The organism is Mesorhizobium sp. M8A.F.Ca.ET.165.01.1.1 (genome assembly GCF_004792065.1).
GTDB lineage: Bacteria > Pseudomonadota > Alphaproteobacteria > Rhizobiales > Rhizobiaceae > Mesorhizobium.
Map to the genome: position 1 here is coordinate 1 of NZ_SRTH01000008.1, position 227,869 is coordinate 227,869.

At 63.7% G+C, this 227,869-nt stretch carries 206 protein-coding genes, 1 tRNA gene, 1 other RNA gene and 1 riboswitch (1 of these 209 cut by a window edge); of the genes, 110 read left to right on the top strand and 98 right to left on the bottom strand.

Going from position 1 to position 227,869, the window contains the following annotated elements; all coding sequences use genetic code 11:
* Positions 1 to 232: 232 nt before the first annotated feature.
* From EN808_RS21000 to EN808_RS21050, 11 genes are all read right to left on the bottom strand, one after another.
* The gene (locus EN808_RS21000) at positions 233 to 547 is read right to left on the bottom strand and encodes a hypothetical protein (protein ID WP_135916812.1); all 315 of its coding nucleotides are present in this window, start codon (positions 545 to 547) and stop codon (positions 233 to 235) included.
* Between the two features lie 41 nt (positions 548 to 588).
* Positions 589 to 951: a nuclear transport factor 2 family protein gene (locus EN808_RS21005; protein WP_135862229.1), complete on the bottom strand. Its 363-nt coding sequence runs from the start codon at positions 949 to 951 to the stop codon at positions 589 to 591.
* An 83-nt stretch (positions 952 to 1,034) separates the two neighbouring features.
* A complete protein-coding gene (locus EN808_RS21010) occupies positions 1,035 to 1,514 on the bottom strand; it encodes a carboxymuconolactone decarboxylase family protein (RefSeq protein ID WP_135916813.1) in 480 nt (159 codons plus the stop codon).
* Between the two features lie 109 nt (positions 1,515 to 1,623).
* Positions 1,624 to 3,027 (bottom strand): alpha/beta fold hydrolase, encoded by a 1,404-nt coding sequence (locus EN808_RS21015; RefSeq protein ID WP_245525112.1) that lies wholly within the window; start codon positions 3,025 to 3,027, stop codon positions 1,624 to 1,626.
* A gap of 260 nt (positions 3,028 to 3,287) precedes the next feature.
* A complete protein-coding gene (locus tag EN808_RS21020; protein ID WP_135882945.1) occupies positions 3,288 to 3,599 on the bottom strand; it encodes a formate dehydrogenase subunit delta in 312 nt (103 codons plus the stop codon).
* Complete coding sequence (gene fdhD, locus EN808_RS21025) at positions 3,589 to 4,419, bottom strand: formate dehydrogenase accessory sulfurtransferase FdhD (protein ID WP_135916814.1); 831 nt, start codon at positions 4,417 to 4,419, stop codon at positions 3,589 to 3,591. Before fdhD ends, EN808_RS21020 begins: the two co-directional genes overlap by 11 nt.
* 2 nt (positions 4,420 to 4,421) lie before the next feature.
* Positions 4,422 to 7,334: a formate dehydrogenase subunit alpha gene (gene fdhF, locus EN808_RS21030; protein ID WP_135916815.1), complete on the bottom strand. Its 2,913-nt coding sequence runs from the start codon at positions 7,332 to 7,334 to the stop codon at positions 4,422 to 4,424.
* A 10-nt stretch (positions 7,335 to 7,344) separates the two neighbouring features.
* A complete protein-coding gene (locus tag EN808_RS21035) occupies positions 7,345 to 8,901 on the bottom strand; it encodes an NADH-quinone oxidoreductase subunit NuoF (RefSeq protein ID WP_135916816.1) in 1,557 nt (518 codons plus the stop codon).
* Positions 8,898 to 9,377: a formate dehydrogenase subunit gamma gene (locus EN808_RS21040; protein WP_127276423.1), complete on the bottom strand. Its 480-nt coding sequence runs from the start codon at positions 9,375 to 9,377 to the stop codon at positions 8,898 to 8,900. Before EN808_RS21040 ends, EN808_RS21035 begins: the two co-directional genes overlap by 4 nt.
* A gap of 134 nt (positions 9,378 to 9,511) precedes the next feature.
* Positions 9,512 to 10,411, bottom strand: a complete 900-nt coding sequence (locus tag EN808_RS21045) for a LysR family transcriptional regulator (protein WP_127276421.1) — start codon at positions 10,409 to 10,411, stop codon at positions 9,512 to 9,514.
* 144 nt (positions 10,412 to 10,555) lie between these two features.
* Entirely contained in the window at positions 10,556 to 10,933 is a 378-nt protein-coding gene (locus EN808_RS21050) for a VOC family protein (protein ID WP_135916817.1), read from the bottom strand.
* Between the two features lie 221 nt (positions 10,934 to 11,154).
* Between EN808_RS21050 and EN808_RS21055 the strand changes: the two genes are divergently transcribed.
* The 3 genes from EN808_RS21055 to EN808_RS21065 all read left to right on the top strand — a co-directional run bounded on the left by EN808_RS21055 (position 11,155) and on the right by EN808_RS21065 (position 14,049).
* Positions 11,155 to 11,796: a DUF47 domain-containing protein gene (locus tag EN808_RS21055; protein WP_135916818.1), complete on the top strand. Its 642-nt coding sequence runs from the start codon at positions 11,155 to 11,157 to the stop codon at positions 11,794 to 11,796.
* 2 nt (positions 11,797 to 11,798) lie between these two features.
* On the top strand, positions 11,799 to 12,803 hold the full coding sequence (locus EN808_RS21060; protein WP_127870681.1) for an inorganic phosphate transporter: 1,005 nt from the start codon (positions 11,799 to 11,801) through the stop codon (positions 12,801 to 12,803).
* Between the two features lie 76 nt (positions 12,804 to 12,879).
* Positions 12,880 to 14,049, top strand: coding sequence for an Mrp/NBP35 family ATP-binding protein (locus tag EN808_RS21065; protein ID WP_135916819.1), 1,170 nt, complete (start codon positions 12,880 to 12,882; stop codon positions 14,047 to 14,049).
* Between the two features lie 16 nt (positions 14,050 to 14,065).
* On the opposite strand, the gene EN808_RS21070 is transcribed toward EN808_RS21065, so the two are convergent.
* Entirely contained in the window at positions 14,066 to 14,515 is a 450-nt protein-coding gene (locus EN808_RS21070) for a carbon monoxide dehydrogenase subunit G (RefSeq protein WP_127276411.1), read from the bottom strand.
* Positions 14,516 to 14,666: 151 nt separating this feature from the next.
* Here EN808_RS21070 and EN808_RS21075 point away from each other — a divergent pair, with 151 nt between their 5' ends.
* The 4 genes from EN808_RS21075 (at position 14,667) to EN808_RS21090 (ending at position 19,379) form a co-directional block, all read left to right on the top strand.
* Positions 14,667 to 16,472: an IlvD/Edd family dehydratase gene (locus tag EN808_RS21075; RefSeq protein ID WP_135916820.1), complete on the top strand. Its 1,806-nt coding sequence runs from the start codon at positions 14,667 to 14,669 to the stop codon at positions 16,470 to 16,472.
* A 233-nt stretch (positions 16,473 to 16,705) separates the two neighbouring features.
* Positions 16,706 to 17,524, top strand: a complete 819-nt coding sequence (locus EN808_RS21080) for a sulfurtransferase/chromate resistance protein (protein WP_135916821.1) — start codon at positions 16,706 to 16,708, stop codon at positions 17,522 to 17,524.
* The gene (gene chrA, locus EN808_RS21085; RefSeq protein WP_135916822.1) at positions 17,521 to 18,912 is read left to right on the top strand and encodes a chromate efflux transporter; all 1,392 of its coding nucleotides are present in this window, start codon (positions 17,521 to 17,523) and stop codon (positions 18,910 to 18,912) included. The genes EN808_RS21080 and chrA overlap by 4 nt, the downstream gene beginning before the upstream one ends.
* Before the next feature lie 68 nt (positions 18,913 to 18,980).
* The gene (locus EN808_RS21090; RefSeq protein ID WP_127870684.1) at positions 18,981 to 19,379 is read left to right on the top strand and encodes a hypothetical protein; all 399 of its coding nucleotides are present in this window, start codon (positions 18,981 to 18,983) and stop codon (positions 19,377 to 19,379) included.
* Between the two features lie 19 nt (positions 19,380 to 19,398).
* On the opposite strand, the gene EN808_RS21095 is transcribed toward EN808_RS21090, so the two are convergent.
* The gene (locus EN808_RS21095; RefSeq protein WP_135916823.1) at positions 19,399 to 20,985 is read right to left on the bottom strand and encodes a trimethylamine methyltransferase family protein; all 1,587 of its coding nucleotides are present in this window, start codon (positions 20,983 to 20,985) and stop codon (positions 19,399 to 19,401) included.
* 191 nt (positions 20,986 to 21,176) lie between these two features.
* Positions 21,177 to 22,670, bottom strand: coding sequence for a PLP-dependent aminotransferase family protein (locus tag EN808_RS21100; protein ID WP_135916824.1), 1,494 nt, complete (start codon positions 22,668 to 22,670; stop codon positions 21,177 to 21,179).
* A gap of 269 nt (positions 22,671 to 22,939) precedes the next feature.
* Here EN808_RS21100 and pgi point away from each other — a divergent pair, with 269 nt between their 5' ends.
* A complete protein-coding gene (gene pgi, locus EN808_RS21105) occupies positions 22,940 to 24,616 on the top strand; it encodes a glucose-6-phosphate isomerase (protein ID WP_189524151.1) in 1,677 nt (558 codons plus the stop codon).
* Between the two features lie 5 nt (positions 24,617 to 24,621).
* Positions 24,622 to 25,344, top strand: a complete 723-nt coding sequence (locus EN808_RS21110; protein ID WP_135916826.1) for an HAD family hydrolase — start codon at positions 24,622 to 24,624, stop codon at positions 25,342 to 25,344.
* A 146-nt stretch (positions 25,345 to 25,490) separates the two neighbouring features.
* Here EN808_RS21110 and EN808_RS21115 read toward each other — a convergent pair whose 3' ends face one another.
* The 3 genes from EN808_RS21115 to EN808_RS21125 form a co-directional block, all read right to left on the bottom strand.
* Positions 25,491 to 26,660, bottom strand: coding sequence for an epoxide hydrolase family protein (locus tag EN808_RS21115; RefSeq protein WP_127278326.1), 1,170 nt, complete (start codon positions 26,658 to 26,660; stop codon positions 25,491 to 25,493).
* Positions 26,661 to 26,787: 127 nt separating this feature from the next.
* On the bottom strand, positions 26,788 to 27,825 hold the full coding sequence (locus tag EN808_RS21120; RefSeq protein WP_135916827.1) for an MFS transporter: 1,038 nt from the start codon (positions 27,823 to 27,825) through the stop codon (positions 26,788 to 26,790).
* 12 nt (positions 27,826 to 27,837) lie between these two features.
* A complete protein-coding gene (locus EN808_RS21125) occupies positions 27,838 to 28,626 on the bottom strand; it encodes an NAD(P)H-dependent oxidoreductase (protein ID WP_127278328.1) in 789 nt (262 codons plus the stop codon).
* A gap of 630 nt (positions 28,627 to 29,256) precedes the next feature.
* Between EN808_RS21125 and EN808_RS21130 the strand changes: the two genes are divergently transcribed.
* On the top strand, positions 29,257 to 30,222 hold the full coding sequence (locus tag EN808_RS21130) for a LysR family transcriptional regulator (RefSeq protein WP_135916828.1): 966 nt from the start codon (positions 29,257 to 29,259) through the stop codon (positions 30,220 to 30,222).
* A gap of 223 nt (positions 30,223 to 30,445) precedes the next feature.
* Here EN808_RS21130 and EN808_RS21135 read toward each other — a convergent pair whose 3' ends face one another.
* Complete coding sequence (locus EN808_RS21135; protein WP_135916829.1) at positions 30,446 to 31,150, bottom strand: 50S ribosomal protein L11 methyltransferase; 705 nt, start codon at positions 31,148 to 31,150, stop codon at positions 30,446 to 30,448.
* The gene (locus EN808_RS21140) at positions 31,147 to 33,162 is read right to left on the bottom strand and encodes a long-chain fatty acid--CoA ligase (RefSeq protein ID WP_135916830.1); all 2,016 of its coding nucleotides are present in this window, start codon (positions 33,160 to 33,162) and stop codon (positions 31,147 to 31,149) included. Before EN808_RS21140 ends, EN808_RS21135 begins: the two co-directional genes overlap by 4 nt.
* Positions 33,163 to 33,629: 467 nt before the next feature.
* Here EN808_RS21140 and EN808_RS21145 point away from each other — a divergent pair, with 467 nt between their 5' ends.
* From EN808_RS21145 to EN808_RS21165, 5 genes are all read left to right on the top strand, one after another.
* Positions 33,630 to 35,222, top strand: a complete 1,593-nt coding sequence (locus EN808_RS21145; RefSeq protein ID WP_127870692.1) for an ABC transporter substrate-binding protein — start codon at positions 33,630 to 33,632, stop codon at positions 35,220 to 35,222.
* 50 nt (positions 35,223 to 35,272) lie between these two features.
* Positions 35,273 to 36,280, top strand: coding sequence for an ABC transporter permease subunit (locus tag EN808_RS21150; protein WP_127870693.1), 1,008 nt, complete (start codon positions 35,273 to 35,275; stop codon positions 36,278 to 36,280).
* 70 nt (positions 36,281 to 36,350) lie between these two features.
* Positions 36,351 to 37,205: an ABC transporter permease subunit gene (locus EN808_RS21155; RefSeq protein WP_174361976.1), complete on the top strand. Its 855-nt coding sequence runs from the start codon at positions 36,351 to 36,353 to the stop codon at positions 37,203 to 37,205.
* Positions 37,206 to 37,207: 2 nt separating this feature from the next.
* Positions 37,208 to 38,065, top strand: coding sequence for an ABC transporter ATP-binding protein (locus EN808_RS21160; RefSeq protein WP_127278114.1), 858 nt, complete (start codon positions 37,208 to 37,210; stop codon positions 38,063 to 38,065).
* Positions 38,062 to 38,892, top strand: a complete 831-nt coding sequence (locus tag EN808_RS21165) for a dipeptide ABC transporter ATP-binding protein (RefSeq protein ID WP_127278113.1) — start codon at positions 38,062 to 38,064, stop codon at positions 38,890 to 38,892. Before EN808_RS21160 ends, EN808_RS21165 begins: the two co-directional genes overlap by 4 nt.
* A 26-nt stretch (positions 38,893 to 38,918) precedes the next feature.
* Here EN808_RS21165 and EN808_RS21170 read toward each other — a convergent pair whose 3' ends face one another.
* The 5 genes from EN808_RS21170 to EN808_RS21190 form a co-directional block, all read right to left on the bottom strand.
* A complete protein-coding gene (locus tag EN808_RS21170; RefSeq protein ID WP_189524152.1) occupies positions 38,919 to 40,181 on the bottom strand; it encodes a cysteine desulfurase-like protein in 1,263 nt (420 codons plus the stop codon).
* 38 nt (positions 40,182 to 40,219) lie between these two features.
* Positions 40,220 to 40,894 carry an amino acid ABC transporter permease gene (locus EN808_RS21175; RefSeq protein WP_127870695.1) on the bottom strand — a complete coding sequence of 225 codons (675 nt, stop codon included), beginning with the start codon at positions 40,892 to 40,894 and terminating at the stop codon, positions 40,220 to 40,222.
* Between the two features lie 165 nt (positions 40,895 to 41,059).
* A complete protein-coding gene (locus tag EN808_RS21180) occupies positions 41,060 to 41,857 on the bottom strand; it encodes an ABC transporter substrate-binding protein (RefSeq protein WP_127870696.1) in 798 nt (265 codons plus the stop codon).
* Between the two features lie 93 nt (positions 41,858 to 41,950).
* Positions 41,951 to 42,115, bottom strand: a complete 165-nt coding sequence (locus EN808_RS21185; protein ID WP_167531461.1) for a hypothetical protein — start codon at positions 42,113 to 42,115, stop codon at positions 41,951 to 41,953.
* A gap of 163 nt (positions 42,116 to 42,278) precedes the next feature.
* The gene (locus EN808_RS21190) at positions 42,279 to 43,055 is read right to left on the bottom strand and encodes an HpcH/HpaI aldolase/citrate lyase family protein (protein ID WP_135862177.1); all 777 of its coding nucleotides are present in this window, start codon (positions 43,053 to 43,055) and stop codon (positions 42,279 to 42,281) included.
* 123 nt (positions 43,056 to 43,178) lie between these two features.
* Between EN808_RS21190 and EN808_RS21195 the strand changes: the two genes are divergently transcribed.
* Positions 43,179 to 44,270, top strand: coding sequence for an LLM class flavin-dependent oxidoreductase (locus EN808_RS21195; protein WP_135916831.1), 1,092 nt, complete (start codon positions 43,179 to 43,181; stop codon positions 44,268 to 44,270).
* Positions 44,271 to 44,505: 235 nt separating this feature from the next.
* Here EN808_RS21195 and EN808_RS21200 read toward each other — a convergent pair whose 3' ends face one another.
* From EN808_RS21200 to EN808_RS21265, 13 genes are all read right to left on the bottom strand, one after another.
* Positions 44,506 to 44,901, bottom strand: a complete 396-nt coding sequence (locus tag EN808_RS21200) for a RidA family protein (RefSeq protein ID WP_135916832.1) — start codon at positions 44,899 to 44,901, stop codon at positions 44,506 to 44,508.
* A 76-nt stretch (positions 44,902 to 44,977) separates the two neighbouring features.
* On the bottom strand, positions 44,978 to 46,126 hold the full coding sequence (locus EN808_RS21205) for an acyl-CoA dehydrogenase family protein (protein WP_127870813.1): 1,149 nt from the start codon (positions 46,124 to 46,126) through the stop codon (positions 44,978 to 44,980).
* A 237-nt stretch (positions 46,127 to 46,363) separates the two neighbouring features.
* Positions 46,364 to 47,176 (bottom strand): enoyl-CoA hydratase family protein, encoded by an 813-nt coding sequence (locus tag EN808_RS21215; protein ID WP_135882924.1) that lies wholly within the window; start codon positions 47,174 to 47,176, stop codon positions 46,364 to 46,366.
* Positions 47,173 to 47,643: a MarR family transcriptional regulator gene (locus EN808_RS21220; protein ID WP_056569752.1), complete on the bottom strand. Its 471-nt coding sequence runs from the start codon at positions 47,641 to 47,643 to the stop codon at positions 47,173 to 47,175. The genes EN808_RS21215 and EN808_RS21220 overlap by 4 nt, the downstream gene beginning before the upstream one ends.
* Complete coding sequence (locus EN808_RS21225; protein ID WP_135882923.1) at positions 47,637 to 48,410, bottom strand: SDR family NAD(P)-dependent oxidoreductase; 774 nt, start codon at positions 48,408 to 48,410, stop codon at positions 47,637 to 47,639. Before EN808_RS21225 ends, EN808_RS21220 begins: the two co-directional genes overlap by 7 nt.
* Entirely contained in the window at positions 48,407 to 50,701 is a 2,295-nt protein-coding gene (locus tag EN808_RS21230) for a bifunctional salicylyl-CoA 5-hydroxylase/oxidoreductase (RefSeq protein ID WP_135916833.1), read from the bottom strand. The genes EN808_RS21225 and EN808_RS21230 overlap by 4 nt, the downstream gene beginning before the upstream one ends.
* Positions 50,702 to 50,844: 143 nt before the next feature.
* The gene (locus EN808_RS21235) at positions 50,845 to 51,444 is read right to left on the bottom strand and encodes a VOC family protein (RefSeq protein WP_135882921.1); all 600 of its coding nucleotides are present in this window, start codon (positions 51,442 to 51,444) and stop codon (positions 50,845 to 50,847) included.
* A 77-nt stretch (positions 51,445 to 51,521) separates the two neighbouring features.
* Positions 51,522 to 52,352 (bottom strand): ATP-binding cassette domain-containing protein, encoded by an 831-nt coding sequence (locus EN808_RS21240; RefSeq protein ID WP_135882920.1) that lies wholly within the window; start codon positions 52,350 to 52,352, stop codon positions 51,522 to 51,524.
* A complete protein-coding gene (locus tag EN808_RS21245) occupies positions 52,345 to 53,223 on the bottom strand; it encodes an ABC transporter ATP-binding protein (RefSeq protein ID WP_135882919.1) in 879 nt (292 codons plus the stop codon). The genes EN808_RS21240 and EN808_RS21245 overlap by 8 nt, the downstream gene beginning before the upstream one ends.
* Positions 53,220 to 54,068 carry an ABC transporter permease gene (locus tag EN808_RS21250; protein ID WP_135882918.1) on the bottom strand — a complete coding sequence of 283 codons (849 nt, stop codon included), beginning with the start codon at positions 54,066 to 54,068 and terminating at the stop codon, positions 53,220 to 53,222. Before EN808_RS21250 ends, EN808_RS21245 begins: the two co-directional genes overlap by 4 nt.
* The gene (locus EN808_RS21255) at positions 54,061 to 55,068 is read right to left on the bottom strand and encodes an ABC transporter permease (RefSeq protein WP_135882917.1); all 1,008 of its coding nucleotides are present in this window, start codon (positions 55,066 to 55,068) and stop codon (positions 54,061 to 54,063) included. The genes EN808_RS21250 and EN808_RS21255 overlap by 8 nt, the downstream gene beginning before the upstream one ends.
* Positions 55,069 to 55,158: 90 nt before the next feature.
* Complete coding sequence (locus EN808_RS21260) at positions 55,159 to 56,685, bottom strand: ABC transporter substrate-binding protein (protein WP_127275957.1); 1,527 nt, start codon at positions 56,683 to 56,685, stop codon at positions 55,159 to 55,161.
* 112 nt (positions 56,686 to 56,797) lie between these two features.
* Positions 56,798 to 58,372 carry an NAD(P)/FAD-dependent oxidoreductase gene (locus EN808_RS21265; RefSeq protein ID WP_127870702.1) on the bottom strand — a complete coding sequence of 525 codons (1,575 nt, stop codon included), beginning with the start codon at positions 58,370 to 58,372 and terminating at the stop codon, positions 56,798 to 56,800.
* 118 nt (positions 58,373 to 58,490) lie between these two features.
* Here EN808_RS21265 and EN808_RS21270 point away from each other — a divergent pair, with 118 nt between their 5' ends.
* From EN808_RS21270 to EN808_RS21300, 6 genes are all read left to right on the top strand, one after another.
* A complete protein-coding gene (locus EN808_RS21270) occupies positions 58,491 to 59,282 on the top strand; it encodes a cyclase family protein (RefSeq protein ID WP_135916834.1) in 792 nt (263 codons plus the stop codon).
* A 290-nt stretch (positions 59,283 to 59,572) separates the two neighbouring features.
* Positions 59,573 to 61,144: an NAD(P)/FAD-dependent oxidoreductase gene (locus EN808_RS21280; RefSeq protein ID WP_135916835.1), complete on the top strand. Its 1,572-nt coding sequence runs from the start codon at positions 59,573 to 59,575 to the stop codon at positions 61,142 to 61,144.
* Entirely contained in the window at positions 61,144 to 61,626 is a 483-nt protein-coding gene (locus EN808_RS21285; RefSeq protein ID WP_135862152.1) for a MarR family transcriptional regulator, read from the top strand. The genes EN808_RS21280 and EN808_RS21285 overlap by 1 nt, the downstream gene beginning before the upstream one ends.
* 45 nt (positions 61,627 to 61,671) lie before the next feature.
* On the top strand, positions 61,672 to 63,825 hold the full coding sequence (locus EN808_RS21290) for an indolepyruvate ferredoxin oxidoreductase subunit alpha (RefSeq protein WP_127275952.1): 2,154 nt from the start codon (positions 61,672 to 61,674) through the stop codon (positions 63,823 to 63,825).
* Positions 63,818 to 65,398, top strand: coding sequence for an indolepyruvate oxidoreductase subunit beta family protein (locus EN808_RS21295; protein WP_135862150.1), 1,581 nt, complete (start codon positions 63,818 to 63,820; stop codon positions 65,396 to 65,398). Before EN808_RS21290 ends, EN808_RS21295 begins: the two co-directional genes overlap by 8 nt.
* A 386-nt stretch (positions 65,399 to 65,784) precedes the next feature.
* Positions 65,785 to 69,195 (top strand): acyl-[ACP]--phospholipid O-acyltransferase, encoded by a 3,411-nt coding sequence (locus EN808_RS21300; RefSeq protein ID WP_127280444.1) that lies wholly within the window; start codon positions 65,785 to 65,787, stop codon positions 69,193 to 69,195.
* A 252-nt stretch (positions 69,196 to 69,447) separates the two neighbouring features.
* On the opposite strand, the gene EN808_RS21305 is transcribed toward EN808_RS21300, so the two are convergent.
* The 8 genes from EN808_RS21305 to EN808_RS21340 all read right to left on the bottom strand — a co-directional run bounded on the left by EN808_RS21305 (position 69,448) and on the right by EN808_RS21340 (position 72,939).
* Complete coding sequence (locus tag EN808_RS21305) at positions 69,448 to 69,729, bottom strand: hypothetical protein (RefSeq protein ID WP_127275152.1); 282 nt, start codon at positions 69,727 to 69,729, stop codon at positions 69,448 to 69,450.
* Between the two features lie 109 nt (positions 69,730 to 69,838).
* Positions 69,839 to 70,294, bottom strand: coding sequence for a periplasmic heavy metal sensor (locus EN808_RS21310; protein WP_127275153.1), 456 nt, complete (start codon positions 70,292 to 70,294; stop codon positions 69,839 to 69,841).
* Complete coding sequence (locus EN808_RS21315; protein WP_127275154.1) at positions 70,291 to 70,743, bottom strand: hypothetical protein; 453 nt, start codon at positions 70,741 to 70,743, stop codon at positions 70,291 to 70,293. The genes EN808_RS21310 and EN808_RS21315 overlap by 4 nt, the downstream gene beginning before the upstream one ends.
* A 113-nt stretch (positions 70,744 to 70,856) precedes the next feature.
* Complete coding sequence (locus tag EN808_RS21320; RefSeq protein WP_127275155.1) at positions 70,857 to 71,393, bottom strand: RNA polymerase sigma factor; 537 nt, start codon at positions 71,391 to 71,393, stop codon at positions 70,857 to 70,859.
* A 45-nt stretch (positions 71,394 to 71,438) separates the two neighbouring features.
* Complete coding sequence (locus EN808_RS21325; RefSeq protein WP_127275156.1) at positions 71,439 to 71,891, bottom strand: acid-shock protein; 453 nt, start codon at positions 71,889 to 71,891, stop codon at positions 71,439 to 71,441.
* 176 nt (positions 71,892 to 72,067) lie between these two features.
* The gene (locus tag EN808_RS21330) at positions 72,068 to 72,256 is read right to left on the bottom strand and encodes a DUF2158 domain-containing protein (protein ID WP_127275157.1); all 189 of its coding nucleotides are present in this window, start codon (positions 72,254 to 72,256) and stop codon (positions 72,068 to 72,070) included.
* 148 nt (positions 72,257 to 72,404) lie between these two features.
* A complete protein-coding gene (locus EN808_RS21335) occupies positions 72,405 to 72,614 on the bottom strand; it encodes a hypothetical protein (protein ID WP_127275158.1) in 210 nt (69 codons plus the stop codon).
* 249 nt (positions 72,615 to 72,863) lie between these two features.
* A tRNA-Thr gene (locus EN808_RS21340) sits at positions 72,864 to 72,939 on the bottom strand.
* Between the two features lie 288 nt (positions 72,940 to 73,227).
* On the opposite strand from EN808_RS21340, the gene EN808_RS21345 reads away from it, so the two are divergent.
* Positions 73,228 to 74,382, top strand: coding sequence for a hypothetical protein (locus EN808_RS21345; RefSeq protein WP_127870709.1), 1,155 nt, complete (start codon positions 73,228 to 73,230; stop codon positions 74,380 to 74,382).
* Between the two features lie 36 nt (positions 74,383 to 74,418).
* Here the strand turns inward: EN808_RS21345 and EN808_RS21350 are convergent, their stop codons facing one another.
* Both EN808_RS21350 and EN808_RS21360 read right to left on the bottom strand, forming a co-directional pair.
* Positions 74,419 to 76,017 carry a cisplatin damage response ATP-dependent DNA ligase gene (locus EN808_RS21350; protein WP_135916836.1) on the bottom strand — a complete coding sequence of 533 codons (1,599 nt, stop codon included), beginning with the start codon at positions 76,015 to 76,017 and terminating at the stop codon, positions 74,419 to 74,421.
* 241 nt (positions 76,018 to 76,258) lie between these two features.
* Positions 76,259 to 77,269, bottom strand: a complete 1,011-nt coding sequence (locus tag EN808_RS21360) for a ligase-associated DNA damage response exonuclease (RefSeq protein ID WP_135916838.1) — start codon at positions 77,267 to 77,269, stop codon at positions 76,259 to 76,261.
* A gap of 152 nt (positions 77,270 to 77,421) precedes the next feature.
* On the opposite strand from EN808_RS21360, the gene EN808_RS21365 reads away from it, so the two are divergent.
* The 3 genes from EN808_RS21365 to EN808_RS21375 all read left to right on the top strand — a co-directional run bounded on the left by EN808_RS21365 (position 77,422) and on the right by EN808_RS21375 (position 79,360).
* A complete protein-coding gene (locus EN808_RS21365) occupies positions 77,422 to 78,339 on the top strand; it encodes a methyltransferase domain-containing protein (RefSeq protein ID WP_135916839.1) in 918 nt (305 codons plus the stop codon).
* A gap of 100 nt (positions 78,340 to 78,439) precedes the next feature.
* Complete coding sequence (locus EN808_RS21370) at positions 78,440 to 78,799, top strand: hypothetical protein (protein WP_135916840.1); 360 nt, start codon at positions 78,440 to 78,442, stop codon at positions 78,797 to 78,799.
* A gap of 33 nt (positions 78,800 to 78,832) precedes the next feature.
* The gene (locus EN808_RS21375; RefSeq protein WP_135916841.1) at positions 78,833 to 79,360 is read left to right on the top strand and encodes an AAA family ATPase; all 528 of its coding nucleotides are present in this window, start codon (positions 78,833 to 78,835) and stop codon (positions 79,358 to 79,360) included.
* 13 nt (positions 79,361 to 79,373) lie between these two features.
* On the opposite strand, the gene EN808_RS21380 is transcribed toward EN808_RS21375, so the two are convergent.
* The 7 genes from EN808_RS21380 to EN808_RS21415 all read right to left on the bottom strand — a co-directional run bounded on the left by EN808_RS21380 (position 79,374) and on the right by EN808_RS21415 (position 89,070).
* The gene (locus EN808_RS21380) at positions 79,374 to 80,315 is read right to left on the bottom strand and encodes a glyoxylate/hydroxypyruvate reductase A (RefSeq protein ID WP_127278434.1); all 942 of its coding nucleotides are present in this window, start codon (positions 80,313 to 80,315) and stop codon (positions 79,374 to 79,376) included.
* Positions 80,316 to 80,345: 30 nt separating this feature from the next.
* Positions 80,346 to 81,977, bottom strand: a complete 1,632-nt coding sequence (locus tag EN808_RS21385; protein WP_135916842.1) for an ABC transporter ATP-binding protein — start codon at positions 81,975 to 81,977, stop codon at positions 80,346 to 80,348.
* Entirely contained in the window at positions 81,974 to 83,119 is a 1,146-nt protein-coding gene (locus tag EN808_RS21390; protein WP_135916843.1) for an ABC transporter permease, read from the bottom strand. Before EN808_RS21390 ends, EN808_RS21385 begins: the two co-directional genes overlap by 4 nt.
* Positions 83,119 to 84,213, bottom strand: coding sequence for a microcin C ABC transporter permease YejB (locus tag EN808_RS21395; RefSeq protein ID WP_135916844.1), 1,095 nt, complete (start codon positions 84,211 to 84,213; stop codon positions 83,119 to 83,121). The genes EN808_RS21390 and EN808_RS21395 overlap by 1 nt, the downstream gene beginning before the upstream one ends.
* Before the next feature lie 279 nt (positions 84,214 to 84,492).
* A complete protein-coding gene (locus EN808_RS21405) occupies positions 84,493 to 86,361 on the bottom strand; it encodes an extracellular solute-binding protein (protein ID WP_135916846.1) in 1,869 nt (622 codons plus the stop codon).
* 14 nt (positions 86,362 to 86,375) lie between these two features.
* On the bottom strand, positions 86,376 to 88,253 hold the full coding sequence (locus EN808_RS21410; protein ID WP_135916847.1) for an extracellular solute-binding protein: 1,878 nt from the start codon (positions 88,251 to 88,253) through the stop codon (positions 86,376 to 86,378).
* A 169-nt stretch (positions 88,254 to 88,422) separates the two neighbouring features.
* Positions 88,423 to 89,070 carry a cytochrome c family protein gene (locus EN808_RS21415; protein WP_127870715.1) on the bottom strand — a complete coding sequence of 216 codons (648 nt, stop codon included), beginning with the start codon at positions 89,068 to 89,070 and terminating at the stop codon, positions 88,423 to 88,425.
* A gap of 194 nt (positions 89,071 to 89,264) precedes the next feature.
* Between EN808_RS21415 and EN808_RS21420 the strand changes: the two genes are divergently transcribed.
* Together EN808_RS21420 and EN808_RS21425 are read left to right on the top strand one after the other, a co-directional pair.
* Positions 89,265 to 89,993: a 3-deoxy-manno-octulosonate cytidylyltransferase gene (locus EN808_RS21420; protein WP_127870716.1), complete on the top strand. Its 729-nt coding sequence runs from the start codon at positions 89,265 to 89,267 to the stop codon at positions 89,991 to 89,993.
* Between the two features lie 9 nt (positions 89,994 to 90,002).
* On the top strand, positions 90,003 to 90,866 hold the full coding sequence (locus EN808_RS21425; RefSeq protein WP_135916848.1) for a prephenate dehydratase: 864 nt from the start codon (positions 90,003 to 90,005) through the stop codon (positions 90,864 to 90,866).
* 1 nt (position 90,867) lies between these two features.
* On the opposite strand, the gene EN808_RS21430 is transcribed toward EN808_RS21425, so the two are convergent.
* Genes EN808_RS21430 through EN808_RS21440 form a run of 3 tightly spaced genes read right to left on the bottom strand, consistent with a single transcriptional unit; the run spans position 90,868 to position 92,608 of the window.
* Entirely contained in the window at positions 90,868 to 91,167 is a 300-nt protein-coding gene (locus tag EN808_RS21430) for a Dabb family protein (RefSeq protein WP_135916849.1), read from the bottom strand.
* A gap of 27 nt (positions 91,168 to 91,194) precedes the next feature.
* Positions 91,195 to 92,136, bottom strand: coding sequence for an NAD(+) diphosphatase (gene nudC / locus EN808_RS21435; RefSeq protein WP_127870717.1), 942 nt, complete (start codon positions 92,134 to 92,136; stop codon positions 91,195 to 91,197).
* Positions 92,137 to 92,188: 52 nt separating this feature from the next.
* Complete coding sequence (locus EN808_RS21440) at positions 92,189 to 92,608, bottom strand: HIT family protein (RefSeq protein ID WP_127280298.1); 420 nt, start codon at positions 92,606 to 92,608, stop codon at positions 92,189 to 92,191.
* Positions 92,609 to 92,752: 144 nt separating this feature from the next.
* Between EN808_RS21440 and ffs the strand changes: the two genes are divergently transcribed.
* From ffs to EN808_RS21505, 13 genes are all read left to right on the top strand, one after another.
* An RNA gene (ffs, locus tag EN808_RS21445) (signal recognition particle sRNA small type) lies at positions 92,753 to 92,849 on the top strand.
* Positions 92,850 to 92,951: 102 nt separating this feature from the next.
* Entirely contained in the window at positions 92,952 to 94,781 is a 1,830-nt protein-coding gene (locus EN808_RS21450; RefSeq protein ID WP_135916850.1) for a DNA polymerase III subunit gamma/tau, read from the top strand.
* Positions 94,782 to 94,812: 31 nt separating this feature from the next.
* A complete protein-coding gene (locus tag EN808_RS21455; protein WP_127280300.1) occupies positions 94,813 to 95,136 on the top strand; it encodes a YbaB/EbfC family nucleoid-associated protein in 324 nt (107 codons plus the stop codon).
* Between the two features lie 13 nt (positions 95,137 to 95,149).
* Positions 95,150 to 95,557: a hypothetical protein gene (locus EN808_RS21460; protein WP_127280301.1), complete on the top strand. Its 408-nt coding sequence runs from the start codon at positions 95,150 to 95,152 to the stop codon at positions 95,555 to 95,557.
* A 227-nt stretch (positions 95,558 to 95,784) separates the two neighbouring features.
* Positions 95,785 to 96,804: a cell wall hydrolase gene (locus EN808_RS21465; RefSeq protein WP_135916851.1), complete on the top strand. Its 1,020-nt coding sequence runs from the start codon at positions 95,785 to 95,787 to the stop codon at positions 96,802 to 96,804.
* A gap of 90 nt (positions 96,805 to 96,894) precedes the next feature.
* Positions 96,895 to 97,500: a recombination mediator RecR gene (gene recR, locus EN808_RS21470; protein ID WP_127280959.1), complete on the top strand. Its 606-nt coding sequence runs from the start codon at positions 96,895 to 96,897 to the stop codon at positions 97,498 to 97,500.
* A gap of 25 nt (positions 97,501 to 97,525) precedes the next feature.
* A complete protein-coding gene (locus tag EN808_RS21475; RefSeq protein ID WP_135916852.1) occupies positions 97,526 to 98,812 on the top strand; it encodes a lytic murein transglycosylase in 1,287 nt (428 codons plus the stop codon).
* Between the two features lie 262 nt (positions 98,813 to 99,074).
* Positions 99,075 to 100,718, top strand: coding sequence for an ABC transporter substrate-binding protein (locus EN808_RS21480; protein WP_135882896.1), 1,644 nt, complete (start codon positions 99,075 to 99,077; stop codon positions 100,716 to 100,718).
* 18 nt (positions 100,719 to 100,736) lie between these two features.
* Complete coding sequence (locus tag EN808_RS21485) at positions 100,737 to 101,798, top strand: ABC transporter permease (protein ID WP_127278745.1); 1,062 nt, start codon at positions 100,737 to 100,739, stop codon at positions 101,796 to 101,798.
* 196 nt (positions 101,799 to 101,994) lie between these two features.
* The gene (gene nikC, locus EN808_RS21490; RefSeq protein ID WP_135882894.1) at positions 101,995 to 102,921 is read left to right on the top strand and encodes a nickel transporter permease; all 927 of its coding nucleotides are present in this window, start codon (positions 101,995 to 101,997) and stop codon (positions 102,919 to 102,921) included.
* On the top strand, positions 102,918 to 103,763 hold the full coding sequence (locus EN808_RS21495) for an ABC transporter ATP-binding protein (protein ID WP_135916853.1): 846 nt from the start codon (positions 102,918 to 102,920) through the stop codon (positions 103,761 to 103,763). The genes nikC and EN808_RS21495 overlap by 4 nt, the downstream gene beginning before the upstream one ends.
* Positions 103,760 to 104,509 carry an ABC transporter ATP-binding protein gene (locus EN808_RS21500; RefSeq protein ID WP_127870724.1) on the top strand — a complete coding sequence of 250 codons (750 nt, stop codon included), beginning with the start codon at positions 103,760 to 103,762 and terminating at the stop codon, positions 104,507 to 104,509. The genes EN808_RS21495 and EN808_RS21500 overlap by 4 nt, the downstream gene beginning before the upstream one ends.
* A gap of 38 nt (positions 104,510 to 104,547) precedes the next feature.
* Complete coding sequence (locus EN808_RS21505; protein WP_135882892.1) at positions 104,548 to 104,886, top strand: hypothetical protein; 339 nt, start codon at positions 104,548 to 104,550, stop codon at positions 104,884 to 104,886.
* Positions 104,887 to 104,898: 12 nt separating this feature from the next.
* Here EN808_RS21505 and EN808_RS21510 read toward each other — a convergent pair whose 3' ends face one another.
* Genes EN808_RS21510 through EN808_RS21525 form a run of 4 tightly spaced genes read right to left on the bottom strand, consistent with a single transcriptional unit; the run spans position 104,899 to position 110,441 of the window.
* The gene (locus tag EN808_RS21510; protein ID WP_135882891.1) at positions 104,899 to 107,997 is read right to left on the bottom strand and encodes an efflux RND transporter permease subunit; all 3,099 of its coding nucleotides are present in this window, start codon (positions 107,995 to 107,997) and stop codon (positions 104,899 to 104,901) included.
* Positions 107,994 to 109,064 (bottom strand): efflux RND transporter periplasmic adaptor subunit, encoded by a 1,071-nt coding sequence (locus EN808_RS21515; protein WP_135882890.1) that lies wholly within the window; start codon positions 109,062 to 109,064, stop codon positions 107,994 to 107,996. Before EN808_RS21515 ends, EN808_RS21510 begins: the two co-directional genes overlap by 4 nt.
* Complete coding sequence (locus EN808_RS21520; protein WP_135882889.1) at positions 109,061 to 110,197, bottom strand: efflux RND transporter periplasmic adaptor subunit; 1,137 nt, start codon at positions 110,195 to 110,197, stop codon at positions 109,061 to 109,063. The genes EN808_RS21515 and EN808_RS21520 overlap by 4 nt, the downstream gene beginning before the upstream one ends.
* A complete protein-coding gene (locus EN808_RS21525) occupies positions 110,154 to 110,441 on the bottom strand; it encodes a hypothetical protein (RefSeq protein ID WP_135882888.1) in 288 nt (95 codons plus the stop codon). Before EN808_RS21525 ends, EN808_RS21520 begins: the two co-directional genes overlap by 44 nt.
* Here EN808_RS21525 and EN808_RS21530 point away from each other — a divergent pair.
* On the top strand, positions 110,440 to 111,717 hold the full coding sequence (locus EN808_RS21530) for a 4-aminobutyrate--2-oxoglutarate transaminase (RefSeq protein WP_127870729.1): 1,278 nt from the start codon (positions 110,440 to 110,442) through the stop codon (positions 111,715 to 111,717). The genes EN808_RS21525 and EN808_RS21530 overlap by 2 nt on opposite strands.
* A gap of 255 nt (positions 111,718 to 111,972) precedes the next feature.
* Here EN808_RS21530 and EN808_RS21540 read toward each other — a convergent pair whose 3' ends face one another.
* On the bottom strand, positions 111,973 to 113,235 hold the full coding sequence (locus tag EN808_RS21540) for an FAD-dependent oxidoreductase (RefSeq protein WP_135916854.1): 1,263 nt from the start codon (positions 113,233 to 113,235) through the stop codon (positions 111,973 to 111,975).
* Between the two features lie 430 nt (positions 113,236 to 113,665).
* Between EN808_RS21540 and EN808_RS21545 the strand changes: the two genes are divergently transcribed.
* The 18 genes from EN808_RS21545 to EN808_RS21630 all read left to right on the top strand — a co-directional run bounded on the left by EN808_RS21545 (position 113,666) and on the right by EN808_RS21630 (position 130,845).
* Positions 113,666 to 114,955, top strand: a complete 1,290-nt coding sequence (locus EN808_RS21545; protein WP_135882886.1) for an imelysin family protein — start codon at positions 113,666 to 113,668, stop codon at positions 114,953 to 114,955.
* Positions 114,956 to 115,011: 56 nt separating this feature from the next.
* Positions 115,012 to 115,323: a (2Fe-2S)-binding protein gene (locus EN808_RS21550; protein ID WP_127279217.1), complete on the top strand. Its 312-nt coding sequence runs from the start codon at positions 115,012 to 115,014 to the stop codon at positions 115,321 to 115,323.
* Positions 115,289 to 115,774 carry a bacterioferritin gene (gene bfr / locus EN808_RS21555; RefSeq protein WP_127870732.1) on the top strand — a complete coding sequence of 162 codons (486 nt, stop codon included), beginning with the start codon at positions 115,289 to 115,291 and terminating at the stop codon, positions 115,772 to 115,774. Before EN808_RS21550 ends, bfr begins: the two co-directional genes overlap by 35 nt.
* Before the next feature lie 12 nt (positions 115,775 to 115,786).
* Positions 115,787 to 117,388 carry a di-heme oxidoredictase family protein gene (locus EN808_RS21560; protein ID WP_135916855.1) on the top strand — a complete coding sequence of 534 codons (1,602 nt, stop codon included), beginning with the start codon at positions 115,787 to 115,789 and terminating at the stop codon, positions 117,386 to 117,388.
* Positions 117,388 to 118,467, top strand: coding sequence for an imelysin family protein (locus EN808_RS21565; RefSeq protein WP_135916856.1), 1,080 nt, complete (start codon positions 117,388 to 117,390; stop codon positions 118,465 to 118,467). Before EN808_RS21560 ends, EN808_RS21565 begins: the two co-directional genes overlap by 1 nt.
* Before the next feature lie 2 nt (positions 118,468 to 118,469).
* Positions 118,470 to 119,576, top strand: coding sequence for a DUF1513 domain-containing protein (locus tag EN808_RS21570; RefSeq protein ID WP_135916857.1), 1,107 nt, complete (start codon positions 118,470 to 118,472; stop codon positions 119,574 to 119,576).
* A 108-nt stretch (positions 119,577 to 119,684) separates the two neighbouring features.
* Entirely contained in the window at positions 119,685 to 120,362 is a 678-nt protein-coding gene (tsaB, locus tag EN808_RS21575) for a tRNA (adenosine(37)-N6)-threonylcarbamoyltransferase complex dimerization subunit type 1 TsaB (RefSeq protein ID WP_135916858.1), read from the top strand.
* Positions 120,363 to 120,444: 82 nt separating this feature from the next.
* On the top strand, positions 120,445 to 120,939 hold the full coding sequence (rimI, locus tag EN808_RS21580; RefSeq protein WP_135916859.1) for a ribosomal protein S18-alanine N-acetyltransferase: 495 nt from the start codon (positions 120,445 to 120,447) through the stop codon (positions 120,937 to 120,939).
* Positions 120,940 to 120,965: 26 nt separating this feature from the next.
* Positions 120,966 to 121,766, top strand: a complete 801-nt coding sequence (locus tag EN808_RS21585) for a 1-acyl-sn-glycerol-3-phosphate acyltransferase (protein ID WP_127280631.1) — start codon at positions 120,966 to 120,968, stop codon at positions 121,764 to 121,766.
* A 75-nt stretch (positions 121,767 to 121,841) separates the two neighbouring features.
* On the top strand, positions 121,842 to 123,251 hold the full coding sequence (gene miaB, locus EN808_RS21590) for a tRNA (N6-isopentenyl adenosine(37)-C2)-methylthiotransferase MiaB (RefSeq protein ID WP_135916860.1): 1,410 nt from the start codon (positions 121,842 to 121,844) through the stop codon (positions 123,249 to 123,251).
* Positions 123,252 to 123,334: 83 nt separating this feature from the next.
* The gene (locus EN808_RS21595) at positions 123,335 to 124,327 is read left to right on the top strand and encodes a PhoH family protein (RefSeq protein WP_224536181.1); all 993 of its coding nucleotides are present in this window, start codon (positions 123,335 to 123,337) and stop codon (positions 124,325 to 124,327) included.
* A gap of 17 nt (positions 124,328 to 124,344) precedes the next feature.
* Entirely contained in the window at positions 124,345 to 124,851 is a 507-nt protein-coding gene (ybeY, locus tag EN808_RS21600; protein ID WP_135916861.1) for an rRNA maturation RNase YbeY, read from the top strand.
* Positions 124,852 to 124,879: 28 nt separating this feature from the next.
* Positions 124,880 to 125,956, top strand: a complete 1,077-nt coding sequence (locus EN808_RS21605) for a hemolysin family protein (RefSeq protein ID WP_127279026.1) — start codon at positions 124,880 to 124,882, stop codon at positions 125,954 to 125,956.
* Positions 125,957 to 125,970: 14 nt separating this feature from the next.
* Complete coding sequence (locus tag EN808_RS21610; RefSeq protein ID WP_127279027.1) at positions 125,971 to 126,441, top strand: VOC family protein; 471 nt, start codon at positions 125,971 to 125,973, stop codon at positions 126,439 to 126,441.
* Between the two features lie 89 nt (positions 126,442 to 126,530).
* The gene (gene lnt, locus EN808_RS21615; RefSeq protein WP_135882875.1) at positions 126,531 to 128,123 is read left to right on the top strand and encodes an apolipoprotein N-acyltransferase; all 1,593 of its coding nucleotides are present in this window, start codon (positions 126,531 to 126,533) and stop codon (positions 128,121 to 128,123) included.
* A 139-nt stretch (positions 128,124 to 128,262) separates the two neighbouring features.
* The gene (locus tag EN808_RS21620; protein WP_127279029.1) at positions 128,263 to 128,682 is read left to right on the top strand and encodes a helix-turn-helix transcriptional regulator; all 420 of its coding nucleotides are present in this window, start codon (positions 128,263 to 128,265) and stop codon (positions 128,680 to 128,682) included.
* A gap of 168 nt (positions 128,683 to 128,850) precedes the next feature.
* Positions 128,851 to 130,116 carry a methionine adenosyltransferase gene (metK, locus tag EN808_RS21625; protein ID WP_027142039.1) on the top strand — a complete coding sequence of 422 codons (1,266 nt, stop codon included), beginning with the start codon at positions 128,851 to 128,853 and terminating at the stop codon, positions 130,114 to 130,116.
* 27 nt (positions 130,117 to 130,143) lie between these two features.
* Positions 130,144 to 130,845, top strand: a complete 702-nt coding sequence (locus tag EN808_RS21630) for a tRNA (guanosine(46)-N(7))-methyltransferase TrmB (protein WP_135882874.1) — start codon at positions 130,144 to 130,146, stop codon at positions 130,843 to 130,845.
* A 62-nt stretch (positions 130,846 to 130,907) separates the two neighbouring features.
* Here the strand turns inward: EN808_RS21630 and EN808_RS21635 are convergent, their stop codons facing one another.
* Complete coding sequence (locus tag EN808_RS21635; protein ID WP_127279034.1) at positions 130,908 to 131,072, bottom strand: hypothetical protein; 165 nt, start codon at positions 131,070 to 131,072, stop codon at positions 130,908 to 130,910.
* A gap of 287 nt (positions 131,073 to 131,359) precedes the next feature.
* Between EN808_RS21635 and rimP the strand changes: the two genes are divergently transcribed.
* The 10 genes from rimP (at position 131,360) to EN808_RS21685 (ending at position 143,544) form a co-directional block, all read left to right on the top strand.
* Complete coding sequence (rimP, locus tag EN808_RS21640) at positions 131,360 to 132,007, top strand: ribosome maturation factor RimP (protein WP_135882873.1); 648 nt, start codon at positions 131,360 to 131,362, stop codon at positions 132,005 to 132,007.
* 49 nt (positions 132,008 to 132,056) lie between these two features.
* Positions 132,057 to 133,652: a transcription termination factor NusA gene (gene nusA / locus EN808_RS21645; protein WP_027142036.1), complete on the top strand. Its 1,596-nt coding sequence runs from the start codon at positions 132,057 to 132,059 to the stop codon at positions 133,650 to 133,652.
* A gap of 38 nt (positions 133,653 to 133,690) precedes the next feature.
* Positions 133,691 to 134,341: an RNA-binding protein gene (locus EN808_RS21650; RefSeq protein ID WP_013891268.1), complete on the top strand. Its 651-nt coding sequence runs from the start codon at positions 133,691 to 133,693 to the stop codon at positions 134,339 to 134,341.
* Positions 134,338 to 136,914: a translation initiation factor IF-2 gene (gene infB / locus EN808_RS21655; RefSeq protein ID WP_127279032.1), complete on the top strand. Its 2,577-nt coding sequence runs from the start codon at positions 134,338 to 134,340 to the stop codon at positions 136,912 to 136,914. The genes EN808_RS21650 and infB overlap by 4 nt, the downstream gene beginning before the upstream one ends.
* A gap of 125 nt (positions 136,915 to 137,039) precedes the next feature.
* Positions 137,040 to 137,450 carry a 30S ribosome-binding factor RbfA gene (gene rbfA / locus EN808_RS21660; protein ID WP_135882872.1) on the top strand — a complete coding sequence of 137 codons (411 nt, stop codon included), beginning with the start codon at positions 137,040 to 137,042 and terminating at the stop codon, positions 137,448 to 137,450.
* Positions 137,450 to 138,436 (top strand): tRNA pseudouridine(55) synthase TruB, encoded by a 987-nt coding sequence (gene truB, locus EN808_RS21665; RefSeq protein ID WP_135916894.1) that lies wholly within the window; start codon positions 137,450 to 137,452, stop codon positions 138,434 to 138,436. The genes rbfA and truB overlap by 1 nt, the downstream gene beginning before the upstream one ends.
* Positions 138,437 to 138,481: 45 nt before the next feature.
* Complete coding sequence (corA, locus tag EN808_RS21670) at positions 138,482 to 139,576, top strand: magnesium/cobalt transporter CorA (protein WP_135862091.1); 1,095 nt, start codon at positions 138,482 to 138,484, stop codon at positions 139,574 to 139,576.
* Positions 139,577 to 139,696: 120 nt separating this feature from the next.
* On the top strand, positions 139,697 to 140,038 hold the full coding sequence (rpsO, locus tag EN808_RS21675) for a 30S ribosomal protein S15 (RefSeq protein ID WP_281040214.1): 342 nt from the start codon (positions 139,697 to 139,699) through the stop codon (positions 140,036 to 140,038).
* A gap of 279 nt (positions 140,039 to 140,317) precedes the next feature.
* Complete coding sequence (gene pnp / locus EN808_RS21680; protein WP_135916862.1) at positions 140,318 to 142,465, top strand: polyribonucleotide nucleotidyltransferase; 2,148 nt, start codon at positions 140,318 to 140,320, stop codon at positions 142,463 to 142,465.
* A 68-nt stretch (positions 142,466 to 142,533) separates the two neighbouring features.
* Positions 142,534 to 143,544 (top strand): class I SAM-dependent methyltransferase, encoded by a 1,011-nt coding sequence (locus EN808_RS21685; RefSeq protein ID WP_135916863.1) that lies wholly within the window; start codon positions 142,534 to 142,536, stop codon positions 143,542 to 143,544.
* Between the two features lie 23 nt (positions 143,545 to 143,567).
* On the opposite strand, the gene EN808_RS21690 is transcribed toward EN808_RS21685, so the two are convergent.
* The 4 genes from EN808_RS21690 to fabA all read right to left on the bottom strand — a co-directional run bounded on the left by EN808_RS21690 (position 143,568) and on the right by fabA (position 147,869).
* Complete coding sequence (locus EN808_RS21690) at positions 143,568 to 145,109, bottom strand: bifunctional diguanylate cyclase/phosphodiesterase (RefSeq protein WP_127870745.1); 1,542 nt, start codon at positions 145,107 to 145,109, stop codon at positions 143,568 to 143,570.
* A gap of 129 nt (positions 145,110 to 145,238) precedes the next feature.
* Entirely contained in the window at positions 145,239 to 146,051 is an 813-nt protein-coding gene (gene fabI / locus EN808_RS21695) for an enoyl-ACP reductase FabI (protein ID WP_135916864.1), read from the bottom strand.
* Between the two features lie 29 nt (positions 146,052 to 146,080).
* Positions 146,081 to 147,301, bottom strand: coding sequence for a beta-ketoacyl-ACP synthase I (gene fabB / locus EN808_RS21700; RefSeq protein WP_127870747.1), 1,221 nt, complete (start codon positions 147,299 to 147,301; stop codon positions 146,081 to 146,083).
* 49 nt (positions 147,302 to 147,350) lie between these two features.
* Complete coding sequence (gene fabA, locus EN808_RS21705) at positions 147,351 to 147,869, bottom strand: 3-hydroxyacyl-[acyl-carrier-protein] dehydratase FabA (RefSeq protein ID WP_127276870.1); 519 nt, start codon at positions 147,867 to 147,869, stop codon at positions 147,351 to 147,353.
* A 241-nt stretch (positions 147,870 to 148,110) separates the two neighbouring features.
* On the opposite strand from fabA, the gene irrA reads away from it, so the two are divergent.
* The gene (gene irrA / locus EN808_RS21710; RefSeq protein ID WP_027142023.1) at positions 148,111 to 148,542 is read left to right on the top strand and encodes an iron response transcriptional regulator IrrA; all 432 of its coding nucleotides are present in this window, start codon (positions 148,111 to 148,113) and stop codon (positions 148,540 to 148,542) included.
* 28 nt (positions 148,543 to 148,570) lie between these two features.
* A complete protein-coding gene (locus tag EN808_RS21715) occupies positions 148,571 to 148,951 on the top strand; it encodes a DUF4260 domain-containing protein (RefSeq protein ID WP_127276866.1) in 381 nt (126 codons plus the stop codon).
* Here the strand turns inward: EN808_RS21715 and EN808_RS21720 are convergent.
* Positions 148,941 to 149,501, bottom strand: a complete 561-nt coding sequence (locus EN808_RS21720; protein WP_135916865.1) for an SH3 domain-containing protein — start codon at positions 149,499 to 149,501, stop codon at positions 148,941 to 148,943. The genes EN808_RS21715 and EN808_RS21720 overlap by 11 nt on opposite strands.
* Positions 149,502 to 149,650: 149 nt before the next feature.
* Here EN808_RS21720 and EN808_RS21725 point away from each other — a divergent pair, with 149 nt between their 5' ends.
* Complete coding sequence (locus EN808_RS21725) at positions 149,651 to 150,652, top strand: D-glycerate dehydrogenase (protein WP_127276862.1); 1,002 nt, start codon at positions 149,651 to 149,653, stop codon at positions 150,650 to 150,652.
* A 42-nt stretch (positions 150,653 to 150,694) separates the two neighbouring features.
* On the opposite strand, the gene EN808_RS21730 is transcribed toward EN808_RS21725, so the two are convergent.
* The 9 genes from EN808_RS21730 to EN808_RS21770 form a co-directional block, all read right to left on the bottom strand.
* A complete protein-coding gene (locus tag EN808_RS21730) occupies positions 150,695 to 151,180 on the bottom strand; it encodes a GNAT family N-acetyltransferase (RefSeq protein ID WP_245525113.1) in 486 nt (161 codons plus the stop codon).
* A gap of 2 nt (positions 151,181 to 151,182) precedes the next feature.
* Positions 151,183 to 151,935, bottom strand: a complete 753-nt coding sequence (locus EN808_RS21735) for a molybdopterin-synthase adenylyltransferase MoeB (RefSeq protein WP_127276860.1) — start codon at positions 151,933 to 151,935, stop codon at positions 151,183 to 151,185.
* Positions 151,936 to 151,966: 31 nt separating this feature from the next.
* The gene (gene recF, locus EN808_RS21740) at positions 151,967 to 153,106 is read right to left on the bottom strand and encodes a DNA replication/repair protein RecF (RefSeq protein WP_127276858.1); all 1,140 of its coding nucleotides are present in this window, start codon (positions 153,104 to 153,106) and stop codon (positions 151,967 to 151,969) included.
* Between the two features lie 74 nt (positions 153,107 to 153,180).
* On the bottom strand, positions 153,181 to 154,299 hold the full coding sequence (gene dnaN, locus EN808_RS21745) for a DNA polymerase III subunit beta (protein WP_127276856.1): 1,119 nt from the start codon (positions 154,297 to 154,299) through the stop codon (positions 153,181 to 153,183).
* 200 nt (positions 154,300 to 154,499) lie between these two features.
* Positions 154,500 to 156,044 carry a chromosomal replication initiator protein DnaA gene (gene dnaA, locus EN808_RS21750; RefSeq protein WP_127870750.1) on the bottom strand — a complete coding sequence of 515 codons (1,545 nt, stop codon included), beginning with the start codon at positions 156,042 to 156,044 and terminating at the stop codon, positions 154,500 to 154,502.
* A gap of 856 nt (positions 156,045 to 156,900) precedes the next feature.
* Positions 156,901 to 157,167 carry a 30S ribosomal protein S20 gene (gene rpsT / locus EN808_RS21755; protein ID WP_027026587.1) on the bottom strand — a complete coding sequence of 89 codons (267 nt, stop codon included), beginning with the start codon at positions 157,165 to 157,167 and terminating at the stop codon, positions 156,901 to 156,903.
* 180 nt (positions 157,168 to 157,347) lie between these two features.
* The gene (locus EN808_RS21760; protein WP_127279777.1) at positions 157,348 to 158,121 is read right to left on the bottom strand and encodes an enoyl-CoA hydratase; all 774 of its coding nucleotides are present in this window, start codon (positions 158,119 to 158,121) and stop codon (positions 157,348 to 157,350) included.
* Between the two features lie 33 nt (positions 158,122 to 158,154).
* The gene (gene mutM / locus EN808_RS21765) at positions 158,155 to 159,045 is read right to left on the bottom strand and encodes a bifunctional DNA-formamidopyrimidine glycosylase/DNA-(apurinic or apyrimidinic site) lyase (RefSeq protein WP_127279776.1); all 891 of its coding nucleotides are present in this window, start codon (positions 159,043 to 159,045) and stop codon (positions 158,155 to 158,157) included.
* Positions 159,038 to 160,279 carry a phosphopentomutase gene (locus tag EN808_RS21770; protein ID WP_127279775.1) on the bottom strand — a complete coding sequence of 414 codons (1,242 nt, stop codon included), beginning with the start codon at positions 160,277 to 160,279 and terminating at the stop codon, positions 159,038 to 159,040. Before EN808_RS21770 ends, mutM begins: the two co-directional genes overlap by 8 nt.
* 257 nt (positions 160,280 to 160,536) lie before the next feature.
* Here EN808_RS21770 and EN808_RS21775 point away from each other — a divergent pair, with 257 nt between their 5' ends.
* Positions 160,537 to 161,460, top strand: coding sequence for a phosphate/phosphite/phosphonate ABC transporter substrate-binding protein (locus tag EN808_RS21775; RefSeq protein WP_127870751.1), 924 nt, complete (start codon positions 160,537 to 160,539; stop codon positions 161,458 to 161,460).
* Between the two features lie 4 nt (positions 161,461 to 161,464).
* On the opposite strand, the gene EN808_RS21780 is transcribed toward EN808_RS21775, so the two are convergent.
* The 3 genes from EN808_RS21780 to EN808_RS21790 all read right to left on the bottom strand — a co-directional run bounded on the left by EN808_RS21780 (position 161,465) and on the right by EN808_RS21790 (position 163,273).
* Positions 161,465 to 162,088 carry a TadE/TadG family type IV pilus assembly protein gene (locus tag EN808_RS21780; protein WP_127280724.1) on the bottom strand — a complete coding sequence of 208 codons (624 nt, stop codon included), beginning with the start codon at positions 162,086 to 162,088 and terminating at the stop codon, positions 161,465 to 161,467.
* A 40-nt stretch (positions 162,089 to 162,128) separates the two neighbouring features.
* Positions 162,129 to 162,710, bottom strand: coding sequence for a TadE/TadG family type IV pilus assembly protein (locus tag EN808_RS21785; RefSeq protein ID WP_127280725.1), 582 nt, complete (start codon positions 162,708 to 162,710; stop codon positions 162,129 to 162,131).
* A gap of 140 nt (positions 162,711 to 162,850) precedes the next feature.
* Positions 162,851 to 163,273: a pilus assembly protein N-terminal domain-containing protein gene (locus tag EN808_RS21790; protein ID WP_127280726.1), complete on the bottom strand. Its 423-nt coding sequence runs from the start codon at positions 163,271 to 163,273 to the stop codon at positions 162,851 to 162,853.
* 359 nt (positions 163,274 to 163,632) lie between these two features.
* On the opposite strand from EN808_RS21790, the gene EN808_RS21795 reads away from it, so the two are divergent.
* The 9 genes from EN808_RS21795 (at position 163,633) to EN808_RS21835 (ending at position 172,746) form a co-directional block, all read left to right on the top strand.
* Complete coding sequence (locus EN808_RS21795; RefSeq protein WP_056569967.1) at positions 163,633 to 163,809, top strand: Flp family type IVb pilin; 177 nt, start codon at positions 163,633 to 163,635, stop codon at positions 163,807 to 163,809.
* 186 nt (positions 163,810 to 163,995) lie between these two features.
* The gene (locus EN808_RS21800) at positions 163,996 to 164,514 is read left to right on the top strand and encodes a prepilin peptidase (protein ID WP_127870752.1); all 519 of its coding nucleotides are present in this window, start codon (positions 163,996 to 163,998) and stop codon (positions 164,512 to 164,514) included.
* Between the two features lie 212 nt (positions 164,515 to 164,726).
* Complete coding sequence (gene cpaB, locus EN808_RS21805; RefSeq protein ID WP_127278980.1) at positions 164,727 to 165,539, top strand: Flp pilus assembly protein CpaB; 813 nt, start codon at positions 164,727 to 164,729, stop codon at positions 165,537 to 165,539.
* A complete protein-coding gene (locus EN808_RS21810; RefSeq protein WP_127278981.1) occupies positions 165,536 to 167,050 on the top strand; it encodes a type II and III secretion system protein family protein in 1,515 nt (504 codons plus the stop codon). Before cpaB ends, EN808_RS21810 begins: the two co-directional genes overlap by 4 nt.
* 14 nt (positions 167,051 to 167,064) lie before the next feature.
* Positions 167,065 to 167,796, top strand: a complete 732-nt coding sequence (locus EN808_RS21815) for a CpaD family pilus assembly protein (RefSeq protein ID WP_127278982.1) — start codon at positions 167,065 to 167,067, stop codon at positions 167,794 to 167,796.
* Positions 167,797 to 167,849: 53 nt separating this feature from the next.
* Complete coding sequence (locus EN808_RS21820; RefSeq protein WP_189343568.1) at positions 167,850 to 169,133, top strand: CpaE family protein; 1,284 nt, start codon at positions 167,850 to 167,852, stop codon at positions 169,131 to 169,133.
* A 23-nt stretch (positions 169,134 to 169,156) separates the two neighbouring features.
* Complete coding sequence (locus EN808_RS21825) at positions 169,157 to 170,668, top strand: CpaF family protein (protein ID WP_127870753.1); 1,512 nt, start codon at positions 169,157 to 169,159, stop codon at positions 170,666 to 170,668.
* 29 nt (positions 170,669 to 170,697) lie between these two features.
* Positions 170,698 to 171,711, top strand: a complete 1,014-nt coding sequence (locus EN808_RS21830; protein ID WP_127278985.1) for a type II secretion system F family protein — start codon at positions 170,698 to 170,700, stop codon at positions 171,709 to 171,711.
* Positions 171,712 to 171,720: 9 nt separating this feature from the next.
* The gene (locus EN808_RS21835) at positions 171,721 to 172,746 is read left to right on the top strand and encodes a type II secretion system F family protein (protein WP_127278986.1); all 1,026 of its coding nucleotides are present in this window, start codon (positions 171,721 to 171,723) and stop codon (positions 172,744 to 172,746) included.
* Positions 172,747 to 172,832: 86 nt separating this feature from the next.
* On the opposite strand, the gene EN808_RS21840 is transcribed toward EN808_RS21835, so the two are convergent.
* Positions 172,833 to 173,663, bottom strand: coding sequence for a tetratricopeptide repeat protein (locus EN808_RS21840; protein WP_135862952.1), 831 nt, complete (start codon positions 173,661 to 173,663; stop codon positions 172,833 to 172,835).
* A 132-nt stretch (positions 173,664 to 173,795) separates the two neighbouring features.
* Between EN808_RS21840 and EN808_RS21845 the strand changes: the two genes are divergently transcribed.
* The 5 genes from EN808_RS21845 (at position 173,796) to pdeM (ending at position 179,788) form a co-directional block, all read left to right on the top strand.
* Complete coding sequence (locus EN808_RS21845) at positions 173,796 to 175,160, top strand: leucyl aminopeptidase family protein (RefSeq protein WP_135916866.1); 1,365 nt, start codon at positions 173,796 to 173,798, stop codon at positions 175,158 to 175,160.
* 68 nt (positions 175,161 to 175,228) lie between these two features.
* Complete coding sequence (locus tag EN808_RS21850) at positions 175,229 to 175,579, top strand: MarR family winged helix-turn-helix transcriptional regulator (protein ID WP_015319324.1); 351 nt, start codon at positions 175,229 to 175,231, stop codon at positions 175,577 to 175,579.
* Between the two features lie 31 nt (positions 175,580 to 175,610).
* Positions 175,611 to 176,471: an NlpC/P60 family protein gene (locus tag EN808_RS21855; RefSeq protein ID WP_135916867.1), complete on the top strand. Its 861-nt coding sequence runs from the start codon at positions 175,611 to 175,613 to the stop codon at positions 176,469 to 176,471.
* A 69-nt stretch (positions 176,472 to 176,540) separates the two neighbouring features.
* Complete coding sequence (locus EN808_RS21860; protein WP_135862080.1) at positions 176,541 to 179,075, top strand: ligase-associated DNA damage response DEXH box helicase; 2,535 nt, start codon at positions 176,541 to 176,543, stop codon at positions 179,073 to 179,075.
* Positions 179,072 to 179,788, top strand: coding sequence for a ligase-associated DNA damage response endonuclease PdeM (pdeM, locus tag EN808_RS21865; protein WP_135916868.1), 717 nt, complete (start codon positions 179,072 to 179,074; stop codon positions 179,786 to 179,788). Before EN808_RS21860 ends, pdeM begins: the two co-directional genes overlap by 4 nt.
* Before the next feature lie 12 nt (positions 179,789 to 179,800).
* Here the strand turns inward: pdeM and EN808_RS21870 are convergent, their stop codons facing one another.
* The 3 genes from EN808_RS21870 to EN808_RS21880 are packed head-to-tail and all read right to left on the bottom strand — an operon-like array spanning position 179,801 to position 184,395.
* Positions 179,801 to 180,736, bottom strand: coding sequence for a DmsC/YnfH family molybdoenzyme membrane anchor subunit (locus EN808_RS21870; protein ID WP_135916869.1), 936 nt, complete (start codon positions 180,734 to 180,736; stop codon positions 179,801 to 179,803).
* Between the two features lie 3 nt (positions 180,737 to 180,739).
* Entirely contained in the window at positions 180,740 to 181,474 is a 735-nt protein-coding gene (locus EN808_RS21875; RefSeq protein WP_135916870.1) for a 4Fe-4S dicluster domain-containing protein, read from the bottom strand.
* Positions 181,471 to 184,395 (bottom strand): molybdopterin oxidoreductase family protein, encoded by a 2,925-nt coding sequence (locus EN808_RS21880; protein WP_135916896.1) that lies wholly within the window; start codon positions 184,393 to 184,395, stop codon positions 181,471 to 181,473. Before EN808_RS21880 ends, EN808_RS21875 begins: the two co-directional genes overlap by 4 nt.
* Positions 184,396 to 184,676: 281 nt before the next feature.
* Here EN808_RS21880 and EN808_RS21885 point away from each other — a divergent pair, with 281 nt between their 5' ends.
* The gene (locus EN808_RS21885) at positions 184,677 to 185,573 is read left to right on the top strand and encodes a LysR family transcriptional regulator (protein WP_135916871.1); all 897 of its coding nucleotides are present in this window, start codon (positions 184,677 to 184,679) and stop codon (positions 185,571 to 185,573) included.
* Positions 185,574 to 185,575: 2 nt separating this feature from the next.
* Here the strand turns inward: EN808_RS21885 and EN808_RS21890 are convergent, their stop codons facing one another.
* The 4 genes from EN808_RS21890 to EN808_RS21905 form a co-directional block, all read right to left on the bottom strand.
* A complete protein-coding gene (locus EN808_RS21890) occupies positions 185,576 to 186,832 on the bottom strand; it encodes an Hsp70 family protein (RefSeq protein WP_135916872.1) in 1,257 nt (418 codons plus the stop codon).
* A 170-nt stretch (positions 186,833 to 187,002) separates the two neighbouring features.
* Entirely contained in the window at positions 187,003 to 187,788 is a 786-nt protein-coding gene (locus EN808_RS21895; protein WP_127870763.1) for a TIGR02186 family protein, read from the bottom strand.
* Complete coding sequence (locus EN808_RS21900) at positions 187,788 to 188,711, bottom strand: sulfite exporter TauE/SafE family protein (protein ID WP_127870764.1); 924 nt, start codon at positions 188,709 to 188,711, stop codon at positions 187,788 to 187,790. The genes EN808_RS21895 and EN808_RS21900 overlap by 1 nt, the downstream gene beginning before the upstream one ends.
* Positions 188,712 to 188,902: 191 nt before the next feature.
* Complete coding sequence (locus tag EN808_RS21905; RefSeq protein ID WP_135916873.1) at positions 188,903 to 192,973, bottom strand: peptidoglycan-binding protein; 4,071 nt, start codon at positions 192,971 to 192,973, stop codon at positions 188,903 to 188,905.
* Between the two features lie 453 nt (positions 192,974 to 193,426).
* On the opposite strand from EN808_RS21905, the gene EN808_RS21910 reads away from it, so the two are divergent.
* From EN808_RS21910 to EN808_RS21945, 8 genes are all read left to right on the top strand, one after another.
* Positions 193,427 to 193,888: a MerR family DNA-binding transcriptional regulator gene (locus tag EN808_RS21910; RefSeq protein WP_127279760.1), complete on the top strand. Its 462-nt coding sequence runs from the start codon at positions 193,427 to 193,429 to the stop codon at positions 193,886 to 193,888.
* Positions 193,889 to 194,159: 271 nt separating this feature from the next.
* A complete protein-coding gene (locus EN808_RS21915) occupies positions 194,160 to 195,950 on the top strand; it encodes an acyl-CoA dehydrogenase (protein WP_135916874.1) in 1,791 nt (596 codons plus the stop codon).
* A gap of 45 nt (positions 195,951 to 195,995) precedes the next feature.
* Complete coding sequence (locus EN808_RS21920; protein ID WP_127279758.1) at positions 195,996 to 197,168, top strand: acyl-CoA dehydrogenase family protein; 1,173 nt, start codon at positions 195,996 to 195,998, stop codon at positions 197,166 to 197,168.
* A gap of 34 nt (positions 197,169 to 197,202) precedes the next feature.
* Entirely contained in the window at positions 197,203 to 198,411 is a 1,209-nt protein-coding gene (locus EN808_RS21925) for an acetyl-CoA C-acetyltransferase (RefSeq protein ID WP_027141981.1), read from the top strand.
* Between the two features lie 13 nt (positions 198,412 to 198,424).
* Positions 198,425 to 200,644: a 3-hydroxyacyl-CoA dehydrogenase NAD-binding domain-containing protein gene (locus EN808_RS21930; protein WP_135916875.1), complete on the top strand. Its 2,220-nt coding sequence runs from the start codon at positions 198,425 to 198,427 to the stop codon at positions 200,642 to 200,644.
* Positions 200,645 to 200,653: 9 nt separating this feature from the next.
* The gene (locus EN808_RS21935; RefSeq protein ID WP_135916876.1) at positions 200,654 to 201,199 is read left to right on the top strand and encodes a thioesterase family protein; all 546 of its coding nucleotides are present in this window, start codon (positions 200,654 to 200,656) and stop codon (positions 201,197 to 201,199) included.
* 176 nt (positions 201,200 to 201,375) lie between these two features.
* On the top strand, positions 201,376 to 202,011 hold the full coding sequence (locus EN808_RS21940) for a helix-turn-helix transcriptional regulator (protein ID WP_127280688.1): 636 nt from the start codon (positions 201,376 to 201,378) through the stop codon (positions 202,009 to 202,011).
* A 9-nt stretch (positions 202,012 to 202,020) separates the two neighbouring features.
* On the top strand, positions 202,021 to 202,872 hold the full coding sequence (locus EN808_RS21945) for a thermonuclease family protein (RefSeq protein ID WP_348630938.1): 852 nt from the start codon (positions 202,021 to 202,023) through the stop codon (positions 202,870 to 202,872).
* Here EN808_RS21945 and EN808_RS21950 read toward each other — a convergent pair.
* Entirely contained in the window at positions 202,838 to 204,484 is a 1,647-nt protein-coding gene (locus EN808_RS21950; protein ID WP_135916877.1) for a lysine--tRNA ligase, read from the bottom strand. The genes EN808_RS21945 and EN808_RS21950 overlap by 35 nt on opposite strands.
* 158 nt (positions 204,485 to 204,642) lie before the next feature.
* Here EN808_RS21950 and EN808_RS21955 point away from each other — a divergent pair, with 158 nt between their 5' ends.
* A complete protein-coding gene (locus tag EN808_RS21955) occupies positions 204,643 to 205,056 on the top strand; it encodes a tellurite resistance TerB family protein (RefSeq protein ID WP_127279875.1) in 414 nt (137 codons plus the stop codon).
* 19 nt (positions 205,057 to 205,075) lie between these two features.
* Here the strand turns inward: EN808_RS21955 and EN808_RS21960 are convergent, their stop codons facing one another.
* Positions 205,076 to 205,924 (bottom strand): transporter substrate-binding domain-containing protein, encoded by an 849-nt coding sequence (locus EN808_RS21960; protein WP_127279874.1) that lies wholly within the window; start codon positions 205,922 to 205,924, stop codon positions 205,076 to 205,078.
* 259 nt (positions 205,925 to 206,183) lie between these two features.
* On the opposite strand from EN808_RS21960, the gene EN808_RS21965 reads away from it, so the two are divergent.
* The 3 genes from EN808_RS21965 to EN808_RS21975 all read left to right on the top strand — a co-directional run bounded on the left by EN808_RS21965 (position 206,184) and on the right by EN808_RS21975 (position 208,398).
* Positions 206,184 to 206,915, top strand: coding sequence for a LuxR family transcriptional regulator (locus EN808_RS21965; RefSeq protein WP_127279873.1), 732 nt, complete (start codon positions 206,184 to 206,186; stop codon positions 206,913 to 206,915).
* A gap of 98 nt (positions 206,916 to 207,013) precedes the next feature.
* Entirely contained in the window at positions 207,014 to 207,652 is a 639-nt protein-coding gene (locus tag EN808_RS21970; protein ID WP_127870771.1) for an acyl-homoserine-lactone synthase, read from the top strand.
* Positions 207,649 to 208,398, top strand: coding sequence for an enoyl-CoA hydratase-related protein (locus EN808_RS21975; RefSeq protein ID WP_127870772.1), 750 nt, complete (start codon positions 207,649 to 207,651; stop codon positions 208,396 to 208,398). The genes EN808_RS21970 and EN808_RS21975 overlap by 4 nt, the downstream gene beginning before the upstream one ends.
* Positions 208,399 to 208,470: 72 nt before the next feature.
* On the opposite strand, the gene ppk2 is transcribed toward EN808_RS21975, so the two are convergent.
* A complete protein-coding gene (gene ppk2 / locus EN808_RS21980) occupies positions 208,471 to 209,379 on the bottom strand; it encodes a polyphosphate kinase 2 (RefSeq protein WP_127870773.1) in 909 nt (302 codons plus the stop codon).
* A 155-nt stretch (positions 209,380 to 209,534) separates the two neighbouring features.
* Between ppk2 and EN808_RS21985 the strand changes: the two genes are divergently transcribed.
* From EN808_RS21985 to EN808_RS21995, 3 genes are all read left to right on the top strand, one after another.
* Complete coding sequence (locus EN808_RS21985) at positions 209,535 to 210,800, top strand: ATP-binding protein (protein WP_135916878.1); 1,266 nt, start codon at positions 209,535 to 209,537, stop codon at positions 210,798 to 210,800.
* A gap of 116 nt (positions 210,801 to 210,916) precedes the next feature.
* Entirely contained in the window at positions 210,917 to 211,642 is a 726-nt protein-coding gene (gene phoU / locus EN808_RS21990; protein WP_127275608.1) for a phosphate signaling complex protein PhoU, read from the top strand.
* An 88-nt stretch (positions 211,643 to 211,730) separates the two neighbouring features.
* On the top strand, positions 211,731 to 212,738 hold the full coding sequence (locus EN808_RS21995) for a magnesium and cobalt transport protein CorA (RefSeq protein WP_135916879.1): 1,008 nt from the start codon (positions 211,731 to 211,733) through the stop codon (positions 212,736 to 212,738).
* A gap of 67 nt (positions 212,739 to 212,805) precedes the next feature.
* On the opposite strand, the gene EN808_RS22000 is transcribed toward EN808_RS21995, so the two are convergent.
* Positions 212,806 to 213,324 carry a GcrA family cell cycle regulator gene (locus EN808_RS22000; protein WP_127275610.1) on the bottom strand — a complete coding sequence of 173 codons (519 nt, stop codon included), beginning with the start codon at positions 213,322 to 213,324 and terminating at the stop codon, positions 212,806 to 212,808.
* Positions 213,325 to 213,680: 356 nt separating this feature from the next.
* Here EN808_RS22000 and EN808_RS22005 point away from each other — a divergent pair, with 356 nt between their 5' ends.
* From EN808_RS22005 to EN808_RS22015, 3 genes are all read left to right on the top strand, one after another.
* Positions 213,681 to 214,880 (top strand): aspartate aminotransferase family protein, encoded by a 1,200-nt coding sequence (locus EN808_RS22005; RefSeq protein ID WP_135862052.1) that lies wholly within the window; start codon positions 213,681 to 213,683, stop codon positions 214,878 to 214,880.
* A gap of 16 nt (positions 214,881 to 214,896) precedes the next feature.
* The gene (argF, locus tag EN808_RS22010; protein ID WP_127275612.1) at positions 214,897 to 215,808 is read left to right on the top strand and encodes an ornithine carbamoyltransferase; all 912 of its coding nucleotides are present in this window, start codon (positions 214,897 to 214,899) and stop codon (positions 215,806 to 215,808) included.
* 146 nt (positions 215,809 to 215,954) lie between these two features.
* Positions 215,955 to 216,986 (top strand): Hsp33 family molecular chaperone, encoded by a 1,032-nt coding sequence (locus EN808_RS22015; protein ID WP_127275613.1) that lies wholly within the window; start codon positions 215,955 to 215,957, stop codon positions 216,984 to 216,986.
* Positions 216,987 to 217,215: 229 nt separating this feature from the next.
* Here EN808_RS22015 and apaG read toward each other — a convergent pair whose 3' ends face one another.
* Positions 217,216 to 217,608 (bottom strand): Co2+/Mg2+ efflux protein ApaG, encoded by a 393-nt coding sequence (apaG, locus tag EN808_RS22020; protein WP_027146773.1) that lies wholly within the window; start codon positions 217,606 to 217,608, stop codon positions 217,216 to 217,218.
* A 220-nt stretch (positions 217,609 to 217,828) separates the two neighbouring features.
* On the opposite strand from apaG, the gene EN808_RS22025 reads away from it, so the two are divergent.
* Positions 217,829 to 218,980, top strand: coding sequence for a ceramide glucosyltransferase (locus tag EN808_RS22025; RefSeq protein ID WP_135916880.1), 1,152 nt, complete (start codon positions 217,829 to 217,831; stop codon positions 218,978 to 218,980).
* A gap of 27 nt (positions 218,981 to 219,007) precedes the next feature.
* On the opposite strand, the gene EN808_RS22030 is transcribed toward EN808_RS22025, so the two are convergent.
* Positions 219,008 to 220,198 (bottom strand): O-succinylhomoserine sulfhydrylase, encoded by a 1,191-nt coding sequence (locus EN808_RS22030; RefSeq protein ID WP_127275615.1) that lies wholly within the window; start codon positions 220,196 to 220,198, stop codon positions 219,008 to 219,010.
* Between the two features lie 56 nt (positions 220,199 to 220,254).
* Positions 220,255 to 220,332, bottom strand: a riboswitch (SAM riboswitch).
* Positions 220,333 to 220,472: 140 nt separating this feature from the next.
* On the opposite strand from EN808_RS22030, the gene EN808_RS22035 reads away from it, so the two are divergent.
* Entirely contained in the window at positions 220,473 to 221,567 is a 1,095-nt protein-coding gene (locus EN808_RS22035) for a 2'-deoxycytidine 5'-triphosphate deaminase (RefSeq protein WP_135916881.1), read from the top strand.
* 51 nt (positions 221,568 to 221,618) lie between these two features.
* On the opposite strand, the gene araD1 is transcribed toward EN808_RS22035, so the two are convergent.
* From araD1 to chvE, 4 genes are all read right to left on the bottom strand, one after another.
* On the bottom strand, positions 221,619 to 222,611 hold the full coding sequence (gene araD1 / locus EN808_RS22040; RefSeq protein ID WP_127275617.1) for an AraD1 family protein: 993 nt from the start codon (positions 222,609 to 222,611) through the stop codon (positions 221,619 to 221,621).
* A gap of 203 nt (positions 222,612 to 222,814) precedes the next feature.
* A complete protein-coding gene (gene mmsB / locus EN808_RS22045) occupies positions 222,815 to 224,101 on the bottom strand; it encodes a multiple monosaccharide ABC transporter permease (RefSeq protein ID WP_127870780.1) in 1,287 nt (428 codons plus the stop codon).
* On the bottom strand, positions 224,098 to 225,630 hold the full coding sequence (gene mmsA / locus EN808_RS22050) for a multiple monosaccharide ABC transporter ATP-binding protein (protein ID WP_135916882.1): 1,533 nt from the start codon (positions 225,628 to 225,630) through the stop codon (positions 224,098 to 224,100). The genes mmsB and mmsA overlap by 4 nt, the downstream gene beginning before the upstream one ends.
* Positions 225,631 to 225,795: 165 nt before the next feature.
* Entirely contained in the window at positions 225,796 to 226,866 is a 1,071-nt protein-coding gene (gene chvE / locus EN808_RS22055) for a multiple monosaccharide ABC transporter substrate-binding protein (protein ID WP_127275620.1), read from the bottom strand.
* Between the two features lie 292 nt (positions 226,867 to 227,158).
* Here chvE and EN808_RS22060 point away from each other — a divergent pair, with 292 nt between their 5' ends.
* Positions 227,159 to 227,869, top strand: the 5' portion of a protein-coding gene (locus EN808_RS22060; protein ID WP_015319281.1) for a LysR family transcriptional regulator. The gene runs 279 nt beyond the window's last position; the window shows 711 of its 990 coding nt (coding positions 1–711); the start codon lies at positions 227,159 to 227,161; its stop codon lies off the right edge, out of view.

Consider the following 227,869-nt stretch of genomic DNA (forward strand, 5'->3'; position numbering starts at 1 on the left):
CCCAGCTCATCCACGGTTTAAGCCACCTGAGGGGTGACGGGCTCTCGACCGCCGCCACGGATCAGGCAAGCACCTGGTCCGTGGCACCCTCAACAATGCACGATTCCAAACACACAAGGGGTGTTCCAGCTTGGCGCCAACTTACCCCTCACCCGGATTGCCAACCGATTTGTGAAGGACAAATCCGGGCAATCCGACCTCTCCCGCAAGGGGAGAGCTGCGGCCGCGTTTGCTACTCCACGATGCGATAGATGTTCCACAAGCTGGTGCCCGACACGACATAGGGCTCCATCTCCTTGCCCCATTTGACGTGTGCGTCGATCTTGCCGATCTTGGCGAAAAACGCCTCCAGCTGGGCCAGGCTCTCGACCTGGTGGTGGGATTCGACCGTCGCCTCCCGCGCGCCGATCGAGCCGGTCATGATCTGGAACTGGAGGTCGGCGAGGCCGACCTGCGAACCGATCTCGAGTTCCCATTTTCTGAGCAGTTCGAGCACGGTCTGCTTGTGTCCGAACCTGGCGTCGATCTGCCATCTGGCGCTGAACATGTTGGTTCTCCTCCGAGATTGCGGTTGAGCCCGCGGTTGATCTACTCATCCCAGGCCTGCACGACGGTCTGCCGTGCGATCTGCCCGTTCTTCAGCTCCAGCATTGCCGCGGCGAACACTTTCGTGCCGTCCGGATAGGCGCAGGCCTGGGTGAAGGCGAGGCTGTCGCCGTTGGCGATGGTGGTGTCGACCTTGTGGGTCATCGCCCGGCTGCAGATATCGTCCCAGAACGTCGTGATCGCCGCGCGCCCACGGATTTCGCGTGGCTTGCTCGGCGGGTTGTTGCGGTCGATCACCCGCACCAGCGCATCGTCGGCATAGAAGCTCGACAGCATCTTTCCGTCACGGCCTTCGATCGCCTTTTTTATCGCCGCGCCGTCCACCGTTTGGGTCTTGGTCAGCATTTCATCCTCCATATGCCCATCTACACGATCGGGCGGTTGATGCTTTGAGGTGCGACCCGGCGCTCATCGCCGGGCCGGGGGCTTCACTGCGACTTGGCCTTCACGGCCGCGAACACGTCGTCGGTCTGCTTCTTGAAGGTCGCGAGATCGACCTGGCTGCCGTTGAGGATTGTCGACCAATGACGAACGATTGCCGCTATCGCGATCGTCTCCTTGATCTCCTCGTCGCTGGCGCCGTTGAGCTTGGCGGCTTCGGTGTGGAAATAAATGCAATACTGGCACGGGATCTGCGACGCGACCGCGAGCCCCATCAACTCCTTGGTCTTGCCGTCGAGCGCGGTCTTGGGGTTGAGCTGGACGCCTTTGATCTCGGCCCAGGCGCCGGCGATGGCGACGTCGGGCAGTGTCTTGAACATATCCGGCACCGAGCCGAGCGTCGCCTGGATGTCCTTGTAGGCGGCGGTCGCCGATGCATCCTCGGCTTTTGCGGGAGAGAGCGTTGACAGCGCGCCAATGCCTGCCGCGATCACAAGTAATCTGAGATTCAGCTTTGACTTGGGCATTTCATCCTCCGTTCGCAGCGCCTTCCGGGTGATATCCGCGTGGCCTGCATGGGGGAGATTGATAGCGCTTACATCGGTATGGCCGCTTCGCCCGAAAGCGCCATGGCTCTCATGGCCCGTCCGGGCCAGCGTGCCTGATTGAAAATGCCGCTGCCGCCGCTCGCGATGGCAGGTCGAGCTTGAGCAGTATGTTGGCGACGTGGCGCTTGACCGTGTGCTCGCTCAGCCTGAGTTCAGCGGCGATCGCCGCATTGCTCTTGCCATCGGCGATCAAATTCACGACTTCGCTCTCGCGTGTGGTCAGGCAAGCCGGCTCGGTCGCCCTGGTCTTCGGCCGGCACGCCGGCTCCAGGTGCTGTTCGGACATCGCAAGTACGAGCGCCAGCGGCTCCTCCAACTCGTCGATGTCGACACGCCCGCGATCGACGAAATGAAGTCCCGAGCCGACTGCCAGATCGGCGACCAGCCTCGACGCCAATATCTCGCCGCGCCCTGCGTGAGCAGCGAGTTGTATCGTCACGCGGCCCGTCAATCCTGCTGGGGCCCCACGCGATTCGATCTCGCCGACATGCGCCCCTTGCGCGCTTGCCACCCCGATTTGCTGCGCCGCGTCGCGTAGCGCCGCCGCGCAGCGTAAGGCACGCCCCGGGCCGTCGAAGCGCGAAATCATCATTTCGCCGTGCATGTCCGCGCAGCGCCCGCCATGGCGCGCCACAAGTGTCCGCCATGTTTCGTGGAAATGCTCGCTGCGTTCGCTCCACATCCTGTCGCCCAGCCGTGCAGTGTCGTAGATGCGTGTCACCAGAAGGGCGGCCAGGACGCGCTCGGCTCCTGCCACGGCGCGCTCGCCGGTCAGGAATTCTTCGATCAGGTCGGCCACCCGGTCGACATCGCCGGTCCAGATCGGATGGTCGCGCCCTGGAATCTCGACCAGCCGCGCATTCGGGATTTTCCTGGCCAGGAAGCGGCTGGCGTCTGGATCGACCCGCGCATCGTTGCGGCGATGGATCAGCAGCGTCGGCGCCCTGATCGCCGCCAACACTCCACGTATATCGATTTCCGCATTCATTCGCGCGAGCGCCGCCGCTGCCGTCGGGCTCGCCGACAGCCGCTCGAAACGGGCCCACCACTGGGTAAAATGCGCGTCGTCGACCCGGCCCGGCGCGAAATTCGGCAAGGTGGCACCGGTGCCCCAGGCAGTCTCGGCCGTAACGATGAAGGCGTTGAGGCGTTCCGGCGGCATCACCCATTTGTGGAAATGCGCATAGCCGCCATAGAGCGCCAGGGCCCGCGTCCGCTCCGGATAGGTGGCGGCGAACAGCATCGCCAGCGGCGCTCCCTCGGAAGCGCCGAGCAGTGCGGCACGGCCGCTGCCGACTGCGTCCATCACCGCGCGCACATCATCCATGCGGGTCTCGAGGCTGGGCAGGTGATGGACATCGACGCGGTCCGAGAGACCCGTACCGCGCTTGTCGAACAGGATCAGCCGTGAGAAGGCCGAAAGCCGCCGCAAGAGTCTGGTATAACCTCGTCTTCCCAATGCAGGTCGAGATTGGAAATGAAGCCGGGGACGAAGACGAGGTCAAACGACCCCTGCCCGACCACCTGGTAGGCGATCCGCACCTCGCCGCTAAGGGCGTAACGGGTCTCGATCGGCCTCACGAGGTTGTCCGCCCGGCCTGACGATTTCTGATCGCCAACCATAGCAGAGCCGCGCCGGGTGCGGCAGCCTAAACTTTAGCGACGCGGAATATAAACGGCGCGGCCCGGCGGCTATTTTTGCGAGGCTGCGACGTCGGCCGGGAAGGCCTTGAGGCCGAGCTTGAGATCGGCCTCTGCCGGGGTGATCGGCCGCTTGATCCTGGCCGAGGCGACCACAACCAGTTCGTCGAACCCCTCACCGCCGCTGTCCAGCATCTCGAAGAACTGGCGCCGCATCCTCGGCTCCCAGAACTTGTTGATGTGCTCGGCGACGCCGGCAATGCCTTCCTCGCGTGGCCTGGAGTGGAAAAAGGCGGCGATTTGGTTGGCCATGCGCACCAGCTTTTCTCTGGTGCTCATGATGTGGTCTTCGTCATGCGACATGCTGGGCAACTCCGGAGATCACCTGGTCAGGGTGGGTAAAAACATCGAAATCGTCGCCGCGCACCAACGCCACCAGCGTCATGCCGGCTTCCTGCGCCGTGCGGATGGCAAGTGCGGTGGGCGCGGAAACGGCGATGATGAAGGCAGAACCGATCGCCGCCGTCTTCTGCACCATCTCGACCGAAACACGGCTGGTCACCACGACAGCGCCCGATGCGCCATCGATATTGGCCTTGGCCAGCGCGCCCGCCAGCTTGTCCAGCGCATTGTGGCGACCGACATCCTCGCGCGCCATGACGACGCCCTTGCCGGGCACGTAGAAACCGGCGGCGTGCACGGCCCCCGTCTCGGTATGCAGTGGCTGCACCTTCGACAGCAGCTTGACCGAACGGGTGATGTCTTCGGCCTCAAGCGTAAGCCTTGACGCACCGACCGCATCGACCGAGCGCATTGCTTCCTCGATGGATTCGATGCCGCAGAGCCCGCAGCCGACCGGTCCGGCAAGCCGCCGCCGCCGCGCCTCGAAACGCGTATTGGCCTGGTCCTTCAACCGGATCTGGATGTCGATGCCGGGGCCGTGATCTTCCACTTCGATGGCTTCGATCTCTTCTGGCTCGGCGATGATGCCTTCGGTCAGCGAAAAGCCGAGCGCGAAATCCTCGAAATCGGCTGGGCTCGCCATCATCACCGCATGCGTGGTGCCGGCAAAGGAGAACGCCACCGGCGTTTCTTCAGGCACCATGCGGTTGGCCGCGGCCGTGCCGCTGGCGCGATGCGCCAGCCGCGAAATTTGCGTTGTCGCTTTGCGGCGCGCGGCCAAGACTACTCCGCCGCCTGCAGCGGAGCGATACGGCGGCTCTGCTTGGCCTGTTCGTCATAGTCGCGCTGCCATTCGGACGGGCCGTTGGACGCGCCGACCTGCACCGCCGTCACCTTGTACTCCGGGCAGTTGGTCGCCCAGTCGGAAAAGTCGGTCGTGATGACGTTGGCCTGTGTGTCGGGATGGTGGAAGGTGGTGTAGACCACGCCCGGCGACACCCGGTCGGTGATCAGCGCGCGCAGCGTCGTCTCGCCCGAACGGCTGGTCAGCCGCACCCAGTCGCCATCGCGCAGGCCACGATTTTCTGCGTCGTGCGGATGGATTTCCAGCCGATCCTCGGAGTGCCACATCACGTTTTCGGTGCGCCGTGTCTGCGCGCCGACATTGTACTGGCTGAGGATACGGCCGGTGGTCAGCAGCAGCGGGAAGCGCGGTCCGGTTCTTTCGTCCGTCGCCACATATTCGGTCCGGATGAACTTGCCCTTGCCGCGCACGAAGCCGTCGACATGCATGATCGGCGTGCCGAGCGGCGCCTTGTCATTGCAGGGCCATTGCACGGAGCCGACGCGGTCGAGCAGGTCGAAGGAGACATTGGCGAAGCTTGGCGTCGTCTTGGCGATCTCGTCCATGATTTCGGCCGGATGCGTATAGTTCCAGTCGAGACCGATGGCGCGGGCGAGCTCCTGCGTCGCCTCCCAATCGGCGTAGCGCGCCTTCGGCTCCAGCACCTTGCGCACCATGTTGATGCGGCGCTCGGCATTGGTGAAGGTGCCGTCCTTCTCGAGGAAGGTCGAGCCGGGCAGGAAGACGTGCGCGTAGTTCGCCGTCTCGTTGAGGAAGAGGTCGTGCACGACCACGCATTCCATGGCGGCAAGGCCGGCGGCGACATGCTTGGTGTCGGGATCGGACTGCAAAATGTCCTCGCCCTGGATGTAAATGCCCTTGAAGGAGCCGTCGACGGCGGCATCCAGCATGTTGGGGATGCGCAGGCCGGGTTCGTCGTCCAGCTTCACGCCCCACAGGCTCTCATAGATGTCGCGCACCGCGTCGCCCGAAATGTGCCGGTAGCCCGGCAGCTCATGCGGGAACGAGCCCATGTCGCACGAGCCCTGCACGTTGTTCTGGCCGCGCAGCGGGTTCACGCCGACGCCCGGGCGGCCGATATTGCCGGTGGCCATTGCGAGGTTGGCGATCGCCATCACCGTGGTCGAGCCCTGGCTGTGCTCGGTGACGCCGAGGCCGTAATAGATCGCGCCATTGCCGCCCTTGGCGTAGAGGCGCGCGGCGCCGCGGATCAGCTCGGGATCGACGCCGGACAGCTTGCCCACGGTTTCGGGGCTGTTTTCCGGCAGGGCGACGAAGGATGCCCAGTCCTGGAATTCCGTCCAGTCGCAGCGCTCGCGGATGAAGGCTTCGTCGAAAAGGCCCTCGGTGACGATGACATGCGCCAGCGACGTCAGCACGGCGACATTGGTGCCGGGCTTCAGCGGCAAATGGTAGTCGGCTTCGACATGCGCCGACTTGACCATCTCGGTGCGGCGCGGATCGAGCACGATCAGCTTGGCGCCCTGGCGCAGCCGCTTCTTCAGCCGCGAGGCGAACACCGGATGCGCGGAAGCCGGATTGGCGCCGATGATGACGGCGACGTCGGTGAATTCGACGGAATCGAAGTCCTGCGTGCCGGCCGAGGTGCCGTAGGTCTGGCCGAGGCCGTAACCGGTCGGCGAATGGCAGACGCGCGCGCAGGTGTCGACATTGTTGTTGCGGAAGCCCTGCCGCACCAGTTTCTGGACGAGATAGGTCTCCTCATTCGTGCAGCGCGAGGAGGTGATGCCGCCGATCGCGGTGCGGCCGTACTGGTACTGGATGCGGCGGAATTCCTTGGCCGTATGGGCGATCGCCTCTTCCCAGCTCACTTCGCGCCAGGGATCGCTGACCTTTTCGCGGATCATCGGCGACAGGATGCGGTCCTTGTGCGTGGCGTAGCCATAGGCGAAGCGGCCCTTGACGCAGGAATGGCCGTGGTTCGCCATGCCTTCCTTGTAGGGCATCATGCGGATGACTTCGTCGCCCTTCACTTCGGCCTTGAACGAGCAGCCGACGCCGCAATAGGCGCAGGTGGTGACGGCGGAGCGCTCCGGCAGGCCCTTTTCGAGCACGGTCTTCTCGCGCAGCGCATCGGTCGGGCAGGCCTGCACGCAGGCGCCGCAGGACACGCATTCGGAAGCGATGAAGTCCTCGTGCATCCCGGCGACCATGCGCGATTCGAAGCCGCGGCCCTCGATGGTCAGCGCGAAAGTGCCTTGCACCTCTTCGCAGGCGCGCACGCAGCGCGAGCAGACGATGCACTGCGCCGGATCATAGGTGAAATAAGGGTTGGATTCGTCGCGGGCGATGTAGTCGACCGCAAGCGAGCCATGGCCCGGCGCGACGCCGTTTTCTTCCTTGACGTGGTTGCGGCCCTCGACGCCGTAGCGGTTTTCGGTCAGGCCGACGGACTTCGCCACCACATCGAACTCGCTGGCGCCGGTTCCGGCCTTCTCGTTCCAGCCGGTAGGATGGTCGGAGACATAGAGTTCCATGACGCCGCGGCGGATGGCGTCGAGCCTGTCCGACTGCGTGCGCACCACCATGCCTTCGCCGACCGGCGTCGTGCAGGAGGCCGGCGTGCCGCCGCGCCCTTCGATCTCGACGAGGCAGACGCGGCAGGAACCGAAGGAGTCCAGCATGTCGGTGGCGCAGAGTTTCGGGATTTCGACCCCGCCTTCCATCGCCGCACGCATGATCGACGTGCCTTCCGGCACGCTGATGCTGCGGCCATCGACGGTCAGCGTGACCTGTTTCTCAGCCTTCGATTGCGGCGTTCCGTAATCGAGTTCTTCGATGAGCGTCGGGAAGTCGGCCTTGATGTTCATCTGCCAGCTCCTATTCAGCAGCCACGCGCGCCGGCGCGGGCTTGAAATCCTCGGGGAAATGCGTGATCGAGCTCATCACCGGGTAGGGCGTGAAGCCGCCCAGCGCGCAGAGTGACCCGAACTTCATCGTGTTGCAGAGGTCGGTGACCAGAGCGAGGTTCTTCTCCGGCTCGATGCCGGCGGCGAGCCTGTCGATGGTTTCCACGCCTCGCGTCGAGCCGATGCGGCAAGGCGTGCACTTGCCGCAGCTTTCGATGGCGCAGAATTCCATGGCGAAGCGTGCCTGCTTCAGCATGTCGGCGGTATCGTCGAAAATCGTGATACCGGCGTGGCCGATCAGTCCATCGCGCTTGGCGAATTCTTCGTAGTCGAACGGCGTGTCGAACAGCGCGCGCGGGAAGTAGGCGCCGAGCGGGCCGCCAACCTGCACCGCCTTGACCGGACGTCCGGTGGACGTGCCGCCGCCGATATCGTCGACGATCTCGCCCAGCGTAAGGCCGAAAGCGGTTTCGAACAGGCCGCCTTGCTTGACGTTGCCGGCGATCTGCATCGGGATCGTGCCGCGCGAGCGGCCCATGCCGAAATCCTTGTAGAAGGCGGCGCCCTTGTCCATGATGATAGGTACGGAAGCCAGCGAGATGACGTTGTTGATCACCGTCGGCTTGCCGAACAAGCCTTGGATCGCGGGCAGCGGCGGCTTGGCACGCACCACCCCGCGCTTGCCCTCCAGGCTGTTGAGCAACGAGGTTTCCTCGCCGCAGACATAGGCGCCGGCGCCGACGCGGATTTCCATGTCGAAGGCATTGGGCGAACCCAGCACATTGACGCCGAGCACGCCGTGCTTGCGGGCAATCTCGACGGCCTTGTTCATTGTTGCCACCGCATGCGGATATTCCGAGCGGATGTAGACAAAGCCCTTGGTCGCGCCGGTGGCGATGCCGGCAATCGCCATGCCTTCGATCAGCACGAAGGGGTCGCCCTCCATGATCATGCGGTCGGCGAAGGTGGCGCTGTCGCCCTCGTCGGCGTTGCAGACGATGTATTTGCGCTCCGATGTCGTATCGAGCACCGTCTTCCACTTGATGCCGGTCGGGAAGCCGGCGCCGCCACGGCCGCGCAGTCCGGAGTCGGTCACTTGGCTGACGATGTCGGCGGGCGCCATGGCCACTGCATTCTGCAGGCCTTTCAATCCGCCGAGCGATTTGTAGGCATCGAGCGACAACGGGTCGTTGATGCCACAGCGCGCGAAGGTCAGCCGTGTCTGCTTGGCGAGGAACGGGATCTTGTCGGGCGCGCCGAGCCAGCGCTTGTGATGTCCGCCCTTGAGGAAGCCGCTGTCGAACAGGCTCTTCACGTCAGACGGCTTCACCGGCCCGTAGGCGACACGGCCATTGGCTGTCGCCACTTCGACCATCGGTTCGAGGAAATAGGCGCCACGCGAGCCGTTGCGCACGATCTTGGCCTCGATGCCGCGTTCGGCGAGTTCATTTGCGATCGCCTTGGCGACCTTTTCCGCGCCCAGCGCCAGCGCGCCGGAATCGCCGGGAATATAGATGCGGGGGGTCATGAGCGCACCTCGGCTACGATCTCGTCGATCTTTTCGTCATCGAGCCGTCCGATCACCTCGCCGTCCAGCATCGCCGACGGCGAACAGGCGCACAGTCCGAGACAATAGACCGGCTCGAGCGTAACCGATCCGTCACGCGTGGTCTCGTGGAAATCGATACCGAGCAACTGCTTGATCCTGGCTGCGACCGCGTCCGAACCCATCGACTGGCAGGCTTCCGCCTGGCAGAGCTTGAGCACGTGCCGGCCGGCCGGGCGGGCGCGGAAGTCGTGATAGAAGGTGACGACGCCGTGCACCTCGGCCCTGGACAGGTTCAGCCCATCGGCAATCACGGGCACGGCGTCGTGCGGTACGTGGCCGAACTCTTCCTGAATGCCGTGGAGGATCGGCAGCAACGGACCCTCGAGGTCCTTCAACTCCTGGATAATCGCCGCAGTGCGTGACGCGATCTCGGTACTTGCAGGCTGCATCGTCATGCAGCGCCCTCCCTGGTCGATAGCTTTTAGCGCTAAGTCTTTACAAAATCAGAGGAAACCCGCGAAATCAATAAAGCGGTTTCGTTGCTCGATAGAAAATCTCTATCGATGGGCTTCAGCTAGCATTGTCTAGCCTAGCGGTGCGCCCGGAAATCGTCTGCCAGCGCCATCGCCTCGTCCAGCAGCGCCTGGACCAGCGGCGTGTGCGGCTCACGCGGTGCGGCGACCAGCCCGACCGTGTGGCTGGCATCGGGCTCGACGATCGGAATGGCCCGGATCGGTTCGGAAAAACCGAATGTTTCCGCAAGGTTGAGCGGCATGATCGATGACCATTTGCCGGTTCGGATGTGCGAAAACAGCACGATCATCGAATTCGATTCCAGCGTCGGCCGCACCTGCACGCCGGCTTCGGCCAGGTGCTGGTCGATGATGCGGCGGTTCTGCATGTCCGGCGTCAACAGGCAAAGCGGCAGCTGGCTGATCTCGGCCCATGTCACTTTGTCGCGGTCGGAATAGGGATTGCCGATTGCGGTGATCAATTGGTAGCGCTCGTCATAGAGCGGCACGCTGGTCACCCGTCCCAGCGGTTCGTTGTCGAGATAGGTGATGCCGGCATCGACATCGAAATTGCCGAGCAGCGAAAGCACTTCGATCGAGGTTCGCGACAGCACCGAAAAGGTGACACCCGGGTGCTTGTCTCGAAAGGGCGTCGTCAATCTGGCCACCATGGCCAATGCTGTCGGGATGGCGGCAATACGGATGCGGCCGGAAAGGCCGTGGCGCGCCGCCCGCATCTCCTCGCGCATGGTCCTGGAGTCACCGACGATGCGGCGCGCCCACACCAGCACCTGCTTGCCCTCCGGCGTCAGGCCCTGAAAGCGCGAGCCGCGCAGGACGAGCATGACGCCGAGCTGGCCTTCCAGTTGCTTGATGCCGGCCGACAGCGTCGGCTGGGTGACGCCGCACACTTCCGCGGCCCGGCCGAAATGCTCTTCCCTGGCCAGCGCGATGAAGAATTCCAGCTTGTCGATCATTGGCGGAGGCTATCCGGCGCGGCGGCGGCGCGCCAGATGGTGCCGTGCCCAATCATCCAATGCATGTCGCCCAAAAGTGACTTCGGTTTTGGGGTGACGGCATGCATAGGAAAACTCTCGCGCCGCGCTGCCCGATCCCGAGATTTACCGGTCCACGAGATTGAGGATATTGCCGTCCGGATCCTTGAACCATGCGACTTTCATGCCGCCGCCGACATGGAGGTCACCCTCCATCGTCAGGCTGGGCATCTCGTAATGCTCGAAGGTGACACCCTTTGACCTGAGGGCGTTGACGACATCGGCGATTTTGTCGCCGACCATCCAGGTCACCGCAGTCGCCTTGTTGGTCCCCGCGAATTTGGAACGATAGACATTGATGGTGGTGTCGCCGCTTTTGTACACGATCAATTCGCCGCCCTCATCGTGCACCTGTTTCGGGCCGAGCGTCCCCTCATAGAAAGCCTTTGCCTTGGCAAGGTCCCTGACCGCGAGATTGGCTGTTGCGTTGCTGTTTTCAAGCATGATCGTCTCCTTTCCTGGTTGTTCCCTCCTCATTGAACTGCGTCGAACGTGCCATTTCTGAAGTAGGGCCGCCCAGCCGCTTGACGAGCGTCAAGGACATGCGCCCTTGCGCAAGTTGTGCCTTCAAACGGCGCCGATCCACATCTTTCAGCCGGTTTACTGTTTCCTGCGGCCGCGTGCGACGCTATGTGGATGCAACTGGTGCGCAGGGAGGGACGAACATGCTGGGCTGGTTCCGCAAGCTGTTGCCGCGCGAGGATCGCTTCTTCGACCTGTTCGAACAGCATTCCCGTACCGTGGTCGCCGGCGCCGAGGCACTCCAGTTGCTTCTCCAGGGCAAGGATATCGAACGCAGGTGCCAGGAGATCATCGATCTCGAAAACGAGGCGGACGACATAACCGCGCAGGTGCTGCTTGCGGTGAGGCGGTCTTTCATCACGCCTTTCGACCGCGGCGACATCAAGGATCTGATCCAATCGATGGATGACGCCATCGACACGATGCACAAGACCGTCAAGACGGTGCGGCTGTTCGAAAAGCGCGAATTCGATCCGCTGATGCAGGAAATGGGCGGCGTCATCGTCGACACCGCCAAGCTGGTCGCGGAGGCGATCCCGCTGCTCGCCAAGGTCGGCGCCAACAGCACACGCCTCAATGAACTCGCCGAGGAGGTCATGCGTGCCGAGGGCCGGGCAGACGACCTGCATGAGCAGGGTTTGAAGGATTTGTTCAAGCGCCACAATGGCGGTGATGCGATGGCCTATCTGATCGGCTCGGAAATCTATGGCCAGCTCGAGAAGGTGGTCGACCGTTTCGAGGACGTCGCCAACGAGATCAGCGGCATCGTCATCGAGAACGTCTAGCGATGGAAGCGACCATCGCCTTTCCCCTGCTCGTCGGCCTCGTCGCCGTGGCGCTGTTCTTCGATTTTCTCAATGGCCTGCACGACGCGGCCAACTCCATCGCCACCATCGTCTCCACGCGGGTGCTGCGGCCGCATTATGCGGTGCTGTGGGCGGCCTTCTTCAATTTCATCGCTTTCCTGTTCTTCGGCCTTCATGTCGCCGAGACCGTCGGCAAGGGCATCGTCGACGTCAGTGTCGTCACCCCGGCGGTGATCTTCTCGGCGCTGGTCGGCGCTATTGTCTGGAACATCGTCACCTGGATCGCCGGTATTCCGTCGAGCAGCTCGCACGCGCTGATCGGCGGGCTGGTTGGGGCCGGGGTCGCAAAGGCGGGCTTCGGCGCCATCGTCTGGTCGGGCCTGGGCAAGACGGTCGCCGCGATCGTGCTGTCGCCGGCAACCGGTTTCGTCCTGGCGCTTCTCCTGGTCCTGGTGGTTTCATGGCTGTTCGTGCGACAGACGCCATTCGCTGTCGACAGCACGTTTCGCGTCCTGCAGTTCTTTTCGGCCTCGCTCTATTCGCTCGGCCATGGCGGCAACGACGCCCAGAAAACCATGGGCATCATCGCCGTGCTGCTCTATTCGCAAGGCATGCTCGGCACCTCGTTCTATGTACCGCTGTGGGTCGTCCTCACCTGCCAGTCGGCGCTGGCGCTGGGCACGCTTTTGGGCGGCTGGCGCATCGTCCACACAATGGGCTCGAAGATCACGCGCCTCAATCCGATGCAGGGTTTCTGCGCCGAGACCGGCGGCGCGATCACCCTGTTCGCAGCCACCTGGCTCGGCGTCCCGGTCTCGACCACGCACACGATCACCGGTGCCATCATCGGTGTCGGCGCGGCTCGGCGTATCTCGGCCGTCCGCTGGGGCATCGCCGGCAACATCGTTGTCGCCTGGGTCGTCACCTTGCCGGCGACGGCGGCGATTTCCGCTCTCACCTACCTGGCGCTCAGCCTGGCCCGGTGATGTCGCGGCGTGGCGCTTGGAGCCGTCCGCGTTCTGCACTATGTGAGCTGCAGCCGAACGCCAGGGAATAACCGCCATGTCCATTACCAAGGAAATCGTCACCGAGCGCCTGAAGACGGTGAACGGGCCGGATTTCACCGGCAACATCGTCGACCTCGGCATGGTTTCCGAGATTTTCATTGCCGATTCGAAAGTGTTCTTCTCGATCACCGTTCCCGCCGCGCGCGCCCCGGAGATGGAGCCGTTGCGCGCCGCCGCCGAGCGGGTGGTGAAGGCCATTCCCGGCGTTGCCGGCGCGGTCGTCGCGCTGACGGCTGAAAAGAAAGGCGGCGGCATGGAGGCGCCGGTTCCATCGCGCCCCGCACCCAGGCCGGCACCGCCCGCCGCCGCACCGCGCGCGGCTCCGCATGCTCCTGCTTCGCAGAGCCACGGCAAGCGCGGTGTGCCCGGCATCGAGGCGATCATCGCGGTCGCGTCCGGCAAGGGCGGCGTCGGCAAGTCGACGACGGCCGTCAATCTGGCGCTCGGACTTGCCGCCAATGGCTTGCGGGTCGGCGTGCTCGATGCCGACATCTATGGGCCTTCGATGCCCAGGCTGCTCAACATCCATGGCCGGCCGCAGACGGTCGACGGCAAGATTCTGAAGCCCATGGAGAACTATGGCCTCAAGGTGATGTCGATGGGTTTCCTTGTCGATGAGGAGACGCCGATGATCTGGCGCGGGCCGATGGTGATGTCGGCGCTGACGCAGATGCTGCGCGAGGTCGAATGGGGGCGGCTCGACGTGCTCGTCGTCGACATGCCGCCCGGCACCGGCGACGCCCAGCTCACCATGGCCCAGCAGGTGCCGCTGGCCGGCGCCGTCATCGTCTCGACGCCGCAGGACCTGGCGCTGATCGATGCCCGCAAGGGTCTCAATATGTTCAAAAAAGTCGATGTGCCGCTGCTCGGCATCGTCGAGAACATGAGCTACTTCCTCGCCCCGGATACCGGCAAGCGCTACGATATTTTCGGCCATGGCGGCGCACGCCGCGAGGCAGAGAGGCTGGGCGTCACCTTCCTCGGCGAGGTGCCGCTGGAAATGGGCATTCGCGAGAGCTCGGACGCCGGCACGCCGGTGGTCGTCTCCAAGCCCGAGGGCGCCGAGGCGAAAATCTATCGCGGTATCGCTTCCAAGGTCTGGGACAGGGTCAACGAGGAACGCGGCGCGGCGGAAGCGGCTGTGCCGAGCATCGTGTTTGAGTGACCCTCAAGGGGAGGGATCAGCCGCCGACTTTCTCGCCGAATGCCGAAAAGAACTGTCCGGCCAGTTTCTTCGAGGTCGATTCGATCAGCCGGCTGCCGAGCTGCGCGATCTTGCCGCCGACTTCTGCCTTGGCTGCATATTTGAGGACCGTCGCGTCCGGCCCGTCGGCGGTCAGCGTGACGTCGGCGCCGCCCTTGGCGAAGCCGGCAATGCCGCCCTTGCCTTCGCCCTGGATGGTATAGGCATGCGGCGGCTTGAGATTCTTCAGCGTCACTTCGCCGTTGAAGGTCGCCTTGATCGGCCCGATCTTCAGCACCACCGTTGCCGCCATCTCGGTCGCCGATTTCATTTCCAGGCTCTGGCAGCCCGGAATGGCGTCCTTCAGGACGGCCGGGTCATTCAGCGCTTCCCACACTTTCTGCACGGGTGCGGCGATACGTTCCTCGCCTTCGATCACCAAAGCCATCAAAACCTCCCCGATCGCCGATGTCGGATTGGTCGTAGCGCGCGGCTCGATAGCTGTCTATCGCACCAAAGTCCGGATTCAGATCACGCGTGCCCCTTGCCTGCATCCGCGCGTTGTCATATCGATTTGTCATACAAATACGGAGACCATGATGGCTGGCGCCCCTACGAAAAAGAAAAAGTTCCGCTCGCAGGAGTGGTTCGACAATCCCGACAATCCGGGAATGACGGCGCTTTATCTCGAGCGCTACCTTAATTACGGGCTGACACGCGCCGAGCTGATGTCGGGCAAACCGCTGATCGGCATCGCCCAGACCGGCTCTGATCTTTCGCCTTGCAACCGGCACCACATCGAGCTCGCCAAGCGCGTGCGCGAAGGCATCGTCTCGATGGGGGGCATTCCTTTCGAATTCCCCTGTCACCCGATCCAGGAGACCGGCAAGCGGCCGACTGCCGCCCTTGACCGCAACCTCGCCTATCTCAGCCTTGTCGAAGTGCTCTATGGCTACCCGCTGGACGGCGTCGTGCTGACCATCGGCTGCGACAAGACCACGCCTGCCTTGCTGATGGCGGCGGCCACCGTCAACATCCCGGCCATCGCGCTGTCGGTCGGCCCGATGCTCAATGGCTGGCACAAGGGCAAGCGCACCGGCTCGGGCACTATCGTCTGGGAATCGCGCCAGCGCCTGTCGGCCGGCGAGATCGACTATGACGAGTTCATGGACATCGTTGCCTCTTCGGCGCCGTCCACGGGCTACTGCAACACGATGGGCACCGCCACCACGATGAATTCGCTGGCCGAGGCGCTCGGCATGCAACTGCCGGGTTCTGCCGCCATCCCGGCGCCGTACCGCGAGCGCGGCCAGATCGCCTATGAGACCGGGAAGCGCATCGTCGACATGGTGCACGAAGACCTGAAACCGTCCGACATCATGACCCGCGCGGCCTTCGAAAACGCCATCGTCGTCAATTCGGCGATCGGCGGTTCCACCAACGCGCCGATCCATCTCAACGCGATCGCCCGCCATCTCGGCGTGCCGCTCGACAATGACGACTGGCAGAAGGTCGGCCTCAAGGTGCCGCTCATCGTCAACCTGCAGCCATCGGGTGAATATCTCGGCGAAGACTATCATCACGCCGGTGGCGTGCCTGCCGTGGTGGCCGAGCTGATGAAGGCCGGAATGCTGCCGCACCCCGATGCCCTGACCGTCAACGGCAAGTCGATCGGCGACAACTGCAAGGGGGTCGCCAACGAGAACACCGATGTCATCCGCACCGTGGCCGAGCCGCTGAAGGCCAATGCCGGCTTCATCAACTTCAAGGGCAACCTGTTCGATTCGGCGATCATGAAGATGAGCGGCATCTCGCCCGAATTCCGCGAGCGCTATCTGTCGAACCCGAACGACCCGGAAGCCTTCGAGGGCAACGCCATGGTCTTCGATGGGCCGGAGGATTACCACGCCCGCATCGACGACCCGGCGCAAGGCATAGACGAGCACACCATCCTGTTCATGCGCGGCGCTGGCCCCGTCGGCTATCCCGGCGGCGCCGAGGTCGTCAACATGCAGCCGCCGGCCTACCTCATCAAGAAGGGTATCCACGCGCTGGCCTGCATCGGCGACGGCCGCCAGTCCGGGACGTCGGGCTCGCCGTCGATCCTGAATGCCTCGCCGGAAGCCGCGGTCGGCGGCGGTCTGGCGTTGCTCAAATCCGGCGACCGTGTCCGCATCGACCTGAGGAAAGGCACCGCGAACATCCTCGTCAGCGACGACGAGATGACGCGGCGGCGCGCCGAGCTGCAGAAAGATGGCGGCTACCATTATCCCCAGCACCAGACGCCATGGCAGGAGATCCAGCGCGGCATGGTCGACCAGTTCTCGGCCGGCATGGTGCTGAAGTCGGCTGTGAAATACCAGGATGTCGCCCATACCATGGGCGTGCCTCGCGACAATCACTGATTATTCCACGGAATAGTCGTCGATTATTCCTGGCTGGTCACGGATGATGGATGGACGAGGACCGGCGGCCTGATCGATCAGGCCGCCGCTCTGACGGCGTAGCCGCGGATGCTGCGTCCTTGACAAGACCGCCCAACAATTCCAACATCATCGCAAGGGGTGCACCGCGACCACCCCGTGAGGCGTCAGCCCAATGTTCGCGTCCAAGCTTCTCTTTTCAGGAGGTGGACGCCATGCCGTCAACAACCGAAATTACCGTACAGCAACTATCCCGTCTGGTTGGTCTGCCGGGCGCGCCTGTAATCGTCGATGTCCGCATCGATGACGACTACGAAGCCGATCCGCGCCTGCTGCCGGCTTCGCACCGGCGCAACTTCAAGACCGTCTCGGCCTGGGCAAACGACTTTGCCGGCAGCCAGGTGGCTGTGGTCTGCCAGAAGGGGCAAAAGCTTTCGCAAGGCGTGGCCGCCTGGCTGCGGCACCAGGGCGTTGCCGCCGAATCCCTCGAAGGCGGTTTCGAGGCCTGGCGCGATGTCGGCGGCCTTCTGGTCCGCGCCGGCAAGATACCGTCCCGCGATGAAAAAGGCCGCACCGTCTGGGTGACGCGGGCTCGCCCCAAGGTCGATCGCATCGCCTGCCCCTGGCTGATCCGGCGCTTCGTCGATCCGCATGCGGTCTTCCTCTTTGTCGAGGCGGCCGAAGTGCCTGCTGTGGCGGACCGCTTTCAGGCCGTGCCCTTCGACATCGACAATGTGTTCTGGAGCCATCGCGGCGAACGCTGCACCTTCGACACGATGATCGAGGAGTTCGGGCTGGAATCCCAGGCACTCGATCGCCTTGCCACGATCGTGCGCGCGGCCGACACCGCCAGGCTCGATCTCGTTCCCCAAGCCGCCGGATTCCTTGCCGCCTCGCTTGGCCTGTCACGCATGTTCCGCGACGATCTGGAACAGCTGGAGGCGGGGATGCTTCTCTATGACGCGTTCTTCCGCTGGTGCCGCGACGCCACCGAGGAGACGCACAACTGGCCGAGCGGGGCGAAGCCGACATGAGCAGCCTCATGTCCCCGAAAAATGCCGACATCGTCGAGGCACCGGCGGTCCCGAGCTTCCGTGAAGCCACGAAACTCTGGGCGAAGATCGGATTGCTGAGCTTCGGCGGGCCGGCGGGGCAGATCGCGCTCATGCACAAGGAATTGGTCGAGGACCGGCGCTGGATCGGCGAGCAGCGTTTCCTGCACGCCTTGAACTACTGCATGCTGCTGCCCGGTCCCGAGGCCCAGCAACTTGCCATCTACATCGGCTGGCTGCTGCACAGGACGGTCGGCGGTCTCGTCGCCGGCATCCTGTTCGTGGTGCCGGGCGCACTCGTCATGCTCACCTTGAGCATCCTCTATGCGCTCTACGGCGATGTCCCGCTGGTCGAGTCTCTGTTCTTCGGGGTGAAGGCCGCCGTACTCGCGGTGGTGGTCGAGGCGGTGATCCGCATCGGCCGCCGCGCCTTGAAGAACCGGGTGATGGTGGCGATCGCGCTTTGCGCTTTTCTCGGCATCTATGTGCTCAGCATTCCGTTCCCGCTCATTGTCCTGATTGCGGGAATGGTGGGATGGGCGGGAAACCGCGTCGCGCCAGCCCTGTTTTCCGGTGCGGCGCACGGCAAGAACGATGCTCCCGACATCAAGGGCGCGGTCGACTTGATGTTCGAGCGCGGCGAACTGGCCCATGCCAGCCCGACAAGATGGCATGCGCCGCGCATCATCGCGATCTGGCTGCCGATCTGGCTCGGGCCCGTTCTGTTGCTCTGGGCGCTCACCGGGACAAACAGCGTATGGACGCAGATAGGCGGCTTCTTCAGCCTGATGGCGGTCGTCACCTTCGGCGGCGCCTACGCGGTTCTTGCCTATGTCGCACAGGCGGCCGTCGAATCCTTCGGCTGGCTGGCGCCCGGCGAGATGGTCGACGGCCTCGGGCTTGCCGAGACCACGCCGGGGCCGCTCATTCTGGTGTTGCAGTTTGTCGGCTTCATCGCAGCCTTTCGCCACTCCGGCTCGCTGGGCCCGTTGCTTGGCGGATCGCTTGGAGCGCTGCTGACCTTATGGGTTACGTTCACGCCCTGCTTCTTCTGGATATTCCTCGGCGCGCCCTACATCGAGGCCCTGCGCGGCAACAAGGCCCTGTCGGCAGCGCTCGGCGCCATCACCGCCGCCGTGGTCGGCGTCATCCTGAACCTGGCTCTATGGTTTGCCTTGCACGTTATCTTCCACGAAGTGCGCAAGCTGGGCCTTGGCATGAACGTGCCGGTGCCGTCGTCGATAGACTGGCGCGCCGCACTGCTGTCCTGCGCCGCCATGATTGCCATCCTCAGGCTGAAGGTCGGCATGCTGCCGACACTTGCCGGGTCGGCCCTGGCCGGCGTCTTGCTGCTGGCGGTGAGCGGATAGACGCCGGTCACTATCTTTGTATTCCGCCGGCCAACCACCTAACTGGTGGGAAAACGGATTGGACACTCATGGCGCAACGACGCTCTTCCCTTGGCTTTCTCGGCATGTTCGGCCGCTCGGGTGATCTGCGGCAGCTCGATGCGGCCTTGCGCGGTGCCGACCTGCATCCGGCCCTGGTCCCGGAGGGCGTAAAACTCACCATCGTCAATCTGATGAAGGACCACTGGCCCGAGGAACCGCCGCCGCGGGCCTATCCGCGGGTGGCTACCCTGTTCAGCTACTGCATTGCCGGACCGGAAACCTTCGAGCGTGCGCAAGGTCCGCAACAGCGGCTCGACGCGGAGCGCCGGATCGAGGCGGCTCTCGAAACCGGCGACGGCCTCGATGCCCAGATCGTGCTGATGGCGCTGCACGCCAAGCTGATCAACGCCGAAGTCGTCGAACGCTACGGGCTGGCAGCCGAGTAGACTGTTTGACGAGGAGCGGCTACCCGCCCATGCCGCCGCGCGGCAGCTTGATCATGTCGCCGAAGCGGGCGCGTAATTTGTCGTCGAGCAGCTTCGGCACGTGGCGCGGAAAGCGCTCGGCAAGGATGCGTTTCTTCTCGATGATCGCCCGTTGCAAGATGTCGGGCCGGCCCTTCTCATTCCATTCCTTCGGCGAAAACCGGTCGCCAACGGCCGGATAGAAATATTCCGTCTGCATCAGCCGTAGCGTCTGCTCGTTTCCGAGATAGTGCCCCGGGCCTTTCAGGCAGACATCGGCGATGGTGGCGATCGACAGCGCTTCGTCGGTCACCTCGATGCCGCGCACGCAGCGCAGGCAATGACCGAGCATGTCATTGTCGATGATCAGGCTTTCCAGGCAGAAGCCGAGCAGCGAGGCATGCATGCCGGCCGATTCGTAAACAAGGTTGAGTCCGGCAAGGCCGGCCATCACGTCGGTGATGCCCTTTTCGTAGCCGGACTGGATGTCGGGCAGTTTCGAATCCGTCATGCCGGCGGCCGAACCGCCCGGCAAATCGTAGAATTGCGCCATCTGGGCGCAGGCGGCGGTCAGCACCGCCTGCTCGGCAGAGCCGCCCGACATGGCGCCCGTGCGCAGGTCCGATACGAACGGCCAGGTGCCGAAGATCGCCGGATGCCCTGGCTTGATGGCGTTGACATAGACCAGACCGGCCAGCACTTCGGCCACCGCTTGCACCACCGCGCCGGCAATCGCCGCGGGTGCCGTGGCTCCGGCCTGTCCCGCCGACAGCAGCAGGATCGGAATGCCGCCCTCGACGCAGGCTTCGAGCACGCCGCAGGCGTCCTCGGCGAATTTCATCGGCGGCACGACGAAGCAGTTCGAGTTCGACACGAACGGCCTGGCACGGAAATTCTCCTCGCCGCCGGCAATCGCGTAGAGCATCTCCAGCGCCGGCTGCACGTTCTCGCGCACCGTGAACGAGGTGCCGACATGCTTGGACGTGCCCATCACGCAGGCGTAGAGCGTGTTGAAGTCCATTTCGAGCGGATCGGGAATGTCGCGCGGCACCATTGGCCGCTGGAAGAAATGAATGTTGTCGAGCCCTTCGACGATGCGGGCCGCGTCATAGATGTCCTGCAGCAGCGACTCACGGTATTCGCGCTTCTCGACATCGACCAGATGCACGGCGGCCCCCGCCGTGCCGTAATGCACGCGCTTGCCCTGGATCATCATGTCGTGTTTGGGATCCTGGCCGTGCAAGGTGAAATTCCGTGCCGCCTTCTTGATCGTCTCGAGTACCAGCGCGCGCGGGAACCGGATGCGGCCGTCATCGCCATAGGTGGCGCCGGCCCGGGTCAGCGCCTCGATGCAGGAGGGGATGGCGTTGGCGAAGCCGACGGTCTCCAGAAGCGTCAGCACCGCTTCGTGGATGCGCTCGCGATCATTGCCCTTGAGTGGTCCGTAGCTGCCGCCCTCAAGGCCGGCACGCACCGGTTTGATGTCGTCGGCGAGCGGCGCTGCCCGCATCGCGCGACGCGCTTCGCGCCCGCCGGAGCGGCGGGAACGTTGATCCGCCGCGTCCTGCTTTTCAAGAACCACTGACATGGAAAACACTCCACCTTTCCTGAGAAACAGCGCGGCGGTTGGTCCACCATCGGCTGCTTCTTCCCCTTTGTGCCACGACTATGCCGCCGGCATTGGCACAGCCTATGAGCCAGCGGTTCCAGTCGAGTATGCCAGAGGAAGGGAACGGGCGCCGCTTGAAGGCGGCTCCCGTCAAAGGATTGAAGAATGGCTCAGGCGGCGGCGGGCCTGCGCCCGGCGGCGGTGGCCAATTCCCGGATACCGGGCTCGATGTGCTGCAGCGCGATCGAGGAAATGCCCAACCGCATGAAACGCGAAGGCTTTTCGGTGCGGTCGAAGAAGCGGTCGCCCGGCTCGATGATGACGCTGCGCGAGGCGGCGGCCTCAGCCAAACCGCGGGAATCGGTACCCCGTGGCCCTTCCAGCCACAGCGATGTGCCACCGGCCGAATCGGTCGACCGCCATTCCGGCAGGAAGGCGGAAATCGCATGGACCAGGCGCTTGCGCCGCTCGTCGAAGGCGCTCGACAGTCGCCGCACCAGCGCTTCGTGATGGCCGAGCGACAGGAAGAGTGCCACGGCGCGCTGGTTGTTGGCCGGCGGGTGGCGCAGCATGAAACGGCGCAGCGCCCTGAGTTCGGCGATTAGTCCAGCCGAGGCCACGATGTAGCCAAGCCGCAGGCCCGGCGCCAGCGTCTTCGACATCGAGCCGACATAGACGACACGGCCGGAGCGGTCGAGGCTCTTCAGCGCCTGCTGCGGCGCCTCGTCGAGAAGCTGGCTGTCATAGCCGTCCTCGATGATGATCTGGTTGTGCCGGTTGGCGCGCGCCAGGAGGTCCTGCCGCCGCTCCGCCGACAGCGGCACCATGGTCGGGCAATGATGGCTGGGGGTGACGAAGACGAAGCCGGAATCATTGGGAATAGAAGAGGTTACGATACCGGACTGGTCGACCGGCACCGGCTCGATGTCGGCGCCCGCGAGGCGGAAGATCGAGCGTGCATCGGGGTAGCCTGGGTCTTCCATCGCCACCTTTGAGCCCTTGGTCATCAGCAGCGAGGCCAGCATGTAGAGCGCGTTCTGGGCGCCCAGCGTGACGATGATTTCGTCGGGATTGGCGAAGATGCCGCGCCTGGGCAAGAGCCGTGCCTGGATTTGCTCGATCAGCAGCGGATCGTCGCGGTCGACCATGTCGGACGCCCAGTTGCGGATCTCCAGCACGGCCAGCGCCATGCGGTTGCACTCGCGCCACTCGGCGGTCGGGAACAGCGCCGGGTCGAACTGGCCGTAGACGAAGGGGTAGGACGACTTGATCCAGTTCTCGTGCTTGGCCGGCGGCGGCATGTCGCTGGCCGCGATCTGCCGGCGCGCCTTCCAGTCGATCTCGTTGGCCTGGTCGGGCGCCTTCTGGTGCGGCTTGGCCGGCGTCGCCAGCACTTCGGGATTGACGAAATGGCCGCGCCGCTCGCGCGCCACTAGGAAACCCTGGTCGACGAGCTGCTGGAATGCCAGCACCACCGTTCCGCGCGCCACGCCGAGTTTCTCGGCCAGGATCCGGCAGGAGGGAAGGGGCATCGAAGCGGCGATCTGGCGGTCGAGAATGGCGGCCACGATGGCTTGGCGGATCTGCGCCTGGAGGGTTTGGCCGGATTCAGCCGAAATCCGGAACAGGCCGGACCATATCGCCGTGTCGTTTCTCTGTGGCATGGAAGATGTTCCTCAATGGCCAGCTTTTTTTGCTTGGCTGGACCAGCCGAACGTAACCGTGGCACAAGGGGTTGCGCCAATCAATTTTTCTGATCTTTGGGATTTATGCCAGTGATCCTTCAAGCTCGAAATAAGCCGCGGCCACCTCGCCACCCGATACATTGTGTCATCGCATCGTGATGCGCTGCGTCATCGCCGCGTATTGACCGGATGGAATTCGGCTCAATAGTTGTGGCGCGACGACACGCGCCGGAAACATCCGGTCTGATATGGTGCGTCCAAAACGCCAGGAGTCCCCGCCAGTGGATCAGTCAGCCTTCCAGAAACAGCTTGCCGCCCTGCGCGATCATCGCGCCGCGGCGCCTGGCGACATGCGCCAGGTCTTCGCCGCCGATCCGCAGCGCTTCAAGGCATTCTCCGCCACCGATGGTGACCTCCTGCTCGACTGGTCTAAATGCGCCGTCGACGCGGCGACAATGAATCTGCTGGAGAAGCTCGCCGCCGCCGCCGATCTCGAAGGCCGCCGCGCCGCCATGTTCGCCGGCAAGAAGATCAACGTCACCGAAGACCGCGCCGTGCTGCACACGGCGCTGCGCAACCTCAGCGGCAAGGGGGTCACGGTCGACGGCCAGGACGTCAAGGCGGATGTCGTTGCCGTGCTCGATGCGATGGGCTCTTTCGCCGAGGCGATCCGCTCGGGCAAGGCAACAGGTGCCACCGGCAAGAAGATCACCGACATCGTCAACATCGGCATCGGCGGCTCGGACCTTGGTCCGGCCATGGCGACGCTGGCGCTCGCCCCCTATCATGACGGTCCGCGCGCGCACTATGTCTCCAACATTGACGGCGCCCATATCCACGACACGCTGAAGGGGCTGTCCGCCGAAACCACGCTGTTCATCATTGCCTCCAAGACCTTCACCACGGTCGAGACGATGACCAATGCGCAGACGGCGCGCGACTGGGTGCAGAAAGCGCTCGGCAAGGAAGCCGTAGGCAAGCATTTCGCCGCCGTCTCGACCGCGCTCGACCTGGTGGCCAAGTTCGGCATCGAGCCGGATCGCGTCTTCGGCTTCTGGGACTGGGTCGGCGGCCGCTATTCGTTGTGGGGCGCGATCGGCCTGCCGGTCATGATCGCCATCGGCCCGCGGAATTTCCGCGCCTTCCTCGACGGCGCGCACGAGATGGACGAGCATTTCCGCACCGCGCCGCTCCAGAAGAACCTGCCGGCGCTCCTGGGGCTGGTCGGCTGGTGGCACCGCGTGATCTGCGGCTATCCGGCCCGCGCGGTCATCCCCTACGACCAGCGGTTGTCACGGCTGCCGGCCTATCTGCAGCAGCTCGACATGGAATCGAACGGCAAGAGCGTCACCCTTGACGGCACGCCGGTGACGACGCCGACCGGGCCTCTGGTCTGGGGCGAGCCAGGCACCAACGGGCAGCACGCCTTCTTCCAGCTGCTGCACCAGGGCACCGATCTGATCCCGGTCGAGTTCCTCGCCGCCGCGGTCGGCCACGAGCCTGATCTCAAGCATCAGCATGACCTGCTGCTCGCCAACTGCCTGGCGCAGTCGGAAGCCTTGATGAAGGGCCGCACGCTGGACGAGGCACGCACGCAGATGCTGGCCAAGGGCATGAAGCCGGCCGATGTCGACCGCATCGCCCCGCACCGTGTCTTCTCCGGCAACCGGCCCTCGGTGACCATCCTCTACCGCAAGCTCGACCCGCGCACCTTCGGCCGGCTGATCGCGCTCTACGAGCACCGCGTCTTCGTCGAGGGAACGCTGTTCAACATCAACTCCTTCGACCAGTGGGGCGTAGAGCTCGGCAAGGAACTGGCGACCGGCCTCCTGCCTGTCGTGGAAGGCAAGGAAAGTGCCGCCAAGCGCGACGCGTCGACCGCTGGCCTTGTGGGATACATCCGCCAATTGCGTGGTTCGGAGTGAAAAGTTTGGCAGACATCAAGGGAATATTGTTCGACAAGGACGGGACACTTGTCGATTTCAACGCGACCTGGCTCGGCGTTGCCGATTTCATGGCCATGGATGCAGCCGAGGGCGATCGCTGGAAGGCCGACAGGCTGCTCGCGGCCGCCGGTTTCGATTTCGCCAACCGGCGCTTCAAGCCCGACTCCATCTTTGCCTCCGGCACCAATCTCGACGTCGTCGAACTGTGGTTTCCGCGCCTGTCCAACGAGGATCAGATGCTGGCCGTCGCCCGCTTCAACGAGATTACCTCGGTGCAGGGCTCGGCGATGGCGGTGGCGCTGCCTGATGTCGTCGACACGCTGGCCCTGCTGCACAAGCGATCCTACCGGCTTGGCGTCGCCACCAACGATTCGACCAGCGGCGCCGAAAAAACGCTGGTCACGCTCGGCGTCGCACAACTGTTCGATGCCGCTTACGGATATGACGCCGTCGCCAATCCCAAGCCGGCCCCGGACACCATCCAGGCCTTTTGCGACCTCACCGGCCTGAAGCCAAGCGAGATCGCCATGGTCGGCGACAACAGGCACGATCTCGAAATGGCGCGCGCCGGCGGCTGCGGCCTTGCGATCGGCGTGCTCTCCGGCACCGGCACCCGCGAATCGCTGGCCGAGATCGCCGACGTCATCCTGGATTCGGTTGCCGACCTGCCGGATTTTCTGGCCGCACGGGTCAAGGAGACGGCGTGATCCGGAGAAGGGGTGGGAAGGTGGTTTGACTTCGATGGCCGAGATGGGGCCGTGAGCGGACAGTCAGCTTTCGGGTCTTGGCGATTGGATAACTGCCGTGCGCGGCGGGCACTTCCGAATGGCAGGAAGCTTCCAATTGGAGACGTTTAGGCAGTCAATCCATGGTCCCGAAAGCAGCCAAAGCGCGCTCCCGACACCGTCGCGATAAAGGCGCGCAGGTCGGCCAGCATCAGTTCCGGCTCTTCCAGCGCGGCGAAATGCCCGCCCCGCGGCATGTCGGTCCAATGCACGATGTTGTAGGTCTTCTCCGCGAACGAGCGCGGCGGCGGCAAGAACACTGGATCGGGGAAGGCCGCAACGCCGGTCGGCACCTGGATGCGGGTGCCGGCCGGAAGCATCCGCGACTCCTCAAGCCGGCTGCCGTAGTAGATCCAGGTTGCCGTCACGAACGATGCCGGCGCGATGTAGAGCATGATGTTGGTGAGGAGTTCCTCCTCGGAAAATTTGCTCCAGATGTCGGGGTCGCCATCGGCGGTTGTCGGAAGATCGGCCCACTTGCCGAACTTCTCGAGTATCCAGCCCGCCGCTCCGACCGGGCTGTCGGCCATCGCGACGCCGAGCGTCTGCGGACGGGTTTCCTGCTCGTGAAAGTAGGCGCTCTCCCGATCGGCAATCGCGGCACGCTTGGCGGCGAAGGACTTCTCCTCGTCGGTCGTCGGAGCGGCATCCTCCGCACGCACGGTCATCATGTTGATATGAATGCCGAGCAGAGCGTCCGGTCGATCATGCGCTGCCCAGGCCGCGATGCCGTGGCCCCAATCGCCCCCTTGAACGAAATACCGCGCGTCGCCGAAAAGCTGTATCATCAGCCCATGCACGAGTGCAGCAGCCCGCCGCGGGCCGATCGGGCGCGTGATCGGGTTGGAGAACGCGAAGCCAGGAAGCGAGGGGACGACAACGTCGTGCCCGTCCGCTGCGAGCGGCTGCAACAGCCGCTCGAACTCGAGATACGAGCCCGGCCAGCCGTGGAGAAGCAGTACTGGCGGCTTGGAGCCGTCGCCCTTCACATGAACGAAGTGGAGGTGCTCGCCTTCCACGTCGGCCGTGAAGTTGGGCAGCGCGTTGAGGCGCCGTTCGACCGCACGCCAGTCGTAGCTGTACCGCCAATACGCGGCGAGTCGCTTGAGGTCATCAACCCCGACCCCCGCTGACCAGCCCCCCGCATCCGGCAGCTGGCTCCAGTCATAAGCCTCGACCTTGGCTCTGATCGTGGCGAGCCGTTCGTCAGGAATGTTTATTATGTAGGGTGAAATCATGATGTTCTCCGCTTAAACGGCTGACGACGTTGACCGCCGAAGGGTAATACCGACTTAACTGAAAGCTGCGCACAACGTTTCCTGAAACGCCATCCTTTTTGCGAACGGCGCCACGGCAAAACGTCTGCTATGCAGGTCGGCGTTGCCGTAGGCGCAATGTCCGCTTTCCACCCGAAGCAGTCGCGACGGCGTCGGGCGCGACCTCTTCCGCGGCCGCGACCACGCCAGACTGAACGATCGGGCCAAGACAGAAGCAGCAGGCAGACCAGAGGAGCAGGTTGGCGAACATTGTCAGGACGTGCGGGGCCGAAAAGGGCAGCGTCGCAAGGGCCAGGACCAGACCGACCAGCGCTGCCATCAGGCTGCGCCGCGTGCCGAGTGCATCGCTAAGCCGGCCCCCACCAAAATTCCCGACCACCGCAGCTGCGCCGAATGCCATGAACGCCAAGCTGACTGCGGCAGGAGACACGTGGGTTACCTCCGTCAGCAGCGGTGCGAGAAAGGTGAAAACCACGAATGATCCGCCGAACCCGGTCATGGCGATGAAATAGAGCGCCAGGAGGCGGGGCTTCGCCAATACGGCGAACTGCGACCTTAAACCGGCGGTCGGAGCGTGGGGAATTTCCCGCGGCAACAAAAGTCGCAATAGCGCTGCCGTGAGGCAGCCGAGCACAGCCACCGCCAGCAGCGGTGCACGCCACCCAAGGCTCTGTCCGACGATTGTGCCGAACGGGACACCGATGACCATTGCAAGGGTGAGCCCTGCGAACATCGTCGCCACCGCCCGCGCGCCGCGCTCACGATCCGCCAGGCTCATCGCAATCGGCGCGCCGACGGCGAAGACCACGCCGTGCGCCACTCCTGTCACGATCCGCCCGGCCAGCAGCACTTCATAAGTCGGTGCAGCGCCGCCAAGCAGATTACCGAGCGTGAACAGGCTCATCAGTCCAACCACAAGCCCGCGGCGGGGAAGCCTTCCAGTAAGGGCCGTGACCGTCGGCGCCCCAACGGTCGCGGCCAGGGCATAGCCAGTCACAAGCAGACCGGCTTGGGGTATCGTTACCGCAAGATCGCGCGCGACATCCGGGACAAGCCCGATCATGACGAACTCCGTCGTGCCGATGGCGAAGGCCGCCACGGCAAGCGCGAACAATGCAGGCGACATCGGTGTTGCTCTTTATGCGTCGATCAGATCGGCAAAGTGCGCGGCGAGGCCGGTTTGGCCCGGCGCAACGTGGTCGGCCATGGTGTGGCGATCGGGGAAGTCGCCGCCGTTTTGCGAACGGAAGGGAATCGGCTTGTCGGTGAATAGCCCGGCGAGACGTACACGCCATGCTGCCTTGATCGCGTCCACTTGCTCCGCCGTGGAAACGTGACCCGCGCCATAGACCGCGTGCGTCGGGAGCACGTCCATGCCGGGATAGAACAGCGCGCCATGAGTCAGCGGGAACAACAGTTGCTCTATCGGCCCGTTGATACCCCGCGGGCCATAATCGGCCACTGGGCCGCCTGCCTGCACGTTGACCAGCGCTCGCTTGCCCTTGAGGATGCCGTCGCCAAAGCGAAACTCGTTGGAGCCATTCTGATAGCCGTAGGCAAAACCGAAGGCATAGACTCGCTCTATCCAGCCCTTCAAGATCGCGGGCACGCCGTACCACCACAGCGGGAATTGCAGGACCACAGCATCGGCCGCGAGCAGCTTCTGCTGCTCGGCGATCACGTCGGGCGTCTGATGCCCGCTTGCGTAAGCATGGCCCGATTCCATGATGAACGACAGTCGCTCAGGGTTGTTGCGCATCGGAAAGTCATCGGCGTCGTACCCCGCCTTCCACTTCATGCCGTAGAGGTCCGAATGGACCACGGTGTGCCCCGCCGCCGACAACATCTCAGCGGTCACGTCGACCAGCTGCCGTGTCAGCGAAGTGGGCTCAGGGTGTGCGTAAACGATGAGAATATTTCTTTTCACGAGATGGTCTCCGTAGTTGTTGAGAGCTGTGTCTGATGTTCCCGATCGGTATCAATTGCGCGCCAGGGCTTGCGCGTTGGTGACACAGACGTTTTCCGGGATTTTGCGTGCCCCCCCCGGGCGCGCTCGGCTCGATGATGCCGACATCGATTTCGATACTTGCACTGTTGACGGCGCGGCGAGGCTCCTCGATCACCAGCAGAATGCTTGTTTCGTTGCAGCAGTTCGCGCCAAAGCGCGCGCTAAGCTAGTCGGGTATGGGATGCTGACTGAGATCACTCGATGCCTCCGGCTCGGGATTGGAAGCCCGGCTGGCCTCAACATGAGTATCTGACTAAGATTTGTGAAATCGATTATCTTGACCCGTGCTATCCAGATAGCAGATATCTAACCGCTGATCGCCACGTTGGCACTTTCACGCGGGCGTTCGATTGGCCCGTCGGTGCCGCACGGCTCCCTCCGCTCCAGTTTGGCGGCTCTCTACCAATCGTAAGAACAGCAGCGATCGCTTTCGCGCCAGCGGCCCGACGCCAACACAGACAGCTTCCCATTAGGCGGCCAAGCCGTTGACGGGCAGCGCCGCGATGATCATATATAGAAATGATTAAACGGCGACTAGGAATAGACACGGTGAATGACAGTCGCATCGACCTCAATCTCTTGGCGACGCTCGAAGTGCTGCTTGCCGAACAAAACGTAACGAAAGCGGCAGATCAACTGCACCTCAGTCAGCCGGCTGTAAGCGCGCAACTAGCACGGCTTCGGGATTTGTTTGACGACCCGCTTCTGCTCCCGACTCGTCGAGGCATGATCCCGACCGCCAAGGCAATCGAACTTGCACCGCAACTGAGAGACGCGCTGGATCACGTGCGCAACGCGTTACATTCTCATCAGGACTTTGATCCCGGCAAGGCCGAGCTTACCGTATCGATCGGCTGTTCTGACTATATCCAGGCAGCAGTGGTGATGCCGTTCGTCTTGGCTCTCCGGCAGACGGCGCCGGGAGTACGGGTGGCCGTACGGCATCTGGTGCCCGAGCTGGTGGAGCAGCAATTGGGGAATAAAGAAGTCGATCTTGTTATCGCTACTCCCGAGCGGTCGGCCCCGCACCTACGGACGTGTCACTTATTCAACGAAACTTATGTCCTCATAGGAAGACACGGTCATCCTCGGCTAAAATCGGGTATGACAATAGACGAATATGTCGAATTGGAACACGTCGTGGTGTCACCGCGGGGCGGCGACTTCGAAACGCCAGTGGACAGTGCTTTGGCGACACTTGGTTACCGACGCAACGTCGTCGTGTCAGCGGCCTCCTTTTTGCTCCTGCCGGAGATCGTCTTAGATAGTGATTTGGTTGCACTCGTGCCAAGGCGCTTATTTATTAGGCAATCAGAAAAAGTCATGATGGTTGATCTGCCCTGGCTAGGTGAGCAATTCAATGTCAGTCTGATTTGGCACGAGAGATGTCATAGGCATGCGGGCCACCGCTGGGTCCGAAACCTGATCGGAAGCCTGGTTGGGGACCACGATAAAGGCGGGTCTAGGGTCGCGGAGCCTGAATCAGATCACGCACCTCACATCAATGGCTCCTGACCTAGCGGGTCTGCTGCGCTGCGCCGATCAGCATGCAAACGAGTTAAGTGACACCGCAATTTGCCAATGGTCTGAGTGCCCATCTTCGCTATGCCGGGCGCGCCATTCCACAGGAATCGGTGGATGAACGACCGGAATTAGGCGCTAACCAGACGTTCATTCGACCTAAGCAAGCACTGGCTCGAACCCCGGCCGTTCCAGCTATCGGCCTGCGCCCAGCGCCCTACCGCTCTTCCGCCTTAAACCAAAACACCCCGCTCGGTCTGCTCGCAATCCCCTTTGCATCCCCAAAATCCGGCACCTCATATTCAGCGATCAATCGCAGCCGGGTGAGCGGCAAATCGTTGCGGCGGGGGTCGCCGACCAGTACCTCGATGCCTGATGCCAGGCAGCGGTCGAGGAACGGCATAACCCGCAAGGCAACCTCACGGCAGTAGAACACGTCGCCCGCCAGCACGAGGTCGGCGGCCGGTGGCGGACCTGTGGTGAGATCCTTGTCGAAGATGGTGATCTCGACGGCGTTGGCCGCGGCATTGAGGCGGATCGCGGCGACGCCGTTGCGGTCGATCTCGGCGGCGATCACTTCCGCTGCGCCGGCCTTCGCGGCGGCGAGGGCGACAAGGCCCGAGCCGGCGCCGAGGTCGAGCACGCGGCGGCCCGTCACGATCTCCGGATGGTCGAGAATATGGCGCGCCAGCACCGCGCCGCCGGCCCAGGCATAGGCCCAATAGGGTGGCTGCGGCTCGGACTCGTCCAGGTCGTCGCCGGACCCGACGAGCCGCCTCAGCCCGCTGCCCGGGTGAGCGGTGTAAAGCTGGATTTCAGGAAGCGCCCGCACTGGGGCAAGGCGCAAATTCGTCCTGATGAATTCTGCCGGATCAAGGCGTCGGCCGGGCGCATCGAAGTCGGCGGGATCGTCGGCCACTATTCGCGCAACGCCCGCCGCAGGATCTTGCCGACCGGCGTCTTTGGCAATTCGGTCCTGAACTCGATGTATCTGGGCCGCTTGTAGCCGGTCAGGTTCTCACGGCAAAAAGCAGTGATGGCCTCGGCGGTCAGGGCCGAGTCCTTCTTGACGATGAACAGTTTCGGCACTTCGCCCGAATGCTCGTCCGGCACGCCAATCGCCGCCACTTCGAGCACGCCCGGATGCGCCGCCACCACCTCCTCGAGTTCCGTCGGATAGACGTTGAAGCCGGAGACGAGGATCATGTCCTTCTTGCGGTCGACGATCTTGGTGTAGCCGCGTTCGTCCATGAAACCCATGTCGCCCGATTTGAAGAAGCCGTCGGCGGTCATCACCTTGGCGGTCTCGTCCGGCCGGTTCCAGTAGCCGGCCATCACCTGCGGTCCCCTGATGCAGATCTCGCCGACCTCGCCCAGCGGCACGTTGTTGCCGTCGTCGTCTCGGATGGCGATTTCTGTCGAGGGCAGCGGCAGGCCGATGGTGCCGGTGAACTCGCCGGAACTGAACTTGTTGGCCGTCGCCACCGGCGAGGTCTCCGAAAGGCCATAGCCTTCGCTGACGGGGCAACCGGTCAACGCCTTCCAGCGTTCGGCGACGCCCTTCTGTACCGCCATGCCGCCGCCCAAGGTCAGAAGCAGCGGCTTGAAGTCCAGCTTGCGGAAGTCCTCATTGTTGAGCAGCGCGTTGAACAGCGTGTTGAGGCCCGGAAAGATATGGATCGGATATTTGCCCATTTCCTTGACGAAGCCGGGAATGTCGCGCGGATTGGGGATCAGTATGTTCTGGCCGCCCATCTGCATGCCCATCAGCGCATTCACCGTCAGCGCGAAGATATGGTAAAGCGGCAGTGCGCAGACGAGGTTGAGATGCGCCGGCTTTGGCTTGACGGTGTAGGCGTCCTGCAGCCACAGCGCATTCTGCGCGACATTGGCCAGCACATTGCTGTGCGAGAGGGTCGCGCCTTTCGAGATTCCGGTGGTGCCGCCAGTATATTGGAGGAAGGCGACATCACTGGCGGCCACCGTGGCCGGTTTGAAAGCCATGCCGCGGCCGGCCTTCAGCGCCGCATTGAACTTGACATGGCCGGGCATTGACCAGGCCGGCACCATTTTCTTGACGCGGCGCACCACCAGATTGACGATCGAACCCTTCAGGCCGCCGAGCAGGTCGCCCATGGCCGCGACGACGATGTGCTTGACCGAGGTCCTGGCGACGACCGCCTGCAAGGTGTTGGCGAAGTTTTCGAGAATGACGATGGCCTGTGCCCCGGAATCCTTGAGCTGATGCTCCAGTTCGCGCGGCGTGTAGAGCGGATTGACGTTCACCACCGTGAAGCCGGCGCGGGCGACCGCCATCATCGCCACGGGATACTGCAGCACGTTCGGCATCATCAGGGCGACGCGCGCGCCCTTCTGCAATCCAGTGGACTGCAGATAGGCACCGAAGGCCGCCGAAAGCTGCTCGAGTTCGGCGTAGGTGATGGACTTGCCCATGCAGGTGAAGGCCGGCTGACCGGCGAACTGCTTGCAGGCGCCCACCAGGAAGTCGCCGATGGAACCGTAGGGCAGGGCGCCGATCTCGGCAGGCATGTTCTTGGGATAGCTGTTGAGCCATGGCTTTTGCGGCAGGCCGGCGGCGAGTTCGGTCAGCGCCTTCGGCAGCCGCTGGCTGGTCGCCGTCGCCGGCTTCGAGGCCGGTGCGGTCTTTGCTGGTGGCGAGTTCTTCGTCGTCGCGGTCTTGCCCGATTCGGTCCTCGCCGCGGACGCCTTCGCCGGCGCGGCCTTCGTAGCCGGCTTCGTGGCGGTCCTGGCCGTGGCCGCGGCTTTTGCCGGTGGGGCATTCCTGGCGGGTTTGGCCGCCGCCTTCGCGGTCGCTGCCTTGCCCGCGGCCTTGCCTTGCCCGTCTCCACCGGCGGCTGGTTTCGAGGCCGCCTTGGCCGGCGCTTTCACTGGGCTCTTCGACGCTTTTGCCACCCGTTCCTCCTCGACAACCCTGGTCGCCTGTTTCTCGTTGGCCTGTGCCGCACCGCCCCCGGATTGATGGAGACGCCCTCCGCTGCCGCCAGTTGTCCATCTATGTATTGCCTCTATCGGCGGCGGTGCAAGTCTTGCCCCAGCGGCAGGACGCCGAAAGATTTGCCGCCGTAAATCTTTCCCGCGGGCCACAGCTGGAACCGGCATCTTCGCGCTTCCGCGGCCGATGAAGACGGGGCGCGGCGCCCTTGTCGCCGGACGTCGGATCAATAAAAAAATGCGGTCGTTAATAATATCGTGAATAGAAGAAACTGCTAATTTTTTCTGCCGTTTAGCAAAATGGCGGATTTTTTTCCTGCTTCCCGCGGGGTAAGCAAACGGGGTGTTCCAAACCCGGAAAAACGGTGCTTATATGCGCGCTTCGCGAGCCTGATAGAGGGGCTTGGAAGAACATCAGGGAGTGCTCAATGAAGAAGAAATTGACTTTTGCAGCCGCGTTGCTGGCTGCAAGCGTCCTGGGCGGCGTGGCCAACGCGAAAACTCTGGTCTACTGCGCGGAGGCGTCGCCAGAAGGTTTCGATCCGGCGCCGTACACTGCGGGACAGACGTTCGATGCGTCCTCGCGTACCGTCTTCAACCGCCTCGTCGAATTCGATCACGGCAAGACCTCGGTCTCGCCCGGCCTGGCGGATAGCTGGACCATTTCCGACGACGGCAAGGAATATACTTTCAAGCTGCGCAAGGGCGTCAAATTCGCGCCCACCGACTACTTCACCCCGACCCGCGACCTGAACGCCGACGACGTGGTGTTCTCGTTCCAGCGCCAGGTCGACAAGAACGGCCCCTGGTTCCAGTACATACCGGGCATCGCCTATCAGTATTACAATGATCAGTTCGGCGACAACATCACCAAGGTCGAGAAGGTTGACGACCTGACGGTGAAGTTCACCCTCAAGGAACCGGCGATCACCTTCATTCCGACGCTGGGCATGGATTTCGCCTCGATCGTCTCGAAGGAATATGCCGACAAGCTGCAGGCCGACAAGACGCCTGAACTGTTCAACCAGAAGCCGGTCGGCACCGGCCCGTTCATCTTCGTCGACTACCAGACCGACGCCGCCATCCGCTACAAGGCCAACCCGGACTATTGGGGCGGCAAGCAGAAGATCGACGATCTGGTGTTCGCCATCACCACCGATCCGGCGGTTCGCGCGCAGAAGCTGAAGGCCGGCGAATGCAACATCATGTCGTATCCGGCACCGGCCGACATCGCCGGCCTGCAGGCTGATGCGAACCTGACGGTCGCGGAGCAGGAAGGCCTGAACGTCGGCGCGCTGATGTACAACACCCAGCAGAAGCCGTTCGACGACGTGCGCGTCCGCAAGGCGCTCAACATGGCCATCAACAAGAAGGCCATTATCGACGCCGTGTTCCAGGGCGCCGGCCAGGTGGCGATCAACCCGATCCCGCCGACCATGTGGTCCTACAACAAGGATGTGAAGGACGATCCTTACGATCCGGACGCGGCCAAGAAGATGCTTGAAGAGGCCGGCGTCAAGGACCTCAAGATGAACGTCTGGGCCATGCCCGTGTCGCGTCCGTACATGCCGAACGCGCGCCGCACCGCCGAGCTGATCCAGGCCGACTTCGCCAAGGTCGGCGTCACCGTCAACATCGTCAGCTACGATTGGGGTGAATACCTCAAGCGCGCTTCGGCGGTCGATCACGACGGCGCCGTCATCGTCGGCTGGACCGGCGACAATGGCGATCCGGACAACTTCCTCGGCGTGCTCCTGAGCTGCGCGTCCGTCGGTTCGAACAACCGCGCGGAATGGTGCAACAAGGACTTCGATGCGCTCATCAACAAGGCCAAGACGGTTTCCGATCAGGCCGAGCGCACCAAGCTCTACGAACAGGCGCAGGTCATCTTCAAGGAGCAGGCACCGTGGGCGACGCTCGCCCACTCCAAGGTGTTCATGCCGATGCAGAAGACCGTCTCCGGCTTTGCGATGGATCCGCTCGGCATCCATCGCTTTGACGGCGTCGATATCGCCGAATAAGGTTCGCGAAACGGGGCGGCGCCACAGGGCGCCGCCCCACCTCGCCCGCCATGCTGCGTTACATCCTCGGCAAGCTCGCCCTCATCATCCCGACCTTTATCGGGATAACCATCCTCGCTTTCGGCTTCGTGCGCATCCTGCCCGGTGATCCGGTGCTGGTGCTTGCGGGCGAACGTGGCCTGTCGCCCGAACGCCACACGGCGCTGATGCATCAGTTCGGTTTCGACCTGCCGATCTGGCAACAGTATCTGACCTACCTGACCAACATCCTCAGCGGCGATTTCGGCACCTCGTTTTCGACCAAGACACCGGTGCTGAAGGATTTCCTGGTGCGGTTCCCGGCCACGGTCGAACTCGCCATCTTCGCCATGATCTTCGCCGTCATCTTCGGTGTCGCCTTCGGCATTTTCGCCGCCATCCGCCGCGGCTCCTGGTTCGACCAGCTGACCATGGGCACCGCGCTCGCCGGCTATTCCATGCCGATCTTCTGGTGGGGGCTGCTGCTGATCATCGTGTTTTCCGGTACGCTGCACTGGACGCCGGTCTCCGGCCGCATCGACCTTCTCTATTTCTTCAAGCCGGTGACCGGCTTCATGACCATCGATTCCCTGATCTCGGGGCAGAAGGGCGCCTTCCGCTCGGCGGTGTCGCACCTCATACTGCCCACCATCGTGCTTGGCACCATTCCGCTGGCGGTCATCGCCAGGCAGACGCGATCGGCTATGCTCGAAGTGTTGGGCGAGGACTATGTGCGCACCGCGCGCGCCAAGGGCCTGGCGCCGCGCCGTGTCATCGGCCTGCATGCCTTCCGCAATGCGCTGATCCCGGTCGTCACCACCATCGGCCTGCAGGTCGGCACGCTGCTCACCGGCGCCATCCTGACCGAGAGCATCTTTTCGTGGCCGGGTATCGGCAAGTGGATGATCGACGCCATCTCCAAGCGCGATTATTTCACCGTGCAGGGCGGGTTGCTTTTGATCGCGCTGATCGTCATGTCGGTGAACCTTATCGTCGACGTGCTCTATGCCATCATCAACCCGCGTATCCGGGCGAATTGACATGACCAATGAAGGCCCAGCCACCATCGAAGCCGCGACCGTCGTCAAGCCGCAGGATGCCCGGCTGCAGATGTTCGCCGAGTTCTGGCACTATTTCTCGATCAACAAGGGCGCTGTGATCGGTCTCTTCGTCTTCGCCCTGCTGATCCTGATCGCCATCTTCGCGCCGCTGCTCGCACCGCATTCGCCTGACGATCAGTTCCGCGACTTCTTCCTGACGCCGCCGGCCTGGCAGGCGGGCGGCAACGCGCAGTTCCTGCTCGGCACCGACGCCGTCGGCCGCGATATGCTGTCGCGCCTGATCTATGGCTCGCGCTTTTCGCTCGCCATCGGTTTCGTCGTCGTCACCACGGCGCTGATCTCCGGCGTCATCCTCGGCCTGCTCGCCGGCTACTGCCGTGGCTGGGTCGACACGCTGATCATGCGCATCATGGACATCATCCTGGCCTTCCCATCGCTGCTGTTGGCGCTGGTGCTGGTCGCGGTGCTCGGCCCCGGCCTCGTCAACGCCATGATCGCCATCGCCTTCGTGCTGCAGCCGCATTTCGCCCGGCTCACCCGTGCCGCGGTGATGGCGGAAAAGACCCGCGAATATGTGGTCTCGGCCAAGGTCGCCGGCGCCAGCCATCTCAGGCTGATGCTGGTCACCATCCTGCCCAACTGCATCGCCCCGCTGATCGTGCAGGCGACGCTGTCCTTCTCCAACGCCATCCTCGAGGCCGCCGCCCTTGGCTTCCTCGGCATGGGCGCGCAGCCGCCGACACCCGAATGGGGCACGATGCTCGCCGAAGCGCGCGAATTCATCCTGCGCGCCTGGTGGGTGGTGACCTTCCCCGGCCTTGCCATTCTGATCACCGTCTTTGCCATCAACCTGATCGGCGACGGCCTGCGCGACGCCCTCGACCCCAAGCTGAAGAGGTCGTGAGCATGTCGCTGCTCGAGATCAAGAACCTCACCGTTTCCTTCGACACCGCCGCCGGGCCGTTCATGGCCGTGCAAGGCATCGACCTTTCGATCGAGCCGCGTGAGGTGCTGGCGATCGTCGGCGAGTCCGGTTCCGGCAAGTCGGTGTCGATGCTGGCGGTCATGGGGCTGTTGCCCAACACCGCGACGGTCAAGGCCGACCGCATGGCCTTCGACGGCGTCGACCTGTTGAAGCTCAGCCCGTCCGAACGCCGCAAGATCGTCGGCAAGGACATTTCTATGATCTTCCAGGAGCCGATCGCCAGCCTCAACCCGTGCTTCACGGTCGGTTTCCAGATCGAGGAGGTGCTGCGTTTCCACATGGGCATGGATCGTGCCCAGCGCCGGGCACGCGCCATCGAGCTGATGAAGCTGGTCGGCATTGCCGATCCGGAAGAACGGCTGAGTTCGTTTCCGCACCAGATGTCGGGCGGCCAGTGCCAGCGCGTCATGATCGCGATCGCGATTGCCTGCAATCCGAAGCTTTTGATCGCCGACGAGCCGACGACCGCGCTGGACGTCACCATCCAGAAGCAGATCCTCGATCTGCTCGTCTCGCTGCAGGCCAAATACGGCATGGGCCTGATCATGATCACCCACAATATGGGCGTGGTGGCCGAGACCGCCGACCGCGTCATCGTCCAGTACAAGGGCCGCAAGATGGAAGAGGCCGACGTGTTGTCGCTGTTTGAATCGCCCAAGAGCAATTACACGCGCGCGCTGCTCTCGGCGTTGCCGGAAAATGCCGTCGGCGACCGGCTGCCGACCGTTTCCGACATGCTGTTCGAGCCTGCCCCCTCGGTAGCGGGAGCCTCCGCATGAGCACCACGGTCCTCGAAGGCAAGAACATCGTTCGCGACTATCATATCGGCGGTGGCCTGTTCACCGGGCCGCGCACCGTGCATGCGGTCAAGGGCGTCTCCTTCACCGTGGACAAGGGCAAGACGCTCGCCATCGTCGGCGAAAGCGGCTGTGGCAAGTCCACGCTCGCCCGCATCATCACCTTGATCGATCCCGCGACGTCGGGCGAGCTGTTCATCGACGGCAACAAGGTCGATATCGCCAAAGGCGGATTGACCAAGGAAATGCGCCGCAAGGTGCAGATCGTCTTCCAGAATCCCTACGGATCGCTCAATCCGCGCCAGAAGATCGGCGACGTGCTGGGCGAGCCGCTGCTCATCAACACCGACAAGCCGGCGGCCGAACGGCGCGACCTCGCCATGAAGATGCTGAAGAAGGTCGGCCTCGGCCACGAACACTACAACCGCTATCCGCACATGTTCTCGGGCGGTCAGCGCCAACGCATCGCCATCGCCCGCGCGCTGATGCTGAACCCCAGCCTGCTGGTGCTGGACGAGCCGGTTTCGGCGCTTGACCTCTCGGTTCAGGCGCAGGTGCTCAACCTGCTCGCCGATCTGCAGGACGAGTTCCAGCTGACCTATGTCTTCATCAGCCACGACCTGTCGGTGGTGCGCTACATCGCCGACGATGTGATGGTGATGTATTTCGGCGAGGCCGTCGAATACGGCTCGCGCGACGAGGTCTTTTCGGATCCCAAGCACAGCTACACCAGGACGCTGTTTGCCGCGACGCCGCGCGCCGACGTGGCAAGCATCAAGGCGAGGCTGGCGAAGAAGAAGGCGGCCTGACCGGAGGTCAGGCACGGCCCATCCGGCTACGACAGCTTGGCGATGATAGCGCGCAGCGCCTCGCCGAATTTGTGGATCTCCTCGACCGTGTTGTAGTGCACCAGCGAGGCGCGGATGGCGCCGCTGTCCATCGACAGGTTGAGGCGTTTCATCAGGCGGGGCGCATACATATGGCCGTCGCGGATGCCGATCTGCATATCGGCCATTTCCTCGACGATGCGCTGCGGCGACAGCTTGCCGATGTTGAAGCAGAAGGTCGGCACGCGCTCGTTGAGGCGGGCCTCGTCGGCGACACCGTAGATGGTCGCGCCGCAGGCCTTCAACACGCCCATCATCTCGCGCGCCAGCAGCAACTCATAGTCGCGGATGGCGCCCATGCCGGCGACGATGTTGTCGCGCCGCGAGCGGTTGTTGGAGGGGGCGAGATTGCGGCCGATCAGTTCAAGATACTGCACGGCGGCATCCATGCCCGACACGTTCTCGTAGATGAATGTGCCGGCCTCGACCTTGTAGGGCGGCTCGTCCGGGATGAAATCCTCGCGGAAGGTCGGCAGGCGTTTCAGCGTCTCGAAGCGGCCCCAGAGGAAACCCATATGCGGCGAGAAGTTCTTGTAGCCGGAACAAACGAGATAATCGCAATCCCAGGCCTGCACGTCGATCAGCCCGTGCGGTCCGTAATGCACGCAATCGAGGAACACTTCGGCGCCAACCCTATGCGCGATGTCAGCGACCGAGGCGACATCGACGATCGAGCCGATCGAGTGCGCCGTCACCGTGCAGGCGACCAGCCGGGTGCGGTCCGAAACCAGCGGCTTGAGATCGTCGACATGCAGATTGCCATCCTCGCGCATGCGCCACCATTTGAACTTGGCGCCGGCGGATTCCAGCGCCAGCCAGGTGGCGATGTTGGCATCATGGTCCATGTCGGTGACGACGATCTCATCACGCTCGGAAAGCATCTGGCCGATGCCGAGGCTGACCAGGCGGATGAAGGAGGTGGCGTTCATGCCGAAGCAGATTTCCGCCGGGCTGTAGGCATTGATCAGCAGGGCGACGCTTGTCCGAGCATCGGCGACCGACTGATCGACGGTGACGCTGCGGCCATAGCGGCCGCCGCGCTGCACATTGTGCGAGACCAGGTGGTTGGTCACCGCGTCGAGCACGCTCTGCGGAATCTGTGCCCCGGCGGCATTGTCCATGAAGATGAAATCGCCGGCTCGCTGCAGGGCGGGGAACATGGCGCGGATGGTGTCGACGGGGAAGCCGCCAGTGGCCTGGGGATTGCTCAATTGTATCTCCTGCGAAGTGCTTGCGGGGTGGTAGGTGGCTAGCGGGCCTTCTCGTCCTTGAAGCGGGCTTCAAGCAGGCTGACGAGACGAACCATCGGCCAAAGGAAGATGAGATAGACCAGTGCGGCGCCGATCAGCGGCGAGGGGTTGGCGTAGAGCGACTGTGCGTTGGTCGCTTCCTTGAGCAGTTCCGGCAGGGCCACGGTGGAGGCCAGCGAAGTGTCCTTGAACATCGAGACGCAGTTGCTGGTCATCGGCGGGATGACGACGCGCACCGCCTGCGGCAGCACCACCTTGCGCAAGGTCAAAAGGAACGGCAGGCCAAGCGCCTGCGAGGCCTCGAACTGGCCGCGCGGAATGCTCTCTATGCCGGAGCGAAACACTTCGGCCGAATAGGCCGACATGATGATGGCGAACGCGGTCACTGCCGACGCCCAGGACGACAGGCGTATGCCGAGGAACGGCAGCGCGTAGTAGATCAGGATCAGCACGACCAGCACCGGCAAGGCGCGAAAGATGTCGGTGTAGCCGACCGCCAGCCAGCGCAGCGGCTTCGGCGCATAGAGCCGCAACAGGCTGATCACCAGGCCGATGGGAATGCCGATACCGATGCTGAGCAGGCCAAGCAGCAGCGTGTTCAGGAAGCCGCGCAGCAGCGCCGGCAGGCTCGACGCGATGACGTCGGCGTTGAAGAAAGTGTCGATCAGCGACATCAGAGCATTCCCGAACGGTGTTGCGTCATCTGACGCCAGAGCCCGACCCGGAATATCAAGATCGGCTTTGCCGAACGGATGCTGGTCCCGGGAAGGTTATGCGTGAAAACGGCACGTGCCGACCCTTTTTGGAGCCGGCACGCCTTCCGTCCTGTCGGCCGCAGCTCAGGCCTTGGGCAGCGGCATTTCCTTGACGGTCGAGGAATCGGCCGGGGCGTCGCTGCCGAACCACTTCTTGTGGATCGCGGCCAGCGTGCCGTCCTTCTTCATCGCCGTCAGCGCGTCGTTGAGCTTGCCGAGCAGCGGATGGTCCTTGGTCATCATCAGGCCGTACTGCTCGCCGGTCTTGATGCGCTGCTTGACCTTCAGGTCCTTCATCTTGGTGAAGGAATATTCCATGCCGGGAATGTCGCTGACGGCGGCGTCGATGCGGCCGGCGCTGAGGTCGAGCAGCAGGTTCTGCTGCGTGTCATAGCCCTTCACGTCGCTGAAGCCGTCGGCTTCCTGGTGCGCCTTGACCCAGGTCTCGCCGGTCGAGCCGGAGAGCACGCCAACGATCTTGCCCTTGAGGTCGGCCTCGGCGTTGACCGCGCTGTCGGTCTTGGTGGCGATGCCCATGTCGGAATCATAATAGGGCTGGGTGAAGGACTGCGACTTCAGCCGCTCCGGCGTGATCGTGATCGACGAGATGGCGACGTCGATACGCTTCGAGGTGGTCGCGGCGAACAGTGCCTGGAAGCCGAGATCGGCGATGTCGGTTGTCATGCCGACGCGCTTGGCCGCCTCGTTGACGATGTCGACCTCAAAACCTTCGAAGGTGCCGCTCTCGTTCTTGTATTCGAAGGGCGGATTGGTCGGGTAGGCGCCGACATTGAGCACATCGGCGGCGAAGGCGGTTGCCGGTCCAGCGGCGATGCCGATTGCCGCGGCGAAAAGGATGAGATTGCGACGGTTGAGCTTCATTGGTGGTCCCTCTGGGGTGTTCCCTCTGGTTGTTGATCGAGCGGGCTGCCCCGCACGGTTTCTTGCCGTCCCGCCTCCCAGCGGGGCGTCAATTCATGTGGCGACCATGCGCTCGGCCGTGGCCGCGATCTGGTCGCGGTCGCCTTCACGCGCAGGCACGGCAAGGTTGGTCTCGGTATGCAGGTCGCGGATCCGGGCGCGGACGCGATCGAAGGCACAGCGCGCGCTGGACGATGACTGGGGCAGCACAAACGACAAAGGACTGAAACCCCTCCCACCCGGAGCACCCGCGATGAGCTGCCCGGAAACCCTCCAGCCCGACAGTCTCCATCGATCTTGAATGCTTATCCAAAGTGCGGCGCTTTTCAAGGTAAAAGTTTTAAGCTTAAAAAAGTTTCCCGGCTTGCTGCTCGACTGGGCGCTAGCGCGGGTCTTTCCGCGCCAGTTCCGCCCGGGCGGCGGCATAATTGGCCGCGCCGCCCGCACCGAGAAACATCGTGTCGCTGGCCAGGACGAAAAAGCTGGCGCCGACGGCTGCCCATTGGCCGACGGTTTGCGGGCTGGCGCAAAATATGCCGGAGGCCTTGCCGTGCGCGATCGTCACGCCGATGATCCTGCGGATCGCAGCCGCGAGCTTGTCGGCGCCCTTCGGTCCGATCGCATCGATCGACACTGAGAGATCGCCGGGGCCGACGAAGATCACGTCGACGCCGTCGACATCGGCGATCGCCTCGATGTTGGCCAACCCCTCGGCGGTTTCGACCTGGACCGCCACGACGATCCTGTCATTGGCGCCGGCCAGATATTCGGGAATGCGATAGCCATAACCGGCAGCGCGGCCGGGTCCGACGCCGCGTTCGCCCAGCGGCGGATAACGCGATGCCGTCACCGCCATCGCAGCTTGGGCCGGTGTCGAGACGCGTGGCACCAGCACGCCTTGCGCGCCGCTGTCCAATGCCGCCTGGATGGCTTCGGGCGCATGGCCGGGAACGCGCACCATCGCCGGCACACGGTGGACATCGGCGGCGCGTATCATCGTTTCGACGATGTCGCGCGAGATCTGCGCGTGCTCCCAGTCGATGCAGAGGAAGTCGAGGCCGGACAGCGCCATCACCTCGACCGCGACGGGATGCGGAATGGCGCAGAAGGACCCGACGAGGCTGGTCTTGCCGATGCATTTCTGGCGGAACTCGTTCATGCCGATCCCTTCTCTCATCCCGCCAAGTTCATATCGGCAAACCAGTGCGACGCGAAGCTATTTCAGGCTTGAAATATTTTCGCGCGGGCCTAGCCTACGGCCTCCCGCCCGCGAGTTCCCGAGATGATCAAAGCACATCCGTTGCACGGCTCCAACAAACTCAAGCTTGGCGTCTTCTCGACCAACGCCGATGGCGGTCTTGCCATATCGGATGTGCCGGAGCGCTGGACGGCGAGCTGGCAGGACAATCTGACGGCCGCCCAGATCGCCGACCGCGCCGGGCTGGAGTTCATGTTGCCGATCGCACGCTGGCGTGGCTTTGGCGGCCGCAACAAGGTGCGTGAATCGTCGTTCGAGACCTTCACCTGGGCGGCGGCGCTCAGCGTGGCCACCGACCGTATCGGCCTGTTCATGACCGTGCACGTGCCGCTTGTGCACCCGCTCTATGCCGCCAAGGCGCTGGCGACCGTCGACCACATCAGCCGGGGCCGTGCCGGTTTGAACATCGTCTGCGGCTGGAACCCGAAGGAATTCGGCATGTTCGGCACACCGCTGGTCGAGAAGGGTTACGACCAGGCGGCCGAATGGATCGAAATTCTGGAGAAGCTCTACGCGTCGGCGGAGCCGCTCGACTATCAAGGCACCTATTATCACCTCAAGGAGGCGGTCAGCCGGCCGGCCAGCCTGCAGCTTCCGCGCCCGGTGACCATGAACGCCGCTTTTGGCGGCCCGGGCCGCGATTTCGCCGCCGCCAGATGCGATTATCTGTTCACGACCTTCTCCGAAATGGCCGACGCCGGCAAGCATGTCGCCGACATCGCCGAGCGGGCCGACAAGGTTGGCCGGGAGGTCGGCGTCTACACCGTGGCCCATGTCGTCTGCCGCCCGACCATGGAAGAGGCGCAGGCCTATTACAGGCGCTATGCCGTCGATCTGGCAGATCACGAGGCGGTCGATGCGCATATGGCCGGCAAGAAGGAATTCTCGCAATCCCATGATCCGCATGCCTATGACGCCTACCGGCAGCGTTTTGCCGGCGGCGCCGGCACCTATCCGCTGGTTGGAACGCCGCAAACGATCGCCGCCGACATGGCGGCCATTGCCGCGCACGGCTATCAGGGCATCGCCCTGTCCTTCGTCAACTACACTCAGGAGCTGCCTTACTTCTGCGACCACGTGCTGCCGCTGCTCAGGCAAGCCGGCCTTCGCGAATAGCGGTGGTGAGCATTCGGAATTAGCCGAAGCTTTCCCAACGTCGTCATCCCTGGGCGAAGCAGGAGCGAAGCTCCGTCGCGGAGACCCTGGGATCCATGCCGCGACTTCAATCGTGGAATGCAGCGGATCAAAATTCTGGACTGCGGCGACGCTTTGGAGTCCCGGCATGGATCCTGGGGTCTGCGCCGCGTCGCTGCGCTCCTTGCTTCGCCCCAGGATGACGAAGCGATGGCGGTTATTCCGGAATAACGGCGGTGGCCTGGATCTCCACCTTGGCGCGATCCTCGACCAGCGCCACCACCTGCATGGCGGCCATTGCTGGAAAATGCCGGCCGATCACCTCGCGATAGGCCTCGCCGATCCCCTTAAGGTTGCCGAGATATTCGGCCTTGTCGGTAAAATACCAGGTCATCGAGGTGATGTGCCGTGGCTCCGCGCCGGCCTCGGCCAGCACGGCGACGATGTTCTGGAGCGTCTGCCGCACCTGGCCGGCGAAATCGTCGGTCTCGAACTGGCATTGCCCGTTCCAGCCGACCTGGCCGCCGACGAAGACGAGCCTGCCTCGCGCCGCCACGCCATTGGCGTAGCCGACGGGTTTTGCCCAGCCTTCCGGCTGCAGGATCTCGTGCATGTCGTCTCTCCGCCTATCCAATATCGGGTCCGCAATATCCGTGTCGAAAACAATCCAGTCGGTGGTCACGACCTGTTCAGGCCGCGCCCATCACTTGCCGCGCGATCACCACCTTCTGCACGTCCGAAGCGCCCTCATAGATGCGCAGCGCGCGGATTTCGCGATACAGGCTCTCGACGATGTGGCCTTTGCGGACACCGTCGCCGCCATGCAGTTGCACCGCTTTGTCGATCACCTCCTGCGCCTTGTCTGTGGCGAACAGCTTGGCCATCGCCGCCTCTCGGGTGACGCGGGCGGCGCCCATGTCCTTGGTCCAGGCGGCGCGGTAGACCAGCAGCGCCGCCGCATCGACGTCGAGGGCCATGTCGGCGATATGGCCCTGCACCATCTGCAACTCGGCCATCGGCGCGCCGAACAGCTTGCGCTCGGCCACTCTGTTGATGCTTTCATCGAGCGCCCGGCGGGCAAAGCCGAGCGCTGCCGCACCGACCGTCGAGCGGAACACGTCGAGCACCGACATGGCGATGCGAAAGCCGTCGCCCGGCCTGCCGATCAGCGCCGAGGTGGGAACACGAACCTCGTCGAACGACAAACGCGCCAGCGGATGCGGCGCAATCACTTCCAGCCGCTCGGCAATGTCGAGGCCCTTGGCATCGCCCGGCACGATGAAGGCCGAGAGGCCCTTGGCGCCCGGCGCTTCGCCGGTGCGGGCAAAGACGACATAGAAATCGGCGATGCCGCCATTCGAAATCCAGGTTTTTTCGCCGGTGAGAACATAGTTGTCGCCATGGCGGGTCGCCGTCATTTCCGTGTTGGCGACATCGGATCCGGAGCGCGGCTCCGACAGGGCGAAGGCGGAGATCGCCTTGCCGGCGCGCGTCTTAGCCAGCCATTGCCGTTGGTCAGCCGTTCCGAACAGGCTGAGCGCACCGGTGCCGAGCCCCTGCATGGCGAAAGCGAAATCGGCCAGCCCGTCATGGCGCGCCAGCGTCTCGCGCGTGATGCACAAGGAACGCACGTCGAGCGGGCCCGGATTGTCAGTGTCGACAGCCGTCGGCTTCAGCCAGCCATCGCGGCCAAGCATGGCCACCAGCTCGCGGCAGGCAGCGTCGATGTCACGATGATCGACGGGGAGGTTCTTGGCGCACCAGGCGTCGAGGTGTTCTGCGAGCTCGCGATGGCGATCTTCGAAGAACGGCCAGGCGAGGAAAGAGCGGTCAGGCATGTCTGCCTCCGCAGCTCTGCGAGGTTTGCGCTCTACGGCGCCCCCCTCTGTCCTGCCGGACATCTCCCCCACAAGGGGGGAGATTGGCGGTTTCGACGCCCCGCTCGTCCTTGCGACGTTGAAAATTGGCGAAAGCGGTGATGACAGCCAATCTCCCCCCAAGTGGGGGAGATGTCCGGCAGGACAGAGAGGGGCGCTGTCCCGCCGGCATGTCCTTCTCTGGCGAAGAAAACATCCTCAATTCCCCTCGAACACCGGCTTTTCCTTGGCCACGAAAGCCCGATACGCCCGCTCGAAATCGCGGGTCTGCATGCAGATCGCCTGCGCCTGCGCTTCCGCCTCGATCGCCTGGTCGAGGCCCATCGACCATTCCTGGTTGAGCTGCGTCTTGGTGATGCCGTGGGCGAAGGTCGGGCCCGAGACGATGCGGGCCGCCATCTCCAGCGCATCGGCCTCGAGAGCCGCCGCATCGACCAGCCTGTTGTAGAAGCCCCAGCGCTCGCCTTCCGCCGCCGTCATGGTTCGGCCGGTGTAGAGCAGTTCGGCGGCGCGGCCCTGGCCGATGATGCGCGGCAGGATCGCGCAGGCGCCCATGTCGCAGCCGGCAAGGCCCACGCGTGTGAACAGGAAGGCGGTCTTGGCCTCAGGCGTGGCGATGCGAATGTCGGAACTCATCGCGATGATGGCGCCGGCGCCGACCGCGACACCGTCAACCGCCGCGATGATCGGCTTGCCGCAATTCAGCATCGCCTTGACGAAATCGCCGGTCATGCGGGTGAAGGCTAGGAGCTGCTTCATATCCATCTTGACCAGCGGACCGATGATGTCGTGGACATCGCCGCCGGAGCAGAAATTGCCGCCATTGGACAGGAACACCACGGCGTCGACATCGTCGGCATAGACGAGGTCGCGGAACGTGTCGCGCAACTCGGCATAGCTGTCGAAGGTCAGCGGGTTCTTGCGCTCGGGCCGGTCGAGCCGGACCTTGGCGACCCGGCCCTCGACCTCCCACAGGAAATGTTTCGGCTTGAGGCCGGCCATTGCAGTCATTCACGTCCCTCCCAGTTGCTGCGGAACGAGGTCAGCATGCCGGTCAGCCGGCGGGCATCCTCCTCGCTGACCTTGCCCAGCAATTCGCCGATCCAGCCCTCATGCGCGGCGGCGATTGTGGCAAAGGACTTCGTGCCTTCCTCGGTCAACCGCACCATTGAGGTGCGGCGGTCGCCATTGCGGCGCGCACGGGCCACCAGCCCTTCGGAAACCAGACGGTCGACGATGCCGGTGACATTGCCGTTGGAGACCAGCAGGAAGCGCGAGAGGTCGCTCATCAGCATGCCTTCCGGCGCCCGGTAGAGTGCTGCCATGACGTCGAAGCGCGGCAGCGTCGTATCGAATTCCTTCTTCAGGCGCTCGCGCAGTTCGGCCTCGATCGTGCGTGAAGCCCGCAGCAGCCTTATCCAAAGACGCAGCCGGTCCTTGCCGGGTCCCGATGGCGCGGGCAGAGGGCCGGCTACCATGTTTCACCTCCCGAGATCGAAATCGCCTGTCCGGTGATCGATTGCGCTGCGTCGCCACACAACCACAGCACGGCTTCGGCAATTTCTTGCGGCTGGATGAAGCGGCCCTGCGGGTTGGTCGAGGCAAGGCTCGTCCGCGCCTCGTCAGCCGAGCGTCCTGTCTTTTCGACGATGCGCTGGATGGATTCCTCCAACATGTCGGTCTCGACGAAGCCAGGGCACACCGCATTGACGGTGACGCCGGATTTCGCCGTCTCGGCGGCAAGCGCCCGCATCAGGCCGACGACGCCGTGCTTGGCCGCCACATAGGGCGCGACATAGGCGTAGCCTTTCAGACCGGCGGTCGAGGCGATGAAGACGATGCGGCCTGCCTTGCGCGCGGCCATGCCGGCCAGCGCCGGCTTCACCGTCAGGAAGGCTCCGGTCAAATTGACGTCGAGCGTCCGCTGCCAGTCGGCAAGCGTCGTCTTGTGCGCCGGCGTGCTGCCGGCCATGCCGGCATTGGCGACGACGATGTCGAACGGTCCGCGCGCGGTCTCCGCCTGCGTGTAGAGCCCGGCCATCGCCGCCTCATTGGTGACGTCGGCGGCAATGCCATGGATGCGGTCGTTTTCGCTGGCAACCTTCCCGAGTTCAGCTTCGCGACGCCCACATATGGTCACGTCGACACCAGCCTCGGCCAGCGCCAGCGCGATGGCCCGGCCGACGCCGGATCCGCCGCCGGTGACCAGCGCGTGCTTGCCGGGAATCGTTGTCGCGGCCGTCATACTTTCAGCCCCGCCGCCGCTTCGCGCTCGGCCAGCCGGTAGATTTGGTCGCGTCCGGGCAGATAGGGATCCGGCCATTTGACGCCACGGTCTCCGAGCGTCACCGCCGCATGCAGCGTCCAGTAGGGATCGGCGAGATGCGGCCGTGCCAGCGCGACCAGATCGGCGCGGCCGGCCATCAGGATCGAATTGACATGATCCGGCTCGTAGATGTTGCCGACAGCCATCGTCGCCATGCCGACTTCGTTGCGGATGCGGTCTGAAAACGGCGTCTGGAACATGCGTCCGTAGACCGGCTTGGCGGCGATCGAGGTCTGGCCGGCCGAGACGTCGCATATGTCGACGCCTGCCGCATGCAGCATGCGTGCGATCTCCACGGCGTCGGCCGGCGTCACGCCTTCGATGCCGACCCAGTCATTGGCCGAAATGCGCACCGAGATCGGTTTTCCCGCCGGCCAGGCGGCGCGCACCGCACGGAAGATTTCCAGGGGATAGCGCATGCGGTTTTCCAGTGAACCGCCATAGGCGTCCGTGCGCCGGTTGGTGACCGGCGTGATGAAGGACGACAGGAGGTAGCCGTGCGCGGCGTGGATTTCGAGCATGTCAAAGCCGCAGCGATCGGCCATTTCGGACGAGGCGACGAACTCGTCGCGCACTCTGTCCATGTCGGCGCGATCCATGGCCTTCGGAACCTGGTTCTGCGGCGACCAGGCAATCGCCGAGGCCGCCATGACAGGCCAATTGCCGGAGGCGAGCGGCACGTCGGTGCCTTCCCAGCCGACACGGGTCGAGCCCTTGGCGCCGGAATGGCCGATCTGGGCGCAGATCTTTGCTTCCGTCTCGGCATGGACGAAGTCGACCAGCCGCCTCCACGCCACCTCATGTTCGGGCGCGTAGAAGCCGGGGCAGCCAGGCGTGATCCGACCTTCCGGGCTGACGCAGGTCATCTCGATATAGACAAGCCCGGCGCCGCCCTTGGCGCGCTCGGCATAATGGGTGAAATGCCAATCGGTTGGGCAGCCGTCGACGGCCTTGTACTGCGCCATCGGCGAAACGACGACGCGGTTGTTGAGAACCATGTCGCGCAGCTTGAAGGGGGCGAACATCGGCGCCCGGCGCAGCCTGTTGCCGCCGGCACCAGCCTGGCGCTGAAACCACTCTTCTGCGCCGCCCAGCCATTCGGCATCGCGCAGCCGCAAATTCTCGTGGCTGATGCGTTGCGAACGGGTCAAGAGCGAATAGTTGAACTGCACCGGATCGAGACCGAGATAGCGCTCGACCTCCTCGAACCATTCCAGTGAATTGCGCGCCGCCGATTGCAGTTTCAGCACCTCGGTGCGGCGAGCGTCCTCATATTTGCGGAACGCGGCCTCGAGGTCCGGTTCGGTCTCGACATAGTCGGCCAGCGCCACCGCGCTTTCCAGGGCGAGTTTGGTGCCGGAGCCGATCGAGAAATGCGCCGAGGCCGCTGCGTCGCCCATCAGCGCCAGATTCTTGTGGGACCAGCGCTCGCACAGCACGCGCGGGAAATTAATCCAGGCCGAGCCCCTGATGTGGTTGGCGTTGGTCATCAGCGCGTGGCCGCCAAGATGTTTGGCGAAGATGCGCTCGCAGACCGCGATGGACTCCTGCTGCGACATCGCGCCGAAGCCGAAGGCGGCCCAGGTCTGTTCGCTGCATTCGACGATGACGGTCGCGGTCTCGCTGTCGAACTGGTAGGCGTGCGCCCACACCCAGCCATGCTCGGTCTTTTCGAAGATGAAGGTGAAGGCGTCGTCGAATTTCTGGTTGGTGCCAAGCCAGACGAACTTGCATTTGCGGGTGTCGATGTCGGGCTTGAAGATGTCGACGAAGGTGTTGCGCGCTCTGGAGTTCAGCCCGTCGGCGGCGACGACCAGGTCATGCGTCTCCATATAGGGGCGGGGGTCGGCGATGTCGGTTTCGAACATCAGCTTGACGCCGAGTTCGCGCGCGCGCCGCTGCAAGAGCACCAGCAGGCGCTTGCGGCCGATGCCGCAGAAGCCGTGGCCCGACGAGACCGTGCGCACGCCGTCATGGATGACGGCGATGTCGTCCCAATAGGCGAAATGCTTCTTGATCCAGACCGCGCTGACCGGGTCATTCTCAGCAAGGTTGTCGAGCGTCTCGGCCGACAGCACGACGCCCCAGCCGAACGTGTCGTCGGCGCGATTGCGCTCGAACACCGTCACGTCGTGCGCGGCGTCCCTCAGTTTCATCGAAATGGCAAAGTAGAGGCCGGCTGGTCCGCCGCCGAGAACCGCAACCTTCATCTGTGCGATCTCCTCTTCGCTTGCTATGCCTCAGTATCGCGCCGGAGGTCAGATATTTCAAGCTTAAAGTTTTATGTCGAAATGATTAGGCGGGGATTGCGTGGCGCGCTTGCGTGACGTCCCTGCAAGCGCGCCGCGGGAGATCATTTCTCAGGGTTCTTCGGGCTCCACAGCACGGTCTCGGCACCCTTCTCATAGGCCATGCCAGTGGGATAGCTGATCGCCTCCAGTTGCAAGCCCCATGGCGCCTGGAAATAGAGGATGGTCTGGCCGGCGGCGGGCCCTTCCTTCACCGGCAGCGGCCCCAATCTCGTCTTGACGCCCTTGCCGTCGAGATAGGCTTTGGCCGCGGCGACGTCGTCGACGTAAAGGGCGATATGGAAGCCGCCAATGTCGCTGTTCTTCGGTGTCAGGTCCTTCTGGTCGGGCGCGGTGTATTTGAACAGCTCGATGTTCGACCCATAGCCGCAGCGGACCATGGTGACCTGCTCGATGACAGCCTTCGGATCGACGCCGAGGAGGTCCTGCATGAAGGTGCCCTTGTCGTCGGCGAACGGTCCGAACGACATCGCCTTCTTGCAGCCCACGACTTCGGTGAAGAAGTCGACCGCCTGCTTCATGTCGGGAACCGTGATGCCGGTATGGTCGTGGCCGCGCATGCCAGGGATCGTATCCGCCGCCGCAGCTCCCATTGAGCCGAGCAGGATCGCGGCGAGCATCGTGCCGCGGGTTGCGTAGTTCATGTTACCCTCCGTTCGCGGGCTGATTTCGCCCCCATGCACGTCCGAGGCCCGCTCTTCGGCGTGCGGGATGAAAAGTCTTATGCCGGCGCCTTCGCGGGCGGCCGCAGCCAGTCCGCGTCGATCTCGGGAAGCGGAATGGCGGCAAGCAGGTCTCGCGTGTAAGTCTCCCTGGGATTGTCGAACAGCGCATCCGTGGCGCTCTGCTCGACGATGCTGCCCTCGCGCATGACGATCACCTGTTGGCAGAGCCGCCGGATGACCGACAGGTCGTGGCTGATGAAGGCGACCGTCAGGCCCATCTCCGCCGCGAGCTTCTCCAGCAAGGTGAGGATCTGCGCCTGTGTCGAGACGTCGAGCCCGGAGACGATCTCGTCGGCCAGCACGAATTTCGGCGACAGCGCCAGCGCGCGCGCAATGCCGACGCGCTGGCGCTGGCCGCCCGACAGCTGGTGCCGGTAGCGGCTGGCGAAGCTCTGCGGCAGGCCGACGCGTTGCAGTGCCTCGGCGACGCGGGATTTCAGATTGTCGCCAAGCCCGTTCTGCTTGAGCGGTGCGGCGATGATGCTGGCAATGGTGCGGCGCGGGTTGAGCGATGACATCGGATCCTGGAAGATCATCTGCAGGTCGCGGCGCAGCGGCCGCAGTGCCGCCTCCGGCAGTTGGGTGATGTCGCGGCCCTCGAAACGGATGCTGCCGGCACTCGGCTCCAGCAGCCGGACCAAAGCGCGACCAAGCGTCGACTTGCCGGATCCGGATTCACCGACGATGCCGGTGACAGAGCCCTTTGGCAGGTCGAAATCCAGGCCTTTCAGAATTTCGGCCAGCGGCGCGCGGCCGACAAGCGGCTTGCGCGTCATGTCGGGCAGCGCGACCTTCAGCCCGCGCACGGAAAACAGCGGCTCAGCCATGCGGGCGCCTCCATGCCTGGTCGGCTACCGCGATCTCGGCCGCAAGTCCGGCCAGCACCGTCTCGTCCACCGGCTTCAGCGAGGTGAAGGGGTCGGTGTAGCGTGGCGTCGCAGCCATCAGCGCCCGGGTGTACGGATGCCGGGGTGCTGCGAAGAGATCAGCGGTCTCGGCTTCTTCCACCACCTTGCCGGCATAGAGCACCGACACTTTCTGGCTGATCTTGGCGACGACGCCAAGATCATGGGTGACGAACAGGATCGCGGTGCCGTGCTCGCGCTGCAACGCGGCGATCAGCCGAAGGATCTGCTTCTGCACGGTGACATCGAGTGCCGTGGTCGGCTCGTCGGCGACGATCAGCCGTGGCTCGGCGGCAAAGGCGGCGGCAATCAGCACGCGTTGGCGCATGCCGCCGGACAGTTCGTGCGGATAGCTCTTCAGCACCCGGTCCGGGTCGCGGATCTGTACCTCGTCCAGCAATTGCCTGACACGCTTGTCCGCCTTGTCGCCGCTCCAACCCAGGATGCGCACCAGCCGGTCGGTCATCTGCGGACCGATGCGGCGCGAGGGGTTGAGCGCGGTCAGCGGGTCCTGCGGGATCAGCGCCGTGCGTGCGCCGATCAGCGTGCGCCGCGCCTTGGGCTGGAGTTTGCCGAGGTCTTCGCCCTCGAGCCTCATGTCGCCTTCGACGATGCGCACGCTCGACGGCAGGACGCCCAGCACCGCCTTGCCGATCATCGTCTTGCCGGCGCCGCTTTCGCCGACCAGCGCGCGCACCTCGCCGGGTTGCACGGTGAGCGAAACAGAGCGCAGCACGCGCTGGCCGTTGGCCAGCACCGCGCTCAGATTGGCGATATCGAGACAGGCACTCATCGCAGCACCGGATCGAAACGCGTCTTCAGTGCTTCGCCGAACTGGCTGAACGACAGCACAGTGAGGATCAGCGTGATCAGCGGAAACACCAGCACCCACCAGGCTTGATGGATCGACAGCCGGCCTTCGGCGATGATGCCGCCCCAGGTCGGGTCGTCGGTCGAGATCGACAGATTGACGAAGGACAGGATCGCCTCGACGATGACGGCGATGCCCATTTCCAGCGACAGCAACGCCACGATCGACGGCACCACGTTGGGCAGCACCTCGCGCAGCATGATGCCGATGCGGCCATAGCCGGCGATGCGGGCATTCTCGACATAGTCCATGCGCGACTGGCCCATGGCTTCGGCGCGGATGACCCGGCAGAAGCGCGTCCAGTCGATGATGGCGATGGCGAGAATGACGGAGTTCAAGCCGGTACCGAGCACGGCGACCAGCAGAATGGCGAAAAGCACCGGCGGGAACGCCATCCAGATGTCAACGATGCGCGAGATGATGCGATCCGCCCAGCCGCCGAAATAGCCCGCGATCAGTCCCAGCATCGAGCCAACGACGCAGGCGGCGATGGCCGCCGCGAAAGCAACGATGAAGGCGATGCGGCCACCAAAAATCAGGCGCGAGAGCAGGTCGCGGCCGAGGCTGTCGGTGCCAAGCCAATAGCCAGGCTCGGCGCCATCGAGCCAGAACGGCGGCAGACGCTCCAGCATCAAATCCTGCGCCAGCGGATCCTGCGGCGCCACCAGCGGCGCGAAAATCGCGGCCAGCAGTGCCAGCAGCAGCCAGCCGCCGGCAAGCCACAGCCTCGGGCTCAGTCCGCGTCGCGAGATGCGTGCCTCATCCATGGCGCAACCTCGGATTGAGCAGCGCATACATCATGTCGACGCCGAGGTTGATCAGCACGAACAGCAGCGCGAACACCAGCACGATGCCCTGGATCAGCGGCAGGTCGCGGTTGATGACGGCATCGATCGCCATGTTGCCGAGCCCCTCATAGGAGAACAGCCGCTCGACGATGACCGTGCCGCCGATGAGGAAGGTGAATTGCACGCCGATCAGGGTCAGCGTCGGCAGCGCGGCGTTCTTCAGCGCCTCGAGCAGGATGACCTGCGTTTCCGAAAAGCCCTTGACCCGTGCCAGCACGACATAGTCGAGGTCGAGCACTTCCTTCAGCGACTGTTTGAGAAGCTGCGAGATGATCGCCGCCAGCGGCAGCGCCAAAGCCACGGCCGGCATCAGCATGTGCTTCAAGAGATCCCAGGTCAGGTCGAAGCGCAGTCGCAGCAGGCTCTCGAAGAAATAGAACTGCGTCACGAAGGGCAGGTCGAGTTGCGGCGACACGCGGCCCGAAATGTCGAAGATCGGCACCAGCACGCCGAACAGCAGGATCAGCACCAGGCCCCAGAGGAAGTCGGGGATGGAAAGGGCGGCGCCGCTCGCAATATCGATGCCGGCCTCGACCGCCGTGCCGCGTTCGCGCGCGCCGAGTATCGCCGTCGTGCCGCCGATCGCCACCGCCATGACGAGAGCGACGATGGCAAGTTCCAGCGTGGCCGGCAGCCGGTTGAAGACGAGGCCGAGCACGTCTTGCCGCAGCGAGATCGAGGTTCCGAAATCGCCCCTGGCGACACCGGACAGCCAGATGAAGAACTGCTGTACGATCGTCTTGTCGAGCCCGTACAGCGCGCGCAGTCGGGCGATGTCGTCATTGGTGGCGCCGGGCGGCAGCATCATGGCGATCGGATCGCCGGGCGCGACGCGGATGACGACAAAGACGACGACGGCCACGCCGAACAGCGTGATCAACATCGTCAGCAGACGAATCAGGAATCGTTGCAGGAGCATGTAAATCTTTGCAGGAGCCCGTGGGCTCGTATGCCCGATGGAAAATGCGCGCCGTCATTGACGACGGCGCGCGGCAATTCCAGGCCGATATCAGGCCGGGGTCATCAAGGCCGGCAGCAGCGCGCCTGAGATGTGCTGGACGACTTTGACGCCCTTGGCATGCACGATCGGCTGCGCGTACTGCATCAGCGGCAGCACATAGGCCTGCTCGGCGATGTATTTGTCGACCGCCTTCCAGCCGGCGATGCGCTTGGCCTCGTCTTTTTCTCCCCACAGCGGGTTGATCATGTCGATCAGGTCCTGGCTGTCCCAGACCGAATGCGGGCTCGGCCCATACATGGCAAAGCCGGTCGAGGTGGTCGGATCGCCAATGGCGTTGCCCCAATTGTAGAAGGCCGCGGGCGCGAGCTTGTCGGCGGCGCGCAGCTCGTAGTGCTTGGCGATCTCATAGACCTCGATCGTCGCCTCGATGCCGACCTTGCGCCACATTCCGACGATCGCCTGGATCATCTCATAGTCCTTGGGCTTGAAGCCCTTGGTCGTCTGGATGGTGAACTTGACCGGCTTTTCCGGCGAATAGCCTGAGGCGGCCAGCAGTTCCTTGGCCTTCTCAGGATTGTGCTCCACCTTGATCGAGGCATCGAAGGCCGCGTATTCCGGCGTTTCGAGCGTGGCGATCGGCTGGCCATAGCCGCGCAGCAGCCGCTTGACCAGAAGCTCCTTGTCCACCGCCATGACGGCTGCCTGGCGCACGTTCTTGTCCAGCATCGCTTCGATGTCGTTGAAGAAGATCATGCCGATGTCGGAAACATTCTTGATCGAGCCGGCAAGCCCGTCCTTGGCGATCAGCCGGTCATACTCCTCATAAGGGATTTCGAGCGTCACCTGCGAGGAACCGGATTCGATCTCGGCCACCCGGCTTGCCGCATCGGTGACGAACTTGATCGTCACATTCTCGAAGGCCGGCTTGCCGCCCCAATAGTCGGGATTGGCCTTCAGCCGCAGGAAAGCGTTGCGCTCGAATTTTTCCACCATGTAGGGGCCGGTGCCGATCGGCGCCTTCTCGAAGCCTTCGGCGCCGACCTTCTCGTAATAGGCCTTGGGCATGATGTAGCCGGTCAGGAACGACATCCACTTGAAATAGACTGGATCGAACTGCACGACGTCGCCAGTGATCTTGTTGCCGTCGATCTTGAAATTGTTGACGTTCTTCCAGACGAACTGGATCGGGTTGCCGGTCTTTTCGTCGCCCGCACGCTGCAGCGACCAGACGACGTCTTCCGGTGTGAAGGGTGAGCCGTCATGCCATTTCACGCCTTCGCGCACCGTCATCATGATCTTGGTGCGGTCGTCGTTCCAGCCCCATTCGGTCAGCAGGCCAGGCGCGAAGGACAGGTCCGGCTTCTGCGGGATGAATTGGTCGAACACCGATTGGTAGAGGCCCTGGATGGTCGGGTTGACGGCCGACGGTCCGGTGGTCGGATCCCAGGACGGCAGGTTGACATTGTAGGCGATGGTCAGTTCGCCGGCGGCCTGGGCAATCTTTGGCAGGCCGACGGCGGCCACGCCAAGTGCCGCGGCACTGTATCCCAGTAATTCGCGTCTGTTGATTGTCATGGTCGTTCCCCTTGTTGGTTTATTTGTCTTCGCGCAGCGTCTTCAGTTCATTGGTTCGGGCTTCGTCGGCAGCAGCGCCTTGCCTCTCGTCGCCTCCATAAAATCGTCTGGCCTACCTCCCGCCAAGCTGTTGCGCGAGCATGAAGCCCGAGGCGGCACCGGTGCCGGCGCCCGGCCATGTCGCGGCGCCGGTGAGATGCAGGTTGGCGACCGGCGTGTTCCAGCCGGCATGGCCGCGCGCCGGGCGGAACAGGAAATTCTGCGCCAGATGGTGGCTGCCGCAGACCTGGTCACCGCCGACGAGGTTCGGGTTCTCACGCTCGAGATCGATCGGCGAGAACACCGCGCGGCCAAGGATCTTTGCGCGCAGGCCGGGCGCGTAGGTTTCGATAATGTCGAGCACGCGCTCGGCATAGGCTTCCTTGACCTGGTCCCAATGTGCTGGCGCGATCTTGGCCGCGGCGTCGCCCGCGATTTCGGCGGGCAGCATGCGCACCTGTATCCACAGAACATGCTTGCCCTGCGGCGCCCGCGATGGGTCGATGGCGGTCGGCTGGCCGACGACCAGCACCGGTTCGTCCGGCAGCATGCCTGCCATCGCCTGCTGATAGGTGCGCGACATCTGGTCGAGCGAGGGGGACAGATGCACATAGGCGAACTGGCGCAACTCTGCCCCGGCGCGCCAGTCCGGCAGATCGTCCAGCGCCAGGTGGATCATCATCGTGCCCGGCGCGTGCCGGAATTTCTGCATCGCCGTGTCGAAGCCGGCGTTGCCGGAACCGCCAGGCAGCAGCTTGCCGGTCAGCGCCTTGGGCGCGACGCCTGCAATGACCGCCTTGGTCGCCGTATGCGTTTCGCCGGAAGAGAGCCGCACGCCCGTCGCCTTGCCGCCGGAGACAGTGATCTCGGCAACGTCGGCGCTGGTAATGATCCTGCCGCCGGCGGATGTGACCATGCCGGCCAAGGCCCGGATGATCGTATCGGCTCCGCCCTTGCCCAGCACCATGCCGAAGCTCTGGTTGGCCATCGATTCCAGATAGGGAAACACGGCGCCGCCGGCGATGTCGGGCGCGAAGTCGAGATGCATGCCCCAGGTGGCGAGCGTCGCCCTGATATGAGGAGACTCGAAAGTCTCCTCCAGCCAGGCGCGCGGCGAGGACAACAGCAGCCGGCCGGTATCGAGCGCGCCGGAAACACCTTTCTTGCGCCACAGGTTCCATGCGGTGCCCGCAAGCGCACGGGCGCTCATCGGCGAGCCCAGCAGCTTGAACAAATGCCCGGCTTCGGCCGGGAAGGCGGCAACCAGCCTGCGCCATGTCGCGGCATCGGCGGCTGAAAAGGCGGCAACGCGGCTGGCGGTCTTTTCCAGATCGTTGCTGACCCCGAACCAGCGCCCATCCGGAAAGGCGCTGGCGAAACAATCGGCGGCCGGCGCGAATTCCAGCCCCTGCGCTTTCAATTCATTTGCATATTTCCGGTGGAAGGCGGAGCCGGCGAACAGGCTCAGATTCATCGCGCCGAAATCATGACGGAAGCCCGGAAGCGTGAATTCGCGGGTTTGCACCGCGCCGCCGATCGTTGCGCTGCGCTCGAAAACCCCGGTTTTCCAGCCCTTGAGCGCCAGATGCGCGGCGCATGCCAGACTGTTGTGGCCCGCCCCGACAAAGATGGCGTCGAACTCGCTCACGCCCCGTTCCCATTTCCTTTATGCTTAAAGATAATTGCAGATGCATATGTTTTCGTCTAGTAGGATATTAAGGGCCGAGACGAGCCTTGATCATGTCAGACAAGAGGGAACAGAGACCATGGACACCCAAAAACTTCTCGGCGAAGTCGCCGGCCAACTCCTTTCCGGCGCCATCAAGGTGGTCGACCTGACGGCGCCGCTCGGGCCGGATACACCACTGATCAAGCTGCCGCCGGAACTTGCCGTCGATACGCCGAAGGTCGAGATCCATTCGATCTCCCGCTACGACAAGAACGGCCCATGGTGGGCGTGGAACTGGCTGAAGCTCGGTGAGCATTCCGGCACCCATTTCGACGCCCCGCAGCATTGGATCAGCGGCAAGGATTATCCGGACGGCGCCACCGACACCATTCTGGCGCAGAACTTCATCGGCCCGGTCAATGTCATCGACTGTTCGAAGGAGGCCGCCGCCGACCATGATTTCCTGCTCACCGTCGACCACATCAAGGCATGGGAAGCCAAGCATGGCGCGATCAACGCCGGCGAGTGGGTGGTGATGCGCACCGACTGGTACAAGCGCAACGGCTCGGAAGCCGAGTTCCTTAACGCCAACGAGACCGGCCCGCACACGCCCGGCCCGACGGCCGAAGCCATCCAGTTCCTGATCAGCAAGGACATCAAGGGCTGGGGCTCGGAGACGATAGGCACCGATGCCGGCAAGGCGGGCGGCATGGAGCCGCCATTCCCGGCGCACACGCTGATGCACAAGGCCAACCGCTACGGCCTGGCCAGCCTCTGCAACCTCGACCAGTTGCCGCCGAAAGGCGCGATCCTGATCGCGGCACCGCTCAAGATCGAGCACGGCACCGGCAGTCCGATCCGCGCCCTGGCGCTGGTGGTTGGAAAATAGAGCGAGGTGGGTCTTCGGGAGAAGATCATGCAGCTTGGTGAGGCGATAGGGAGGCAGGATGGCGGCGTTAGCGCTCTACGGCGCCCCCCTCTGCCCTGCCGGGCATCTCCCCCACTTGGGGGGAGATCGGCAGCTTCCGCGACGGCTCCCTTCTTGCGACGTAGAAAATTGACGAAAGCCGAGATGGCAGTCGATCTCCCCCCTCGTGGGGGAGATGTCCGGCAGGACAGAGGGGGGCGCCGTAGAGCGCTGACCTCGCAAGCCTGCCCACTGCCTGCAGGAACTTCCCAATGAAAGCGCCCGACCACATCATTGTCGGCAGCGGCATCAACGCGCTGGTTTGCGCGGCGATGCTTGGCGGCAAGGGCGCCAAGGTGCTCGTGCTGGAGCGCAACGACCGCATTGGCGGCTGCATGCGCACCGAGGAAATCACCGCGCCTGGCTTCATCCATGATGTGATGGCAACGACCTTCGTGCTGTTCATCACCTCGCCGGCCTTCGCCGCACTTGGCGCCGACCTCGCCCGGCACGGGCTGGAATTCTGCCATACCGGCACGCCGACCGGCGTGCTTCGCCCGGACGGCAGCCATGCGGTGCTCAGCACCGACCGCGCCGCCAACATCGCCGCGCTCAACGCGATCGCGGCCGGCGACGGTGACCGCCACGCGGAAGATGTCGGCGGCATCGAAGGCAATGCCGGCCTGCTGTTCGGCCTGCTCGGCGGCAGTCTGTGGTCTTATCCGACCGCGAAGCTGCTGGCGGGCGACGCCTGGCGGCGGAGCCCGCGTGGTCTTGCCGCCTTCCTTGGCGATGCGCTGGTGCCGGCGCGCGGCTGGCTGGAAAGCGGCTACCAGTCCGAGACCGTCCGCGCGCTCTGGGCGCCGTGGGTGCTGCATGCCGGGCTTGGCCCGGAAGACGCCTTTTCCGGCCAGATCGCCAAGGTGATCGCCTTCGCGCTGGAGGCGGCCGGCGCGCCGATCGTCAAGGGCGGGGCGCAGAACCTGCTGTCTGCTTTCGAGGCGCTCATCAAGGAGCGCGGCGGCGTCATCTCCACCGAAGCGGACGTTGCCTCCATCCTCCTGGCCGGCGGCCGCGCCACCGGCGTGCGCCTGGCTTCGGGCGAGACCGTCCACGCGAAGAAGAGCGTTATCTGCTCGGTTACGCCGACACAGCTCTATGGCCGCCTGCTCGGCACGGATGCTCCCAAAGCCGATGCCGAGGCGATGAAGAAATACCGCTACGGCAAAGGCAATTTCCAGATCCACTACGCCCTCGACAAGCCGCCGTCCTGGCGCGGCGAAGGCCTGGACAAGGTGGCGCTGCTGCATCTGACGCCCGGACTGGATGGTGTCTCGAAAGCCTGCAACGAGGCGGCGCGCGGCATGCTCCCCGAGGTGCCGACCATCTGTGTCGGCCAGCCGCATGCGCTCGACCCGTCACGCTGCCCGGAAGGCAAGGCGATCCTGTGGCTGCAACTGCCCGAGGCGCCCCGCCACATCAAGGGCGACGCCGCCGGCAAGCTGCAGGCGCCCGCTGACGGGCAATGGACCGATGCCCTGCGCGAGGCCTATGCCGATCGCGCCGACGCGGTCCTCGCCAGCCATATCGACGGCTTCAAGGACAGCGTGATCGCGCGCCGCGCCTATTCGCCGGCCGATCTCGAAGCGATGAACATCAACCTGGTCGGCGGCGACCCTTATGGCGGTTCCTCGACCATAGACCAAGCCTTCCTGTGGCGGCCGTTCAAGACCAGCCGCAACCACCAGACCGGCATCAAGGGCCTCTATCATATCGGCGCTTCGACCCATCCCGGTGCTGGCCTCGGCGGCGGCTCCGGTTTCCTGCTGGCGGGGAAGCTGTGATGGAACAGAAAGTCGCCGAAAAACGCCAGCGCATTTCGACCCTCGGCCAGATCGGCCTGCAGCAATTCGCGCCCTATCTGATGAACCGCATCATGGGCCGCTACAACGCCACCTTGCGTGACGATTTTCGCAAGCAGGGCTTGACCATTTCGCAGGTGCGCACGTTGGCCGTGCTGTCGGTCACCGACGGCGTCACTGTCAACGACCTCTCGGTCTATACCGTCATCGAACAGTCGACCTTGAGCCGCACGCTGGACACGCTGGAGGGGCAAGGGTTCGTGCGGCGTGAGCAGGGCGTGAGCGACAGCCGGATCCGCCACGTGTTCCTGACAAACGAAGGCCGCGCCGAGTTCACCCGCGCCTGGCCGGCCATGCATGACGCCTTCGAGGCGATGTTCGACGATGTCGACGATGCCGAATATGCCGCCCTCATCGCGACGCTGCAGAAGATGCTGAAGAACATTCGCAAGCACGACATCTAGATGTACGCGCCGCCGATGCCGGGCGGCAATGGAAGGAGGCCAAAGATGGCCGAAAGGTCTTTTGCCAAGGAAGTCGAGAAACTCAGGCTCGGTGCCGGCGAGGAATTCGCAGGAGAGGGCATCCTCGCCATCACCAAGGCACTGCTGCAATGCGGTGTCGGCTATGTCGGCGGCTACCAGGGCGCGCCGATCAGCCACCTGATGGATGTGCTGGCCGACGCGCAGGACATTCTGGGCGAACTCGGCGTGCATTTCGAGGCCAGCGCCTCGGAAGCCACCGCCACCGCCATGCTCGCCGCTTCGGTGCATTATCCGATCCGCGGCGCGGCGACCTTCAAGTCGACCGTCGGCACCAACGTCGCTTCAGATGCGTTGGCCAATCTCGCGTCCGGCGGCGTCACCGGCGGCGCGTTGATCATCGTCGGCGAGGATTATGGCGAGGGCTCCTCGATCATGCAGGAGCGCAGCCATGCCTTCGCCATGAAGAGCCAGGTCTGGCTGCTCGACCCGCGTCCGAACCTGCCGTCGATCGTCAAGGCGGTGGAGGATGGTTTCGAGCTGTCGGAAGTCTCCAACACGCCGGTCATGCTGCAGGTGCGCATCCGCTGCTGCCACGTGCATGGCCATTTCATCGCCAAGGACAACAAGCGCCCGCCGATGACTGTCGCCGATGCGCTGGACGCACCGCGCCGCGACACCGGCCGCATCGTGCTGCCGCCCGCCTCCTTTCTGCACGAGAAGGAGAAGGTGGCAAAGCGCTGGCCGGCGGCCGTCGACTTCATCACCAAGAACAGGATCAACGAGTTCTTCGGCTCGGACCACGGCTCGGTCGGCATCGTCATGCAGGGCGGCATGTACAATTCGGTCATCCGTGCGCTGCAGCGGCTTGGCCTTGCCGACACCTATGGCGACACGGATGTCCCGCTCTACGTGCTCAACGCCGTCTATCCGCTGATCGACGACGAGTTCCTCGCCTTCTGCGAGGGCAAGCAGGCGGTGCTGATGGTCGAGGAAGGCCAGCCCAACTATATCGAACAGGCCTTTGCCGCCATGCTGCACAAGGCCGGGCGCGGCACGCGCCTGGTCGGCAAGGAACATCTGCCGATGGCCGGCGAATATACCGGCCAGGTCATGCTTGATGGTATCGGCGCCTTCCTGCGCGCCGAGGCGCCGCATCTTTTGCCGGGCGAGGTGCGCGCGCCCAACAAGGTCGGCGACGGCGTCGACACGGCTGACCTGATCAACGTCGTGCCGGGCCGCCCGCCCGGCTTCTGCATCGGCTGCCCGGAACGGCCGATCTTTGCCGCGACCAAGCTGGTCGAACAGGAACTCGGCAAGCACCACATCGCCTCCGACATCGGCTGCCATCTGTTTTCGATCATGCCGCCTTTCGAGCTCGGCGCCACCACGATGGGCTATGGGCTGGGGCCAGCCTCGGCCTCGGCGTTCAATTCGCCCGACGCCAAGCGCCGCTCGATCTCCTTCGTCGGCGACGGCGGCTTCTGGCACAACGGCCTGACCTCCTCGATCGGCAACGCGGTGTTCAACAAGAATGACGGCGTCATCGTCATCGTCGATAATTTCTACTCGGCCGCGACTGGCGGGCAGGACATCCTGTCGTCGCGTGCGGGCAACAAGACCAAGTCGACCAAGCATCCGATCACCGAGGCGGTGAAAGGCATGGGCGTGAAATGGCTGCGCCATGTCGACCGCACCTACGATGTCGGCAAGATGCAGAACACGTTGCGCGAGGCGCTGACGACGGACGAGAAGGGCCCGAAAGTCATCGTCGCTTCGTCGGAGTGCATGCTCAATCGCCAGCGCCGCGAAAAGCCGCTGGTCGACAAGGCCATCAAGGGCGGCGAGCGTGTCGTCAAACCGAAGTTCGGCGTCGACGAGGACATCTGCACCGGGGACCATGCCTGCATGCGGCTTTCCGGCTGTCCGTCGCTGTCGGTGAAATCGCTTGACGACCCGCTGCGCGACGATCCGGTCGCGTCGATCGACCAGAACTGCGTCGGCTGCGGCAATTGCGGCGAGGTGGCGGACGCCGCGGTGCTGTGCCCTTCCTTCTATCGCGCCGATGTCGTGCACAACCCGAGCCGCTGGGACCGGTTCCTGGAAGCGGCGCGCCGCACGACGATCGGCTTCCTGCAGAGGCATCGCGAAAACCGGCGCCTGATATTCGCCGATGCTTGAGCCCGTCCCCTCCTTGCACCCCAGATCCGGTGCCGCCGATGAGCCGGTGATCAAGCTCGCCGTGCTGGCCGTCGGCGGCCAGGGCGGCGGCGTGTTGGCCGACTGGATCACCGATGTCGCCGAACGCAATGGTTACGTTGCACAGTCGACTTCGGTCGCCGGCGTCGCCCAGCGCACCGGCGCGACCATCTATTATATCGAGATGGCCCGCGACACCGGCCGCCTGCCGGTCTTCGCCCTGTCACCCTCGCAGGGCGATGTCGACATCCTGATCGCCGCCGAATTGATGGAGGCCGGCCGCGCCATCATCAGGGGCTTCGTCACCCCCAACCGCACGACGCTGATCGCCTCCTCGCATCGCATCGCCGCCGTCTCGGAAAAGATCGAACCGGGCGACGGCCGCGCCTCGTCGTCCAAGGTCCACGCGACGGCTGAGGCCGCGTCGAAGCGCTTCATCGCTTTCGACATGGAAAAGATCGCCGCCGACAACGGCTCGATGATCTCGGCCAGCCTGCTTGGCGCGCTGGCCGGCTCCGACGCACTGCCGTTCACGCGCGAGAGCTACGAACAGGCGATTGGTGCCGGCGGGCGGGGCGTGAAGGCCAGCCTTGCCGCCTTCGGCGCGGCCTTCGACCGCGCACGCGGCACGGCGGCAGCACCTTCGTCAAAACCGGCGGAGCCAGCCATTGTCGAATCCGCTTTGGGTGCCGGGCGTGTGAGCGGCCCGCAAAATCTGCTGCGGGGATGGCATGCCCAGGCCGCCCGCATCGACCTGATGCCCGTAGCCGTGCGCGACATGGCGCTTCGCGGCCTGAGAAAGGTCGTCGACTATCAGGACATCGCCTATGGGCGCGACTATCTCGACCGGCTGGACAACGCCGTTGCGCTGGACAGCGCCGGCCACGCTTATGCGCTGTCCATCGCCGCCGCCAAGCATCTGGCCAATGCCATGTGCTACGACGACATGATCCGCGTCGCCGATCTGAAAACGCGCTCGACCCGCGACAGGCGGGTGCGCAAGGAGGTTGGCGTCAAGGACGGTTCGGTCCTGCAGGTGACCGAATATTTCCACCCGCGCATCGAGGAGTTCTGCGGCACGCTGCCGGCGGGGCTGGGCAGCTACATCGAAAGCCGGCCGAAACTGGCCGCCTTTCTCGATCGCCGCATCAACCATGGCCGCCGCATCCGCACCGACAGCTTCGCCGGCTTCGCCGCTCTGTGGTTCATCGGCGGCCTGCGCCGCTGGCGCCGCAGCCTGCTGCGCCACAAGGTCGAGGCCGCGCATCTCGAACGCTGGTACGCTCTGGCGCTTGGCTACGTGCCGGCAGATTACGCGCTTGCGGTCGAAATCCTCAACTGTCGCCGGCTGATCAAGGGCTACAGCGACACGCATGTGCGCGCCCAGTCGAAATTCGACCGCGTGCTGTCGGCGCTCGATCTGCTCAAGGGGAGGGACGACGCCGCCGACTGGATCCGCCGCCTGCGCGAGGCGGCGCTCAAGGACGAGAAGGGCGACATGCTGGACGGCGCGCTGAAGACCGTGGCGACACTGAACGAAGGCGCTCCTCGCTAGCCGGGGATCAAGCGCGTCGGTGCAGCTTGTAGATTCCCATTGGACAGGGGCTGGCCGCGAACGATAGCCAGGCCCTGGCGATTGACTCGTTAACCTCTCCTCACTTTTGTGAACATCGTTCATTTTTGCCCTTGAACATCGTTCAAGTTATGCTACATTGGCGCCATGAACATTGTTCATAAGGAGGCGTAGATGTCGGAACCGCTTGACACGGGCGCGCACAGGCCAGCTTCACCAGCGCCGGAACGAACCAGCGACCACCGGCGATTTCCGACCCAGTAAAGAACCTTAACCAGCTCACGGCTATCACAACGATCGGAACAGCGCATGAACCCGCGGGGATCACCGGAGCATCGCCGCGTGGTTCCGCCAAATGGGACAACGCCATGAACACGCATCTCATGCTTTCGCGGCGCTTCGCGCCGCTCTTCTGGACGCAGTTCCTGTCCGCTTTCAACGACAATTTCCTCAAGAACACGCTGGTGTTCCTGATCCTCTTCACACTGGCTGCCGATCAGGCCGCCTCGCTGGTCACGCTGGCCGGCGCCGTGTTCATGGCGCCGTTCCTGTTCCTGTCGGCGCTGGGCGGCGAGATCGCCGACCGCTTCGACAAGGCGCTCATTGCCCGCCGGCTGAAATTCGCCGAGATCGGCGCCGCTGCCGTCGCGGTCGTCGGCATCGCGCTGTCCTCCATTCCTGTGCTGATGACCGCGCTGTTGATATTCGGCGTCATCTCGGCACTGTTTGGGCCGATCAAATACGGCATCCTGCCCGATCATCTCGAGCGCAAGGAATTGCCCCGCGCCAACGCCTGGATCGAGTCGGCGACCTTCGCCGCCATCCTTGGCGGCACGATCGTGGGCGGTGTCGTCTCCGCTGACGGCATCGGTGTCGCCGTTTTCGGCCCGATGATGATGATCCTTGCGGTCGGCTGCTGGTTCGTCAGCCGCTCCATCCCCTCGACCGGCTCAGCCGCGCCGAACCTTGTCATCGACTGGAACATCTTCCACTCGACATGGCGCCAGGTCAGCGAATTGCGCACCGACACGCGCATCTGGCGCGCCGGATTGATGACCTCGTGGTTCTGGCTGATCGGCGCCATCGTGCTTTCGATCCTGCCCACGCTGATCAAGGACCAGCTCGGCGGCAACGAGATCGCGGTCACCGCCTATCTCGCGGTGTTCGCCGTCTCCATTGCCATCGGCTCGGCGATCGCCGCCTGGATGTCGCAGGGCCGCATGGTGCTGCTTCCCGCGCCGGTCGGCACCGCGCTTCTGGCGCTGTTCGGCTTGCACCTTGCCTGGACGATCTGGAGCATGCAGCCTTCGCCCAAGGCTGAAACCCTTGGCCTCTTCTTCGCCGGGCCGAACACCATCCGCGTTGCCATCGACCTTGCCGGCATGGCCATTTCCAGTGCCTTCCTGGTCGTGCCGACCTTCGCTGCCGTGCAGGCCTGGTCGCCCGAGGCGCGCCGCGCCCGCGTCGTCGCCGCTGTCAGCATCGTCAACGCCGGCTTCATGACGCTGGGCGGCATCCTCGTCGCCGCCGTCCAGGCCGCTGGCGTCTCTATTGCCAGCTTGTTGTTCGGGCTTGCCGCCTTCAATGCGGTGGCCGCCTGGCTGATGCTGAAATATCTGCCGACCAACGCCTTCCGCGACTTCGTCTCCATCCTCTTTCGCGCCTTCCATCGGCTGGAAGTGGAGGGTCTGGAAAACCTCAAGGCCGCAGGCCCGGCGCCGATTCTGGCGCTCAACCATGTCAGCTTTCTCGACGGTCCGTTGGCGCTGACGCTGACCGATGAAGAGCCGGTCTTCGCCATCGACTACACCATCGCGCAGGCCTGGTGGATGAAGCCGTTCCTCAAACTGACCCGCGCCTTGCCGCTCAATCCGGCCAAGCCGATGTCGACGCGCACGCTGATCAAGATCGTGCAGAATGGCGATCCGCTGGTCATCTTTCCCGAGGGCCGCATCACCGTCACCGGCGGGCTGATGAAGGTCTATGACGGCGCCGCCATGGTGGCCGACAAGACCGGCTCGATGGTCGTGCCGATCCGTATCGAGGGGCTGGAGAAAAGCCCCTTCTCGCGGCTGACGGCGCAGCACGTGCGCCGTCGCCTGTTCCCGAAGGTCAAGGTGACCATACTGCCGCCGGTCAGGCTCAAGGTCGCCGACGAACTGAAGGGCCGCAAGCGCAGAGCCGCCGCCGGTGCCGCACTCTACCAGGTGATGTCCGACCTCGTCTTCCGCACCCAGCATATCGACAAGACCGTGCTCGAAAGGGTCATCGAAACGGCGACCGAGCGCGGCATGAAGCAACTCGCCGTGCAGGATCCGGTCGCCGGTTCGCTGGGCTATGGCAAGCTGCTCACGGGTGTCGCCGTGCTCGGCGAGAAGTTCGAAGCGCTCTATGCCGGACAGGACACGCTCGGCATCATGCTGCCCAATGCCAATGGCGCTTGTGCCGCGCTGCTTGGCGTCATGTCCGCCGGCAAGGTCCCGGCGATGATCAACTTCACCGCCGGTGCCGCCAACATCCTGTCCGCCTGCAAGGCGGCGCGGGTCACCACAATTTTGACCTCTCGGGCCTTTGTCGAGCAGGCCAAGCTCGGCGCGACGGTCGAGGAAGTCGGCCGGTCGGTGAACATCGTCTGGCTCGACGATCTGCGCGCAACCATCAGCCTCAAGGACAAGCTGCTTGGCATGCTGCGCAAGGCCACGCCACGGGTTGCCCGCAATGCCACCGATCCGGCCGTGATCCTGTTCACCTCTGGCTCCGAAGGCACGCCCAAGGGCGTGGTGCTTACCCATCGCAACATCCTGGCCAATGCCGCGCAGGCCGCCTCGCGCATCGATTTCCACTCGGGCGACAAGGTGTTCAACGTGCTGCCGATCTTCCATTCCTTCGGGTTGACGGCGGGCACGGTGCTGCCGCTGGTGTCGGGCGTTCCGGTCTATTTCTACCCTTCGCCGCTGCACTACCGCATCGTTCCCGAACTGGTCTATGCCTCGAACGCGACGATCATCTTCGGCACCGACACCTTCCTCAGCGGCTATGCGCGCACCGCACACCCCTATGATTTCCGCTCGGTGCGCTACTGCTTTTCCGGCGCCGAGCCGGTCAAGGCCTCGACCCGCGAAACCTATATGGAGAAGTTCGGCCTGCGCATTCTCGAAGGCTACGGCGTCACCGAGACGGCGCCGGTGATTTCCATCAACACGCCGATGTACAACAGATCGGGCACGGTGGGAAAAATCATGCCCGGCATGGAATACCGCCTGGATCCGGTGATCGGCGTCCAGGGCGGCGGGCGGCTGTTCGTGCGCGGCCCCAACGTCATGGCGGGCTATCTCAGGGCGGAAAAGCCTGGTGTGCTCGAACCGCTGCAGGACGGTTGGCATGACACCGGCGATATCGTCAGCATCGACGATGCCGGCTTCGTCAGCATTCGCGGCCGCGCCAAGCGCTTCGCCAAGATTGGCGGCGAGATGATTTCGCTGGCTGCCGTGGAAGCGTTGGCGGGCGAGCTGTGGAAAGGTTCGCTCTCGGCGGTCGCGACGGTGCCTGATCCGCGCAAGGGCGAAAAGCTGGTGCTCATCACCGAAGCCGAAAACGCGACGCGCGCCGAATTTCTGGCCTTCGCCAAGGCGAACGGCGCCATGGACCTGATGGTGCCGGCCGAAGTGCGCGTCGTGGCGCACGTGCCGGTGCTTGGCTCGGGCAAGATCGACTTCGTCGGCGTGACCAGGCTGGTGCGCGGCGAGGCCTCTGAGGCCGCCAAGGTCGAGGCCGCCTGATAGCTGCGTGGGTCGTTCGCCAGCCTGTCGCGGTCATCGGGCCGGGCCCCGAGCCCGAAGCGGTTGAAGGCGATCAGGGCGGGATTCGGCAGGGCGGGACCTGGCGCCATGGGCCTTTTGGTCGCGACGGCCATGTCAGCGCTCCATGATTGGATCTCACGCGAGGCGCGCGACGCCCGATTGGGCTGTTCCCCGGCTCAAACCGGGGACAGGCGACCGGGCGGGCGGGTGCCGCCCGGCCCTCCCGCACGCTTACCAGCGATGCCAGCGGTGCCAGTGGCGGTGCGGATGCCAGCCGTAATAGGCCGGGCCGTGCCAATAGCGGTAGCGCGGATACACCACGACACGGTTGGGAACGCAGCGCCCCCAGGGATTGGGATGCCAGCCGGGTCCGCAACCCCAGGCCACATGCTCGATCAGCGCCGGCGCGGCCGGTTGCGCCACCATCGGCATGGCGGCGGAGGTCGCGACGGTTGCCGCGGTTCCGGTCAAGGCGAGGACGGCTGCTGCCGCATACTGTGTCAGACGGTTCATGACGTTACTCCGAATGTTGTCCGAGAATGAAAACCTGTTCGTACCGATGGGGCCGGCAGGTCTGCCCTTCTCCCGGTTAAACGGCCCTGCGGGCGCTTTCCGTCGGCCGTCACGGTGATTTTTTTGGCTCCGCCTTCGGCTGCGGCCCGGCGCGCCTGGCCAGCCCGTCCGCCAGCACGGCGCGCGCCTCGGCGGAGCCTGCAGCCGCGAACTCGGTGATGCGCTGCTCCAGCCGCGTGCGCAGGGTGATGTCGGCATTGCGGGCCCGTTCAAGGGCCGCCGACAGCGCCGCCGTGTCGAGGACGGGCTGCCGCAACAGATCCGCCGCCTCGCGCCTGGCCTGCTGGCCGTCGAGGATGATGTCGCGCGACTCGCGGCGAACCTCGCGCAATGCCTTGCGGAACAGCATGCGCTGCTGGTCGGGAAGACGGCCGCCGGCCGCCTCCAGCGAATAGCCCTGGCCCTGCTTGCCGCTTCTTACCCAGACGGCCCCGCCGGCAAGCGCCCCGGCCAGGAAGACATTCAGCGCCACCGACGCGATGATGAGCTTACGGCCCGTGCTCATAGGTCCTCCCCGACTGTTTCGCCGTCGGGCCCGGCATCGCCGAACGCCGTCGCATTGGCATCGAGCACATAATGGTCGGACGGAACCTCTGGAGTAACGATGGTCACCAGGGCCAACCCGGCCACCGCGCCCGCCAGGCCAATGCCGGCAAGGCCCAAACCCAGCCACCAGACCAGTTGGCGCCGGCGCTTGACAAGGTGCCGCTCGGCGGTGCGCAGGATGCTGCCGTGCAGCGCCGCGCCGGGCGCCTTGACGGCATAGCTGTCGAGCAAGGCGTCGAGTTTCCCGGCGTGGCCCAATATGACCGCGCCCATCTCGCTCGCGGCGAACATCGCTCCGGCCCTGCGATCGGCCTGCGGCCACCGCCGCAGATCGCCGCCATAGGCCGCCGCCAGAGCCGCAAAGCGCTCGGCATCCATTGCGGGTTCGTTCCTCGACCCATCAGACATCAGTCCATCCTTTGCCGATTGGCGCCGCGTGTCCGGGCGGTTGGATTCCCGGGACCTGGCCACCGGACGCTCGCGAGGTACGGTGAATTCTTCGCATCATGATCGCGCCTTTCTCAGTCATGGGCACCATCCCTGGCCAGGATCGTATGCAGCGCCCGCCGGCCGCGCGACAGCAGGCTCTCCAAGGCATCGACACTGATCTCCAGGGTCGCGGCCGCCTCTATGTTGGACATCTCCTGATAGTAGACCAGGATGATCGCCTCGCGCTGGCGTGGTGCGATTGCCTGCAAGGCCTGCTCGACCCGATGCGGCTCTTCGCGGGCATCGGGAAGCGGGGCGGGATCGACAATGTCCGGCACCGCGTCGGTCACCCATTCGCGGCGCCGGCGCAGCCGGTCGTAGCAGAGGTTGAGCGTGACGCGGTGGATCCAGCTGTCGAAGCGTGCATTGCCGCGCCGCCAGCCCGATGCATGACGCCAGATGCGCATGAAGGTTTCCTGCGCGACATCCTCGGCCTCCGCCGCGTCGCCCAGCATGCGCACGGCCAGCGAAAGGATGCGCGGCAGCTTGCGCGCGACCAGCAACCGCACCGCCTCCGGCTCGCCGGTACCGACGCGGCGAACCAACTCCTCGTCCGGGTCGGCGCTCATCGGCTGGCGCACTCCCGATGTCCATCACGCGTCATAGCCTCTTGGTCATTGCTCCGGCTTGGGAGCGGATTTGTGGCCCGGCCTCTCGTCGGCCGTTAGAATGCCGTCGCCATTCTTGTCCAGCCTGGCGAAGCGCTTGGCGAACAACGCATCGAGCTCGGCCCGGTCGATGAAGCCGTCATGATTGGAATCGATGCGCGCGAAGGATTTGGCGGGATCGCCCTTGACGTTGCGTTTGGCCCGGAAGGCCTCCCACTCCAAGAGGCTGATCTTGCCGTCGCCGTCCGTGTCGGCGGCCATGATCGCCTTCTCCCGCCGCTTCTGGAACTTGGCCAGCGTGATGTCGGACTTGGCGGTGCGGGATGGGGCAGTAGGGGATGTGGCCGCGGGGGATGTGGCCGCGGGTGGCGTGGCGGCCGGTGGTTCTGTCGCTGTCTGGGCCAGAGCCGCGGTGGTCAGCAGGCTCAAGGCAGCGGCAAGGATCGAACGGCGTATCATGCTTCACGTCTCCGGTTGGCGCATGCCATGGCCCAATGCCAGGGTCACGCTTCAACCGTTAAACGCAGCGATCGGAGAAATCCGTCGGTCGCCGATGCCGATCACGCGCTTGCCGCAATGCCGGGCCTTGGCGGCGGCAGGAGAAGTGGCAAAGCACTTCGTCCGGCGCGTCTGGATTACGCCGAGTGATCGTCGGCTACCAGCTGATCCGATTTGAAGCCGGCATGCTGAGGGGTCCACACATCGCCCTCTTTATTGAACCAGTGGCACAGATACATGCCGGAAGCGGCGCCATCGCTGACCGTCATCTTCGGGCCTCCCGACTTCAGCTTGACGACGTCTCCGGTCTTGAAAGTGTTGGGCATTTGGACCTCCCATGCTGACACCTGACATTTCATACCAAAACCGGTGTCCCGACAATGGCATACGGGTCTTTTGGGCCACTGTCTCATGCGGCAACGCGGGGGGCATCGCGGACGGCGCCCTCGGGGCGAAGCGGGCGGCCTCCGCGGATCAGTCCGCCTCGATCACACGCCGGGCCGGCTTCCTGACCGGCTCCCGTTGGCGCGCAGGCGGAGGCTTGTCCGCCAAGGCCTCCTGCTGCAGTCTCTGCTCCCTCAGGCGGGCTGTCTTGGCGTCCCTGGCGTGGCGCTCGGCATCCAGCACCAGCCTCGCCTCACGGTCCGCTCTTGCCAGCTTTTCCTTGTCGACACGCCTTGGCAATTTAAAACCTCCTGTCCGTGGAACCATCGGCAGGAAATGTGCGACCCAAGCGTCTGTTCCAAAAAACAGGCGCCTGTTTCAAAAAAATAGAAATGCGATATCCATCATTTGTTGTTGAGATTTGAAAATGCCGGACCGCGCGGTTGTCAGCGCGTTTCTGGGCGTTGGACCGACCGGCAAAAGGCAAAAGGCCGGAATTCGGGCCAACTTCCGCGCACCCAAGCCGCTTCGACCATTGGTTTGAAAAACTGGTGCCGCTTAGGTGACTCGAACACCTGACCCCATCATTACGAATGATGTGCTCTACCAACTGAGCTAAAGCGGCCCGGGAGGCCAAGGCCTCCAAGATGGGCAGGGTGATAGACTCAACCGGCCGCGAATTCAAGATGCGACTTGGCAAATCATGCAAGCGTCCCGCCGCGATCGAAACCGGGGCTCCAGCGCCCTTGCATGCCGGAATCGCCGACATATTCCGATTTTGTTTGCCGGAACATCGCGAAGATGGACTTTGGACGGCCCGTCAAGGCAGAATGCGGCTGCCCGCCCGTTGATTGATTGGTCGCCTGCCGCTAACCATCATGAAAGCTTGTGGCAATTAGCAGAGGGATCTCGCTTGGACGCGATCGAAAAAGCGATCCGGAACGCCTTGGAAAAGGGCAACGCCGAGGACCGCGCGTTCCGCGAGAGGGTCTATCGCTCGGCCTTCGCCGCGCTCGACCGTGCGCTCCAGGCCAATCCCGGCGTGACCGTGGAAGTCGCCATCAAGCGCCGCAAGGCTATCCAGGCGAAAATCACCGAAATCGAATCCGAGTACCTGCCGGCGGTGCCTGGCGTTGCCCCGCGGATCGACGCGATCGACGCGCCGGCGGGCGAGGTCGAGGCCGATGCAGCGCCGGCGGTCGAGGCCAGCCCGAGGGTGCCATCGCCCGCTGCCTCCGTCGACGCCCCCGTGCAGCCCGCTTCCGATGCACCGCGCTCGCGCGTGCTGCCGGTCGTTCCCGACATCATGCCGGATGCGACCCTGCCCGGTGCGCCGACCATCGACATGTCGGCTCCCGCCGCGCCAGGAGCCGCGACGGAAGTGGCGCCAGACCGCGATGAGCGGCGCATTCGCGGACGTCGCCTGCCGCTGACCGCCATTTTCTTCACGGTGACGCTGCTCGCGGCGGTTGGCATCGGCCTGTTTTTCGCCATGCAGACCGGTGTGTTCAAGTCGGCGGCCGAGCTCAATACCGCGCCGCCGGAAGCACCGCCGACCGTCGAGGACGACGATTTCACCCCGGCCGACGGCGCCAACGCCCCGGCAAAGCCCGGTGCCGCGGATCAGTCGCACGACTGGATCAATGTGTTTTCGCCGACCGACCCGAGCCATGTCGCCGCGCCGTCGGACGCCAAGGCCGAGGTGATGAAGGACGACAGCGGGCCGTTCCTGCGCATCCAGTCCGGCGCCTCCGGCTCGGCGATCGCCTTCGACGTCGGGCAGGGCGTGCTGGAAAAACTCGCCGGCAAGCACGCCGTGTTCGACATCATCGCCCGGGCCGAGGACGGCAAGGACACGCAGATCTCCGTCGACTGCAATTTCGGCGAACTCGGCGACTGCGGCCGCAAGCGTTACGCGGTCGGCCAGCAGAAAAACGAATATCTGTTCGACGTGAAGTTTCCCGACAAGCATCCGGGTTCGGCCGGAACCATCGCCGTCAATTCCGATTTCGACAAGCAGGGCAAGGCGGTCAACGTCTATGAGATTCGCGTCTCGATCGAGCCTTGAATTGAATCGTTGCGACCGACATACCGGCGGTGCCTATCAGTCGAGCAGCGCCTGCAGGGTTTCTATGCGGTCGGCCTCGTTGGCCGGCTTGTCCCAGCGCAGCCGTGAAATTCTGGGGAAACGCATGGCCACACCCGATTTGTGCCGAGTCGAGCGGTTGAGCCCCTCGAAGGCGACTTCCAGCACCAGGCCATTGTCACGGTCGGCGCGCACCGAGCGCACCGGTCCGAAGCGCTCGACCGTGTTGTCGCGGACATATTTGTCGATCTGCTTCAGCTCTACGTCGGTGAAGCCGAAATAGGCCTTGCCGACCGGCACCAGCTCCTCCGCGCCCTCGGTCCCGGACCAGACGCCGAACGTGTAGTCCGAATAGAAACTCGAACGCTTGCCGTGGCCACGCTGGGCATACATCAGCACGGCGTCCACCGTGTGCGGGTCGCGCTTCCATTTGAACCACGGCCCCTTCGGCCGACCGGCGACATAGGGCGAATCCCAGCGCTTCAGCATCACCCCTTCGATGATCGGATGCGGCGGCGCGCGGCGCAGGTCCTCGAGCGCCTGCCAGTCCGCGAAGTCGACGAAGGGGGAGAGATCGAAGCGGCTGGGGTCGAGCGTCCCGATGAAGGCTTCCAGGCGGCCGCGCCGCTCGCGGAAGGACAGTGGGCGCAGATCCTCTTCACCAACCTGCAGCAGGTCGTAGCAGCGCATGAAGGCCGGATATTGCTGCTGCATCTTCGGTGTCACCGTCTTGCGGTTCAGCCGCTGCTGCAAGTCCGAGAAGGTTCCCGTCGCCTCGCGCGGATCGCCGACAAGCAATTCGCCGTCGAGTACGGCGGAAAAGTGCATGGCGTCGGCGAGGTCTGGAAAGGCGCCCGAGACATCGTCGCCGGTGCGCGAATAGAGCCGGCGGATGCCGCCTTCGGCCACCGCCTGGACACGGATCCCGTCCCATTTCCATTCCGCCGCATAGTCGGCGGGATCGAGCTTTTCGAGATCGCCGTCGCCGACCGGGTTCGACAGCATGACCGGGCGAAACAGCGCCAGCGCCGTGTTGCGCGGTTTTTCGGCCTTGCCTTCCAGCCAGGCGAACAGTGCCGTGTAGGGCGGCGACAGCCCATGCCAGAGCTCCTCGATCTCGGCGACGTCGACGTTGCCGAAATCGGCCAGCGCCTGTTTGGCCAGCCGCGCCGAGACGCCGATGCGCAGCCCGCCGGTGACCAGCTTGATGATGGCGAAGCGCGCCGAGATGCCGGCGCTGTCGAGCAGCCCCGTCAGCACCTTCGGCCCGTCGGAGCGGCTTGCCGCCTGTAGCTTCGCCACCACCTCGCCAAGCGTCGGCTCGCGGTTGGCGATCCTGCCAGGCGGTTGGGGCCATACCAGCGACACCGTCTCGGCGAGGTCGCCGACATAGTCGTAGGAATAGCCGAACAGCACCGGGTCCATGCGTTCGGTGACCAGCGTGCGCAGCATGGCCGGCTTGACGGCGGCAATTTTGAGATCGCCGGTGATCGCGGCCAGCGCCAGGCCACGGTCGGGATCCTCGACGCTGCGGAAATAGTCGGTCAAAAGCGTCAGCTTGCCGTTGCGCGACGGCGTCAGCACCAGGCGGTCGAGAAGTTCGGCGAAGCGGTTCATGGGGAGGGAAACCTCGCCAATCGGCAGGCGTCGCGTCCCGTCGCGTCCCCCTCTGTCCTGCCGGACATCTCCCCCACGAGGGGGGAGATTGGCAGATGCGATGCCGGCTCATCTCCCCCAACATCAACGATTGGCGAAAGCCGGCGTAACATCTGATCTCCCCACAAGTGGGGGAGATGGCCGGCAGGCCAGAGGGGGGCGCCGTAGGGCTCGTCAGGGACAATTGGCGAACTGTATTGCATCAATCGCCCTCGTCCTCATAGCCCACCAGATGCAGTGGCCTGGCCGCTATCCCTTCCAATTCGCACCAGCGCACCAGAGCTTCCTCGCGGCCGTGCGTGACCCAGATTTCCTCGGCGCCGGTCTCCTTGATGGTGGCGGTGAGTTCGTCCCAGTCGGCATGGTCCGAGATGATCAGCGGCAGCTCGACGCCGCCTTGCTTGGCGCGCTGGCGGATGCGCATCCAGCCCGACGCGAAGCATGAGATCGGGTCGGGAAAGCGCCGCGCCCAGCGGTCGGCGAAGGCCGATGGCGGGCCGACCACGATGGCGCCGGCGAAATCCTGCTTGCCGCCGCTCTCCACCGTCGCCGGCTCGAGTTCGCCGAGGTCGATGCCCTGGCTCTGGTAATATTCGCTGAGCCTGGCCAGCGCGCCATGGATGTAGAGCGGCTTGTCGTAACCGGCGTCGCGCAACAGTCGCATCACCCGTTGTGCCTTGCCGAGCGCATAGGCTCCGACCAGATGCGAGCGCTCCGGGAATTGCGCTGCCGATTTCAGCAGCCGGGCGACCTCTTCCGTATCGGGCGGATGGCGAAACACCGGCAGACCGAAGGTCGCCTCGGTGATGAAGACGTCGCAGCGGATCGGCTCGAACGGCGCGCAGGTCGCATCCTTCTGACGCTTGTAGTCGCCGGAGGCGACGATACGCCTGCCCTGGTGCTCGACCGCTATCTGCGCCGACCCCAGCACATGACCGGCGGGGTGGAAGCTGACGCTGACGCCGTCGAGGGCAATCGTCTCGCCGAGCGTGGCTGCCTGCGTCGTCCCGGCAAAATCCTCGCCGTAGCGCAATGCCATGATGTCGAGCGTCTGCTGTGTCGCGAGCACCGAGCCGTGGCCGGAACGCGCATGGTCGGAATGGCCGTGCGTGATCAGCGCCCGGTTCACCGGCCGTACCGGGTCGATGAAGAAATCGCCCGGCGGGCAGTAGAGGCCCTCGGGCCGGGGATGAAGCAGGTCGCTGGCGCGCATGACCCTCAAGATAGGATATAATTCCGCCGCGGGAAGCCGGTTGCCCGAGACTGCTGACTCGCCGGGCAAAGCCTGCTCAATTCGGTTCAGCTTCGGCGTGCTTTGCTCTACAGAGATGGGCGGCCGGCTACCCTGCCGGTGGAACCATCATCATGAAACCGCTTCAGACCTCGTCGGGCGACCCGAACGCCGATCGCCGTGCAGACTATGCCGAAATGCTCTTTGTCTCCGGCGATCACACTGCGGCGGCCGAGTTGCTGCTCGGCGCGCTGGAACTGGCGCCGCAATGGGCAATGGGCTGGTTTCGCCTCGGCGAGATGCAGGAGGCATCAGGCAGGCTCGACCTTGCGGCGCAGGCCTGGACGACGTCGCTGAAACTCGATCCGGCCGATCGCCAGGGCGCGGTGCTCAAACTGCAGCTGATCGGCAAAGGTCCGGCCTCCACCGCGCCGCCCAGCGCCTTTGTCGAGACGTTGTTCGACCACTATGCCGAGACATTCGAGGAGACGCTGGTCGGCAAGCTCGACTACCGGCTGCCCGAGGTGCTCGACGCTGCCATCCGCAAGGCAAGGCCGGGCCGCTTCCGCCTGGCGCTCGACCTGGGTTGCGGCACCGGACTGATGGGCGAGAGGCTGAGGCCGATCGTCGACCGGCTGGAGGGGGTCGATATGTCGGCAAGGATGCTGAGGAAGGCGCGGGCAAAAAATATCTATGACGCGCTGACAAAAGCGGATTTGCAGGATTTTTCCTATTCGGGCGGCAAGGCCGATCTGGTGACGTCAGCCGACGTGCTGATTTACATCGGCGGGCTCGAAGGTTTGGTGGCAGCGGTCGCCGGCCTGCTCGCCGAGGGCGGCCTGTTTGCCTTTTCCGTCGAGAGCCTCGTGGATGGCGGCGACTTCGCGCTGCAGCCGTCGCGGCGCTACGCCCATTCGGATGGCTATGTCGGACGGACCCTCGAGGCCAACGGTCTCTCGATCGTCGCGCTGGAACCGACAACCATCCGCTGGGATCGCCGAGAGCCTGTCAAAGGCCTGGCCGTCGTGGCACGGAAAGCTCAGGCCGTGTGAGGCCAGCTCTTTGCACTGCTGCGAAAAAGTCCGATTTGCGTGCGCGACTGATATTTGCGATCTGGTCGCATCAGGGCGGGATACCAGGAGGAGCAGTTCGATGCGCTGGAACATGATGATCTTGGCGTCTTGCCTGGCAACCACCGGCTGCGTTGGCAATTCAGCGTCCGAGCGGCAGGATGCCAACGTCGAATCCTCGCTGCAATATGACAGCGTGCCATGCGATCAGTTGCTGGCGCAGCGCAACGGATTGGCGCAGCAATACAATCTCCCGACGACCGCGAAGCCGACCTTCTCCAATCCCGCCATGGGCTTCGGTCCGTTCACGCCCGACATGCGCTCCAAGGCCCAGCGCGACAGCGACAAGGCGTCGGGCGAGATCGATGCCATGAACCGGTCCATCGACCGCCGCGACTGCGGCAAGCCGGACAAGCAGAAGAAGTTCGCTCTGCCTGGCTGATGATCCAACCGTCCATTAGCAAGGCTCCGTCCGGTGAACCTCTCGGACCTCGGCGACCGCATCTGTATCCTTGGGCCGTCCAACAGCGGCAAGTCGACGCTCGCCGACGCGATCTCGCGCAAGCGTGGCCTGACACCCATTCATCTCGATCTGCTCTTTCACCTGCCCCACACGGATTGGGTGCAGCGTCCGAGGGACGAGTTCATTGCCTTGCATGAGGCCGCGATCGCCGGCGAGCGGTGGGTGATGGACGGAAACTACTCGGTTTGCATGCCGCAACGCTTCCGGCGCGCGACGGGATTGATCCTGCTGGACATCTCCACCTCCGCAAGTCTGCTGCGCTATTTCAGGCGAACCCTGTTCGAGAGGGACAGGCGCGGTGGCTTGGCAGGCGGGCGCGACAGCATCAAATGGGACATGATCCACCACATCGCCGTGACCACGCCGAAAAATCGCCGGAGATACCGGACAATGTTCGAGCAGATCGATCTGCCGAAGCTGCAACTGTCGTCGGTCCGGGCAATCAAGGAATGCTTCCGGGAGTGGGACTTGCCCAGATGAGGGTAACGCCCTGCTAATATCCCGCCTTGCGGTCCACCAGATTGTCGAGCTTTTCGCCGCGCTCGAAAGCATCCATCTGGCGCAGCATGGTCGGTGCCAGGTGCACGGGATCGGAGGTCGCCGCGGCATGCGGCGTCACGAACACTTTCGGATGGGTCCACAGCGGGCTGGTCTTGGGCAGCGGTTCGACCTCGAACACGTCGAGGCTCGCTTCCTTCAGCGTGCCGTCGTCCAACGCCCGTATGATGTCGGCGTCCTTCTGCAGACGTCCACGCCCGGCATTGATCAGCACCGAGCCGCCAAGGCCGTTGCGCTTGCGCAACTCCTTCAGCACGCCGTAATTGATGATGCCTTGCGTGTCTGGAGTAAGCGGCAGAAGCACCACCAGAATGTCGGTGGCATTGAGGAATGGGATGAGGCCTGCTTCGCCGGAATAGGTCGCCACGCCCTTCATCGGCCGGTCGCTGCGCGACCAGCCATTGACCGCGAAGCCGAGTGACAGAAGCACCGAGGCCGCAGCCCGGCCGAGACTGCCGAGACCCATGATCCCGACGGAAATGTCCCCGGCCGGCCGCTGCAGCGGTTCGTGCCAGGTCTTCTTCAACTGCTGCGACCGGTAGAGCAGGCCCTGGCGGTGATGGTCGAGAACCCGCCAGACGACGTACTCGGTCATGTACTGCGTGAGGTTGTCGGCGACGACCTTGACGATCGGAACGTCGGGCAGGCCGGGGTCGGCGAAGATATGGTCGACGCCGGCGCCGATCGAGAAGATGGCGCGCAGATTGGGCAGCGACGACATCAAATTGGGCTTGTGCTTCCACACCACCGCATAGGTGATCGAAGGATCCTTGGCGCCGTCCGGCTCCAGCACCACCTCGCGCTCGGCCGACAAGAGGTCGCGCCAGCGTTGCGGATGAAAGCCGGTGACGGCTAGCAGGATACGGCCTTTTTCCATCGCGGTTCGTTCAATCCTTCCTTGTGCGGATCACTCGCTGACCGCGCCTGTCGGAGCCGTCTCGATCTTGAAGGCTGCCGAGATCAGCGCCCGAGTATAGTCGGTTTGCGGATTTCCAAAAATCTGTTCGGAAGGGCCGGCTTCGACGATCTGGCCGTTGCGCATGACGATGACGTCATTGGCCAGCGCCCGGATGACCTTGAGGTCATGGCTGATGAAGAGATAGGCGAGGTCGTGCTTGGCCTGCAAATTGCGCAGGAGATCGACGACCTGCGCCTGCACGCTCATGTCGAGCGCCGATGTCGGCTCGTCCAGCATGACGAAGCGCGGGTTGAGCACCATGGCGCGGGCGATGGCAACACGCTGGCGCTGGCCGCCGGAAAATTCGTGCGGATAGCGGTTGCGGGTCGCCGGGTCGAGGCCGACTTCGTTCAGCACGGCGGCGACCTTGTCGTCGCGCTCGTCGGGCGACAGTTTCGGCTCGTGGATCTTCAGGCCTTCCTCGATGATCTCGGCGATCGACATACGCGGGCTGAGCGAACCGAACGGATCCTGAAAGACGATCTGCAGTTCGCGTCTGAGCGGCCGCATGGCGTTGAAGGTGAGCTTGTTGATGTCGCGGCCGTTGAACTGAATGGTTCCGGTCGACGAGATCATGCGCGCCAGCGCCAGGCCGAGCGTCGTCTTGCCGGAACCCGACTCTCCGACCACGCCGAGTGTCTGGCCGGCGCGCACCGTGACATCGATGCCGTCGACCGCCTTCACATGATCGACCGTGCGCCGGAAGAAGCCCTGCTTGATCGGGAACCACACCTTGATGTCCTTCCCGGTCATGACAGGCTTGGCGTCGGCATTGGCGGCCGGCGGCTTGCCTTTCGGCTCGGCGGCCAGAAGGTGGCGCGTATAGGGGTGCTGCGGGTTGGCGAAGATGTCCTTGGTCGGCCCGGTCTCGACGATCTTGCCCTTGGTCATCACGCAGACCCGGTCGGCGATCTTGCGCACGATGCCGAGGTCATGGGTGATGAACAGCATCGACATGCCCTTGCGGCTTTTGAGGCCCGCGAGCAGTTCGAGGATCTGTGCCTGCACCGTGACGTCGAGCGCCGTCGTCGGCTCGTCGGCGATCAGCAGTTCCGGCTCGTTGGCGAGAGCCATGGCGATCATGACGCGCTGGCGCTGGCCGCCCGAAAGCTGATGCGGATAGGCGTCGAGCCGCTTTTGCGGATCGCGAATGCCGACTTCGTTGAGCAGGGCCAGCGTGCGCGCCTTGGCCGGACGGTCGCCCATGCCCTGATGCAGCTTCAGGATTTCGACGATCTGATGCTCGATCGTGTGCAACGGATTGAGCGAGGTCATCGGCTCCTGAAAGATCATGGTGATCTTGTTGCCGCGCACCTGGCGCAATTGCTTCTCGCTCATGGCCAAGAGGTCGGCGCCCTGGAACAGGATCTTGCCCGACGGATGGCTGGCGCTGGGGTAGGGCAGCAGCTTCAGCACCGACAGCGCCGAGACCGATTTGCCGGAGCCGGATTCGCCGACCAGCGCCACCGTCTCGCCCCTGGCGATGTCGAACGAGATGTGGTCGACGGCAACGGACTGGCCGCCGCCCTGGCTGAAGGCGACGCTGAGGTCCTGCACGCTGAGCAAGGGCGCTCCGCTCATTTGAACGTCTTGCGCGGATCGAAGGCATCGCGCGTCGCCTCGCCGACAAAAACCAGCAGCGACAGCATCAGCGAGATGACGACGAAACCGGATATGCCGAGCCAAGGCGCGTTGAGGTTGCGCTGCGCCTGCTTGAGCAATTCGCCGAGCGAGGCCGAACCCGGCGGCAGGCCGAAGCCGAGATAATCGAGCGAGGTCAGCGTCGAGATCGATCCGCTCAGCAAAAAGGGCAGGAAGGTCAATGTCGCCACCATGGCGTTGGGCAGCAGATGCCGGAACATGATGGTGCGGTTGGGTACGCCGAGCGCGCGCGCCGCGTTGACATATTCGAAGTTGCGGGCGCGCAGGAACTCCGCCCGCACCACCCCGACCAGCGCCACCCAGGAGAACAACAGCATAAGGCCGAGCAGGATGAAGAAGCCCGGCGGCAGGATGGCGGCGACGATGAGCAGCAGATAGAGCACCGGAATGGCCGACCAGATCTCGATGAAGCGCTGGAACAGCAGATCCGTCCAGCCGCCGAAATAGCCTTGCAAGGCACCAGCCCCAACGCCGATGAGAGCCGAGCCGGCGGTCAGGATCAGGCCGAACAGCACCGAAATGCGGAAGCCGTAGATGACGCGCGCCAGCACGTCGCGTGCCTGGTCGTCGGTGCCGAGCCAGTTCCAGTTGCCGACATTGCAGGCTGGGTCATCGGCTCCTTGCGGATACTGGTTGCAGCGCGTCTTGGCGTCGTATTGCCAGGACGGCTTGGCGGGTGCCGCTTCCGGGATGGCGTTGTTGACGGTCTGGTAGGAATAGCGGATCGGCGGCCAGATCATCCAGCCATGGGCATTGATTTCGTCCTGGATCACCGGGTCGCGGTAATCCGTGACCGCATAGAAGCCGCCGAATTTTTCTTCGGGGTAAGCGACCATCACCGGAAACAGGAATTCGCCCTTGTAGGAAGCGATGATCGGCTTGTCGTTGGCGATGAATTCGGCAAACAGCGACAGCACGAACAGGATGAGGAAGATCCATAGCGACCAGTAGCCGCGCCGGTTGGCCTTGAAATTCTGCAGGCGGCGCTTGTTGAGCGGCGACAGGAACGGCCGTGGGAGCCGCTCCGGCAAGACACCGGCGGTAACGCTTGCCTCCGACATCAGACGTCTCTCCGCTCGAAATCGATGCGCGGATCGACCCAGGTGTACATCAGGTCGGACAGGAGCCCGATGAACAGGCCAAGAAGCGAGAAGATGTAGAGGTTGGCGAACACCACGGGATAGTCGCGCTCGACCACCGACCGGAAGCCGAGCAGGCCGAGCCCGTCGAGGGAGAAGATATTCTCGATCAGCAGCGAGCCGGTGAAGAAGGCCGAGATGAAGGCACCGGGGAAGCCGGCGATGACGATCAGCATGGCATTGCGGAAGACGTGGCCGTAAAGCACCTGCCGTTCCGACAGGCCCTTGGCGCGCGCCGTCACCACATACTGCTTGCGGATTTCCTCCAGGAACGAGTTCTTGGTCAAAAGCGTCGTCGTGGCGAAAGCCGACAGCACCAGCGCCGTCAGCGGCAAGGCCATGTGCCAGGCATAGTCGGCGATCTTGGCCGGCCACGACAACTGATCCCAATTGTCGGAGACAATGCCGCGCAACGGGAACCAGTCCCAGAACGAGCCGCCGGCAAACAGCACCATCAGAAGAATGCCGAACAGGAAGCCCGGAATGGCATAGCCGACAATGACGACGCCGCTGGTCCAGACGTCGAAGGGGGTGCCGTCCCTGACCGCCTTGCGGATGCCGAGCGGGATCGAGATCAGATAGGACAATAACGTGATCCAGAGCCCGATCGAAATCGAAACGGGCATTTTCTCAAGGATCAGGTCGAGCACCGAAATATCGCGGAAATAGCTGTTGCCGAAATCGAACCGGGCATAATTCCACAGCATCATGCCGAAGCGCTCGAGCGGCGGCTTGTCGAAGCCGAACTGCTTCTCCAGCTTCTTGATGAATTCCGGGTCGAGGCCCTGGGCGCCGCGATATTTCGAGCTGACGTCGCCGGCAGCGTCGAAATTGGAACCGCCCGCATCGCCGCCGCCACCGCCGAGGCGGTCGCTGCCGCCCTGGTTGGTCAGCTTGGCGATGACCTGCTCGACCGGGCCGCCAGGCGCGAACTGGATGACGGCGAAGGATATCGCCATGATGCCGAACAGCGTCGGAATCATCAAAAGGATGCGGCGCAGTATATAGGCGCCCATCAGATGGTATCCTCCTCAGGGAGAGCCACCGTGTCCGGCGGCACCCCCAAGGCAGTCGCTTCAGGCCAATTGTCGACGCCGGCGCCGCCCCTCATTGTCCTGCCGGACATTTCTCCCCGTTTAGGGACGGGGAGAAAGGGGCTGGCCATGATCTCGGCGCTCTTATCGCGACGCTTGTAGTTGGCGAAATCACTGATCAGAGCACCCCTCTCCCCGTCACTATACGGGGAGAGGATGCCTGCAGGCAGGTGAGGGGCAGCGCCAACGCCCGCAAGAAATTCAGCCTTTGCCAATTTTTGCCGCCTTGCCCTTATCGAACCACCACAGCGCCTCGACCGGAAAGCCGAAATCGGGCTTTTGCTCGACAAAGCCGAACATGTCCCAATAGGCGACGCGGTGATTCGCCAGATAGTATGTTGGAATCCAGTCTAGCCGCGCGCGCAAGACCCGGTCGAGCGCTCTCAGCGCCGTGACGAGTTCTGCGCGGCTTTGCGCCTTGCCGGCCGCCACGATCAGCGCGTCGATGGCCTTGCTTTTCGTGCCCGGATAATTGCGCTGCCCCGGTGTGTCAGCCATCCGGGAATCATAGAGCATTTCCAGCCCGTCATCAGTCGGCGTCGCTCCGATCGACCAATGGAGCATGTTGAGATCGAAGTCGAAATCGCTCTGCCGCTGTTCATATTGCGCTGAATCGACTTGCCTGATCGATGCGTCAATTCCGATCGCCTTCATATTCTCGGACCACGGAGTGTAGATGCGAACGATGCCGTCATCCTCCGCCAGCATTTCAACCCGCAGCCGCTCACCCTTGTCGTTGACGAGGAAACTGCCCGCGCGCTTCCAGCCGGCTTGCGCAAGCAACCGCGAAGCCTCGCCCAGCTGCTTGCGGTCATGGCTCGAACCGTCGGAGAGGGGCTGCGTTACGGCTTCACCAAAGACCTCTGGCGGCAACTCGGCTCGGAACGGCTCCAGCAGGGCCAATTCCTCAGGCGAGGGCAGGCCTTCGGCTTTGTAATCCGACCGTTCGAAATTCGATTGAGCGCGTTCGTAAGAGCCGTAAAACAACGCCCGCTTCATCCACTCGAAATCGAAGCATCTGGCGATCGCTCGTCGCACCCGTTCGTCGCGAAATTGCGGGCGACGTTGGTTAAGCGCGACGCCCTGCATGTCCGGCGTCTTTTCGCCGGGAAATTCCCGTTTGACGACCTTGCCGTCCTTCAACGCTGGAAAGTCGTATCCGGTCGCCCAGACACGCGCGGTGAATTCCTCGCGAAAATGCGTATCGCCCTTTTTGAAGGCCTCGAATGCCGCCTGCCGGTCGAGATAGAAGTCGATGCGGATACGGTCGAAATTGTACAGACCGCGGTTCACCGGGAGATCGCGGCCCCAATAGTCGGCCACGCGGTCATATTCGACAGTCTGTCCGGCCGCGACGCGTCCGATCCTGTAGGGCCCCGAGCCAAGCGGCGGTGTCATCGTTGAGGCATCGAAATTGTTGGCCGTATAAAAGGCCTTGGACACGATCGGCATTCCGACGACCGCCAGGATGTTTTGCGCCGACTGTTCGCCATTGAAGGTCAGGGCAAGGGTGACGGGATCGACCGCGACCGCCTCCGTCATATGCCGCAGCGCCTTGGAAAGGTTCGGGTGGCCTTGGTCCTTGTACAGCTTCAGCGCGGAGGCGACGTCTTCGGCGGACAGCGGCGAGCCGTCATGGAAACGCGCTTGCGGCCGAAGCGCGAAGCGGAAGCCGTTGCGGTCTTGCGACAGCGTGACGGACTCGGCGAGCAGGCCGTAGACCGCATCCGGCTCATCGAGCGCGCTTGCCATCAGGGAATCGAAGCAGAGTTCGGCGCGCGGCGGCGCCTCTCCTTTCAACACCAGGAAATTCAGTGTGTTGAAAGTCAGGAAGCTCTGATTGAGGGTTGCGCTGGGCGGCGTGAAATTCATCTGGCCGCCCTTGGGAGCGTCCGGATTGACATAGTCGAAATGCGCAAAATCCGGTCTGTATTTGAGGTCGCCGAAGGCCGACAGGCCGTGCAGCTTGATCCCGGTGGCAATGTTTGCGAAAGCCCTGCCTGGCAGCAACGCGGCGGCAGCGGCAGCTGCGCCAAGAGCGAGAAAGTCGCGACGGGGCAGGGCCGTCATCGATTGCCGCCCCATCAATTACCGCCTTTGTATTTGGCCGCCAGCGCCTTTTCCTTGTCGAGATCGACCCACCAGGAATCGATATCGGCGCCGACATAGGCAGGCTGCTTGTCGGGGAACTTGAACTTGTTCCAATAGGCCAGCCAGACGGCGGAACGGTAATATTGCGGCACCACGTAGAAGTTCCACAGCAGGATGCGGTCGAGTGCGTGGGTGGCGGCGACGAGATCATCGCGATCGGTGGCGAAGATGATGCGATCGACCAGCGCATCGACGATAGGATCCTTGATGCCCATCAGGTTGCGCGAACCGGGCGCGTCGGCGGCCTTGGAACTCCAGAAATCGCGCTGCTCGTTGCCAGGCGACTCCGACTGGCCGAACAGACCCGTCACGACATCGAAATCGAAATGGTTCACACGGTTGATGTACTGCGTCTGATCGATGATGCGCAGGGTAGCGTCGACGCCGATCTTGCGCAGGTTGGCAATGTAGGGGCTGGCGATCACCTGGTCTGTGTCGTTCCAGCCGAGGATCTCGAACTTGAACGGTGCGCCTGTCTTGGCGTTGACCATCTTGCCGCCCTTGATGACCCATCCGGCCTTGGCGAAGAGATCGACGGCCTGCTTCAGATACTTCCGTTCCGCTTGCGGCGAATCGTAGACAGGCAGCTTGAACTCCTGAGTGAAGAGTTCCGGCGGCAGCTTGTCGCGGTATTTTTCCAGGATCTCCAGCTCCTTGCCCTGCGGCAATCCGCTGGACGCCAGTTCGGTACCCTGGAAATAGCTCGATGTGCGGGTATTGAAGCCGAAGAACAGCGTGCGATTCATGCTCTCGAAATCGAATGGTATGGTCAGTGCTTCGCGGACCAGCCGATCCTGGAACAGCGGCCGCCTCTGGTTGAGAACAAAGCCTTGCATCGGCTGTGGCGACTGTGTCTGGAAGTCCTTCTTGATGACGTCGCCTGCCTGAATGGCCGGGAAATTATAGGCCGTCGCCCATTTGCGAGAACTGTATTCGCGGTTGATGTCTTCCAGCCCACCTTTCGTGAACGCAAGCCAGGCGGCATTGTCGTCGAGGATGTAGGTGTATCGGCGCGTGTCGAAATTCTCGCGGCCGATCTTTACCGGCAGCTTAGCCGCCCAATAGTCCGGCACGCGCTGCCAGACGATTTCCGAACCGGGTTTGAAGCTGGCGATCTTGTAGGCGGCCGAGCCGAGCGGGATTTCCAGCGTCGGCTTGGTGACATCGCGCTTCTTGCCGCTGGCATCGGTGCCCTCCCACCAGTGTTTCGGCAGCACGGCAAGGTCGCCCATGATCTTGGGCAGTTCCCGGTTGCCCTTCTGGTTGAAATGGAATTCGACCTCGCGATCGGAGATGGCGACCGCATCGGTGACGTTCTCGAAATAGCGGCTGTATTGCGGGCTGTTGGCCTTCAGCACCTGGAACGACCAAATCACATCGTCGACGGTGATCGGCTGGCCATCATGCCATTTGGCGCGCTGGTCGAGCCGGTAAGTCGCCGAGGAATAGTCAGCCGGGTATTTGTAGGCGTCGGCGATCAGGGGATGGCTGACGCTGCCCTCATCGGTCGCCTGTTCCATCAGCGTGTCGTAGAGCAGGCCGCCGCCGAAGCCGACAAGACCCGCGGCAGGCGATCCCTGGACGACATAGGGGTTGAAGCTGTCATAAGTGCCGAGCAGCACCGAATTCAGCGTGCCGCCCTTGGGCGCGTTCGGATTGACGTAGTCATAGTGCTGGAAATTGTCGCCGTATTTGGATTGGCCGATCAGCGATGAGGTTGTCCGCCACTCGTCGGCCCGGGTCGTCTGCAACCCTGCCACCAGCAGGGCCGCCGCCAGCAGCGACTTGAGAAGCGTTCGGCCAACCGTCATGCACTCTCCCTTTCGCGATGCGTGCCAGATCATCCAGAAGGGCGATCCTAGATGATTTGACGCTCGTGAAAACCGCAATGCGCCGGCTTTGTCGCCGCACCGCGCATTTTCCCAACAAAAAAGCCGGGCTGAACCCGGCTTTTTCAAGGACGTCGAGATGACAATCCGGTTATTTTGCCGGCGCTGCCGGAGCGGCCGGCGCCGCGGGCTTGGCCGGTGCGGCGCCGTCAGCCGGCTTGGCGGGCGCGGAGGCGTCAGCAGCGGCGCCCGGTGCCGGCAGCGGCTTGGGATTGTCCGACAGTGTGCGCAGATAAGCGATGACGTTGGCGCGGTCCTCGTCCTTGGGCAGGCCGGCAAAGCCCATGGCCGTGCCCTTCACGAATTTCTTCGGCGAAGTGATGAAGTGGTTGATGTTGTCGTAGGTCCACTTCTCTGTGCCGCCCTTGGAGAATTCCTTCATGCCGGCCGAATAGGCGAAGCCTTCATGCTCGGCGACAGGGCGATCGACGAGATCCCACAGATCCGGGCCGACCTTGTTGGGGCCGCCCTTTTCGCCTGAATGGCAGGCCTGGCACTTCTTGAAGACGGCAGCACCGGCCTCGACATTGGCGGTCGCCAAGAGGTCGGCGATCGGCTTGGCTTCGGCGGCTGGAGCGGCAGCGCCGCCTTCGGCGGGCTCCGCGGCCTCGATGGCGAAGCCGGGCTTTTCCGGCGCCGGCGAGGCAAACAGCGCGTCCGACACAATGCCGACCGAGAAGACGACGAAAACGGTTCCGAGCAATCCGGCGAGCAGCTTGTTGACTTCGTTGGAATCCATACGCCCCTTGCTCCCTTTTCCGGCGGACCGAACCGTCCACTCCGTCCGTCGGTATCGAGACCTGCCCTCCAGGGCCGGTCAAATCGGGCGGAAACTAGGTCTTTTGCTCCAGCGTTGCAACACCTATAAGGGCGCTGCCAGTGAGACCTTTTGCCACTTTTCCTTGTCCTCTTTTCGAACGCCTCGCCAGACCGATGTCCACCTTGATCCTGATCCCGGCCCGCATGGCCTCGACCCGCCTGCCGGGCAAGCCGCTGGCCGACATTGCCGGCGCCCCGATGATCGTCCATGTCGCGCGCCGCGCGGCCGAAGCCGGGCTTGGCCGGGTGGTGGTGGCGACCGACACGCAAGGCGTGGCCGAAGCGGTGCGCGCGCATGGTTTCGAGGCGGTCATGACGCGCATCGACCATGAATCGGGTTCCGACCGCATCCACGAAGCTCTGTTGGCGCTCGATTCCCGAGGCGAGGTCGAAACGATCGTCAATGTGCAGGGCGACCTGCCGACCATCGATCCCGGCATCATCGCCGCGTCGCTCAGGCCGTTCGAGGACGCCGCGGTGGATATCGCCACGCTCGGCGTCGAGATCGTCCGCGAGGAGGAAAAGACCAATCCCAACGTCGTCAAGATCGTCGGGTCGCCGCTGTCGGCCACGCGGCTGAGGGCGCTATACTTCACCCGCGCTACCGCGCCCTGGGGCGAGGGGCCGCTTTATCACCATGTCGGCCTCTACGCCTATCGCCGCGCCGCGCTCGAGCGTTTCGTCGCCCTGAAGCCGTCGCCGCTGGAGCGCCGCGAGCGGCTTGAGCAGTTGCGGGCACTGGAAGCCGGCATGCGCATCGACGCCGAGATCGTGCAGTCGCTGCCGCTCGGCGTCGACACGCCTGAAGACCTGGACCGCGCCAGGGAAATCCTTTCAAACTGAGATATCGGCATGCCTGAAAAGACCAACAGAATATCCTTCCAGGGCGAGCCCGGCGCCAATTCCGACACCGCCTGCCGCAACGTCTATCCCGCGATGGAGCCGTTGCCGTGCCCGACCTTCGAGGACGCCTTCAATGCCGTCGAGACCGGCAAGGCCGATCTCGCCATGATTCCGATCGAGAACACCATCGCCGGACGCGTCGCCGACATCCACCACCTCCTGCCGGAATCCAGGATGCACATCGTCGGCGAATATTTCCTGCCGATCCATTTCCAGCTGATGGTGCTGCCCGGCGTCAAGCGCGACGAGATCAAGACCGTACACACACATATCCACGCGCTCGGCCAATGCCGCAAATACATCCGCAAGAACGGCTGGAAGGGAGTGGTCGCCGGCGACACGGCGGGCGCCGCCAAGATGGTCTCCGAGGTCAAGGATCGCACCATGGCCGCGCTGTCGCCGGCGCTGGCCGCGACGCTCTACGGACTCGACATTATCGAGGAGAATGTCGAGGACACCGACAGCAACGTCACCCGCTTCGTCGTCCTGACCAAGAGCAAGCAATGGGCCGAGCGCCCGTCACCCGACGTCAAGATGATGACGACCTTCATCTTCCGCGTCCGCAACGTGCCAGCCGCGCTCTACAAGGCCATGGGCGGCTTCGCCACCAACGGCATCAACATGACCAAGCTGGAGAGCTACCAGCTCGGCGCCTTCACGGCGACGCTGTTTTACGCCGACATCGAGGGCCATCCCGACGATCCGCTGGTCAAGCTGGCGCTGGACGAGCTTCGCTTCTTCTCGCGCGAGGTCCGGATTCTCGGCGTCTATCCGGCCAGCGAGTCGCGCGAGCAATGGAAAGTGGCGGATTGAGCTACCAGCCCAGCGGCACGTAGTCGATTTCCATGAAGGTCTCGACCTCCGGCACCCAGCGGTCGCGCACGAAGGCGACATGGTCGGGATGGTCGTTGTACCTGGTGTAGGCGGCCTGGTCGGCGAACTCCATCGAGAAGCCGAACTGATAGTCGTTCATGGGGCTGACCTGCCGCAATTGCTCGAAATGCGTGACGCCCCGGATCGCCGAGAGGATTTTCCTGGCGTCGACGAGAAACCGCTTTTCCTCCAGCGAGTGCGGCGGATGCTTCAGCGTGAAGACGACGGTGTGACGGATCATTTGTCTCTCCTGCAATGACTTCGATGACTATTCGCTGTCGACCCAGGCGCGGATGAGGTGATGCGCGATGGCGCCTTTCGGCGGGGTGACCAGCGTGTCGGGATGCGTGCGGTCCAGCATCAGGCGAACCTCGTCGCGCAAAAACCAGCGGCAATCCTCCAGTTCGTTGAGGTCGGCCTGGATGTCTTCGTTGAGCGGCTCGCCGAAGCATCCGATCATCAGCGAATAGGGGAACGGCCAGGGCTGGCTCGCGTGGTAGACGACGCGGCCGAGCCGGATCCCGGCCTCCTCCAGCGTCTCGCGGCGCACCGCCGCCTCGATCGTCTCGCCGGGCTCGATGAAGCCGGCAAGTGCCGAATACATGCCCGGCGCGAAGTGCCGGCCACGCCCGAGCAGGCATTTGTCCCGCGTCGCCGTCAGCATGATCGCCACCGGGTCGGTGCGCGGAAAATGCTCGGTGCCGCAATTCGGGCAATGGCGCTTGTAGCCGCCCGCCCGCATCTGCGATTGCGTGCCGCATTTGCTGCAGAAGCGGTGGCTGGCGTGCCAGGCGAGCAGGGCCGCCCCTTGTGCCATCGCGCCGGCGGCGGCCTCGTCGATCAGTCCTTGCATATAGACCGAGCGGTAATCGATCGCCTTGACGGTTTCGGGCAACTGTTCGGCATCGATGCCGGCCAGCACCGCCAGCACCGGCCCCTGTTCGGAAAACCCGAGCAGGACGCCCTGGTCGAAGGAAGGGCTGAAGGGATCGCTCTCGGCGATGCGGTACCAAGGGTCGAAACCGCCATCGGCGAGTTTCAGGTAGAGCCGGCCGCCATTCATCAAAAGCAGCCGTGTCGTCGGATCGGCCAGCGCCTTGTCGACCGAATCGTCGGCGCGGTTCTCGGATTGCCGGTCGATCGTGTTGCCGGCAAAGCCGACGAACTGGCTCGGCTCGCGCACGGGCGCGTCAAACAGGCGAAAGCTCATATGGACTCTGGTGCTTTGGGATGGACATGCTTGGGATAGACACAGGGAAGGCTTATAGCGCTGCCCTTATCGTTTCGGCAAACCGGCGCAGGTCGGAGCGCTGATAGGGCTCGCGCAGGCCATGCCCCCACACCGGGCCGGGCCAGCCGGGATCCCCCTCGGACCGTGCGACGATATGGATATGCAGTTGGCGCACGATGTTGCCGAGCGCGCCGGTGTTGATCTTGGTGCAGCCGCTCACCTTCTTCAGCGCCTGCGCCACCATATTGGTCTCGAAGGTCAGCATCGCCTGGTCGAGCGGCGTCATGTCGTGGATCTCCTCCGCGCCCGGCCGCTGCGGCACCAGGAGCAGCCACGGCCAGCGGCGGTCGTTCATCACCCGCAATTCGCACAGCCCAAGCCACATCAACTGCTCGCTGTCAGCCTCCAGCCGGGCATCCAGCGTGAATCCGGCCTTCAGGCCCGGCAGCATCGGCGTTTCCCTTGCTTTTCTTGGCTTCCTCAAACCCTGAACGCTAAAGCGGCTGCATCGGGGCTGCAAGCGAATCTCGCGGTTCGCGGTGCCGATTTGCCTGCGCACTTGCATTTCGTCGCGCAATTGCCGATATGGACAGCGGGAGGTTGGTGGTGGACGATCCACTCGCCAACCGGGTCAGGTCCGGAAGGAAGCAGCCCTAACGAGCCCGGAACGGGTCATTGTTCCAGCCTCCCACCTCATCGGCCCTCCTCGCGACATTGACGACGCATTGCAGCGCGGGCGAGACTATGCGCAGGAATCGGCGCTTTGGGCGCGGCCTTTTGGAGCTTAACGGCGAATGAGCGAAGCCGGAAATTCGGGGCCCGATAGTTTGGCGACAGGCAAGGCCGCGGCTTACCGCGTGCTGGCGCGAAAATACCGTCCGTCGAATTTCTCCGAGCTGGTCGGCCAGGAGCCGATGGTGCGCACCCTCACCAACGCCTTTGCCACCGGCCGCATTGCCCAGGCCTGGATGCTGACCGGCGTGCGCGGCGTCGGCAAGACCACCACCGCGCGTATCCTGGCGCGGGCCCTGAATTATAAAACCGCCACCGTTGACCAGCCCTCGGTCGACCTCGCCGTGCTTGGCGAGCATTGCCAGGCGATCATGGAAGGCCGCCATGTCGACGTCATCGAGATGGACGCCGCCTCGCACACCGGCATCGACGACATCAGGGACATCATCGAGCGCGTGCGCTATGCGCCCGTCTCGGCCCGCTACAAGGTCTACATCATCGACGAAGTGCACATGCTGTCCACGCAGGCCTTCAACGGCCTGCTGAAGACGCTGGAAGAACCGCCGCCGCACGTCAAATTCATCTTCGCCACCACCGAGATCCGCAAGGTTCCGATCACGGTCCTGTCACGCTGCCAGCGTTTCGACCTGAGGCGCATCGACGCCGGTGCACTGGTCGCGCATCTCTCCTCGATCGCCGGCAAGGAAGCCATTTCGGTCGACGACGACGCTCTGGCGATGATCGCGCGCGCGGCGGAAGGTTCCGCCCGCGATTCGCTCTCCATTCTCGACCAGGCGATCGCCCATGGCGCCGGCTCGGTCAGCGCCGAGGCCGTGCGCGCCATGCTGGGCCTGGCCGACCGCGCCCGCATCGTCGATCTGTTCGAACATGTGATGAAAGGCGATGTGGCGGCGGCGCTCGGCGAATTCCGCGCGCAATACGACACCGGCGCCGATCCGGCCGCCGTGCTCACCGATCTGGCCGAGTTCAACCATCTCGTCACCCGGCTGCGCTTCGTGCCGACCGCGATGGACGATGCCTCGCTGTCGCAGGACGAGCGCCAGCGCGGCGCCGATTTCGCCAGGGCGCTGTCGGTGCGCGTGCTGTCGCGGACCTGGCAGATGCTGCTCAAGGGCATTCCCGAGGTACAGTCCTCCAACCGGCCGGTCAGTGCCGCCGAAATGGTGCTGATCCGGCTGGCGCACGCCGCCGATCTGCCGACATTGGACGAGGCGCTGAGATCGCTGGAGAGCGGCGCCTCGGCAACCGGCGCCGCGCCACGCCCGAACGGCGCGCCCGTTAACCCCGGCAATGGCGGTGCTGGCGGCAATGGCGCCAGCGCCGTGGCGCAGGCGCGCATGCCTGGCGGCTCGGGCGGCGCACAGACCATGCGGCTGGTCGAGGCCACGCCCGCTCCGGCCGCCTTCGTCGCGCCCCCGCAGCCGGCGCCGGAGACGCAAGCCGTACCGCTGAAATCGCTGGCCGACATCGTTGCCCTTGCCGACGCTCAGCGCGACGTCGCCTTCAAGGTGCTGGTCAAGCGCTGCATCCGTCTGGTGCGCATCGAACCTGGCCGCATCGACGTCGGCCTGACCGACGATGCGCCCAAGATGCTGCTCAACGAACTGACGACGAAACTGCGCGCCTGGACCGGCCGCAGCTGGCTGGTGTCGCTTTCCAAGGAGGAGGGCGGCCAGACGCTGGCCGAAATGGAATCGACGAAACGTGAAAACGCTTTCCTCGATGCCAGGAACGACCCGACAGTCGCCGCCTTCCTGACCCGCTTTCCCGGCGCCAAGATCATCGATGTGCGCATTCCCGACACGCCTGATGCCGAGGCGAGCGAGGCCGAAATGCCGGTCGAGCCGCCGGCCGATGACGACGAACCCTGATATCCAGCACTAATCCGCAAAGGATCGGACCATGAAAGATCTTCTCGGCCTGATGGGCAAGGCGAAGGAAATGCAGGCCAAGTTCCAGGCCATGCAGGATGAGATCGCGACGGTCGAAGCCGTCGGCCAGGCTGGCGGCGGCCTGGTCAGCATCATTTTGAGCGGAAAGTTCGACATCAAGTCGCTGAAGATCGACCCGTCTTTGTTCAAGGAAGACGAGGTCGAAATCCTCGAGGATCTGATTCTTGCCGCGCACAATGACGCCAAGGCCAAGGTCGAGCAGATCATGCAGGAAAAGACCAAGGCGCTGACCGCTGGCCTGCCCATCCCGCCAGGAATGAAACTGCCTTTCTAGCGCTCGGTGCGCCATGATCGACGAGCCGTCCGAAAGACTGATCGAGCAGCGTATCCGCAACAGGATCTACGAGATTCTGGAAATCCTCGCCGATTGCGATGCCGGTGTCGATCTCGTCGGCATCAAGGGCTACTTCAATCTCTTCGAGGATTTCGTGCACCGCCCGTCGATCGAGGCCGGCACGTCGGCGCTTTCGAAGGACGAACGCGCGATCGTGCTGGAAATCGCCGAATTCCTGGAGGCGGCCTCCGAAACGAATCCTGATTTCACCAAGGCCGAGTTCATCGACAGCGACTGGCCAGGCAAGATCGCGCCGGCGGCCAGGGAGGCGCGGGCGTTGTTTCTCGGACGGGGCCTGTTTTCAGAGAAGGTCGAAGAGGTCGAACCCGGTCGGTCGGCGGCAATCGCCGCCGGGCGATAGGCTTTCCCGCGAAAGGCGCATAGCGTTTCCCCAAGGGAATTGCGGCGAAACGAAGAGAGAGCGGTCATCGTCTGTGTGAAACGACGGCTCGATCTATCTGGAAAGCCTCAATTTGTGTCAATTCGGCAACAGTCTGCCGTTAATAACGTTTTGGCCATCATTTTGCCCGAAAGTGTCTCATTCTTGCCGCAGCCTGGGGGCGGGCATTGAAGTGAGAGGGTTACCTGTTGATCGCCACGCGATGGAAGACGCCGCTGTTGCTCGGCGTCGTCACGTCTCCCCTTTTCTTGGCCGCTTGCAGCCAGACCACCTCGCACGGCATGTCGGTTGCCAGCCTGACCGACGCCATCACGCCGAGTTTCCTGAGTTCGCGCGCCTACAGTCACACGCCGAAGGACAGGGAATGCCTCGAACGGGCGATGTTCTTCGAATCCAACCGGTCGAGCCGCGATGGCATGATCGCCGTCGGCACGGTGGTGATGAACCGGCTGCGCTCGGGCAACCACGGCAGCACCATCTGCCAAGTGGTGGGTGAACCCGGGCAGTTCGCGCCGGGCGTCATGACCCGATCGATGAATTCGCGCGCAATGCCCGATGTCGAGGAGGCCGCCGACGCCGTGCTCAAGGGCGAGCGCAAGGCCAAACTCAAGAACACGATGTATTTCCACACCGCCGGTCTGCGCTTCCCCTACAAGAACATGCACTACACCATGGTTGCCGGCGGCAATGCCTTCTATGAAAAGCGCGGCCGCAACTGGCAGCCGCTGCCGGATGAACCGACGGTTGCCATTGCCTCGGCCGAGCAGCCAGCCGCCTTGCCAGGCGTGCCTGCGATGCGCGTCGCTTCCGCCGAGCCCGTACCTGCGGCCAAGACATCCGCTCGCACCGCTCCAGCCCAGCAGGTCTACATGACCGCCGCGGCGGAGCCGGCACGCCCCGGCAAGACGGCAACCGCCCGCACCGCTGCGGCCCAGGAGACCTATGTCACTGCGTCCGCGGCGCCGACGGCCAAGTCCGCACGCGTCTCGGCGAAGCCGACACTGGTCGCCATGCAGGAGCCGATGGAGGAGCCGGATGTCGCTCGTTTCGGCGGAACCTTGACCGGCGGGACCTCGAACAAGAGGGTGATCTCCTCGGTTGAGGGCGAGCCACAGGAAGCGGCGATGGGCTTCCAGTCGACGCCTGAAAACACCGACGCGATAGGCGCGATGATCGTCAGCCAGGGCCGCCCGCTCGAAACCAACTGATGCGTGTCGCAAACCCGCAATGGCAGGATGGCGGGACATTCGCGGACGCCGGATGTTTCAAAGCGCTCTGAAAAATCCTAGATCAGGGCGATGTCCAAGCGAATCGCCGGTCCCGAGATCGAACGCCTGATCCAACTCCTGGCCAAGGTGCCGGGGCTTGGCCCCCGTTCGGCCAGGCGCGCGGCACTGCACCTGATCAAGAAGAAGGAACAGTTGCTGTCGCCGCTCGCTGCCGCCATGGGCGAGGCCGCCGACAAGGTGCGCATCTGCTCCACCTGTGGCAATGTCGACACCTCGGATCCTTGCATGATCTGTACCGATCCACGCCGCGATGCCGCCACCTTGATCGTCGTCGAGGACGTCTCGGATCTCTGGGCGCTGGAGCGGGCGGCGGCGATGAATGTGCGTTACCACGTGCTTGGCGGCACGCTGTCGCCGCTCGACGGCATCGGCCCCGATCAGCTCAACATCCGCTCGCTGATCGACCGCATCGCCGGCGGCGAGGTCAAGGAACTCATCCTCGCCGTCAACGCGACGGTCGAGGGCCAGACTACCGCGCACTACCTCACCGATCAACTCTCCGGCTTCGAGGTCAAGATAACACGGCTGGCGCACGGCGTACCGGTCGGCGGTGAACTCGACTATCTCGACGAAGGCACGCTGGCCGCGGCGCTGCGCTCGCGAACGGCGTTTTGACACGATTGCGGAGAGGATGCGCACGATGATTGCCACGCATCTTTCGAAGCTGGTGGTGCACGCTACAGAACGCGGCTTTCGCAAGTTCAGCTTTGCATTCTTTCTTGCAGCGCTCTTTGCCCTCATCGCTGCCCCCGCGTTCGCCTCCAAGATCGACGACCAGTTCAGGACCTGGCTCCAGACCGATCTCTGGCCCGACGCCAAGGCGAAAGGCATTTCCAAAAATACGTTCGACGCCGCGTTCAACGGCATCAAGCCCAATCTCAATCTCCCCGACCTTGTCATGCCAGGCGAGAAACCGAAGACGCCGCAGAAGCAGCACCAGGCCGAGTTCGGTTCTCCCGGCGCCTATTTTGCCGAGAAGACGGTTCGTGCGGTGACATCGGGCGGGCGCACCCGCGAGGCCGCCAATGCCCGCACGCTTGCCGCGATCGAAAAGCGCTATGGCGTGCCGGGCGAAATCCTTCTGGCGATCTGGGGCCGCGAGACCGGCTTCGGCGCGGCGAAGATGCCCTACGACGCCTTCGAAGTGCTGGGCACCAAGGCGTTCATGTCGACGAAAAAGGATTTCTTCCGCACGGAACTGCTGGCGGCGCTGGAAATCGTCCAGCGCGGGCTGGCCCCGGTCGGCGCGATGAAATCGTCCTGGGCCGGGGCGCTCGGCCAGCCGCAATTCATGCCGACCTCTTTCCTCGAGCATGCCGTCGATTTCGACGGCGACGGCCGCGTCGACATCTGGAATTCGACGCCCGACGTGCTGGCCTCGATCGCCAATTATCTTGTCCATTATGGCTGGGTGAGGGGACGCGGCTGGGGTTTCGAGGTGATCGTGCCTCAGAGCGTCTCCTGTTCGCTGGAGGGCCCGGACCAGGGCAAAAAGATCTCGCAATGGGCCGCCATGGGCATTGAGCGCGTCGGCGGTAAAGCCTTCCCGGCGAGCGAGCTGAAGGCGGAAGGTTTCCTGCTGATGCCGGCCGGGCGCAGCGGCCCAGCCTTCATCGCGACTCCCAATTTCTACGTGCTGAAACAATACAACACCAGCGACCTCTACGCGCTGTTCATCGGCCATGGCGCCGACCGCATCGCCCATGGCGATCAGAATTTTTCCGGTAGCTGGGGTCCGGTCGGCGATCTCCACCGCTCCGACATCGCCGCCTTGCAAGGGGCACTGGAAGCCAAAGGCTATGATGTTGGCAGCGCCGACGGCCTGCCCGGCTTCAAGACCCGCCGCTCGATCGGCAGATGGCAGGAAAAGAATGGTCAGGCCGCCACCTGTTTTCCCGATGCCGGCCTGGTCGCCGCGCTGAAATAGCATCGAATTTTAGCAGATTTTTCCCGATCCCCGGCATCATTTGGCCGGCGCATGCGTCGACACGCCGCTGTGTATTCTGATCCACTGAGGCCGTCTCGCAAATCCTCGTTGCCGGGCTGGGAGTCGCCGGATAAGGTGTTGACCAACTGGACAAAAACCACGACGGTAGCGAGTCAAGGGCTTTCATTGGAGCCCTGAAAGAACACCGCAACCCTGAGCCGGGAACTCAGGTCAACAAACAACAAAACAGGGAACAATCATCATGATGATGGAAAAGCTTGCTCTACGATCCCGCATCTTGCTGGCGGGCGCCGCCATGTCGGCGCTGCTTCTGGCCGGAGCGCCGGCTGGCGCGGTCACTCCCGCCGACACGCTTGTCGAAGGTTTTGCCATCGACGACATCATCTCGATGGATCCGGGCGAGGCGTTCGAGCTGTCGACCGCCGAGGTCACCGGCAACACCTATGATCTTCTTGTCCGCCTCGACCTCAGCGACACCTCCAAGGTCAAGCCCGATCTCGCCGCAAGCTGGACCGTCTCCGACGATGGCCTGACCTATACGTTCAAGCTCAAGCCGGGCCTGAAATTCGCCTCAGGCAACCCGATCACCGCCGCCGACGTCGCCTGGTCGTTCGAGCGCGCCGTCAAGCTGGACAAGAGCCCCGCCTTCATCATCGGCCAGTTCGGCATTAGCGGCGACAACGTCACCGAAAAGGCCAAGGCGGTCGACGACACCACCTTCCAGTTCACCGTCGACAAGGCCTATGCGCCAAGTTTCGTGTTGAACTGCCTGTCGGCCACCGTTGCCTCCGTTGTCGACGCCAAGCTGGTCAAGGAACATGTGGCGGCGGTCACGCCGAGCGCCGACTACAAATGGGACAACGATTTCGGCAATGCCTGGCTGAAAACAGGCTATGCCGGCTCGGGCGCCTTCAAGCTGCGCGAATGGCGTGCCAACGAGGCCGTCGTCCTGGAACGCAACGACAATTACTACGGCGAAAAGGCCAAGCTCGCCCGCGTCATCTACCGCAACATGAAGGAAAGCTCGGCGCAACGCCTGGCGCTCGAAGCCGGCGATATCGACGTTGCCCGCAACCTCGAACCGAACGACCTCGACGCCATCGCCAAGAACGCCGACCTCACCTCGACCAGCGCGCCCAAGGGCACCGTCTACTACATCAGCCTCAACCAGAAGAACCCGAACCTCGCCAAACCCGAGGTGCGTCAGGCCTTCAAATATCTGGTCGACTATGATGCGCTGGGTTCGACCATCCTCAAGGGCATCGGCGAGATCCACCAGACCTTCCTGCCCAAGGGCGTGCTGGGCGAACTCGACGAAAACCCCTTCAAGCTCGACGTCGCCAAGGCCAAGGAATTGCTGGCCAAGGCCGGCTTGGCGGACGGCTTCAGCGTCACCATGGACGTGCGCACCGGCCAGCCGACCACCGGCATGGCGGAATCCATCCAGCAGACGCTCGGCCAGGCCGGCATCAAGCTGGAGATCATCCCTGGCGACGGCAAGCAGACGCTGACCAAATACCGCGCCCGCAACCACGACATCTATATCGGCAATTGGGGCCAGGATTATTTCGATCCGAACTCCAACGCGCAAACCTTTGCCTCGAACCCGGACAATTCGGATGCCGGCAAGTCCCACACGCTCGCCTGGCGCAACAGCTGGGACATTCCGGATCTGACCAAGCAAACGGAAGCAGCCCTGCTCGAGAAGGACTCGGGCAAGCGCGCCGATATGTACAAGGATCTCGAGAAGAAGATTCTCGACACCAGCCCGTTCGTCATCATCCACCAGCAGCTGGAAGTTGCCGGTCTGCGCAAGAACCTCAAGGGCTTCGCGCTCGGTCCGAGTTTCGACACCAACTTCGTCGGGCCGGTCTCCAAGGAATAGTGTTCGCGGACACGCCGCATGAGCACGATTGAAAACGAAAGCGGGCGCGGCAGCGCCCGCGCCGTCGCCCTTGCATCATCGCTCGGCCGCTTCCTGGTCATTGCGGTGACGACCTATCTCGGTCTTCTCGCGGTCACCTTCTTCATTGGCCGCGTCATCCCGATCGACCCGGTGCTGGCCGTGCTCGGCGACCGGGCACCCGCCAATGTCGTGGAGCGAACGCGCCGCGAGATGGGCCTCGACCTGCCGTTGATCGAGCAGTTCTACATCTATGTGAAACATGCGCTGAGCGGCGATTTCGGCATCTCCGTGCTGACCACCAATCCCGTCATGACCGACATCCGCCGCGCTCTTCCCGCAACGACGGAACTGGCGACATTGGGGACACTGATCGGCGCGCTGTTCGGTGTGCCGCTCGGAGTGCTGGCCGCGGTCAAACGCGGTAGCCTCGTCGATCAGATTGTGCGCATCATCGGCCTGATCGGCTATTCCGTGCCCATCTTCTGGCTGGGCCTGCTGGCCCTGGTGCTGTTCTACGCCAAGCTGCAATGGGTGGCCTTCCCGGCTCGGCTCGACGTCGTCTACGAATACACTTTCACGCCGGTCACCGGCTTCTACCTTCTCGACTCCGCGATGCAGGGGCAGTGGGATGTCTTTTACGACGCCTTCCGTCACATCATCCTGCCGGCCTCGCTGCTCGGCTATTTCTCGCTCGCCTATATCAGCCGCATGACACGCTCGTTCATGCTCAATGAACTCGCCCAGGAATATGTCGTCGCCGCGCGCGCCAAGGGCCTGTCGGAAACCCGCATCATCTGGGGTCATGCGCTGCGCAATGCCGCCGTGCCGATGGTGACCGTGATCGCGTTGTCCTATGCCGGGCTGCTCGAGGGCTCGGTGCTGACCGAGACGGTCTTCTCCTGGCCGGGCATCGGCCTCTACATCACCAACTCGCTGCAGAACGCCGACATGAACGCCGTGCTCGGCGGCACCATCGTCATCGGCTCGGTGTTCATCGGCATCAACCTCCTGTCCGATCTTCTCTACCGCGTGCTCGACCCGAGGACGAAGACAGGATGAGCAGAGGTATCGCGCTTTCGGGCTTGGCTGCGGCAAATCACCCCCACTCCGGCCCTTCGGGCCACCTCTCCCCCTGTCCGGGGGAGAGGAAAAGGCAGCCGCACGCCTGGCGCCTTTCCTCTCCCCCGTCGAGCGGCGCAGAGGTGGTCTGCGAAGCAGACCGGAGTGGGGGTCGACGGCTTCAAGAGGCATCGTCATGACCGTCTCCGACGCCCGCCCCTTCTCCCGTCGCGAATGGTTGCTATCGGAGCGGCCGGCCTCTCGCATGCAGGCAAGGCTCGGTCGCGCCTATGTCGCCTGGCGGCGCTTTTCCGCCAATCGTCTGGCCTTTGTCGGTCTGCTCATCATCATCGCCCTGCTGCTCGTCGCCGCCCTTGCCGGTGTGCTGGCGCCGTATTCGCCGACCTTCGGCGACCTGAAGAACGCGCGGCTGCTGGCGCCGAGTGCGCAGCACTGGTTCGGCACCGACGACCTCGGCCGCGACATCTATTCGCGCATCCTCTACGGCTCGCGCTGGACACTTTATGTCGTCGTCCTGGTCGCCATCATCGCCGCACCCATCGGGCTTCTGGTCGGCACCGTCGCCGGCTATGCCGGCGGCTGGACCGACGCGATCCTGATGCGCATCACCGACATTTTCCTTGCCTTCCCCAAGCTGGTGCTGGCGCTGGCCTTCGTCGCCGCCCTTGGCCCCGGCATCGAGAATGCCGTGCTGGCGATCGCCATCACCTCCTGGCCGCCCTATGCCCGCATCGCGCGTGCCGAGACGCTCACCGTGCGCAACTCGGACTACATCAAGGCGGTGCAACTGATGGGCGCCTCTCCCTTCCGCATCGTGTTGCGCCACATCATGCCGCTATGCATCTCCTCGCTGATCATCCGCGTGACGCTCGACATGGCCGGCATCATCCTGACGGCCGCGGGCCTCGGCTTCCTCGGCCTTGGCGCGCAGCCGCCGCTGCCGGAATGGGGCACCATGATCGCTTCGGGCCGCCGCTTCATCCTCGACCAATGGTGGGTGGCCGGTGCGCCGGGCTTCGCCATCCTGATCGTCAGCCTCGGCTTCAACCTGCTCGGCGACGGCCTGCGTGACGCGCTCGATCCCCGTAGTGGTGACCAATGAACGGCCGAACTGGGACACTGCTTGAGGTGGATGATCTGCGGGTCACCTTTCCAACCCGCACGGGCATGATCGAGGCGGTGCGCGGCGTTTCCTTTTCGCTTGGCCGCGAACGGCTCGGCATCGTCGGCGAGTCCGGCTCGGGCAAGTCGCAAACGGGCCGCGCCATCATGGGCCTGACGCCGCCGCAGGCCCGGATATCGGCCAACAAATTGACCTTCGACGGCATCGACCTACTCGGCATCTCGCCACGGCAACGCCGCGCGTTGCGGGGCAACCGCATCGCCATGATCCTGCAGGATCCGAAATATTCGCTCGACCCGGTGATGAGCATCGGCCGCCAGATCGTCGAGACGCTGCGCACGCACGAAAAGGTCGGCAAGGCCGAGGCGCGCGAGCGCGCGCTGGCCATGCTCGAGGCGGTGCAGATCCGCGATCCCACACGGGTCTTCGACCTGCACCCGCACGAAGTGTCGGGCGGCATGGGCCAGCGCGCCATGATCGCCATGATGCTGATCGCCGGGCCGGAAATGATGATCGCCGACGAGCCGACCTCGGCGCTCGACGTCACCGTGCAGCTCGATGTGCTCGGCATCCTCGACCGGCTGGTCGCGGAGCGGGGCATGGGACTGGTCTTCATCTCGCATGATCTGCGCCTGGTTTCCTCCTTCTGCGACCGCGTCATCGTCATGTATGCCGGCAAGGTGGTCGAACAGCTCAAGGCCTCGGAACTCAGCCAGGCCCAGCATCCCTACACGCGCGGCCTGCTCAACTGCATGCCCAAGATCGGCGCTGACCGTCACCCGCTGCCTGTGCTCGACCGCAAGCCGGAGTGGGCGGCATGACATCAGCGATTGCCGTGGACACGCTGGAGGTGATCTTCGACCGCTTTCGCGCGCTGAAGGGCGTCAGCCTTGATGTACAGCCGGGTGAATCCTTCGGCCTGGTCGGTGAATCCGGTTCCGGGAAATCGACATTGCTGCGAGCCATCGCCGGTCTCGCGCCGGTCGCCTCGGGCAGCATCGCCGTCAACGGCAAGACGCTCGGCGCGCGCCGCGATAAGGCCTTTTACCGCGAAGTGCAGATGGTCTTCCAAGATCCGTATGGGTCGCTGCACCCGCGCCAGACGGTCGACCGCCTGCTGCAGGAGCCGCTCGCCATCCACGGCTTTGCCGACGGCGAAAAGCGCATCGAGCGCGCGCTCGACGAGGTCGGCCTCGGCAACGGTTTTCGCTTCCGTTACGCGCACCAGCTCTCGGGCGGCCAGCGCCAGCGTGTCGCGATCGCCCGCGCGCTGATCCTCGAGCCCTCGATCCTGCTGCTAGACGAGCCGACCTCGGCGCTCGACGCCTCCGTGCAGGCGGAAGTGCTCAACCTGCTGGAGGAAGTCCGGCGGCGGCGCAAGCTGACCTTCCTGATGGTCAGCCACGACCTCGCCATCATCACCCATATGTGCGAGCGGCTGATGGTGATGCAGGGCGGCGAGGCAGTGGAAAATCTGGTGGCGAACGATCTGGTCGAGCGCCGTGTGACCAAGGATTATACGCGCAACCTGCTGCGAGCCAGCGACGGGTTTGTAAGAACCGCCTGAATTCGCTCTTCCTGTGCACAGACCAACCGGGCAATTCCATGGGGGAATGGAAGTTTGCAGATCCACCCAATGTCGCGGTGCTATCGGACAAGAGTATATTCAAATCTGACGATTGGATCGCATACGTCGTGCATGAAGCTGACGACGACGACATCTACAACGAAGAAGGTGGCAGCTGGCAGTTTCACAGCAGCGACACTCGAGATCGGAACGAACGTGAGATAATGCTCGTCGGCCTGCAGGAGGTGGTTCGGCGGGATGAAAGCATCTTGGCGTTGGCCGATTTGCCGAAAGGTTGGCATGCTTGGCGCAGCTCCAAATCGTCACCTTGGCAGCGCGCCAAATCACTCCCCGTGCCGTCCAACGATAACGAGTGATACTGCAGGATCTTAAGTCGAACCTTGCGCCAGTTCGCCGTTCTCCGGAACGGATGGGTTGTCCCCTTGCTTCGGCTCCTTGATCCGGAACCACGTCACATAAAGCGCCGGCAGGAACAGCAGCGTGATCGCCGTGCCGGCGATGATGCCGCCCATCATGGCATAGGCCATCGGTCCCCAGAACACCTCGCGCGCGATCGGGATCAGCGCCAGGCTGGCGGCGGCGGCGGTCAGCGCGATCGGCCGCATGCGGTGCTCGGTGGCCTCGATCACGGCGGCCCAGCGTTCCTTGCCTTCGGCGACAAGATCCTCGATCTGCACGATCAGGATGACCGAGTTGCGGATCAGGATGCCGATCAGCGCCAGCACGCCGAGGATGGCGACGAAGCCGAGCGGCGCGCCGCTCGGCACCAGTGCCGCCACCACGCCGATCAGCCCGAGCGGCGCCACCGCCACCACCAGGAACAGGCGCTGGAAGCTCTGCAACTGCACCATCAGGATGGTCGCCATCACGAACAGCATCAGCGGCACGACGGCGGCGATCGGCCCCTGGCTCTTGGCGCTTTCCTCGACGGAGCCGGCGGTCTCGACCGAATAGCCGGGCGGCAGCTTGGTGATGAAGGCGTCGACCGACGGTCTCAGCTCGTTGACGACGGTCGCCGGCAGCACGTCGCCAACCAGGCCGGCGCGCACGGTGATGGTCGGGATGCGGTCACGCCGCCACACCGTCGGCTGCTCCAGATCGTAGCGGAAATTGGCAACCGCCGCGAGCGGGATAGCCTCGCCATTGCCCGTCGGCAGCTGGATGTTCTGCAGCGTCTCGATCGAGCCGCGCTCGGCCCCGCGCGAACGGGCCACGACATTGATCAGGTAGGTCGCGTCACGCACCTGGGTGATCGTCGATCCGCCCACCGTGCTGTTCAGCGTGCTGGCGATGTCGGAGGAGGTGATGCCGAGCTGGCGCGCCTTGTCCTGCAGCACATCGACCCTCAGCACGCGCTGTGGTTCGTTCCAGTCGAAGGTGGGTGCGGCAAGTTTCGGATTGGCCGAGATGATGCCGGCAAACTGTTGCGCCAGTTCCCGCACCGTCTGGATGTCAGGGCCGCCGACGCGATATTGCACCGGACGCCCGACCGGTGGCCCAAGCTCGAGCGGCTTGACGAAGGCGTCGGTGCCGACAAACTCCGCGCGCAGCAGCTTCTCGAGCGCCGGCTTCACCCGGTTGCGCGCCTCGATGCTCTTGGTGACGATCACGGTCTGGCCGAAATAGGGATTGGCGGGCTGCACGTCATAGGCCAGCACGAAGCGCACCGCGCCCTGGCCGATATAGGAGGAGAAGTGGTCGATGTCGGGATTGCCGACCAGCGCCCGCTGTTCGAAGCGCTCCATCTGGTCGCGCGTCTCGGTGATCGAGGAGTTCTGCGGCAGGTTCCAGTCGACGATCAGCTCCGGCCGGTCGGAAGGCGGGAAGAACTGTTGCTGGACGAGCCCGAAGCCGGCGATCGAGCCAGCGAACAGGAGCACGGTCACGATGATCGTCAGCCAGTGATGGCGAACCGAGCCAACAAGCACGCGCCGGAACAGCGACGTGAAGCGGCCCGGCTGGTCGTGATGCTTCTCCTTCATCGTCGCCGGCAGGATGGTGACGCCAAGCAGCGGCGCGAACAGCACCGCCACGATCCATGACACCAAGAGCGACACCGCGATGACGACGAACAGCGTGAAGGTGTATTCGCCTGCCGCGCTCGAGTTGAGGCCGATCGGGATGAAGCCCGCGACCGTCACAAGCGTGCCGGTCAGCATCGGAAAAGCGGTCGAGGTGTAGACATAGGTCGCCGCCTTGCGCAGGGTGTCGCCAACCTCCAGCCGGGCCACCATCATTTCGACCGCGATCATCGCGTCGTCGACCAGCAGCCCGAGCGCAATGATCAGCGCGCCGAGCGAAATGCGCTGCAGCGATATGCCCAGATACTCCATGACGGTGAAGGTGATGGCCAGCACCAGCGGGATCGACAGCGCGACGACGAAGCCGGCCCGCATGCCGAGGCTGATGAAAGAGACGGCAAGCACGATCGCCACCGCCTCGAACAGCGCGCGCGTGAAGCCCGAGACCGCTTCCTCGACGATGACAGGCTGGTCGGCGACCAGATGCACGCCGACGCCGATCGGCAGGTCGGCCAGCACCTTGTTCATCTCCTCATGCAGCGCTTCGCCGAACTTGAGCAGATTGGCGTTGGGCTTCATGCCGATGGCAAGCCCGATCGCATCCTGGCCGTTGAAGCGGAACAGGGCTGTCGGGGGGTCGGCATAACCGCGCGTGATCGTCGCCACGTCGCTCAGCCGGAAGAACCGGTCGTTGACGCGCAGATTGATGGCGCGCAGGCTCTCCTCGGAGGCGAACTGGCCGCCGACGCGCACGCTGATGCGCTCCGGCCCGGACTGGATGACGCCGGACGGCGTGATCGCGTTCTGCGCTTGCAGGCTGGCCACGATTTGCTGCTGGTTGAGGCCAAGCGCGGCGATCTGGCGGGTCGAGAATTCGAGATAGATCGCCTCGTCCTGCGCACCGACCAGATCGACCTTGCCGGCATTGGGCACGGTCAGGATCTTGGTTCGCACATCCTCCACATAGTCGCGCAATTGGCGTGGCGTCAGCCCGTCGGCGGTGAAGGCATAGATGTTGCCGTAGACGTCACCGAAGCGGTCGTTGAAGAACGGTCCCTGCACGCCTTGCGGAAACTGCGCCTTGATGTCGTTGACCATGTTGCGCACCTGAAGCCAGTTCGGCGCGACGTCGCGCGCCTTGGTGGTGTCCTTCAGGTTGACGAAGATGACAGTCTGGCCGGCTGTCGTCACCGACTTGGTGTAGTCGAGGCTGTCGAGTTCCTCGAGCTTTTTCTCGATGCGATCGGTCACCTGCTGCACGGTCTCCTTGACCGAAGCGCCCGGCCAGTTGGCCTGGATGATCATCGTCTTGATGGTGAAGTTGGGATCTTCCTCGCGGCCGAGATTGAGGTAGGAGAAGATGCCGGCCACCACGAAGACCAGCATGAAATACCAGACCAGCGAGCGGTGGTTGAGCGCCCAGTCGGAGAGGTTGAAGCCCTTCATGAGGCCCCTCCCTCGAGCACTTTCACTTTCTGGCCGTCGACGAGGCTGTGAACGCCGGCGGTGACGACGCGCATGCCGGCGTCCAGTCCATCCGCCACGGTAAAGGTGCCGCCATTCTTCGACGCGACCTTGATGTCGTGCGCGCTCACGCTCGACGTCTTTGGATCGACGATCCACACTTTTTCGGAGCCGTTCTTTTCTAGCAGCGCCGAAATGGGCAGTTCGATCGTCGGCACGACCTTGGTCATCCGGGTCGCCGTCACCGTCGAGCCGAGCCTGAAGGCTTGCGGCGGATCGGTGAGCGTCAGCTTGACGCGCCGTGTGCGGGTCGAGCCCTCGGATTGGGGGGCGATCTCGCGCAGCTTGGCCTCGGTCTGGATCGTCGGCAGCGACTGCAGGATGACCTGGAACGGCGTGCCGGCCGAAAGATCGCCGGTCAACCGGTCGGGAATGTCGACCACTGCCTCGCGCAGGTCCGAACGCGCCACGGTGACGATGGTCTGCCCGGGCGAAACCGTCTGGCCAACTTCGGCGCCGACGGCGGTGACGACGCCGTCGAAATCAGAAAACAGCCTGGCATAACCGAGCTGCTCCTGCGATTTCGCCAGCGAAGCCTTGGCCCGCTCGACACTGGCTTCCGCGGCTTTGCGTGCCTGCTGCGCTGCGTCGAAGACCGACTGCGGCGTATTGGCAGAGGTCAGCAACTGGCGCTGGCGTTCCTCGCTGGCGGCGGCATTGGCGAATTGCGCCTCGGCATTGGAGAGTTCGGCCTTGGCAGCCTGGACTGCCAGCTCCAGCGCGGTTGGGTCGAGTGCGGCGATCGTCGTGCCCTTGCTGACGGTGTCGCCGACCTTGACGTCGCGCGAGACGACGCGGCCGAGCAGGCGGAAGGCAAGATCGGCGCTGACCTGTGGCTCGACCGAGCCGGCGAAACCGAAAGTCTGCGTGGTGCGCGGCTCGACCACGACCGACAGCACCGGTCGGACGATTTGCGGCGGTTTTTCGTCCGATTTCGAACAGGCGGAAAGCGCGGCAAGGCCAAGCAGGACGGGTAGCAGCCGCTTCATTGCCCTGCTCCCGATATCTCGACCGTCTGGCCGGGGCTGAGCAATTGCCCGCCTGATGTAACGACGCTCTGGCCTTCGTTCAGGCCCTCGGCGATGACGACGGTACCCGAATCGAACGCCAGTACCTCGACCGGCGCCGCCGTCACCGCCTTGGTCGCGGGATCGACGATCCAGACCGCCGGCTTACCAGCGCTCGATGTCAAGGCCTGCCAGGGCAACAGGATCGCCTTCGCCGGCTTGGCGCCGACCGAGCCGATGACGGCCGCCCCCAGCGGCATCCCGGCCGGCGTGTCGGGAATGGCGACCTTGACCCTGATCGAGCCCGAAGCCGGGTCGACTGCCGGCGAGATTTCGCGCACCTTGCCCGTCGCGCGGACCTGCGGGTCGGACAACAGCGTGATCGTTACCGCCGGTGAAGCCGGCGTTTTGGCGACCAGCGTCTCCTGCACGTTGAACACCGCGTCGCGGTCGCCGTCCTCGGCGACGGTGAAGACGGTCTGCGCCGCCTGCACCACCTGGCCGGTTTCGACCTGGCGTGCGGTAATAACGCCTGCCGCACCGGCCTTGAGTTCGGTGAAGGACAGATTCTGCTGGGCATTGGCGAATGCGCTCCGCGCGGCGTCGACGCTGCCTTGCGCGACTTTCAGCGCCTGGTCGGCCGCGTCATAATCGCGCCTGGTGGTGAAGCCCTGGGCAAGCAGCGTCTTTTGCCGCTCGAACGTGGCCGCGGCCTGTGTCAATTGTGCCTGCGCGGCATCGAGATCGGCCTGCGCGGAGCGCAAATCGGACTCCTGCTCCTGCGGATCGATACGCGCAAGCACCGTCCCCTGATCGATATGCTGGCCGACATCGACAAGCCGCTCCGCGACGCGTCCGCCAACCCGGAACGAAAGATTGTTCAACGTACGCGCCGCGATCACCCCGGTCAGCGAGGTTCTCGGCGCATAATCGGCCATCGCCACCGTTTCGGTGCGCACCATGACCGGCAGCTTCTTTTCCGCCGCCTCCTGCTTCTGGCAACCGGCGAGCAGCGCCAGGGCCGTGCAGGCGAGAATCGAAGCGGCTGGACAAGACAAAAGGTTGGGAGTTTTAGCGGATGGCGGCGAGACGGACGATGTCGCGTTGCTGCTCATGGCTCCCCTCGGCCGCGCGCCGGTCGCTGATCGCGATCCCCTCGCGGATATCAGAAGATAATCGATCCCGGAAAAAAGGAAACCGGCCTCGTACGCCTATCGCCGGACTGGTTAAGGCAGGCCCAATCGACCCTGTGATGGTGCCGGCTTGAGGAAAATCTGAAATAAGGTCAGAAGGGAATTCAACGGCATCAAACAGAACGGGCCCCATCTCGATGAGGGATGACCCGGTGAGGGATATCATGAAGAACTCCGCCATTTCCGAACGCAAGAACCAGTCGATTTCGCGCGGCGTCGGCATGACCACGCAGATCTATGCCGACCGGGCCGAGAACTCGGAGATCTGGGATGTCGAGGGCCGCCGCTATATCGACTTCTCCTCGGGCATCGCCGTCGTCAATACCGGCCATCGCCATCCCAGGGTGATCGAGGCGGTCAAGGCGCAGCTCGACCGTTTCACCCACACCTGCCACCAGGTTGTGCCCTATGAGAGCTATGTGCGGCTGGCCGAACGGTTGAACGCCATGCTGCCCGGCAAGTTCGAGAAGAAGACCATCTTCGTCACCACCGGCGCCGAGGCGGTGGAGAACGCCATCAAGATCGCTCGCAACGCCACCGGCCGCCAGGCCGTCATCGCCTTCGGCGGCGGCTTCCATGGCCGCACCTTCATGGGCATGGCGCTGACCGGCAAGGTCGTGCCCTACAAGGTTGGCTTCGGAGCCATGCCGGGCGACGTCTACCACGTGCCGTTCCCCGTGCAACTGCATGGTGTCTCGGTCGCCGATTCGCTTGCCGCGCTCGACAAGCTGTTCAAGGCGGATGTCGATCCGGCCCGCGTCGCCGCGATCATCATCGAGCCGGTTCAGGGCGAGGGCGGCTTCTACGACGCGCCGCGTGAACTGCTGACGGCGCTGCGCAAGCTCTGCGACCAGCACGGCATGCTGTTGATCGCCGACGAAGTGCAGACCGGCTTTGCCCGCACCGGCAAGATGTTCGCCATGGACCATCACGAGGTGGCCGCCGACATCACCACCATGGCCAAGAGCCTGGCTGGCGGCTTCCCGCTGTCGGCCGTCACCGGCCGCGCCGAGATCATGGACGCGCCCAGCCCCGGTGGACTGGGCGGCACCTATGGCGGCAGCCCGATCGGCGTCGCCGCCGCGCACGCCGTGCTCGATGTGATCGAGGACGAAAAGCTCTGCGATCGCGCCAACACGCTGGGTGCGCGGTTGAAGCAGCGTCTGCAGTCGATCCGTGACGACGTGCCCGAGATTGTCGACATCAGGGGTTTGGGCTTCATGAACGCGGTGGAGTTCAACGACGTCAAGAAGGGCCTGCCGTCGGCCGAGATCGCCAACGCGATCCGCCTGAAAGCGCTCGACAAGGGCCTGATCCTGCTGACCTGCGGCGTCTACGGCAACGTCATCCGCTTCCTGGCGCCGATCACCATCCAGGACGAGGTCATGAACGAAGCGCTCGACATTCTGGAAAGCTCGATCCGCGAGGTCTGCGCCGCCTGAACGGCGCTTACCTTCTCCCTGTCACTACACGGGGAGAAGGTGCCGGCAGGCGGATGAGGGGCGGCGCGGACGTCTGAATTGACTCCTGTCGCCAATACCGCCTCGTCTCGGCCAGCAGATTGTGCCTATTTGACCTGCGCTCGTTTTCGCAGTGCTTCGAAATCGCCATCATCAACCGAGGGACCCGGTTCGGATGACGCGCCCTCAAGGAGCAGATGCAGAAGCCGTTGACGGTCTTGATCGCGGCGGATCAACTCACCGAAATATTCGCTCGTCACGGGCTGGCTCCATGTTCTGGAATGTCGCCAGTGCCGCCTTCAGCCCGTCCGGGCCTGCGGCCACCATCTGCGGCGTTGGCGAAAAACCGGCACTGAGCATCTTGCGGCCAAGCATGTGGTCGCCGGGGCGGTTGACGGATTCGATGCCGAGCAGCCGGTCACCGGCATAGTGGTAGATCGAGAATTTGTTGTCGCGCAGGTCGCCGAGCACGACATGGCTGTCGCCGCCGGCGGTCAGGCCTACCATTTGCAGCTTCATGTCGCCAATGTCGGACCAGAACCATGGCACCGCTGAATAGGCGTCGGTGTGACCGGCAATTGTCCGGGCGGCGAGCCGCGCCTGGTCGGTGGCGTTCTGCACCGATTCCAGCCTGACATCGCCGCCGGTGAACCAGTGCCGATACGAGGCGGCGTCGCCGATGGCCAGAATCTCCGGCACCGAACTGCGCATCTGATGATCGACGCGGATGCCGTTGGCGACAGCAAGGCCCGCGGCTTGCGCCAGTTCGACATTCGGCACGGCGCCGATGCCGACCACGACCATGCGCGCCGGCAGCCTTTCGCCAGACGAGGTGATCGCGGCCGTGACCTTGCCGTCTTCGCCTTCGAGCCTTGAGATCGAGGTTCCGGTCAGGATGCGCACGCCGGTCGCTTCCAGCCTTTGCCGGACATGGCTCGCCACCACCGGCGCCACGGCGCGGCCGAGCAGCCGGTCGACTGCTTCAACAACCGTCACGGTGCGACCGGCCGCCCGCAGCGTCGCGGCGATTTCCAGCCCGATAAAGCCGCCGCCGAGGATGACGATATCTTCGCTCTCAGCGCTCAGCTCCCGGATCAGCCGCGCGTCGGCCAGCGAGCGCAGCGACACCACGCCCGATAGATCGGAGCCTGGCAGCGGCAGGGCGCGCGGGCGCGATCCGGTCGCCAGGATCAGATTGTCGAAGGCAAGTGCGCCGCCGCCGGCAATGTCGAGACCGTGGCGGCCGGCATCGATGCGCTCGATCCGGATCCCAGGCCGGTAGTCGATGGCGCTGCCGGTGTAGAAGGCCTCGCCCCGAAGCGGTTGAGGCTTGGCTTCGGCATCCTTGATGAAGGTCTTCGAGAGCGGCGGCTTGTGGTAGGGCAGTTCGTTCTCGTCGCCGACCAGGATCACCGGGCCATCATAGCCATCCTCGCGCAGACTGGCGGCCGCCTGCACGCCCGCATGACCCGCACCGACAATTACCACGCCGTTCTTCATCGCATTCCGATCCCGATCGATCCTAGGACGTCTCGCCAAGGGGCAATTGTCTGACGCCGCCGCAAGAGAGGGTTTGCGGGTCGCACCCGGGACGGCGACTGTCAATCGTACAGTTCGGCCGCAAAGCCGATGCAGCGGGCGCGTAAAGTTGACCATCGTAGTTTAGAATAATTCTAAACTATTGTTTCAATTGGCTTTTCCAGTAATTTTCATTGACTTCCATCGCACTCGAAGCTTTAAGGAAGCCGCGCATTGGCGCATCCCTTTGATGTCTGGGCCTTGAACCCGTTCGATTGGAGGCATTTTGGTGTCTTTTTTCCCTGAGCCGCGCGATCGCGCGGCATGTCTTGCGCCCAACGGCATGAATGTGGCCTGGCGCGGGTTGGCGCGTGCGCCGCTTAGAAAATTTCCGAGGAACTGGAGAGCGATAATGACAGCACGATATGGCGGCAGGCTGGCGGCGATCGGCGCCACGGCGCTGCTGACGGCAGCGGTGTTCGTGCTGCCTGCCAAGGCGGAAACCGATGCCAAGGCGGTCATCAAGACCTATGCCGACATCGGGCTTGCCAAATATGAGGATTCGCTGACCACGGCGCAGGCGCTCGACAAGGCGGTCGACGCGCTGCTTGCCAACCCGTCGGCGGAAACGCTCAATGCCGCCCGCGACGCCTGGAAGGCATCGCGCGTGCCCTACCAGCAGACCGAGGTCTACCGCTTCGGCAACAAGATCGTCGATGACTGGGAAGGTGAGGTGAATTCCTGGCCGCTGGACGAAGGCCTGATCGACTATGTCGCCAAGAGCTACGGCACCGAGTCGGACGCGAATTCGCTCTATACGGCCAATGTGATCGCCAACAAGGAGATCGAGATCAACGGCAAGCAGGTCGATGCCTCGAAGCTTTCGCCGGAATTCCTCTCCGGCACGCTGCAGCAGGCCGGCGGCGTCGAGGCCAACGTCGCCACTGGCTATCACGCCATCGAATTCCTGCTCTGGGGCCAGGACCTGCACGGCACCGGTCCGGGCGCCGGCGAGCGTCCCTATACGGATTACGACCTGAAGAACTGCACCGGAGGCAATTGCGACCGTCGCGCAGAGTACCTGAAGTCGGCGACCGGCCTTCTGGTCTCGGACCTCCAGAAGATGGTCAACGACTGGAAGGAAGACGGTGCGGCGCGCAAGAACCTGGTCGATGGCGAGCCGAACACCGCCATCTCGGTGATCTTCACCGGCATGGGTTCGCTCTCCTACGGCGAACTGGCCGGCGAGCGCATGAAGCTCGGCCTGCTGCTGCACGATCCGGAAGAGGAGCATGACTGCTTCTCCGACAACACCTACAACTCTCATCTCTATGATGCCGTCGGCATCCGCGCCGCCTATCTGGCCAGCTACACGCGCCTGGACGGCACCTTCGTTTCGGGTCCGTCGGTGCACGACATGGTGAAAGCGGCCGATCCGGCAATCGACAAGGAGCTGTCCGACAAGCTCGATGTCACCGTCGCCAAGATGGAAGCGATCAAGGCGCGAGCCGAGGCCGGCGAGGCCTACGACCAGCAGATCGCCGAGGGCAATACCGCGGGCAATGCCACCGTTCAGGCGGCAATCGACACATTGATCGACCAGACCAAGTCGATCGAACGCGCCGTTGGCGTGCTGAAGCTCAATGCCATCGCCTTCGAAGGCTCCGACAGCCTCGACGCACCCGACAAGGTGTTCAAGTAAGCCTGCCACCCCCAGCCAAACGGCGCCGCACGGGCGCCGTCAGCCAGAGCGACGAAATGCTGATCTGCCATTGCAACATCATCACCGAGAAGGAGATCGAGCAGACGATCATCGGCCTGCTGGATCAGGATCCCTGGCAGCTCATCGTGCCGGCAAAGGTCTATCACGCCATGCACAAACGTGGCCGCTGTTGCGGCTGCTTCCCAAATGTGGTCGAAACGATCATTCGGGTCACCGAGAACTACCACGCCCGCTCGCAGGCGAGCGGCGTGGACATCGTTTCACATCTGGATCGCGTCAGAGGCCTGCGCGTCCAATACGGGAGCAGAGCCCATGAAAGGCGAACCACAGATCATCGAGCGGCTTAACGAGGCTCTTTTTCTGGAGCTCGGCGCCGTCAACCAGTATTGGGTGCATTTCCGTCTGCTCGAGGATTGGGGATACGCCAAGCTGGCCAAGAAGGAGCGGGCGGAATCGATCGAGGAGATGCACCACGCCGACAAGCTGGTCGCCCGCATCATCTTCCTTGAAGGCCACCCCAACCTGCAGTCCCTGGCGCCGCTGCGCATCGGCCAGAACGTCAAGGAAGTACTCGAATCCGACCTTGCCGGTGAGTATGACGCGCGCACTGCTTACAAGCGCTCGCGCGAAATCTGCGAGGAAGCGGGCGACTACGTGACGATGAAACTGTTCGAGGAACTGCTGACCGATGAGGAAAGCCATATCGACTTCCTCGAGACGCAGCTCGACCTGCTGGCCTCGATCGGCGAGGAAAAATACGGCCAGCTCAACGCCGCATCGGCGGACGAGGCGGACTAAGGATATGCGGGAATGCGGCGCCTCTTAGACTTCCCGCGCCGCTTGCGGCGGGCAAAAGCCCCGCTGCCCCTCCGGAAAACACCAGCCATATCGGCTGGTCGGCGCGGCATCATTTTCATGCTGGCGCTGACATCCTCCGCCATCGCCGGCGACCTTCAACCCGCCGGCCTCGCCACTTCGCGCACCGACCTCAATGCCAAGGATCAGGCGCGCGTCACCGCCGTCAGCAGGCCGACCACGGATTTCTCCAAACCCGAGCCCTTCGAACTGATGCAAGGTGGCGCCGGCACCTCGCGGAAGGACGTCAGCCGTGATTCCTTCTCGCAATCGTCAGTCAACCTCACCTTCGAGGAAGAAGGCACCTTCAAGCTCGGCAACGCGCTTTTCCGCAAGAATTGGGTGTCGTCGCCATCCTCGACGCAGGCCTCGGACGGACTCGGGCCCCTGTTCAACGAACGGGCCTGCCAGAACTGCCATCTGAAGGATGGCCGTGGCCGGCCGCCACAAGGCGATGCCGGCACCACCTCGATGTTCCTGCGGCTGGCGCGCGACGCAAGCAGCGCGGAAGAGAAGGCGGCGCTTGCCGACCACAGGCTGCTCAATCTCCCGGACCCGGTCTATGGCACGCAGTTGCAGGAACTAGCCGTCCCTGGCCTCAAGGGCGAGGGCAGCATGCGTGTCGACTATCAGGAACGTAAGGTGGAGCTGACGGACGGCACCGTCATTTCCCTGCGCAAACCCACCTACGCGGTAGACGATCTTGGCTATGGGCCGCTCGATCCGCGCACCACGCTGTCGCCGCGCCTGACGCCGCCCATGATCGGCCTTGGCCTGATCGAACAGATCGCGCCGGCGGACATTCTGGCCCATGCCGACCCGGACGACAGGGACGGCGATGGCATCTCCGGCAAGCCGAACATCGTGCGTGATGGCCTGAGCGGTGAACTGACGCTTGGCCGCTTCGGCTGGAAGGCGCAGGCCGCGTCGATCCGCCGGCAGGCCGCGGACGCCTTTGCCGGCGACATCGGCATCTCGACACCCGAGGAGCCGAAACACTGGGGGGATTGCACCGCCGCGCAGGAGAAATGCCTCGCCATGCCCAACGGCGTGCAGGCGCGCCTCGGCCCGGCCGAGGCGCCGGCGCCGGTGATGGATCTCGTCACCTTCTATTCGCGGAACCTGGCGGTGCCGGCGCGGCGCGATCTCGCCTCGCCCGATGTGCTCGCCGGCAAGAAGGTCTTTTACGAAATCGGCTGCGTTGCCTGCCACACGCCGAAATTCGTCACCCGTCGCGATGCGCCCGACAGGGCGCAGGCGTTCCAGCTGATCTGGCCTTATTCCGATTTCCTGCTGCACGACATGGGGCCGGACCTTGCCGACGGCCAGGCCGTGGGCGAGGCGACAGGCAGTGAGTGGCGCACCCCGCCGCTATGGGGGATCGGCCTCACCGAAACGGTCAACGGCAATTCCTTCTATCTGCACGACGGCCGTGCGCGGTCTTTGGTCGAGGCTATCCTGTGGCATGGTGGCGAGGCGCAAAAGGCGCGCGACCGCTTTGCCGCCGCAAACGCCACCGAGCGCGATGCGCTGGTCAAATTCCTGGAGTCACTGTGATGCTGAAGCGTTTCGCGCTGGTTCTCGTTCTTCCGCTGGTTCTACTGGCCGCATTGCCCGCATCGGCCGCGGTCAAAGCCTCGGACGTCGTCCAGCGCGCGATCGACGGTTTTGTCCGCCCGGCCTATGCCGATCTGCACCAGCATACGGAAGCCCTCGCCAAGGCGATGCACAAGCTCTGCGAGGCGCCCTCGCAAGGGGAGCTTGATGCGGCGCGCGCGGCGTTCTCGGCTACCGTCTATGCCTGGTCATCGGCCGAGATCATCGGTTTCGGGCCGATCAAGGAGAACAACAGGGCGGAGCGCATGCTGTTCTGGCCGGACCGCAAGAGCATCGGTCTGAAACAGGTGCAGGCGGCGCTGTCGGGCAAGGATCCCACCGCCACCGATCCTGCGCAGCTTGCCGACAAGAGCGTTGCCATGCAGGGGCTCGGCGCGCTGGAATTCGTGCTTTACGGCGACGGCGCCGATGCCTTGACGGGCAAGGACGAACCCTATCGCTGCGCTTATGGCGCGTCCGTTGCCGGCAACATCGAAACCATCGCCGCCGATGTCAGCGCGGCCTGGAGCAAACCGGACGGCTTCGCGGCACTCTGGGCCAATCCGGGGCCACGGAATGCGCTCTATCGCGATGGCAACGAAGCGGTCACCGAACTGGTCGGCGTCTTCATCAACGAGCTGGAAATGGTCCGGGATGTCCGCCTCAAAGGCTTTCTGGGCGCTACGCCCGACGCCGACAAGCCAAAACAGGCGATCTACTGGCGTTCGCAAAACACCGCCAATGCGCTGGCTGGAAATCTGGCCGGCATCGATGCGCTTTTCCAGGGGTCGAAGCTTGGCGACGCGCTGCCGCCGGATGCGCGTTGGATGGCGGAATCGATCCACATCCAGCTGGTCAACGGCGTTGCGGCTGCCAAGGCCGTCCAAGGCCCGATCGACAGGGCGCTCGCCGATCCGGCGCTGCGCGAAAAACTCGAGCATCTCGTCCTGATCACCTCCAGCCTGTCGACCCTGATCGGCACCAGGCTGACCGCCGAATTCGGCCTGACAGCCGGCTTCTCGTCGCTGGATGGGGACTGAGCATGAAGAGATTGCTCATCGATCGCCGCGATTTCCTCAGGGCCGCCGGCATCGGCTTTGCCGCCGCGGTGACGCCCTCAGCCTGGGCAACCACGCTTGCTGCGGATGCCGTCTTTGCCACCGCCTTCGTCAAGCGCGATGGCAGTTTTGGCGCCGCCGTCCTGTCCGAGGCCGGCAAGGTGCTGCATGCGATCGACCTGCCCGATCGCGGCCACGACGTCACCTTCGATCCCGTATCGAGGCGTTCGGTGGTTTTCGCCCGCCAGCCCGGCACCTTCGCCGTCGTGTTCGATCACTCCGGGCGCGACGCTCCGCTGACCATCGCCAGCATCGCCGGCCGGCATTTCTTCGGCCATGGCGTGTTCTCGCCCGACGGCGCGTTGCTCTACGCCACCGAGAACGATTTCGACAACGCGGCCGGCGTGGTCGGCGTCTATGACGCGCGGGCGAAATTCAATCGCATCGGCGAATTCCCCACCTACGGCATGGGTCCGCACGAACTTCTGCTCTTGGGCGACGGCAGGACGATCGCGGTCGCCAATGGCGGCATCGAGACCCATCCTGACTTTGGCCGCGCCGAGCTCAACATCGCCACCATGAAACCGTCCTATGTGCTGGTCGACCGCGTCACCGGGGATCTGATCGAAAAACATGAATTGCCGGCTGCACTGCACCAGCTGTCGATCCGCCACATGGATGCCGACTGGTCCGGCACCGTCTGGTTCGGTTGCCAGTACCGGGGCCCCGGCGCCGATCGTCCGCTGCTGGTCGGCCGCGCCGCGCGTGACAAGGATCTGGCTTTGCTCGACATGCCGCAGAATGTGCTGTCCGGCTTCCGCAACTATATCGGCTCGGTCGCCGCCAATCCTGTTGCCGGTACCGTTGCCGTATCCTCGCCAGAGGGCAATTCGCTGGTCGTCATCGATGCGGGCAGCGGCGGGGTCGTCTCCTCCAATGCGCTGGTCGAGGTCTGCGGCGTGGCCCCTGACGGGGCCGGGTTCATGGCCACAACGGGCGCCGGCGAGATCATCGAGGACAGTGGTGCCACGCGGTCGGAGCCAGACTATGTCTGGGACAATCACATGCTGCGCATAGAGCAGGCGGCATAAGCTCTTCTGCCAGCCCAAACCGAAGCCGCTTAACAAATTGTGCACTATACCCTTGCGGTTGCGCGCTGTGGCGGGCACAGGGAGTTGTTTCTAGGAACCGGTCGTTTCATGAAGGTACTCGCCATCGACTGTGCCGCCAGCCTCTGCGCCGCCTGCGTCTACGACGCGGCGGGCGGGCAGGAACTCGGCCGTTCGGTGCTTGATCTGGGCAAAGGCCATGCCGAGCACCTGATGGCCGTCATTGCAGGGGCGTTCAGGGCCGGCGCGACCGACTACGCCGGCCTTGGCGCCATTGCCGTCTCCGTCGGCCCCGGTTCCTTCACCGGCCTGCGTGTCGGCGTGTCGACCGCGCGCGGCCTGGCGCTGGCGCTCAAGGTGCCAGCAATCGGGGTAACGACGCTCGAAGCGCTGGCCGCCGAGGCGGCGACCGCATTTCCAGGCCGTGCCGTGCTGGCGGCGCTCGATGCCGGACGGGAGGAAATCCATGCCGCTCTCTACGATGAAATGTCAGTTTTGACTTACGGTCCGGCCGTGGCCACGCTTGCGAATGCGGCGGCCATGGCATCGGAACGTTCCGCGGTGCTTGCCGGCACGGCCGCGGCGCCGATCGCTGAAGCGGCCGGCCGACCCTTCGACATCGGGCCTCGGACGGCCACCGCCGACATTCTCACCTACGCCCGGCTGGCTGCCGCAAAGGGGCAGGGCGAAAGGCCGAAACCGCTTTATCTGCGCGGTGCCGATGCCAAGCCACAGGCCGGGTTTATACTTTCGAGGCAAAGACCATGATCCCGAAAAGTGGAAGCCGGTTTTCGCGGACAAACGGCCCCGTTTGTCCAGAGATCATGGTCAGACGAGAAAACGAGAGTTAATGCGCATACCTTTTCTCCAATCGCGTCGCCGGGACTACGCGCTCGAGCCGCTCAGGATCACCGACAGCCCCGCTATATCGGTGCTGCACCGCGAGGATTTTGTCCGCCCATGGACCGACGGTGAGTTCGCCGCCTTGCTCGAACAGGACACCGTGTTCGGTTATGCCGTCCGCGAAACCGGGCAGGGCGCCAAGCCGCCTGTTGGCTTCGTCCTCGCCCGGCTGGCCGCTGGCGAAGGCGAAATCCTGACCGTCGCGGTGGCGCGGTCGCATCGCCGCCAGGGATTGGGCTGGCAGTTGATGGACGCCGTGCTGCGCGAACTGCATTCGCAACGCGCCGAGGCCCTGTTCCTCGAGGTCGACGAGACCAATGCCGCCGCGATCGCCCTCTATCGTCGGCTGGGTTTTCGGGAAGTCGGCAAGCGCCCGGATTACTACAAGTCGCCCGATCGCCGGCCGACAGGCGCGCTTGTCATGCGCCGCGATCTTCGCTAGCGAGGGATCGGGTAGGGCCAGGACATATGATCGGAAAAATCAGGATTTTCCTGGCGCTGGGCCTCGTCGTCGCCGGGTCGCTGGTTTTCGTGCCGCTGCAGATCCTGTCGATGAAAACCGGCTGGTGGCCGGAAACCGTCATCCTCAAGATCTGGCATAGGCTGATCATCCGGGCGCTCGGCATGCGTATTCATGTCAAGGGGACGCTCTCCGACAAACGCCCCTTGCTGGTTGCCTCCAACCACATCTCCTGGACCGACATCATGGTGCTGGGCTCTTTTGCCGATGTGAAATTCATCGCCCGGGCCGACATGGAAGGCTGGCCGCTGATCGGCATGCTGTCGAAGCTGCAACGCACCGTCTTCATCGAGCGTGAGCGCAAGCGCTCCTCGGGCGATCAGGCCAGCGAGATCGCCAGCCGCATGGCCAAGGGCGACGCCATGGTGCTGTTCGCGGAGGGGTCGACCGGTGACGGCAATATCGTCCTGCCTTTCAAGAGCACGCTGTTCGGCGCGGCCTCGATGGCGATCTCGGAAGGTGCCGCGCAGGAAGTGTTCATCCAGCCGGTGGCGATCGTCTACACGCGCCTGCACGGCGTGCCGCTTGGCCGCCGCCACCGCCCGATCGCGGCCTGGATCGGCGACGAGGACCTGATGCCGCATCTCAAGGTGCTGATGGCCGAGGGCGCGCTCGACGTCGAGGTGCATTTCGGCGAACCGATCGCCTTTGCCAAGGGCTCCAACCGCAAGGAAACGGCCAAATTGATGGAAGGCCGGGTGCGCGAGATGATGCAGGCGGCGCTCGCCGATCCGCTCCCGAGCCGTTAGCCGCCGGCAGGCGCCAGCCTGCGCATGCCGAGAATCGTCTGTTTTTTGTCACGGAAAGGCGTTAGAAGCCGCCGGATGGACTTGAACACGATTGAAAGCGACGACATCGGCACTGTGGCCGGACAGCCGGCGGTGCGCGCCACGGCAGAGAAGAAGGTCTTCATCAAGACCTATGGCTGCCAGATGAACGTCTATGATTCACAGCGCATGACCGACGCGCTGGCCGCGGACGGCTATACCGCGACCGATGCCATCGGCGAAGCCGATCTGGTGCTGCTCAACACCTGCCATATCAGGGAAAAAGCCGCCGAAAAGGTCTATTCCGAACTCGGCCGCATCCGCGACATGAAGGCCGAACGCGCCGGTGCAGGCCGCGAGATGCTGATCGGCGTCGCCGGCTGCGTGGCGCAGGCCGAGGGCGCCGAGATCATCCGCCGGTCGCCGGCCGTCGACCTGGTCATCGGTCCGCAGACCTATCACCGTCTGCCCGATGTGCTGGCCCGGGTTCGCGGCGGCGAGAAGATCGTCGAGACCGAATACGCCATCGAGGACAAGTTCGAACATCTGCCGCAGCCGAAGCGCGCCGCGTTGCTCAAGCGCGGCGTCACCGCCTTCCTCACCGTCCAGGAAGGCTGCGACAAGTTCTGCACCTTCTGCGTCGTGCCCTATACGAGAGGCTCGGAAGTGTCGCGGCCGGTGGCGCAGATCGTCGCGGAGGCCGAGCGCCTGGCCGAGGCCGGGGTGCGCGAGGTGACGCTGCTCGGCCAGAACGTCAACGCCTGGCATGGCGAGGGCGATAATGGCGCGGAATGGGGTCTCGGCCGCCTGCTGTTCCGGTTGTCTGAAATCCCCGGCCTGGCGCGGTTGCGCTACACCACCAGCCATCCGCGCGACATGGACGACGAATTGATCGCGGCGCACCGCGACCTGCCGTCGCTGATGCCCTATCTGCATCTGCCGGTGCAATCGGGCTCAAACCGCATTCTGAAGGCGATGAACCGCAGGCATACGGCCAAGGACTATCTGGCGCTGCTCGACCGCATCCGTGCCGCGCGCCCCGATATCGCGCTGTCGGGCGACTTCATCGTCGGTTTCCCCGGCGAGACCGAGGCCGATTTCGAGGCGACCATGGAACTGGTGCGCCAGGTGAACTACGCCTCGGCCTTCTCGTTCAAATATTCGCCGCGTCCCGGCACGCCGGGGGCCGACATGCCTGACCACGTGCCGGAAACGGTCAAGGACGAGCGCTTGCAGCGCCTGCAGGCATTGCTGCTGAAACAACAGCAGGATTTCGGCTCGAGCCTGGTCGGCAGCACCATCGATACGCTGATCGAGAAGCCCGGCCGTCAGGCCGGCCAGAAGGTCGGCCGCTCGCCTTGGCTGCAGCCGGTTATTGTTGATGAAAAGGCCGGCGAAATCGGTGACATTATCAAGGTGCGAATCACGAAGACGGGCTACAACAGCCTGTTCGCCGAATTGGCCTGATGGTCTCGGCAGATGAGGAGAGACGGTTGAGCGCAGCGGAGCTGAAGAATCTGCCCCCGGTACCGGCATCCGGGGCTTCTGACATGGCGCACATCGTTCTGACTTTCGACAACAATAAGCTTGCCAGCGCCCTTTACGGCCAGTTCGACGAAAACCTCGCCCGGCTCGAGCAGAAACTCGGCGTCGATATCCGTTCGCGCGGCAACCAGCTGACCATCAAAGGATCGGCGTCCGCCGCCGAACAGGCGCGCCGTGCCTTGGACAATCTCTACGGCATCCTGCAGAAAGGCGTCGATATCGGCCAGTCCGATGTCGACGGTGCCGTTCGCATGGCTATCGCCGCCGACGACCAGCTCACACTGCCGACACTGGAGCGCAAGGGCAAGGTTTCCGCCGCCCAGATCGCCACCCGCAAGAAGACGATCTATGCCCGTTCGCTCAACCAGGACGCCTATATGCGGGCGCTGGAGCGTTCGGAGCTGGTGTTCGGCATCGGTCCGGCCGGCACCGGCAAGACCTACCTGGCGGTGGCGCATGCGGCGATGCTGCTCGAGCGTGGCATGGTCGAGCGCATCATCCTGTCGCGGCCGGCAGTCGAAGCCGGCGAACGGCTGGGCTTCCTGCCGGGCGATATGAAGGAGAAGGTCGATCCGTATCTGCGTCCGCTCTACGACGCGCTCTACGACATGATGCCGGCCGACAAGGTCGAGCGCGCCATTGCGGCCGAAGTGATCGAGATCGCGCCGCTAGCCTTCATGCGCGGCCGCACGCTGGCGCATGCCGCGGTGATCCTCGACGAGGCGCAGAACACCACGCCGATGCAGATGAAGATGTTTCTCACCCGTCTCGGCGAGAATTCGCGCATGATCGTCACCGGCGATCCGACCCAGATCGATCTTCCTCCGAGCACCAAATCGGGCCTGGTCGAGGCTTTGCGTGTCCTTGACGGTGTTGCAGGCGCGGTAACCGTGCGCTTCAACGATGTCGACGTCGTTCGCCATCCGCTGGTGGCTGAAATCGTCAGGGCCTATGACCGGGACGCCAAGCTGGCGCGCGGCCTTGGCGCCGAGAATTGATGTGACGATGCAGCCTCATGCCTGAGGACAACACATCCGGCGGCGGGAGCTTTCCGGTTCCCGTCGAGATCGATATATCGATTGAAGCGGGCGACTGGCCCGATGAAGCAAGCCTGACGCGGCTGGTCGATCGCGCGGTTGATGCCGCCTTTGCCGAGACCGGTGTGACGGGTCATTCCGAACTCAGCATTGTTTTTTCCGACGATGCCCATATCCGTACCTTGAATGCGGACTGGCGCGGCAAGGACAAGCCCACCAACGTCTTGTCTTTCCCGGCTTTTCCGCATGTGAATGGTCGCCCACTGCCGCCGATGCTCGGCGACATCGTGCTTGCCGCCGAAACCGTGGCGCGCGAAGCGGCACTGGAAGACAAGCCGCTGGAGAACCATATCTGCCATCTCGTCATCCATGGCCTGCTGCACCTCATGGGCCATGATCACGAGACCGACGCCGAGGCCGAGGAGATGGAAGCCATCGAGCGCGCCGCGCTTGCAAGGCTTGCCATTCCCGATCCCTACGCGTAACTAAAAAAGACCAATTGACCGGACGACGATGAACGACAAACCAGAGACTGCCGCCCGCCCCGACGCCGGCAGTGCGACCAAGGCTTCCGATACGTCGGAAGAGGGATCAAGTCCGAGTACCATCACTGGCAGCGCCGCCATCGAGCCGTCGCCTGCCGGTCCCTCGCTGTTCAACCGCGTGCTGGGCCTGTTCCGGCAACGCAACGGCACCAGCCTGCGCGAGGAGATCGCCGGCGCGCTCGCCGAGACGACGAGCGATGTCGAATCCTTCTCGCCTGGCGAGCGCGCCATGCTCAACAACATCCTGCGCCTGCGCGAAGTGCGCGTCGAGGACGTCATGGTTCCGCGCGCCGATATCGAGGCGGTCGAGATCGCCACGACGCTTGGTGACTTGCTTGGCATGTTCGAACAATCCGGCCATTCCCGCATGCCGGTCTATTCCGAGACGCTCGACGACCCGCGCGGCATGGTCCATATCCGAGACGTGCTGGCCCATATCACCAAGCTGGCGCGCGTCAGGAAGGGCCGCACGAGCCGCAAAACGCCCGTCGCCACGGTTCTTGATCTTGCCCAGGTCGACCTCGCGCGCACCATCGGCGAGCTCAATCTGATCCGCCAGGTCCTGTTCGTGCCGCCGTCGATGCTTGCTTCCGACTTGATGGGCCGCATGCAGACGACGCGCACGCAAATGGCCCTGGTCATCGATGAATATGGTGGCACGGACGGCCTCGTCTCGCTCGAGGACATCGTCGAGATGGTGGTCGGCGACATCGAGGACGAGCACGACGACGATGAGCCGATGATCACCCAGACCGGCGACGGCGTGTTCATCGTCGACGGCAAGGCCGAGATCGACGAGGTCGCCAAGATGATCGGCGAGGATTTCGCCGCGGGGGAACATGGCGAATATGTCGACACCATTGGCGGCATGATCTTCAACACGCTCGGCCGCGTGCCGGCGCGTGGCGAGGTGGTGCAGGCCATCCCTGGCTTCGAGTTCCATGTGCTCGATGCCGATCCGCGCCGCGTCAAGCGCGTGCGCATCGTGCAGAGCCAGAAGGGCGAGCGCCGCCGGCGCGCCACGGCGCGCACCGAACAGGCCTGAAAAGCTGCCGCGCAATGACAATCGAGGATCCGTTCAAGCATCCGGTCCTCGGTTCTGGCGTGTTCTACCGCGACCCGCGTGCGGCGCTGGATTGGCTCGAAGCGGCCTTCGGCTTCGAGCCCAGCATGGTGGTCCGCGATACCGGCGGGAAACTGATCCATGCCGAGATGCGGTTCGGGGATGGTTGTATCATCGTCGATTCTGAATGGGCCGATCATGTCGCGAGCCCCGCATCGGTCGGTGGCAAGAACACGCAGTCGGTCTATATCAGGCTGAAAGACGGCCTCGATGCGCATTGCGAGCAGGCCCGCGCGGCCGGTGCCGCCATAATCCAGGAACCGGCGGACCAGTTCTACGGCGAACGCCAGTATCGGGCGCGCGATCCCGAAGGCCATGTCTGGACGTTCACGCAGCCAATCCGTTCTGTTTCCCGTGAAGAGGCCGAGCGCCTGGGTGGCTTGCGCATCGAGGGTTGGCACCGGTAGAGCCATGGTCGGTCATGCGGCCGGCGTTTGGAGTGCAGGCCGCGGCCTGATAAATCTTGGCTCCTGATTCGCGCGACTCGGAAGTATTCATGGTGCGCCTTGCCGGCCGGATAATTCTGCTCTGGGGCTGGCGCCGCGCGCTGGTGGCCTTTCTCGCCGGAGCGCTGGCGGTGCTGGGCCAGGCGCCTTACGATTTCTTCGCCGCCTGTTTCATTTCGTTTCCGGTGCTGGTCTGGCTGCTCGACGGCGCGACCGGCGAAGCCTCCGGCAGCCTGGTCCGGCGCCTGCGGCCGGCTTTCGCCGTCGGCTGGTGGTTTGGCTTCGGTTATTTCCTCGCCGGCCTTTGGTGGATCGGCTCGGCGCTGCTGGTCGAGGCCGACGATTTTGCCTGGGCGCTTCCCTTCGCCGTGGTCGGCATTCCTTTCGCGCTCGCATTTTTCTATGGCTTCGCAACGATGGTCGCCCGGCTCCTGTGGAGCAGCGATATCGGCCGTATCGCTGCCCTTGCCTTCGGTTTTGCGCTGGCGGAGTGGCTGCGCGGCTTCCTGTTCACCGGATTTCCCTGGAATGCCATCGGCTACGCGGCGATGCCGGTCCCCCTTTTGATGCAAAGCGTCTCGGTGACCGGCATGATCGGCATGAACGCGCTCGCGGTTTTCCTTTTCGCACTGCCGGCGCTGCTGGCGGCGCGCCGGCATCTTCGGCTGGGCGCCGCCCTGTTTGTCCTGCTCGTCGCCGCCCATGCCGGCTTTGGCTATGTCAGGCTCGCGGCCCCCGAAAAGCCGGCGGCGCGCAGTCTCGATGTCCGTATCGTCCAGCCGGCCGTCGACCTGTCGGAAAAGTGGGATGCCTCGGTGCGCGACCGCATCTTCGCCACCTTGCTGGGCCTGTCTTCCAAGGCGCCGGATCCAGGTCACGAAAAACCGCAACTGATTCTCTGGCCGGAAACCTCGGTGCCGTTCCTTTTCACCGAGCGCCCCGATGCCTTGACGGCGCTGGGCGACATGCTGGGCGACGGCCAGATGCTGATCGCTGGCGTCGTGCGCGAAGAGGGCGGCTCGGCGGCAAGCCCCGACAGCCGCTACTACAACTCCGTCGTGGCGATCAACGACAAGGGCGAGATCGCCGATGCCGTGGACAAGGTTCATCTGGTGCCGTTCGGCGAGTACCTGCCTTTTGCCGACCTGCTCGGCCGTTTCGGCATCGAACAGCTCGTCGCTGGGCCGATGACGTTCACGGCTGGCAACGAGCGTCATCCCATCACGCTGCCGGGTGGCATTCGTGCCCTGCCATTTATCTGTTATGAGGTGATCTTTCCCGATCTGGTGGCAGTTGACGCTACGTCAGCGCAGCTTATTGTGAACGTTACCAATGATGCATGGTTCGGCGACACGCCCGGACCGTATCAGCATTTCAGGCAGGCCCAGATTCGCGCGGTGGAGAACGGATTGCCCCTGTTGCGTGCTGCCAACAACGGCATCTCGGCCGTTGTCGACCCCCGTGGCCGCGTCGTCGATGCGCTGGCCATCGACGCGCGCGGGGCCATCGATGTGAAGGTTCCTGTTTCCGAACAGACGGTGATTTCGTCCCGTCAGCGGCGCATTAACGGAACGCTGATCATGTTGCTGTTTGCGCTGGGAGGGGTGCTGTTGAACGTAAGGCAAAGGCTACGGGTGAATTGACAGTTGGCACATTAGAAACTCATACTGTACCGCCTGAAAATTTCTCGAAGCCGGTGGATCGTTCTGTTGGGGCAGTCGCCTCCGGTTTTCTTTGGGCAGGAAAAAAATCACAAAGCCGAAAAAATTCGGCGAGGAAAAAATGACAGAAGAAAACAAGAAGAAACCGAATCCCATCGACATCCACGTTGGAAGCCGGGTCCGGCTTCGCCGCAATATGCTCGGAATGAGCCAGGAAAAGCTGGGCGAGAATCTCGGCATCACGTTTCAACAAATCCAGAAATATGAAAAGGGCACCAATCGCGTCGGCGCCAGCCGTCTGCAGGCGATAGCCTCCATACTCGGCGTGCCCGTCGCCTTCTTTTTCGAGGATGCGCCGGGCCAGGAGCTGACGGCCAACCGTGGTTTTGCCGAGGATAGCTCGATGGCTTTCGCCGTCGAATTCTGCGGCAGTCCCGAAGGGCTTCAGCTCAACCGGGCCTTTGTCAAGATCGCCGACGTCAAGGTGCGCCGCAGGATCATAGACCTGGTGAAATCGCTCGCCGAGGACGATCTCGACTGATCCGCGATGCGCTTCGCACCGGCGGCGTGCGCCGCCGGTGGCACAAGATATCGTCTCCGACATTCAGGCCAGACCGGCGGCAACGCTTGACGAGCAGCGCTTTGCCCCGCTAACACGTGGCGCGCCAAAATCGGCAGCCTGCCGATCGTTTTTCAAGAGGGGACACCCGTGACGCGGCAGAACTACTTCTTTACCTCGGAATCCGTTGCCGAGGGCCATCCCGACAAAGTCTGTGACCGGATCTCCGACGAAATTGTCGATCTGGTCTATCGTGAAGCCAAGAAGACCGGCATGGACCCGTGGAAAGTCCGTGTCGCCTGCGAGACGCTGGCGACCACCAACCGCGTCGTCATCGCCGGCGAGGTGCGCGTCCCCGAGACGCTCTTGAAGAAGGACAAGGCCGGCAACATCCTCAAGGATGCCGCGGGCCACCCGGTCGTCAATCCGGCGAAGTTCAAATCCGTCGCCCGCAAGGCGATCCGCGAGATCGGCTACGAGCAGGCCGGCTTCCACTGGAAGACGGCCAAGATCGAGGTCCTGCTGCATGGCCAGTCGCCCGACATCGGCCAGGGCGTGGACAACGCGGCCGACCGTCAGGGCGAGGAAGGTGCCGGCGACCAGGGCATCATGTTCGGCTATGCCTGCCGAGAGACGCCTGACCTGATGCCGGCGCCGATCTACTACAGCCACAAGATCCTCGAACTCCTGGCCGCCGCCCGTCACGAGAACAATGGCGAGGCCGGCAAGCTTGGCCCCGATGCCAAGAGCCAGGTCACCGTTCGCTATGTCGACGGCAAGGCCGCGGAGGCGACGCAGATCGTGCTGTCGACCCAGCATCTCGATTCGAGCTGGGATTCCAAGAAGGTCCGCAAGGTCGTGGAACCCTATATCCGCGAGGCATTGGGCGACCTCAAGATCGCTGACGACTGCATGTGGTACATCAACCCGACCGGCAAGTTCGTCATCGGCGGTCCGGACGGCGATGCCGGCCTGACGGGCCGCAAGATCATCGTCGACACCTATGGCGGCGCGGCCCCGCATGGCGGCGGCGCCTTCTCCGGCAAGGACACCACCAAGGTCGACCGGTCGGCCGCCTATGCGGCGCGCTACCTGGCCAAGAACGTCGTGGCGGCGAAGCTTGCCGACCGCTGCACCATCCAGCTGTCCTACGCCATCGGCGTCGCCCAGCCGCTGTCGGTCTATGTCGACCTGCACGGCACCGGCAAGGTCGACGAGGCCAAACTCGAGGATGCCCTGCGCACCGTGATGGACCTGTCGCCTTCCGGCATTCGCCGTCATCTCGATCTCAACAAGCCGATCTACGCCAAGACGTCGTCTTACGGCCATTTTGGCCGCAAGGCTGGCCGTGACGGGTCTTTCTCCTGGGAAAAGACCGATCTGGCCAAGGCGCTCAAGGATGCTGTCGCGGCCTGAGGGCGGCGACAGGACTTGCGCCAATCGATGCGTGACGGGGACAGGCCAAGCCGCACGACCGAAGCCTTCTTCGGCCGTCGGCGCGGCAAACCCGTTCGCCCGCAGCAAGCGGCGGCGCTGGAAAGCGGGCTTGGCGCCTATCGGCTCGATCTGACGGCTGAAGCCCCGTCGGATCCGCGGACCCTGTTCAAAACCGACGTTTCGGCGGTTCGGCTTGAGATCGGCTTTGGCGGCGGCGAACATCTTCTGCATCGCGCGACCGAGGCGCCGACGATCGGCTTCATCGGCGTGGAGCCCTTCGTCAACGGCATGGCCAAGATGATGATGGCGGTGCGGGCAGTGCCGCTGGCCAATCTCAGGGTCTACGACGACGACGCCACCCAGTTGCTTGACTGGCTGCCGCCGTCCTCGCTCGACGGTATCGACCTTCTCTATCCCGACCCCTGGCCTAAGAAGAAGCACTGGAAGCGGCGTTTCGTCAGCCCGGTCAATCTCGACCGTTTCGCGCGCGTCCTGAAGCCGGCCTCAAAATTCCGCTTCGCGTCCGACATCGACACTTATGTGAACTGGACCTTGCTGCATTGCCGGGCGCATGGCGCTTTTGCGTGGCAGGCGGATGAGGCAGCCGACTGGCATCGTCCCTATGAGGGTTGGCCGGGTACACGCTATGAGGCCAAGGCCATTCGCGAGGGGCGCCGGCCGGCCTATCTTACCTTCATCAGGACGTAGGCGCTCCCGACCGTCGACGGCTCCGGCAACTTACCGGGAGCCGAATCGAATGCTCATCACAGTCAGAAACGGCCGATCCTGTTGAATATGGCCGGGTCCATGCCGAGATTGCGCAGGTCGTCGGCTCGTGGCTTACGCCCGGCTTCCACGGCGCGCGATGCGGCAACGGCGCTGCCGAATGTGGTGAAGAGATCGCCCAAGGCGGAGAATATCCTGCGGTTGCTCATGATCTTGTCCTTCCGCGCGCCAGCGCGCGCCAATTCAATTCATTTGATGGCTAACAAATAAGAGCGCGACGCGGGCTCTCACAGGGGGATTGCCGCATGGCGGCCATGCGCCTGGAACAACCCTGAACCCACAGGCTTTTGTCCGGCCGGGACTGCGGACTTGAAACACCAGCCCGGATCGTCTATATCAGCCTCAAATTCTTGGTCGGTATGACGAAGAGTGGGTCCACCCGGTCCCGCTCTTTTTTATTACCTGCCGATAGTTCGAATTGAGCGACAGGGATCGAATGACCGCAACGGCAAACGAGGGCGACGACCGCATCATCCGCGAAAGCGGCATCGATGCGCGCATTGCGCTGATCGTCCAGCCGGTGCTGCGCGGCATCGGCTTTCGCCTCGTGCGCGTGCATCTGTCCGGCCAGAACGGACTGACGCTGCAGATCATGGCCGAGCGTGAGGACGGCACCATGACCGTCGAGGATTGCGAAGAGGTCAGCCGCGCGGTGTCGCCGGCGCTCGACGTCGATGATCCGATCGAAAAGGCCTATCATCTCGAAGTTTCTTCGCCCGGAATCGATCGGCCCTTGGTGCGCAAATCGGATTTCGTGACCTGGACCGGTCATCTGGTGAAGATGGAGACTTCGGTCGTCGTCGCCGATCGCAAGCGTTTCAAGGGCAAGATCGCCGAGGCCGGTGAGAACGATGTGCTGATCGAGCGCGACAAGGCGGCCTATGGTGAGGAGCCGACGGTGCGCGTGCCCTACGATGCCATTGCCGATGTCCGGCTGATCCTGACCGACGACCTCATTCGCGAAGCGTTGTCGAAGGACAACAGGGCGCGCAAGGAAGCCAAGAGACGTCGCGGTGAACCGGACGACGATGTGTCCGAGGGTGCGGAACCGGACGTCACGGAAGAACACGAACAGGAAATTTGATTGAGCTGCCGGGCGCAAAGGTCCGGCGAACAGGCTCGGGAGAAAGAACATGGTTGTAAGCGCCAACAGACTTGAACTGCTGCAGATTGCCGATGCGGTCGCGCGTGAAAAGTCGATCGACAAGTCGATCGTCATCGCCGCCATGGCCGATGCGATCCAGAAGGCGGCGCGTTCGCGTTATGGTCAGGAGACCAACATCCGCGCCGACATCAACCCGAACACCGGCGAGATGAAGCTGCAGCGGCTGATGGAAGTGGTCGAGAAGGTCGACGATTACGCCACCCAGATCGCCATTTCCTCCGCCCGCGAGCGCAATCCCGACGCCCAGCTCGGCGATTTCATCGCCGAACAGCTGCCGCCGATGGATTTCGGCCGCATCGCCGCCCAGTCTGCCAAGCAGGTTATCGTGCAGAAGGTGCGCGAGGCCGAGCGTGACCGCCAGTACGACGAGTACAAGGACCGTATCGGCGAGATCGTCAACGGCACCGTCAAGCGCGTCGAATATGGCAACGTCATCGTCGATCTCGGCCGTGGCGAAGCGATCATTCGTCGCGACGAGCTGATTCCGCGTGAAAACTACAAATATGGCGATCGCGTCCGCGCCTATGTCTACGACGTGCGCCGCGAGCAGCGTGGCCCGCAGATCTTCCTGTCGCGCACCCATCCGCAGTTCATGGCCAAGCTCTTCACCATGGAAGTGCCTGAGATCTATGACGGCATCATCGAGATCAAGTCGGTCGCCCGCGACCCGGGCTCGCGCGCCAAGATCGCCGTCATCTCGCGTGATAGCTCGATCGATCCGGTCGGCGCCTGCGTTGGTATGCGCGGCAGCCGCGTCCAGGCCGTCGTCGGCGAATTGCAGGGCGAGAAGATCGACATCATTCCGTGGTCGCCTTCGGCCGCCTCCTTCATCGTCAATGCGCTGCAGCCGGCGGAAGTCGCCAAGGTCGTGCTCGACGAGGATGCGGAGCGCATCGAAGTGGTGGTTCCCGACGATCAGCTGTCGCTGGCCATCGGCCGCCGCGGCCAGAACGTGCGCCTTGCCTCGCAGCTCACTGGCTGGGATATCGACATCCTGACCGAGGCCGAGGAATCCGAGCGCCGTCAGAAGGAATTCGTCGAGCGCTCGGCGCTGTTCATGGAAGCGCTCGATGTCGACGAGATGGTCGGTCAGGTGCTGGCCTCCGAAGGTTTCACCAGCGTCGAGGAAGTCGCCTATGTCGATGCCGGCGAAATCGCCTCCATCGACGGCTTCGATGAGGATACCGCCTCTGAAATCCAGACCCGCGCCCGCGAATATCTGGAGAAGATCGAAGCCGAGCACGACGAGAAGCGCAAGGCGCTGGGCGTTTCGGATGATCTGCGCGAAATTCCAGGCGTCACCACCGCCATGATGGTGACGCTCGGCGAGGACGGCGTGAAGACGATCGAGGATTTCGCCGGCTATGCCGCCGACGACCTCACGGGCTGGAAGGAACGCAAGGACGGCGAGACCAAGGTCTATCCCGGCGTGCTGGCCAACCACGGCGTTTCGCGCGCCGATGCCGAGCAGATGGTTCTGGCCGCTCGCCTCAAGGCCGGCTGGATCACCGAGGACGAGCTTGCGGCCGAAGAAGAAACGGCTGACGAAGCCGTTGGTGCGTGAGGTGAAACCGCATCGCACACAACCCGCCCTTGGACGAGATGAACGATCGCACCTGCATCGTCACCCGAAAACAGGCCGAACCGGATGAACTGATCCGGTTCGTCGTCGGTCCGGATTCGGCCGTCGTTCCCGATCTCAAGCGAAATCTGCCCGGCCGTGGTTGCTGGGTGAGTGCCGACCGCCTACATATCGAGAAGGCGGCGGCCAAGAACCTTTTTGCCCGCGCCTTCAAGGCACAGGTGGTCGTACCGCCCGATCTCGGCGGCATGGTCGACGGGTTGCTCTCCAGATCCGCTCTAGGCATGCTGGGCCTTGCCCGCAAGGCAGGCGCGATTTCGCTGGGTGCCACCAAGGTGGAGAGCGCGGTGCGCGGCGGGCTGGCGCTTTTCGTGCTCCACGCGACCGAGGCATCCGACGACGGCGTACGCAAGATCAGCCAGGCGCGGCGGGCGACCGTCCATATTGGCGGCCCTTCCATCCTTGCCTACAAACTTTTCTCCGAGGCCGAGTTGAGCTTGGCATTGGGGGGTACAAATGTGATACATGCTGCCGTCCTCGCGGGAGACGCGGGTAAGGCGGTCCAGAAGCGCATGGTTGCGCTCGACCGATATCGGGGCGGAACCCCGGACGATCTTGCAATGCTTGCGGCCGTTGCTGACGAAGATGATGCTGCAGAGGATATGGAATGAACGATACGAAATCGGGCGACGACAAGACGTTGAGTGTTACACCGAAGAAGACCTTGACGCTGAAGCGCCCCGGCATGGAACAAGGCACTGTGCGCCAGAACTTCTCGCACGGCCGTACCAAGTCGGTCGTGGTCGAGACCAAGAAGCGCAAGTTCTCGCTGCCCGGCGATAAGCCGGAGCCGGTTGCCGCTCCGGCTGCGCCCGTCTTCACGCCGAAGCCGGCGGTCGTGGCGGCACCTGTCGTGCAGGAAGCGCCCAAGGCGCCGCCCCCGCCGCGGCCTCCGGTCGAGCGCAGCGGCATGGTGCTGAACGAATTGTCGCGCAGCGAAATGGACGCGCGCCGCAGGGCGCTCGAGGGCTCGAAGGTCCGCGAGGTCGAAGACCGTCAGCGCGCGGCCGAAGAGGCCAAGCGCCGCGCCGAGGACGAAGAGCGCCGCAAGCGCGAACGCGAGGACTCCGCGCGCCGCCAGGCCGAGGAAGAGGCACGGCTGCAGACCGAGGCCGAATCGCGCCGTCGCGCCGAGGAAGAGGCTCGCCGCCGCGCACCGCAAGCCGCTGAGTTGGCGACCGCCGACGAGGAGGAAGAGGTCAAGCCGAAGCGGGCGATCGCTGGTGCGCCGGTGCGCCGCCTGGTCACGCCCGAAGTGGCGCGCCCGGCCAAGCCGACCAAGAGCGAGGAAGACCGCCGCCGTGGCAAGCTGACACTGAATTCCGCGTTGTCCGACGAGGATGCGCGGGCCCGTTCGCTGTCGTCGATGCGTCGCCGCCAGGAAAAATTCAAGCGCGCGATGCACAATGAGCCGCGCGAAAAGGTCATGCGCGAAGTGATCCTGCCCGAGACCATCACCATCCAGGAACTGGCGCAGCGCATGTCCGAGCGTGCTGTCGACCTGGTCAAGTACTTCATGAAGCAGGGCCAGATCCTGAAGCCGGGCGACGTCATCGACGCCGACACGGCCGAGCTGGTGGCCACCGAATTCGGCCACACGGTTCGCCGCGTCGCCGAGTCCGACATCGAGGAAGGCCTGTTCAACATCGCCGACCGTCCGGAAGACCTCGTGTCGCGTCCGCCGGTCGTCACCATCATGGGCCACGTCGACCACGGCAAGACGTCGCTGCTCGATGCCATCCGCAACGCCAATGTCGTTTCCGGCGAGGCCGGCGGCATCACCCAGCATATCGGCGCCTATCAGGTCGAGAAGAACGGTCAGAAGATCACCTTCATCGACACGCCCGGCCACGCCGCCTTCACGGCCATGCGCGCCCGTGGCGCCCAGGCGACCGACATCGCCATCCTGGTGGTTGCGGCCGACGACAGCGTCATGCCGCAGACGATCGAATCGATCAGCCATGCCAAGGCGGCCGGCGTTCCGATCATCGTGGCGATCAACAAGATCGACAAGCATGACGCCGATCCGCAGAAAGTGCGCTCGGAACTCTTGCGCCACGAGGTCTTCGTCGAATCGATGGGCGGTGAGGTGCTGGACGTCGAAGTGTCGGCGACCAAGGGCACCAATCTCGACAAGTTGCTCGAAGCGATCCTGCTGCAGGCCGAAATCCTCGACCTCAAGGCCAACCCCGACCGCACCGCCGAAGGTGTCGTCATCGAGGCGCAGCTCGACAAGGGCCGTGGTCCCGTCGCCACCGTGCTGGTGCAGACCGGCACCTTGATGCCGGGCGACATCCTCGTCGCCGGCAACGAATGGGGCCGTGTGCGCGCGCTCGTCAACGATCGCGGCGAGCAGATCAAGGAAGCGCCGCCGGCGATGCCGGTCGAGGTGCTCGGCCTTCAGGGAACCCCGCAGGCCGGCGACCGCTTCGCGGTGGTCAACAACGAGGCCCGCGCCCGCGAGATCACCGAATATCGCCAGCGTCTGGCACGCGAGAAGGCGGTGGCCAGGCATGCCGGCCAGCGTGGCTCGCTCGAACAGATGATGTCGCAGTTGCAGACAAGCGGGCTGAAGGAATTCCCGCTGGTGATCAAGGGCGACGTGCAGGGTTCGATCGAAGCGATCAATGCTGCCCTGGACAAGCTCGGCACCGACGAAGTGCGTGCGCGCATCGTTCATTCCGGCGCCGGCGCCATCACCGAAAGCGACGTCTCGCTGGCGGAAACGTCCGGCGCGGCGATCATCGGCTTCAACGTGCGCGCCAATGTGCAGGCGCGTGCCGCGGCCGCGGCCGCGGGCATCGAGATCCGCTACTACTCGATCATCTACAACCTGGTGGATGATGTGAAGGCGGCTCTGTCGGGCCTGCTGTCGCCGGAGCGTCGCGAGACCTTCATCGGCAATGCCGAGATCCTCGAGATCTTCGACATCACCAAGGTCGGCAAGATCGCCGGCTGCCGTGTCACCGAGGGCAAGGTCGAGCGTGGCGCGGGCGTGCGCCTGATCCGCGACAACGTGGTCATCCACGAAGGCACGCTGAAGACCCTGAAGCGCTTCAAGGACGAGGTTTCGGAAGTCCCGGGCGGCCAGGAATGCGGCATGGCCTTCCAGAACTACGAAGACATGCGCGTCGGCGACATCATCGAGTGCTTCCGCGTCGAGATGGTGACCCGCACACTCTGAGTTCGAGTGGCTTGTCGATATTGGGCGGTGGTCGAAAGACCGCCGCCTTGGTGCTATTGAGAATGACCGTTTGAGACATGCGGCACGGTCCTATCCCGCGCCTCACGCTTTCAGGATTGAGAAAAATGCCCCGTTCCACAACATCAAGCCCATCCCAACGCATGCTGCGCGTCGGCGAGCAGGTGCGCCATGCACTCTCCGAAACCTTGCAGCGCGGCGAAATCATCGACCCGTTGATTGAAAATTCGGTCGTTTCGGTCTCGGAAGTGCGCATGTCGCCCGATCTCAAGATCGCCACCGCCTTTGTTTCTCCGCTCGGCGCCCAGGATGCCAACGCGGTGATCGAGGCGCTGAACAAGCATGCCAAGTTCGTGCGTGGCCGCGTCTCCGGCGCGCTCAGGCAGATGAAATACATGCCGGAATTCCGCTTCCGGCTCGATACCTCCTTCGACAATTTCGCCAGGATCAACGACCTGCTGAAATCGCCCGAAGTGGCGCGCGATCTGGATACCGACGACAACAAGGAAGAAGAATGATGGCGCGTCGCGGCAAGAAGAAGGGCCGGCCGGTTTCCGGCTGGGTGGTGCTGGACAAGCCGGTCGGCATGGGCTCGACCGAAGCCGTCTCCAAGATCAAATGGCTGTTCCAGGCCGAAAAGGCCGGCCATGCCGGCACGCTAGACCCTCTTGCCTCCGGCATGCTGCCGATCGCGCTCGGCGAAGCCACCAAGACCGTGCCCTACGTGCAGGACGGCGCCAAGATCTACCGCTTCACCGTTGCCTGGGGCGATGAGCGCTCCACCGACGATCTTGAAGGGCCGGTGACGAAGAGCTCCGACCTGCGTCCGGCGGAAGCCGAGGTGCGGGCGCTGCTGCCGAAATACACCGGCGTCATCATGCAGACGCCGCCGCAATTTTCGGCGATCAAGATTGCGGGCGAGCGCGCTTACGACCTCGCCCGCGAAGGCGAGATGGTCGACATACCGCCGCGTGAGATCGAGATCGGCCGGCTCGATATTGTCGAGCACAAGCCGGACCAGACGATTTTCGAAGTCGAATGCGGTAAGGGCACCTATGTGCGTTCGCTGGCCCGCGACATGGGCCGCGACCTCGGCTGCTTCGGCCATATCAGCGAGCTGCGCCGGGTCGAGGTCGAGCCGTTCACGCCAGAGGACTTCGTCACCATTGCCGAACTCGAGGCCGCCCGCTTCGGCGCCACTGGCGATGAGAATTCGGAAGCGGCCGACGACGCCGAACCGGCGGACGCGGTGGCCAAGCCGGTCGACTTCGGCGCCATCGACACGCTTCTGGTCGACACCTCGGCTGCTCTCGACTGCCTGCCGCAGATCGCCATCAGCGATGACGCGGCGACAAAGATCCGCCTCGGCAATCCTGTCATCATTCGTGGCCGTGACGCACCGGTGGAGGCCGAAGAGGCCTGCGCGACGTCACGCGGCAAGCTGGTCGCCATCGGCGCGATCGAGCAAGGCATGTTCAAGCCCAAGCGGGTCTTTGCCGGGTGATGCCACTCATCTAATGTCGGTGCGACATCGCGGCAGAGGGGCTCCATGGCAAAGGCTGACACGGTCAAGAAGCGCGCGCCGGTGAAGACGAGGCGGCCGCCTGTCGGCGCCTCGCCCGGTACGCTGATCGCCGATCCGGCGGCGCGGCGCTCCGAATTGCGGCTGACCTTGATCTCGCCGCAGAAATTCAAGACCATCGAGAATGCCAGCATCGACGATGTCAAGGCCAATTGCCGGAAATGGCCCGTCATCTGGCTCGACTGCACCGGCCTCGCCAACATCCAATTGATCGAGGAGATCGGCCGCATCTTCAGCCTGCATCCGCTGGCGCTGGAGGATGTTGTCAACACCGGCCAGCGGCCGAAAGTCGACTTCTTCGAGGATCACGCCTTCGTCGTCGTGCGCATGATCGACGATGTCACGTCGCATCGTTACGAGCAGATCGCTCTCTTCCTCGGCGAGAACTTCGTCGTCACCTTCCAGGAGCGCGAGGGCGATCCCTTCGATCCCGTGCGCAAGCGTATCGAGAGTTCGGCGCCCAACCGCTTGCGCACTCGCGGCGCCGATTATCTCGCCTATGCGCTGATCGACGCCATCGTCGACAGCTATTTCCCGCCGATCGAGGCTGCCGGCGACCTGGTCGACAGCATCGAGGACCAGATGCTGCATTCGACGCACAAGCACCAGATGCGGCAGCTGCACGAATTGCGGCGCGATGCCAATGTCCTCAAAGGCGTGCTGTGGCCGATGCGCGATGCGCTGGCGACGCTGATCCGCAACGACGTGTCCTATGTCAGGGCTGAAACCAAGGTCTTCCTCAACGACACGCTCGACCATTCGCTCAGGCTGATCGAGCTGGTCGAGACCCAGCGCGACATGCTGACCGGGCTGATCGAGATGCACCTGTCGCTGAGCCAGGCGCGCACCAACGACGTCATCTCTTACCTCACCATCGTCTCGGTCATCTTCATGCCGCTCACCTTCCTCGTCGGCGTCTGGGGCATGAACTTCAGTCCCGACGCCTCGCCATGGAACATGCCGGAGCTGCGATCCTACTATGGTTATCCGGCGGCACTCGTCTTCATGCTGCTCGTCGCGGTCGGGCTGATCGCCTTCTTCAGATGGAAGAAGTGGCTTTAGCCACGGCGAAAGGCTTCTTTCATGCCGCAAAAGCCGCGACAAAGCCGGCTTGTGAATTGGGCTGGTGTTTTTCGGGGAATTGCACTATATGCGCCGCAGCATAGCGCCTTGACGCTTTGCATGCACGGCCCCTGCTGGACGACATCCCGGCTGTGGGCGACCCGTTTCCTCAAACAGATAAGGAAAAACACGATGTCGATTACTGCCGAGCGCAAACAGGAATTGATGGGTGAATTCGCAACCGCCAAGGGCGATACCGGGTCTCCGGAAGTCCAGGTGGCCATCCTTTCCGAGCGCATCAAGAACCTGACCGACCATTTTAAGGACCACAAGAAGGATAACCATTCCCGCCGTGGTCTGCTCGCTCTCGTGTCCCAGCGCCGCAGCCTGCTTGATTATCTCAAGCGCAAGGACGACGCGCGCTATCAGACACTGATCGAGAAGCTCGGTCTGCGCCGTTGACGAATTGACCGGCGGACTTTCTTCGGAAAGTCCGCCGGTCACGCATTCTGCCAGCCGTGTCGGCTGGCCAGACCCGGTTTCGAGCGTGCAGAGGGCCACTCGAAACCGCCCATGGACGGTCATGGGGCAGGATTGCAGGACGCTCGTGCGCGCTCGTCGCGCCTAAATCATCCGAGCTTCCCGTTGTCTTGCCCGTGGCTGCCCGAGAAAGGAAGCCAGGGAAAGGGCATCCGCGCACCGTGAAACGGCGCGCCCCTTTCCGCTTATTAAGGACAAGACATGTTCAATCACCACAAAGTGGAAATCGAATGGGGCGGCCGTCCGCTCATCCTGGAAACCGGCAAGATCGCGCGCCAGGCCGATGGCGCTGTGCTCGCCACTTATGGCGAGACCAAGGTGCTGGCCACCGTCGTTTCGATGAAGGAGCCGAAGCCCGGCCTCGATTTCTTTCCGCTGACCGTCAACTACCAGGAAAAGACCTATGCCGCCGGCAAGATCCCGGGCGGCTATTTCAAGCGTGAAGGCCGTCCGAGCGAAAAGGAAACGCTGGTTTCCCGCCTCATCGACCGCCCGATCCGCCCGCTCTTCGCCGACGGCTACAAGAACGACACGCAGATCGTCGTCACCGTCGTGCAGCACGATCTCGAAAATGATCCGGACATCCTGTCGATCGTCGCCACCTCGGCGGCCCTGACGCTCTCCGGCGTTCCGTTCATGGGCCCGGTCGGCGGCGCCCGCGTCGGTTACATCAACGGCGAATATGTGCTGAACCCGCATGTCGATGAGATGCAGGAATCCAAGCTCGACCTCGTTGTCGCCGGCACCGCCGACGCCGTGCTGATGGTCGAGTCGGAAGCCAAGGAACTTGGCGAAGAGCTGATGCTCGGCGCCGTCATGTTTGGCCACAAGGGTTTCCAGCCGGTCATCGACGCCATCATCAAGCTGGCCGAAGTTGCAGCCAAGGAACCGCGCGACTTCACCGCGCCGGATTATTCCGCGCTTGAGGCCGAGATGCTGAAGATCGTCGGCGACGAGCTCAGCAATGCCTACAAGAACGTTGACAAGCAGAAGCGTTACGCTGCGGTCGACGTCGTCAAGGCGAAGGTCAAGGCCGCGTTTGCCCCCGCTGAAGGCGAGGACGCAAAGTACACCTCCGAACAGATCGGCTCGGTTTTCAAGGAGCTCCAGGCCAAGGTCGTGCGCTGGAACATTCTCGACACCGGCTCGCGCATCGATGGCCGCGACCTCAAGACGGTTCGCAAGATCGTTTCCGAAGTCGGCGTCCTGCCGCGCACCCATGGTTCGGCGCTGTTCACCCGCGGCGAGACCCAGGCGCTGGTCGTCGCCACGCTCGGCACCGGCGAGGACGAGCAGTATGTCGATTCCCTGACCGGCATGTACAAGGAGAAGTTCCTCCTTCACTACAACTTCCCTCCCTATTCCGTCGGTGAGACCGGCCGCATGGGTTCGCCGGGCCGCCGCGAAATCGGCCACGGCAAGCTCGCCTGGCGCGCCATCCGTCCGATGCTGCCCTCCGCTGACCAGTTCCCCTACACGCTGCGCGTCGTCTCGGAGATCACCGAGTCCAACGGTTCGTCGTCTATGGCCACCGTCTGCGGTACCTCGCTGGCGCTGATGGATGCCGGCGTGCCGCTGGCCAAGCCGGTTGCCGGCATCGCCATGGGCCTGATCAAGGAAGGCGAGCGCTTCGCCGTGCTCTCCGATATCCTTGGCGACGAAGATCATCTCGGCGACATGGACTTCAAGGTCGCCGGCACCGAAGGCGGCATCACCTCGCTGCAGATGGACATCAAGATCGATGGCATCACCGAGGAGATCATGAAGATCGCCCTTGGCCAGGCCAAGGACGGCCGCCTGCACATCCTCGGCGAAATGGCCCATGCCCTGACCGGCGCCCGTCCCGAACTCGGCGAGTTCGCGCCGCGCATCGAGGTCATGCACATCCCGACCGACAAGATCCGCGACGTCATCGGTTCGGGCGGCAAGGTCATCCGCGAGATCGTCGAGAAGACCGGCGCCAAGATCAACATCGAGGACGACGGCACGGTCAAGATCGCTTCCTCGAACGCCAAGGAGATCGAGGCGGCCAAGAAGTGGATCCACACCATCGTCGCCGAGCCGGAAGTCGGAGAAATCTACGAAGGCACGGTCGTCAAGACCGCCGACTTCGGCGCCTTCGTCAACTTCTTCGGTCCGCGTGACGGCCTCGTCCACATCTCGCAGCTCGCCAACGACCGGGTCGCCAAGACCTCGGACGTCGTCAAGGAAGGCGACAAGGTCTGGGTCAAGCTGATGGGCTTCGACGAGCGCGGCAAGGTTCGCCTGTCGATGAAGGTCGTCGACCAGGCCACCGGCAAGGAAATCGCCCGCGACAAGAAGACCGAAGGCGAAGAAAACGCCGCCTGATCGGTCCGACGGAAAAACGAGGCGGGCGCGGCTTAGGTCGCGCCCGTTTTTGTTTATGGAGCACGGCTATGTCCGCTGAAGCGCTGAAGACGCTTTTTCACCCGTTCGAGGCCGAGGCTCTTTCCTTGCCGCGGCAGGGCCAGCGCGTTCTCTTCCTTGGCGCCGAACCCGGCCTGCGGCTGCCGCCGGCTTTCGAGGCTACGCTCAATCTCGTACAGGGCTTCCGGCCGTATTTCCGTGCGTTGCAGGCGGCCGGCTTCACGGTCACGCCGCAATCGGCCGGTGACGGTTTTGATGCCGCGTTGGTGCTCGCCGGCCGCCATCGCGGCCAGAACGAATTGCGCATCGCCGAGGCTATCGAGCGCGTCGCAGAGGGTGGATTGATCGTCGTTGCCGGTGGCAAGGAGGACGGCATCGCCAGCCTGCGCAAGCGTGTCGGCGATCTTGCGCCGCTCGATGGCCACATGCCGAAATATCACGGCATTGCCTTCTGGCTGCGCCGCCCGGCTGACATGCAAGCCGCCGCCGTGCTTCGCACCGCCAATCCCGCCTTGCTGGTTGGGGACCGGTTCCACACCGCGCCCGGCATGTTCTCCTTCGATCGCGTCGATGCCGGCTCGAAACTGCTGGTCGACAACCTGCCCGGCGATCTGCGTGGCAGCGCGGCCGATTTCTGTGCCGGCTGGGGCTATGTGGCGGCGGAGATGGCCGCCCGCTCGCCGGGCTTGTCGGCGCTCGATCTATACGAGGCCGATTTCGACGCGCTGGAGGCGGCCAGGGGCAATCTCGGTAACACCATGGCACAGGGCTTCTTCTGGACGGACCTGCTCGCCGAGCCTGTGGAGCGCCGCTACGACGTCATCGCCATGAACCCGCCCTTCCATCGCAGCCGTGCGGCGGAGCCTGAGATTGGTGCCGGCATGATCCGCGCGGCAGCCAAGGCCCTGAAGCCCGGCGGACGCCTGTTCATGGTCGCCAACCGGCAGCTTCCTTACGAAGCCGTCCTGTCAGCGGCCTTCGCCAGCCACGCAGAGCTTGCTCGTGACGGCATGTTCAAGGTGTTTTCGGCGCGCCGCTGAGGCAACGGCGGGAGCCATGGCGCTCAATGGAGGTTGGCGACTCGCCTGGTATCTTCGGCCGCATGGCCACCGATACTGGCCGTGAGCGGTGCTGGCCGGCCGAAGAGGTAGCCCTGCACCACCTCACAGCCGGCGGCCCTGAGCAGCGTCGCCTGGCTTTCGGTCTCGACGCCTTCGGCGATGATGCTGACGCCGAGCGCCCGCGACAGCCCGACGATGGTCGACACGACGGCGCCGGAGCTGGCGTCGGTATCGATGCGGCTGATGAAGGAACGATCGATCTTCAGCTTGCCGAACGAGAAGTCGATCAGATAGCTGAGGTTGGAATAACCGGTGCCGAAATCATCGACGGCGACCGAGATGCCCATCTCGGCAAGCTCTTTCAGGATGGCGGCCGCGCGGTCGCGGTCCTGCATCATCGCCGTCTCGGTGACTTCCAGCTCCAGCCGTGACGGCTTGATGCCCGTGGTCCGCATCGTGTCGCGTACAAGGCCGACGAAGTCCTTGGTCATGAACTGGACCGGCGAGATGTTGACGGCGACGAAACAGTCGTCCGGCAGATGGCGGGCATCGCTGCAGGCCTTGCGCAGCACCCATTCGCCGATCGGGTTGATCATGCCGGTCTCCTCGGCGATCTGGATGAACTCCATCGGCGGGATCATGCCGCGTTCGGGATGCTGCCAGCGGATCAACGCCTCGTAGCCGACGATGCGGCCGGTCGGGAGGTCGAGCTGCGGCTGGTAGTGCAGGTCGAAATCACCGCGTTCAAAGGCGCTGTGCAGCTCGGATTCGACCCACTGGCGATGGTCGGCCACGCGTCCCATCTCGCTGTCGAAGACCGACCAGTTGCCAACTCCGCTCGCACGCGCATTCTGCAGCGCCAGGTTGGAGCGCCGCAGGATGAGGACCGGATCGACACCGTCCTTGGGCATCGCCACGATGCCGACCGACAGGCTCACCGATTGCTGGTGGCTGCTGAGTTCATACGGCTCCATCATTTCGTCGATGAGCCTCTCGACCATGCTTTCCAAGGTTCCCTGGATCAGATGGTCCGGGAGCAGCACTGCGAACTCGCCGGCCCCGATGCGTCCGATCGGCGCGCGCGCGGGCACGCAACTGTGCAGCCGCTTGGTGAAGGCGCGGATCAGTTCGTCGCCCTGGGTGTAGCCGATCGCGTCGTTGATCTGTTTGAACCGGTCGATGTCGATGTCGATCAGGAACACCGGTTCCCCGGTACGGCTTGTCGCGCATGCCGCCTCGGCGATCTTGCCGACCATGGCCGGCCGCGCCAGCAGTCCGGTCAGCTTGTCGAAATGGGTTTCGTTGAAGACGAAATCCGCCGATTCATCGATGCCTGCGAAGAAGGACATTGCCGCCACCGATGCCGCAAGCGCGCAAAGCGCGGCCATGATCGCGACCATCATGTCAGCTGATATGCCGGCAAACCCCTCGCCGAGACCGTGCTTCAGGCCCCAGATGCCGAGGACGAAACTGCCAATGCCCGAACTTGCTATCGTGAGCAGTCGGAACACTGGCGTTCGCTTCGGGTTGCTGACGGCAGGCATGAAAAGGTCCCCAGGTCGGAGACCCTATAGCGGAAACCCTCTTAAAATGAGTTTCCGCGAATGCATTCAATTTTACTGGAGAGGATTATTTTCTTGACTGGGAAAAGACCTGCTTGACGGGACCGCTCTTCAGTCTCCGCCGCCATCCGTCTGCTTCAATTCATCGAGCGCCGGCATCGAGACGATATGGTAGCCGGAATCGACATAGTGGATTTCGCCGGTGACACCGGAAGCGAGGTCGGACAGGAGATAGAGCGCGGAGCCGCCAACCTCGTCGATCGTCACGGTCCGGCGCAACGGCGAATTGCGCTGCTGGTAGGAGAACATGTGGCGGGCGTCCGAAATGCCGGCGCCGGCCAGTGTGCGCACCGGACCGGCCGAGATGCCGTTGACGCGGATGCCGCGCGGACCGTAGTCATTGGCGAGGTAGCGCACGCTGGCCTCGAGCCCTGCCTTGGCGACGCCCATGACATTATAGTTCGGCATGACGCGGACCGAGCCGGCATAGGTCAGCGTGACCATCGAGCCGCCGGCAGTCATCAGCGGCGCTGCATTGCGCGCCACCTCGGTGAAGGAATAGCAGGAGATCACCATGGTGCGGACGAAATTGTCCCGGCTGGTGTCGGCGTAGAGGCCCTTCAACTCGTTCTTGTCGGAAAAGCCGATGGCATGGACGACGAAGTCCAACCCGCCCCATTCCTTGCCAAGCGTCGAGAACGTGGCGGCGACCGAAGCGCTGTCCTCGACGTCGCAGGGAACGACCAGCGAAGCGCCGAGCTTGTCGGCGAGCGGCTTGACCCGGCGGCCGAAAGCGTCGCCCTGGTAGGTGAAGGCGAGTTCCGCCCCATGTTCGGATAATTTCCGGGCTATGCCCCAGGCGATCGAATGATCGTTGGCGACACCCATGACAAGCCCGCGCTTGCCTTTCATCAATCCGTCCATGGCCGGCAATCCTTATGTAAAACTTGGCCCTATGCGGAATAGCGCTGGAAAACGAGCGTTGCGTTGGTGCCGCCGAAACCGAAGGAATTCGACAGAACGGTGTCGATCGCGGCGTTGTCGATGCGCTTGCGCACGATCGGCATGCCCTCGAATTCCGGATCGAGCGTCTCGATATGGGCGCTTTCTCCGATGAAGCCGCCTTGCATCATCAGGATCGAATAGATGGATTCCTGCACACCGGCCGCGCCCAGGGAATGGCCGGTCAGCGATTTCGTCGACGTGATGAACGGCATCTTCTCGCCGAACACTTCACGGATCGCGCCCATTTCCTTGGAATCACCGACCGGGGTCGAGGTGCCGTGGGTGTTGATGTAGTCGACCGGCGTGGAGACCGTCGCCAGCGCCTGGCGCATGCAGCGAACCGCGCCTTCGCCCGAGGGCGCCACCATGTCGTAGCCGTCCGACGTCGCGCCATAGCCGACGATCTCGGCGTAGATCTTGGCGCCGCGCGCCTTGGCGTGTTCCAGCTCTTCCAGCACCAGCACGCCGGCGCCGCCGGCGATGACGAAGCCGTCGCGATTGGCGTCATAGGCGCGCGATGCGGTGGAGGCCCTGTCGTTGAACTTCGACGACATGGCGCCCATGGCGTCGAACAGGTCCGACATCGTCCAGTCGAGATCCTCGTGGCCGCCGGCAAAGACCATGTCCTGCTTGCCCCACTGGATCAATTCGTAACCATTGCCGATGCAATGCGCCGAGGTCGAGCAGGCCGACGAGATCGAATAGTTGACGCCATGGATCTTGAACCAGGTGGCCAGCGTCGCCGACGCGGTCGACGACATCGCCTTCGGCACCGCGAAGGGACCGATGCGCTTGGGGCTGCCGTTCTTGAGCGTGGTCTCGGCGGCCTCGACGATGGTGCGGGTGGAAGGACCGCCCGAACCCATGACGATGCCGGTGCGCTCGTTGGTGATGTCGCTCTCGCCGAGGCCTGCATCTGCGATCGCCTGGTCCATGGCAACGTGATTCCAGGCCGCGCCCTGGCTCAGGAAGCGCATCGCGCGGCGGTCGATCATGGCGGAAGGGTCGAGCGTCGGCGCGCCCCAGACCTGGCAGCGGAAGCCATGCTCCGCGAAGGAATCGGAAAAGCTGATGCCGGATCTGGCGTCATGCAGCGAGGTCTGCACCTCATTGGCATTGTTGCCGATCGACGACACGATGCCGAGGCCTGTGACTACGACACGTCTCATTCGCAACTCCTTCCAGGGATGCTGGCCAGTGTGCGGGCCAGGGCTGCGGTCAAGCGACCGCCGACTGCTTTGACAGACCGACCTTCAGGTCCGTCGCCGCGTATATGGGCTCACCATCCGCCTTCATCCAGCCATCAGCGATGCCGAGCACCAGCCGCCCGCGCATTACACGCTTGAAATCCACGCCATACTCCACCTTCTTGACCGATGGCGTGACCATGCCCTTGAACTTGACCTCTCCGGTCGACAGCGCCATTCCCTTGCCGGGTTCGCCGAGCCAGCCGAGATAGAAGCCTGTCAATTGCCACAGGGCGTCCAGGCCGAGGCAGCCAGGCATGATCGGATTGCCGATGAAATGGCAGGCAAAGAACCACAGGTCGGGCTTGATATCGAATTCGGCGCGGATGAAACCCTTGTCGAAGGCGCCGCCGGTCTCGCTGACCTCGGTGATACGGTCGAACATCAGCATCGGCGGGTAGGGCAGCTGGGCATTGCCCTCTCCGAACAGCTCGCCGCGGGCGCAGGCCAGCAATTCTTCGTAGTCGTAGCTGGATTTCGAACCCGCCATCAATTTCTCCCCATATCGTCCGGGCGGTAGCGCGCCCTTGTCGTTGGTGTCCTAACACAATCTGTTTCAGGCCGGAAACCGGCGTTTGCGCTTAACCCGCCAGTCTGCCCGGGTCAATGCGCGCTATTGATCGCATTCGGGCGACAGAATATATGTCAACCGGGGTCCGGGTTCGGCATATATTCATTTTTTTGCCACTCTGGGCGTGTCTTGAAGCGGGACTGTGAGCTTGGAAGACCAGATGGACCGGGGCTGCCGGAAGGAAAATGTCGCTGTGGACAAGCGGGTACGTGAAGCCGGCCTGAGGCCGACGCGTCAGCGCATTGCGCTGGCCGACCTGCTTTTCGCCAAGGGCGACCGCCATTTGTCGGCTGAGGAACTGCACGAGGAGGCGCAGGCCGCCGGCGTGCCGGTGTCGCTGGCCACCGTCTACAACGCGCTTCACCAGTTTACCCAGGCGGGGCTGCTGCGTATCCTCGCCGTCGAAGGTTCCAAGACCTATTTCGACACCAATACCTCCGATCATCACCATTTCTATATCGAAGGCGAAAACAGGATTTTCGACATCGCCAACGGCCCGGTCACGGTCACCAACCTGCCGGACCCGCCCGAGGGCATGGAAATCGCCAATGTCGATATCGTGGTGAGGCTGCGTCCCAAGCGTCCGGAATGACCGGCGAAGCCGGAACAATCGGTGTGGGATGAAACCCTTGGATTGGATAGTGCGGCTCGAATGGGCCGTCGTGGCGGTTGCCGCAATCGTCTTCTATGGCGCGACGGGCGTTTCCTGGTGGCTTTTCGCGTTGCTCATCCTGGCGCCGGACCTGTCGATGCTGGGTTATCTCGGTGGACCTCGCATCGGCGCCCTTGCCTACAACGCCTTGCACATTCTGATCGTACCGGTGCTTCTGCTGCTTGCCGGGCATCTCGCCGGCAGTGCGGTCGGCAGCGCCATCGCACTGATCTGGATCGCTCATATCGCGATCGACCGTGCACTGGGTTACGGCTTGAAGCTGTCAACGGGGTTTCAGGACACCCATCTTGGCCCTATCGGGCGCAAACGCGAGACGTTCAGTCCTTGACCCGCTCGCCCGGATAGGCGCCCCAGACGACCGACTGGGCAAGCCAGCCGGTGTGGCCGTCGAGCGTCATTTCGCACCATTGGCCGTCGCAGGACTTGATCGTGCCCATAACGCCCGGTTCGACGATCGCCACCACCCTGGCATCCTTGTCGGGACCTTTCAGAAGATTGACCTGGCCGCCCTTGCCGCGCTGCCAGGGCGCGATGATCGCCGTGCGCCGGCCCGACAGCAGCGACTGGTTGATCCATCCTTCCGAGCCATCGGCGTCGCGCACGCGCCGCCACGTATCGAACTCCTGGATGATCTCCATCGGCAGGCCAGCCTTCATATACATCCAGTCGACCGAATAGTTGGCGCCGGGGCCGACGCGCGAGTTGACGCGGCCGGATTTCAGGCTGACGAATCGCGGCAGCGGCAGCCCGCTCGGTCCGAGCGTGATGGCGCTCTGGGCAGGGGCGGCCGCGCTCTGCGCGCCGGCAAGCGAAGAATAGAGGAGAGCGCCGAGAAATGCTGCGCTGAGGGCCAGGCGAAGCGACGCGAAACCAGACACTTTCGTTCCTTTCGGCGCCGGCCCGACGGCTGCGGCACCCCTTTTTCTTTGTCTTCGGCGGCACCGCTTGTTACATGGGTAAAATCGGCTACCGCGACCAGCTTTCAGTTTCGCCGGTCTTGGTTAAAGAGGTCTCAACGAGGGAAACAATGCCAGGCAAAAAGAAGCCTCTCGTGGTCATCACGCGAAAGCTGCCCGACCCGGTCGAGACCCGCATGCGCGAACTGTTCGACGCAAGGCTGAATGTCGAGGACCGGCCGATGACGCAGCCGGAACTGGTCGCCGCGGTCAAGGAAGCCGACGTGCTGGTGCCGACCGTAACCGACCACATCGATGCCGCATTGATCGCCCAGGCCGGCGACAACCTCAAGCTGATCGCCAATTTCGGCAACGGCGTCGACAAGATCGACGTGGCGGCGGCGGCCAAGAAAGGCATCACCGTCACCAACACGCCCAACGTGCTCACCGAAGATACCGCCGACATGACCATGGCGTTGATGCTGGCTGTGCCGCGCCGGCTGGCGGAAGGCGCCAATGTGCTCACGGGCGACAAGAAATGGGCCGGCTGGTCGCCGACCTGGATGCTTGGCCGGCGCATCTGGGGCAAGCGGCTCGGCATTGTCGGCATGGGCCGCATCGGCACCGCCGTTGCCAGGCGGGCCAAGGCTTTCGGCCTGTCCATCCACTATCACAACCGGCATCGCGTGCTGCCGGCGGTCGAGGATGGGTTGGAGGCGACCTATTGGGAGAGTCTTGACCAGATGCTGGCCCGCATGGACATCATCTCGGTCAATTGTCCGTCGACGCCGGCGACCTTCCATCTTCTGTCGGCACGGCGGCTGGCATTGCTGCAGCCCACCGCTTATATCGTCAACACCGCCCGCGGCGACATCATCGACGAAGAAGCGCTGGTCAAGCTCATCCAGGACGGCAAGATCGCCGGCGCCGGCCTCGACGTCTACGAGCACGAGCCGGCCCTTAACGCCAAGCTCTTGAAACTCGCCGCCAGGAACAAGGTCGTGCTTCTGCCGCATATGGGCTCGGCCACGCTCGAGGGCCGCATCGACATGGGCGAGAAGGTCATCATCAATATCCGCGCCTTCGTCGACGGCCATCGTCCGCCGGACCGCGTGCTGCCGCTCAGGACCTGAAACTGTCCAGGCGCAGGCTCGCCGTTCAATGTAACGCGACGCTTACGAGATCGTTTTGCGCATGGTGATGGAGGTCGGCCTGTCATAGCCGTCATGCGCCGTCCGTCCGGTTTCGCGAAATCCGAGCCGGGCGAAGGCGGCATGATTGGTGGTGAGCTCGATCCTCGTCTCGAGCTCGATGGCGGCCTTGCCGCGGCTGCGGGCCAGATCTTCGGCCGCTTGCATCAGCCGTCGGCCAATGCCGTGCCCCTGGCGGTCCGGGGCGACGGCGAGCTTGCCGACATAAAGACCGTCAGCTCTTTCAAGAGCAAAAACGAAGCCCACGATCCTGTCGCCGTCGAGTGCCAGGAAGCCGGTCTCCCGCAGCGCCTTGGTGCGCAGCGCATCGGCTGTGAGCAGGTGAGCCGACGACGGCGGGTCGATGATGCCGTCCATAAAGGCGAAGGCACGCATGATGAGGGCAAGCACATCACCCCAGCGGCCGAAATCGGCTGGAATCCGCGTGATCGAAACATGGGAATGTTCCAAGATCAGCGTCTCTTGTAGCGGATCGTCTCGAAGCGCGCGGCCAGCGCATCATAGAGCAGCAGCCGGCCGATCAGCGGCTCGCCTATGCCGGTGATCAGCTTGATCGCCTCCATCGCCTGCAGCGTGCCGACGACCCCGGTCAGCGCTCCGAGCACCCCCGCCTCGGCGCAGGACGGCACAAGCCCCGGCGGCGGGGCCTCGGGAAACAGATCCCGATAGCTCGGGTTTGGCTTGCCGTCACTGCCGTTTTCGAAAGGCTTCAGCACGGTCACCGAGCCATCGAAGCGTCCAACGGCTGCATGCACCAGCGGCTTCTCTTGGCTGGCGCAGGCATCGGCCACCACATAACGCGTCTCGAAATTGTCGGACCCATCGACGACGACATCGTACCTGGCGACGAGGGCGGGGGCGTTCTCGGCGGTCAGCCGGAATGTGTGCGTTTCGACTGATATGTTGGGATTGATGCGAGCGATCGCCGCCTCGGCGCTCTGGGTCTTCAGCATGCCGATCGTATCGGTGCCATGGATGACCTGGCGCTGCAGGTTGGAGAGAGAAACGGTGTCGTCGTCGACCACGCCGAGCGTACCGACCCCGGCCGCCGCGAGATATTCAAGCACCGGCGCACCGAGCCCGCCGGCGCCGATCACCAGGACCCGCGCCTGCTTGAGCTTCTGCTGGCCCGCGCCGCCGACCTCGGGCAGCACGATGTGGCGGGCATAGCGTTCGATCTCGTCGGCGGTGAGCGCTGTGGTCATATCGGGACCATATAGTGGTCGAAAAAGCTTGTCAGGGGTCTTCGGTTGGCCCAACCGTACCATGGTCGACAGTCAGGAACTGCGCTCGGCCATGCAGGCTGGAAAACAACGCCGCATCGGTTCCCGTCATGAAAGCCTGGCAGTTCAGTTCCTCCAGGATCGCGAACAGTGCCGCGCGCCGTCCGCCGTCGAGATGCGCCGCGATCTCGTCGAGCAGCAGGATCGGCGTCAGCCCGGACATTTCCCCGGTCAGCCGGGCATGCGACAGCACGATGCCGATCAGCAGTGCCTTCTGTTCGCCGGTCGAGCAGAGTTCGGCCGGCATCGCCTTGGGCCGGTGCCGGACCATGAGGTCTGAGCGGTGCGGGCCTTCGAGGGTGCGTCCGGCGGCGCGGTCACGGTCTCGGCCATCGGCAAGCGCCCGCCGGAACCGCTCCTCGACGTCGACCGCCGGTGCGCCGGCAATCTCGGCCTCCAGGTCACCTGAAAGGCCGATATCGGCCTGCGGAAACGGTCCGGTGTCGGGCAGCCTGCCGATCATGGCGGCCAGCAGCCGCACCATTTCGGCGCGCGCCGCGGCGATCGCCACGCCGGTCTCTGCCATCTGCGTCTCTATCGCCTCGAACCAGCCGACATCCCGCGAGCCTTCCGTCAGCAAACGGTTACGGCCCCGCATCGCCTTCTCGTAGTCGAGCGCTCGCTGGCCATGTCCGGGATCGATCGCCAGCACCAGCCGGTCGAGAAAGCGCCGGCGATCCGCGGCAGGTCCGGTGAACAACGAATCCATCGCCGGCGTCAGCCACACGACCCGCAGCCATTCCAGCATGCCCTCGGCCCGCGCGGCGGCTCCGTTTATACGCACCCGCCTGCCGCTTTCCGCCGTGTCGCCCCCGGAGATGCCCGTGCCGATCTCGACCTCGCCGTCAGGCCCGTCGAGCCGGGCATGCAGGGCAAAGCCGCCATCGCCACCCTCACGTGCCACATCCCCGTAAGGTGCGCGGCGCAAGCCGCGCCCGGGCGTCAGAAAGGAGATCGCTTCGAGGAGATTGGTCTTGCCGGCACCATTGTCGCCCGAAAAGACCACGGCGCCCGGCGCAACATCTATCGCCAGGGTCGCGTAGTTACGAAAATTGGTAAGCGTAAGCTTACTTATATGGGTTTGTGCCGGCAACCGCTATCCGCCCGTGGAAGTCACCGCAACCAACGCCCGCCGCCGGCCGTATTCGCCAGGCGCCGCCGCGCCGGCTATACCCGCATCGGCATCAGCACGTAAAGCGCGGTCTCGTCGGCCATGTCGTGGATCAGCGTCGGTGAACCGGCATCGGCCAGCATGAATTTGGCTTCCGTGCCGGTCAGCTGCGCGGCGACATCGAGCAGATATTTGGCATTGAAGCCGATCTCGATCGGGTCGGCCGAATAGTCTGCCGCCAGTTCTTCCGTTGCGCTGCCCGAATCCGGATTGTTGACGGCAAGCGTCACCTGGCCTTCGCTGATCGAGAGCTTCACCGCGCGGCCGCGTTCGGAGGAGATGGTCGAGACGCGGTCGACCGCGGCGGCGAAGCTCTGGCGGTCGAGGATCAGCTTCTTGTCGTTGCCGGTCGGGATGACCCGCTGATAGTCGGGGAAGGTGCCGTCGATCAGCTTCGAGGTCAGCACGACGCTGCCGATGGTGAAGCGGATCTTGGTGTCGGACAATTCGGTGGTCACGGCGACATCCGGATCGTCGACCAGCTTTTGCAGTTCACTTACCGTCTTGCGCGGAATGATGATGCCCGGCATGCCCTCGGAGCCAGCCGGTGCGTCGATCTCGGCGCGCGCCAGGCGGTGGCCGTCGGTCGCCACCGAGCGCAGCTTCAGCTTGCCGCCGACTTCATGCGTGTGCAGGTAGATGCCGTTGAGATAGTAGCGCGTCTCCTCGGTGGAGATGGCGAACTGCGTCTTCTCGATCAGGCCCTTCAGCGCCACCGAGTCGAGGCGGAAGATGTGCGAGAAGGATCCGGCCGAAAGCTCGGGAAAGTCGGATTGCGGCAGGCACTGCAGGCGGAAGCTGGAGCGGCCCGACGTCACCGTCATGGCGTTGCCGTCCTCATCCGTCTTCAGCATCACCTCGGCGCCGTCGGAAAGCTTGCGCACGATGTCATAGAGCAGGTGCGCGGGGACCGTCGTCGCGCCGCCGCGCTCGACCTTGGCGGGCGTCGCTTCCGTCACCTCCAGGTCGAGGTCGGTGGCCTTCATTTCGAGGCTGGCGCCTTCGGCGCTGAGCAGCACGTTGGACAGGATCGGTATGGTGTTGCGCCGTTCGACCACGCGGTGCACGTGGTTGAGCGACTTCAGGAGATTTGACCGTTCCAGGATAACACGCATGACGAAACAGGCTCGCTTGAATGAATGAACGGGTCTCCGGCTACCGGCGCCCCGCGAAAGCTCTGAACAGGCTTCAGAATCTACGCAAACTGACAGGAAAAAACCAGTGAACGCAAGCCCGCGCCACCGGTTCGGGCCGGTTACGCGGGCTTTCTGGGGATAAAGCTGGCCAACCCCACGAGCGGGCGGTTTTCGGCCGCTCAGGCCTGGTCGTTGATCAGCCTTCTCAGCAATTCCAGTTCCTGCGCCAGCGTGTTGTCATTGCCGGAAAGATCCTCGATCTTGCGCACGGCGTGCAGCACCGTCGTGTGGTCGCGGCCGCCGAAGCGCCGTCCGATTTCCGGCAGCGAGCGCGGCGTCATCACCTTCGACAGATACATCGCGACCTGCCGCGGCTTGACGATGGTGCGTGTGCGCCGGTTGGACAAAAGTTCCGTCTTCGAGACGTTGTAGTGGCGCGCCACGATGCGCTGAATATCCTCGATGCGGACCCGCTTCGGCTCGCCGGTGCGATAGATGTGGCCGAGAATCTCGTCGATGCGGTCGATTGTGATCTGCGGTTCGAACGACTGGCGAAACAGGAGCTGGTTGAAGGCGCCTTCCAGTTCGCGTCCGCTACCAGTCACGGTGCGGGCAACGTGGTTGAGGATCTCTTCGGAAATGTCGAGCGATGCATCGTCGATCCTGGCTGTGGCCAGGCGCAGTTTGAGCATGCCGAGCCGCATGGCGAAGTCGGGTGCCGACATTTCGAGCGCGACGCCGCCATTGAGGCGCGAACGGACCCGCGGTTCGAGCGATTCCAGCTCCGACGGTGGCCGGTCGGCGGCGACGACGACCTGCTTGGCGCTGTCGAGCAACATGTTGATCAGATGGCAGAATTCATGCTGGATCGACTTGCCCTGCAGGAACTGCATGTCGTCGATGATCAAGAGGTCGATGTCGCGCAACTGCTCCTTGAGCGTCAATGCGTTGTTGTCGCGGATCGCGGTGGCGAAGCGCCACATGAAATACTCGGCGGTGAGATAGACGACGCGGGACTTCGGGTTCTGCTTCAGCGATTCCGCGGCAATGGCCTGCAAGAGGTGCGTCTTGCCGAGCCCGACGGTGGCATGCAGGAAAAGCGGATTGAAGCGCACCGCGCTCGACTGCGATTCCGCCACGGCCTTGGCGGCGGCGAAGGCCACGCGGTTCGAGGGGCCTTCGATGAAGGAGCCGAACGTGTAGCGCGGGTCAAGCGGCGATCCCAGCACGTTGTGGCGGAACTCGCTCTCGACCGGCACACCCGGACGCGGCATGGGAGACCGTTCCACCCTGCCTGGGCTGACCGTGCCGGCGGCCAGCGCCGTCTGCGTCTGCCGTGTCATCTTGCGCGCCGGCGCCAATTCCGGTTCAGGCTGGCTGCGTCCCTGACGGGTCGCGGTGCGCACGACGATCTCGATCTTGAGAAGCTCGGGATCCTCCTGCTTCCACAGCTCGGAAATGAGATCGTGATAGTGGCCGTTGATCCACGAGCGCAGGAACGCGGTGGGCACGGAGATGCGGACAATGCCCTTGGAAGCTTCCGCGACCTTCATGCGGCCGAACCAGCTGGAATAGACTTCGGTTCCCAGGCGCGCCTTCAACTGGGCCTTGACCCGGTCGAATTTCTGTTCCGCGTCGCTGGAGACCGCCATCTCGTTTGCTCCGATCAAAGTTCCAGGAAATGGGAGGTCGCCCGTAAGCTCCCTTTCGATGCCGCTCTGCATGATCGAGTTCCTTGCCTTTCTGTACCTGTTTTTTCGCCGGGGATGCGCCTCCTGCATCCTTTTTCCAGCGACCGTGTCTTCGCTACGATGCCCGTTGCCGCCGCTGGCAATGAACGTCGCCCACTATCCAAGGGAACCGGTGCCGGCCCATGGAAGCCAGTCCGCGTTGGGTATGTCAGGGCAATACGAAACCGTCCGGCGAAAGAGCGCCGGCGCGCCGTCCTACCTGCCATGTCTAGTTACGCCAGTCCCCTACCGTATCGAAAAAGAGCAAACCATACCCGTCCACGGACTTGATCCGCGTCGCAAATCCCGCCAATTTTAGCTGGCCGCGTCAGGCTGGGTTAAGGGCAAGAGGCCCGTCCCTTTCGATAGATCGACATTACCGAAATCGCTGTGGATAGGGCAAGGCCACGTCTAACGGATTTTTAAGGAATCTGGTTACCTCGGGCGGGTTCGAGCGCCATGCCGCAGTGGCATATTTTGACAAAGCCATTGTGATTCAAACCCTTTTCCGACGAATATGAAAAAGCCGGGCCGGCGCGAAATTTTCTGAAATAATTCTCTTGACAGCCAGTTGTCCTCCCGTCGCTTCGGCGCGTTGTGGACAAGCTGTGGATGACTGTCGCTAACCAATTGAAAAATATTGGGTATTTCTGTGAGGCGGGATTTTTCTAGGCGCCGCTTTTCAAGCGTGCCGATCATCAGCGGGCATGCATGTGCCGGCAAAGCATTTCGAACTCTGGAATCTGCATTTGCAGCTGTTTGCGGCTATTCTTTTTAAGTACTTGCCGGCAAACGAAAAAACCCGGCGCGATCGGCCGGGTTCGAAGAAGATCGTCCTGGGAAGGCGATGTCAGGCCGACAGCACCTTGAGGCGCTGGGCCAGGCGCGACACCTTGCGGGATGCCGTGTTCTTGTGGATCACGCCCTTGGTCGCGGCGCGCATCAATTCCGGCTCGGCAGCCTTGAAGGCGGCCTGTGCGGCGGCCTTGTCGCCGGAGGCGAGTGCCTCCTCGACCTGGCGGACGTAGGTGCGGACGCGCGAGCGGCGGTTCTTGTTGATCGCTGCGCGGCGGGCGATCTTGCGCGTTGCCTTTTTGGCCGAGGATGTGTTGGCCATGATGCCTCTCTTCTGATCTGGTCGGCGCACGCGGCGTGCCGCAGGGCGCAAAAAACAAACGGGCAGCCACGGGGCCGCCTCGGTTGGTGCGGCTTATAGTTCAGCTTTTCCGGCGCGTCAACGCCGCCTGGCGTTCTTTTTGGCCAAGGCCACGGGTTTCGGGCGCCGGCCTGCAACGCCCTACCGGTTGGTGAAATTCGGCTTCCGTTTTTCGGCGAACGCCGCCATGCCTTCCTTCTGGTCTTCGAGCGAGAAAAGCGAATGGAACAGGCGGCGTTCGAAGCGCAATCCCTCGGCAAGCGTCGTCTCATAGGTCCGGTTGACCGCTTCCTTGGCCATCATCACCGACGGCAGCGAGAAATCGGCGATTTTGGCCGCCGCCTTGACGGCCTCTTCGACCAGCTCGCCGGCCGGAACGACCCGCGACACGAGGCCCGAACGTTCGGCCTCGGCGGCGTCCATCATCCGTCCGGTCAGGCACATGTCCATCGCCTTCGATTTGCCGACGAACCGGGTCAGGCGTTGCGACCCGCCCATGCCGGGAATGACACCGAGCGTGATCTCGGGCTGGCCGAATTTGGCCGTGTCGGCGGCAATGATGAAATCGCACATCATGGCGAGTTCGCACCCGCCACCGAGCGCATAACCGGCCACCGCCGCAATGATCGGCTTTCGCGCCCGCGTCAGTTCCTCCCAGCCGACGAAGAAATCCTGCACATAGGCATCGACGAACGCGATCTCCTGCATTTCCTTGATGTCGGCACCCGCCGCGAAGGCTTTGTCGGAGCCGGTGATGACCATTGCGCCAATGCCCGTGTCGCCGCCGAAATCCTTCGCCGCCGCCACCACCTCGGCCATGACCCGCGAATTGAGGGCGTTGAGCGCCTTTGGCCGGTTCAGCGTGATCAGCCCGACCTTGCCGCGCCTCTCGGTGATGATTGTCTCATAGGCCATTGGCTGCTTCTCCTTCCTCGACACCGGTCTAGCTCACGTCTGACACGCCCGGCAATAGAAGGTCGAACGTCCGCTCTGCACGATGCGCTCGACATGGCCGCCGCAGCCGGGCTTCGGGCAAGGCTCACCTTCGCGGTCGTAGACGGCGAAGGAATGCTGGAAATAACCCAGCGATCCGTCGGTGTGCATATAGTCGCGCAGTGAAGATCCTCCCGCCGCGATGGCATCCGATATGACCGAGCGGATCGCCTCGGCGAGGCGATCGCTTTGTTCCCTGGCCTTCTTGCCTGGCCTGGCAATGGTGCCTGCCTCGCGCAGCGGTGACAGGCCGGCACGCCAGAGCGCCTCCGAGACATATATATTGCCTAAGCCGGCGATCAGCCTCTGGTCGAGAAGCGCTGCCTTGAGCGGCGATCTGCGGCCTTTCAGCAACGAGGCAAGCAGAACGCCGTCCAGCGCATTGCCGGTGGGTTCGACGCCCAGTCCGGCGAGCATCGGATGCGTCTCCGGCGGCTCTTCCGTAAACAGCATGAAGCCGAAGCGGCGCGGATCGTTGAAGATCACACGTGACCGCCCGCCGGCCGCCGAAACGACATGGAACACGACATGATCGTGCGCCGCGCTCTTCGAGCGCTCATGGTGGAACACGCCCGGCGTCTCGTCGTCGTCGCCGGTCTCGATGCGAAAGGAGCCGGACATGCCGAGATGGCAGATCAGCACCGGACCGCCCTGCATATGCATGGTCAGGTATTTGGCGCGCCGGCCGAGCGCCGTGATCGTCCTGCCGGTCAGCCGCTCCGAAAACCGTTCGGGGAAGGGGAAGCGCAGGTCCGGCCGTCTCATCTCGACCTTGGCCAGATTGGCGCCTTCCAGGACCGGCTGCAGCCCGCGCCGGACGGTCTCGACTTCAGGCAATTCAGGCATGGCCGCCAATCATCGCATGGAAGGATGTGCCGTTGCGGCCGCGCGCCAGCGCGAGGTGTTCGGCAACGGTCTCGCCGATATCGGCGAATGTCGCCCTCAGCCCTATGTCGCCGCCTTTGAGACCAGGTCCAGTGCCGATGACCGGGATCCGTTCACGCGTATGATCGGTGCCGCGCCAGGTCGGGTCGTTGCCGTGATCGGCGGTCAGGATGAGAAGGTCGCCCTGCTTCAGCTTGGCGAACGCCTCCGGAAGCCTCCGGTCGAAGGCCTCGAGGGCGGCCGCATAACCGGCGACATCGCGGCGATGGCCGAATTCTGTATCGAAATCGACGAAATTGGCGAAGACGAGGTCGCCGTCGGTCGCCTCGTCCATCGCGACCAGCGCCTGGTCGAACATGGCCATGTTGCCTGCGGCCTTGCGGACTTGCGAAATCCCGCGATGGGCGAAGATGTCGCCGATCTTGCCGACGGCGATGACGCGGCTGCCGCGCGCCGTCAGCCGGTCGAGCAATGTCGGCTCGGGCGGCGGCACGGCGTAGTCGCGGCGATTGTAGGTCCGCTCGAAGGTGGCAGATGTCTCGCCGACGAACGGACGCGCGATCACCCGTCCGATCCTCAGCGGGTCGACCAGCCGGCGCACCACCTGGCAGAATTCATAGAGCCGCTCGAGGCCGAAATGGGCCTCATGCGCGGCGATCTGCAGGACGGAATCAACCGATGTGTAGCAAATCGGCTTGCCGGTGCGGATGTGCTCCTCGCCGAACCGCTCAATGATCTCGGTACCTGGCGCATGGCAATTGCCGAGGATGCCGGGCACCTTTCCTTCGCGGATCATCGCCTCGGTCAGGTCGGCCGGAAAGGCGGGAACCGTGTCCGGGAAATAACCCCAGTCGAAGCGCACCGGCAGGCCCGCGATCTCCCAGTGGCCGGAAGGCGTGTCCTTGCCACTCGAAATCTCTTGCGCCGCGCCATGGAAGGCATTGGCGAGCAGGTTCGTCCCGAAATGCGTAAAACCCAGTCCTGTCGCCGTCTCGGCCGCCTTGCCAAGTCCCAGCGATGCCATATGGGGGACGAACAGTGGTCCCTGGCGAAGCCCTTCGCGATCCGCGCGGCCTTCCGCGCAAGCTTCGGCGATGTGCGCCAGCGTGTTGGCGCCGGCGTCGCCATAGCTTTCGGCGTCGGCCGCGCCGCCGATGCCGAAGGAATCCAGGACAAAGAGGAAAGCACGCGCCATCGGGTCATTTGTTGCCAGTGTGGACGCCCAGACATAGGGTTCCACGGCGACGTTGGCAATTCGGAAACCAAACCGCAACGGCTTGGCGCGATACTCAAATCCATGTCGCCCAAAAGTGCGCAGCGGTTTTGCGACAACGACATGGACAAGCTAAGGGATCCATGCGCGGTTTGGACAATGAGATACAGGCACAAGATCAAGTGCCGCGACGAGTTGGGCATGTCCATGGACGGAACAAAGGGCAAGGCGGTCCTGTCATGAAGGCTGCGCTCAAGGCTTGGACTGCCCTCATGGCTGTGAACGGCGCATTCTGGTGCGGACCGGCCTGGGCGGACTGGCGCGATGATATCGGCACATTTCGCATCGGCGTCGTGGCCGAGCCCGGCGCCGGCAACGCCGTTCCGGGGCTGGCGGTGTTGACGCAAGCCTTTACCGATGCGCTCGGCATGAAGGTCGAATTCGTCGTTGCCCGCGATTACGCGGCACTGATCGAGGGACAGGCCAATGCACGGATCGAATACGCCATCTATTCGGCGACCGCCTATGCCACGGCGCTGCAACGCTGCGGATGCATCGAGCCGCTCGTGGCGCCGGTCGATTCCGACGGTGCGGCCGGCATCCGCTCGGTATTGCTGACCCGGGATGGCAGACTGCGCGGCCTGGCCGATATGGAGACCCACCGGATCGCCGTGCCGCCGCCGGACAGCGTCGGCGGTTCGCTTTTGCCCTTGGCGGGGTTAGCCGCCGAACACGTCGAAATCGCCGAGGATGCACCGTTTCTCGTCCATGCCGCCTCGGCGTCGGCGGCCGAAACCATGCTTGTCGAAGGCGCGGCCGACGCCATGTTCGGCTGGGTGAAGGCGGCGGCCGACGGCCAGCCGCGACTGGCCGGGGGCACGCAGGCAAGGCTCGACGCATCAGGCCTTTCGGCGTCGGCCACTCAGGTGGTGTGGACGTCGGGTCTGCTGCGATACGGCCCCCATGCGGTACGCAGCGATCTCGATCCGGAAGCCAAGCGCCGGCTGACCGTATTCCTCACCAATCTCAAATCGACGACGCCGGATGTCTACGACCTTCTGGAAGCGAGGCATGCCGGCGGCTTCATGCCCGTGGTTCCCAAGGACTATGCTGCGGCGGAGGCCATCGTGCGGATGGTGTCGGTCGATGGTGGGCGGCAATGAGCCCTCAGCAGTCGCTGCAAGGGATCGTGACGCTTCTGCGGGGGCGCAGATAATATGTTTCGCTCATCGTCATGCCTTTGGCGAGCGTCTCGATAAACCCAAGCTTCTGTTGGGTGTCTGTCGTCCAGCCGACGATCGGCTGGTAGCCCAGGGTGCTGTCGACGCGGACGAGAAAGGTCCCGGCGACCTTGAGCGCTGTCGGAACCGTAGTGGTCGAGCCCGCCGCTGCACCGACGCTGTATGCACCACTGGTCACCTTGCGTGACCACACCACCAACACCTTTGGCGTGGGATCGGTGGTGACCTGTATGGCTGTGATGGTGATGTCCGGCACCGAGCGGTTGTAGGGTTGAAGGGTTACGCTGCCGATCTTCATGATGGCATCGAGGTCCGCCTTGACGATGGTCGGCTGTTGCGTGACGAGATCGGCGACCATGCTGCCGATGCGGCTGACCTTCTTGCTCGTCTCGATGGCCTGCGAGGCCTCCATGGTCATGAAATACATGATCAGCAGGACAGGCGCGATAAGCGCGAACTCGACCGCCGCGACGCCGCGGCGATTGGACCAGAATCGGGCTGATTTGCCCCAAAGCCCCGCAATTCCCAGATGTGCCCCCGCACGCATCATACTCGTTGCCTTTTTTCTTGTTGTTGCTTCCGTGATGGCATCAATTGTCGAACGGCTCGTTCTGCCAGGTCACCGAAGCGAAATGGAGGGTTTTGTTACCTCCCATCGACTGCGCCATCAGGTTGGTCATGATGGGCCATTTGTAGAAGACCCGCAGCATGTTCCTTGACTCCGCCGCACCCGCCGTGACGGTAAAGGGCACATCCGCGCCACTTTTCGTCAGCTGAATATTACCGCCCTGAATCCTGAAGCCGGCCAGGGCCGCGTCGGCGAATGTCGTGTATTGGCGAAGATCGACGCTCAACTGATTGGGACAATCCTGGGAAACGATGATTTCCAGCTTGTCGCAGATCATGTTCTTCAAATTGTCCCCGGCGATGTCCGCGGCCTTCAACTGGCCGGTGCGCAGCCGGCGCGCGACATCGTCGGTGATGTTGGCCATCACCTCCTGGCTGGCAAACGAGATGCAGCTCTCGAGGATGGCGAACACCAGGAGTGCGAACGGTATGGCAAGCAACGCGAACTCCAGCGCCGTGCTGCCGCGTCGGTCGCGCACGAAGCGTTGGAAAGGCCCGGTACGCTCCACCTTGCGCTGATCTGTCGAGCCGAGTTCCATGCTCATGCGATGTTCCTGCCATCCCTGGACGGTGCTGACAGGTGTATTAACCCAAACCGATTGAGGTCCGGTTTGAATGATCGTTAAAGTCGGCGCGCGCGTTTTAACCAGCAGGTAACCTGGGCGATGGCGCGCTCCCGTGCCGCCTATTTGCTGACGCTCATCTCGGCTTCGGACGATTTCTCCGCATCGCTCTTGTAGGAGCTTTCGCAATAGGGCGTGCACGACATGGTCTGGACATCCGCGCGGCGGTAAATGCGAACCGACGAGGCTGCCTGGCGAACCACGGTAACCTGTGTGTCGACGATCGGGCTGCCTTCCTGGTCGAGAACGACGAGGTTGGTGACACCGAAACCCTTGCCGGTGAGCACGATCGTCGAGGCATCCTGGACGGAAGCGTCGGCGATTGCCGGGTTGCCCACGACGATCGTGTCGGCGGGGCGCGACAGTTTCACGATCTTGGCCTGATTCATGGTGACTTCGATGTCGGCGCCAGCCCTGGCGGGTGTAATCAAGCTGGCGGCGGCAAGAAGCGCGGCAATCAGGATTGAGGATCTCGGCACGGCCATCAAGGCGCTCCACGCAAGCGGACTGTTCAACGGAACATGAACGAGATTGGTGAACCAACGGTTAAGTGGGCTTGCCGCCGGCGGATGGAGCGGTCGGCATGGCTGCCCGCCTGGCCGGATGGGCGCGGGGGGTGGCAAGCTTCCCCAAGCCCTTGCCTTTTGCGGCGTTGACCCGCGAAACGAAACATTAGCCAGCGCTTAGTATGGAGTTAACCACGCACTTGGTTCGAGCCGGGAAAGGAATCGGTAAGGCTGTTTATTAAGCCGATCGAAAGAGCTTCTCCCTAGATTGGCAGCATCCGATCAACCATCACAGAAGTTGACGGAAGTGCTGTAACACGTGGAGTAGGAGCTCTCGAATGTCTAACCTTTTTGCACGTTTCGTGAAGGACGAATCCGGCGCGACCGCTATCGAATATGGTCTGATCGCCGCTCTCATCGCGCTCGCCATCATCACCGGCGCCGGCGCACTCGGCAATGCCATCAACGCCAAGTTCACTTCGATCGGCAGCACGCTGAACAGCAGCGGCAGCTAATCTGCTTATTGCCGATCGATCGGATCGCATTCAGGACAGGGGCCGCCACAGGGTGGCCCCTGTTTTATTTTACTTGTTTCGGACCGCGGCGGAACAGTCGTCTTTTCACCACTGACCTCATCAATCGTTAATCGAACCAGCCTAGATTGAGTTTCTGTGGAATCCGCACAATAGGCACAATCGCCGATGCTTGAAGCCCTGATCTTCGTCGTCTTTCCGTTCTGCATGCTGTTTGCCGCGATCTCCGACATGTTGTCGATGACGATCGCCAATCGCGTGCCGGTGCTGCTTGTCGTCGTCTTCGCCCTGGTGGCGCCGCTGACGGGCATGGACTGGGCGGCCTATGGCTGGCATTTCGCCGCCGGCGCCATCGTCCTGGCCGTGACGTTCGGCCTGTTCGCCTTGGGTGGCATGGGCGGTGGCGATGCCAAGCTGCTGGCCGCCACGGCCGTGTGGATGGGGCTCAACGTGCAGCTCGTCGAATATCTTGTCGCCTCGACAATCATCGGCGGCCTTCTGACGATCGCGATCCTGCTTTACCGGAAATCGCCGCTGGCGGTTTTCACCGGACGCAATCCATTCCTGCGGCATTTCGCGGAAGAGTCGGCCGGTGTTCCCTACGGGATCGCGCTCGGCCTTGGTGGCCTGCTGACCTACCCGGACTCGCCTTTGATGGTGTGGGCGCTGGCAAGGCTGGCGAGCTGAATTCATCAAATTTTTCGTGGGCTGACATGGCTTACACGCCGGCTTTACGGAGCGGCGGCCCAGCCTTTCCGCGCATCGCGGCGCGATCCGTCCAATTTATGTAAACCTTAAATTAATCACGATCGTAAGCATTGCATTAACCTTGTTTTGACGATTGCCGCTGCAAAGTCCGGCTTGGCTACGTGGTTTGCCAAGGGCGAGGGTTCGGACAGATGCCAGCATCCCGATTGATTATTCTGAGCGTGGCGGTGGCCGCGGCGGGCGGTGCTGGCTATGTGGCGAAAAACATGGTCGCTCCGCCGCCTCAGGTCGTCGTCGATTCTGGCCCCCAGGCGCCCGCGGTGTCCCTGCAGGACGTGCTTGTGCTCTCGGGCGATGTCGCAATGGGCAACGCGCTCGAGAACAACATAGCCTGGCAATCCTGGCCCGCTGACGGCATCAACGCGAATTTCATCACCAAGGCCACCGCTCCCGATGCTTTGGAGAAACTCAAGGGGTCGATTGCCCGCGTGGCGATGTACGCGGGCGAGCCGGTGCGGCGCTCCAAGCTGATCGGCGAGGGACAAAGCTTCATGTCGTCCATCCTGCCTTCCGGCATGCGGGCGGTCGCAACGACGATATCGGCGGACACTTCGGCCGGCGGCTTCATCCTTCCAAACGATTTCGTCGACGTCATCATGACCCGCAGGGCCGATGCCAGCACCGGTGGCGCCGGCTTCAACACCGAGACCATCCTCAAGAATATCCGCGTCCTGGCGATCGACCAGACCATCCAGGAGGACGAGGAAGGCAAGAAGACCAGGGTGGGCCAGACCGCCACGCTGGAGCTGACCCCCAAACAGGCGGAGATCATCACCGTTGCCCAGCAGATGGCGGATCGCCTGACTCTGGCGCTGCGGGCGATCGCTGACACCCAGGAAAAGAATGTGGATGAGGCCGACTATCTCGTTTCCGGCAATGGCCGCCGGGGAACGGTGAGGCTGATCAAGTCGGGCGAAGTCTCCGAAGTAGGAGCAAGAAAATGAGGCTAAGCGCTAAACTGCCGGCCATCCTAGCCACGGCATTCGGCCTGCTGCTCGTCGGAGCGAATGTGCAGGGCGTCGAGGCGAAGAGCACGCAGGTGTCGGCCACGACAGCCACCCAGCGCGTCAAGCTTGGCCTCAACAAGTCGGTGGTCATAGACCTGCCGAGCGATGCCTATGACATTCTTGTCGCCAATCCCTCCGTTGCCGACGCGGTGACCCGCACCGCAAGGCGTATCTACCTCTTCGGCAAGGCGGTCGGCGAAACCAACATCTTCGTCTTTGGGCCGAACGGCGAACAGATCGCCAGCCTGGATCTGGCCATCGAGCGCGACGTCGCCGGCCTGGAGGATTATATCAAGCGCTTCCTTCCGACCTCGGCCGTCAAGGTTGAACTGCTGAATGACAACGTGGTTCTGACCGGCACCGTGGATACACCCTTGGATGCCAAGCGTGCCGAACAGCTGGCAAACATGTTTGTGTCCGGCGGTGAAGCGACGACGGGACAATATTCGCAGACCGCTGCCGGCGGCTCGGCCCAGAGCGGTGTCGACATCAACAACCCTGACCAGGAGCGCCGCGTCAGCCAAATCGTCAATTTGCTGCAGATCATCGGTGACGATCAGGTCACGCTGAAGGTGACGGTCGCCGAAGTCAGCCGTTCGGTGATGAAGCAGCTCGGTGTCAACATGGTCGGCAGCGGCGGCAGCAACGGCATCAGCTACGGCGCGCTCAGCGACAATTTCACCGGCCTCGGCAAGCAACTGTCGAATTCCGGCTTCACGATCGGCGCCTCGGGGTTGCAGGCCTATATCAACGCCATGGAACAGTCCGGGGTCATGAAGACGCTGGCCGAGCCGACCCTGACTGCTGTTTCTGGCGAGAAGGCGACGTTCCGGGTTGGCGGTGAATACAACATGGTGAGCGGCGTCACCGCGAACGTATCGACCGACAACCAGACCGGCCTGAAGAACTATACCATCGACAAGATCGAATATGGCATCGGCCTGGAGTTCCAGCCGGTGGTGCTGTCTCCCGGTCGCATCAGCCTGAAAGTCAGAACGTCGGTCTCCGAGCCGACCACCGAAGGGTCCGTTTCGCTGTCCTCGGGTGTGACGAGTCCCGGCACGAATATCCTGTCTCTGCGCAAGCGTCTTGCCGATACGACCGTGGAACTGCCCTCCGGCGGCTCCATGATGATCGCTGGCCTTGTTCGCGACGATGTCAGGCAGGCCATCAACGGCTTGCCCGGGCTGACGAAGATTCCAGTGCTCGGCGCGCTCTTCCGCAGCAGGGATTTCGTGCGCAACGAGACCGAGCTCGTCATCATCATCACGCCCTATCTGGTGAAGCCGGTGGCGCGCAATGAGCTGGCCAAGCCGGACGACAATTTCAACCCGCCGAGCGACGGCGCCGGCATGTTCCTTGGGCGCGTCAATCGCGTCTACGGCACCATGCAGACCGACAGGCCCAACGGCCGCTATCACGGCGTTGTCGGCTTCATCTACAAGTGAACGGGAAAGCGGACATGTCTCAGTCAGCACTTAAGGCAAGGACCATGGCGATGCGCTCCGGCCGTTCTCGGATAGGCCTGCGAGCGCTTCCGATCATGGCGGTGGCGGTGTCGGCTCTGCTGGCCGGTTGTGCCCAGCGCGACAGCGTTACCGTCGGCGCCATCCCCGACGACTATCGCACCAATCATCCGATCGTCATCGCCGAGAAAAACCAGAAGATCGATCTTCCTGTTGGCGCCGGTGACCGCGGCATGACCGGCTCGCAGCGCGACACGCTCCTGGGTTTCCTCGACGGCTATGACAAGAGTGCCGCTCCGACATTGACGATCCAGATTCCAAGCGGATCGGCCAACGAAGTCGCCGCAACGGCGGCCGGCCATGATTTCGCTCGGCTCGCGTTCGCTGCCGGGATCAAGCGCGACCGGATCGTCGTGGTCTCCTATCAAGCGGGATCGAGCGAGGCATCAGCCCCGGTTCGCGTCTCCTACATCGCGGTGAGGGCACAGACCGACAAATGCGGTCGTTGGCCCGCTGACCTGGTGGAGACGTCGGAGAACAAGCACTACGCCGATTTCGGCTGCTCCTATCAGAACAATCTTGCCGCCCAGGTGGCCAATCCGGGAGATCTTCTCGGGCCGCGCAAGTCCACCACTATTGATGCGGCCAATCGCAGCAAAGCCATCGGTGTCTACCAAGACAGGGGCATTTCGGATGAATTCCTCGGCAACTCGGAAGTGACTTACTAAGCCGCCCTCGGAAAGAAGCGACGTCAGGAACAGGCCACGGAAAGAGCATGACCATGAGCAACCTTGCCTATGACGCCACCGTGGAGGGCGGTGATACCTCGCTGCAGGACGTCGCCGCGATGCAGGCGTTGCGGCCGGTTCCGCGTATTTCGATCCAGGCATTCTGCGAGACGGAGGGCGTTGCCAATCCGGTCCAGCGCGCCGGCGAGGACCGCCGCATGACCAAGGCGCATCTCAAGGTCCATATGGGCGGCGTCCCCACGGCAATCGAGTTCTACCAGTCGGCGCCGACACCGAACCTGATCCTGCTGGAATCGCGCAGCGAACCCAAGCAATTGCTGGAGCAGCTCGCCCAGCTTTCGGAATATTGCGATCCATCCTCGAAAGTGGTGGTGATCGGCCATTACAATGATGTTGGTCTCTATCGCGAGCTCATCCGCTCCGGCATCTCCGAATATGTCATCGCGCCGGTGTCGATGGCCGACGTCGTCAGCGTCGTCTCGTCGATCTTCGTCGATCCGGAAGCTGAACCGCTCGGTCGCTCGGTCGCCTTCGTCGGCGCCAAGGGTGGCGTCGGCTCTTCCACGATCGCCCACAATGTTGCCTGGGCAATGTCCTCCCTGTTCAAATCCGAGGTCGTTGTGGCCGACCTCGATCTCGCCTTCGGCACCGCCAACATCAATTTCGATCAGGATCCGGCCCAAGGCATCGCCGAGGCTGTGTTCTCGCCCGAGCGCATCGACGAAGTCTATCTCGACCGGCTGCTGACCCAATGCGCCGAGCATCTGTCGCTGCTCGCGGCGCCCTCGACGCTGGAACGCGTCTACGACTTCGATCCCGACGCCTTCGCGCAACTTGTCGATACCGCGCAGCGCAGCGTGCCGCTCCTTGTTCTCGACGTTCCCCATGTCTGGACGGGATGGGCCAAGAACACGCTGGTCAAGGCCGACGAAATCGTCATCACGGCGACGCCGGAGCTGGCCAATCTGCGCAACACAAAGAACCTGGTCGACATGCTCAAGCGGCTTCGCCCGAACGACCCGCCGCCGAAATTGATCATCAACCAGGCCGGCATACCCAAGCGGCCGGAGATCTCGCCATCCGATTTCGCCGAGCCGCTCGGCCTGACGCCGATGTCGGTCATCGGCTTTGATCCCTTGCTGTTCGGCAATGCCGCGAACAACGGGCGCATGCTGGGCGAGATGGATGCCAAGAACCCGGTTGTGGCCACGATCAACGAGATTGCTCATGTGCTGACCGGCCGCAGCGAAATCAGGGCGAAAAAGAAGGCTGGCCTGGGCAGTCTGCTCGGCAAGCTCTCGCGCAACAAGAAGTGACGAAATGGGGTCGGTAGTCGGTCATGTTCGGTAAAAGAGGCAACGACGACGGCAACCGGTTCAAGCCGGAATTTCGCCAGCCGGCGCCGGCACCGGCGCCGGTCGCGCCGGCCGCCGCGGTTTCGGTGGACACAGCGGTTCTTGCCCGGCCCGCGGCCACGCCGCAGCCGAGCGCGCCTGTCGCGCCACCCGCCAGGCGCGCGGTCGAGGCGCCACCGATGGCGCCGGAACCGAGGAGAGGCCGCGAAAAGAGCGAAACCTATTACGATACCAAGAGCCAGGTTTTCTCGGCCCTGATCGATACGATCGACCTGTCGCAACTCGCCAAGCTCGATCCCGAAAGCGCCCGCGAGGAAATCCGCGACATCGTCAACGATATCATCGCGATCAAGAACTTCGCGATGTCGATCGCCGAGCAGGAAGAACTGCTCGAGGACATCTGCAACGACGTGCTTGGCTATGGGCCGCTTGAGCCGCTGCTCGCGCGCGACGACATCGCCGACATCATGGTCAACGGGTCCAAGAACGTCTACATCGAAGTCAACGGCAAGGTCGAACAGACCGGCATCCGCTTCCGCGACAACCAGCAGTTGCTCAACATCTGCCAGCGCATCGTCAGCCAGGTCGGCCGCCGCGTCGACGAATCCAGCCCGATCTGCGACGCCCGTCTTCCCGACGGATCGCGGGTCAACGTCATTGCACCGCCGCTGGCCATCGACGGCACCGCGCTCACCATCCGCAAATTCAAGAAAGACAAGCTGACGCTCGACCAGCTGGTCAAGTTCGGCGCCATCTCTCCGCAGGGAGCCGAAGTTCTCAAGATCATCGGCCGCGTCCGCTGCAACATCGTCATTTCGGGCGGCACCGGCTCCGGCAAGACGACATTGCTCAATTGCCTGACCAACTACATCGACCGTGATGAGCGCGTCATCACCTGCGAGGACTCGGCCGAACTGCAACTGCAGCAGCCGCATGTCGTGCGCTTGGAAACGCGTCCCCCCAACCTCGAGGGCGAGGGCGAGGTGACGATGCGCGACCTGGTCAAGAACTGCCTGCGCATGCGGCCCGAACGCATCATCGTCGGCGAAGTGCGCGGACCCGAGGTCTTCGACCTTCTGCAGGCGATGAACACCGGCCATGACGGCTCGATGGGAACGATCCACTCCAACAGCCCGCGCGAATGCCTGAACCGCATCGAATCCATGATCGCCATGGGCGGCTATTCGCTGCCGCAGAAAACCGTGCGCGAAATCGTCGTCGGCTCCATCGACGTGATCATCCAGGCGGCTCGCCTGCGCGATGGATCGCGCCGCATCACCCATATCACCGAAGTGATCGGGATGGAGGGCGACGTCATCATCACGCAGGATATCGTCCTCTACAACATCAAGGGCGAGGACGCCAACGGCAGGTTGCTGGGTGAACACGTCTCGACCGGCATCGGCCGCCCCCATTTCTGGGAGCGGGCTCGATACTATGGCGAGGAGCAGCGTCTCGCCACGGCGCTCGAAGCCATGGAGAAACGTGCTGACTGACGCATCCGCGGGCGTGAAGGTTCAGGTCGATGTTTGGAATTGACGGCACCGTATTGGCGTTTGTCGTGCTCGCCGGCTTCAGCGCCGGCGCGGTCGCCTATGCATTTCTGTTCAACCAGATCAGCAATGAGAAACAGGCCGGAAAGCGGCTTGAAACGATCAAGGCCGCCGAAACGGACCGCTCTGTCGTCAAGGCGACGCGCGACCGCGCGGCGGACGCGGCCAAGCGCCGTAAATCGGTGCAGGATTCCCTGAAGGAGCTCGACGAGAAGCAGAAGACCAAGGACACCGCCGTCAAGAAGCCGCCGCTGAAAGCCCAGCTTCGCCAGGCTGGGATGAAGGTGCCGATCGAGCGTTTCTATATCTATTCGGCCATATGCGGCCTCGCGCTGACAATCGTCGCGTTCATGGTCGGTGCGCCGATGATCGTATTGCCCGGTATATTGCTCGCCGGAGCGCTCGGCTTGCCGCGTTGGTTCGTTTCTTTTCGTCGTACCCGCCGCGTCAAGGCGTTCCTCAACGAATTTCCAAACGCGCTCGATATCATCGTCCGGGCGGTCAAGTCCGGCCTGCCGCTGAACGACGCCGTGCGCCTGATCGCCAATGAATCCCCTGAGCCCGTGAAGACCGAGTTTCGCCGAATAGTCGATTCGCAGCAGATGGGCCTGTCGATCCCCGACGCGACCTTGCGCATGCCCGAAACCATGCCATGCACCGAGGCGAGTTTCTTCGGCATCGTCATCCAGATCCAGTCGCAGGCCGGCGGAAATCTCTCCGAGGCGCTGGGCAACCTTTCGCGCGTGTTGCGCGACCGCAAGAAGATGAAGGCCAAGGTCGCGGCACTGTCGATGGAAGCGAAAGCATCCGCCGCCATCATCGGCGCCTTGCCTTTCATCGTCGCCTTTCTCGTCTATCTCTCCAGTCCCAACTATTTGATGCCGCTGTTCACGACCAGCGTCGGTCATCTAATACTCGGTTTCGCCGCCGTCTGGATGTCGATCGGCATCTTCGTGATGCGCAAGATGATGAACTTCGAAGTCTAGGACCGCGGCATGACCGAACAAGTCATCAAATCACTGACGGATCCCAGCTTCCTGATTGCGCTGCTGGTCGCCATCGCCGTGTTCGCAACCGTCTTTACGCTGCTGCCGGCGATCGGCGGAAACCAGCTCAAGGCGCGCATGAAGTCGGTCGCGCTGGAGCGTGATGAGCTTCGCGCCAAGCAGCGCGCGCGGCTCGCGAACGAGGCCGATCGCCGCCGCAAGGGTCTGCGCGAGCAACAGTCGGTCGGCATGCGCAACATTGTCGACCGGCTCGATCTGCGGCGTGCGTTGGCCGACGAGGCCACCTTGCAGAAACTCAAGGTTGCAGGCTTTCGCGGGCAGAATCCGCTAACGCGTTTTCTGTTCTTCCGCCTGGTGCTTCCTTTTGTCGGCTTCGCGCTCGGTCTGGTCTATATCTTCGTGCTCGGCGGATTGCCCGACAAGCCATTGGTGATCCGGCTGTTCGTCTGCGTCCTCGTTGCCTATGGCGGCTTCTACGCGCCGGTCCTCTACGTCAACAACCGCGCGACCAAGCGCAAGCAGTCGATCCAGATGGCGTGGCCGGATGCGCTCGACCTGATGCTGATCTGCGTGGAGTCCGGCATGTCGGTGGAAGCCGCGCTGCGCAAGGTCGCCGACGAGATCGGCGCGCAGTCGGTGGCCCTGGCAGAAGAATTCATCCTGACCAACGCCGAGCTCTCCTATCTGCAGGAACGCAAGCAGGCTTATGAAAACCTGGCCGGCCGCACGGGGCTGGAATCGGTCAAGTCGGTGTCGCAGGCGCTTGTCCAGGCCGAGCGCTATGGCACGCCGGTGGCTCACGCGCTGCGCGTGCTTGCCAGCGAAAGCCGCGACATGCGCATGAACGCCGCCGAGAAAAAGGCCGCCGCCCTGCCGCCCAAGCTCACCGTGCCGATGATCTTGTTCTTCCTGCCGGTGCTGTTCGCCATCATCCTGGGGCCGGCGGGCATCCAGGTCAGCCAACGCGGTATCTTTGGCGATCATTCAGGCGGGGCCGCGTCGACCAGCCAGTAGGCCAACGCAGAATCCGTCCGCGGAAACAAAAAGCCGCGCTGCAATGGAGCGCGGCTTTTTTATGATTTTCGGTAAGCTCGTGGCGATCAGTTGGTGGCGGTTTTCGGCGGTTTCGCCTTGTCCTGATCCTTGAGCTGGCTCCAGGCGTTCTGCTGGGCCAGCATCTGCCTGAGATAGGCAACGTTGGCCTGCGCCTGTTCGGGCGAAAGTTCCTGCGAGGCGATCTTCTCGGCTTCGTCGAAACGGCCCTGCAGGCCGACAACGAGCGCCAGGTTCTGGCGTACCCGGCTGTCGGCGTTCGGCTGCTGGGCGGCCGACCGCATATAGGTCTCGGCGGTGCGCAGATCCCCTTCCAGCACATAGGACATGCCGAGATTGGAAAGGACCGAAGGCTCGTTGGGCTTGAGTTCGAGCGCTTTGCGGTAAAGCTGGCGCGCGTCGTCCTTCTGGTTGAGCTGGTCAAGTATGGCCGCTTCGGCGGAGACCAGCCTCCAGTCGGGATATTCCGGCGTCTGCGCGCGGCGCACCGCGTCGAGCGCCGCCTCGAACTGGCCGTTGGCGGCCAGCGCCTTGCCGTAGGCGGCGAGTACGTCGCGGTCCTTCGGATAGGCGATCGCCAGCTTGCGCATCACCGCAAGCGACTGGTCGGCGTCGCCATCCATCTGCAGCGCCGCCGCGAAGTTGGTCGCGATGCGCTTGTCGTTGGGGTTCCTGGCGTAGGATTGGCCGAGTGCGGCGGTGGCATTGTGCAGTTCTCCCGCCGACATCGTCTCCAGCGGCTTGCCGCTGGTGCGTCCGATCGAGCCGGTGGTGAGCTTGTCGGTCGCGCATCCCGCGACACCTGCCGCGAGCGCCAGCATGAATGCCGTGGTGATGAGCCGTTTTCCCCGGATGTCTATCGTGCGGTTGGTCGGCATCGGCACCCTGGGCCTCCATTCATGCGCGTGGCCATTGCGTGGCCATCTTCCCTCCAGCAGAAATATTCTGTTAACCCTAACGGAGGGTTAAGAAGCGCCGACTCGGGGCGAGCTCGGCAGGAGAAACATCTGATGGCTGTGGAACTGGTCGAGAACAAGCTGAAGAACCCACTGCCGGTCCATCTGGTCGGCAGGGACGGCCTGGAGGCGGCCGGTCTGTCGCCGTCTATTGTCGCTTGGGCCAGGGCAAACGGCTTTTCCGGCGAGGCCGGCAGGACGCTGGCCGTGCCCGGCGAGAACGGAGCGCTCGGCGGCGCCATGTTCGGTCTTGGCGACGGCGAGGGCGCGCTCGGCCTGGGCGCGCTGTCGAAAACCTTGCCGGAAGGCGACTGGCACTTCGCCTCGGCGCCGGCCGAGCCGGAGTTGGCGGCGATCGCGTTGGCGCTCGGCGGCTATGTCTTTACCCGCTACGGCAAGAAGCCGGGCAAGGCGCTGCGCTTCGAATTGCCGGCCGGCGTCGATGCGCAGCGCGTTCGCCGCATCGCCGATGGCGTTTTCCTGACGCGCGATCTGATCAACACACCGACCAACGATATGGGGCCGGACGATCTGGAGAGGGCAGTGCGGGCCTTGGCTGGGACCCACAAGGCCGAAGTCTCCGTCATCAAGGGTGACGACCTGCTCACACAGAACTTCCCGATGATCCACGCCGTCGGCCGCGCCTCGTCCGGCGCGCCGCGCTTGATCGACATGACATGGGGGCAGCAAGGGGCGCCGAAGGTGACCCTGGTCGGCAAGGGTGTCTGCTTCGACACTGGCGGCCTCGACATCAAGCCGTCCTCGGGCATGGTGTTGATGAAGAAGGACATGGGCGGCGCCGCCAATGTGCTGGGCCTGGCTTCGATGATCATGGCCGCCGGGCTCAAAGTAAGGCTGCGGGTGCTGATCCCCGCGGTCGAGAATTCGATTGCCGGCAACGCCTTTCGTCCGGGTGACGTGCTGGCGAGCCGCAAGGGCATATCAGTCGAGATCGGCAACACGGACGCCGAGGGGAGGCTGGTGCTGGGCGATGCGCTGGCGCTGGCCGACGAGGAGGAACCGCGGCTCCTGGTCGACATGGCGACCCTGACCGGAGCCGCCCGCGTCGCGCTCGGCCCCGACCTGCCGCCTTTCTACACCGATGACGAGGCGCTTGCCTCGGAGCTGGCGGCGGCATCGCTGGCGGTCGAGGATCCGCTGTGGCGCATGCCGCTATGGCGGCCCTACGATGCGAAACTGTCGTCGAAGATCGCCGACATCAACAACGTCACCACGGACGGTTTCGCCGGTTCGATCACCGCGGCGCTGTTCCTCAAGCGCTTCGTCGAGAAGACCGCGAGCTGGGCGCATTTCGATATCTTTGCCTGGAACCCCGCCGATCGCCCCTACGGCCCCGCCGGTGGCGAGGCGCAAGGCATCCGGGCGCTGGAGCGGATCATCTCGATGCGGCATGGCTGATGCAAGCAGAGTCGGCAAATTGCTGAAACTGAAACGGAACCGAAACAATTTGCCGTCATCATGGCGCGATGTCGATTGCGATGCGCCCGAGCCAGGCCTTGCGACTGTGGCAGCAAGTGATGCTGTCGCAGGTGCGCGAGGATGCGCCTGACCTCACCATGCGTCAGACGGCGATCCTGTTCACCATCTATCTCGATCCGCCGCCGCATACGGTGCGCGGTCTTGCCGCCCGCCTGAACGTCACCAAGCCGGTCATCACACGTGCGCTCGATACGATGGGCGCGCTGAAACTGGTGTCGCGCCATCGCGACGAGCTCGACAAGCGCAATGTCCTGATCAAGCGCACCGTTGAAGGCGCGCTCTTTGTCGAGCGCTTCGGCGATGGTATCATTGCCAAGGCCCACGAACTGCCGATCTGACTGTATTGCCCATTCAACAGGGTTGCCGATTTTGACCGCTCACGACGCACGCCTTCATGCTTTCCGCTCCGATCTCGCCGATGCCAGGTTGAAAGGAGAAGTCGCTGCCGACCGTTTCGTCGCGGGCCGGCCAGCGCGGATTTCGGTGCCGGTGGCCGATATCCGCAAGGCGCCCAAGTTGGAGTCGGGTGTCAACACGCAAGCTCTGTTCGGCGACGATGTCCTGGTTTTCGAGGACAGAGAAGGCTGGGCCTGGATCCAGGCCGAGCGAGACGGCTATGTCGGCTATGTCGCCGACACCATGCTGGGCGGGCGGGACCATGCGTCCACCCATATTGTCTCGGTGCCGCGTACGTTCCTTTATCCCGGTCCGGATCTGCGCTTTCCGATCGCCGGGCAACTGTCGATGGGATCGACCGTAACGGTGACGGGTGCCGCGGAAACACGCGGCACGCACTATGCCCTGCTGCCCTCGGGTGAAGCCATGATCGCTGGCCATCTGCGGCCGATCGGCGAAGTGGCCGACGACCATGTGTCCGTGGCCGAGACATTTCTCGGCACGCCCTATCTGTGGGGCGGTGTTTCCGGCTTCGGCATCGATTGCTCCGGCCTGGTGCAACTGGCCATGCGCATGGCCGGCAGGGAGGTGCTGCGCGATTCCGACATGCAGGCCGCTTCGGTCGGCGAGCCGCTCGAGCCGGGCCCCGATTTTTCGGGGTTGCGACGTGGTGACCTGGTGTTCTGGAAAGGTCACGTCGCCATCATGACCGACGCCCAAACCATGATCCACGCCAACGGCCACACCATGCTGGTATCGCGCGAAGGGCTGAAGGAAGCGGTCGCCCGCATCGGCTATCTCTATGGCGGACCGACGGGGTTTCGGCGGCCGTAAGGCTTTTTTCGATCCCCTTTTGTTCCGATTCTGCTTGGCGATTGCGCGCCGCCGCGCTACCTCTGGCGGGTGACCGAGCTGCCGCGCCTCGCCGACCAGAATGCCGCCGTCGTCTTGCCCGAGCCATTCGTAAAATGGTTCGGCGAGAAGGGCTGGTCGCCGCGCGCGCATCAGATCGAACTGCTGGCGAAAGCCCAGGCCGGGCAATCGGTGCTGTTGATCGCGCCGACCGGCGCCGGCAAGACGCTGGCCGGCTTCCTGCCGTCGCTGACCGAACTGGCCGTCAGGCCGAGGCGAAAACCAGGCCAGGCGCGGCGCGGCATCCACACGCTGTACATCTCGCCGCTGAAGGCACTGGCCGTCGACATCGAGCGCAATCTCGGCAAGCCGGTCGAGGAGATCGGCCTGCCGGTCACCATCGAAACGCGCACCGGCGACACCCCCGCCCACAAGCGCCAGCGCCAGAAGCTTGCGCCGCCCGACATCCTGCTCACCACACCAGAGCAACTGGCCTTGCTGATCGCGGCAGGCGATGCGAGGCGCTTCTTCGAGGATTTGCGCTATGTCGTGCTCGACGAATTGCATTCGCTGGTGACGTCGAAGCGCGGCCATCTGCTGGCGCTTGGGCTGGCGCGGCTGCGCAGCTTCGTCCCTGGCCTGCAGACGATTGGGCTGTCGGCGACGGTGGCCGAGCCGGACGAATTGCGGCGCTGGCTGGTCAGCCAGAACCCACCCGGTGACATGGCGGAATTGATCACCGTGACGGGTGGGGCGAAGCCCGAAATCTCGATCCTCGATTCCGAGGAGCGCGTGCCGTGGGCGGGGCACTCGGCGCGCTACGCCACGCCGGAAATCTACCGCGAGATCAAGCGCCACAAGACGACCTTGCTGTTCGTCAACACGCGCAGCCAGGCGGAGCTGCTGTTCCAGGAGTTGTGGCGGGTCAACGAGGACACCTTGCCGATCGCCCTGCATCATGGCTCGCTCGACGTCGCCCAGCGCCGGCGTGTCGAAAAGGCAATGGGCGACAACGCATTGCGCGCCATCGTCGCCACCTCGACGCTCGATCTCGGCATCGACTGGGGCGATGTCGACCTGGTCGTGCATGTCGGCGCGCCAAAGGGGGCCAGCCGGCTGGCGCAGCGTATCGGCCGCGCCAACCACCGCATGGACGAGCCGTCGAAGGCGATCCTGATTCCCGCCAACCGTTTCGAGGTGCTGGAATGCCGGGCCGCGCTCGACGCCAATTATCTCGGTGCGCAGGATACGCCGCCGCTGGTCAATGGCGGGCTCGACGTGCTGGCGCAGCATGTGCTGGGCTGCGCCTGCGGCGCACCGTTCCGCGCCGATGACCTCTATGAAGAGGTGCGAACGGCGGCACCCTATGCCGGCCTCGATCGTCCGACCTTCGACCGTGTCATCGATTTCGTCGCCACCGGCGGCTACGCGTTGAAGAATTACGAGCGCTACGCCCGCATCCGCCTGAACAAGGATGGGATGTGGCGCGTATCCAATCCGCGCGTCGCCCAGCAATACAGGCTGAATGTCGGCACCATCATCGAGGTGCCGGCGCTCAATGTGCGCTACGTCAAGGCCGGCAGCAAAGGCGCGGCGTCGCACGGCGGCCGCGTGCTCGGCAAGATCGAGGAGGCGTTCCTCGAAACCTTGACGCATGGCGACACCTTCATGTTTGCCGGCAAGGTGCTGCGCTTCGAAGGTATCCGCGAGAATGAATGCTTCGTCTCGAATGCGCCCGGCAGCGACGCTAAGGTGCCCTATTATGGCGGCGGCAAGTTTCCGCTGTCGACGTACCTTGCCGAACAGGTCCGCATCATGCTCGACGATCCGCAGCGTTGGAAGAAGCTGCCGGAGCAGGTGGCCGACTGGCTGCGGTTTCAGTCGGACAAATCGATGCTCCCAAAGCGCGACGATTTGCTGATCGAGACTTTTCCGCGCGGCAACCGCCATTATCTGGTCGCCTATCCCTTCGAGGGCAGGCTGGCGCACCAGACGCTTGGCATGCTGCTCACCCGTCGCCTCGACAGGGCGGGCGCCAGGCCGCTTGGCTTCGTCGCCACCGACTATGCCTTGGCCATATGGTCGCTGGGCGACATGGGTGCGATGTTCAAAGCCAGGAAACCTTCACTCGGCGCGCTGTTCGACCAGGACATGCTGGGCGACGATCTCGAAGCCTGGCTGGCCGACAGCTGGCTTCTCAAGCGCACCTTCCGCAACTGCGCGCTGATCTCGGGCCTGATCGAAAAACGCCACCCCGGCCAGGAGAAGAGCGGCCGCCAGGTCACGGTGTCGACCGACCTGATCTACGATGTGCTGCGCAGCCATGAGCCGGACCACATCCTGCTTCAGGCGACGCGTGCCGATGCGGCGACCGGCCTGCTCGATGTCAGCAGACTTGCGGACATGCTCTCGCGCATCCAGGGTCGAATCATGCATAAGGCCCTCGAACAGATATCGCCGCTTGCCGTGCCGATCATGCTCGAGATCGGCAAGATGCCGGTCAATGGCGAGGCCGACGAAACGCTGCTGATGGATGCGGCGACGCTGGTCGAGGAGGCCATGGGGCCCGGGATGGTTGACGAATGACCTTTTCGCTGGCGCGCGCATCGCTGATCGCCGAGGCCGACCTTGTCGGCATCGCGGGCGCGCGCGCGGTCTGCGATCCGCGCGGCGTGCTCTATTTTCCCGAGCTCAAGCTGCTGACAGTATCGGACCTGCATCTGGAGAAGGGCTCGTCGCTGGCCAGGCGCGGCACACTGATCCCGCCCTACGATACCGGCGCGACCCTGCTGCGATTGCAGGCGGTGATATCGGACTACCAGCCGTCGATCGTCATCAGCCTGGGTGACAGTTTCCACGATGGCGGCGGCGCCAAGCGCATGCATTCGAGCTTTCGCGAACGGCTGGAAGCGCTGATGGCAGGCCGTGACTGGTTCTGGGTCGCCGGCAATCACGACCCGGAGGCGCCGGCGGACCTGCCCGGCGAGACGGTGCGGGAACTGGCCATAGGTTCCCTGCTGTTCCGGCACGAGCCGTCGAAGGTGCGGGTCGAGGGCGAGATTTCAGGCCACCTCCATCCCTGCGCGCGCATCGTGCAGCAAGGCCGTTCGGTGCGCAGGCGCTGCTTTGCCGGCGACGGCGGGCGCATGATCATGCCGGCTTTCGGTGCCTATACCGGCTCGCTCAACGTGCTCGACCGCGCCTATGCCGGCTTGTTCCGGGTGGAGTCATTGATGGCCTACATGCTTGGCACTGACCGCATCTTCGCCATCTCGCGCTCGATGCTGCGGCCCGGCTGAGATCCACGGTCTCTATCGTCCATAGTAGAGCATGACCGTGTGCTTCGCCTCGGCGAAGAACAGCCAGCGCTCGACCAGCATGCCGGCGAACTGGACGATCGCGGCGAGCGCCGACAACACCGCCGCAAACGGCCACGGCAAGGCGAAGGCGGCAATCAGCAGCAAGTTTGGCAAGCCGAACGCCAGCGCCTGCGCGATCCGGCGCAGCTTCGCGCTGTGCTTGCGTGCGATGCGGAAGCCCATTTCCTTGAGCAGGTAGTTTTCCTCGGTATGCGGCCATTCCAGGGATCGCACCGTGCCGCCGGAGAGTCCGGTAGCGGTGTTCGCGTTGGTCGCGATTTCAAGCTGGTCATTGTAGCGCCAGGTCGCCAGCTTCCAGCCCCAGCCGAGCAAGGTGATCAGTACCGAAGTGGCGAGCAGGACAGTCGAGCCGAGCGCAAAGCCTTGCAGCAGGGCATTCACGAGCACGCAGCCGCTCATCGCCGAGAAGATGAGATAGCCGGGCAAGGTGTAGGGGCTATGCCATTGGGCAATCGGCTTCAGCGACGCATAGATCATGCCGGTCATGCAGACCGTGACAATGGCACCGAGGCTGGCCAGAACGCCCGCGGCCGCCACCCAGCCATCGAGGCGGCCAAGGAAGACCCAGCCCATGCCGAAGAGGCCTGCGGGAATGAAGGTGGCGACCGACGCGACGCCTTCGCGCGACAGCCATGAACTGCGCCATTGCGAGAACGCCCGCCAGGCACGTTCAGGCCTGCCGAGATGGCCGGTCGAGGACAGCAGGCCTGCCGCGATCAGGCCGAGCGCCAGCCCCATGCCGACGAAGGCCGGCCAGAAATCGGGCGTGATGAGGCCGAGCGGGCCGAGCACGCCAAGCAGCGCGAGCAGGCCGTAGCCGGCACCGGTGGCGGTGGTGAAGAAGACGACGGAGAAGGCGGGATGCATGGGCTAGTTCGAGAGCATGCGGTCGACCCAGCCAAGGAAACCGCCCTCGGCCCGTACCGGCTCCAGCGCGGGAGCGGCCACCGATGCGGCGCGCTGTGTATGGGCGCGCGGCGGCAGGTATTTGTTGGTGGGGCGATAGCCGAGTTCGGGCATGAGGTCGACCCCGCCGCGCTCCGCCACCAGTTGCGAGACGGCGGATTGGGGATCGCCGAGATCGCCGAAATGCCGGGCGCTGGTCGGGCAGGCGGCGACGCAGGCCGGCACGCGGTCTCCTTCGGCCAGATTGTCGTTGTAGATGCGGTCGACGCAGAGCGTGCATTTCTTCATCACGCCGACATCCGTGTCGAACTCGCGCGCGCCGTAAGGGCACGCCCAGCTGCACAATTTGCAACCGATGCACTTGTCCTCGTCGATCAGCACGATGCCGTCCGAGGCGCGTTTGTAGGAGGCGCCCGTCGGACAGACGGTGACGCAGGCCGGCGTCTCGCAATGCAGGCAGGAGCGCGGGAAGTTCACCGTGCGCCCGCCCATCTCGGTGATGTGCTCGTAGCTGTGCACGCGGTTGAACCAGACGCCGTCGACATGGCCGCCGTAGGGGTCGATGTCGGTCAGCGGCGCCATGTGGCCGCCGGTGTTCCATTCCTTGCAGGCGGTGACGCAGGCCTGGCAGCCGACGCAGGTGTCGAGGTCGATGACGAGACCGAGCCTTTTGTCCGTGTGAGAGGGCAAGCAGGTCATTCGGCGGCTTCTCTCTTTTGGCGGAATTCGGCGCCGAAGCGAAGTATGTCCGGCACGGGCTCGAGATTTGGCGGCTGGTGGAAACGCTCGAATTGCGGTTCGGTGAAGCCGGCCTCTTCCGCCGCGCATTTGACGATGCGCACCCTGAGATCGAACCATGCCGCCTGGCCGGTCACCGGATCGGAATTCGAATAGCGCCTGCCGTTGGCATCGGCAGAGGTCTGGTCGCCGATGATGTGGTTGAGCAGGAAGCCGCGATTGCTTTCGGCGGCATCGTCCTTCAGGCCCCAGCTGCCGCGCCGTTTGCCGATGGCGTTCCAGGTCCACACCGTGCTTTCGTTGACCCCGTCGACCAGCTTGATCTGCCCCTTCACCTTGCCGTTGATGCTCTCGATCCACACCCAGTCGTCATCGACAAGGCCAAGGCCGGCCGCCGTCCGGCGATGCACGAACAACCGGTTCTGGCTGGTGATCTGCCGCAACCACGCGTTTTGCGAACCCCAGGAATGGTACATGTGCATGGGCCGCTGCGTCAGCGCGTGCAGCGGGTATTTTTCCAGGTCCACGGCCGCTTCCTCGAAAGGCATGTACCAGAACGGCAGCGGATCCATGTAGGTCTCGACGCGCTCGCGTTGCGACTGCGGCGGCACCACCCGGCCATGTCCGCGCGCGGCCAGCCGGAAACGCTGCATCGGTTCGGAATAGAGCTGGAAGACGATCGGCTCGGCCTTGGGGATGAAGCCCAGTTGCACCGCGAAGTCGAGATAGGAGCGGTTGGCCATCTTGTAGTAGCGCTGGTCGTCATTGAAGTCGTGATGCCAGAAACCGCCATTGTCGATGTAGCGCTGCAACTGGTTGGGGTTGACGTCGCCCTTGCCGATCGAGATTTCGTCCTTGCCGCGCCAGCCGGCGAGCGGGCCGATGCCGGGCGTGCGTTCGTGATTGACGATGTAGTCGGCGTAGTCGCGGTACTTCGCCGAGCCGTCGTCCTCGACGAAGCCCGGCAAGCCAAGCCGCGCGCCGAGTTCGATCAGCACCGACTGGAACGCCTTGACGTCGCGGTCGGGCTCGACGACGGGATGGCGGATGGCGTCGCCCGGCCCGTCGGCGTGGCTGATCGGCCGGTCGAGCAGGCTGATGCAGTCATGGCGCTCGAGATAGGTGGTGTCGGGCAGCACGAGGTCGGCGAACGGCACGGTCTCGGAATAATAGGCGTCGGAATAGATGATGAAGGGGATCCTGTAGTTGCCCACCTCATCACGGTCGGTGAGCATGGCCATGGTCTCGACCGTGTTCATCGACGAATTCCAGGCCATGTTCGACATGTACATCATCAGCGTGTCGATGGAGTACGGATCGCCGGCCCAGGCGTTGCGGATGACAGTGTGCATCAGGCCATGCGCCGCAAGCGGTGAATCCCAGGAATAGGCCTTGTCGATGCGCAGCGGCGTCCCCGCGTCGTCGACCAGCAGATCGTCGGGTCCACAAACGAAACCGAGCGGCATGCCATCGAGCGGCGTCATCGGCCTCACGTCCTTGCCGCAGGGCTTCGGGCCAGGCGGGGCGGATCTGGGGTAGGGCGGTTTGAAGCGGAAGCCGCCAGGCACATCCACAGTTCCGAGAAGCACCTGCAACAGGTGAATGGCGCGGCAGGTATGGAAGCCGTTGGAATGGGCGGAGATGCCGCGCATGGCATGCATAGAAACGGGCCGACCCTTGATCGTCTCATGCCGGCGCCCGGCCCAATCGGTCCATGCGACCGGCAGTTCGATCGCCTGTTCGAAGGCGACATGGGCAAGTTCGGCGGCGATGCGGCGGATCGTATCGGCGGCAATGCCGCAACGCTCGGCGACCGCGTCGGGCGCGTAGCTCTCGTCGAGATAGCGGTCGGCAATGAGCTGAAATACCGGAACGCACCTGCGCCCGTCGACCGTGAAGCTGCCAGTCAGTGCCGGCTTTGCATCTGGATCGGTTGCGTTGACGGAGGTCTTCGCCACTCGGTCCCAAGCGACAAGAGTGCCGTCGCTGTCGCGCAGAAAAAGCCCATCATCGGCCGCGCCAGGCTCCTGGATAACCAGGACATGCGCGTTGGTGTATCGGAGCAGATAATCGAGATCGACGCGGCCGGCCTTCAAGAGTTCGTGGATGAGCGCGAACACGAACAGGCCGTCGGTGCCGGGCCGGATGCCGATCCAGTCGTCGGCGATCGCGTTGTAACCGGTCCGGCAGGGATTGATCGACACCACCTTGGCGCCGCGCGCCTTGAGTTTGCCCAGGCCGATCTTGATCGGGTTGGAGTCATGGTCCTCGGCGACGCCGAACAGCATGAAGTATTTCGTGTTGTCCCAATCGGGCTCGCCGAACTCCCAGAACGAGCCGCCGATCGTGTAGAGGCCACCGGCTGCCATGTTGACCGAACAGAAGCCGCCATGGGCAGCGAAATTCGGCGTCCCGAACTGGCTCGCCCACCAGCCTGTCAAGGATTGCGACTGGTCACGTCCGGTGAAGAAGGCGAGTTTCTTAGGATCGGTCCGGCGGATCTTCAACAGCCGCTCGGTGGCGATCGAGAAGGCTTCCTCCCACTCGATCTCGCGGAACTCACCCGAGCCGCGCGGGCCGGTGCGCAAGAGCGGCTTCTTCAGCCGGGCCGGGCTGTAGTGCTGCATGATGCCGGAGCTGCCCTTGCCGCAGATCACGCCGCGATTGACCGGATGATCCTTGTTGCCGTTGATGTAGCGGACCTTGCCATCCTTGATGTGCACGTCGATGCCGCAGCGGCAGGCGCACATGTAGCAGGTCGTCTTGGCGATGCTGTCGGAAACATCTGGCGAGGTGTCGACGCCGTCGCCTTCATCGGGCGCCCGCGTGTCGGCAAGCGGGCGTTGCGAGGGGGCCGAATTGGCGCAGCGCGGCCCTTGCATCATGATCCCGGGGTACTCGCGCGGCCGGCGGATTTGGCGCGCGTCTTCGGCCCGGGCCCGCGCATGTAATGCTCTTCCGGGTGATATCGATCACCGGCCAATCGCCGCCGGATGCCGCGGGTCCAATGCGCAAGCAGGGATCTGAACCGCCCGATCATTTTATTCTCTGCGACCTGCAGGCCAATTTTTTCTAACTTCGACTGAAAAAGTAGAATAAAGCTATCGATCCGTCTAATCAGTTGTTCTTGTAAATTCGATCGATATTGGTTCTTAATACAGGCATGACCCTGGACCAGTTGCGCATTTTCGTCGCCGTCGCAGAGCGCGGCCACATGACCAAGGCAGCAGAGCTTCTCGGCATTTCCCAGTCGGCCGCGTCGGCGGCCATTCGCGCGCTTGAAGAGCAGCACGGTGTCCATCTGTTCAACCGCGTCGGCCGCAACATAGAGCTGGCCCAGACCGGCCACCGGTTCCTGCCCGAGGCCAAGGCCGTGCTGGAGCGGGCTGCCGCCGCCCGCAACGTGCTGGAACATGTTTCGCAGACGGTCGCCGGCAGCCTCTCGATCGCCGCCAGCCTGACCATTGCCAGCTACTGGCTGCCGCGCCGGCTGGCCTCCTTCCACGAGGCCTATCCGGCCGTCAGGCTTAGCGTCACCATCGGCAACACAAGGCAGGTCGAGGCCAGTGTGCTCGATGGAGCCGCCGATCTCGGCCTGGTCGAAGGGCGCACCGAGTCCGACATATTGCGCCGCTCCAAGGTCGATACCGACCGGTTGATGCTGGTCGTTGCCAGTTCCCATCCGCGCATCGCCGAAATCGCGCCGGGCCGCCCCGACATCACGGGCCTGCGCTGGATCATCCGCGAGGGCGGCTCCGGGACGCGCGAGGTGCTGGAGGACCTGGCGCGCCGCGAGGGGATTTCACTTGCCGACCTGCAGATATTCCTGGTGCTGCCCAGCAACGAGGCGGTTCGCCAGGCCGTCGAAGCAGGCGCCGGCGCGACCATCATTTCGGAGCTGGTCGTCGGGCACGCGGTCGCCGAGGGGAGCCTGAGAGCCGTGCCGATCGAATTGCCCAAGCGTGACTTCGCCATGATCACCCATCGCGACCGCCAGGCAAGCCTGGCCCAGATGGCGCTGAAGGCGCATCTGGCTGCCGAGATGAACGGGTCAGGGTAGGATCAGCCGAACTTCCGCTGTGCATCGAGCGCCAGACCAAGCCCGACCGAGCCGAACATGTCGCCGTCGATGACGGAAGCCTGCGGCACCAGCGACAGGATTTCCCGCCTTGCCAGCGGGATCGCCGTCGATCCGCCGGTCAGGAACACCGCGGTGATGTCCGATGGCTTGACCTGAGCGTCGCGAATGGTCTGCGCCACCGTTTCGGTGACCCGCTCGATATCCCGGGCGATCGTGGCCTCCAGCCCGTCGCGCGTGATCCCGGCGGCGAACGCCGCGTCCGGCAGCTTCACCTCCACCTCCGCCGATGACCTGTCGGTCAGTTCTATCTTGGCTCTTTCGACCAGCGCCGCCAGAGCGTGCCCGTAGCGGTGCTCGACGATATGGATGAAGCGGTCGACCAGGTCGGCGCGCACGGCCTCGTAGCGGATCTGGCGCAGATGCGTCATCGCCTTGGCGGTATAGACCAGATTGATGCGCTGCCATGTGGCGAGGTCGATGAAATAGCTGGCCGGCAGGTTGCGCTTGCCGTCCTTGGTCGCGGAGAGGTAGCCGAGTTGCGGCATGACATGGGCGATGCTCAGCAACCGGTCGAAATCGGTGCCGCCGATATGGATGCCGCGGCTGGCCAGGATGTCGTCCTTGCGGTCGGTCGATCGCGAGCGCTCCGGCGAGACCCGCACGATCGAGAAGTCGGACGTGCCGCCGCCCATGTCGATGATCAGAGCCAGTTCCTCGCGCGTCACCTTCTGCTCGTAGTCGAGCGCCGCGGCAATCGGCTCGAACTGGAAAGCGATGTGCTTGAAACCCTGGGCACGGGCAGCCTTCTCGAGCTCGCCTTGCGCCTTCGCGTCGGCTTGCGCATCGTCATCGACGAATTGCACCGGGCGACCGAGCACCACGCTTTCCACCAGGCCGCCGGCGTCCTCTTCGAGCCGCGTCTTCAGATGGCCGATGAACAGGCCGATAATGTCGATGAAGCCAATCTGGCGCGCCTTGATACGCGTCTTCTCGTGGGCGAGCGAACTGCCGAGCACGCTCTTCAGCGAGCGCATCAGGCGGCCTTCGATGCTGTCGGTATAATCGCCGATCGCGCGACGACCGAAATAGGTGTGGCCGTCCTCGAAGTTGAAAAACACGGCACTTGGCAAGGTGGGCTGTTCGCCCTCCAGCGGGACCAGCCGCGCCTTGCCGTTCCGGGTCACGCCCACCGTGGAATTGGACGTGCCGAAGTCGATGCCGCCGAATGCCTGATGCATTGCAGCCTCCCGTAATTGTTTCGTGGCGGCAAGACAGCGGCGATGCATCGCGCTGTCATCCGGAAGGCCGGACCGCTCTGGCGAATGGTATGTGCGTGTTTGCCCCTAGGCTGGGAGGCGGCGGTTTATCGCATGGTGGGGAAAAGGGGAACCCCTCTTTTCCCCGAGCGTCAATCTTTGCGGAACACCAGCCGGCCGAGCCAGCCGGTCACCATGGCCAGCGATATGGCGAACACGCCATAGAGGAACGAATAGTCGTGGGCGACGCGGAAGATCGATTGTTCGAAGCCCGACTTGCGGATTTCGAGTTGCGCCGAACTCTCCTTGATGAACAGGCCGCTCTTGAACAGGAAGGCACGCGCCTTGTGCGTGCCGACCGGCACATTCGGCGCCAGCCTGACCGTGGCGCGAAACAGGTTCTGCGACAGGAATTGCACGCCACCGACATTCTCGCTGTAGAGGCCGGCGGCGGCCTTGCGCTCGCGCAGTGCCGCCGTGAATTCCTCGATCGTCGCCGGGCTGTCACCGGCATCGGCGGGCTGCATATAGAGATTGGAGGCGCCGAGCGATAATTGCTTGTAGCTGTTGGGTTCGGTGATGTCCTGCAGCGGCCGCGTCGTCGCCACCGAATAGGACACCGGCACATTCTCGAAGGTCTCTGAATCCAGATTGATCCAGACGCCCAGCACCCGGTCCTTGCGGCGCACCACCACCGGTTTGGGCGGCCCTTCGAGCACGACGATGACGTCGTAGCGGCCCTGGCGTGCCACCAGCGGGTCGGGATTTTCCAGCGAACCGAAAATGGTCAGGTCGGCGCCGGAAAAACCGGCGGTGATCGACACCGCGTCGGTGGAGAGGCCGATCTGGATGCCTTCCGTCAATGGCGTCTGCGCCTTCGCCGGCGCGACGGTCAGGGACAGGAGAGCGACGGTTGCGAGCGCCTTCATGCCTTTCATCAGTTGAGGCCCAAGCCGGACAACGAATAAAGGTTGGGCGGCGTGACGAACAGATCGATGGCGAGCCGGATCGCCACCGCCAGCACCAGCAGCGCCAGCAGGGCTCTCAATTGCTCGCCGCGCAGCCGCTGGCCGGCCTTGGCGCCATACTGCGCCCCGGCCACGCCGCCGGCCATCAAAAGGAAGGCCAGCATCACATCGACGGTCTGGTTGGTGGTGGCGTGAACCAGAGTCGTATAGGCGGACGTGAAGATGATCTGGAACAGCGAGGTGCCGATGACGACATTGGTCGGCACTTTCAAGAGATAGATCAGCGCCGGCACCATGATGAAGCCGCCGCCGACGCCCATGATCGACGACAGGAAGCCGATGCCGGCGCCAAGACCGAGCACCGGAATGACGCTGACGAACAATTTCGACGCGCGAAAGCGCATCTTCAGCGGCAAGCGGTGGATCCAGTTGTGCTGGCCGGATTTCTTCAGCACCGGTGCCGCACCGCTGCGCGTGGCGCGCAACGCGTTGATGCTCTCGACCAGCATCAGCCCGCCGACGGTGCCGAGCAGCACGACGTAGAGCAGCGAGATGAACAGGTCGAGCTGGCCGAGCCTGCGCAGGAAGCCGAACACGTAGATGCCGGCGGTGGAACCGACGATGCCCCCGGCCAGCAACACGCCGCCGAGCTTGAAGTCGAGCGTGCCTCGCTTCATGTGCGAAAGAACGCCGGAGACGGAAGAAGCGATGACCTGGTTCGCGCCGGTGGCGACCGCGATCGCCGGCGGGATATTGTAGAAGATCAAGAGCGGCGTGATGAGAAAGCCGCCGCCCACCCCGAACATGCCCGACAGGAAGCCCACCGCGGCGCCCATGGCCAGCAGCACGAAGACGTTGACGGAAATTTCCGCGATCGGGAGATAGATGCCCACCCGTCAGTCTCGATCAGTTTGCCTGTCGGCGAATAAAGCCGTTGCGGGCAGTATCGCATCGAAAAGCCAATTTTGTCTTGCGCCGACGCGGCAGCGGGGTCAAACCCCGCCACCGCGCCGAAACAAAAAACAACTCAATCAGTTAACAGGCAAATGTATGGCAAGGCGTCGTGGAAACGACGCTTCTGCCGTTATTTGCGCGCCAGCAATGCCTTGACCAGTTTCTCGTCGACCGCGCCGGTCGCCGGCAGCTTGTTGGCGGTCTGGAAAGCGATGATCGCGTTCTTGGTTTTCTCGCCCATCACGCCGTCGGCGCCGCCTGCGTCATAGCCGTTCTTGTTGAGGATGAGCTGGATGTTCTTGACCGCCTTCTTCATGTCGATGCCGGCGGTCGTCTGCGGCGTGCCTTCCTGCCAGGATTCGGGAATGTCCACCGAATTGGCCGCCGCGTTGAGCGGCTTGGCCTTCCACAATTCTGTTGCGGCGCGCGCCCGCTCGAGCTGCTCGGGCCGCAGCGCATTGGCGATCTCGTCGCGCTTGGCCGCGGCATCCTTGTCGCCGGTCTTGGCGACAAGCGCGAACCACTTATAGGACTCTTCCAGGTTCTGCTTCATGCCGACGCCCTTGGCGGCCAGGATACCGAGATTGAACTGGCTGTCCTTGACGCCGAGGTCGGCGGCCTCCTGGAACCAGTGCGCGGCCGATTCATTGTCGGTCACGCCGTCGGCGGCCATGGCGAACAGCACCGCCAGATTGTGCATGGCACTGGCGTTGCCCTGCGCGGCGGCGAGCTGGTACCAGGTCTTCGACTTCTTGATGTCGCGTGCGACGCCGATGCCCTTCTCGTAGAAATTGCCGATGCGGTATTCGGCCGGCGCGAAGCCGAGTTCCGCCGATTTCTCGTACCATTTGGCGGCCGCCGGCATGTCTTCCTTGACGCCGCGCGACTCGGCGTAGCGCGAGCCGACCTCGAACAGTGCCTTGGCGTCGCCACCGGCGGCGGCGTCACGCAAGGCGGCCGGGCCGGCTTCGGCCGGGATGTCGAACTTGGTCGCGGCTGTCGCCGCCGGCTTGTCCATCGGCGCAACGGTGCCGGTCGTGTCGTTGGCCGTTGCCTCGGCGGCTGCCGTTGGCGCGGCTGATGCAGGTTGGGCATCGGCATCCGTCGCCTGCGTACCGCCGGTGACGGCGGCTGGTGCCGGATCCGTTAAGGTGGGAGCAGCGGTCATCGGAGCAACAGGCGCCGGCGAGGCCGAAGCCATCGCGTCGGGAGCCATGGCCGGCGCGACGGGTGCTGGAGCGGGCTCGGCCGCAGGTGCTGGCATCGCGTCCGTATCAGACGGCATGGCCATGACGGTCTGCGCCGCCATGTCGTCCTTGCTTGCCGGCTCGGATTGTTCCGCCTGCCTGACGGTAGGGGCCGGCGCGCTGTCCGTCGCCGCCGGCTGGACTTCGGTCTTCGGCTGGCTGGCGGCATCGACAGATGCCGTCTTCACCGGCTGCGAGGCGACGATGGGAGCCGCGTCGTTGCTTGCCACCTGGGCGGGATCCGAAAGAAACGCCTTGCCAAGCTGCAGGCCGGCAAGCGCCAGCATGATCGCTGCCGCCGCCATCAGGATCGGCTTGCGCCGCGCCTTGAGCAGGTCACCTATCCTGAGCGCCTTGACCGGGCCTTTCATCGTCGACTGGCGCTTCAGGGCGTCGGCCTCGGCCGCGGCCGCCTGCGCCGCGCGCCGGGCAGCGGCGATGAAATCCGATTTCGCGGCGTCGCTGTCGCCGGGCTTTGCCGGTTGTCCCCGCTCGTCGCGCACGCGCTTCATGATGGCATTGAGGTCGGGCGCGCCGGAGCCGGGCTCCAGCGGGCGGTTGGCGACTTTCGGGTCGAGCGGCTCGTCGAGATCGACACTCGGGATATCGGCGTCCGGCGCCGGGCCGGCCAGCGGCGGAACATCCGCCGCCTTCTTGCTCTTGAAGGCGCGCGCCAGCCCGCCGAACATCGACTTGCGGCCAGCAGGCTGGTCTTTTCTGGTGGTGGCGTCGGAACCGAGTGCGGCCATCGCGGCGGCGGCGGCGGCTTCCGCCGGCGAGCGCGCCCCCGGCCGGGCCGAAAAGCCCGATTCGACGTGCAGTGCCGGCTCGACTGACGAAGCAGGCTCGGCGCGCAATATGGCTGCGGCACGCGCGTCCAGATCGGCCATGTCGCCGGTCAGCGGCAGCGGCTCGTCCATGGTCATCGACGGCGCGTTCACCGCCATCTTGGACCGCCGTGCGCCACGCCAGCCGCCCGGTTCGGTCGGAGCCGCATCCAGCAGTTCGCTTACCGCTTCGGACGGGTCGCTGGTTTCCAGCGAACCCAGCCTGTCGACGATCTTGAGCAGTGTATCGTGAATGGCCTCGAAGGTGCGCGAATTGCGTTCGTCGGAACGCCGCGTCAATGTCTCCAGTGTCTTCAGATCCTGGGCGAGGCCGGAAACCGCGGCCGTATTGGTGCTCGTTCCGGCCAGCGAGCGCACGGCGTTCTCGGCTGCCTCGCGTGCGGCGCCGAGGATGGAATCGCGGGTCCCGGCCAGCGCTTTCTCGATTTCGTTGAGGCGCGGGCTGATGTCCTCGAAGTCCGGCAGCGGCGTGCTGGGCCTGGAAAGATGCGCCGACAGGCCGGCGACCTGAGCCTCCAGGCTGCGGATCAGCGCCGGATCAATGCCGGCCACCTGGGCCGCCGAGGCGTCCAGCCGGCTTGAGATATCCTCGAGCCGGCTTTCCAGCCCGCGGATCGCCGCCTCGCCGGCGGGATCGGGAGCGCGCGTTTCCATGCGCTTGGCCAGCGCGGTGAAGCGGGCATCGATGGCGTCCATGATGCCGGCGCTGTCGACCTGCGGCATGCTGCGCTGGTCCAGCCGGTCGGCAACCTCGTCCAGCCGGCGCTCGAGATCGCGAAACAGCATGTTGCCCTGTTCGATGGCGTCGCCCTGGCGACGCTCCATCATGCCCGACAGCACGTCGAAGCGCTGCTCCAGCCCGTGGAAGATGTAGTCGGCGTCGGGCATGGCCGGCGCCTGATCGATCTTGTCTGCGATCAGCGCGATCTGCTTGGCGAGCCGTTCCATCGCCTGCTCGGGCAGGTTGGCGCGGCCGGCGAGGTCATCGACCCGGCTCGACAGTGTGTTCAGCCGGTCGATCACGACATTGCCGGGACGGTCCTGCGCCACTTCCTCGATCTGCTGCGCGAGCGAGTCGATCCGCTTCTCGATGCGCTCGAAGGCTTCGTGGTCGATTGAATTCGCCTGTGCGGCGACTGTCGAGGCCACGATGGCGCGGGAAATCTCGTCCAGCCGCTCGTCGATCATGGCCAGCGTGCCGCCGCCGCGATTGTCCTGCTGGCTGGCGAAATGGTCGACCGCGCCGGCCAGCGTGCGGACCTTTTCCTCCAGCGAGCGCAGCGACAGCGATTCCGGCAGGTTGTTGACGGCGTTGCTGATCTGCTCCAGCCGGTCGGTCAGGGCCGCGAGGGCGGGATCGTCGGAGCGCTTGCGCTGGTCGGCGTCGACGCGGTCCTCGAAGGCCGTCCAGCGGCGGTCGAAATCGTCCCAGCGGCGGTCGACCTTCTGCACGCTCTCCTCGCGCGCCAGCGTGTCGAGCGCGGCCTTGACCTGCTCGAGCTCCAGCCGCAGCAGGTTGACGCTCCTGTCGTCACTCTTCTCCGACAGCGATTTGATGGCGCCGGAGAGCCGCTCGAATTCCACGCCGAGTTCGGCGCTGCGCTTGCCTGTCGCGCCGGGCTTGGCGTTCGCCTGGAAGGCGCGGTCGATGTCCTTGCGCAGCGCGTCGAATTCGCGCTGCAGGCCTGAAGTCACCTGGTGGCGCAGTTCCTCGCGCATGCCGCGCAGCTCGCCGGCGATCTTGCCGACCATGGCGACGCTGTCTTCCTGGCCGCGCACGCGGTCGATGTCGCGCGCGATCGCCTGATAATTCTGGTCGAAGGCGGGCGAAGGCGCCGGGTTCTGCGCACGCGGTGCCGGCTGCGGATCCTCATACCAGCGCTGCTGGGCTGTCGGCTGTGCGGCGGGATAACGCGGATCGGTGGCGGGGTAGCGCGGATCGGCGCCATATTGGCGAGGAACGGGCCGTGCCGTCGCGTCCTCACGCGTCTGCCCCAGGCGCTGCTCCAGGGTCTCCAGCGAGCGGTTCAGCTGCTCGAGCGTTGTCTGCGGCTTGCGCTGCCTGCCGGCATTGAGTGTATCGAGGTAGGACCGCTTGCTGTTCATCGGTGCGTCCGTCTTTCAGATTGGCCGGCTTGCGACCAGCTCCCCAAGTCCCTGCCGGAACGAGGCGACCGCGCTTCCATGTCACGGTGGAAGACAAGCTTCCCGGGTTTGACCCGCGCTCCGAAAAACCGTGAAAATTCGATACAGGATAACCACGGGTAGCCGACACGCGCACATTTCGCCCAACGTGGTAAACAACGCGTTAACCAAGCTTAAGAAGTTGCAAGGAAGTTGGCTGTCGCGACTTCCGGTGCGGCATAAAGCACCGTTCTCAGAACGCCCTTGCGTCATGAGGCGGCTATCGGTATAGAATTGACGTAAACGTAAATGGCGCACAACTGTGCTGTTTTGCGATTTGTTTGTTGAAACCACGGCCGGAAGCACGCCCCCGCTTCCAGTCAGGCGACGCATGGTCCAGGACCGCGACGCCACCAGACGGGGAAGCCAGTAACCATGAAGCTTATCTCGGCCGGCGAGACCGCGGCCAATACCAATAATGCATCCGTCGAAGCCGGCGAGGATCTCTCCCGCATCGGCGAAATGGCCAAAAAGTACGGCGTGACGCTGCGTACGCTGCGTTTCTACGAGGACAAGGGCCTGCTCAACCCGCAGCGCGACGGTTCGACCCGTCTCTATACGCGCCGCGACAAGGCCAGGCTGAAGCTGATCCTGCTCGGCCGCAAGGTCGGGTTCTCGCTGCGCGACGTCAAGCAGATGATGGACCTCTACGATCCGACCGGTTCCAACACCAAGCAGTTGCGCCTGGCGCTGGACAAGTCGGAGAAGCAGCTCGCTCGCCTGCAGAAGCAGCGGGCGCTGATCGACGACGCCATCAATGAGCTCAGCGGCTCGATGTCGGCGGTGCGTCAGATGTTGGCCGAGCGTTCGGCGCCGCAGGCGAGCGTCGCCAGCTAAGCCAGTCTGCTCACGCCGACCTGTCGGCCCTTCACCATCAAAGCCGCGTGGCCATGCCGCGCGGCTTTTCGCTATCTTTGGCCTGCTGTTTCATTCTGGCTTGCGCGATGCCGCAACGCTAGGCTCCGCGCGCCTGGCGGCGGAAATCTTGTCGCATCGAAAATATTGACGTTTACGCAAACGTCAATATTTGCTATTGCGGCTTCGACATTGGCCCGCTTGCCGCGCACGGCTTGATTTCGAGGCCTAATCCGCATGGTGGAGGAAAAGCATGCCGATCTACAGGGCCCCGGTCCAGGACACGCTGTTCGTGCTCAACGAAGTGCTGGGCTATCAGCGCTATTCGAACCTTCCCGGATTCGCCGACGCAACGCCCGACGTGCTGGAGGCAATTCTCGCCGAAGGGGCCAAGCTCGCCGAGAACGTCATGCATCCGCTCAATCGTGTCGGCGACATGGAAGGCTGCGTGCGCCATGACGACGGCTCGGTGACCACGCCCAAGGGCTTCAAGGAAGCGTTCGACCAGTATCGCGAAGGCGGCTGGATGGGTCTGGCGGCCCCCGTCGAGTTCGGCGGCCAGGGCCTGCCCTATGCCGTGCACACGGCGGTGGCCGAATACATGGTGTCGGCCAACATGTCGCTGATGATGTATCCCGGCCTGACCCAGGGCGCGATCGCCGCCATCATCACCCACGGCACCGACGAGCAGAAGGCGACCTGGCTGCCCAGGATGGTCGAGGGCACCTGGACCGGCACCATGAACCTGACCGAGCCGCATTGCGGCACCGATCTCGGCCTGCTGCGCACCAAGGCGGTGCCGAACGGCGATGGCACCTACAAGATTTCAGGCCAGAAGATCTTCATCTCGGCCGGTGAGCACGACATGTCGGACAACATCGTCCATCTGGTGCTGGCCCGCATCGAAGGCGCACCCGAAGGCGTCAAGGGCATCTCGCTGTTCATCGTGCCGAAGCTCAAGCTCGACGCCTCGGGCAATCCGGGGACAAGAAACACCGTTTCCTGCGGTTCCATCGAGGAGAAGATGGGCATCCATGGCAACTCGACCTGCGTCATGAATTATGACGAGGCCGAAGGCACGCTGCTGGGCGAGGCCAATGGCGGCTTGAAGGCGATGTTCACGATGATGAACGAGGCCCGTCTCGGCGTCGGCCTGCAGGGCCTTTCACTGTCGGAGATCGCCTACCAGAACGCCGTCGCCTACGCCAAGGACCGTTTGCAGGGCCGCTCGCTGTCAGGCCCGAAGGCGCCGGACAAGAAGGCCGACCCGATCATCGTTCATCCCGACATCCGCCGCTCGCTGATGACCATGAAGGCTTTCAACGAGGCCGGCCGCGCGCTGGCGCTGTGGACTGCCATCAAGTCCGACATCGCGCACCGCTCCGCCGACGACAAGGACCGCCAGGCGGCCGACGATTACACTGGCTTGATGACGCCGGTGGTCAAGGGCGTGCTGACCGACAAGGGCTTCGACCACGCTGTCATGGCGCAGCAGGTGTTCGGCGGCCACGGCTATATCGAAGAGCACGGCATGAGCCAGTTCGTGCGCGATGCCCGCATCGCCATGATCTATGAAGGCGCCAACGGCATCCAGGCGCTCGACCTCGTCGGCCGCAAGCTCGGCTTGAATGGCGGCCGCGCCATCCAGGCCTTCTTCAAGGAGGTCGGCGAATTCTGTGAGGAAAACCGCGTTGATGAGAAGATGGCGCCCTTCACCAAGGGTCTGAAGAAGGGACTCAACGATTTGCAGGCGGCGACGATGTGGCTGCTGCAGAACGGCATGGCCAAGCCCGACAATGCCGGTGCGGCCTCGACCGACTACATGCATCTCTTCGGCCTCGTGGCGCTGGGTTACATGTGGGCGCAGATGGCCAAGGCGGCGCAGGGCAAGACCGGCGCCAACGGCTTCCAGCAATTCTACGACAACAAGGTCGTGACGGCGCGCTTTTTCATGGAACGGATCATGCCGGAAACCTCGGCGCACCTCGCCCGTATTTCGAGCGGCGCCGATACGCTGATGGCCCTGCCGGCGGAAGCGTTCTAAACTCGGTCCCGCTAGCCTTCTATCTGTCGATACGCGGAGGAAATCGTGGCGACAAATCCCGCCGAAGTGCTCTCCTTGCCGAAACCAGCCTGGGCGGCCGACGAGGTCGGCATGCTCTACGACATGGCTACACGCTTCATGTCGGAGGAGATCGCACCGCGCTACGACGAGTTCGAGAAGAACGAGATGGTCGACCGCGAAAGCTGGCTGAAGGCCGGTTCCGCCGGCCTGCTCTGCGCCTCGATGCCGGAGGAATATGGTGGCTCGGGCGGCACCTTCGCGCATGAGAGCGCCATCATCGAGGCGATCGGCCATGTCGGCGTCGACGGTTTCGGCATCGGCCTGCACAATTCGATCGTGGCACCCTACATCCTTCACTACGGTTCGGAGGAGCAGAAGAAGAAATGGCTGCCCAAGCTCGCCACCGGCGAACTGATCGGCGCCATTGCCATGACAGAGCCCGGCGCCGGCTCCGACCTGCAAGGTGTCAAGACCCGTGCCGAGAAGGACGGCAACCAGTACAAGATCAACGGTTCCAAGACCTTCATCACCAACGGCCAGCTGGCGAACTTCATCATCGTCGTCACCAAGACCGATCCGGAGAAGGGCGCCAAGGGTACCTCGCTGATGATCGTCGAGACCGATGAGGTCGAAGGTTTTCAGCGCGGCCGCAACCTCGACAAGATCGGGCTGAAGGCCAACGACACCTCGGAACTGTTCTTCAACGATGTGCGCGTGCCGACCGCCAACCTGCTCGGCCATGAGGAGGGACAGGGCTTCGTCCAGCTCATGCAGCAATTGCCGCAGGAGCGGCTGCAGATCGGCACCGGGGCGATCGCCATGATCGAGCGGGCCCTGGCGCTGACCATCGACTACGTCAAGGAGCGCAAGGCCTTCGGCAAGGCGATCATCGACTTCCAGAACACCCAATTCAAGCTGGCCGAGCTGAAGACCGAGGCCACCATCGGCCGCGTCTTCTACAATGACTGCGTCACCCGTCACATCAATGGCGGCCTCGATCCGGTCACGGCCTCGATGGCCAAGTACTGGCTCTCCGACCTGCAGGGCAAAGTCGTCGACGAATGCCTTCAATTGCACGGCGGCTATGGCTACATGAATGAATATCCGATCGCCCGCATGTTCCGCGACGCTCGCGTCCAGCGCATCTACGGCGGCACCAACGAGATCATGAAATTGCTGATCGGACGCTCGCTCTGAGCAGCTCTCTTCAGCGAACCCAAGGAGCATGAAAATGGCCGAAGCTTATGTCTATGACGCCGTGCGCACGCCGCGCGGCAAGGGCAAGAAGGACGGATCGCTGCACGAGGTGCCGGCGGTGCGGCTCGCCGCCAGGACGCTCGAGGCACTGCGCGACCGCAATGGGCTGGACACCGGCACGGTCGACGACATCATCTTCGGCTGCGTCGACCCGGTCGGCGAGGCGGGCTCCGTCATTCCGCGCGCCGCCGCCTTCGAGGCCGGCTACGACACCAAGGCACCCGGCATGCAGATCTCGCGCTTCTGCGCCTCCGGGCTGGACGCCATCAATTTCGGCGCCGCCAAGATCGCGCAAGGCGCCGATGAAATCGTCATCGCCGGCGGCGTCGAATCGATGTCGCGCGTCGGCATGGGGATGTCCGGCGGCGCCTGGTTCATGGATCCTTCGGTCGGCCTGCCCGGCTGGTTCGTGCCGCAAGGCATTTCAGCTGACCTGATCGCCACCAAATACGGCTTCTCCCGCGACGACGTCGACGCCTACGCGGTCGAAAGCCAGAAGCGCGCCGCTAGATCCTGGGCTGATGGCCGCTTCAAGAATTCGGTCATCCCGATCAAGGACCAGAACGGTCTCACAATTCTCGACCATGACGAGCACATGCGGCCGTCGACCGACATGCAGTCGCTCGCCTCGCTCAACCCGTCCTTCGTCATGCCTGGTGAAATGGGCGGCTTCGACGCCGTGGCGGTGCAGAAGCATCCCGAGGTCGAGGAGGTCAACCACGTCCACCACGCCGGCAATTCGTCCGGCATCGTCGATGGCGCCGCCGCCGTGCTGCTAGGCTCGAAGAAGGCCGGCAAGGCCATGGGCCTCAAGCCGCGGGCCAGAATCCGCACCTTCGCCAACATCGGCTCCGAGCCGGTGCTGATGCTGACCGGCCCGGTCGACGTCACCGAAAAGCTGTTGAAGCGCGCCAAGATGAAGCTGTCGGATATCGACCTGTTCGAGCTCAACGAGGCCTTCGCCTCGGTCGTATTGCGCTACATGCAGGCCTTCGAGATCCCGCACGACAAGATCAACGTCAATGGCGGCGCCATCGCCATGGGCCATCCGCTCGGCGCCACCGGCGCGATGATCTTCGGCACGGTGCTGGACGAACTCGAGCGCCGCGACTTGAACACCGCGCTGGTAACGCTCTGCATCGGTGCCGGCATGGGCACCGCAACCATCATCGAACGCGTCTGACGGGGAGAGAACGATGACCTACACCAATTTCACCCTCGACACCGACGCCGACGGTATCGCGCTGGTCACCTGGAACAGCCCTGACCGCTCGATGAACGTCTTTACCGAAGAGGTGATGCGCGAGTTGAACGCCATCGTCGACAAGGTGGCTGGCGATGCCGCCATCAAGGGCGCGGTGATCACTTCCGGCAAGGACAGCTTCTCCGGTGGCGCCGACATCACCTTGCTGCAGAAGATGCTGACCAGCTTCGCCACTGACAAGGTCAAGGACGTAGAAAAGGCGACCAAGGCGCTGTTCGACAATGCCGGCATCATGACCGGCCTGTTCCGCAAGCTGGAAACCTGCGGCAAGCCATGGGTCTCGGCGATCAACGGCACCTGCATGGGCGGCGCCTTCGAAATGTCGCTGGCCTGCCATGGCCGCGTCGCCGCCGACTCCGACAAGGTCAGGATGGCGCTCCCCGAGGTGAAGATCGGCATCTTCCCCGGTGCCGGCGGCACCCAGCGCGTGCCGCGGCTGACCGACCAGCAACAGGCGTTGCAGATGCTGACCTCCGGCCAGACGCTGTCGCCGCAAAAGGCGAAGTCGATGGGCCTGATCCATGAGATCGCCGAACCGGCGAAGCTGGTCGAGACTGCGAAGGCGATGATCAGGAACGGCCTCAAGCCGGTGGCGCCGTGGGACGAGAAGGGTTTCAAGCTGCCCGGCGGGCCGGTTTATTCTGCCGCCGGCGCCAATCTGTGGCCGCCTGCCATCGCCATCCTGCGCCGCGAGACCCATGGCAATTACCCGGCCGCCGCGGCGATCCTCAAATGTGTCTATGAGGGCCTGCTGGTGCCCTTCGACACCGCGCTCAGGATCGAGCAGCGCTATTTCACCGAGATCATGCAGACGAAGGAAGCGGCGGCGATGATCCGTTCGCTGTTCGTGTCGCTGCAGGAGCTGAACAAGGGCGCGCGCCGCCCGACCGGCGTGCCGGACACCAAGTTCAGGAAGATCGGCATCCTCGGCGCCGGCTTCATGGGCGCGGGCATTGCCTATGTCACCGCCAAGGCCGGCATTCCGGTGGTTCTGCTCGATCGGGATATGGACTCGGCGCAGAAGGGCAAGGCGCATTCGGACAGCCTGGTCTCGGACCAGGTCAAGAAGGGCCGCGCCAAGCCCGAGGAGAAGGACAAGCTCCTGTCGCTGATCACGCCGACGGCGGACTATGCCGACCTCGCCCGCTGCGATCTCGTCGTCGAAGCGGTGTTCGAGGATTCCGCTGTCAAGAAAGCCGCCACCGAACAGGCGGAGGCCGTGCTCAAGTCGTCGGCGATCTTTGCCTCCAACACCTCGACCATCCCGATCACCGGTCTCGCCAAGAATTCGGCGCGGCCGAAGAATTTCATCGGCATCCACTTCTTCTCGCCGGTCGACAAGATGATGCTGGTCGAGATCATCCTGGGTAAGAAGACCGGCGACAAGGCGCTGGCCACGGCGATCGACTTCGTGCGCGCCATCAAGAAGACGCCGATCGTCGTCAACGACACGCGCGGCTTCTACGTCAACCGCTGCGTGCTGCGTTACATGTCGGAAGCTTACAAGATGCTGATAGAAGGCGTCCCGGCGCCGATGATCGAGAATGCCGCGAAGGCCGCCGGCATGCCGGTCGGCCCCTTGGCGCTGACCGACGAGACCGCCATCGACCTCGCCCAGAAGATCATGAAGCAGACCATCAGGGATCTCGGCGAAAAGGCCGTCGACCCCAGGCAGATGGCGCTGATCAACACCATGGTCGACGACCACGGCCGTTTCGGCCGCAAGAACGGCAAGGGTTTTTACGACTATCCGGCCAAGCCCGCCAAGAAGAAGCTCTGGCCCGGCCTCAAGGACCTCTATCCGCAGCTGGCACCCGAGAAGGTCGACTATGAGGAGCTGCAGCAGCGCCTGCTGGTCACCATCGCGCTCGAAGCGGCACGGGTGATGGAAGAGGGTATCGTCACCGACCCGCGCGAAGCCGATGTCGGCTCGATCCTGGCCTTCGGCTTCGCGCCCTATACCGGCGGCGCACTGTCCTATATCGACGGGATCGGCGCCAAGCTGTTCGTCAAGATCGCCAAGGGGCTGCAGAAGAAGTACGGCGCCGAGTTCAAGGCGCCCAAGCTGCTCCTCGACATGGCCGAAAAAGGTGAGACCTTCTACGAACGCTTCGATCCCTATGCCAAGGGCGACGTGAAGCAGGCCGCCTGATATCGCGCCATGTATGTCTGGGCGCGCATGGCGCGCATGCTGGCCACGGCGCGTAGCCGTGGCCCCTATGTGATGGCTGGTGAAGGCCGGCTGGCCTTTCGCTGCCTGCCGACCGACATCGACTTCAATGTCCATCTCAACAATGCGCGCTACATGATGCTGGCCGACCTTGGCCGCATCGACCTGTTTGTCCGCGCCGGCCTCATCACGCTGGCGAGGAAGAATGGCTGGGCGCCGATGATGGGCGGTCTGCAGGCCGTCTACGCCCGTGAGATCCGGTTGTGGCGGCGCTTCGAAGTGGTGTCCTCGATCGAGACCTGGGAAGGCACCCAAGTCATCGGCAAACACCGTTTCGTCCTCGACAATGGCGAGACGGCCGCGCTGATCCTGACGACGGCCGGGGTCTGTGACCGCAAGGCGCGCCGCTTCCTCGACATTGACGAGGTTGTCGCCGCACTTGGCCGGGCGGTGAACCCGCGTCCGCCGACAGAGGCGGAACGGATTTTCATGACCTCGCACCAGGGACTGCGCGGCCTGGCCAAATCGTCCGGCTGATCAAGTCGGCGATGGCGGCATTGGCCGGATAGCTTATCCGCGGCTTTGGCCATGACCGTGCCGTCGTTGCGGCACACAGCTTTGTTCGTGATCCGCCGGCCTCGCTGGTGGACAACGCAGCCGTTGCGCGTTAGACAGGAAGAGGCATTTTTTCCTGTTTCGAAGGAGAGCACGTCATGCTCTCGCACGACCGCGTCTGGGCTGCCATCGATGCTCTTGCCGAGCGCTATTCGCTTTCGGCGTCGGGTCTGGCAAGGCGCGCGGGACTGGATTCAACTGCCTTCAACAAATCGAAACGCCTGTCTTCGGACGGCCGGCCGCGCTGGCCTTCGACCGAATCGCTGGCCAAGATCATCGAGGCGACCGGCGCTTCGCTGGACGAATTCACGGGACTGATCGAAGGCCGGGGCGCATCGCCCGCCAGCCGGCGCGCCGTGCCGTTGCTCGGCTTTGCCCAGGCAGGCGCCGGCGGCTTCTTCGACGATGCCGGCTTTCCGGCGGGGCAGGGCTGGGAGCTCGTCGAATTGCCGGCGCAATCGACCGAAAGTTCCTATGCGCTGCAGGTGCAGGGCGATTCCATGCTGCCGCTCTACCGCAACGGCGACGTCCTCATCGTCGAGCCGGGCGCCGCCACGCGCAAGGGCGATCGCGTCGTCGTCAAGACGACATCAGGTGAGGTGATGGCCAAGGTGCTCGAGCGACAGACCGTCAAGTCGATCGCGCTGGTCTCGCTCAATCCGGAGCATCCGGATCGCGACATCCCAATGCGCGAGGTCGAATGGGTGGCGCGGATCGTCTGGGCAAGCCAATAGGTGCAACGGGTGCGACTTCCTCATCTTGTCCTGGCGGTTCTGATGGTTCCGGCGATGGCGGCGCTGGTCGTTGCCGGCGGACGCACGCTGAAGGGTAGCGAAAGCACTGTTGCGTTGGATCAGATCGATCCCGGCGCCGATACGCTCCCGCAGGCTGACGCCGGGACGGTGCCGGAAGAACCTGCCACCTCCGCTATACCTGGTCCGCAGCCGCCAAAGCCGGCGGTGCATTCGCGGGCGATCGATCCGGATGTCATCACGCCGCCAGAAATGCCCGCCGGGGAGCCCGAGCGGGTCGAGCCGCGCGCGCCGCTGAGCAAGCTGGCGCTCGCCGTGCCGCCCAAGCCGAAGATGCCCGACGACTGGCACGGCACAAAGCTGTTCCAGCCGGTCGCCCCGGCCGCCGGCCTGATCGAGGCGAAAGGCTATTCGGTCGCCATTTCCGGCATCGATGTCGTCGGGCAGGACGAGACCTGCACCACCGATGGCAAATCCTGGCCGTGCGGCGTCCGTGCCCGCACGGCATTCCGTTCCTTGCTGCGCGGCCGCGCGGTGGTTTGCCTGGTGCCGCCGGAAGGTGGTCGCGACCTGATTGCCGCGGAGTGCCGGATAGGCAAGCAGGATGTCGGTCAATGGCTGATCGAAAACGGCTGGGCGCGCGCCGCCAAGGGCGGGCCCTATGTGGAAGCCGGTGACAAGGCACAAAGTGCGAAGAAAGGTATTTTCGGACCGGCGCCGAACCTAGCCGGCATCCCGGCCGCGCCGGCCGCCACCGCCCCGGCGCCTCAGGCGCCGGGTTCGATCCTGGAAGAGGATGGCGGCGTCCTCAAGCCAGCTGACCAGCCAACGCCTTCTGAATGAGCGAGCGGGTCTCGGTGACGCCGTAGAGCGCGGCGAAGGATCCGAAGCGTGGGCCGCGTTCCTGGCCAATCAGCACCTGATAGATCATCTGGAAGAAGGCGCCTGAAACGCCGGGGCCGCCTTCTGGGCTCTGCTTGGAATGATCCTGGTAGCGTTCGATCTTGCGCGCCACGTTGAGCGAGGCGTTCTGGATCGCCTCGCCGCCGGCGTCCGCCGGCAAGTCGGCAAGCGCCTTTTCGAGAGCCACCAGCGCTTCGCGTTCGACCTCGTCGGCCGGGCGAAAGGTCTTCGTCGGCTTCACGAAATCGTCGAAATAGCGGATCGCATAGCCCGTCAGCCGGTCGAGTTCGGGATGGGTGGCAGGGGTCACGCCCTGCACATGGCGCGAGATGAAGCCCCACAGCACATCCTTGTTTTGCGCATTGGAGGCGCTGACCAGGTTGAGCAGCAGCGAGAACGGCACCGGCATGTCGATGGCGGGCGGATTGCCGTCATGCATATGCCAGACCGGGTTGCCCAGCCGCTCCTTCCACTCTTGGCGGGGATAGGCGGCGAGGAAAGTGTAGTATTCGTCGACCGCCCGCGGGATGACGTCGAAATAGAGCTTCTTCGCCTGCCTGGGCCGCTGGTACATATAGAGCCCCAGGCTCTCGGTCGGCGCATAGGTTAGCCATTCGTCGATGGTCAGGCCGTTGCCCTTCGACTTGGAGATCTTCTGGCCGTTCTCGTCGAGGAACAACTCGTAGACGAAATGCTCCGGCGCCCGCCCGCCCAGTATGTTGCAGATGCGGTCATAGACCACCGCATTGGTCTGGTGGTCCTTGCCGAACATCTCGAAATCGACGCCGAGGGCCGCCCAGCGCATGCCGAAATCCGGCTTCCACTGCAGCTTCACTCTGCCGCCGGTGACCGGCAGCGTGGTTTCGGTGCCTTCATCGTCGAAGGTGATGGTGCCGGCCTTGGCGTCGACATGCTTCATGGGAACGTAAAGCACGCGCCCGCTCTTCGGCGAAATCGGCAGGAAGGGGCTGTATGTCGCCTGCCGCTCCGGCCCGAGCGTCGGCAACATCACCGCCATGATCTGGTCGTAGCGTTCGGCGGCGCGCAACAGCATCGCATCGAAGCGGCCTGACTTGTAATATTGCGTCGCGCTGGCGAATTCGTAGTCGAAGCCGAACGTGTCGAGGAAGCGGCAGAGCATCGCATTGTTGTGGTCGGCGAAGCTCGCATAGTCGCCGCCGAAGGGGTTGGGCACCGATGACAGCGGCTTGTGCAGATACGGCTCGAGCGCCGCGCGATCCGGCACGCTGTCGGGTATCTTGCGCATGCCGTCCATGTCGTCCGAAAAACACAGCAGCTTGGTCGCGACCTTGTCCTGCGTCAGCACGCGGAACGCATGGCGCACCATGGAGGTGCGCGCCACTTCACCGAACGTGCCGATATGCGGCAGGCCCGACGGTCCATAGCCGGTTTCGAACAGGATCGTTTCGGGAAAGTCGGCGCCCTTGTAGCGTTCAATGATCTTTTTGGCTTCCTCGAACGGCCACGCCTTGCTCTCGGCCGCCGCCGCCAGCAGTTCGGGATTGAGATCGATGATGTTTGATCCCGCCATGGTCCTGTTTTCCAAAATTATTCGCCGCTCGGGCTGCAAGTGTCGATTTTCAACCGGTCTCTAGGCGCGCATGGCCGGAGCGTCAACGCGTGGGGCGCTTTTTCCTTGCGGCCTCAGGCTCCCCTTCCTACCTTCGAAGCCCGTCCAAGGAGTAAAGAATGCCGTCGCCCACCCCGCACGAAGCGCTGATTTATCTGATGGTCATCACATCGGCCTCCGACCGTGACATGACCGATGTCGAACTGGCCAGGATCGGCGAGGTCGTCCGCTCGTGGCCGGTGTTCGAGGATTTCAAGCAGGACCGGCTGGTTGCCGTGGCTCAGGCTTGTCAGAAGCTGTTGCATGAAAAGGATGGCCTGGAGGGTGTCCTTACCCAGGTTGCCGAGGCGCTGCCGGAGCGATTGCGCGACACCGCCTATGCGGCGGCCTTCGAAGTGGCTGCCATCGATCTCGAAATGCGTATGGAGGAAGTGCGGGTGCTGCAGTTGATCCGCCGCCAGCTCGATCTCGACACGTTGACCGTGGCGGCCATCGGCCGTGCGGCCAAGGCGCGGCTTCGCACGCTCACCTGAAGGCGAGCATTACGCCGGATCAGAAAAAGCTGACCGGGAAATAGCGCAGGTAGAATTCGGCGAAGGTGCCTTTCATCGAAATCTCCTGCAGCGCGTAGTCGAGGGCCGCGGCCAGTGCCGGATTGTCCGCTCGCGTGGCGATCGCCATGCCGGTGCCCAGATATTCGGGCGCCAGATAGGGGCCGCCGGCAAAGCGGCAGCAGCCGGCCGCGTCGGAGCCGCCGAGCCAGAAGGCGAAGCGCATGCCATCACCGAAGGCCGCATCGATCTTGCCGGCCTTCAGATCGCCATAGAGGGCTTCCGGCTTGTCGAAGGGAACCACCTGGACCGTGCTGAAATAGTCGCGCAGCATGCGTTCATGCGCCGAGCCTGATATCACCCCGACGCGCTTGCCGTGCAATTTATCGAAGATCGGTTCCGCCAGCGCCTTGTTCTTCGGCATGATGAAGCGCGCCGGGAACTGCAGGTAGGCGCGCGAGAAGGCGTATGTCTGGCGCGACTGCGGCGTTGCGGCAATGCCGGCGATGATCGCTTCGCCTTCGCCTTTCCCGATCGCGCCTTGAAGCTCCGCCCAGGGCAGCGCCTGGATCTGGCACTTGTCGACGATGCCGAGCTCCGCGCAGATGGCGCGCGCCAGGTCGATATGGAAACCCGACAGCTTTCCCGCGCCGTCGAGGAAATTGAAGGGCGGAAAATCCGTGGTCGTCAGGAACCGCAGCCGCGGCAGTGCCGAAAGGTCCGGCTTGGGCAGCCGCTCCTTGGCGTCCCACAGCACCGGTACCTGGGGCTCCGCGCGCGCCCCGGGAATCCAAGCCAGTGCCGCAATGAGCGCCACTGCCAGGACCTGGAACCGCCATTGGAACGCCACGATAGAACTCCCCGCACCGTGCTCGTGCCGGTTTTGGTACGAAAATGGTACAGGCACAATGCTTTTTGATTTCAACGCTTCGATTTCAGGATATGATTCGCTGAGTTTGCAAACAAGCGGTGGCTGCCCTGGTGGGGGTACCAGGGTCGAGAACCACAACCGGAAGCGGGCGCTTTGCAATCCGTGGTCAGTGGCAAAGTGCCGGCAAGGCGCGGACCATGGGCTTTAATGCATGAGGCAACATGGGGTTGATGTTGCGATGAGTCAGTTCGATCGGACGCTGGAATACATAGACCAACTGCAGCACGCCGCGACGGCGGCCGCGGTCTGCGAGAAACTGTTGGGCGTAACATCGGAGTTCGGCCTGACCGCGCTGATGGCCGGAACCGTTCCGAAGCCGGGCACGCCGACGGGTCAGCAAAAGCAGCATGTGCTGCTTTGCGATTGGCCGGTCGAATGGCTGGAGCGCTATGTGGCGCGCAACTATGTCGATCACGATCCCGTCGTCAGTCACATGAAGCAGTTGCAGGCGCCGTTCCAGTGGCGGGAAGCCGCCCAGGGCCTTCGCATCGACAAGAACAGTGGCGAAGTGATGGGCGACGCCGGTGCCTTCAAGCTGCGTGACGGGCTCGCCTTCCCTCTGATCACGCTTGACGGTGAGATCGTCATGGTGTCCCTGGGGGGCGAGGCCGTGGAACTGTCGGCGGCCGAGTTCGGCCTTGTCTCGCTGGTCTCGACCTATGCGGTCGGCCGCGCCATGCAACTCCACACCATGGCCGGCAAGATAATCGACCATATCGAATTGACGCCGCGCGAACGCGAGTGCCTGCAATGGGCCGCCGTCGGCAAGTCCGAATGGGAGATTTCGCAAATCCTCGGCATCTCCGAGCACACGTCGGAGAAACATCTTCTTAACGCCAAAAGCAAACTCGGTGCCGTCAACCGGGTGCAGGCAGTCGCCGAGGCGATAAGGCGCGGCTACATTAGCTAGGTCGGCCGTGCCGGCCTAGCACTTTTCGCCTACGTGATCACGCAATTTTCGCATCGAAGCACGGCCGTATCTTCCCCTGAAACACAGGAGACTACGGAATGCTTTTTTGTCTTTCGACCAAGGAATTGATGGAACGCCCCGATCTCTGGGAGGCCGTCCATCGGCTGCGCTATCAGATATTCGTCGAGGAAATGGGATGGGAGGACCTACGGCGCCCCGACGGATTTGAGGTCGACCAGTTCGATCATGACGAGGCGGTGCATCAGATCGTCATCAGGGGCAATGAAGTCGCGGGCTATCAGAGGATGTTGCCGACCACGCGGCCGCATCTGCTGACCGAGGTGTTGACCGATCTCTCCGAGGGAACGCCGCCGGCGGGTCCCAACATCTGGGAGTTGACCCGCTATGCGGTGGCTCCGGGTTTTCGCGATGGCCGGCGCGGCGTCTCGACCGTCGGCACGGAGTTGATAGCCGGTTTCGTCGAGTGGGGTCTGAAGCGCGGCGTCGACAAGGTGATCATCGAGTTCGAGCCGATGTGGGTGCTGCGCGCGTTGCAACTGCACTTCCTGGCGACGCCGCTCGGCTATCAGCGCACCTATGGCACCCAGCAGGTCGTGGCGACGCTGCTCACCTTCAACGAGCACACGCTGGACGTGGTGCGGTCGCGCCGCAATCATCATGCGCCCGTTCTGGCCAGGGGATATCCCGACATGTTCGGCCAAAGGAGGGCATCATGAACGCGCACCCGCAGCCTGAACTGCGCAACCACGCTCTGATCGTCACCGTATCGTCGAATGACGGCCGGCCGGTGCTCGATAGAAGGGCCTATGAGAGCCTTGCCACGACGTTCCACGAAGCCGCCGAGAACGACGAGGTGCGGGTCGTCGTGCTGCGCGGCCTGGCGGGCTGTTTCTGCCTTGGCGGCGACTTTTCCGAATTCCTGGATGCCACCAAGCATCAGAAGCTGATCGCCGCCGTCACCGACATGTTCCGCATGCTGGCGACGTTTCCGAAGCCCATCCTGGCCTGTGTCGACGGCGACGCCGTCGGCGTCGGTTGCACCATCCTGTTCCATTGCGACATGGTGATCGCGTCGGAAAAAAGCACGTTCCGGGTGCCGTTCGTCGATTTCGGCCTGGTGCCGGACGCGGCGACCAGCATCCTGGCGCCGCAGAAGCTCGGCTATGCCGGAGCTTTCCGCTTCTTCTGCCTCGGCGACACGCTCCGTGCCGAAGACGCCAGGGCGCTCGGCCTCGTCGCAGAGATCGTCCCGGAAGGCAGCGTCGAGGAGGCGACGCTCGGCCGGGCAAGACAATTGGCCAAAAAGCCGGTTGCGGCGTTGCTGCAGACGCGCGGCTTGCTCAAGGGCAACACCACGGCACTTTGCGAGCGCATCGATGAGGAGATATCGCTGTTCCAGCAGGCGCTGCAGGACGACGCCACGCTGCGACGGTTGCAGCGGATCGCGCGCCTGGCGGCCTAGAGCCGCTCGGCTGAGGAAAGAGGACATCCATCAACTGCGCCGCGCTGGCTTTGGCCGCGCGGCGCCAAAGCGTCAGTCCTGCTTGCCCAGGAATGACGGCCCTTCGCCGATGATCTTCTTGTCTTCCTTGCCGACGACATCGAGATCGCGCCCCTCGTAGGGCAGCGACAGGAGGATGCGACGCATCACCGCCAGCCGCGCGCGGCGCTTGTCGTTGGCCCGCACGATGATCCATGGCGCGAACTCCTTGTGGGTGTGCTCGAACATGCTGTCGCGCGCCTTGGTGTAATCGTCCCACTTGGTGATGCCGGCAATGTCTATCGGCGAGAACTTCCAGCTCTTCAGGGGGCTGTAGCGGCGATCGTGAAAGCGCTCGAGCTGCGTCTCCTGGCCGATGTTCAGCCAGAATTTGAAGAAATGGATGCCGTCATTGACGATCATTCGTTCGAAATGCGGCGTCTCGTCGAGAAACTTCTCATGCTGTTCGGGGGTGCAAAAACCCATCACTGGCTCGACGCCGGCGCGGTTGTACCAGGAGCGGTCGAAAGTGACGAATTCGCCCGATGTCGGGAAATGGTCGGCATAGCGCTGGTAGTACCATTGCCCCAGCTCCGTCGGGGTTGGTTTGGTCAGCGCGACGTTGCGCGCCGTGCGCGGGTTGAGGTACTGGCGCACCACGAAGATCGTACCGCCCTTGCCGGCAGCGTCACGCCCCTCGAACAGCGCCATCACCCGCTTGCCGGTCGCCTGCAGCCAGGCTTGCGCCTTGACCAGCTCGATCTGCAATTTCTCGAGCGTCTCGTCATACTCTTCGCTTTTCATCTTCTTGTCGTAGGGATACCCGCCCGCGGTCAGCTTGTTCTCCTCGACCCAGTCCGGAAGCTCGGGATTCTCGATATCGAACTCCCGTTTCTTGCCGCCGATCTTGATGTTCAGCGGACCAGAAGTTGGCGTGACGGAATTTTCCTTGGCGTTTTTCATGCAGGCGAACCCTTTTAAGTGTCTGGACTCATGCTATTGGGAGCCACTACAGGCCGCATGTCCATTTGGACGCGCAAACGACGCTGTAGCACTTTTGATTTGCGGTCCAGCGGAAGTTTCCGTCGCCGTGTGACCGGTGGAGGTTGGGCGCGCGAATGACTGACCTGGGCGCGGAACAGAAAGGCACGGGGCAAGCCATGGCCGCCCGGCTGTGGAACAGCCGCTGGCTGCTTGCGGCCGGGGTCGTGGCGGTTCTGATCGCCTATGGCTTCGCGGGTATTTCCGCCTACGTGCTGGTACCGGCTCTGCTGCTGTTGCTGGCGGCGGCAATATTGCCGGCGGCCGGTGTGCGCCATTCCGCCGAGAGCGCCGGGGCAATCGAGGCGATGGGCTTGCAGCGCCTGTCGGGGGAATATCTCGCGGCCGCGGTCGCCGATCCGCTCATCATCTTCGACCAGGCCGCCACCATCGTCCACGCCAACGCCGCCGCCTTTGCCGCCTTTGGCGGCATCGCGCCCGGCATATCGCTGCCGCTGAAATTCCGGGCGCCGGAAATGCAGGCGCTGCTGGACAGTGTGCTGTCGGGAACCGTCGCCTCGGATGTTGTCGATTACACCGAGAAACTGCCTGTCGAACGGGCCTACCGGGTCAGCGCGTCATCGGTCGGGCATGGCACCGACCTCTATGTGCTGGTCTTCAAGGACCAGAGCGAGGCGCGACGCATAGACCGCATGCGCGCCGACTTCATCGCCAACGCCAGTCACGAGTTGCGCACCCCGCTGGCCTCGATCGCGGGCTTCATCGAAACGCTGCGCGGACCGGCCCGCAACGATCCGGCGGCGCGCGAGCAGTTCCTCCAGATCATGCAGAACCAGACCGGCCGCATGGCGCGCCTGATCGATGACCTGCTGTCGCTGTCGCGGCTGGAGATGAAGCCCTATCTGAGACCGGGAACCGAAGTCGATCTGCGCCAGACCGTCGACAGCGTCATCGATTCGCTCGGACCGCTCGCCCGGGAAAACAATGTCGCCATCGAGCGCGATTTCGCCAAGGGGCCGCTCGATGTGCCGGGCGATCGCGACGAGTTGTTCCAGGTCTTCGAGAACCTTTTGGAAAACGCCTGCAAATACGGCCAGTCGGGCGGCCGCGTCGTGGTGTCGATCGCGCGCGGCGATGACGGTTCCGAACCAGGCATCGACGTGACGATCCGGGATTTCGGCCCCGGCATCCCCGAGGAACATATCCCGCGCATCACCGAACGCTTCTATCGTATCGATGTCGAGACCAGCCGGACCCAGAAAGGCACGGGACTTGGCCTGTCGATCGTCAAGCACATTCTGACGCGTCACAACGCAAGGCTGACGATCCGGTCCGAGGTCGGCAAGGGCGCCGCGTTCTCAGTCCATTTGCCGGCGCACTGATACCGCCCTAGTTTTCCACGGGACCGTTTCTTTTTTCTGTCATCCGGTTAGCGTATCAGCGGGGATTCGAGGAAACGACTCAAAATCAAGACACCCCGTGGGAAGGCATTTCGTCCATGCAGTCCGTTCACACAATGAGCGCCTTTGACGAGGAACTGAAATATCTCTCCAAGCGCATCGCCGCCATGGGCGGCCATGCCGAGCGCATGGTCGAGCAGGCGGTCGCCGCCTTGGTCAATGCCGATCCGGGATTGGCCCAGAAGGTCATTCGCGATGACCTCGTGCTGGATGAGGGGCAGCGTGAGATCGACGACAAGGCGATCATCATCATCGCCAAGCGCCAGCCGATGGCGACGGACCTGCGCGAGATCGTCGGCGCCATCCGCATTTCGGCCGACCTCGAGCGGGTCGGCGACCTCGGTAAGAACGTCGCCAAGCGGGTGGTCGCCGTCATCGACGGCCGTCAGCCGACCAGCCTTTTCCGCGGCCTGGAGGCTCTGGCCAACCTGGCGCTGACCCAGCTGAAGGAAGTTCTCGACGTCTATGCGTCGCGTTCGGTCGACAAGATCGGCTTCGTGCGCGACCGAGACGACCAGATCGATGCCATGTACACGTCGCTGTTTCGCGAATTGCTGACCTACATGATGGAAGATCCGCGCAACATCACGCCCTGTACGCATCTGCTGTTCTGCGCCAAGAACATCGAGCGTATCGGCGATCACGCCACCAACATCGCCGAGACCATCTACTACATCGTCACCGGCGACCAGATGCCGCCCGATCGGCCGAAAAGCGACAAGACGGACAAGATCGGCCTCCCCGCGGCGCTGCCGGTGAAGTGAACGCACGTCCTCTCGAACGCTTGATCATATTGCGCTAAACTACCCCGAGATAAGCTTGGTTCCCAAGGCAACGCTTTCGGAGGCCGCGATGGAATATGTCCGGGAGTTCAAGCCCTCGCCGCCGACATCGGGCATCATTGCCTGCGGTGTCTATACCGCCGGGCGCCGCATCGCCGATATTCCAATCGAGGAAGCCGGCGATTGGGCCAAGAAATCGGGACACGTCGTCTGGATCGGGCTGCTTGAACCCGACCGTGAACTTCTGCTGCGCGTCCAGGCACAGTTTCATCTGCATGAGCTGGCGATCGAGGATGCCGAGCATCCGCACCAGCGGCCAAAGATCGAGCAATATGGCGATGCGCTGTTCATCGTCGCCCGCACGGCGCAGCTGATCGACGGGCGCGTCACCTTCGGCGAGACTCATCTGTTTGTCGGCTCAGGCTACATCGTCAGTGTCAGGCACGGCCCGTCGACATCCTATGCCGCCGTGCGCCAGCACTGGGAAAGCTGCCCGCACTCGCTGGCCAAGGGCGAGGATTTCGTCCTTTACGCCATTCTCGACTTCATCGTCGACAACTACATGCCCGTGCTCGAGCAGATCGAGGACGAGGTCGAGGCGATCGAGGACAAGGTCCTGCTGAAGCCGATGACCGGCCCCGATATCGAACGGCTTTACATGCTGCGCCGCGACCTCTTGCGCCTGCGCAATGCGGCATTGCCCCTGGTGGAAGTCTGCCGCCGGCTGACCAGCGCCGAGCTGCCGCAGATCCATTCGGCCATGCACCCGCTGTTCCGCGACGTGACGGATCACATCCGCACCGTCCAGGAGAAAATCGACAGTCTGCGCGAGGTGCTGGCCTTCGCCTTCGAGGCCAGTCTCCTGGTCGGCCAGAGCCAGGAAACGGCGATCTCCAAGAAACTCGCCTCGTGGGCGGCCATCCTGGCGGTGCCAACCGCATTCGCCGGTATCTACGGCATGAACTTTACCGACATGCCCGAGCTGAAGATGGAATATGGCTACCCGATGGTGCTGGCCACCATCGCGCTGATCTGCTGCTTCCTGTATTGGCGGTTCAGGACGAACGGCTGGCTGTGAAGGGCGAATAGCGAATAGGGGAAAGACTGCATTGCCCCCTCGCGGAAGCTCAATCAGTGGCTATTCCCTATCGGTTCCTGCGCCGCTCCGCCGCTGGCTGGAACGCCACGCGGGCATGGTACTTGCAGTAGGGACCGGTCTCGGCGGCTTCGTTGCCGCAGAAATTGAAGTCCTCCGAAAGCGGATCACCGTTCGGCCATTTGCAGGTGCGCTCGGTCAGTTCGACGAGCTGCAGATGCCGTGAGATCGGTACCACGACGTTCTCGACCGGGCGAATGTAGTGTCTTGCTACAGGTTCGGCGTCGAATTGCGTCTGAAGGGCCGTCGCGCCGATCGAAGTCGTGACATGACGTGCCGTGGTCGCGGCGCGTGCCACCGACTTCTGGACGGTCGATCCTTGCGATGCCTTCTTCTGGCGTGCCGGCGTCGCCGTCGCACGGCCGCGGCCCGACAGTTTCAGCCGGTGCACCTTACCGATGACCGCGTTGCGGCTGACCCCTCCAAGCTGAGCGGCAATCTGGCTTGCGCTCAGACCCTCCGACCACAGTTTTCTCAAGAGTTCTACCCGCTCGTCAGTCCAGTTCATGACCGCGCTCCTCATAAGCGTGCGGCAATCAGAATCCTTTCCCGACCCAGCACCACTGCTGGGGCAGACACCACATATATCTGGTGATTAGGTCCGCCGCACGAAATCTAGTTATTTCTCGACTACAACTACTCTATGCGCTGACTCGGTGACAAGAGTCCCAAGTGCAACACGAATCGGTTTTTTCGGTTTTCCCCAACTTGCCCGGTCGCTCATGAGCCGGCGTCGCGTCAGGGGGCTTGCCGCGCGCCACTACGCGACGTTTTCGTTGACTTCATGACCGAAAAACACGATAAGCCACAGAAGGCCGCCGCTTTGGCGGCTTTTTTGATTTTCCGGTACCGGAGACGCATATAATGAGCGGTTCGGCGCTTTACGAGACCTTTGCTCGCGCACCCCTGGCCTTCGATCATGGGGAAGGCACCTGGCTGGTTACCGACAAGGGCGAGCGATATCTCGATTTCGCCGGCGGCATAGCTGTCAATTCGCTTGGCCACGGCCATCCTCATCTGGTCGCGGCCCTTACCGAACAGGCGGCGAAGCTCTGGCACGTCTCCAATCTCTATGAGATCCCGGGGCAGAGCCGGCTTGGCGAACGATTGGCTGATGCCACCTTCGCCGACAAGGTGTTCTTCACCAATTCCGGCGCCGAGGCGCTGGAATGCGCGATCAAGACGGCGCGGCGCTACCACTTCGTCAAGGGACATCCCGAGCGCTTCCGCATCATCACCTTCGAAGGCGCCTTCCATGGCCGCACGCTGGCGACCATCGCGGCCGGCGGCCAGTACAAATATCTCGAGGGCTTCGGACCCAAGGTCGAAGGCTTCGATCAGGTCGGCTTCGACGACATCGACGCCGCTGAAAAAGCGATCACGCCCGAGACCGCCGCGATCCTGATCGAGCCGGTGCAGGGCGAGGGCGGCATCCGCCCGGTACCGACACAGTCGTTGAAGCGTCTGCGGCAGCTCTGCGAGCAGCACGGCCTGTTGTTGATCTACGATGAGGTTCAGTGCGGCATTGGCCGTACCGGCAAGCTGTTCGCGCATGAGTGGTCGGGTGTGACGCCCGACATCATGGCAATCGCCAAGGGCATTGGCGGCGGCTTCCCGATGGGCGCCTGCCTTGCCACCGATGAAGCGGCCGTCGGCATGACCGCCGGCGTGCACGGCACCACGTTCGGCGGCAATCCGCTGGCAATGGCGGTCGGCAACGCCGTCCTCGACGTCGTGCTGGAAGATGGATTTCTCGAGGATGTCCAGCGCAAGGCGCTGCTGATGAAGCAGGGGCTTGCGTCGGTAGCCGACGAATTCCCCGAGGTGATCGAGGATATCAGGGGCACCGGGCTGATGCTCGGCCTCAAATGCGCGATGCCCAACGGCAAGGTGAACATGGCGCTGCGCGACCAGCATTTGCTGGCGGTTCCGGCCGGCGACAACGTCATTCGCCTGCTGCCGCCGCTGACCGTCACCGATGCCGAGATTCACGAAGCGCTCGGCCGCATCCGCGCCGGCGCCAAGGGCCTGTCGGAGGCCATTGCCTCCGCCGCCGCGAAGTAATCCGGAACCATTCCTGATGTCAGTTCGCCATTTCACCGATCTTTCCACCGTTTCCGAAGGCGATTTGCGCTTCATGCTGGATGATGCGGTGACGCGAAAGGCGCGTCTCAGGGCCGGCGAGCGGACCAAGCCGCTCGAAGGCAAGGTGCTGGCCATGATCTTCGACAAACCGTCGACGCGCACGCGCGTTTCTTTCGACGTCGGCATGCGCCAGCTTGGCGGCGAGACCATCATGTTGACCGGCACCGAGATGCAGCTCGGCCGCTCCGAGACCATCGCCGACACCGCCAAGGTGCTGTCGCGCTATGTCGACGCCATCATGATCCGCACCACCTCGCACGAGCGGCTGCTGGAGTTGACCGAGAATGCCACCGTTCCGGTGATCAACGGGCTGACCGACGACACCCACCCCTGCCAGCTGATGGCCGACATCATGACTTTCGAGGAGCATCGCGGTCCGGTGGCCGGCAAGACCATTGCCTGGACCGGCGACGGCAACAACGTGCTACACTCGCTGCTCGAGGCCTCGGCACGGTTCCGCTTCAATCTCAACGTCGCCGTACCCGAAGGCAGCGAACCGGCGCAGAAGCATGTCGACTGGTCCAAGGCGCATGGCGGCAAGCTGCATTTCACCCGCTCGCCCGAGGAAGCCGTCGACCAGGCCGACTGCATCGTCACCGACTGCTGGGTGTCGATGGGCCAGGAACACCGTGCCCGCGGCCACAATGTCTTCTCGCCCTATCAGGTCAACGCCGCGCTGATGGCCAAGGCAAAGCCCGACGCCCTGTTCATGCATTGCCTGCCGGCCCATCGCGGTGAGGAGGTGACCGACGAGGTCATCGACGGACCGCATTCGGTGGTCTTCGACGAGGCCGAAAACCGGCTGCACGCCCAGAAGGCCGTGCTTGCCTGGTGTCTCGGTGCTTGATGTGTCTTGTTGCTTGATGTGTCTTGTTGCTTGATATGTCTTGGCGCCTGAAATGCCCAGGCGCTTGATCTGCGGGGGCGCGATGCCTATCTGCGCCGCATCACGCAAATCAAGCGCGTTTGGACGCATGTGCCCACCAGGGCCGCATGGCCGCGCCCTGGAGCTTTGTCATGTTGGAAAGCCATCAAGTGACTGAACATCACCCCAAACTCGGCGAGTTCGGCTACGCCGGCGACGATCACGTCGTTCCCTTCGAAGTCGGTCCGCTCGACGTGCGTGGCCGCACGGTGCAGCTCGGGCCGATGCTCGACGCCATCCTTGGCCGCCACGACTATCCCGAGCCGGTCGCCCGCCTGCTGGCGGAAGCCTGTGTGCTGACGGTGCTGCTCGGCACCTCGCTCAAGTTCGAAGGCAAGTTCATCCTGCAGACCCGTACCGACGGGCCTGTCGACATGCTGGTCGCGGACTTTTCCACGCCCTCGGCGCTGCGCGCCTATGCGCGTTTCGACGCGGATCGGCTCGAAGCGCTGGTCGCGGCCGGCGAGACCTCGCAGCAAACGCTGCTTGGCAGCGGCGTGCTGGCGCTGACCATCGATCAGGGCGCCCATACGCAGCGCTATCAGGGCATCGTCCAGCTCGACGGCGAAACGCTGGAAGACGCGGCGCGTACCTATTTCCGCCAGTCGGAACAGATCCCGACGGATATCAGGCTCTCGGTCGCCAAGCTGCTGACGCCCGGTATCGGCGGTGCGCGCGAGCAGTGGCGCGCCGGCGGCATACTGGCGCAGTTCCTGCCGCAATCGCCCGAGCGCATGCGCGTCCCGGACCTGCCGGGTGGCGATGGCGATCCGCGCGAGGAAGTCCACGATCCGGCCGATAATTCCTGGCAGGAACTCCTCGCCTTGCTGGGCACCATCGAGCCGACCGAGCTGATCGACCCGACCATCGGCGCCGAGCGGCTGCTCTATCGCTTGTTCCACGAGCATGGCGTGCGCGTCTTCGGCGGCGTCCCCGTCACCGACCAGTGCTCGTGCTCCAGGGACAAGATCCGCGATATCCTCGAAGGCTTCTCCGCGCAGGAGATCAAGGACAGCACCGAGGATGGCGGCATCCACGTCGCCTGCGAGTTCTGCTCGACCCAGTACGACTTCGATCCGGCCGAGTTTGCGGCTCAGTAAAGCTAGTCCCTTCTCCCCGTCACTATACGGGGAGAAGGTGCCGGCAGGCGGATGAGGGGCAGCGCCAGCGTTAGTACAGGAGCTCCTTGGCTCTATCTGAAGAAAATTCTCGCAAGCTCGGCGCTGCCCTCATTGTCCTGCCGGACGGTCGTCACTCGAAAAGCCAAGCAATTCGTCCGCTTCGCGGACCATTCCTCAACTCCCCCGTATAGTGACGGGAGAAAAGACGCTAATTCACCGTGCGCCTTGTCCCCGGCAGATCGAGCGAGAAGGCGGGGATGGCGATGTCGAAGGTCTCGCCGCGCTTGTTGCGCATCGTGTAGCGTCCGACCATGATCCCGGACGGTGTCGAGAGCGGGCAGCCGGACGTGTATTGATAGCTGTCGCCGGGATTGAGTTCCGGCTGGTCGCCGACAACGCCCGGCCCGCGCACTTCCTCGACCCGGCCGGCGCCATCGGTGATGTGCCAATAGCGCGACAACAACTGCACGAACTCGTCCGACTGGTTGTCGATCGTTATCTGATAGCCCCAGACATAGCGGTTCTCCGAGGGATCCGAACGGTCCTCGAGATAGAACGGCCTGACCTGCACTTCGATGTTGCGCGTCACGGCGCGGTACATGAGCGGCTCCAAAACAACCCGATGACTTTCAGCGCTCCCGGTGAGCAGGTCAACGTGCGCGTCTTGTCGCGGCTGACCTTGAACCGCAGGTGCCGGCAAAGAATGTCATTTAAGTGACACACGACAATGGTGGTGTGCACGAACCGGGCGACTCGGCGCTCTGTCGAACTGTTGAAAACGGCCACGATGCCGGCCGCCTTTCCGGAGTGACCAGATCTCGATGGAACTCACCTTCATAGCCGCCTCGCTTTCGACCGCACTCATCCTTTCAAACGCCGCCAGCATTTCGCTCGCCGCTTCACAGCTGAAACGGCGCAACACGATCGCCCCGCCAGCCGGCAAGCCGCAACCGGTCTCGATCGTCGTCCCGTCGCGGGGCGTCGAGCCGTTCACGCATGAGACGCTGGAACGCGCCTTCGCCCTCGACTGGCCACGCTACGAACTGATCTTCTGCGTCGCCCATACCGACGATCCGGTGGTCAAACTGATAAACAGGGCGATTGCCCGGTTTCCCAAGGTACCGGCCCGGCTGCTGATCGGTGACGACCGCGTCAGCGCCAATCCAAAGCTCAACAATTGCGTCAAGGGTTGGGAAGCGGCACGCCACAACTGGGTCATCCTTGCCGATTCCAACGTCTTGATGCCGAGGGACTATGTCGAGCACATGATGGCGGCATGGCGGCCCGACACCGGCCTTGTCTGCTCGACGCCGATCGGCTCGCGGCCCGAGGGTTTCTGGGCCGATGTCGAATGCGCCTTCCTCAACACATTGCAGGCCCGCTGGCAGTATGCCGGCGAGGCGCTCGGCCTCGGCTTTGCCCAGGGCAAGAGCATGCTGTGGAACAAGCCGATGCTGGATGCCAATGGCGGCATTCGGGCGCTGGCCGCCGAGATCGCCGAGGACGCTGCCGCCACCAAGCTGGTGAACGGCCTCGGCTTGTGCGTCAATCTCGTTGCCGCGCCCTTCGAGCAGCCGCTCGGCCAGCGCACGCTTGGCGAGATCTGGTCGCGCCAGGCCCGCTGGGCGCGCCTGCGCCGCGTCACCTTCCCGCTGTTCTTCGCGCCCGAAATCCTGACCGGCGCGGCGGTGCCTCTCGCGCTTGCCCTGGTTGCTGCGGCGAGCGCCGGCGTCAGCCTTTGGGCAACCGCGATTGCCGTGTTGGCGGCCTTCTACCTTCCGGAGTGCGCACTGGCCTTGTCCAAGGGCTGGTACCTGTCGCCGCGCATGGTCGCGGCCATGATTGCGCGGGACGTGATGCTCCCAACCCTCTGGGCGCGCGGCTGGCTCGGCGGCGCCGTCGACTGGCGCGGCAACGCAATGACCATCCGCACCAAGGCGGCCGAACTGGAGGAGACGCCGTCGCGCGCCTGATCGCCGCGACCGACGCTCCCAAACAGCCTATTTGGCGGCCTTCAGCGCCTGCGCGATGTCTTCCAGCAGGTCGTCGGCGTCCTCCAGGCCGACCGACAGCCTGAGCGTCCCTGGCCCGATGCCGAGTTCGGCGCGGGCCTCGTCGCTCAGGTTCTTGTGCGTCGTCGTCGCCGGATGGGTGATCAGGCTCTTGGCATCGCCGAGATTGTTCGAGATCAGCACGATGTCGAGGGCGTTCTGCAGCGCGAAGGCCGCCGGCTTGCCGCCCTTGACGTCGAGGCAGATCAGCGTCGAGCCGCCCGACATCTGCTTCTTGACGATGGCGGCCTGCGGATGGTCGGCGCGGCCGGGATAGATGACGCGGGCGATCTGCGGCTGCTCGGCCAGGAAGTCGGCGATCCTGCCGGCGCTTTCCGTCTGCTGGCGCACGCGCAGCGGCAGCGTCTCGAGCCCCTTCAGCAAGGTCCAGGCATTGAACGGCGACAGGCTGGGGCCGGTGTGGCGGAAATAGTCGTGCAGGTTTTCGTCGATCCACTTCTTGTCCGACAGGATGACGCCGCCGAGGCAACGGCCCTGGCCGTCAATATGCTTGGTGGCCGAGTAGACGACGATGTGCGCACCAAGCTGCAACGGCTTCTGCTGCAGCGGCGTGGCGAAGACATTGTCGACGACAAGCCGCGCGCCGATCGAATTGGCAAGCGAGGCGACGGCTGATATGTCGACGACTTCCAGCGTCGGATTGGTCGGGCTTTCCAGGAAGAACAGCTTGGTGTTCGGCCTGACCGCCTTTTCCCAATTGGCGATATCGGTGCCGTCGACCAAGGTCGCCTCGATGCCATAGCGCGGCGCCAGCGTCTCGACCACCCAGCGACAGGAGCCGAACAGCGCGCGCGCCGCAATGATATGATCGCCGGCCTTGACGCTGCACAGAAGGGCCGCGGTCACCGCCGCCATGCCCGACGCCGTGGCGCGCGCGTCCTCGGCGCCTTCGAGAGCGCACATGCGCTTTTCGAACATGTCGACGGTCGGGTTGGCGTAACGCGAATAGATGAAGCCAGGCTCTTCGCCCTTGAAGCGGGCTTCCGCCGCCTGGGCGGTTTTATAGACATAGCCCTGGGTCAGGTACATCGCCTCGGCGGTTTCGCCGAATTGGGAACGCAGGGTGCCGCCATGCACGAGTGCCGTCTGAGGTTTCCAGTTGCGCTTCTTGGTGCTCATCGCTTTGTTCCAGACACAAAAAAACCGGCCGCGAAAGTCGCAACCGGTCCATACGGCCTTGCGGCCCGACGGTCCTTTAGCGACTTGTTTAACGTGGCTGCAAGCCGACCGGCCAAATCACCACGGGATAACGACCCTTTAGACCCGCGCCACGCTTGCGTCAATTGCCGGCTTCATTAAGAGGTTTGTACCAAGGCAGGTTCCGCAAAAGTGCCCAGTGGTTTTGCGGCAAGAACCTGCACCAAAAGAGACCAGTCTTGGGCGGAGCCAGACTTTGCGGCAGACAGGCATTCTTCCTGATCAGGACATTTCGGCGCTGTTCCAGTCCGGGGCGCTGAAGTCGCCGCGCGCGCTCGATGCCGACCAGATCCAGCCGGCGAGCCTTGATCTCAGATTGGGCGAAAGGGCCTGGCGGGTGCGCGCCTCGTTCCTGCCCGGTCCCAATCACAAGGTCTCGGAAAAGCTCGACCGGCTGCAACTCCACGAGATTAATCTGACCGAAGGCGCGGTTCTCGAAACCGGCTGCGTCTATATCGTGCCGCTGCTCGAAAGTCTGGCCCTGCCGGCTGGCATTTCGGCTTCGGCCAATCCGAAGAGCTCGACCGGGCGGCTCGACATCTTCACCCGCGTCATGACCGATCGCGGCCACGAGTTCGACAAGATCGCCGCCGGCTATCACGGCCCGCTCTATCTCGAGGTCAGTCCGCGCACTTTTCCGGTCGTCGTGCGCACCGGTTCGCGCCTGTCGCAGATCCGCTTCCGTACAGGCAACGCACTGCTATCGGAAGCCGAACTGCATGAATTGCACAACGCCGAAATGCTGGTCGCCACCGATCCGCCGAACATTTCCGGCGGCGGCATCGCGCTGTCGATCGATCTCAATGGCGACAAGGATGGGCTGGTCGGCTATCGCGGCAAGCACCACACCGGCCTCGTCGATGTCGACAAGCGTGCCGCACAGGACGTCGTCGATTTCTGGGAGCCGATCCACAAGAGCGGCGCCGGCGAACTGGTGCTCGATCCCGACGAGTTCTACATCCTCGTCAGCCAGGAGGCGGTGCATGTGCCGCCGCTCTACGCCGCCGAGATGACACCCTTCGATCCGCTGGTCGGCGAGTTCCGTGTCCACTATGCCGGCTTTTTCGATCCGGGGTTCGGCCATTCGGCGTCCGGCGGCACCGGCAGCCGGGCGGTGCTCGAAGTGCGCAGCCACGAAGTCCCGTTCATCCTCGACCATGGCCAGATCGTCGGCCGGCTGGTCTACGAGCACATGCTGAAGCGGCCGCGGGCGCTTTACGGCACCGAACTGGGCTCGAACTACCAGGCGCAAGGCCTCAAGCTCTCAAAGCATTTCCGCGCGGTGCGCTAAGGTCGAAGCTGCCGATCTCCCCACGAGAGGGGGATGACGCCCCCGTGGCTTTTACAGCGCCTTCACCGCCACCTTCACCGGCTTTTCGATTTCCAGCGGGTTGCGCAGCGGCAGGCCGAAATCCCCTGCCTCGATCTCGAACACGTCGCCTGCTTCCGTGTTGATGCCGTCGGCGAAGGATAGCGTCGCGGTGCCGAACATATGCACATGCACGTCGCCCGGCTGGCGGAAGGCCGAATATTTGAAGTGGTGGTGTTCGAGATTGGCGATGGTGTGCGACATGTTCGTTTCGCCCGACAGGAACGGCTTCTCCCACAATGTCTTGCCGTCTCGCAGGATGCGCGACGTGCCGCGGATGTCCGAAGGCAGGTCTCCGATCAGGATTTCCGGCCCGAACGAGGCATTGCGCAGCTTGGAGTGGGCGAGGAAGAGATAGTTCACGCGCTCGGTCACATGGTCCGAGAATTCGTTCGACAGCGTGAAGCCGACGCGGAACGGCGCGCCATCGTCGCCGATGACATAGATCCCGGCGACCTCGGGTTCTTCGCCGGCATCCTTGGCAAAGGCCGGCGACATCAGCGCCGCGCCAGGCGCGACCGCCATGGTGCCGTTGCCCTTGTAGAACCATTCCGGCTGTACGCCGACCTGGCCTTTGGCGGGTTTGCCGCCTTCCAGCCCCATGCGGAACATCTTCATCGAATCGGTGAGCTGCTCCTCGCCGTCGGTGCTGAGCTTCTTGTGCATGGAATCGCGCGTCGCGGCCGACCCGAGATGCGTCAGTCCCGTGCCGGTCAGGTGCAGATGCGCCGGGTCGGGGTGATTGATCGGCGACAGGAGCCGTCCTCTCTTGTAGGCGGCGTCGAGATCGACCGTCTCGCCAAGTCCCTTGCGTTCGATCAGAGCGGCCAGGCCGACACCGGTGCGGGCGGCCTCCATCGCCAGCGAATAGACGCTGCGCGCGCCGTTGATGATCCGGGTCTTCCCGCCGCTGCGGGCAACGACACGGATCGTCTCGGCGTCGTCGAGAATCTGCGAGATCAGCATGATCAGTCCTCTCTCATTTTTCCGTGTCCGGCTGCCATCGGCAAAATCCTGACCGGCGCGGCGCGGAAACGCGCCACGGTTGAAACGCTTCGTCCGGATTGCGTTCGCGAGCCTGGTCCTTCCCCGGACTTCTTGGTGCCGACGGGCTGCCGGCAGCTTCGCGATCTAGAACCCGTATGCCTCCTAGTCCTCGCCTCCAGCCCTTAAGCCTTGTTCTTGTTGTAGACGTCGAAGATGACGGCTCCGAGCAACACCAGTCCCTTGACTACCTGCTGCCAGTCGACGTTGACGCCCATGATCGACATGCCGTTGTTCATCACGCCCATGATGAAGCCGCCGACCACCGCGCCGATCACCTGGCCGACGCCGCCCATCGCCGAGGCGCCGCCGATGAAGACGGCCGCGATCACGTCGAGCTCGCTGCCGAGGCCCGCGGCCGGCACGGCCTGGCCGAGACGCGCGGCGATGATCAGGCCGCCGAGCGCCGACAGCACGCCCATATTGATGAACACCAGAAGCGTCAGCCGCTCGGTGTTGATGCCCGACAATTGCGCTGCCTTGGGGTTGCCGCCCATCGCGTAGATGCGGCGGCCGATGGTCATGCGCTTGGTAACGAAGACGAACAGCGAGATCAGCACGCCCATGACGAGCAGCACCACCGGCAGGCCCCTGTAGCTGGCGAATTCATAGACCAGGAACAGCGCCAGCGCGCTGGCAACCAGCGTCTTGATGACGAACAGGGGGAAGGGCTCGGCCTCATAGCCGTGGCGCTCGCGCTTGCGCCGTGTCCTCACCCCGAAATAGGCATAGGCCAGCACGGCGATCAGCCCCAGCACGACCGTCGTCATGTGCAGCGTCAGGCCGCTGCCCAAAATGGTCTTGCCGGCCGCGTTCACCGTCGGCGCAACCAGCGTCAGCGGGCCGATCACATCAGGGATGAAGCCGGAGCTGAGTGCCTTGAAGCCGTCCGGAAGCGGACCCACCGAGGAGCCGCCGCCCAGCAACGCCTGGCAGATGCCGCGGAAGATCAGCATGCCCGCCAGCGTCACGATGAAGCTCGGTATCCGGTGATAGGCGATCCAATAGCCTTGCGCCGCGCCGATCAGGCCGCCCACGATCAGGCAGACGATCGAGACCACCAGCGGATTGCTGAGCGGTCCGAGCTGCCAGATGACCATCATGTTCGCCGCCAGCGCGCCGATGAAACCGGCGACCGATCCGACGCTGAGGTCGATATAGCCGGAAACGATGACCAGTAGCATGCCCAGCGCCATCACGATGATGAACGAGTTCTGCTGCACCAGGTTGCTGAGGTTGACTGGCTTGAACAGCGTTCCCGACGTGGTGAACTGGAAGAACAGCATGATGACGATCAGCGCGATAATCAGACCATATTCGCGCAGGTTCGTCGTCAGCGCCGAGACGGCGATGCGTGGACGTTGTTCTTCGGCGATGTTGCCTTGCGGGGCGGGGGCGCTGTCGGTGCTCATGCTGCTTTTCCTTCTCCACGAACGATGGCCCGCATTATTTTTTCCTGGCTCGCGTCCGCCGCGGGCATTTCGCCCACGATGCGCCCTTCGTTCATGACATAGATTCGGTCGGTGATGCCGAGCAATTCCGGCATTTCCGACGAGATGACCAGGATCGCCTTACCTTCAGCGGCGAGGCGCGCAATGATCGTGTAGATTTCGTACTTGGCGCCGACATCGATGCCGCGCGTCGGCTCGTCGAGGATCAGAACTTCCGGGTCGGCGAACAGCCATTTCGACAACACCACCTTCTGCTGGTTGCCGCCCGAAAGATTGCCGGTCATCTGATAGACGCTCGATGCACGGATGTTGGTTTTCTTTCGATAGTCGTTGGCAACGGCGAGCTCGCGGATGTCGTCGATCACACTGTGGCGCGAGACGCCGCCCAGATTGGCCAGCGTTATGTTGTGCTTGATATGATCGATGAGGTTGAGACCGTAGGTCTTGCGGTCCTCGGTCACATAGGCGATCCCGTGTTGGACCGCCTTGCTCACCGAGGAGACGTCGACCGCCTTGCCCTTGAGCAGCACTTCGCCGGTGATGCGGCGCCCATAGGAGCGGCCGAACAGGCTCATGGCGAATTCGGTGCGGCCGGCGCCCATCAGCCCGGCAATGCCGACCACCTCGCCCTTGCGCACGTTGAGGTCGATGCCCTTGATCACCTGCCGCTCGGCATGGATCGGGTGATAGACCGACCAGTTCTTCACTTCGAACACGACCTCGCCGATGTCAGGCTCGCGCGGCGGATAGCGGTCGTCGAGCGAGCGGCCGACCATGGAGGTGATGATGCGGTCCTCCGAAATATCCTTCTTGGCCAGCGTCTCGATGGTACGCCCGTCGCGGATCACGGTAACCTTGTCGGCGACCCGGTTCACCTCGTTGAGCTTGTGCGAGATCAGGATCGAGGTCATGCCTTGCCGCTTGAATTCGAGCAGCAGGTCGAGCAGCGCCTGGCTGTCCTTTTCGCTGAGCGATGCGGTCGGCTCGTCGAGGATCAGCAGCTTGACTTCCTTGCTCAGCGCCTTGGCGATCTCGACCAACTGCTGCTTGCCGACGCCGATATTGGTGATCAGGGTCTTTGGGTCCTCCTTGAGGCCCACCTTCTTCAACAGGGCGCTGGTGCGCGCCTCGTTGGCGTTCCAGTCGATGACGCCGTATCTGGCGTGCTCGTTGCCGAGGAAGATGTTTTCGGCGATCGACAGCATCGGCACCAGCGCAAGCTCCTGGTGGATGATGACGATGCCCTTGTGTTCGCTGTCATGGATGCCCTTGAATTGGCATTCCTGGCCCTGAAAAATGATCTGGCCGTCATAGGTGCCGGAGGGATAGACGCCCGACAGCACCTTCATCAGCGTCGACTTGCCGGCGCCGTTCTCGCCGACAACGGCGTGGATCTCACCTTCCTCCACGCTGAGGTTGACGTTCGACAGCGCCTTCACGCCGGGGAACGTCTTGGTGATGTCGCGCATCTCCAAAATCGTCGAGGTCATCAGGGCAAGCTCCTCCTAGACTTTCTTGTTTTTACGCAATTCCTGACGGAAAACCGCCGCGCACTTTTCCTGGAATTGCTCTAGGCCGGCAGAAACAATACCGGGGTCGCTTGTGAACGAAAAGGGGCCCTGCGTTGCGCAGGACCCCTGATTTTATAACCGGGATTACTTCAGGTCTTCGGCCTTGATGTAGCCGGAATCGACGACCATCGCCTGGTAGTTCGACTTGTCGACCTCATGCGGCGTCAGCAGGATCGAGGGAACCACCTTGACGTCGTTGTTGTAGGTCTTTTCATCGAGGCCTTCCGGCTTGCCGCCCGAGAGCACCTTGTCGACCAGCTGCACAGTGGCCTTGGCCAGTTCGCGGGTGTCCTTGAACACGGTCGAGTACTGCTCGCCCGAGATGATCAGCTTGACCGAGGCGGTCTCGGCATCCTGACCGGTCACGATCGGCCAGGGCTGTGCGTCCGTGCCGTAGCCGACGGCGCGCAGCGAGGCGGTGATGCCGCGCGACAGGCCGTCATAGGGCGACAGGACGCCGTCGACGCGGCTGCCGTCCGAGTAGTTGGCCGACAGGAGGTTGTCCATGCGAGCCTGGGCGGTGGCGGCGAGCCAGCGCAGCGTGCCGACTTTGTCCATGCCGGTCTGGCCGGACTTGATCTTGATCGAGCCGTCGTCAATCAATGGCTGCAGGACGGAGATAGCACCGTTGTAGAAGAAGAAGGCGTTGTTGTCGTCGGGCGAGCCGCCGAACAGTTCGACGTTCCACGGCTTGGTGTTCGGGAAGCGCTCCTTGAGGCCCTTGACCAGCGAATTCGCCTGGATCACGCCGACGCCGAAATTGTCGAAAGTGGTGTAGTAGTCGACATTGGCGGTCTTCTTGATCAGGCGGTCATAGGCGACCACGACGACGCCTGCGTCGTTCGCCTTCTGCAGCGCATCCGACAGGGTGGTGCCGTCGATCGAGGCGATGATCAGCGCCTTCGGGCCCTTGGTGATTTCGTTTTCCAGCTGGCTGAGCTGGTTGGGGATGTCGTCCTGCGCATACTGCAGGTCGACAGTGTAGCCGAGCGCCTCGAGCTGGGATTTGACGGCGTCGCCGTCATTGATCCAGCGCTGCGAGGTCTTGGTCGGCATCAGCACGCCGACAAGACCCTTGTCGGCCGCGTGCGCCTGATAGCTCATGGCAGCGATGCCAAGGGCCGCGACGGCGGCCAGCGTCTTGATGATTTTCACGTTACTCTCCCTGGTTGATGGACGCGACACCTCGGGGCTTCGCGGGCCGCGCAGCCAGACAGGAGCGCAAAGGCGCCGCTGTCGGCTTTATCGATCTCCGGTATCCTCCCAATCGGCTCCGCGACACAGTTTCAATCGATACGATTTTGTTCGTTACCGACCCTTGCATCTCGGAGCGCGCGAAGGGTGGGTCCCTTTGCCATAACTGTCAAATGCGATCTTTGGTGGTTGCTATACCGAAACCGGTATGATCTAGCATGCGGAAAGAAACCGGCGGAAAGGCTGGAAGATCATGGCGGCATTGCGCGATCCCGATGCTATTCCAGTAAGTTACGAGAAGCTCCCGGGAGATGGGGAGACACTCCTGCGCAGTGGCTTGAGCTTGCGCCACATGCGCATGATCGCCGCCCTCGACGATCACGGACGGGTGAGCGCGGCGGCCCAGGTCATGAACATCTCCCAGCCGGCCGCCTCGCGCATGATCGCCGAGATGGAGGCGGTGCTTGACGTAAAGCTGTGCGAACGGCTGCCGCGCGGCGTGACCCTTACCCCCTACGGCCAGGCGCTCGCCAGGCGGGCCCGGTCGATCCTGCTCGAGATGCGCGAAGCCGACCGCGAGATTGCCGAGCTCAAGGCCGGCAAGGGCGGCTCGGTGTTCCTCGGTGCCGTGACCGCGCCGGCGATCGAATTGGCCGTACCGGCGATTCGCGAGATCCGCCGCATCTACCCGCGCATCGAGATCACCATGCAGGTCGAGACGTCGAACGTGCTCGCCCGCGAGCTGATCGCCTCGCGCCACGACTTCATCATCGCCCGCATTCCCGACGACCTCAATCCGCGGCTGTTCGAATCCCGTGTGATCGGCGTCGAGAAAGCCTGCCTGATCGTGCGCCGCGGCCACCCGCTCGCCGGGGGCAATGTGGTCAGGCTGGAAGACACCGCCGCCTATGACTGGGTCTTCCAATCGGGCGGTTCGCCCTTGCGCCAGGCGATGGAAAGCAAT

What these genes read in the sequence shown, in the direction of transcription:
- EN808_RS21280 (WP_135916835.1), top strand. Translation starts at nt 59,573, where the DNA reads ATGAAAGCGCCCGACCACATCATTGTCGGCAGCGGCATCAACGCGCTG.
- EN808_RS21120 (WP_135916827.1), bottom strand. Translation starts at nt 27,825, where the DNA reads ATGTCGCCTGCATTGTTCGCGCTTGCCGTGGCGGCCTTCGCCATCGGC.
- EN808_RS21215 (WP_135882924.1), bottom strand. Translation starts at nt 47,176, where the DNA reads ATGACTGCAATGGCCGGCCTCAAGCCGAAACATTTCCTGTGGGAGGTC.
- EN808_RS21760 (WP_127279777.1), bottom strand. Translation starts at nt 158,121, where the DNA reads ATGGCCTATGAGACAATCATCACCGAGAGGCGCGGCAAGGTCGGGCTG.
- EN808_RS21915 (WP_135916874.1), top strand. Translation starts at nt 194,160, where the DNA reads ATGCCGATCTACAGGGCCCCGGTCCAGGACACGCTGTTCGTGCTCAAC.
- EN808_RS21430 (WP_135916849.1), bottom strand. Translation starts at nt 91,167, where the DNA reads ATGATCCGTCACACCGTCGTCTTCACGCTGAAGCATCCGCCGCACTCG.
- EN808_RS21890 (WP_135916872.1), bottom strand. Translation starts at nt 186,832, where the DNA reads ATGCATCAGGCATTCGGCGGCATCGACTTCGGCACGTCCAATTCCACG.
- EN808_RS21285 (WP_135862152.1), top strand. Translation starts at nt 61,144, where the DNA reads ATGGAACAGAAAGTCGCCGAAAAACGCCAGCGCATTTCGACCCTCGGC.
- EN808_RS21055 (WP_135916818.1), top strand. Translation starts at nt 11,155, where the DNA reads ATGCTGGGCTGGTTCCGCAAGCTGTTGCCGCGCGAGGATCGCTTCTTC.
- EN808_RS21605 (WP_127279026.1), top strand. Translation starts at nt 124,880, where the DNA reads ATGAACGACAAACCAGAGACTGCCGCCCGCCCCGACGCCGGCAGTGCG.
- EN808_RS21315 (WP_127275154.1), bottom strand. Translation starts at nt 70,743, where the DNA reads ATGTCTGATGGGTCGAGGAACGAACCCGCAATGGATGCCGAGCGCTTT.
- pdeM (WP_135916868.1), top strand. Translation starts at nt 179,072, where the DNA reads ATGACCTTTTCGCTGGCGCGCGCATCGCTGATCGCCGAGGCCGACCTT.
- rpsO (WP_281040214.1), top strand. Translation starts at nt 139,697, where the DNA reads ATGCACGGCCCCTGCTGGACGACATCCCGGCTGTGGGCGACCCGTTTC.
- EN808_RS21320 (WP_127275155.1), bottom strand. Translation starts at nt 71,393, where the DNA reads ATGAGCGCCGACCCGGACGAGGAGTTGGTTCGCCGCGTCGGTACCGGC.
- EN808_RS21940 (WP_127280688.1), top strand. Translation starts at nt 201,376, where the DNA reads ATGCTCTCGCACGACCGCGTCTGGGCTGCCATCGATGCTCTTGCCGAG.
- EN808_RS21260 (WP_127275957.1), bottom strand. Translation starts at nt 56,685, where the DNA reads ATGACAATCAACAGACGCGAATTACTGGGATACAGTGCCGCGGCACTT.
- EN808_RS21220 (WP_056569752.1), bottom strand. Translation starts at nt 47,643, where the DNA reads ATGGTAGCCGGCCCTCTGCCCGCGCCATCGGGACCCGGCAAGGACCGG.
- EN808_RS21175 (WP_127870695.1), bottom strand. Translation starts at nt 40,894, where the DNA reads ATGTCGCTGATCGACACTTTCTTCAACGCCGACGTCATCGCGTCGAGC.
- EN808_RS21295 (WP_135862150.1), top strand. Translation starts at nt 63,818, where the DNA reads ATGCTTGAGCCCGTCCCCTCCTTGCACCCCAGATCCGGTGCCGCCGAT.
- EN808_RS21145 (WP_127870692.1), top strand. Translation starts at nt 33,630, where the DNA reads ATGAAGAAGAAATTGACTTTTGCAGCCGCGTTGCTGGCTGCAAGCGTC.
- EN808_RS21460 (WP_127280301.1), top strand. Translation starts at nt 95,150, where the DNA reads ATGATCGACGAGCCGTCCGAAAGACTGATCGAGCAGCGTATCCGCAAC.
- rbfA (WP_135882872.1), top strand. Translation starts at nt 137,040, where the DNA reads ATGCCCCGTTCCACAACATCAAGCCCATCCCAACGCATGCTGCGCGTC.
- EN808_RS21090 (WP_127870684.1), top strand. Translation starts at nt 18,981, where the DNA reads ATGGCGCAACGACGCTCTTCCCTTGGCTTTCTCGGCATGTTCGGCCGC.
- EN808_RS21520 (WP_135882889.1), bottom strand. Translation starts at nt 110,197, where the DNA reads ATGAGCAGCAACGCGACATCGTCCGTCTCGCCGCCATCCGCTAAAACT.
- EN808_RS22025 (WP_135916880.1), top strand. Translation starts at nt 217,829, where the DNA reads ATGGAACTCACCTTCATAGCCGCCTCGCTTTCGACCGCACTCATCCTT.
- EN808_RS21620 (WP_127279029.1), top strand. Translation starts at nt 128,263, where the DNA reads ATGACAGAAGAAAACAAGAAGAAACCGAATCCCATCGACATCCACGTT.
- EN808_RS21195 (WP_135916831.1), top strand. Translation starts at nt 43,179, where the DNA reads ATGATCAAAGCACATCCGTTGCACGGCTCCAACAAACTCAAGCTTGGC.
- EN808_RS21935 (WP_135916876.1), top strand. Translation starts at nt 200,654, where the DNA reads ATGTATGTCTGGGCGCGCATGGCGCGCATGCTGGCCACGGCGCGTAGC.
- EN808_RS22000 (WP_127275610.1), bottom strand. Translation starts at nt 213,324, where the DNA reads ATGAACTGGACTGACGAGCGGGTAGAACTCTTGAGAAAACTGTGGTCG.
- phoU (WP_127275608.1), top strand. Translation starts at nt 210,917, where the DNA reads ATGCAGTCCGTTCACACAATGAGCGCCTTTGACGAGGAACTGAAATAT.
- EN808_RS21420 (WP_127870716.1), top strand. Translation starts at nt 89,265, where the DNA reads ATGTCCACCTTGATCCTGATCCCGGCCCGCATGGCCTCGACCCGCCTG.
- cpaB (WP_127278980.1), top strand. Translation starts at nt 164,727, where the DNA reads ATGCCAGCATCCCGATTGATTATTCTGAGCGTGGCGGTGGCCGCGGCG.
- EN808_RS21380 (WP_127278434.1), bottom strand. Translation starts at nt 80,315, where the DNA reads ATGGAAAAAGGCCGTATCCTGCTAGCCGTCACCGGCTTTCATCCGCAA.
- EN808_RS21410 (WP_135916847.1), bottom strand. Translation starts at nt 88,253, where the DNA reads ATGACGGTTGGCCGAACGCTTCTCAAGTCGCTGCTGGCGGCGGCCCTG.
- EN808_RS21965 (WP_127279873.1), top strand. Translation starts at nt 206,184, where the DNA reads ATGAGTCAGTTCGATCGGACGCTGGAATACATAGACCAACTGCAGCAC.
- EN808_RS21845 (WP_135916866.1), top strand. Translation starts at nt 173,796, where the DNA reads ATGGCTGTGGAACTGGTCGAGAACAAGCTGAAGAACCCACTGCCGGTC.
- EN808_RS21450 (WP_135916850.1), top strand. Translation starts at nt 92,952, where the DNA reads ATGAGCGAAGCCGGAAATTCGGGGCCCGATAGTTTGGCGACAGGCAAG.
- EN808_RS21885 (WP_135916871.1), top strand. Translation starts at nt 184,677, where the DNA reads ATGACCCTGGACCAGTTGCGCATTTTCGTCGCCGTCGCAGAGCGCGGC.
- EN808_RS21290 (WP_127275952.1), top strand. Translation starts at nt 61,672, where the DNA reads ATGGCCGAAAGGTCTTTTGCCAAGGAAGTCGAGAAACTCAGGCTCGGT.
- EN808_RS21550 (WP_127279217.1), top strand. Translation starts at nt 115,012, where the DNA reads ATGCTGATCTGCCATTGCAACATCATCACCGAGAAGGAGATCGAGCAG.
- EN808_RS21050 (WP_135916817.1), bottom strand. Translation starts at nt 10,933, where the DNA reads ATGCTTGAAAACAGCAACGCAACAGCCAATCTCGCGGTCAGGGACCTT.
- EN808_RS22005 (WP_135862052.1), top strand. Translation starts at nt 213,681, where the DNA reads ATGAGCGGTTCGGCGCTTTACGAGACCTTTGCTCGCGCACCCCTGGCC.
- EN808_RS21395 (WP_135916844.1), bottom strand. Translation starts at nt 84,213, where the DNA reads ATGGGCGCCTATATACTGCGCCGCATCCTTTTGATGATTCCGACGCTG.
- miaB (WP_135916860.1), top strand. Translation starts at nt 121,842, where the DNA reads ATGGACTTGAACACGATTGAAAGCGACGACATCGGCACTGTGGCCGGA.
- lnt (WP_135882875.1), top strand. Translation starts at nt 126,531, where the DNA reads ATGGTGCGCCTTGCCGGCCGGATAATTCTGCTCTGGGGCTGGCGCCGC.
- corA (WP_135862091.1), top strand. Translation starts at nt 138,482, where the DNA reads ATGGCAAAGGCTGACACGGTCAAGAAGCGCGCGCCGGTGAAGACGAGG.
- EN808_RS21690 (WP_127870745.1), bottom strand. Translation starts at nt 145,109, where the DNA reads ATGCCTGCCGTCAGCAACCCGAAGCGAACGCCAGTGTTCCGACTGCTC.
- EN808_RS21800 (WP_127870752.1), top strand. Translation starts at nt 163,996, where the DNA reads ATGCTTGAAGCCCTGATCTTCGTCGTCTTTCCGTTCTGCATGCTGTTT.
- EN808_RS21510 (WP_135882891.1), bottom strand. Translation starts at nt 107,997, where the DNA reads ATGAAGGGCTTCAACCTCTCCGACTGGGCGCTCAACCACCGCTCGCTG.
- EN808_RS21715 (WP_127276866.1), top strand. Translation starts at nt 148,571, where the DNA reads ATGAAACCCTTGGATTGGATAGTGCGGCTCGAATGGGCCGTCGTGGCG.
- chrA (WP_135916822.1), top strand. Translation starts at nt 17,521, where the DNA reads ATGAGCAGCCTCATGTCCCCGAAAAATGCCGACATCGTCGAGGCACCG.
- EN808_RS21610 (WP_127279027.1), top strand. Translation starts at nt 125,971, where the DNA reads ATGACAATCGAGGATCCGTTCAAGCATCCGGTCCTCGGTTCTGGCGTG.
- EN808_RS22015 (WP_127275613.1), top strand. Translation starts at nt 215,955, where the DNA reads ATGGCCGCGCCCTGGAGCTTTGTCATGTTGGAAAGCCATCAAGTGACT.
- EN808_RS21065 (WP_135916819.1), top strand. Translation starts at nt 12,880, where the DNA reads ATGTCCATTACCAAGGAAATCGTCACCGAGCGCCTGAAGACGGTGAAC.
- EN808_RS21525 (WP_135882888.1), bottom strand. Translation starts at nt 110,441, where the DNA reads ATGATATCCCTCACCGGGTCATCCCTCATCGAGATGGGGCCCGTTCTG.
- EN808_RS21305 (WP_127275152.1), bottom strand. Translation starts at nt 69,729, where the DNA reads ATGAACCGTCTGACACAGTATGCGGCAGCAGCCGTCCTCGCCTTGACC.
- fabB (WP_127870747.1), bottom strand. Translation starts at nt 147,301, where the DNA reads ATGAGACGTGTCGTAGTCACAGGCCTCGGCATCGTGTCGTCGATCGGC.
- EN808_RS21955 (WP_127279875.1), top strand. Translation starts at nt 204,643, where the DNA reads ATGCCGTCGCCCACCCCGCACGAAGCGCTGATTTATCTGATGGTCATC.
- EN808_RS21440 (WP_127280298.1), bottom strand. Translation starts at nt 92,608, where the DNA reads ATGCTGCCGGGCCTGAAGGCCGGATTCACGCTGGATGCCCGGCTGGAG.
- EN808_RS21540 (WP_135916854.1), bottom strand. Translation starts at nt 113,235, where the DNA reads ATGAAGAACGGCGTGGTAATTGTCGGTGCGGGTCATGCGGGCGTGCAG.
- pgi (WP_189524151.1), top strand. Translation starts at nt 22,940, where the DNA reads ATGGTGCGTCCAAAACGCCAGGAGTCCCCGCCAGTGGATCAGTCAGCC.
- EN808_RS21365 (WP_135916839.1), top strand. Translation starts at nt 77,422, where the DNA reads ATGAAACCGCTTCAGACCTCGTCGGGCGACCCGAACGCCGATCGCCGT.
- EN808_RS21770 (WP_127279775.1), bottom strand. Translation starts at nt 160,279, where the DNA reads ATGGCGCGTGCTTTCCTCTTTGTCCTGGATTCCTTCGGCATCGGCGGC.
- EN808_RS21735 (WP_127276860.1), bottom strand. Translation starts at nt 151,935, where the DNA reads ATGACCACAGCGCTCACCGCCGACGAGATCGAACGCTATGCCCGCCAC.
- bfr (WP_127870732.1), top strand. Translation starts at nt 115,289, where the DNA reads ATGAAAGGCGAACCACAGATCATCGAGCGGCTTAACGAGGCTCTTTTT.
- EN808_RS21830 (WP_127278985.1), top strand. Translation starts at nt 170,698, where the DNA reads ATGTTTGGAATTGACGGCACCGTATTGGCGTTTGTCGTGCTCGCCGGC.
- EN808_RS21230 (WP_135916833.1), bottom strand. Translation starts at nt 50,701, where the DNA reads ATGAAGGTTGCGGTTCTCGGCGGCGGACCAGCCGGCCTCTACTTTGCC.
- ppk2 (WP_127870773.1), bottom strand. Translation starts at nt 209,379, where the DNA reads ATGAAAAACGCCAAGGAAAATTCCGTCACGCCAACTTCTGGTCCGCTG.
- EN808_RS21040 (WP_127276423.1), bottom strand. Translation starts at nt 9,377, where the DNA reads ATGACGATGCAGCCTGCAAGTACCGAGATCGCGTCACGCACTGCGGCG.
- pnp (WP_135916862.1), top strand. Translation starts at nt 140,318, where the DNA reads ATGTTCAATCACCACAAAGTGGAAATCGAATGGGGCGGCCGTCCGCTC.
- EN808_RS21975 (WP_127870772.1), top strand. Translation starts at nt 207,649, where the DNA reads ATGAACGCGCACCCGCAGCCTGAACTGCGCAACCACGCTCTGATCGTC.
- EN808_RS21810 (WP_127278981.1), top strand. Translation starts at nt 165,536, where the DNA reads ATGAGGCTAAGCGCTAAACTGCCGGCCATCCTAGCCACGGCATTCGGC.
- apaG (WP_027146773.1), bottom strand. Translation starts at nt 217,608, where the DNA reads ATGTACCGCGCCGTGACGCGCAACATCGAAGTGCAGGTCAGGCCGTTC.
- EN808_RS21995 (WP_135916879.1), top strand. Translation starts at nt 211,731, where the DNA reads ATGGAATATGTCCGGGAGTTCAAGCCCTCGCCGCCGACATCGGGCATC.
- EN808_RS21240 (WP_135882920.1), bottom strand. Translation starts at nt 52,352, where the DNA reads ATGGCTGAGCCGCTGTTTTCCGTGCGCGGGCTGAAGGTCGCGCTGCCC.
- EN808_RS21080 (WP_135916821.1), top strand. Translation starts at nt 16,706, where the DNA reads ATGCCGTCAACAACCGAAATTACCGTACAGCAACTATCCCGTCTGGTT.
- EN808_RS21155 (WP_174361976.1), top strand. Translation starts at nt 36,351, where the DNA reads ATGTTCGCCGAGTTCTGGCACTATTTCTCGATCAACAAGGGCGCTGTG.
- EN808_RS21595 (WP_224536181.1), top strand. Translation starts at nt 123,335, where the DNA reads ATGGCGCACATCGTTCTGACTTTCGACAACAATAAGCTTGCCAGCGCC.
- EN808_RS21060 (WP_127870681.1), top strand. Translation starts at nt 11,799, where the DNA reads ATGGAAGCGACCATCGCCTTTCCCCTGCTCGTCGGCCTCGTCGCCGTG.
- EN808_RS21075 (WP_135916820.1), top strand. Translation starts at nt 14,667, where the DNA reads ATGGCTGGCGCCCCTACGAAAAAGAAAAAGTTCCGCTCGCAGGAGTGG.
- infB (WP_127279032.1), top strand. Translation starts at nt 134,338, where the DNA reads ATGAACGATACGAAATCGGGCGACGACAAGACGTTGAGTGTTACACCG.
- EN808_RS21795 (WP_056569967.1), top strand. Translation starts at nt 163,633, where the DNA reads ATGTCTAACCTTTTTGCACGTTTCGTGAAGGACGAATCCGGCGCGACC.
- EN808_RS21895 (WP_127870763.1), bottom strand. Translation starts at nt 187,788, where the DNA reads ATGAAAGGCATGAAGGCGCTCGCAACCGTCGCTCTCCTGTCCCTGACC.
- EN808_RS21350 (WP_135916836.1), bottom strand. Translation starts at nt 76,017, where the DNA reads ATGAACCGCTTCGCCGAACTTCTCGACCGCCTGGTGCTGACGCCGTCG.
- EN808_RS21650 (WP_013891268.1), top strand. Translation starts at nt 133,691, where the DNA reads ATGAACGATCGCACCTGCATCGTCACCCGAAAACAGGCCGAACCGGAT.
- rimI (WP_135916859.1), top strand. Translation starts at nt 120,445, where the DNA reads ATGCGCATACCTTTTCTCCAATCGCGTCGCCGGGACTACGCGCTCGAG.
- EN808_RS22030 (WP_127275615.1), bottom strand. Translation starts at nt 220,198, where the DNA reads ATGAGCACCAAGAAGCGCAACTGGAAACCTCAGACGGCACTCGTGCAT.
- EN808_RS21360 (WP_135916838.1), bottom strand. Translation starts at nt 77,269, where the DNA reads ATGCGCGCCAGCGACCTGCTTCATCCCCGGCCCGAGGGCCTCTACTGC.
- rimP (WP_135882873.1), top strand. Translation starts at nt 131,360, where the DNA reads ATGACCGCAACGGCAAACGAGGGCGACGACCGCATCATCCGCGAAAGC.
- EN808_RS21500 (WP_127870724.1), top strand. Translation starts at nt 103,760, where the DNA reads ATGACATCAGCGATTGCCGTGGACACGCTGGAGGTGATCTTCGACCGC.
- EN808_RS21585 (WP_127280631.1), top strand. Translation starts at nt 120,966, where the DNA reads ATGATCGGAAAAATCAGGATTTTCCTGGCGCTGGGCCTCGTCGTCGCC.
- EN808_RS21245 (WP_135882919.1), bottom strand. Translation starts at nt 53,223, where the DNA reads ATGAGTGCCTGTCTCGATATCGCCAATCTGAGCGCGGTGCTGGCCAAC.
- EN808_RS21970 (WP_127870771.1), top strand. Translation starts at nt 207,014, where the DNA reads ATGCTTTTTTGTCTTTCGACCAAGGAATTGATGGAACGCCCCGATCTC.
- EN808_RS21180 (WP_127870696.1), bottom strand. Translation starts at nt 41,857, where the DNA reads ATGAAGCTCAACCGTCGCAATCTCATCCTTTTCGCCGCGGCAATCGGC.
- EN808_RS21495 (WP_135916853.1), top strand. Translation starts at nt 102,918, where the DNA reads ATGAACGGCCGAACTGGGACACTGCTTGAGGTGGATGATCTGCGGGTC.
- EN808_RS21835 (WP_127278986.1), top strand. Translation starts at nt 171,721, where the DNA reads ATGACCGAACAAGTCATCAAATCACTGACGGATCCCAGCTTCCTGATT.
- EN808_RS21910 (WP_127279760.1), top strand. Translation starts at nt 193,427, where the DNA reads ATGAAGCTTATCTCGGCCGGCGAGACCGCGGCCAATACCAATAATGCA.
- EN808_RS21310 (WP_127275153.1), bottom strand. Translation starts at nt 70,294, where the DNA reads ATGAGCACGGGCCGTAAGCTCATCATCGCGTCGGTGGCGCTGAATGTC.
- EN808_RS21255 (WP_135882917.1), bottom strand. Translation starts at nt 55,068, where the DNA reads ATGCTCCTGCAACGATTCCTGATTCGTCTGCTGACGATGTTGATCACG.
- EN808_RS21870 (WP_135916869.1), bottom strand. Translation starts at nt 180,736, where the DNA reads ATGCATCCCGCCTTCTCCGTCGTCTTCTTCACCACCGCCACCGGTGCC.
- EN808_RS21300 (WP_127280444.1), top strand. Translation starts at nt 65,785, where the DNA reads ATGAACACGCATCTCATGCTTTCGCGGCGCTTCGCGCCGCTCTTCTGG.
- EN808_RS21020 (WP_135882945.1), bottom strand. Translation starts at nt 3,599, where the DNA reads ATGTCGCATGACGAAGACCACATCATGAGCACCAGAGAAAAGCTGGTG.
- EN808_RS21630 (WP_135882874.1), top strand. Translation starts at nt 130,144, where the DNA reads ATGCGTGACGGGGACAGGCCAAGCCGCACGACCGAAGCCTTCTTCGGC.
- EN808_RS21480 (WP_135882896.1), top strand. Translation starts at nt 99,075, where the DNA reads ATGATGATGGAAAAGCTTGCTCTACGATCCCGCATCTTGCTGGCGGGC.
- EN808_RS21785 (WP_127280725.1), bottom strand. Translation starts at nt 162,710, where the DNA reads ATGAGCATGGAACTCGGCTCGACAGATCAGCGCAAGGTGGAGCGTACC.
- EN808_RS21825 (WP_127870753.1), top strand. Translation starts at nt 169,157, where the DNA reads ATGTTCGGTAAAAGAGGCAACGACGACGGCAACCGGTTCAAGCCGGAA.
- EN808_RS21100 (WP_135916824.1), bottom strand. Translation starts at nt 22,670, where the DNA reads ATGCCACAGAGAAACGACACGGCGATATGGTCCGGCCTGTTCCGGATT.
- ybeY (WP_135916861.1), top strand. Translation starts at nt 124,345, where the DNA reads ATGCCTGAGGACAACACATCCGGCGGCGGGAGCTTTCCGGTTCCCGTC.
- EN808_RS21415 (WP_127870715.1), bottom strand. Translation starts at nt 89,070, where the DNA reads ATGGATTCCAACGAAGTCAACAAGCTGCTCGCCGGATTGCTCGGAACC.
- EN808_RS21405 (WP_135916846.1), bottom strand. Translation starts at nt 86,361, where the DNA reads ATGACGGCCCTGCCCCGTCGCGACTTTCTCGCTCTTGGCGCAGCTGCC.
- EN808_RS21160 (WP_127278114.1), top strand. Translation starts at nt 37,208, where the DNA reads ATGTCGCTGCTCGAGATCAAGAACCTCACCGTTTCCTTCGACACCGCC.
- EN808_RS21190 (WP_135862177.1), bottom strand. Translation starts at nt 43,055, where the DNA reads ATGAACGAGTTCCGCCAGAAATGCATCGGCAAGACCAGCCTCGTCGGG.
- EN808_RS21330 (WP_127275157.1), bottom strand. Translation starts at nt 72,256, where the DNA reads ATGCCCAACACTTTCAAGACCGGAGACGTCGTCAAGCTGAAGTCGGGA.
- EN808_RS21985 (WP_135916878.1), top strand. Translation starts at nt 209,535, where the DNA reads ATGACTGACCTGGGCGCGGAACAGAAAGGCACGGGGCAAGCCATGGCC.
- EN808_RS21570 (WP_135916857.1), top strand. Translation starts at nt 118,470, where the DNA reads ATGAAGAGATTGCTCATCGATCGCCGCGATTTCCTCAGGGCCGCCGGC.
- EN808_RS21635 (WP_127279034.1), bottom strand. Translation starts at nt 131,072, where the DNA reads ATGAGCAACCGCAGGATATTCTCCGCCTTGGGCGATCTCTTCACCACA.
- fabA (WP_127276870.1), bottom strand. Translation starts at nt 147,869, where the DNA reads ATGGCGGGTTCGAAATCCAGCTACGACTACGAAGAATTGCTGGCCTGC.
- EN808_RS21165 (WP_127278113.1), top strand. Translation starts at nt 38,062, where the DNA reads ATGAGCACCACGGTCCTCGAAGGCAAGAACATCGTTCGCGACTATCAT.
- EN808_RS21325 (WP_127275156.1), bottom strand. Translation starts at nt 71,891, where the DNA reads ATGATACGCCGTTCGATCCTTGCCGCTGCCTTGAGCCTGCTGACCACC.
- EN808_RS21225 (WP_135882923.1), bottom strand. Translation starts at nt 48,410, where the DNA reads ATGACGGCCGCGACAACGATTCCCGGCAAGCACGCGCTGGTCACCGGC.
- EN808_RS21150 (WP_127870693.1), top strand. Translation starts at nt 35,273, where the DNA reads ATGCTGCGTTACATCCTCGGCAAGCTCGCCCTCATCATCCCGACCTTT.
- EN808_RS21840 (WP_135862952.1), bottom strand. Translation starts at nt 173,663, where the DNA reads ATGCCGACCAACCGCACGATAGACATCCGGGGAAAACGGCTCATCACC.
- EN808_RS21545 (WP_135882886.1), top strand. Translation starts at nt 113,666, where the DNA reads ATGACAGCACGATATGGCGGCAGGCTGGCGGCGATCGGCGCCACGGCG.
- EN808_RS21425 (WP_135916848.1), top strand. Translation starts at nt 90,003, where the DNA reads ATGCCTGAAAAGACCAACAGAATATCCTTCCAGGGCGAGCCCGGCGCC.
- EN808_RS21565 (WP_135916856.1), top strand. Translation starts at nt 117,388, where the DNA reads ATGCTGAAGCGTTTCGCGCTGGTTCTCGTTCTTCCGCTGGTTCTACTG.
- EN808_RS21205 (WP_127870813.1), bottom strand. Translation starts at nt 46,126, where the DNA reads ATGCCTGACCGCTCTTTCCTCGCCTGGCCGTTCTTCGAAGATCGCCAT.
- EN808_RS21725 (WP_127276862.1), top strand. Translation starts at nt 149,651, where the DNA reads ATGCCAGGCAAAAAGAAGCCTCTCGTGGTCATCACGCGAAAGCTGCCC.
- nudC (WP_127870717.1), bottom strand. Translation starts at nt 92,136, where the DNA reads ATGAGCTTTCGCCTGTTTGACGCGCCCGTGCGCGAGCCGAGCCAGTTC.
- recR (WP_127280959.1), top strand. Translation starts at nt 96,895, where the DNA reads ATGTCCAAGCGAATCGCCGGTCCCGAGATCGAACGCCTGATCCAACTC.
- EN808_RS21070 (WP_127276411.1), bottom strand. Translation starts at nt 14,515, where the DNA reads ATGGCTTTGGTGATCGAAGGCGAGGAACGTATCGCCGCACCCGTGCAG.
- EN808_RS21455 (WP_127280300.1), top strand. Translation starts at nt 94,813, where the DNA reads ATGAAAGATCTTCTCGGCCTGATGGGCAAGGCGAAGGAAATGCAGGCC.
- nusA (WP_027142036.1), top strand. Translation starts at nt 132,057, where the DNA reads ATGGTTGTAAGCGCCAACAGACTTGAACTGCTGCAGATTGCCGATGCG.
- EN808_RS21095 (WP_135916823.1), bottom strand. Translation starts at nt 20,985, where the DNA reads ATGTCAGTGGTTCTTGAAAAGCAGGACGCGGCGGATCAACGTTCCCGC.
- EN808_RS21045 (WP_127276421.1), bottom strand. Translation starts at nt 10,411, where the DNA reads ATGATCGACAAGCTGGAATTCTTCATCGCGCTGGCCAGGGAAGAGCAT.
- EN808_RS21930 (WP_135916875.1), top strand. Translation starts at nt 198,425, where the DNA reads ATGACCTACACCAATTTCACCCTCGACACCGACGCCGACGGTATCGCG.
- EN808_RS21560 (WP_135916855.1), top strand. Translation starts at nt 115,787, where the DNA reads ATGCGGCGCCTCTTAGACTTCCCGCGCCGCTTGCGGCGGGCAAAAGCC.
- EN808_RS21685 (WP_135916863.1), top strand. Translation starts at nt 142,534, where the DNA reads ATGTCCGCTGAAGCGCTGAAGACGCTTTTTCACCCGTTCGAGGCCGAG.
- mmsA (WP_135916882.1), bottom strand. Translation starts at nt 225,630, where the DNA reads ATGACCTCGACGATTTTGGAGATGCGCGACATCACCAAGACGTTCCCC.
- fdhF (WP_135916815.1), bottom strand. Translation starts at nt 7,334, where the DNA reads ATGAACATCAAGGCCGACTTCCCGACGCTCATCGAAGAACTCGATTAC.
- EN808_RS21200 (WP_135916832.1), bottom strand. Translation starts at nt 44,901, where the DNA reads ATGCACGAGATCCTGCAGCCGGAAGGCTGGGCAAAACCCGTCGGCTAC.
- argF (WP_127275612.1), top strand. Translation starts at nt 214,897, where the DNA reads ATGTCAGTTCGCCATTTCACCGATCTTTCCACCGTTTCCGAAGGCGAT.
- truB (WP_135916894.1), top strand. Translation starts at nt 137,450, where the DNA reads ATGGCGCGTCGCGGCAAGAAGAAGGGCCGGCCGGTTTCCGGCTGGGTG.
- EN808_RS21390 (WP_135916843.1), bottom strand. Translation starts at nt 83,119, where the DNA reads ATGTCGGAGGCAAGCGTTACCGCCGGTGTCTTGCCGGAGCGGCTCCCA.
- EN808_RS21775 (WP_127870751.1), top strand. Translation starts at nt 160,537, where the DNA reads ATGAAGGCTGCGCTCAAGGCTTGGACTGCCCTCATGGCTGTGAACGGC.
- EN808_RS21815 (WP_127278982.1), top strand. Translation starts at nt 167,065, where the DNA reads ATGTCTCAGTCAGCACTTAAGGCAAGGACCATGGCGATGCGCTCCGGC.
- EN808_RS21505 (WP_135882892.1), top strand. Translation starts at nt 104,548, where the DNA reads ATGGGGGAATGGAAGTTTGCAGATCCACCCAATGTCGCGGTGCTATCG.
- EN808_RS21485 (WP_127278745.1), top strand. Translation starts at nt 100,737, where the DNA reads ATGAGCACGATTGAAAACGAAAGCGGGCGCGGCAGCGCCCGCGCCGTC.
- EN808_RS21385 (WP_135916842.1), bottom strand. Translation starts at nt 81,977, where the DNA reads ATGAGCGGAGCGCCCTTGCTCAGCGTGCAGGACCTCAGCGTCGCCTTC.
- EN808_RS21880 (WP_135916896.1), bottom strand. Translation starts at nt 184,395, where the DNA reads ATGCAAGGGCCGCGCTGCGCCAATTCGGCCCCCTCGCAACGCCCGCTT.
- EN808_RS21530 (WP_127870729.1), top strand. Translation starts at nt 110,440, where the DNA reads ATGAAGAACTCCGCCATTTCCGAACGCAAGAACCAGTCGATTTCGCGC.
- EN808_RS21235 (WP_135882921.1), bottom strand. Translation starts at nt 51,444, where the DNA reads ATGAACTACGCAACCCGCGGCACGATGCTCGCCGCGATCCTGCTCGGC.
- EN808_RS21850 (WP_015319324.1), top strand. Translation starts at nt 175,229, where the DNA reads ATGTCGATTGCGATGCGCCCGAGCCAGGCCTTGCGACTGTGGCAGCAA.
- EN808_RS21010 (WP_135916813.1), bottom strand. Translation starts at nt 1,514, where the DNA reads ATGCCCAAGTCAAAGCTGAATCTCAGATTACTTGTGATCGCGGCAGGC.
- EN808_RS21475 (WP_135916852.1), top strand. Translation starts at nt 97,526, where the DNA reads ATGATTGCCACGCATCTTTCGAAGCTGGTGGTGCACGCTACAGAACGC.
- mmsB (WP_127870780.1), bottom strand. Translation starts at nt 224,101, where the DNA reads ATGAGCACCGACAGCGCCCCCGCCCCGCAAGGCAACATCGCCGAAGAA.
- EN808_RS21115 (WP_127278326.1), bottom strand. Translation starts at nt 26,660, where the DNA reads ATGATTTCACCCTACATAATAAACATTCCTGACGAACGGCTCGCCACG.
- EN808_RS21370 (WP_135916840.1), top strand. Translation starts at nt 78,440, where the DNA reads ATGCGCTGGAACATGATGATCTTGGCGTCTTGCCTGGCAACCACCGGC.
- mutM (WP_127279776.1), bottom strand. Translation starts at nt 159,045, where the DNA reads ATGCCTGAATTGCCTGAAGTCGAGACCGTCCGGCGCGGGCTGCAGCCG.
- EN808_RS21780 (WP_127280724.1), bottom strand. Translation starts at nt 162,088, where the DNA reads ATGATGCGTGCGGGGGCACATCTGGGAATTGCGGGGCTTTGGGGCAAA.
- araD1 (WP_127275617.1), bottom strand. Translation starts at nt 222,611, where the DNA reads ATGCTGATCTCGCAGATTCTCGACGACGCCGAGACGATCCGTGTCGTT.
- dnaN (WP_127276856.1), bottom strand. Translation starts at nt 154,299, where the DNA reads ATGCGTGTTATCCTGGAACGGTCAAATCTCCTGAAGTCGCTCAACCAC.
- nikC (WP_135882894.1), top strand. Translation starts at nt 101,995, where the DNA reads ATGACCGTCTCCGACGCCCGCCCCTTCTCCCGTCGCGAATGGTTGCTA.
- EN808_RS21000 (WP_135916812.1), bottom strand. Translation starts at nt 547, where the DNA reads ATGTTCAGCGCCAGATGGCAGATCGACGCCAGGTTCGGACACAAGCAG.
- EN808_RS21925 (WP_027141981.1), top strand. Translation starts at nt 197,203, where the DNA reads ATGGCCGAAGCTTATGTCTATGACGCCGTGCGCACGCCGCGCGGCAAG.
- EN808_RS21005 (WP_135862229.1), bottom strand. Translation starts at nt 951, where the DNA reads ATGCTGACCAAGACCCAAACGGTGGACGGCGCGGCGATAAAAAAGGCG.
- EN808_RS21875 (WP_135916870.1), bottom strand. Translation starts at nt 181,474, where the DNA reads ATGACCTGCTTGCCCTCTCACACGGACAAAAGGCTCGGTCTCGTCATC.
- fabI (WP_135916864.1), bottom strand. Translation starts at nt 146,051, where the DNA reads ATGGACGGATTGATGAAAGGCAAGCGCGGGCTTGTCATGGGTGTCGCC.
- tsaB (WP_135916858.1), top strand. Translation starts at nt 119,685, where the DNA reads ATGAAGGTACTCGCCATCGACTGTGCCGCCAGCCTCTGCGCCGCCTGC.
- EN808_RS21035 (WP_135916816.1), bottom strand. Translation starts at nt 8,901, where the DNA reads ATGACCCCCCGCATCTATATTCCCGGCGATTCCGGCGCGCTGGCGCTG.
- EN808_RS21250 (WP_135882918.1), bottom strand. Translation starts at nt 54,068, where the DNA reads ATGGATGAGGCACGCATCTCGCGACGCGGACTGAGCCCGAGGCTGTGG.
- irrA (WP_027142023.1), top strand. Translation starts at nt 148,111, where the DNA reads ATGGACCGGGGCTGCCGGAAGGAAAATGTCGCTGTGGACAAGCGGGTA.
- rpsT (WP_027026587.1), bottom strand. Translation starts at nt 157,167, where the DNA reads ATGGCCAACACATCCTCGGCCAAAAAGGCAACGCGCAAGATCGCCCGC.
- EN808_RS21270 (WP_135916834.1), top strand. Translation starts at nt 58,491, where the DNA reads ATGGACACCCAAAAACTTCTCGGCGAAGTCGCCGGCCAACTCCTTTCC.
- dnaA (WP_127870750.1), bottom strand. Translation starts at nt 156,044, where the DNA reads ATGCAGAGCGGCATCGAAAGGGAGCTTACGGGCGACCTCCCATTTCCT.
- EN808_RS21820 (WP_189343568.1), top strand. Translation starts at nt 167,850, where the DNA reads ATGAGCAACCTTGCCTATGACGCCACCGTGGAGGGCGGTGATACCTCG.
- EN808_RS21950 (WP_135916877.1), bottom strand. Translation starts at nt 204,484, where the DNA reads ATGGCGGGATCAAACATCATCGATCTCAATCCCGAACTGCTGGCGGCG.
- EN808_RS21515 (WP_135882890.1), bottom strand. Translation starts at nt 109,064, where the DNA reads ATGAAGCGGCTGCTACCCGTCCTGCTTGGCCTTGCCGCGCTTTCCGCC.
- EN808_RS21905 (WP_135916873.1), bottom strand. Translation starts at nt 192,973, where the DNA reads ATGAACAGCAAGCGGTCCTACCTCGATACACTCAATGCCGGCAGGCAG.
- EN808_RS21790 (WP_127280726.1), bottom strand. Translation starts at nt 163,273, where the DNA reads ATGGCCGTGCCGAGATCCTCAATCCTGATTGCCGCGCTTCTTGCCGCC.